The organism is Amycolatopsis granulosa (genome assembly GCF_011758745.1).
GTDB lineage: Bacteria > Actinomycetota > Actinomycetes > Mycobacteriales > Pseudonocardiaceae > Amycolatopsis_E > Amycolatopsis_E granulosa.
The window spans coordinates 3,987,489-4,213,510 of record NZ_JAANOV010000001.1; the positions used below are offsets into that span (position 1 = coordinate 3,987,489).

The window sequence follows — 226,022 nt, forward strand, 5'->3', positions numbered from 1 at the left end:
TGCGGCGGTGCCGGCATCTCCGCGGTCATGCTCGCCGTCGCCACCGGTGCGCGGGTGGTGGCGGTCGACATCGCGCCGGAAGCCCTTGCGCTGGCGACGAAACTCGGCGCCGAAGCCGCGGTGGAAGGCGGCGAGGACACCGCCACCGCGATCCGCGAGATCACCGGCGGCGGTGCGCACGTCTCTCTGGACTGCGCCGGTCTTCCGCAGACCTGCGCGGCCTCGGTCGCCAGCTTGCGGCCCCGCGGTCGCCACGTCCAGGTCGGACTGATGCCGCCCGGGCAGGGCGTCCCGCCGATCCCGATGCACCGGGTCATCGCCGACGAACTCGTCCTGCTCGGCAGCCATGGCATCCAGGCCCACGAGTACCCGCAGATGCTGGCACTGATCGAACGGTCCACAATGGACCTCGATGCGCTGGTCGGTCGCCGGATCACCCTGGACGAGGCACCGGCCGCGCTGATGGCGATGGACGATCCGGCCGGCGGCGCCGGAGTCACCGTCGTGGAGCTGCGGGTGTGAGGGCGCCGGGGAGCTACCAGGAGCTGGCGGAGCTGCTCCGCGGCCGGTTGCCGAAACTGACCGGCGGGCAGCTGCGCATCGCCCACCTGCTGCTCGCCGATCCCGAAGGCACGGCCTACCGCGGCATCGCGGAGGCCGCACGGCTGATGGAGGTCCGCGAGTCCTCGGTGGCCCGGTTCGCGAACTCCCTGGGACTGCCCGGATATCCCGACATCATGGAGCTGTGCCGCGCGTGGGTCGCCGAGCAGGCGCAGCTCGCGCGACGCACCGAACAGGCCGGTGAGGTGGAGTCCCCGGGCGGGTTGTTGTCCGCGGTGCTGGAACAGGAACAGGCCAATCTCGCCCGCACGTTCGGCCGCATCGACCGCCCGTCCTGGCTGCGTGCGGTGGAGCTGCTCGCCGGCGCGCCACGGGTGCACGTCATCGGGCTGCGTGAGTCACGCGCCGTGGCCGGCATGGCCGCGCAACGACTGCACGAGATCCGGCCCGCGGTGCACCAGCTCGGCCGCGGTTCGCTGCCGGACGAGCTGACGGAATTGCGCGAGGGCGAGGTCCTGCTCGCGATCTCGGTGCGCCGCTACGCCGCCGACACGGTCCGGGCCGCTGGATACGCTTCCGAAACCGGCCTGCCGGTGGTGGCGTTGACCGACAACCCGGCCGCGCCACTGGCCGACACCGCGGACGTCGCGCTCTACGCGGAAACCAGCGGCGTCTCGCACGGCCGCTCGCTGACCGCGCTCACCGCTCTCGCCCAGGCCCTCGTTACCGAGGTGGCGATCCGGCTGGGCGATCCGAAGCCGGACCACGCCCTGCTCGACGCCCTGCGCTTCTACCACTGACCGCGACAAGGGCCGCCCTCCGCGGAGGGCGGCCCCGGTCGGCCCGGTTCAGTAGCGCCGGTCGGTGACCGTTCCGCTGGGGTACCACTGGACGTAGCCCCACTGGAAGTTGTTGCGGCGGCCGCCGGCGGACGGGAACTCGCCGGAGGTGGGATAGCCGAGGTAGGACCTCTCCCAGCCCAGCGCCGCCCACCGCTGCCGGATCGCGCCGTACACCTCGTGCGCGCCCGTCGACGGTGAGAAGTAGATCGACGCCGCCTTGTCGAAGTGGTTGTACTTGCCCCGCCCGTCCGGCGCCGTCAGCTCGTCGGTGATTGGGTAGCCCATCGGGCCGGTTTCCCAGCCGGTCTGCTGCCACACCTGCCGGATCAGGCCCCAGACCGAGTGGGCGCCGGCCGCGGGCGTCCAGTAGATCGAGCCGTCCCGGCTGAAGTGGTTGTAGCGGCCGATACCGTCCGGAGTGGACAGTTCATCGGTGACCGGGTAGCCGAGCGGGCCGGACTCCCAGCCGTGGTCCGCCCACTTCTGCCGGATCACACCCCAGATGCCGTGGGCTCCGGTTCCCGGCGAGAAGTACACCGAGGCGGCCAGCGTGCCCGGCGTGCCTGCGAAGTGGTTGTAGCGGCCCGCACCGTCGGGTGTGGTCAGCTCGTCCGTCGCCGGGGCGCCCAACCGGGTGTGACCGCCCAGCTCCAGGTACTTGCCGAGGATCGCGCCGTGGACCTCGTGCACACCGGTCTGTGCCGACCAGTACATCCGGCCGTGCGCGTAGACCCGGTACCACACGTTGCCGTCCTGCACCTCCGCCGCGGTCGGCGCGCCGAGCAGCGCCCGTACGGCAGGGTCGCTCGCGTACCGCTGGTCGATCGCCGTCGCGTAGTTCGCGGTCAGCGTGGAGTCGGCGGTGACCGTCAGCGTGCGGGTCCGGCCGACCGGGCCGTCGGCCCAGGCGGTGAACCGGGACACCCCGTCGGCGGCGGTCTCCGCGGCCACCACATCCAGCGTGACGCCCTCGGTGACCAGCGCGCTGTGCACGCCGCCCTCGGAAGGGATCTGCAGCGACGCGGGCACGTTCGACTTCAGCGTCAGCCGGTGCCGGCGCGGCCAGGCCGTGTAGCTGGTGCTGGTGGACACGCCCGCGCTGTCGGTGGTCGTGGCGGTCAGGACCATCCGCGAGTCGGGGTGGTCGGTGAACGGGAGGCGGAAGGCCGAGCCGCTCGCCCCGACGCCGGGGTGTGCGTGGCAGGTCGCCTCCTCCGGGCAGTGCAGCACGGAGCTGGTCCAGTTGACCTGCAGCGGGCCGTCCTCGGCGTCCGTCGCGGTCGCCGCGAGCGACACCTGCTCGCCGATCGCGAAGTCCTTCGCGGCCGGTTCCGTCAGCGTGATCACCGGCGTGTGGTTGGCCGGTGCCACGGTGAACGAGGTGGTGCCGGACTTGCCCAGCGGGTCGCGCACGGTCAGCGTCGCGGTGTACGGGCCGTCGCCCGGATACCGGTGGGTCGCGGTCACGCCGGTGCCGGCCGCGCCGTCCCCGAAGTCCCACGCGTAGGTCAGGGCGTCACCGTCGTAGTCGGCCGACTGGGACGCGTCGAAGGTCACCGTCCGGGTGGCCGGGTCGGACGTCGTGGTCGCCTTCGCCACCGGGGTCGTGTTGCCGGTGACGTAGCTCAGCCGGCGCAGGTTGCCGCTGTAGATGTCGGCGTACACGATGTCGCCGTTCGGTGCCGCGGCGAACTTGACCGGGCCACCGATCCCGGTGGCCCACGCCGGGTCCTGCGGCGCCTGGGTGAGCGTGCCGGCTGAGTCCCAGCGCGCGGTCCACAGCTTCTTGCCGACGTAGTCGCCGAAGAAGAAGGCCCCCCGGTACTCCGCCGGGTAGCTGGAGCCGGTGTAGACGATCCCGGCGGTGATGCTGTTGCCCTGGTTGGTGCCGTTGCCGTGGTGGTACTCCCACAGCGGCGGCGTGTTGGTCACCGACGCGCAGCCCGGCAGGTCCGCGTAGCCCGGGGTGCGGTGGTTGCCCTCCCAGCAGGGCCACGCGTAGTTGCGTCCGGGTTGCACCAGGTCCAGTTCCTCCCACTCGTTCCAGCCGACGTCACCGGCGACGGGCAGGCCACTGCTGGGGTCGAGGCTGAACCGGAAGGGGCTGCGGAACCCGCTGGCGAACACCCGGCTGCGGGCCGATGCCGGGTTCGCGGCGTCGTAGTACGGGTTGCCTGGCACACCGGCGCCGGTGGCCGTGAGGTGCAGGATCTTGCCCTGGAGGCTGTCGCGGTCGACCGCCTTGAGGGCGTTCTCGTCGACCCGGGTGTAGTCGGCGTTGTCGCCCGTGGAGACCCACAGGGTGCCGTCCGCGGCGGCGATCAGCCCGGTCATGCCGTGCACGTCGGAGCCGCCGGGCAGGTCGATCAGCGTCTGCTCGCCGGTGATCCCGGCCGGCTCGGGCGAACCCGTGACCGTCCATCTCGCCAGCCGCAGCGTGAACGTGCTGCCGGTCGGCACCGAACGGACCAGGTAGATGGTCTTCGAGGTGGCGTAGTCGGGTGCCACCGCGACGCTGACCAGGCCGAGATCGCCCTGGTTGCGCACGCTCAGGGTGCGCAGCGTGCGGGTGGTCCTGCCGTCGGCGGCGGTCCAGTTGAGGTTGCCGCTCTTGCCGGTGCTCAGGAAGCCACCGTCGGGCAGGTAGGCGAAATCGGTGAGCTCGAAGGCGTTCTGCCCGGTGGGCTGGTCCAGCAGCGCGAAGCCGGGCGGCGGCGCGGCTGCGGCCTGCGGCGCCGGGAGCACCGTGGTCAGGCCCACCGTGAGCAGTGCGATGCCGAGGAGCGCGAAGAGACGTCTGATTGACCACCGAGAGTGCATGCATCCCCCTTTCAGGCGTATGAGTTGTCTTCGCCCGGAAGGGTTGTCCCGTTGCCGCAGGTTATTGATCCGTGATGAAGGAGCGCTGTTCCGGAAAGCGCTCTCGCCGGTGACCGCCCAGTCGGAGTCCGTTGTGGACAGTGTCCGGCCCGGTGGCGGGCCCGGTGCCCGCGTGGGTCATCGCGGGCAGATGATCCACAGCGTGCAGCTCGGCGGCGTCCACCGCGGCGGGGTGGTCGTGGTGGTGCGGCCGGTGGGTGTGCCGCTCTGGCTCGCGCTGCCCGTGCCGGACGGGGGCGTGGGCAGGGTGCCCGACGACGGCGGCAGGGCCGAACCGGTGACGGTGACCGTCCCGGTCGAGGTTCCGGCGCCCGGCTTCGTGGACCGCGGGATGCCGTCGCCCGGCTCCAGCGGGCCGCGGGGCTCGTTGGTGACCACGATGCGGGACGAGCTGTTGGTGCGTTCGGTGGTCCTCGGGTTCTCCGGGACACCGCCGCCGCCGAGGCCGCCGGTCGGCCCGGCCGGGAGGCTGACCAGTGCCGAGTCGGGGCCGGTCGGTGTGTCCGCGCCGACCTTGACCAGGATCGCGGCGAGCCCGCAGCCCAGCACGACCGCCAGCATGACCGCCACCACCTGGAAGCGGGAACGCGGCGCCCGCGCTTCTTCCGGCCGGCCCTCGCGTTCCAGCAGTTCGGCCACCGACACTTCGTCGTTCACCGGACCCACCTCTCGAACGCGAAGGCATACGCACAGTTGCGCGCATTTGTACCGCAACCGGGTGAAGGTGAAGCCGTTGGGGCAGCGAGGATGCTGCTCGCATTACTGTCGGTGCTGGGAAGTCGCACCGAGCAACCTCCGCAGGCCGTCAATGGCACGTGCGAAGGAGTCCGGGGAGCCGGTGGCACGGGCGAGCACGTAGCCGCCTTGCACCACCGCCGCGATGGCCGCGGCGATGGCGTCCGGGTCGAGAGCCGCCGGCAGCTCGTCGTGGCGCACACCGTCGGCGACCACCCCGGCGAGCCGCTGCCGCAGCCAGTCGAACGTCTCGTGCACCGGCCGCCGGAGCTCCTCGCTCGCCACGATGTCCGGGTCGTGGGCCAGCCGCCCGAGCCGGCAGCCGCGCAGGACGTCCCGCTCGCGCAGCAGGTAGGCGTCGAGGCGATCGAGGGCGGTGCCGTGGCCGCCGAGCGCCGCCTCGGCCTCGGCCCGCAGCTCCGCGGCGCTGCGCTGGATGGCGGCGAGCGCCAGGTCGGCCTTGCCCGCGAAATGGTGGTACATGCTGCCCTGGCCGGCCCGCGCGTGCTGCTGGATGGCCTTCGGGCTGGTGCCGACGTATCCGCGGTCCCACAGCAGCTCCTGCGTGCTGCGGATCAAGCGCTCGGCGGTGTCCGGCATGTCCACGACACCACTGTACCTACCAGTAGGTACGACGGATCAGAGCAGTTCGGGGGCGTGCTCGCGCACCGCGGCGAGGACCTCGCCCACGCTCGGGTTGACCATCGCGGCCGGGCCGACGAACACCGTCGGCACCGTTTCGTTGCCGTTGGCGACCGCGCGCACGCGCTCGGCCGCGCCCGGTTCCTCCCAGATGTTCACCTCGGTGAACGGCAGGCCGGCCCGCTCCAGGCCCGCGCGCAGCGCCATGCAGAAGCCGCAGCCCGGGCGCCAGTAGAACTCGACCGCGCGCTCAGTGTTCATGCATCCAGGTTAACGGCGCCCGGGATCGTTGCCGAGCGGTGATCTTGCGACAAGTAACACGAAAGGGTGATAGATCGAAAAATAGGACGCAGCGTGACGAACCCGTCCCGCTTCAGCGTGGCACGGGAGGCCCGTTGTTTCGACAGTACTACCACTCTGCCCGAATTCTGTTACTGGTCGTGATCGGCGCGCTGGTCGCCGTCGGCACACCGGCCGCCTTCGCGGACAACGTGACCGCGGGCCACGACGCCCTGCGCACCGGCTGGGACGACGACGAGGCCGGGCTGGCGCCCTCGCAGGTGAGCGCCACCGACTTCGGTCAGCTGTTCGCGGCCCAGCTCGACGGTCAGATCTACGCCCAGCCGATCGTCGCGAACGGGGTCGTCATCGCGGCCACCGAGAACAACCAGGCGTACGGTCTCGACCCGGTCACCGGCGCGCAGAAGTGGCACGCCTCGTTCGGCAGGCCGTTCGCCGCGGCTACCGTCAGCTGCCAGGACCTCACCCCGAACATCGGCGTCACCTCGACCCCGGTCTACGACCCGTCCAGCGGCACGGTCTACTTCACCGCCAAGGTCGATGACGGTCCGGACGTCCAGCACCCGCACTGGTACCTGCACGCACTGGACGCCAAGACCGGTGCGGAACGCTCCGGTTTCCCGGCCACGATCAAGGGCGCGCCGAGCAACAACCCGGCCGTGCCGTTCAACCCGATGACCGCGATGCAGCGGCCGGGCCTGCTGCTGCTCGACGGCGTCGTCTACCTGGGCTTCGCCAGCCACTGCGACCGCACCCCGTATGTCGGCTACGTCGTGGGTGTCAACGCGACCAGCGGCGCGCAGACCGCGATGTGGGCGACCGAGGCCGCCGCTTCCGACGAGGGCGGCATCTGGCAGTCCGGATCGGGTCTGGTCTCCGACGGCCCCGGCCGGATCATCGTGGCCACCGGCAACGGCGTCGCGCCCGCGCCCGGCCCCGGTGACCAGCCACCCGCCACGCTCGGCGAATCCGTGGTGCGGCTGCAGGTCGGCGCGGACGGCAACCTGACTCCGGTCAGCTTCTTCAGCCCGCACGACAACACCAAGCTCAACCAGGACGACGCCGACCTCGGCTCGGGCGGCCCGATGGCGATCCCGTCGCGGTACGGCAACACCGCCCACCCGCGCATGGTGGTCCAGATCGGCAAGGACGGGCGCCTGTACCTGCTCGACGCCGACCACCTCGGCGGTTCCGGCCAGGGCCCCAACGGCGGTGACGCCGTGGTCGGCGTGACCGGTCCCTTCCAGGGTGTCTGGGGCCGGCCGGCGTTCTGGGGCGGTGACGGCGGATACGTCTACGTCGTCGGCGCCGGCGGTCCGCTGCGCGCGTTCAAGTACAACTCGGCCGCTCCGTCGCTGACCGCGGTCGGCAACACCGCGGACAACTTCGGCTACACCTCCGGCTCGCCGGTGGTCACCTCGAACGGCACCGCCTCCGGTTCGGCGCTGGTCTGGGTCATCTACACCACCGGCCCGACCGGGGCGAACGCCCAGCTGCGGGCCTACGACCCGGTGCCGGTCAACGGGGTGCTCAAGCTCCGGTACTCGGCGCCCATCGGCACCTCGACCAAGTTCTCCGTGCCCGGCACCGACGGCGGCCGCGTCTACGCGGGCACCCGCGAGGGCAAGCTGTACGGCTTCGGCCGCCCGACCACCGCGGTGCTCGCCACCAAGCCCTACGACTTCGGCTCCGTGCCGGTCGGGCAGACGGCGAACGCGACGGTCACGGTGACCGCGAACCGGGACCTGACGGTGACCGGCGTGTCCACCGAGGCGCCCTTCTCGGCGAACCTGACCGCGCCGGTGACGCTGACGAAGGGCCAGACGCTGTCCGTCCCGGCCCAGTTCACGCCCGCCACGTGGGGCGGGGCCACCGGCAGCCTGACCTTCACCACCGACGCCGGCACCGCCGCGCTCGACCTGCACGGCCAGGGCACCCAGCCCGGCCTCGGGGCGAACCCGTCCGCGCTCGACTTCGGCGCCGTGCGCACCGGCGCGGCCAAGGAGCTCGGCGTCAACATCGTCAACACCGGCACCACGCCGGAGACGATCACCGGCGTGACCGCACCCACCGGTTCCTTCACGTCGGAGAACCTGCCGGCCGCGGGCACGGTGCTGCAGCCGGGCGCGTCGCTGACCGTCTCGGTCGTCTACACACCCACCGCCGGCACGGACAGCGGGGTGGCGGAGAGCTCGAAGTTCAGCGTGACCAGTGACCAGGGATCGGTGACCGTCCCGCTCAAGGCGACGGCGCTGTCCGGACAGCCGCAGCTCACGCTCGAGCCGGAGCTGGTCGACTACGGCATCGTCCCGGTCGGCAAGCCGGTGACGAAGACGTTCACGATCTCCAACACCGGCACCGTGCCGCTGACCGTCACCAAGGCCAAGGCGCCCGAGGGCGTGTTCCACACCGACACTCCGCTGGCGGAGGGCCAGGTCCTCGCACCCGGCGACGAGCTGCAGCAGACGGTGACGTTCACGCCCACCGACGCCTACCCCGCGACGGCGCAGTACCAGATCACCGGCGACGACGGCCGGGGCGCGCAGATCGTGACCCTGACCGGGAACATGGACCCGATCACCGACTACTACAACAAGCTCGGCGGTGCGCGGGGCTCGGTCCTGAGCGACCCGGTGTCCGGCCAGTACCCGACCGCCAACGGCGGTGAGGCGCAGGACTTCCGCGGCGGCACCATCTACTGGTCGCCGAACACCGGCCCGCACGCCGTGCTCGGGGACATCCTCGCCAGGTACAAGGCGATGGGCGGGCCGTCGAGCGCACTGGGCTACCCGGTCACCGACGAGCTGATCACGCCGGACGGCACCGGCCGGTACAACCACTTCGAGCAGGCCGCCGGCGGGTCGATCTACTGGTCGCCGGGCACCGGGGCGCACGCCGTCCAGGGCGCGATCCGCGCGAAGTGGGCCGAGCTGGGCTGGGAAACCGGGCCGATGGGTTACCCGGCCACCGATGAGCTGGTCCCCCCGGACGGCATCGGCCGGTTCAACCACTTCAGCAAGTCGGCCTCGATCTACTGGTCGCCCAGCACCGGCGCCCACGCGATCCTGGGCCAGATCCGGGACAAGTGGGCCGCGCTCGGCTGGGAGGGCGGCGGCCTCGGCTACCCGGTGACCGACGAGCTCGGCACACCCGACGGCGTCGGCCGGTACAACCACTTCAGCAAGGACGGCTCGATCTACTGGACCCCGTCCGGCGGCGCGCACAACATCTGGGGCGCGATCCGGCAGGTGTGGCAGCAGACCGGCTGGGAGGCCGGCCCGCTGGGCTACCCGGCGACCGACGAGCTGGTCACGCCGGACGGTGCCGGCCGCTACAACCACTTCAGCAAGTCGGCGTCGATCTACTGGTCGCCCTCGACCGGCGCGCACGAGCTCTACGGTGCGATCCGGGACCGCTGGGCGCGGCTGGGCTGGGAGAAGTCCTACCTGGGTTACCCGACCTCCGGCGAGTTCGCCGCGGACGGCGGGCGGCGGAACAACTTCCAGTGGGGCTACATCCAGTGGTACCCCAGCGGATCCGTCGTCGACCGGCGCTACTGAGGTGAGCGGGGCGGCCATCCACCCGGGTGGCCTCCCCGCTGCTCACGGGACGACCTCGCGGAGCTGTGCCCGGCCCACGGCGGAACCGGTGCCGCGGGTCAGCCCCAGGTCCGCCCGGTGATCCGCTCGTAGACCTCGATGTAGCGGTTGCGGGTGGTGTCCACGACATCGGCCGGGATCTCCGGTGCGGGCGGGGTCTTGTCCCAGCCGGTGCCGCTGACCCAGTCGCGCACGTACTGCTTGTCGAACGAGAACTGCGGGCGGCCCGGCTGCCAGCGGTCGGCGGGCCAAAACCGCGACGAGTCGGAGGTGAGGACCTCGTCGCCGAGGGTCAGCACTCCGTCGGCGTCCCAGCCGAACTCGAGCTTGGTGTCGGCCACGATGATCCCGTTCGCGGCGGCCCGCTCGGCGCCCGCGCGGTAGATCGCCAGGGTCAGCTCGCGCAGGCGCTCGGCGGTCTCGCGGCCCTCCTGTGCGACCACGTCGTCGAAGGTGATGAACTCGTCGTGCCCCTCGGTCGCCTTCGTGGTCGGGGTGAAGATCGGCTCCGGCAGCTTGCTGCCCTCGACCAGCCCGGGCGGCAGCTGGACGCCCGACACCGTGCCCCGCTTCTGGTACTCCTTGAGGCCGAGGCCGGTCAGGTAACCGCGGGCGATGCACTCGACCTGCACCATCTTCAACGGCTTGACGCGCACGGCGCGGCCGGCGAACTCCTCCGGCACGTCGGTGGACACCACGTGGTTGGGCACGATGCCGCTCAGGTGCTCGAACCACCACAGCGACAGCTGGGTGAGCAGCTTGCCCTTGTCCGGGACCGGGGTGGGCATCACCACGTCGTAGAGGGAGATCCGGTCGGAAGCGACAAGCACGATGTCGTCGCCGTCTTCGTAGAGCTCCCGGACCTTGCCCGCGTAGATGTGCTTCATGTTCTCATCCCGTGTCGCCGATTTCGCCGCGCTCATCGTACGGTGCTGCTCAGCGACCATTGACCTCGACATTACTGGAGGTCCTAGCTTGGGGATCATGGAACGGATTCCCTGGCCCGTGTGGCGGATCTCCCTGGTGATCGTCTTCGGCGCCTTCGTGGGCATGCTGGACTCGTCGCTGGTCAACGTCGGGCTCGACCGGATCGGCACCGACCTGGGCGCAACGCTGGACGAGGTCCAGTGGATCTCCACGGCCTACCTGATCGCGCTCGCGGTGTCGCTGCCGCTGTGCGGATGGCTCAGCCGGAAGATCGGCGTGGGCCGGCTGTGGCTGGGCGCCTTCGCGGCGTTCACCGTGGCGTCCGGGTTGTGCGCGCTGGCCGGGAACGTCGAGTGGCTCATCGTGCTGCGGGTCGTGCAGGGCCTGGCCGCCGGACTGCTGACCCCGGCCGGGCAGACCGTCCTCGGGCAGGCCGTCGGCCCGCAGCGGCTGGGGCGGGTGATGAGCATCCTCGGCATCGCGGTGAGCAGCGCCCCCGCGATCGGCCCGACCGTCGGCGGGGTGCTGCTGGACTCGCTGTCGTGGCAGTGGCTGTTCCTGATCAACCTGCCGATCGGTGCGGTCGGTGTCGCGCTCGGGCTCAAGTACGTGCCGCGCGGCGAGCCCGGGACCACCGGCCGCCTGGACTGGACCGGCTTCGCGTTGATCGGGCTCGGGTTGCCGTTGTTCGTGTACGCGCTGAGCGCCGTCGGCGAGGGCAGCGGCGGGATCAGCCCGGCGGTCCTGGCCTCGCTCGTGCTCGGGGCGGCCGGCCTGGTGATCTTCGCGCTGCGGTCGTGGCGGCGCGAGCGGCCGTTGCTGGACCTCACCCTGTTCCGCAACCGGGTGTTCACCGCCGGGACGGTGTCCAGCCTGTTCATCGGCGCGGCGATGTTCGGTGCGATGCTGCTGTTCCCGCTGTACTTCCAGATCCTGCGTGGCGCCGACGTGGTGACCACCGGGCTGTCGCTGCTGTCGCTCGGCCTGGGCACGATGGTGGTGTTGCCGCTGGCCGGGTGGCTGACCGACCGGCACGGCGGCGGGATCGTCGCGTTCGCCGGTGGGGTCGGCACGGTGCTCGTCACGGTGCCGTTCGCCTTCCTCGGCGCGGATGCCGACCCGGTGCTGCTGCAGGTGCTGTTGTTCCTGCGCGGCATGGCGCTGGCGCTGTCCGCGTCGCCGGCCGGCGCCGCCGCGTTCGCCTCGGTGCGGCGCGAACAGCTTCCGGACGCCACCACGACGCTGAACATTCTGATGCGCGTGGGCGGCGCGGTCGCGGGCGCGACGATCGCGGTCGTGCTGTCCCGTCTGCTGCCCACCGGGGCCGAGCACGCCTTCCAGGTCGCGTTCTGGTGGCTGATCGGGGCGTCCATGGCCGCGCTGGCGGCCGCGTGCTGGTTGTGGCGGGTGCAGCGGCATGAGCGGATCCAGCCGGTGGCAGTGCCGGCATGAGCCGCCATCGGGCCGGAACTGTCCGATCGGGACGGTCCGGTGCGTACCGGCTCACCTCGATCGGTGCCCCCGGCTGAGCCGGCCGCGCTATATTCCAGCCTGCCGACCGACTGGGAGGGTCGATGGAGGAGAGCCGCTGGCCGTCCGACGAGGCGCTCCGGGCCTGGGTGCACTACCTGGGCGCGCACACCCTGGTGGAACGCGCGATCGAACGGCACCTGCACGAGGCCGCCGGCATCTCCCACGCGGAGTACGAGATCCTGGCGCGGCTGGACGGCGCGCCCGGCCGCCGGATGCGGATGGGCGAGCTGGCCGCCGTGTTGTTCTCGCCGGGCAGCAGGCTCAACTACCGGATCAACCGCCTGGCCGGCCTCGGCTGGGTCCGCCGGGAACAACACCCGACGGACCGCCGCGGCCTCTACGCCGTGCTGACCGGTGCGGGGGCGGACTTCCTGCACGGCATCGCACCCGGTTACCGGCAGGCCGTGCACGACGCGGTGATCGCCCCCCTCACCGGCGACGAGTTCGCCGAACTCGGCCGGATCAGCCGCAAGCTGTTCCAGCACCACCTCGCCCGCGGGAACTAGGGCACCAGGACCAGGCGCCCGCGCAGACCGCCCGCACCGAACCGGGCCGCGGCCTTGGCCGCATCGGCCAGCGGCAGGGTTTCGGCCACCCGGAGCGTCAAGTGGCCCGCGGCGGCGAGACGGGACAGCCCGGTCAGCGCGGTCCCGTCGGCCGCGATCCGCACCGGCTGGATCCGGATGCCGCGGTAGTTGTCCGGGCCGTTGCCGATCACGGCGGCGAACGCGCCCCCGTCCCGCACCGCGTCCAGCGCGGCATACCCGAGCACCGCGGCGTCGATGACACCGTCGACCCCGCCCGGTACCCGCTTGCGGACCCCCTCGGCGAGGATTTCCGTCCGCGGCACGAAGAACTCGGCTCCGAAACCGCGGACCGCCTCCTCGTCGTGCTCGCCCGCGGCGGCCACGACCCGCAGGCCGCGCAACGCCGCCAGCTCGACCGCGAACCCGCCGACCCCGCCGGCCGCCCCGGTCACCAGGAGCGTCCGGCCGGTCTTGAGGTTCAGGGCGTCCAGGGCCTGCAGCGCGGTGAGCGCGTTCAGGGGCAGGGTCGCCGCCGCCACCGGGTCGATGCCGGGCGGGGCCGGTGCCACCGCGGCGGCGTCCAGGACGATCTGCTCGGCCCACGCGCCCTGCGGATCGGTCAGGCGCGCCCGCAGCCCGATCACCGGCTCACCGGGCGCGAACGCCACGCCGGCGCCGGCTTCCTCCACCACGCCGGCGACGTCCCAGCCGATCGCGGCCCGCCCGGCCGGGACGACGCCGGTCCGGGCGAACAGGCCGGCCGCGGTGGCGAGGTCCACCGGGTTCACGGTGGTGGCCGACACCCGGATCCGCACCTGAGCGGGTCCGGGAACCGGAACCGGCACGTCCACGACCTTCAGAACCTCGGGACCGCCGAACTCCTCGACGACGACAGCACGCATTTTCGTCTCCTCCGGAAATTTTTCGATGGCGTGTGCAGTCGTGGAGAACGAGCGGGACGAAACGCCGCATCCCGCCGCACGGCACGCACTTTCAAGTGCGTAGGACACCCGGAGGTGCCATGGCGACCCTGACCGCCGCGCAACGCAGGCAGCAGGACCGCGCGGCCTACGACGCGTTCCTGGCAGCCTGCCCCGCGCGCAAGGTGCTCGAGCGGATCAGCGACAAGTGGGTCACGCTCGTGCTCGCCGCGCTGGGCGACGGCCCGAAGCGCTACCGCGACCTGACCCGGATCATCGCGGGCGCGAGCCAGAAGATGCTGACGCAGACGTTGCGCGCGCTGGAACGCGACGGGCTGGTCGCGCGGACCGTGACCGCGGAGGTCCCGGTCCGCGTCGACTACGAGCTCACCGAGCTGGGCCGGAGCCTGCACGCCGTGGTGCGGCAGCTCAAGGACTGGGCGGAGAGCCACATCGCGGAGATCGAGCAGGCGCGCACCGCTTACGACTCCTGAGGCAGCCGGGCCAGGAAGTCCGCCAGGACGGCGTCGAACTCGGCGGTGCGTTCCAGGTTCGGCAGGTGCGCGGCACCGGCGATGACCGCCAGCTCGGATCCGGGGACGCTCGCGTGCAGGAACTCGGCTTCGGCCACCGGGGTGTACTCGTCCTGGTCGCCGACGACGACCAGGACGGGCACGTCGACGCCGGCCAGCGTCGGCACGTAGTCGGGGCGTTCGGCCCGGCCCCGCAGCGCGGCGGCGGCGCCCTCCGGTGAGGTGCCGCGCATCATGCGGTGGACGTGCTCGGCGACGTCCGGCATGGCCTCGACGTTGGCCGGCGCCACCATTTTCGTCAGGACCTCGTCGGCGTACGGCCGGAGTCCTTCTCGGAGCAATCGGTCCGCCATCTCGGTGCGGTTGCGCCTGCCCTCGGCGGTCTCCGCGCGCGGCGAGGTGTCGGCGAGGACCAGGCCGCGGATGCGCTCCGGGAACAGCCGGTGGCACTCCATCGCGATCTGGCCGCCCATCGACAGCCCGGCCAGGACGAACCGGTCCACGGTCAGCCGGTCGAGCAGGGCGGCCAGGTCGCGGGCGAAGGTCTCCAGCGGCGTCTTGCCGGGCACTACCGTCGTCTCGCCGTACCCGCGCAGGTCCGGGGCGATGACCCGCCAGCCCCGCGCGCTGAAGTGGTCCAGCTGCGGCCGCCACATCGAGCGGTCGAACGGGTGCCCGTGGACCAGGACCAGCGCCGGTCCGGATCCCTTGTCGTCGTAGCCCGCGGTGATCTCGCCGATCTCGATCGAACTCATGGCGATGACGGTAAGCGCGCTGATAGAATCGGTGCAATAAAAACATTGCTCTCGGTGCAAAGTGGGTGGACTGTGCGGGACTACCGGGCGATCGCCGACGCGGTCGCGGCCGACATCGCCGCCGGAGCGTTGCGGCCGGGGGACCAGTTGCCCCCGCAGCGCCGGTTCGCGCGGCAGCGGGGCATCGCGGTGTCCACCGCGGCCCGGGTCTACGGCGAGCTGGTCCGGCGCGGGCTGGCCGTCGGCGAGACCGGGCGGGGCACGTTCATCAGGGCCGGCCGGCCGAAACCGGAGGCGGCGCTCGCCGAACCGGCGGCCGCGACGGTCGACCTGGAACTGAACTTCCCGATGCTGCCCGGGCAGCCCGAGCTGATCGCCGCAAGCCTGGGGCCGCTGCTGCGGCCGGACCTGCTCGCCCAGGGGCTGGGGCCGTCGGTGGTGACGGGCGGCGCGCGGACGCGGGCGGAGGCCGTGCCGGTACTGGCCCGCGGCGGGTGGTCGCCGGACCCGGCGCACCTGCTGTTCACCGGGAACGGCCGCCAGGCGATCGCCGCCGCGATCGCCGCGCTGGTGCCGCCCGGCGAGCGGCTGGGGGTCGAGGCGCTGACGTACCCGGTGGTGAAGGGCATCGCATCGCGGCTCGGGGTCACGCTGGTGCCGCTGGAGGTGGACGAGCACGGGATCGTGCCGGACCTGCCGCCGCGGCTGCGTGCGGTCTACCTGCAGCCCGCGGTGCACAACCCGCTGGGTGTGACGATGCCCGATTCCCGGCGCGCGGAGCTGGTCGAGGCGGCACGGGCGCGGGACCTGCCGCTGATCGACGACGGCATCAACGGGTTCCTGCGGCCGGAGGTGGCGCCGCTCGCGGCGCTCGCACCGGAGCGGACGGTGGTGCTGGACAGCCTGTCGAAGCGCTTGGCGCCCGGGCTGACGCTCGGGTTCGTGGTGGCGCCGCCGGCGCTGCGCGAGCGGCTGACGGCTGCGGTGCGCTCGGGCGGCTGGGCCGCGGCGCAGTTCCCGTTGGCCGCCGCGACGAGGCTGATGGGCGACGGCACGGTGGCGAAGATCGAAAGCGCGAAGCGCGACGACGCGGCGGCCCGGCAGGAGCTGGTGCGGTCGCGGCTGGCCGGTTTCGCGGTGTCGGCGGACCCGCGCGCGTACCACTGCTGGTGGCGGCTCCCGGAACCGTGGCGGGCGGAAACGTTCGTGGCGGCCGCCGCGCGGCGCGGCATCGCCGTCACCCCGGCCGCGGCGTTCGCGGTGACCCCCGGCCGGGCCCCCACGGCCGTGCGGCTGGCGCTGTCCGCCCCGCCCGCCGACGTGCTCGCCACGGCGCTCGGCACGCTGGCCGAACTGGCCCGCTCCAGCCCCGAGGACACCGGCATGGAGTGACTCGGCGCGCGGGAAGCCGCCACCGCGCCTAGGTTCGGAAGCCATGACCAGCCAAGAATCCGGACCGCGCGGCCTCGCCGCCGATTTGCGGGACGCGATCGCGCCGCGGACCGTGCTGCTCGTGCTCGGCGTGCTGCTCCTGCAGCTCGGCTTCATCCTGTCCTACGTCGGTGCCTTCCACAGTCCGTCGCCGCACCGGGTGGCGGTCGCCGTGGTCGGTCCACAACAGACGGTCGAGGCGATCAACGGCATCCACGGCACCCCGATCGACGCCTCCGCCAGCCCCACCGCGGACGACGCCCGGCAGCGCGTCCTCGACCGGGACGTCGAGGCGGCCTACCTGCTCAACCCGTCCGGCACCACCGACACCCTCCTGGTCGCGACGGCGGGCGGGCCGGCCCTCGCCACCGCCGTCGAGCAGGTGTTCACCCAGCTCGGCGCCGCCCAGAACCGCACCCTGGACGTCCGGGACCTCGTGCCCCCGCAGCCCGGTGACGCCCGCGGCCTGACCGCCTTCTACGCCGTCGTCGGCTGGCTCGTCGGCGGGTACCTCGCCGCGGCCGCGCTCGGCATCGCGAAGGGCTCCCGGCCCGCGACCCTGCGCCGCACGGCGATCCGGCTCGCCGCGATGGTGCCGTACGCCATCGCGTCCGGCCTGGGTGGCGCGCTCATCGTCGACCAGGCCCTCGGCGCCCTGACCGGGCATTTCCTGTCCCTGTGGTGGATCGGTGCCGCCCTCACCTTCGCCGCGGCGACGGTCACGATGGCCTTCCAGGTGCTGTTCGGCGTCATCGGCGTGGGCATCACCGTGCTGATCTTCGTGATCCTCGGCAACCCGAGTGCGGGCGGCGCGTACCAGACCGAGCTGCTCCCGCCGTTCTGGCGCGCCATCGGCGACTGGTTGCCCAATGGTGCCGGCACCGAGGCGATCCGCGACGAGGTGTACTTCGGCGGGAACGCCACCGGCGGCCCCATTTCGGTGCTGGTGATCTGGGGCGCGGCCGGGCTCGTGCTGACCCTGGTGGCGTCCGCGTTGCGGATCCGACGGGAAACCGGCGGTGATTCCACTACCCTTGACGGATGACGGAACGCTCGCTGCCCACCGGCGCCGAAGCGCTGGCCATGATCGCCGAGGCGCGCAAGGCGCTGTGGGTCATGGTCGGGTTCCTCGCCCTCATCTGGATCATCCAGATCGGCAACTGGGCGACGGGCTACCAGCTCACCTTCGACCTCGGCATCAAGTCGCGGGACGTGACCTCGCTGCCGGAGGTCTTCACCGCGCCGTTCCTGCACGGGAGCTGGGGGCACATCGAGAGCAATTCCGGGCCGCTGTTCATCTTCGGGTTCCTCGCCGCCTACCGCGGGGTGCGCCGGTTCCTCGCCGTCACCCTGCTCATCGTCGTCGGCAGCGGCCTCGGGGTGTGGTTCGTCGCCGGCCCCAACACGGTCACCGTCGGCGCCAGCGGCGTCGTCCTCGGGTACTTCGGCTACCTCATCGTGCGCGGCCTGTTCGACCGCCGCCCGATCGACATCGTGATCGGGCTGGTGATGGCCCTGTGCTTCGCCTACCAGTTCACCGCGCTGCTGCCGGCCGAGGAGGGCATCAGCTGGCAGGGTCACCTCTTCGGGTTCGCCGCGGGCGTGGTCGGTGGCTGGGTGTTCCGGGAGGGGCGGCACAAGCAGGTCGAGCCGGCACCGGCGGACCCGACGGCCGTGCTCAACCCGCCGAAAGCGTCCTGAGCGACCCCGTCAATCCCGCGGTGCGCCCGAAACCTCCTTCGCCCGGGCGAGGAGCACATCCCGCTCCCGGGCGTTGCGCGTCATGCCCGCTGCCCGCTCGAATTCCACGCGTGCTTCCTCCGTGCGGCCCAGCTTCGCCAGCAGGTCGCCGCGCACGGTCGACAGCAGGTGGTACCGCGCCAGCGCGGGCGACTCCGCCAGCGCGTCCACCAACGGCAGCGCGGCCGCCGGGCCGGAAGCCATCGACACCGCCACCGCGCGGTTGAGCTCCACCACCGGTGACGGCGCTACCCGCGCCAGCTCGCCGTACAGCGCCACGATCCGCGCCCAGTCCGTGTCCGCACTCGCACCTGCCCGCGCGTGACAGGCCGCGATCGCCGCCTGCACCGTGTACGGCCCGCGCGCGGGCGCCAGGCTCTCCGCCCGCTCCAGCGCCGCCAAACCGTGGTTGATCAGCAACCGGTCCCACTTGGCGCGGTTCTGGTCCAGCAGCAGGATCGGCTCGCCGTCGGCGGTCACGCGCGCCCGGACTCGCGACGCTTGCAGCTCCATCAGCGCGAGCAGCCCGAACACCTCGGGCTCCGTGGGCGCCAGCCCGGCCAGGATCCGCCCCAGCCGGATCGCGTCGGCGCACAGCTGCGGCCGCATCAGGTCGTCCCCGGCCGTGGCCGAGTACCCCTCGTTGAAGATCAGGTACACGACCTCGAGCACCGACCCCAGCCGCTCGGCCAGTTCCGCGCCCACCGGCACCTCGAACGGCACCTTCTTCTGCGCCAGCGTCCGCTTCGCCCGCACGATCCGCTGTGCCACCGTGGCCTCGGGCACGAGGAACGCGCGCGCGATCTCGTCCGTGGTCAGCCCGCCGAGCAGCCGCAACGTGAGGGCGACCCGCGCCTCGGTCTTCAGCACCGGGTGGCACGCGGTGAAGATCAGCCGCAGCAGGTCGTCCGGCACCTCGTCCGGCTCGACCTCGATCGCCTGCCGCGCGGTCTCCACGTCGAGGCCGATCTCCTCGTGCTTGCGCTCGGCCATCTTCACATGCCGGAAGTGGTCGATCGCCCGCCGCTTGGCGATCGTCATCAGCCACGCGCCCGGGTTCGACGGCACGCCGGAAGCCGGCCACTGCTCCAGCGCCGCCACCAGCGCGTCCTGCGCCAGCTCCTCGGCCAGCCCCACGTCGCGCACCATCCGCGTCAGTGCCGCGATCAGCTTGGCGGACTCGATCCGCCACACGGCGTCGATGGTGCGGTGTGCCTCGGTGACCGTCACGGCCACCGAGCACACCACCTCGCCGCGGCGAGGGCAAGTTGTTACCGGCCGTGCTGCTCGGCCGACTGCTGGCGCATCCGCTCCTCGGCCTCGCGCAGCTCCGGCGTGTACGCCTCACCGAAGTCCTCGGGCGCGAACACCTGCCGGATCTCGATCTCGGCGTCCTCGAACGGGGCGCGCTTGAGCCATTCGACGGCCTCCTCGCGCGACTTGACGTCCAGGATCCAGAACCCGGCGAGCAGCTCCTTCGTCTCGGCGAACGGGCCGTCGATGACGCTCGTGCCCTCGTTCGTGTACTTCAGCCGCACACCCTTCGAGCTGGGGTGCAGCCCCTCGGCGGCCAGCAGCACACCGGCCTTGACCAGCTCCTCGTTGAACTTGCCCATCGCGGTGAGCTCCTGCTCGGTGGGCAGCACGCCGGCCTCGGTCTCCTCGCTCGCCTTCACCAGCACCATGAACTTCATCGGTCTTCTCCTGCCGTCGGTGGTCCCTCCCGTGGAACCGCTCACGATGACATCGATCGAGCCAAGCGCGAATCGACAAGGCAGGACAATTTTCGTCCGAGAATCTCAGCTGACCCCGGTCAGCACGAGAACCCGCTGCTCGGTCAGGTCGTCCATCGCCGCGCGCAGACCCTCCCGCCCGGTGCCGGACTCCTTCACGCCGCCGTAGGGCATCTGGTCCGCCCGGTAGCTCGGCACGTCGCCGATCACCACGCCGCCGACCTCCAGCCGTGCCGACGCCTCGAACGCGATCCGCAGGTCGTGCGTGAAGATGCCGGCCTGCAGGCCGAACCGCGAGGCGTTGACCCGGGCGAAGGCGTCCTCGACCGAGTCGACCGGCGCCAGCGACAGCACCGGGCCGAAGATCTCCTCGGCGTTGACCGCGCAGTCCTCCGGCGCACCGGCGAGCACGGTCGGCGCGACCAGCGCGCCCTGCCGCGGCCCGCCGGCCAGCAGCTCGGCGCCGGCCGCGACCGCATCGTCGACCCACGACTGCACCCGCACCGCGGCGGCCTCGTTGATGAGCGGCCCGACCTCGGTGTCCACGTCGAGCTTCCGCACGTGCGCGACCACCCGGTCGGCCAGCTCCGCGTAGACGTCGCGGTGCGCGTACACGCGCTGCACCGAGATGCACGACTGCCCGCCCTGGTAGGTGCCGAAGGTCGCGATCCGCTGCGCGGCGAAGTCCAGGTCCGTCCAGTCGGGGCAGACGATCGCCGCCGCGTTCCCGCCCAGCTCCAGGGTCACGTGCTTGCGTGGTACCCGGTCCTGGATCGACCAGCCGACCGGGCCGGACCCGGTGAACGACACCACCGGCAGCCGCGGATCGGTGACCAGCTCGCCGGCCGCCTCGTTCGGCATCGGCAGCACCGACCACGAGCCGGCGGGCAGATCCGTTTCGGCGAGCAGTTCGCCGAGCACCAGCGCGGTCAGCGGGGTGGCCGGCGCGGGCTTGAGCACGATCGGGCAGCCGGCCGCGATGGCGGGGGCGACCTTGTGGGCGACCAGGTTGAGCGGGAAGTTGAACGGTGTGATGCCCAGCACCGGTCCGCGCGGGGCGCGCCGCACCAGCGCCAGCCGTCCGGCCGACGCCGCGTCGGTGTCCAGCCGCTGCAACTCGCCCGAGAAGCGGCGGGCCTCCTCGGCGGCCCAGCGGAAGGTGGACACCCCGCGCCCGACCTCGGCGCGGGCCCACTTACGCGGTTTGCCGGACTCGGCGTGGATCAGGTCCGCGATCTCCTCGGCGCGTTCGCCGAGGCGGCGGGAGACGTGGTCGAGGGCGTCCGCGCGCGCGTAGGCGGGCAGCTGGGCGACCTCCTGACGCACGTCGTGGGCGGCCGCCACGGCGGCTTCGATGTCCGGGGCGGTGGCGTTGCTGGTGGTCCCGGCGAGCGCGCCGTCACGGGGGCTGCGCACTTCGACGACGTCCGTGCTCGACGCCGGACGGCCGGCGACCCAGTAGGGGATGGTCATGCGTCCAGCATCGGTCCGGCCACACCGGACGGAAATGGCCGAACTGGCCAACCCGGTGCCGCAGACCTGGACGAAGTGGCAGAGTGGTGGCATGCCGGTGACCCTGCGGCGGCTGCTCGCCGATCCCGCGCTCGGGCTGCGCGTCCTGGCCGGGGAGCCGGGGCTGGACCGCGCGGTCGGCTGGGTGCACGTCAGCGAGCTGGACGACCCGACGCCGTTCCTCGAAGGCGGTGAACTGCTGCTCACCACCGGACTGCGGCTGGTGAGCGACGCCGCGTACGTGGCGCGGCTGACCGAACGGAGGCTGGCCGGCCTGGGATTCGGCATCGGCCTGAGCCACGCCGGGGTGCCGCGCGAACTCGTGCGAGCGGCGGCCGCGGCCGGCATGCCGCTGCTCGAGGTGCCGCGGCGCACGCCGTTCATCGCGATCAGCAAGGCGGTGTCGGCGGCGCTCGCCGCGGACTCCTACGCCGAGGTCACCGCCACGAACGCGGCCCAGCAGGAGCTGACGCGCGCCGCGTTGCGCGGGCCGGACGCCGCGGTGCGGCGCCTCGCGCGGCTGCTCGACGGGTTCGTCCTGCTGATCGACCGCCGCGGGACGGTGGTGCGCTCCGCGCCCGCGGCCGCGGCGACTCGGCTCGCGTCGGTCACGGCCGAGCTGGCGCGGTTGCGTGGCGGCCCGGCGAGCGCGAGCTTCGAGGTGGACGGGCAGCACGTCGTCGTCCAGGTGCTGCGGCACCACGGGTTCCTCGTGGCCGGGCGGCCCGAGCCGTTCGACCGGACCAGCCGGCACGTGCTGAGCGCGGCCGCTTCGCTGCTCACGCTGGCGCTGGCGCGGGTGCGTGGCGTCGAGGACGCCCAGCGGCGCCTGCGGACCGCCCTGATGCGGCTGCTACTGGCCGGGCAGCGTGCGCTGGTCGCGGAAATCGTCGAGCTGCCGCCGGAGCCGGTGGAGGTGTTCGCGTTGACCGGACCGGCCGAGCGGGCGCTCGACGCACTCGACGGTGGTCCGGCGTTCTGCGCGGAGCTGGACGGGTTCGTGGTGGCGATCGCTCCCGAGGGGTACCGGATGGCGGGGCTGACGGGCGGGGTCGCGGCAGCACGCGGGTACGCGGATCTGGCTGCCGCACACCGGCATGCGGTGAGCGTGGCGGCGAACGGGGAGCTGGTGCGATTCCGCGGTGACCTGGTGTCGTTGCTGCCGGCGGAGGACGCGCAAGCGTTTGCGGCCACGGTGCTGGAGCCGGTGGAGCGGCACGACGCGGCTGGGCGGGGCGACTTGCTGGTGTCGCTCGCGGAGTGGTTGCGGTCGCACGGGCAGTGGGATCCGGCGGCCACGCGCCTGGGCGTGCACCGGCACACGCTGCGGAACCGGATGGCGAAGGTGGCCGAGCTGACCGGCCGGGACCTGGACGACCCGGACGTCCGGACGGAGTTGTGGATGGCGTTGCGGCTGCGTGGTCTCGTACCCGGCGGTGCCTGAGCCGAATTCCGCACCCGGGCCGGGACGGGCGGCTTAGGGTCGGGGGATGTCTGTGCGCGAGCTGGTGGTGCTGGGGACCGGGAGCCAGGTGCCGACCCGGACGCGGAACCACAACGGGTACCTGCTGCGCTGGGACGGCGAAGGGCTGTTGTTCGATCCGGGGGAGGGCACGCAGCGGCAGATGCTGTTCGCCGGGGTGCCCGCGAGTTCGATCACGCGGATCTGCCTGACCCACTTCCACGGCGACCACTGCCTGGGAGTGCCGGGCGTGGTGCAGCGGCTGTCGCTGGACGGGGTGCGGCACCCCGTGACCGCGCATTTCCCGGCGTCCGGCGCGGAGTACTTCGGGCGGTTGCGGCGCGCGAGCGTGTTCCACGAGACGGCGGAGCTGGTCGAGGCGCCGGTTTCGGAGCCGGGGGAGATCGCGCGGGGAGCGTTCGGGAAGCTGGTGGCCCGGCGGCTGTCGCATCCGGTGGAGTCGTTCGGGTACCAGCTGATCGAGCCGGACAGCCGGCGGATGCTGCCCGAGCGGCTGGCGGCGCTCGGCGTGTCCGGCCAGGCGGTCGGGCGAATGCAACGCGAGGGCTTCCTCGAGCTCGACGGGCGCCGGATCGAGCTGGCCGAGGCGAGCGAGCCGCGCCGGGGCCAGCGGTTCCCGTTCGTCATGGACACCCGGCTGTGCGACGGGGTGTTCGAGCTGGCCGACGGGGCCGATCTGCTGGTGATCGAGGCGACGTTCCGCGCCGCGGACGCCGCGCTGGCCACCGAATACGGCCACCTGACGGCGGCACAAGCCGGGCGGGTGGCGGCCGAGTGCGGGGTGCGGAAGCTGGTGCTGACGCACTTTTCGCAGCGCTACGCCGACCCCGAGCAGTTCCGCGCCGAGGCGGCGGAGACCTTCGGCGGGGAGATCGTGGTGGCCGAGGACCTGGGGCGGGTAGCGGTCCCGGCGCGACGGCCGGCCCGGTCCGCGGCCGGCTAGGGAGTGCCGACCGTGGTGTGCGTGGCGGTGTGCGTGGCGGTGCGGGGTAGCGCGGCGTGGGGAAACCGGCCCGCGCGGCCGTCAACCGCGACTGTCTACCGTGGACAGGGGATCCGTGGGTATGTTCGCGGCGTGCGCCGGATCCAGCGCTCTGCCGTCGGCGAAGTGGACCTGGAACTGGTGGCGGCCGAGGGCGGTGGTGAGCCGGGCCGCGATGCGGTCGACGTCGTGCCGTTCGGCGGCGGGTAGCGGCGCACCGGTGGCTTCGCGGAGAGCAGTGGCTGCCCCCAGGAGCCGGGCGGCGTGACCGGCCCGCCCGGCGAGAGCCCAGGCGCCCGCGGAACCTTCCAGCGCCAGCGCGATCGCGCGGGGGTCGCCGGTGTTGCGGGCCGCCGTCAGGCCTTCCGCGTGCAGGGCCAGCGCCGCCGGGACGTCACCCCGCTGCTCGGCCGTGAACCCCAGCTCCGCGAGGATCAATGCCACCCCGAGATCACCGTCCATCCGGCGGCACCAGTCGAGCCACCGGCGCAGATGCGCGTCGGCCTCGTCGAGCTTGCCCTGCCGTCGCGCGCTCAGGCCCAGCCCCACCTCGGCGAACTGCTCGCCGCGCTTGTGGGAATGTCGTGCGGCCAGCCGGCGTGCCCGCTCGTGGAAATCGTCCGCGGCCGCGAAATCGCCCTGCAGCAACGCGATCCGGCCGAGACCCGACAGCTGGTAGGACGCCTCCGTCCACATGCCCAGCTCCTCGGCGTTGCGCAGACCCTCGCGGTGCAGTTCGGCGGCGCGAGGGTAATCGCCGGCGATTTCCGCCAGCGAGCTCAGCACTTCGCGCGTCTTCACCACACCCCACCGGTCCCCGAGGTCGGCGAACAGGGCCGCGCTCGCTTCCGCGTCCCGCCGCGCCGCCGCCAGGTCACCCCGCGGCCGTGCCTGTGCGGCACGCGTGCACAAGGCCGCGGCGACACCCCATCGGTCTCCCAGCGCGCGGAACCCCGCCAGCGCGCGGTTGATGCGCTCGGCACCCTTCGGCAGGTCTCCGGAGCCGATCAGGCTCATCGTCAGGAACCAGCGCGCCCGCGCCTGACCGGGCGGATCGTCCAGGTCGTCGTACCGCGTCAGGACCTTGTCGGCCTGCTCGGACAACCCCGGCTCGTCACCGAGCTGCGCCGCGAACCCCGCCTGCCACGCCTGCGCGCGCGCCCACAGCAGCGTCGGCGCCGGACCGTCGACCGCGAGGGCGGCTGTGATCGACCGGTGCCCCTCCCGCAGCCGTCCGCGGAGGAACCAGTACCAGCTCAGCGCGTTCACCAGACGCAGGGCGTGCTCGGCCTGCCCGTGCCGCACGGCGTGGTCCAGCGCCGCGCGCAGGTTCGCCGCATCCGCGTCGAGCGTGTCGAGCCAGCCCCGCTGACCAGCACCGCGCAGCCCGGGCTCGGCCTCCTCGGCCAGCGCCAGGTAGTGGTCGAGGTGCCGCTGTCGTTCGGTCCCGGCCTCGCCGGCCTCGGCGAGCCGCTCCAGTCCGTACGCGGCGACGGATTCGAGCAGCCGGTACCGCGGACCGGACGGTGTCTCGATCATCGCGACCAGCGACTTGTCGACCAGTCGCGCGAGCACGTCGGCACCGCCGCACACCGCCTCGGCCACGTGCAGGCCGCAGCTGTCGGCCTGCACGGCGAGGCGCCGCAGCGCCCGCCGTTCGTCGTCCGTGAGTAGTTCCCAGCTCCAGTCGATCACCGCCCGCAAGGTCTGTTGCCGGGCCGGCGCACCGCGGTGGCCGTGCGCCAGCAACCGGAATCGGTCGTCCAGTCGTTTCCGCAGCTCGTGGACACCCAGCGCCCGCGCCCGGGTGGCCGCCAGCTCGAGGGCCAGCGGCAAGCCGTCGAGCCTGCGGCAGATCTCCGCTACCGCCACCGCGTTGTCCGCCGTCCGGGCTGTCCCGGCCCGGACGGCGAACAACTCGGCGGCACTCGGCGGATCGAGCGGCGGCACCGCGTACAGGACCTCACCGGCCAGGCCGAGTGGTTCCCGGCTGGTGGCGAGGATCCGCAGACCCGGCGCCGCGCCGAGCAGCGTGCGGACGAGTCCGGCGACCTCGTCCGCCCGGTGCTCGCAGTTGTCCAGCACCAGCAGGAGACGCTTCGCGCGCAGCGCCTCCGCCAGCTTCGTGTCGTCGCGCACGTCGAGCACCGTGGCCACGAGCGTGGCCGGCGGGCCCTGGTGCCCGGCGAGCTCGGCGAGCCACACCCCGTCGGGCGCGCCGCCGCCGGCCCGGGCGGCGACGGCCAGCGCCAGCCGGGTCTTGCCCACCCCACCCGGCCCGGTGAGGGTGACCAGGCGGTGCGCGGCGAGCAGGTCGCCCACCTCGGCCTGGTGCACCTCCCGGCCGAGCAACTCGCCCACCGGTGCGGGCAGGTTGCCCGCCGGCCACGGGTCCAGCGCCGGGTCCTGGGCCAGGATCGCCCGGTGCAGCGCCGCCAGCTCCGGGCTCGGGTCCTGACCCAGCTCGTCCGCCAGCCGCGCCCGCAGGTCGGCGAACCCCGCGAGCGCCTCCGCCGGGCGCCCCGCCGCGTACAAGGCACGCAGGTGGACCGCCCGCAGCCGTTCGCGGAGCGGGTGCCGGCGCACCAGCTCGCCCAGCTCGTCGGCGAGCTCGGCGTGCTCGCCGAGGTCGAGCCGGACCTCGGCGTGCTCCTCCAGCGCGGCCAGCCGCTGCTCCTCCAGCTGCTGGGCGAACGGCCGCGCGAACTCCTCGTCGGCGAAGTCCGCGTACGCCGGACCCCGCCACAACCCCAGTGCCTCGGCGAACAACGCCGATTTCGCGCGGGGGTCACCGGCCGCCCGCGCCTGCTCGACCAGCGCCGTGAAGCGGTCCGCATCCACCGACTCCGGCTCGGCCCGCAGCAGGTAGCCCGGTGGCCGCGACACCACCAGACCCCGGCCGCCGGGTTCGGCCTGCTCCAGCACCCGCCGCAGTTGCGACACCTTCGTCTGCAACGCCGCCGCCGGGTGCACCGGCAGCTCACTGCCCCATACGTCGTCGATCAGCCGGCTCGCCGCCACCGGCCGTCCCCGTTGCCCGATCAGATCCGCGAGCAGCGCGCGGATCTTCCGCTCGGGCACGCGAACGGGCAGCCCGTCCGCTCCCCACACCGTCAGCGGGCCGAGCACCCCGAATCGCACCTCACCAGGGTAACGACGACCACCGACAGAAAACCGGAACCGAACCGAAAGCGGTGCGCGACAGGGTGGACGGCATGGAAACACCCGCTACCGACGTGACCGTGCTCGGTCTCGGCGCGATGGGGCAGGCGCTCGCCGCCGCCTTCCTCGGCGCCGGTCGGCGCACCACGGTCTGGAACCGCACCGCGGGGAAAGCGAAGCCCCTCGTCGAGGGCGGTGCACACGAAGCCGCCACGGTCGAGCAAGCCGTCGCCGCCGCCCCGCTGGTCGTCGTATGTCTGCTCGACAACGCGGTCGTCTCCGACGTCCTCGCCGGCGTCGACCTGGCCGGCCGGACCGTGGTGAACGTGAGCAACGGCACCCCGCGGCAGGCTCGCGAACTCGCGGAATCGGTCGCCTGCAGGGGTGCCGAGTACGTCGACGGCGGCATCATGGCCGTCCCGCCGGGCATCGGCACCGACCAGGCCATGCTGCTGTACTCCGGCTCGCAGCCCGCGTTCGACCGGTACCGCGACACGCTGGCCGTCCTGGGCACGCCGCAGTTCCTGGGCGCCGAGCCCGGGCTGGCCGCGCTGTTCGACCTGGCCCTGCTGGCCGGCATGTACGGCCTCTTCGGCGGGGCGTTGCAGGCGTTCGCCCTGGCCGGTTCGGAGGGCGTGGCGGCACGTGACTTCGTGCCGATGCTCCAGCAGTGGCTCGCCGCGATGGCTGCGAACCTGCCGCGCTTCGCCGAGCAGATCGACACCGGCGACTGCGCCACCGGGGTGGTCTCGAACCTGGCGATGCAGGCCGCGGCCTTCCCGAACCTCATCGACGTCAGCAGGGAACAGGGCTTGCGCCCCGACCTGCTGCTGCCCCTGCACGCGCTGATGACCGAGCGCGTCGCGGGGGGCCACGGTGCCGAGGACCTGACCGGCATCGTCGAACTGATCCGCACCCCAAAGGAGAACCAGTGAACTACCAAGGCAAGAAAGCCGTCGTCGTCGGTGGCACCCACGGCATCGGGCGGGCGATCGTCGACGCGCTGCTCGACGGTGGCGCGGAGGTGCTGCTCACCGGCTACAACGAACGCAACATCGAGGCCGCGCGCGCGGAGCTGGCCGCCCGTGTCGTCCGGTCCGACACCTCCGACCTGACGCAGATCGCCGCGCTCGGCGACCGGGTGGCGGCGGAGTTCGGCCAGGTGGACGCCGTGTTCGTGAACGCGGGCGTGTCCTACCTGCGGACCGTCGAGGAAACCACGGAGGACGTCTACGACCGCACCTTCGCCGTCAACGCGAAGGGTGCGTTCTTCACCGCGCAGCGGCTGGCCCCGCTGGTCGCCGAGGGTGGCGCGATCGTGTTCACCAGCTCGGTCGCGGACGAAGGCGGCTACCCCGGCATGGCCGCCTACGCCGGGTCCAAGGCGGCGGTGTGGTCGTTCGCGCAGGTGCTCGCCGCGGAGTTGCTCCCGCGCGGGATCCGGGTGAACGCGGTCGCGCCGGGATTCACCGACACACCGACCATGGGCGTCACGGAAGCAACCGACGCCGACCGCGCGGCGTTCCGGGAGATCGGCGACGAGCAGACGCCGATGAAGCGTCACGCACATCCCGGCGAGGTCGCCGACGCGGCGCTGTTCCTCGCCTTCGGCGCGACCTTCTCGACCGCCGTGAAATTGCCGGTCGACGGTGGATTGGGCCGCCGTCTGGGCTAGGACGCACATCACACATGTGGGGGACAGTCGCTGGTCCGGCAGGTGTGGCCCAGGCGGGCGTGGGTAGCCACTCCCTCGAAAGCGCTTCAGAAACGGGGCGCGGGTTGCTCGTGCAACGGAAGGAGAGAGGCCAGTGGCAACGTCCAACCTGGCGGCCGTCGACTTCGGCCAGGGTGTGTCCAACGCCTGGAGCGCGGTCGCGACCTTCGTGCCGAAGTTCGTCGCGTTCCTGGTGATTCTGGCGATCGGTTGGTTCATCGCCAAGGCGCTGAGCAAGATCGTGGAGAAGGTGCTCGAGCGGGTGGGGTTCGACCGGGTGGTCGAGCGTGGTGGTATCAAGCAGATGCTCTCGAAGAGCAAGTACGACGCGTCGGACATCATCGCCAAGCTGGTGTACTACGCGATCCTGCTGATCACCTTGCAGTTCGCCTTCGGCGTGTGGGGCCCGAACCCGGTGAGCGGGCTCCTCGCGGGCATCGTCGCATGGCTGCCGAAGGCCGCGGTCGCCATCATCATCGTGGTCATCGCCGGTGCGATCGCCCGCGCGGTGAAGGACCTGATCAGCGGTGCCCTCGGCGGCCTGTCCTACGGCAAGACGCTGGGGACGATCGCCGCGGTCTTCATCTGGGCGCTGGGTATCATCGCCGCGCTGAACCAGATCGGTGTCGCCACGACGGTGACCACGCCGGTGCTGGTCACCGCGCTCGCGATGGTCGCCGGTGTCGTCATCGTCGGCATGGGCGGTGGTCTGGTGAAGCCGATGCAGCAGCGCTGGGAGCGCTGGCTGGGTCGCGCCGAGGAGCAGATTCCCGCGGCGAAGGCGCACGCCGACGCCTACCAGCGCGGTCGGGAGGACGCCACCCGCGCGAGCACCGCGGAGGCCCCGACCGAGGAGATGAGCCGCCCCACCGGTTCGGCGGGGTCGGACAGCGGCGCGACCGCCCGGCCACCGGAGAGCTTCCGGTAGCCGGGGAAGCAGAGCGGGACGGCCGGTCCGGTGACGGGCCGGCCGTCCTCGCGTCAGCGGAGTTCGAGCTCGAAGCCCTTGCGGTAGCCCGGATCGTCCATCGAGCTGGCCAGCGAGCAGACCGCGAGCAGGCGGAACGTGAGCCAGTCCATCGGGCCGGTCTCGGGCCCGTGCGGCACGGTGAGCCGCCATCCGGCTTCGCGGGCCTGGTCGAGCAGGCCCCGGGCGTAGCCGGCGAGCAGCACGACACCCGCGACCGCCGTCGATCCCTCGACCCCCGCGGCCAGGATGTCGCGCACCGCGGCCGAGTGCTGGTCGACCACCGCGGCGAGCCCGGGCGCGGCGGCCACGGCGGCGACGAGCCCCGCGGCTCCGAGCTGGCTGTGCAGAGAGTTCAACGTCCGGCGGGACGACCGTTCCGCCCAGACCGCGGCCAAACCGAACATGCCTCCACGGTAGCGGCCGGATTCGATCATGGGTGCCGGGGTTGTGCGGTGAAACGCGCTGTCAGCAAGGGAACACGGGTAGTTTCGGGACGCGTGGGACGGGATCGGCTCGGCGGTTTCCGCTCGGCGAGCGACCGGGCGCGCTACGACGCGGTCTACGACGAGGGGCTGCGTGCCCTGCCGGAACCGGCCGCGGTGCACGACGTGCCGACCGCGTTCGGGACTGTCCGCGTGTATCGTTTCGGCGCCGGCGGGCAACCGCTGGTGCTGCTGCCCGTCCGGTGCGGCACCGTCGTCGGGTGCCGGACCGCGATTCCCTCGCTGGTCCGGCGGCATCGGGTGTACGCCGTGGATCTTCTCGGCGAGCCCGGCCGCAGCGCGCAGACCGCTCCGATCCGCGACGGCGAGGACCAGGCGCGCTGGCTGGACGAGACGCTCGCCGGACTCGGCCTCGGTGCGGCGCACCTCTTCGGCCTCTCGACGGGCGGCTGGCTGGCGTGCAACCTGGCGGTCCGCCGTCCGGAGCGGGTCGCGTCGATGACTCTGGCCGACCCGGTCGCGACCTTCGCGCCACTGCCGCTCGGCGTGGTGCTGCGGGCCGTGCCGGCCGGTCTGCCCTACGTGTCCAGCTGGGCCCGGCCGCGGTTCCTCGCCTGGATCGCCGGGCAGGACGGCGACCCGGCCGGCTGCGTCGAAGGCCGCTTGATCAGTGCGGGCATGCAGCACTTCCGGATCGCGCTGCCCCGGCCGGTTCCCTTCACCGGCCGGCGGCTGCGGGATCTGCGGGTGCCGGCGCTGGTGATCCTCGCCGGGCGCACCGTGGTGCACGACTGGCGGCGTGCGCTGGCCCGCGCGCGCACGCTCCCGCACGCGGCGGTCGAGCTGTGGCCGGAGACCCCGCATGGCGTGCCCGCGGACCGGGCCGCCGAGCGTTTCCTGGCCCACTGGTCCTGAACGGTCCGGTGTGGACTGTCACGCACCGTCACCGCGATCGGCCGGGTGGGCGCGGCTCCTCCAGCAGCATCGCGCGCAGCAGATCGCGTGCCTGCCGCCGGATCTGCACCGAGTCGCCGTGACCGCCGATCGTCCACAGCAGCTCGGCCAGCGCGCATCCGGCGGTCTTCTGCAGCGCCCCGAAGTACTGCGCGAAATGCTGTGCCCACCGGCCGTGCAAGGTCACCAGCAGCTCGTCGCCGAACTGGTTGCGCAGCACGATCTCCTCACCCTCGCGCGCCTGGGTCCAGAACGGCAGCGCACCCGCCAGCGAGCGCCATTGGTCCGCCAGCTCGGCGATCCGTTTCCGCTCCAGTCGGTCTTCCTCGTCCTGCCGGTTCATCGCGCACTCCTCACCCTCCGTGCACGACGCTAGAACAGGTGTTCGATGATCACAAGGCGTCGGTGGGCGCGGTCTCAGCGGCGCGCGCCGTCACCCGCTCCGCAGTGCGCGGCGCAGCAGCTTGCCCGACACCGTCTTCGGCAGCTCCGCCAGGAACTCCACCTGCCGCGGATACTTGTAGGCCGCCAGCCGGGCGCGGCAGAACGCGATCAGCTCGTCGGCCCCCACCGAATGTCCGGGCCGCAGGCTGACGAACGCCTTCACCGTTTCGCCGCGGTACTCGTCGGGCACGCCGACCACCGCGGCTTCCCGCACGGCCTCGTGTTCGTACAGCACGTCCTCGACCTCACGGGGCCACACCTTGTACCCGCCCGCGTTGATCTGGTCCTTCTTGCGGTCCACCACGTAGAACCAGCCCTGCTCGTCCATGTACCCGACGTCACCGGTGTGCAACCGGCCGCCGGGAAGAGCTTTCTCCGTCTCCGCCGGCTTTCCCCAGTACCCGGCCACCACCTGCGGCCCCGACGTCACCAGCTCGCCCACCTCGCCGGCCGGCACGTCGTGACCGCCGTCGTCGACCACGCGGACCACCGTGTCGTACACCGGCACCCCGACCGACAACGCGCCCGAGGCCGGGTCCACCGGGGCGACCGACCCGAACGGCACGGCGTGGGACGGCGAGGTCGTCTCGGTCAGGCCGTAGCAGTTGTGGATGTAGGTGCCGAACATCGCCTGGAACGCCGTGACCGTGCTGGGCGGGATCGGCGCCCCGCCGGAGTAGATCTTCGTCAGGCTCGCCAGCGCCTCCCGGTCGGCGCCGGGCGCGTTCATCAATGCGATGAACACCGTGATCGACCCGATGGTGAACGTGGCACCCTCGGCCCGCACCGTGCGCAGGGTCTCGGCCGCGTCGAACCGGTGCATCAGCACCAGCGGCGCGCCGGTCAGCAGGGCGACCGCGACGTGCGCGATCAGCCCGGTGATGTGGAACAACGGCGCGACGCCGAGGATGACGTCGCCGCTGCCGATGCCCACCCAGTCCCGGTAGGTCTGGGCGTTGAAGACGACGTTGCGGTGCGTGGACATCGCGCCCTTCGGCGGTCCCGTCGTCCCGGACGTGTAGGTGAGGAACGCGATGTCGTCCGGTCCGAGCGTCACCTCCGGCGGCGCCACCCCGCGGAACCGCGTGAGCATCCCGGCCAGATCGACGGTGCCCGGGCAGTCCACCGGATCGGCGGGGGCCGCCCGGTACTCCGATTCGGACGTCGTCAGGACCGTCCGCACCGCCGTCCCGGGCACGACCTTCGCGGCCACCTCGTGCCACAGCGAGTGGAGGGTGACCAGCACGGTCGCGCCGCAGTCGGTGAGCACCTGGCCCAGTTCGCGTTCCCGGTTCATCGGGTTGACCGGCACCGCGATCCCGCCCGCCTTCCACGTGCCGACCTGGGCGATCACGAACTGCGGCACGTTCTGCACGTAGATCGCGACCCGCTCGCCCGGGCCGAACCCGGCGCCGGTGATCCCGGCGGCGAACGCGTCGGTGAGGTCGTCCAGCTCGCGCAGGGTGATCCGGCCGCCGAAGTAGCGGAGGATCGCACCGTCGGGATCGCGCGCGACCGACGCCCGGAACATGGCCAGCGCGCTGTCGTGCTCGACGGTGATCCCCGCCGGCTGCCCCGGCGCGTAGCGCGCCAGCCACGGCCGGTCGTCGTAGACGCTCATCACCGGCGATGATCCGCTCCCGCGGCCGGGAGCGTCAACACGTCAGCGGTGGCGGCGGTCGCCGCGGTCGTGATGGTCGTAGCCGTGCCCGTAGCCGTGTTCGAAGTAGCGCTCGTAGGCGCTCCAGTCGCGTGGGATGTCGTACTGCGGCAGGCTGAACTGCGGCGTCGGCTGCTGCCGGGCCTGCTTGGGCGCCTGCCGGCCGGCCGTTTTCTTCGTGGTGTTCGCCGGCGCGGCCGCCTTCGGTGCCGCCGTTCGCGGAGCGGCCTGCTTGGTCGCGGCGATCGGCAGGATGCCGCTGAACTGGCCCTGGGGTGGCATGGACTCCACCTGTCCGCCGCCGTTGGGGGCGGCCGGTTCCGGTGGCGCGGCGTGGCCACCGGCGAGGCTGACCGGCTCCGGCGTGCCGCCGTGGCCGGTGATCCACCCGCCGACGAGCATCGCCCCGGCGAGGGTGAGCCCGGCGCCCGCGGTCGCGAGGAGCAACGGGCGGTTCCGCCGTTCCTTCACGGGCTGCGCCTCGGCGTCCTCATCGACCGGCACGACCAACGGCTCGCTCGGCTCGCCCGGTTCCTGGCGGGGGATGCACGCCTCGAACACGATGGTCCCGGCCGCCCCGACGGCCGCCGCGGGCTCCGGAACAGGCAGAGCCGGCGGTGGCGGCGGGGCGACCGGGGTGGTCGCGAGCGCCGCGGGGGTCTTCTCGCCGGACATCGTGCCGGGTGCGGTGGTCCGTCCCGCGCGGCTGCCCTCGTCGGCACCCCGGAGGGTGGCGCCGACCGTGCCGGCGGAGCCGAACGAGCCGGTGCCGAACACCCGCATGCCGGTGGTGCTCGCGACCGGAGGCCGCTCCAGCCGGCGCGGGGATTTCGAGTCGAGCACCGAGATCGCGGCAACCATGGTCGGCATGGTCGTCTCGACGGGGGAGGGCTCGGGGACTCGCGTATGGCCGTGACTCCGCTGAACCGGACGATCACTGCGTGCGAGCAGTTCGGCGACGGTCGTCGCCCCGCTTCCGGTTCCCAGACTGTGGGCACCCGTCGACACAGGGCTTACCTTCCTCGTTACTTGTCGCTCGATCGCGTGAAAACATCCACCCAGGGGTGACAGGGCACCACAGTCCGCCGTCGCGCGCAAGTCCGGCCCCGCCGCGATCGCTGTGGCAGGGTGGGCCCGTGGGCGCCCGCATTCGATCTCTGCTGACCGACTGGACCGTCCTGGGCCCGTCGGTGGCCGTCGTCGCCCTGCTGCTCAGCTGGAACCGGGCACTGCCGTTGCTGCTCGTCATCGTGGTCGCGCTCTGCCTGGCCGCGGCCGTCCTGGCGGCGGTGCACCACGCGGAGGTCGTGGCCCACCGGGTCGGTGAACCGTTCGGGTCGCTCGTGCTGGCCGTCGCCGTCACGGTGATCGAAGTCGCGTTGATCGTCACCCTGATGGCCGATGGCGGGGCGAAGGGTGCCACCCTGGCGCGGGACACCGTGTTCGCCGCGGTGATGATCACCTGCAACGGCATCCTCGGACTGTCGCTGCTGATCGGCGCGCTGCGGCACCGGGTCGCGGTGTTCAACGCCGAAGGCGCCGGGGCCGCACTGGCGACGGTCGCGACGCTGGCCACGCTGAGCCTGGTCCTGCCGACCTTCACGACCAGCCGTCCCGGTCCGGAGTTCTCGCCCGCGCAACTGGCCTTCGCCGGCGTGGCCTCGCTCGTGTTGTACGGCCTGTTCGTCGCCATGCAGACCTACCGCCACCGCGACTACTTCCTCCCCGTCAAGCAGGGCGCCGATGAGCACGCCGACCCGCCCGCCCCGGGCGCGGCCTGGTTCAGCCTGGTCTTCCTGCTGATCGCGCTCGTGGCGGTGGTCGGTGACGCGAAGGTCGTGTCCCCGGCGATCGAAAAGGGCGTCGACGACGCCGGCCTGCCGCACGCGGTGGTGGGTGTGGTGATCGCTCTGCTCGTCCTGCTGCCGGAAACCCTCGCCGCGGTGCGGGCCGCCAACCGCGACCGGATCCAGACCAGCCTCAACCTGGCGCTCGGCTCGGCGATGGCCAGCATCGGCCTGACCATCCCGGTGATCGCCCTCGCCTCGATCTGGCTCCCCGGCCCGCTGGTGCTCGGGCTCGGCAGCACCCACCTGGTGCTGCTCGCGCTCACCGTGGTGACCGGCGTGCTGACCGTGGTGCCCGGCCGTGCCACCCCCCTGCAGGGCGGCGTCCACCTCGCCCTGCTCGCGAGCTTCATCTTCCTGGCCGTCAACCCCTGACGGCGCCTCCACGCCACCGAAGGCCACCAGTACCCCTCCCGTAGGAGGCCACATGTGTCCAGGTCAGGCCGGTCGCCCTGAGCGATCGTGCGCCCGGGAACGGTGCACCGGGCAGGCCAGGATGCTGGTGTGAAAAAACTCGTGCTGTCCTTGTTGGTGCCGGTTCTCGCGGCCATGACGATGATCGTGGGCGGCGGTACCGCGAGCGCCGCCTCCAACCCCTATACCGCGGCCGGTGCGTGCGCCCATGACTTCGGTGGGAGCTGGCAGCAGGCTTCGACCCGCGGTCGCTACGCCATCAACAGCTGGAAAGGCCACGCGGCTGACGTCTACCTGATGTACAACGCGGCCACCGGGTACAACTGCGTCGTCACCATCAAGCGCCTGAACGTCGGTACGGCGACCAGAACCGGTGCTCATCTCGAGGTCCAAGGTGGAGCGACGAAGGGCCAGTGGGGGGACTACAAGTACTACTCGGCGGTCCAGGCCTTCGCGCGGGACCGGTGTATCCGGTTCTTCGGTAGCGTCTGGGTGAACCCGGAGACGGACAGCGCGGGCCCCTCCGACACCTGGGGCAATTGCCACTGACCGCGGCGCAGCTTGCCCGGCTGTGGTTAAAAGATCACGTGAACTATCGAATTGATGTGAAACGTCTGGCCGCGGCGGGGACGGTCCTCGCGGCTTCGCTCGGGATCGTGCTCGCGAGCGCGGGCACGGCCGCCGCCCAGGAGCCGGACGGCAAGTACGCGACGAAGGCCAGGTGCGAGGCGGTCGGGAAACCGCAGGTCACCGTCGGTGGCGCGCGGGGCTACGAGTGCTTGTACCACGCGTCGAGCCCAGCCTCCCAGCGGTGGTGGCTCTACGTCATCGGCTGAGCGGCAGCCTGCGCGGCGAGCTCGGTCCGGTTCGTGACACCGAGCTTGGCGTAGATGTGCGACAGGTGCGTCTTGACCGTGCTGCGGCTCATGAACAACCGCGCCCCGATCTCGGGGTTGTTCAGGCCCTGCACGGCCAGGCGCACCACACTCTCCTCGGTCGGGGTGAGACTCGCCCAGCCGCTCGCCGGCCGGCCACGCCTGCCGCGGGCGCGGCGCGCGTAGCCGATGGCGTCCTCGAGCGGCATCGCGTTGCCGGGCACCGGGCCGTGCGGCAGGCCGAGGTCCCGCTTCGCGCGTTCCACTGCCTGCCGTAGCGGCTCGTCCTCGGTGGACAACGCCGCCAAGCTGCTCAAGCAGCACCACCACAACCCGTGCTCCACGCGGATCGCCAGCGCCTCGTGGTGCAGGTCCGCCGAACCGGTGAGGAAGGCGGACTGTTCGAGCGCGTCCGCGACCACTCTCGGCATCCCGGCCTGCCGGGCGGCACCGAGAGCGTCTCCGGCGACCGCGGCCGCCGCTTCGCGGTCCCCGGTCAACCGCAAAGCTTCCGCAAGCCCGACCAGCGCGGGCGGGGTGCGCTCCCGGCGGAACCAGCCGATCGCCTCGCACGGCTCGCCCGACCACAGGTGCAGATAGCCCTTCGCGACAGCCAGCCCGGGCACGAAGGGCGCCGACCCGGCGCCCTCGACCAGCCGGACCATCGGGTCGAGCGCGGCCGCGGCCGCGGTCAGGTTCCCCGCCGTGCCCTCGATCATCGCGAGGACGCTCGTCGCCGAGCCGATGCGGTGGTAGTCCTCGAGCGGCCGGGCCACCCGCACACCCTCCGCGGCGAGCTCACGCGCCCGGGTGAGGTGCCCGGTGTAGAGGGCGCTCGACGCGAGGAAGGACAGCGCGGTCGAGGCGACGCCGCGGTCTCCGCGGGGCAGCAGACCCGCCACCGCGGTCTCCAGCAGCGGAACCGCGGCCGCGTGGTCGTCCCGCAGGTGGGCGATGATGCCCAGCAACGCGGTCGCCCCGTCGCGGACGAAACCGCCGTGGGCGCTGCGGGCCCGCTCGGCGAGTCGCGTCGCGGCGGCGAAGTCCCGCATCAGCTCGCCGAGCGCGGCCAGGAGGGTGGCGAGGCCGTCGTCCGGGACGATCGCCAGGGCCGCCCGGGTCGCATCGTGGTCCGGGCCCAGCTGCTGGGTGGTGTCGGCGACGAGGGCGAGGCCGGTCAGCAGCCGGGCCTGCAGCTCGGTGCCGTCCGGGCCGCGGTCGAGGGCCCGGCGCAGCAGCGTCATGCCCTCGTGGCCGCGCCCGTTGAGATGCCACAGCCAGGCCAGCCCCGCGGCGAGCCGCCGCCCGCGTCCGGGATCCGCGGCGAGCCCGTACTCGATCGCGGCATGCAGGTTCTCCTGATCGGGGCCGACCGCCGCGCGCCACGCGTCCTTGTCGGTCTCCAGCAGCGGCTCGGCCTCCTCGACGATCGCGAGGAAGGTGCCGAGGTGCCGGCCGCGGATCTCGTCCTCCTCGCCCGAGGACACCAGCCGGGCGAGGGCGTACTGCCGGATCGTCTCCAGCATCCGGTAGCGCGTGACAGCGCCCGTCGTGTCCGCGATGACGAGCGAGGTGTCGACCAGCCGGCCGAGCCCGGCGCGCACGTCCGTTCGCGGCAGACCGGACACGCCGGTGGCCGCACCGAGGGTGAACCCGCCGGTGCAGACACCGAGCCGGCGGAAGAGCACGCGGTCGGCGTCGCTGAGCAGGTCGTGGCTCCAGGCCATGGACGCCGCGAGCGTCTGGTGCCGCGCCGCCACCCCGCGCGGGCCGCGCACGAGCAGGGCGAACCGGTCGTCGAGACCGTCGAGGATCTCCGGGACGGACAGGGTCCCGGACCAGGCGGCGGCGAGCTCGATCGCCAGCGGGATCCCGTCCAGCCGGGCGCACAGGACGCTCGTCGCCGCGGTTTCGCCCGTGCCGGACCGGGCGCGGAACAGGGCGACGGCGTCAGCGGAGCTGAGGGAGGGCACCCGCCAGATCCGTTCCCCGGGCACGCCCAGCGGCTCCCGGCTGGTGGCCAGGACGGTGACGTTCGGGCAGCCGCTGACGAGCTCCACGGCGGCTTCGGCAGCGGCGGTGAGGACGTGCTCGCAGTTGTCCAGGCACACGAGCATCCGGCGGTCGCCGATCTGCCGGGCCAGCGAGCCGTGGTCCGGGGTGCGGAGGGTGCCGGTCGCCTCGGCCAGGAGTTTCGGCACGACGGCCGGATCGGAGGTGGCGGTGAGGTCGGCCCAGCGGACCTCGTCGTGGGACTCGGCCACCCGCAAGGCCAGCCGGGTCTTGCCGCAGCCGCCCGGACCCGCCACGGTCACCAGCCGGTGCGCGGCGAGTTCCGCGGTGAGCGCGGCCAGCTCCACCTCCCGCCCGACGAACGGGGTGAGCTGCGGCGGCAGGGTGGCTGACATCGCGGATCAGTGTGCCATCCCGGACGGTGGCCAGGTGGCCGATATTTCCGCGCCGCCGCGGCCGCACAGTGGGTTCCTGTCCGGTTCACCAGATTGAGGAGTGCAGATGAGCAAGGTCATCGCCAACATGTCCATGTCCCTCGACGGCTTCATCGCCGACCGCGGCGACGGCATCGACCTGCTGTTCGGCTGGATGGGCAACGGTGACGTCGAGGTGCCCACCGCCGTGGAGTGGGCGACGTTCCGCATGTCACCGGCGAGCGCGGAGTACATGCGCGAAGCGATGTCCCGCGTCGGCGCGCTGATCGCGGGCCGCCACCTCTACGACATCACCCACGGGTGGGGCGGCCGGCACCCGATGGGGGTCCCGGTCGTGGTGGTGTCGCATTCGACACCGGACGACGCTCCGGCGGGTTTCGCGTTCGTGCCCGGCATCGAGGAGGCGGTCCGCGTCGCCGCGGAACGGGCCGGGGACAAGGACGTGGTGATCGCGAGCGCGAAGATCGCCCAGCAGGCACTGGACGCCGGCCTGCTGGACGCCATCCACGTCGACCAGGTGCCGGTGCTGCTCGGCGAGGGCGTGCGCTGGTTCGAGAACCTGACGAAGGCGCCCGTGCGGTTGAGCAACCCCACCGTGGTGGAGGGCAACGGCGTGACGCACCTGGCCTACGACGTCGTGCGGTGAACGCGAGCCGGTCGGAGGAGTAGCCGAACCCGTCCGGGGTGCGGGTGTGCTGGTTCAGCGGGACCGGAACCGGGCACGCGCGACCCAGGGCGGCACGAACAGCAGGAACAGCGAGAAGTACCCCACCGCAGGCACCAGCGCCGCCAGCGCGAACGCCGCGATCAGGGCGATCGCCACGCCGACGGAGTTGAACACCCACTCCGGGTTGATCTCGGAGGTGTCGTACATCAGGTCGGAGTTGCGGCGGACCAGCAGGGTGATCGCCGTCAGGCACAGCGTGTTGGCGAAGACCGTGCCGATGTAGAACAGCACCGTGAACCGCTCGTTGCCGTAGGCACCGGTCAGCTCGGTGGGGAACGGCAGGACCGCCACGGTCAGCAACCACGCCAGATTCAGCCATACGAGTGCCTTGTTGTACGACTTGATGTGCTCGAACAGGTGATGGTGGCTCATCCACTGCCGGCCGATCACCACGAAGCTGAGCAGGAAGCTGAAGATCTCCCAGCGGTTCTGGCTGATCACGTCGGACGCCGGGCGGTGCTGGTCCACCAGTTCCGGCACGGCGTCGACGAGGGGCAGGACCAGCAGGGTCAGCGCGATCGCCACGACGGCGTCGGAGAAGAAGACCAGGCGCTCGGCTGTTTTCGGCCTGGCACTCATCGTCTCATTAGCAGCCGCGGGGTTCCGGGTGTCAAGATCTCCACCCGCCCCCGGCGCGGCGCTCCACGGCCATGAGGACTAGGGACCCCGCTGCCTGACCCGCGCACAGCGAAGGTCGCCACAAGTGGTGCGTCAGCTCAGACCGGCGGCTGCAGACCGGGCAGCCAGCCGGGCCGCGGCAGGTGGCTGCACGTCGGGCACTTCTGCTCGGCGAGCAGCGTCATCGCCCGGCCGCCCATGATGGCCATCTTCGGCCGGCTGATCGTGCCGTTCCCCGCGCAGGTCGGGCACTCCGTGTCCACCTGGTCGGAGCCGTTTTCGATCTGCTGCTCGTCGCTCACGCGTCACGCCCTCACGTCGGTTCTATTCCCAGGTCCGACGCAAGTCTGGCAGGGGACCTTCTCGGGATCGCGTCGCTGCCCTCAGGGTGGCGGCGGTGACGGGGCTGCATCACGTAGCCGCTGCCTCTGCGGACTCGTACACGTTCGCCGCGACGGTCTTCCTCAATCGCACCTGACGTTTTCACGCATATATCGCAGCGGTTTCATGACCGATCGCCGCGCGCACCCGACGGGCAGACCGGACGCGTCCATCGCCAAGTCGCGGCGGGACTGAGCGTGCCCCTACAGGATGGCCTCGCGGCAGTCGCCGACCCGGATCGCGACCTCCACACGGCCGTCCCCGCGAGAGGCGGCGGGGACGGTGTCGATCGGGCGGTGGGCCGAACCGATCGCGTGGGTCGGCCACTATGACTGCCACACCGCACAGAAAGCGGTACTCGTACAGGCTCGTTCGGCGTTAGCCACCGGTAGCCTCGTCGCGTGGACTTGCTGCCGTTCGACGAGTACGTGCGCTCCCTGAACCGCAAGCGCATGTCGGCTGGCGTCCTCTTCTATGACCGCGAGGACCGAGTGCTGCTCGTCCAACCCTCGTACAAGCCGCACTGGGACATCCCTGGCGGGGCGGTCGACGCTGACGAGGCGCCTTGGACGACGGCCGCGCGAGAGGTCCGCGAGGAAATCAGTCTCGATCGGGCCATTGGTCGGCCACTGGTGATCGACTACTTGCGGGACGATGGACGGTTTCCGGAGGGGCTGGCGTTCATCTTCGAGGGCGGGCTGATCAGTGAGCCAGAGGTGGCTGACCTGAAGCTCACGGGCCCGGAGATCCTGTTCGCCGGGCTCTACTCGCTCAGTGAGGCCACGGTGATGCTGAAGCCGTCACTGCTGGCCAGGCTCATCGTTGCGCTGGAGGCCGTCCATTCGGGTGCTCTCGCGCTGTGCGAGGACGGCAAGCGAGCTGACGGCTCAAGCTGATCAGCCCGACATCGCGTTGCTGGGGAGCCGACCACGTAAGATCATCTCGCATGGATCCGGCTGTGAACACCAACGTCGTCTTCTTCCAGGCGAACGGCAGTGACGAGGATCTCCTGCAGGGCGCCGCGCCCGCTCAGGCGGAGGACGCCGTCCGGCAGGCCTGGCGCCAGGCGCAGGAGGAGCGGCAGGTCCAGGCCAACGCAATCACCCAGGTGCAATGCACCTGGTAGCCCTCGGAAGCCGACCGGCGACCTTCCGCGGCGTGGAATTCACCTACGTGTTCGCGCGTCCCCAGGACGGCGTGCGGCCTTCCACAGGGCGGCGAAGGCCGTCGCGTGGATCGAGCTGGACCACGCCGTTCAGTCGCACGCGACAGCTCGGGCGGAGGGTGAGTGGTTGCCCATCCTCCACACCCACGACGGCCCCTTGGGGTTCTACGCGTCCTTTCCGTTGGTGGGCGACCGGTTGCATGTGGGATTCGCCAGGGTGCGGATCTCGGACACCGCCCGGGTCGGGATGTCCCACCTCCTGTGGAACAGGCTCGTGCAGATGAGCGAGGAGGAGATCGAGGAACTTGTCGCGGAAGCGGCCGGCAACCTCATGGACCAGCTTCGCTTCACGGTGTTCGTGGATGAGGAGAAGGGACGCATGGCCATCCTCGAACGCCCCGACGGCAACCTCCGCGCCGCGCCCGCGATCGTGATGGGCGACTTTCCCGGGCAGGCCGCCGAGCAGATCGGTGAGGACGAGCTGATCGTGGGGTTGATCAGCCCGGACCAGCTCTGTATCGCGGGGGCCAGGTCGGGATGGGTCGAGGAGATCATGGACTGGGTCCGCACGTCGCCCGACCCGAGCGGCGACCTCGTGCCCGCCGTCCTGCTGATGGACCGTTCCGGGATCAGGGAGATGGTGGCCGAACGTCCGACGGGACGGGTGCCCGCCGCGTGTCGCTGGGGCCGTCCCCTCGGGAGTACTCCCGAGGGGACGGCCGCCTCACGTCAGCTTGTTGACCGCCGACTGGGCCTTGCCCTTGACCGTGCCCAGCGCGTCCTTCGTGGGCGAGTAGGTGGCGTTGAGGCCGGGGTCGGGTTTGGGGGCGGCGCCGGGGCCGCCGAGGGGTTGAGGTCCATCAGGTACTCGATACCGACTTCGCCGCCGGACCAGGAGCCCTTGTGGCCGTCGGGGCCGTCGGAAGGTCCGGCCAGGCGGACCGTACCGCGGACGGTATCTGCGGCGGCGGCGGTCAAGCCCCACGGATCCAGACGGATGGGTACTCCTTGCGTTCAAGGTTTGAGGCGACAGCCTTGTCCTTGATACTCGTATTGATCCGGAAGACGAAACTGTTGAGTAGGTCATCTCGCGCTCCGGCTCCGGTCGTCTCCTCGAGTTCTGCGATCTTCGTCCTGATTTCTTCGCACCGGTCCACAACCTGAGGTCCTTACATATGGAGTCCGGCTGTCTCCAGGAAAAGGCTGATGCGACCAGCTATGGGACGTGGCGATGCCGGCGCTAGTGTTGACTAACCGCCTTTACTCTCCCCAGCAACGCCTCCTGGCTTCGCCTGCTTCGTACGTCATCTTTTCGCAGGCTCCGCCCCTCGGCGAGCACATCTCGGAATTCCGCTGACGCAACTTCTACGGCAGATGTGATGGCATTTTCTATGTCTTCGGACAGCTTGTCAGATATGCGGAAATTGAGTTTCTTCGGGTTTTCGAGTTTTTTAGCTGCGGCGTCGATATCGCCAGTCTCAAAGATTGAGATGAGGCCGGGATTAACGAGAGCCGACGCCATCATGGCAATGTGGTACTTGGCTGCCTTTAGCGTGGTGGATTCCGGCGTCCTTGCGAAATACCTATCAATGCGATAGATCATCCAGGCCGCGTAGTAATATGTTTCGACGGGATAATTTCCCCACACGAAGGACCCTTCTACTTCGAGATCTTTCGGCGATCCAATCGCACGAGAAGACTCGCCGAAAAGGGTTGCTGCCACAGCGCGGTTCAACTCGGGCGTCGCGACTACGCGGGTACGAGCAAATGCAAGTGCCGCTCCACGGTTCTGGCGCTCGTAACGCAAGCCGTCTGCGCCGGACTGCGCGAAGTACTCCTCAACGTTTTTCGCAATTTGCGAGCTAGCCTGTATATCCGTAGATCCAATCGCAGTTTGCAGGTTGGTTGCGATAGAGACACTTGTCCGAACGTCACGGTCGTTCGAACTCACAATCTTAACGGGTATCCAGAGGTTATCCAGCAGTTGAGGGTCATTTTTCACCTCGTCGGTTTCTGACCATCGGATGAGCTGATGGCTTGTCTGTCCGCCATTGACAATTTGGTATCCCGAAATAAAGAATCTGTCGCCATTCCCGCGCAGGCCGGTTGCAATGATTGTCAATCCATTATTCAAGAAAGGGAAATGCTCGCGTTCGGCCGACTGCAACGTCCCCATAATCCGGCTGTTCACCGTATTGTGGGGGCCGAGGTCGAGACGAACATTGTCGTCGAATATCCCGGCGCGTACCTCTCCGAAATTATCTTTCAGGAGCTTCATGATCTCGGTGGCGGATACAAGACCGATGTAAGCCTCACTCACTCTCTCCGTTGCCGGTATCGTCTGCCGCTTCTCGAAGTTGAATTGGACGTTCTGAGGTCCGTGACGTTCTTTTTGCTTGTTGGCGAGCTCTTCATGGCCATGAGTGCGAAGTCTGAGACCCTCCGAATAGACTCCGAGTTCGCGTATGCGTGCAATCGCTTCTGTAACTTGAAGCTGGGACCGTGCACTCTGTCCCTCGTTGGAACTAGTAGTAACATAGTAAAGCTCGCACGGAATACGACTGTCCTGGAATTTGTCACCATTCTCAGCTATGCGATCGATGAGGATCGCCACGTCGACTAACCGTGGCGGAAGTGCAACAGAGTTGGCCTTAATCGCATACTTTGTAACTGCCTCGACGCCGTGAAGAAACTTGGCAATGAGCTTTGAGTCGTACGACTCGCTTGTCTTAGCCTGGATAAAGATTACCTTTGAAGAGTTTGCACTCTGTCCCGCAATTAGATCATCGATCTCCTCTGGTTCGAAGACAATCCGGTTATTGACAATTACCGCGGCAATGTCGATGCCTTCATCTTCGCCGCCGCCGAGAACTGTTCTTTCAATCGATTCAACGTCGTCGCGCACGTACTGAAATAGATAGTTAGCAGCGACGTATCGTTCGAACTTGTCAGCGTCGGTTCCTTCGAAGCCGAAGTCACGGCAGAATTTCGCAACACGCTTACCTGTAAGGGTGTCCATTAAGCCTCCTCGTGAGAGCCGCCGCGCGGCGAGTGACACCCTCGTCGTTCGCCTGCCACTGACCATTTTTCAGGTGAGAGCGCATCAGGTGACACAGTGACAGGAGGTTACCGGTTGCGGATCTCCGAGTCGATAGGCCGCGCACCGCGTCGCCGACTTCTGCGTGGCGTTGGTAATCGTTGAATATGGTTACGTGGGTAACCTTCGCCGTCTCGTCGACCTGACGCAGCCCGAGCATGCTGTGTTAGGGGGACGCATTCCGCTCGGCTGCCGCCTGGCTGCCCGGCTGCCCCTTTGATGTAGCGTGATAGCTCCCCGGGAGGTCGGCGAGATGCCGTTTGCTCGCACACGGACGCAACCGCCGCGCTCGACCCATCTCGGAGACCTGCCCGTCTGCGCGAGGACATTCTCTTCTTCTTGAGCTGCGGCCCTCGGTGCAACCGCCGACCGGTAGCTTGGGTGCGGCCGTTGAGAAGCCCAAACCCGAGGGCTGAGCATGGGGAGGAACAGCACGAAACCCCTGGCCAACGGATCTACCAGGGGTTTTGTGCCCCCGGCAGGATTCGAACCTGCGACACCCGCTTTAGGAGAGCGGTGCTCTATCCCCTGAGCTACGAGGGCTGGCCGTCCCAGACTAGCGGGTCCGGTCCTCGTCGATGAGCGTGACCTCGACCTCGCCCCGGCGCCGGTCCGCGAGGTGGTCCAGAACCCTACGGAAGGCGCGGGCAACCTCGGTGAACAGCGTGTCGACGCCGGGCGCTACCAGTGGGTAACCTTCTGTGATCGGGATGCGGAGACCCCGCTCCACCGAGTGCCCGGAGGACATAGTTGATCAAGCTCATGTTCGCCGACGACGAGGAGCTCGTGCGGGCCAGCCTGCGCGGCATGATGGCCGGCGCCCCGGACATCGAGGTGGTCGGTGAGGCGAACGACGGGCGGGCCGCCGTGGAGACCGCGCGGCGCCTGCACCCGGACGTCGTCCTCCTCGACATCAAGATGCGCGCGCCGGACGACGGCATCCGCGCGCTCCGCGCGATCCTCGACCTGCCCAGCCCGCCCGCCGCGGCCATGCTGACCACCTTCGACGTCGACGAGTACGTCAGCCTGGCCCTCCGGCTCGGCGCGAACGGCTTCCTGCTCAAGGATATCGAGCCCGCCGCGCTGCTCCGGGCCGTCCGGGATCTCGCGCGGGGCGGCGCCGTCCTCGACCCGGGTGTCGCGGCGCGCATGGTGCGCGCCCACCGCGAAGGGCAGCGCGCGGCCCAGCCGGCGCGCAAGTTGCTCGCCTCGCTGTCCGACCGTGAGCGGGAGGTCGTCGGGCTCGTCGGGCAGGGGCTGTCGAACGCCGAGATCGGCGGGAAGCTGCACCTGTCCGAAGCCACGGTCAAGGGGTACGTCTCCGCGGTCCTGTCCAAGATCGGCGCCGCCAACCGGGTGCAGGCCGCCCTGCTCGCCTACCGCGGGGGTCTGCTGGACCCGTGACTTCTTAGGCGCGTCTCAGCACCGTCGGCAACACTGTCTACATGCGCATTCTCGTAGTCGACGACGACCGGGCGGTCCGGGAGTCCCTGCGGCGGTCGCTGGAGTTCAACGGCTACCAGGTGGAGCTCGCCGGCGACGGCGCACAGGCACTGGAGCGCGTCATCGCCGACCGGCCGGATGCCATGATCCTGGATGTCATGATGCCCCGGCTCGACGGGCTGGAGGTGGCCCGCCGGCTGCGCAGCACCGGCGACGACCTGCCGATCCTCGTGCTCACCGCCCGGGACACTGTCTCCGACCGCGTCTCCGGGCTCGACGCCGGTGCCGACGACTACCTGCCGAAGCCGTTCGCGCTGGAGGAGCTCCTCGCCCGTCTCCGCGCGCTGCTGCGCCGCGCGTCCCGCGAGGCGCAGACCCCGCCGGACGCGGAGAAGCTGACCTTCGCTGACCTGATGCTCGACCCGGGCACGCGCGAGGTCAGGCGCGGTGACCGCGACATCAGCCTCACCCGCACCGAGTTCGCGCTGCTCGAGCTGTTCATGTCCTATCCGAAGCACGTGCTCACGCGCGGCCGCATCCTCGAGGAGGTGTGGGGCTACGACTTCCCGACCTCGGGCAACGCGCTCGAGGTGTACGTCGGCTACCTGCGCCGCAAGACCGAGGCCGGCGGTGAGCCGCGGCTGATCCACACCGTCCGCGGCGTCGGGTACGTCCTGCGGGAAACGCCGCCGTGAGCCAGACCATGACCGAGCCGGTGCCCGTGATCCGTGTCGACGAGGGTGGAGGTTCAGCCCCGCGGCGGATGTCGCTACGGGCGCGGGTCACCCTTCTGGCCGCAGCGTGTGTCGCGGGCGTGCTGGCGCTGGTCTCATTGGGTGCCTACATCACCGTCTACAACAACCTGTACCAGCAAGTCGACGACGAGCTGGTCCAGCAGGCGAACAGCGTGATCAACGACCCGCAGGTCGTGCAGACCGGGGGTCTGCGCATCCCCACCTACATCACGCGCCTGGTCGACGTGCGTTTCGACCTGATCGTGGCCGACGGCTCGTCCGCGTTCGAGTCGCAGCCGTCGGTGCGGCCGCCGATCGGCACGGACGAGCGCCAGGTCGCGAGTGGTCAGCGGTCGTCGTCGATCCGGACCGACCAGAACACCGACTCGCGCGTGCTCGCCGTGCCCTACCGCTATCAGCCGGGCGTGGCGCTGGTGCTGTCGCAGCCGCTCGACGCGACCAAACAGACGCTGCGCGAACTGGCTGTCGTGCTCGCGCTGATCGGCGGTGGCGGGATCCTGGTCGCCGCGCTTGCCGGAACGGCCGTCGCCCGCACCGGGCTGCGGCCCGTCGAACGGCTGACGTCGGCCACCGAGCACATCGCCCGGACCGGTGATCTGCGGCCGATCCCGATCAGCGGGGACGACGAGCTGGCCCGGCTCACGCACAGCTTCAACACGATGCTCGGCGCCGTCGCCGACTCGCAGGAACGCCAGCGCCAGCTCGTCGCCGACGCCGGTCACGAGCTGCGCACCCCGTTGACCTCCTTGCGCACCAACCTGGAGCTGCTGCTGTCGGCCAGCCGTTCGGGCGCGCCGTCGCTGTCGGCGCAGGACCGCGCCGACATCGAGACCGACATCAAGGCCCAGCTGGACGAGCTGACGCAGCTCATCGGGGACCTGGTGGAGCTGGCCCGGCAGGACGAGCCGCGCACCGGGTTCGAGCGCGTCGAGCTGGTCGAGGTCGTCGAGCGCGCACTGGACCGGGCGCGCCGCCGCGCCGGGGAAATCGAGTTCGACGTCCAGCTCCAGCCGTGGGTCGTCGTCGGCGACGCCGGTGCGCTGGAGCGCGCGGTGCTGAACCTGCTGGACAACGCGGTCAAGTTCTCGCCGCCCGAGTCGCGGGTCCGGGTCCGGATGTACCCGGTGGGCGACGGGACCGCGGTCATCGAGGTCGCCGACTCCGGCCCGGGCATCGCGGACGAGGACCTGCCGCGGGTGTTCGACCGGTTCTACCGTTCGTCCGAGGCGCGCACGCTGCCCGGGTCCGGGCTCGGGCTGGCGATCGTCAAGCAGGCCGCCGAACGGCACGGCGGCACCGTGCACGCCGGCCGTGCCCCCGAGGGCGGCGCGCTGATGGCCCTGCGCCTGCCCGGCACCCCTGGCTGAGAACCAACCATCGTCCAACCTCCCGGGTGTTGATTCGTGTAGGATTTTGTGTAGTTGTTGGGCGGATGGGAGCGATGGTGCTGGCGCGGCAGCGGCAGGCGATGATCCTCGAGGAAGCGCGGCGGGCCGGGGCGGTCCGCGTGAGCGATCTGGTGAACAGGCTCGGCGTGTCCGACATGACCATCCGCCGCGATCTGGATGTGCTCGCCGCCCGGGGCCTGGTGGAAAAGGTTTACGGCGGTGCCACCGCGGTGGTCGGCCCGAGCACCGAAGAACCCGGGTTCGAGGCCAAGTCCGCGCGGCAGCGGGCGCAGAAGGAGTCCATCGCGGCCACCGCGGCCGAGCTGGTCCAGCCCGGCACCGCGATCGGCCTGTCCGCCGGCACCACGACGTGGACGCTGGCACGCGCGCTCGACGGGATCCCGGGTCTGACGATCGTGACCAACTCGATCCAGACCGCCGACGTGCTGCGCGCGTCGCCGGCGCCGGATCGCACCGTCGTCCTCACCGGCGGGATCCGCACGCCGTCCGACGCGCTGGTCGGGCCGGTCGCCGTGCACAGCCTGCGCCGCCTGCACCTGGACCAGGTGTTCCTCGGCGTGCACGGCATGGCCGAGGGACCCGGCTTCACCACGCCGAACCTGAACGAGAGCGAGACCGACCGCGCGCTGGTGGAAGCCGGCCGGCGACTCGTCGTGCTCGCCGACAGCTCCAAATGGGGAGTCGTCGGCATTTCCACCATCGCCGAACTGGACGAAGCCCACGTCGTGGTGACCGACGACGGGCTTCCGGATGCGGCACGTGACGTCTTGGCCGAGCACGTGGGCGACCTGCGGATCGCCCCCGTCAACGAGGACACGGAGGAAGAGTGAGGCGGACGCTGCGCCACCTTGCCGACGGCAGGGAGATCATCTACTTCGACGAGGGTGCGGAGGCCCCGCCCCGCACGGCGGAGGACACCCGCGACCTGCCCGCGGTGGCCGCCAGCTCCGAGATCCGCCTCGACCCGCTGACCGGTGAGTGGGTCGCGATGGCCGCGCACCGGCAGACCCGCACCTACAAGCCGCCGGCCGACCTGTGCCCGCTGTGCCCGAGCAAGCCGGGCAAGCCGAGCGAGATCCCCGAGCCCGACTACGACGTGGTGGTGTTCGAGAACCGCTTCCCGTCCTTCGAGGAGGGGGCGAGCGGTGAACGGTCCACTCTCGACGATTTTGGACTCGTGCCGACCGCGCCCGGCAAGGGGCGCTGCGAGGTGGTCTGCTTCACCAGTGACCACAATGGATCGTTCGCCGGACTGAGCCGGAAGCGGGTCCGCACGGTCGTCGACGCGTGGGCCGACCGCACGACGGCGCTGTCCGCGATCGACGGGCTGGAGCAGGTCTTCCCGTTCGAGAACCGCGGGGAAGAGATCGGTGTGACGCTGCACCACCCGCACGGCCAGATCTACGGCTACCCGTTCGTCACCCCGAAGACGCGGCGGATGCTCGACGTCGCCCGTGCGTACCAGGAGGAGCACGGCCGCCCGGTTCTCGGTGACGTCCTCGCCGCCGAACGCAAGGTGGGCACGCGCGTGATCGCGCAGGGGCAGCACTGGACGGCGTTCGTCCCGCCCGCCGCGCGGTGGCCGGTGCACGTGCTGGTCGTGCCGCACCGCCAGGTCCCGGACATCCCGGCGCTCACCGACGCCGAGCGCGACGACTTCGCCGAGGTCTACCTGGACGTGCTCCGCCGCTGTGACGGGCTCTACGACCGGCCGCTGCCCTACATCGCCGGCTGGCACCAGGCGCCGGTCCGGGTCGACCGCGAGCTGGGCTGGCTGCACCTGGAGCTGTTCTCCATCCTCCGCGCCCCGGACAAGCTGAAGTACCTGGCCGGCTCCGAATCGGGCGAGGCGGTGTGGATCAACGACGCCACGCCCGAGCAGATCGCGGACCGCCTCCGGGCGCGGGCCTGAGCCCGGCGGCATACTCATGCGTGACCCTCAGGCTGGCCTCAGCCGGCTCTCAGGACCGACACGCATGGTAGGGACATGACCGAGAACGACCCCAGCGCACCGCACGACGGCGGTGCCCCGCGGGACTCCGGTGCGCAGCAGCCACCGGAGGACGCGAAGACGCCCGCACGCGGAACGCCGCTCGGCTCGGGGCCGCAGCAGCAGCCGAGTCCGTGGTCGGCGCAAGGAGCCGCGCAGGGGACCGGGCCGCAGCAGCCCGGTGGGTATCCGTGGACGCCGCCTGGCGCGCAGCAGTCGCACTCGCCGTACGCGACCGCGACCATGCCGCCGCCGGGCGTACCGCACCAACGTCGCGGCTCGGGCAGGCTCGTGGCCGGAGTCGCGGTGCTCGCGTTGATCGTCGGTGGCGGAGCGGGTGCCGCCGGGGGGTACCTGACCGCGCAGAACAACGGGAGCGCCGGCACGGCCTACAACGCGCTCAACCAGCCGGTTCCGGCGCAGCAGACGACGACGGCCCAGCCCGGTTCCGTCGAGGCCGTGGCGCAGAAGCTGTCGCCGAGCGTGGTGGAGTTGCAGGTGGCCGGGCGCAGCGGGCAGGGCGAGGGGTCCGGCTTCGTGCTCTCCACCGACGGCTACATCCTGACCAACAACCACGTCGTCGAGGTCGCCGCGAACGGCGGGCAGATCCAGGCGGTGTTCCAGGACGGAAGCAAGACGCCCGCGTCGGTCGTGGGACGCGACCCGACGACCGACATCGCCGTGGTGAAGGTCAGCGGCGTGAAGAACCTGACGCCGGTGGCGCTCGGCAATTCCGACGACCTGAACGTGGGGCAGTCGGTGGTGGCGATCGGGTCGCCGTTCGAGCTGGCCGGGACGGTCACCTCGGGCATCGTCAGTGCGCTGCACCGCCCGGTGCGGGCCGGCGGCAGCGAGGGCGATCAGACGACGGTGATGAGCGCGATCCAGACCGACGCCGCGATCAACCCGGGCAACTCCGGTGGTCCGCTGGCGAACCTGGCGGGCCAGGTGATCGGCATCAACTCGGCGATCTACAGCCCGCAGTCGTCCGGGATGGGCCAGACGGAGGCGACCAACGCCGGTATCGGCTTCGCGATCCCGATCAACCAGGCGCGGCGCACGGCGCAGGAGATCATCGACACCGGCAAGGCGACGCAGACGTTCATCGGCGCCAACGTGAGCGACGCACCCCAGGGCGGGGCCTTGATCGCCGGCGTGCAGTCCGGCAGCCCGGCCGGGCAGGCGGGCCTGAAGCAGGGTGACGTCGTGACGAAGATCGACAACACGCCGATCAACGACGCGGACGGCCTCATCGCGGCCGTGCGGACCCGCGCCCCGGGCGACAAGGTGAACTTCACCCTGAGCGACGGGCGCACCGTGCAGGTCACGCTCGGCGGCCAGCCGGTGCCGACGAACTGAGGCACTCGCGGGCCGGCTGCTCGGGGCGGCCGGTCCGGGAGGTCCCGCCGGGGCCCGTGGTTCGGGTGGCATGCGCCCGGATGGGGCCTGGGCCTGGTTCCCGCGGGATGGTCACTGCCGGGGTTGATGCGGTTGGCCCAGGAACCGGGGCGGCTCGGCCGGGACGGCCCGAGCGGGATGTGTGCCCGGGGACTGCCGGGCGGTGGGTGTGATCCGCCGGCCGGTCGGTCGGATGCGGCGTGAGGCTGGTTGTGCGGGGTGGAGATCACCCGCCGGGGTTGACGCGGTTGACGCGTGATCCGGCGGGGCGGGCCGAGCGATGCGCCGCCGTGGGCGGGGTGGCCGTGGGCGGGGCGAACGGCCCGGGGCTGGTCGAGCGGCGGAGGTGATCCGGGTGCGGTTGCGCGGGGCGGGATTGGCCGGGGCGGGATCGCCCGGGGCCGGGTGGCCGCGGGCGGCTGGACCGGCGGCGTGGCAGCCGCGGGAGAGCGCAGCCGGCGCGTTTGCCCGGCGGGAGGTTCGGATGCCCGGGGTGTGGTTCGCGGCTGGTCGAGGGGGTGACCGGCCCGGGGCTCTGGCCACGAGGGGTGGCCGGCGGGGGCGATGAGACGCTCGGCCGCTCGAGGGCGGCCGAGACCAACCTGACGGCTCGCTCGGGGGCGAGCCGCTTGCCGAGCCGCGTGCGACTGGGTCAACCCGGTCGCACGCGGCTTCTCATCTGCCGGGAAACCCGTCCACTTCGGACGGCCGGTCGGGTGTAGTGGTGACGTGCCCGCCCACGTGCGGCGAGAACCGGATACCGTGTGCCCCATGGAACGCAGTGCACAGCGGCTGGGCCGCGCGCTCGTGGTGATCGTGGACGACCGCGCGGCGCACGGCGAGCATGAGGACACCTCCGGCCCCCTGGTTCAGGAGCTGCTGGAGGAAGCCGGCTTCATCGTCGACGGCGTGGTGCTCGTGCACGCCGACACGGTGGCGATCCGCAATGCGCTCAACACCGCCGTCATCGGTGGTGTGGACCTCGTCATCACCGTTGGCGGCACCGGGGTGTCGCCGCGCGACGTCACCCCGGACGCGACCCTCGGCGTGCTCGACCGGCCCATCCCCGGCATCGGCGAGGCTCTGCGCTCCTCCGGGCTCGCCGCCGGTGCGATCGACGCCGGCATCTCCCGCGGCCTGGTAGGGGTCTCGGGCAGCACGCTCGTGGTCAACCTCGCCGGCTCGCGCGCTGCCGTGCGTGACGGGATGGCGACGCTGTCCTCGCTCGTGCCCTACGTGATCGACCAGCTCTCCGGCCTCGACGAGTCCTGATGACCGGGCAGGACCGGGAGCGTAAGCCTCCCCGCGACCGCGACCGGCGCAAGCTGGACGAGGTCTTCGGGGAGGTCCTCCCGGACACCACGTCCGACGAGCGGGAACCGGAGCGCCCGGCCCGGGACGACGACGCCTGGTACCGGGAGAACCGGCCGCCCCACCACGGCGGTTAGCGGGCTTGCCGGGCACCAGGTCGCGGTCTCGACCCTGGCGGGAACCCCGCCCGGCGGCAGGCGCGGGTGCCAGCAAACCATGTTCCCGAGCCGCCGGCCGTGCCGGTGCCCGGGCCCGGGTGCCAGGCGGCGCCTGTCGCGGCCCGTGGCCTGCTCCGCGCCCCCGCCGGGCGGGTAGCACGGCAACGGACTGTGCTGATGGCACCTGCTCGGCGAACGGGCTCCCGGGAGCAGGTGCGGCCTCAGTCCCGGGTGGCGGTGTGGGTGGTGACCTGCCCGTTGGAACTGCCCTGCTGTCGCAGCAGGTCGCGGATCTCCGTCAACAGCTCGACGTCCGTCGGCTCGGCGGGGCCCGCCTCCTGGCCGCGCTTGCGGCGCTCCTGGATCTTCTTCATCGGCAGGACCAGCAGGAAGTAGACCACGGCCGCGACGATCACGAAGTTGATGGCCGCGTTGATCACGCCCCCGAAGTCGAGGAACGTCGAGTCGTTGCCGCCCAGGACGTTGAACCCCAGCCCCTTGGCGGCCTCGGTGCCGCCGATGGCGTTGATCAACGGCTTGATCAAGCCGTTCGTGAAGGCCGTCACGACGGCCGTGAACGCCGTCCCGATGACGACCGCGACCGCCAGTTCGACGACGTTGCCGCGCATCAGGAAGTCTTTGAAGCCCTTCAGCATGTGCACCCCTCTTTCCGGAAACGGCTAACGGAGGGTAACCGCTACCGGGTTCCGCAGTGACAGCGCCGCCACCTCCCGAGCCGTCTCCTCCGGCAAGGACAGGACGACCAGCGGCCCGTCCCGGGCGCCGGCGAGGCGGCCGGCCGCGGCGGGTGGGGACCGCACGGTGAGCACGGTGGCCATGCTGGCGAGGACTTTCCTGGCTTGCGCGGACTCGTCGACGGTGATCACGTCGACCCGCATCCCGGGCATCAGCAGCGCGGCCACGCCGGTGTCGGCGAGCCGCACGGGCACCGCGGCGAGTGCAAGATCACCCGTGAAGGGGGCGGGTGCGGACGGTGGTGGCGGCGCGGCCCGGGGCTCGGCTCCGTCCGGGCGCGCGGCCAGGACCGCCGCCGTGATCAGCAGACCTGCGGCGACCAGCTTCCGCAGCCGGTGCCAGCGGCGTCCGCCCAGACGGAGCCGGAGCCGGTTCGTACGGGCACGCGGATCGAAGCGCATGGCGAAGCACCCCCAGTTGTCGGCGCCGGCGGCGGTGTGCCACCGACGACAGCGACGCTAGGGGTGCTGACACCCGGCGGGAAAGACGCGGATCTGGCAGCTGTGGATAACTGGGTGCTTGTGGATAACTCGACGGTCAGGAAGCCGCCGCGGCCGCGGTTGTCGTACCGCTCGACGAGGATGAGGACGCGGAGCTGCTCTTGCTCTCGCTGGACGTGCTCGACGAGCTGGACGAGCTGGACGAGGAGGTGGACGACGATGGCGACGACGCTGACGACGACGAGCGCGAGTCGGTCCGGTAGAAGCCGGAGCCCTTGAAGATCACGCCGACCGCTCCGTAGAGCTTGCGCAGGGGGCCGGTGCACTCCGGGCACTCGGTCAGGCTGGCATCGGAGAACGACTGCACGGCCTCGAAACGGTGGCCGCACTCCTTGCAGGCGTACTGGTACGTGGGCACAGGTGCTCCTTCGCGCATTGGCACTCGATCCGCAAGAGTGCTAACGCAATTGTGCTGGACACCATTCCCTCAGCGCAAACAAGGGTTGGTCACAGGAAGCGGCACGTGCCCGCGCCCGGGGGTGAGCGCGCCGGTCATGAGCACGTCGTGGTGCTCGGCGGGCAGGTGTTCCACCAGCTCGGCGTCCCGGACGACGGCCACCAGGCCGGCGCCCGGCGCGGCGTGGGCGAGGGACCGGTCGTAGTGACCGGCGCCGCGGCCCAGACGCACCCCGCGGCGGTCGACGGCCAGGGCCGGAACGAGCACCAAGCCGGCCCCGGCCAGCGCGTCCGCGCCCAGGCGCAGTCCGGTCGGCTCCAGGATCTGCCGGAACCTGCCCGGGGCCAGGCTCGCGGTGCCGGTGTAGTCCGCCCAGTCCAGCGGGCCGGGCGCCGCGGGAATCACCGGGAGCAGCACCCGTGTGCCACGCCCGCGGAGCAGGTCGAGCAGGCCGATCGAGCCCGGTTCGGTGCCGAAGGGGACGTAGCCGCACACGGTGTCGGGCAGTGACATCGCCAACAGGGCGCGGCCCAGCGCGGCGGCCTCGGCGACCCGTTGCTGCACGGAGGCGGCGGCGCGCGCCGCGGACAGCTTCGCGCGCCACTCGGCCTTCGTCACTTCGTCGTTGCGCTGCGCACCCATGTACGCAGGTTAGGCTTGGCGCCTATGACGGGCGCCTTCGACAACCACTCGTTCCGAACCGCTATCGTCCCGGCCGCCGGCCTGGGGACGCGGTTCCTGCCGACCACCAAAGCGGTTCCCAAGGAGCTGCTCCCGGTGGTGGACACCCCGGGCATCGAGCTCGTCGCGAGCGAAGCCGCGCAGGCCGGAGCGAAACGCCTGGTGATCGTCACCTCCCCGGGCAAGGAGTCGGTGGTCAGCTACTTCCGGCCCGCCCCGGAGCTGGAGGCGAACCTCGAGCGCAAGGGCAAGTCCGCGCTGCTGGAGAAGGTCCGCCGCGGACCGGAGCTGATCGACGTCGAGGTCGCCATCCAGGAGGAGGCGCTGGGCCTCGGGCACGCGGTGGCGCAGGCCGAGTCGAACCTGACCGACGAGGACGAGGCCGTCGCGGTGCTGCTGCCCGACGACCTGGTGCTGCCCGCCGGGGTGCTCTCGAAGATGGCCGAGGTGCGCGCCGAGCACGGCGGCAGCGTGTTGTGCGCGTTCGACATCCCCAAGGAGCAGATCTCGCCCTACGGCGTGTTCGACGTCACCGGCACCGCGGACGAGGACGTCAAGCGCGTGCACGGCATGGTCGAGAAGCCGGCGCCGGAGGAGGCGCCGTCCACCTACGCCGCGGCCGGCCGCTACCTCCTCGACCGGGCGATCTTCGGCGCCCTGCGTCGCATCAAGCCCGGCGCGGGTGGTGAACTGCAGCTCACCGACGCCGTCGCGCTGCTGATCGAGGAGGGCCACCCGGTGCACATCGTCGTCCACCGCGGCGGCCGGCACGACCTGGGCAACCCGGGCGGCTTCCTCAAGGCGGCCGTGGACTTCGCCCTCGACGACCCGGACTACGGGCCGGAACTGCGCAACTGGCTGACCGAACGACTCGGGACAGATCGCTGATGACCGACCCCACCCCGGAGACCGACCAGGCCGAGCAGGACCTCCGCTCGGTCGACGAGCAGGTCGCCCGCGTCCTGCAGGCCGCGGTGCGGCCGCGGCCCGTCCGCGTCGCGATCTCCGAAGCGCAGGGCCTGCTCTGCGCGGAGGAGGTCGTGGCCGAGCACGCGCTGCCCGGTTTCGACCAGGCAGCCGTCGACGGCTACGCGGTGCGCAGCGTCGACGTCCGCGTCGAGGGCGACGAGACGGTGCAGCTTCCGGTGGTGGGGGAGATCGCGGCGGGCTCACGACAGCCCCGGCGGCTGCAGCCGGGACAGGCGGTCCGGGTCGCCACCGGCGCACCGCTGCCGACCCTGGCCGATGCCGTCGTGCCCACCGCCTTCACCGACGGCCACCCGGCCAAGGTAACCGTGCACCGGTCGGTGCCGTCCGCGGCCTACGTGCGGCGCACCGGTGAGGACGTGCAGATCGGCGACGTCGCCGTCCGGCAGGGCGACACCATCGGTGCGGCGCAGGTGGGGCTGCTCGCTGCGGTCGGCCGCGCCAAGGTGCTGGTCTACCCGCGGCCGCGCGTGTCGATCGTCTCGGTGGGTGACGAGCTGGTCGACGTGGACCGCACCCCGTCGACCGGTCAGGTCTACGACGTGAACTCCTATGCCCTCGCCGCGGCGGCGCGCGACGCCGGTGCCGAGGTCAGCCGGGTCGGGATCGTGCCGAGCGATCCGCGGCGGCTGCGCGAAGTGGTCGAGGGCCGGCTGCTGATGTCCGAGGTCGTGGTGGTCGCGGGCGGCGCCGGGGGCACCGCGGGGGACGAGGTGCAGGCCGCCCTGTCCGACCTCGGCGAGATCGACATGACCCGGGTGGCGATGCACCCGGGGTCCGCGCAGGGTTTCGGGCGGCTCGGGCCGGACTCGGTGCCGACGTTCCTGATCCCGGCCAACCCGATGAGTGCCCTGGTCGTGTTCGAGGTGCTGATCCGGCCGCTGATCCGGGCGGCGCGCGGCACCCGCAACCCGCATCGCCGCACGGTCGGCGCGCGGCTGCTGTCGCCGGTCTCCTCGACCAAAGGACGTCGCGGTTACCTGCGCGGGCAGCTGCTGCGGGACGAGAGCACCGGTGAGTACCTGGTGCAGCCGCTCGGCACGTCCGGCGCGCACCTGCTCGCGTCCCTGGCCGAGGCGAACTGCCTGATCAACGTGGACGAGGACCTCACCGAGGTGCCCGCGGGTGAGCAGGTCAAGGTGACCTTCCTGGCCCAGCGGGGTTAGAACTGTCCGGTGCAGCCCGCAGCGTATGACCTGGAGTCCCGGCACCCCGGGTGGCCGGCCCGGCTCGGCCCGCTCCGCGTGGCGGCCGGCGAGGTCGCGGTGCGGCCGATCCGCCTGCGCGACGCCGGCGACTGGAGCCGCATCCGGCTCCGCGACCAGGAGCACCTCGAGCCGTGGGAGCCGACCGGGCCGGGGCCGTGGCGGGACCGCAACAGCTACTGGTCCTGGCCCCCGCAGTGGACGGCGCTGCGCTCGCTCGCCCGGCGTGGTCAGTGCCTGCCGTACACGATCACCGTCGATGGCGCGTTCGCCGGGCAGATCACGATCGGCAACGTGATCCGCGCCTCACTGCGTTCCGCGTGGGTCGGGTACTGGGTGTCGTCGTCCGTGGTCAAGGGCGGGGTGGCCACCGCTGCCGTGGCGCTGGTCGTCGATCACGCGTTCACCTCCGCCGGGCTGCACCGGATCGAGGCGACCGTCCGGCCGGAGAACACGCCGAGCATCAAGGTGCTGACCAAGGCCGGGTTCCGGCAGGAGGGCCTGTTCCGGCGGTACCTGGACGTGGCCGGTGACTGGCGGGACCACTATTGCTACGCGATGACCGTGGAAGAGAGCGGCCCCGGGCTGGTCGCGCGCCTCGTCGCCACTGGCCGCGCCGACTACCGGTGACCCCGGGTCGTTAGCCGGCTGTGGCAAGGTTCACCGAATCAAGTGACCCTTTTTCCGTTCCCCGGCGGCGTGGCAACGTCCCTTCTGTTACTCCTGTGACTAGCGTGACGACATGTAGCAGTGAACGGGGGAGGTGAGAGGGGATTGCCCAGCTCGCTGATCATCGTCGCCTTGGCCGCGGCCTGGCTGGTCGTGCTCGTGCCCATGGTCGCGCGCAAGCGCCAGGCGGTCACGCAGACGGCCGATGCCGAACTGGCCGCCCGCGTGGTCCGCAGCGGCGGCGGCGCCGACGATGCGGAGGAGGAGTTCGCGATGTCCGAGACCACCCAGCAGGTCGCCGAGACCGACGACGACGTCGACTACGACGACGTCGAAGAGTACGACGAGGACCCGGTGCGCGGGTACGAACAGCCGTCCGAGCGTCGTTACCGGCCCGGGCGTGGTGGCTTCGACCCGGAGGCCGCCGAGATCGCGGCACGCGCCAAGTACGCGTTCCGCCAGCGGGTCGTCCTCTGCCTGTTCCTGCTCGCGGTCGTCACCGCCGCGGGGGCCGGCTTCCTGGCCTCGTCGCTGTGGTTGCTGCACGGGTTCGTGGACCTCGTGTTCGTGGGCTACCTCGCCTACCTGCGTCGCCAGGTCCGCATCGAAGCCGAGATCCGCCAGCGGCGCATGGCCCGGCTCGGCGCCCGCTCCGCGACCCGGGCCGCCCGCCGCGAGCGGCCGGTCGAGGACTTCGAGGTCGTCGAACCCGCGCGCGAGGTTCCGGGTGTCGAGCGCCGGCCGTCACCGGCCTCCCGCATCCGCGGGCGCGCGGTGGTCGTCGACGTCGAGGACGAGGACCCGGCGTTCCACGACCTGGACGACCCCGACCAGCTCCCGTTCCGGCGCGCGGTCGGTGAGTAGACCCCCCTCGTTGATCACCTCCGCCGGGTTGCTATGCTTCTGGAGCTTCCTTCGGGAAGTCCAGTAAGGGGCTGTAGCGCAGTTGGTAGCGCGTCTCGTTCGCATCGAGAAGGTCAGGGGTTCGATTCCCCTCAGCTCCACCCTAGAGGTCGTACTAGAACAAGTGCCTAATTGAAGGCCAGCAAGGACCACCCGCATCGCGGGTGGTCCTTTTGTTCGTGCCCTCGGCGCTGTTGGTCGTGGCAGCGTCGGTAGTGAGCTGTGCCGTGATCTGCTCCGCAGCAGGCGCGCGGACCTTTCTGCTCGCCGAGCACGGCGTCGATCTGGTCGCGCATGTCAGCGATGAACGGCTGGCTGAGGCGAATCGCGGAGTAGCGGCGCTCAACCGCGTCCTCGACGAGCGTGACAAGGCCGCGGGCGTGGTCCTGCTCAGCGGTCGCGGGCGGCGAAAGTCGGGGATGCCTACTGGATGGTCATCGCCATCCAGGCGGAGAAAGCGCTGCACGCCGGCGATGCGCTCTTCGCCGCCTGGCGTGACCACCACACCCTGCAGCGCCCACCGCGGTCCGGCCGCCCGCACCGTCCTCGGCAGCAGCCCGTGGATCTGGACGGTGCGGCGGGGATTCTTGGCGTGTCCGGCCGTCGCCTGCGGCGGGCAGCCAAGCGCGGGGAGTTTCCGCTGGTGGACCGCCTCGAGGACCGGGACTGCTGGAATCGGCGAAGACCTCTGGACTTGGGCCGCGGGGGCGGCGCCCTACCGTGTGGCTGTGATGCCGATCGAGTACTGGGCGACGAACGCCACCCCGGCAGCGTTCGTGCAGGCCCGCGAGATCCCCGGCGGGGTCGTGCATGACTCTTGCCTGCGTGAGGTCCCGCTGAGCATCCTGTGGCCGCTGCCCGATCAGGCCAGCCCGAACTCCAGTGCGGCGCTGCGGGGCAGCTGGGCTCCGCAGGTCGTGGAGGTCGGCATCGGCGGCTCGTCGGCCTTCTCCCGTGTCTCTTGGTCTGCCCCCATGTGTCCCCCGACCTGTGCGGCAACGGCCGTGACGACCTCCTCGGTAACGTGCACGTACCGCTTGGCCACGGCCTCGGTTCCAAGCGACGGGAAGATGGCCTGACTGCTACCGACCCGGGCCGCTTGCTGTGGAGGGAGCGAGTTGATCTCACGTGAAATTCTGTGGGATCAACTCAATCGATGAAGCAGCCGACCTGCTGTTCTTGGCGAAGAGATCGGGCGATCATTCGCGCTCAGCCGCCGCTCGTTTCCTTGCCGAGGCACGGGGTTCTCATGTCGATCGAGACATTTGGAGCGCCAACCCGTGCGTGCAGGGTGACCGTGATGCCCAGTTCTTTCCTGGTCATCAAATACTCGATCGCCACCCTCTGGTCGCCCTGCATCAAGTCGGTTCTGTAATCGACGTCGTCGCGAATGGTATAACCAAACGTATTCAACGCCCCTGACCACCGCATGACGTCGGGGTGTACACCGTCTGGGGTTTTGGTGGTGGTGTTCCAGGTGGCGCGGAAGACACGTTTGAACGTCGCGGGCTCATCCCCATTCCTCGAACACGGGATGTCGGTGTCGCCCTTCACCTCGATCTGCAGGTCGGGGGTATCTCTTTCTACTATCAGCGCGTGAGCGTCGGCGACCAGCTGCCAGCCGACTTCGTCGATGCTGTGATTGACGCTCTCGTTGGCGCTCTCGGGCCCGCTGCAGGCTGTAGCCAGTACCGTGACCGCCAATATCGATCCTGACCAAACCTTGTTCACATTCCCTACCTTCAGAGGCGTATCAGTGACATGTCCGTGAGTCGGCCGTGTGTGGGGTGGGTAGGGCGAGCTTGCCCCGACCCTGGTGGCGACAGGCTGTGTCGTGGCGACGTTGCTGGAGAGAGATCAGCTTCACCGGCACGGTTCGTAGTTGGTGACCATCCAGCCGTTGTCGTACTGCTGCTCGAACTCGAACACCCCGAGCTGCGGCCCGTCATTGTCGTACCGGTCGGTGCCCGGGCTGGAGAACTCCAGATGGCAGGCGTCAAGCCGCGCGCGACCGGGGCCGAGGTCGATCTGAGATTCGTACGGGACCCCCTTGACGGACCCGTCAAAGTTGGAGATCCGGGGCTGCAGGTTCGCCAGCACGTCCTCGCAGTCGGCCGCGCCGTGCGCCCGCGCGAACTGCTGCTCGGCGGCTGGGCTGAACATGAAGCAGACCATGTAGCGTTTCGCCGGGGTCACCATGCCATCGATCAGCTCCCACATGGCATTCCCCGGCGAGCTCGGGTACAGCATGGACAGTTGGTAGCGCCGATACTCGGCCACTCGGGCCGCCTTCCGGTCGGGCTCGCCAGCCAACCAGTGCACTCCGCCGAGGATCAGGACACCCCCGAGCGCCAGGGCTATGATCGGCACCCACTTGCGCCGGCCGGACCGATGCCGGCGGATGGACACACCGCCGGTCGCGGCGATGGCCAGCCCCCAGGCCAGTGCGACCAGGCCGCCGGGCACCTCGGGCATGAGCGCCCGCGCGGCCAGCAGGAGCCCGGCGACCAGGCCCCAGGTCTCGTCCACCCGGCGCCGGACGGGCGGCAGGCTCACCACGACCAGCGGAGCCAGGAACCAGAGGCGGGCCGGGCGCCAGTCCCAGTCCGACCACCAGAACAACAGGAACGCCAGCACGAACGTGCCCAGCAGGGCCCGCTGTCGCACCTTCCGCCCAGCTGGGCCCCGGCTCGGTGCGCCCTGGACCTGCTGGCTCGACGGATGATCCCCCATGACCATGCCTCCATACTGCCCGATCAGGCGATCATGGCAGAGGGCTCTTCTCCCGGATCCAGTACGTGACTACGCACCTCGCCAGAGCTCCTGACCAGTGCGAATTCCGCTCTGACCAGGACCGGCAGGACGCGGTCAACTGACCGGGCGCGGATGTCACGAAGTTACCGGTCGGTAACGTATCGCCCGCATATGGAAAATCAGATACGGCCCGGCAACACCCCACCGTCTTGACTGGCGGCATGAGCTACCGCGAGCCAGCACGAACAGTGGCCCGCCGCACCCGGTCGCTGGCGTCCTCGTCCACCTCGGCCGTCCCGGAAACGGGAATCACGATCTACGGCTGCGGCCGGGACGAGGCTCTTGTGTTCCGCGAGATGGCACCTCGCTTCGGTGTCGTGGCCACCATCACCGAGGCGGGGGTGTCCGAGGTCAATGCCGGACTGGCATCCGGGAACCGGTGCATCAGCATCGGTCACAAAACCCGGGTCACCAATTCCGCTCTTCTCGCGCTCAGCCACGTCGGCGTGCGGTACATCTCCACCCGTAGCATCGGGTACAACCACCTCGACGTGGAATACGCGGAGAGTGTCGGCATTTCCGTTGAGAATGTCTCCTATTCGCCCGACAGCGTGGCCGACTACACGCTGATGCTGATGCTGATGGCCGTGCGAAACGCACAGTCGATCATCCGCCGGGCGGATCGTCATGACTACCGGTTGACCGAGGTGCGCGGGAAAGAGCTACGCGACCTGACCGTCGGGGTGATCGGCACCGGACGCATCGGCGCCGCGGTCGTGGACCGGCTGCGCGGTTTCGGCTGCCGGATCCTTGCCTGTGACAACAGTCCCAAGGCCCCTGCCGATTACGTTCCCCTCGATGAGCTGCTGCGGCACAGCGACATCGTCACGCTGCACACACCGCTCACCGCGGATACCCACCACCTCCTGGATCAGCGGCGCATCGGGCAGATGAAACACGGCGCGTTCGTCATCAACACCGGACGCGGTGCGCTCCTTGACACCGCGGCTCTGGTTTCGGCGCTGGCGGACGGCAGGCTGGGTGGTGCGGCGCTGGACGTCCTCGAAGGCGAGGAAGGAACGTTCTACGCCGACTGCCGGGACAAACCCATCTGCAGCGAACCGTTGCTGCGGCTGCACGAAATGCCGAACGTGCTCATCAGTCCACACACCGCCTACTACACGGACCACGCCCTCCGCGACATGGTGGAAAACTCTCTCGCCAACTGCCTGAAATTCGAAAGCAGGAACCAGCATGGATAGGTTGCAGGTCGGAATCATCTTCGGGGGCTGTTCCGAAGAACATCCCGTCTCCGTCAAATCCGCGCGAGAGGTCGCAAAACACCTCGACACCGAGAAGTATGAACCGTTCTACATCGGGATTACCCGGAGCGGTACGTGGATGCTCTGCGACGGCCCTGACGCGGATTGGGAGAACGGTGATGGCCGTCCGGCCGTGCTGTCACCGGACCGGAGCGTGCACGGATTGCTCGTGCTGGAGGACGGACAGTGCAAAACGATCGGTCTGGACGTCGTGTTGCCCGTCCTGCACGGCAAACTCGGTGAGGACGGTGCGATCCAGGGTTTGCTGGAGCTCTCCGGGATTCCCTATGTCGGCTGCGACGTCCAAAGTTCTGCCCTGTGCATGGACAAATCCCTGACCTACGCCGTCGTCCGCGGCGCGGGAATCGCTACGCCGAACTTCTGGACCGTCCCGGCGGACGAGGATGTCCATCCCGGCCGGTTCACGTATCCGGTCTTCGTGAAGCCGGCCCGGTCGGGATCATCGTTCGGTGTCAGCAAGGTATCCCGGGAAGAAGACCTGCCGAGTGCGGTGGAGACCGCACGGCAGTACGACTCGAAGGTCCTGATCGAGGAAGCTGTCGTCGGCAGTGAGATCGGATGTTCCATCCTGGGGAACGATCTGGACCTGTTCGCGGGCGAGGTGGATCGAATCGCCCTGTCACATGGCTTTTTCCGAATCCACCAGGAGGAGGCCCCGGAACGTGGATCCGAAAACTCGGCGTTCATCGTTCCCGCGGACATCCCGGCGGAGTCGCGCGCGCTCGTGCAGGAGACGGCGAAGGACATCTACCGCGCCCTGGGATGCCGGGGACTCGCGCGTGTGGACATGTTCCTCAAGCAGGACGGCAGCGTGGTGCTCAACGAGGTCAACACTCTTCCGGGGATGACCTCCTACAGCCGTTATCCGAGGATGATGGCGGCCGCGGGATTGCCGCTTGCCGAAGTGATCGACCGCATGGTGTCGTTGGCGCTGACGGGGAAGTGACGATGCCCGCAGATTTTGTCTTCGTCGACGAATTCGTACCGGGAATACGATGGGATTCCAAGTACGCCACGTGGGACAACTTCACCGGCAAGCCGGTGGACGGGTACCTGGCAAATCGGATAGTTGGCACCAAGGCGCTGTGTGCCGCTCTCGCGGAAGCTCAGGAAAAAGCCGCAACCCTTGGCTTCGGCTTGCTCCTGTGGGACGGCTACCGCCCGCAACGCGCCGTGGACAGCTTCCTGCGCTGGTCGCAACAGCCGGAGGACGGCCGGACGAAGCTGCGACACTATCCGAACATCGACCGAGCCGAGATGTTCGAGAAAGGATATGTGGCCGCCAAGTCGGGCCACAGCCGGGGCAGCACCGTGGACCTGACGCTCTACGACCTGGCTACCGGTGAACTCGCGGCCATGGGCGGCGGCCACGATCTGATGGATACGATCTCGCACCACGGTGCGTCAGGAATCACGCCGGCCGAGGCGAGGAACCGTCAGCACCTGTGTGCCGTCATGGAATCCTGCGGGTTCACGCGGTACGACTCCGAGTGGTGGCACTACACCCTGAAGGACGAACCCCATCCGGACACCTACTTTGATTTTCCCATCGCGTAGCTGCCGGTGCCGGTCGCGAGGGGCGGACGTGACGGCACCGCGCGTCGTTGTCGCCGGGGGCCATTCGGCCGGGCACATCGAACCGGCGATGAACCTCGCCGACGCGCTGCGCCAGCTGGATCCCACGGCCGAGATCACCGCCCTCGGCACCGTCCGCGGCCTGGACACCACGCTCATCCCGGCCCGCGGCTACCCGCTGGAACTCATCCCGCCGGTGCCGTTGCCGCGCACACTGAACCGGGTCCTGGTGCACACGCCGGGCAGGCTGCGCGAGTCGGTGCGGGCAGCCGGGTCGGTGCTCGACCGGGTGCGAGCCGAGGTCGTGGTGGGCTTCGGCGGCTACGTGGCCGCGCCGGCCTACCTCGCCGCCCGCAGGCGGGGTCTGCCGATCGTCGTCCACGAGGCGAACGCCCGGCCCGGAGTGGCCAACCGGCTGGCGGCCCGGATGACGGCGCACGTGTTCACCGCCTCGCCGGGCGTCCGGCTGCCGCACGCCACCCCGATCGGGATCCCGCTGCGGCCGGCGATCACCGGGCTCGACCGAGCCGCGCTGCGCAACGCCGCCCGGCAGCGGTTCGGCCTGCGACCGGACGGCCCCGTGCTGATGGCCACCGGCGGTTCGCAGGGCGCCCGGGCGATCAACGCCGCCGTCTCCGGCGCGGCCGCGGCGTTACGGGCGGCCGGCGTGCAGGTCCTGCACATCACCGGGCCGCGGAACGCGGTCGAGGTGCCGGACGGCGACGCAGCCGACCCGCCCTACGTCGTCGTTCCCTACGTCCACGAGATGCAGTACGCCTACGCCGCGGCCGACTTCGTGATCTGCCGCTCGGGGGCGATGACGTGCGCCGAACTCGCCGCTGTCGGCCTGCCGGCCGCGTACGTCCCGCTGCCGGAGCGCGGCGGGGAGCAGCGGCTGAACGCCGAGCCGGTCGTCGAGGCCGGCGGGGCACTGCTCGTCGACGACGCCGACCTCGGTCCGGCCTGGATCGAGACCACCCTGATCCCGGTGCTCACCGACCCCGGGCGGATCGCCGCGATGTCGGCCCGTGCGTCGGCGGCCGGCGCACCCGACGCGGATGTCGTCCTGGCCCGGCACGTGCTCGCCGTCGTCGCTGAGCGACGCGGACCTACCTGAGAAGCGGCGTTGTTGATCGTCATCCGCCCGTGTGCCGCGGCGCCGCGGGTAGTCGCACCGTGACGCAAAGCCCCCCGTCGGGCCGGGGGGTGAGGGTCAGTGTTCCGTCGTGTGCCTTGGCGATGCTCTTGACGATCGCCAGGCCGAGGCCGGCACCGGCGTGGTCACTGCGGATGCGTTGCGTGCCGCGCTGGAACGGTTCGGTGAGCGTCGAGACCAGCTGCGGGGAGAGCTTCGCGCCGGTGTTTTCGACAGTCAGCACCACGGAGTCGGGGCGGACGGCGGTGTTGACCCGCACGCTGCCGTGCTCGGGGAGGTTGTGGACGATCGCGTTGTGCACGAGGTTCGTCGTCATCTGCAGCAGGAGAGCGTGTGAGCCGCTGGTGGGGGTCTCGTCGCTGGAGGTCTCGATGGTGAGGCCGCGTGCTTCTGCGAGGGGCAGGAGCGTTTCCGTGGCCTCTTCCGCGATGAGGGACAGGTCGACGTGTTCTCGGGTGAAGGACCGCTGGTCGGCGCGGCTGAGCAGGAGCAGCGCCTCGGTGAGCTCGATCGCCCGGGTGTTGACGAAGTGGAGGCGATCGACGAGTTCACCGGCGTCCCGGCCCGGATCGTTGCGGGCCACGTCGAGAAGTGTCTGCGTGATCGCCAGCGGGGTGCGCAGTTCGTGGGAGGCGTTGGCCGCGAATCTCTGCTGTTCGGCCACGTGTGCTTCGAGCCGTGCGAGCATGGTGTCGAAGGCGTCGGCGAGTTCGCGGAACTCGTCGTTGCGGCCTTCCAGGTGGATCCGGTGGGCGAGCGATCCGTCCGCGGCCAGGCGGGTGGCGTGGGTGATGCGAGTCAGGGGCGCGAGCATCCTGCCGGCGAGGACCCACCCGCCCACGAGGCCGAACACCAGCAGGAACGCCAGCGCTGCGACTGCCTTCGGGATGAAGGCACGCTGGAGGTCGGAGCGGTCGGGTATGTGGATGTACAACCCGGGGATGCGGATCACCTCGGGTACGTAACGCAGCAGGAACACCCACACCGCGCCGAGCAGCAAGGCGCACGCGAGCATGAGGAACCCGGCGTAGCTGAGGGTGAGTTTGAGGCGAACGCTCACCCCGGGCGCCCTATCCACGGTCCCCTCCCGCACGTCCGGTGTCCGGTTCGGTGCTGATGCGGTAGCCGACGCCGGCCACGGTGGCGATGAGCCATGGTTCGCCGAGGCGTTTGCGCAGTGCCGAGACGGTGATGCGCACGGCGTTGGTGAACGGGTCGGCGTTCTCGTCCCACGCCCGTGCCAGGAGTTCTTCGGCGCTGACGACACCGCCTTCGGCAGCGACCAGAACTTCGAGCACGGCGAACTGCTTGCGGGTGAGCGCGACGTAGCGGCCGTCGCGGTAGACCTCGCGGCGGAACGGATCCAGCCGCAGGCCCGCGATCTCCCGCACCGGCGGCCTGTTGTAGGCGCGCCTGCGGTCGAGTGCTCTGAGACGGAGCACGAGTTCGCGGAGTTCGAAGGGCTTGGTGAGGTAGTCGTCGGCTCCGAGCTCGAACCCGGACGCCTTGTCGTCGAGACGGTCGGCAGCGGTGAGCATGAGGATCGGGGTGCCGCTGCCGGAGGCGACGATGCGCTTGGCGACCTCGTCGCCGGAGGGGCCGGGGATGTCGCGGTCGAGGACGGCGATGTCGTAGGCGTTGATGCTCAGCAGTTCCAGAGCCGTGTCACCGTCACCGGCGATGTCCGCGGCGATCGCTTCCAGGCGCAGCCCATCGCGGATGGCCTCCGCCATATACGGTTCGTCCTCGACGATCAACACGCGCACAGTCGCGATACTACGAGCCGACCCATATCGTCGGCATATCGAAAACCGGATACCCGCCGGCAACACCACGCTGTCTTGACTGGATGCATGCCCTACAGCGAATCCGTCGTCCGGCGCGCCCTCGGTGTGGCACATGGCGCTGTCCCGGATCCGGTGTCGGTCTTCGACGAAGAGATCCCGGCCGTGGCCAACCTCGATCCCGATCTGCTCGCTGCCCTGCGCAAGGCCGCAACCGATGCGGCGGCCGACGGGGTGGAGTTCTTCGTCAACGGCGGCTGGCGTTCCCCGGAGTACCAGGAACAACTACGCGATGAGGCGGTCTCGAAGTACGGCTCGGCACGGGAAGCCGCGCGATGGGTGACCACGGCGGACACGTCGGCTCACGTATTGGGGCAGGCGGTCGACCTGGGGCCCGCCGATGCCAGGGCGTGGCTGTCCGAGCACGGCGCCGCGTACGGGCTGTGCCAGATCTACCGCAACGAACCCTGGCACTACGAACTGCGGCCCGAAGCCGTCGATCACGGCTGCCCGCCCATGTACGACGACCCGACGCACGATCCGAGGATGCAGCGGTGACCAGCACGGTCGGCAGATCCCGGCCAGATCCGCCGACCTCCTGTCGCCCACGGCGCCGACGGTCCCGGAGGGGCTGCGAGGTGCGACCTTGACGCAAGAGGTTTGTTCTGCAAACCTGACGCGTATGCAATCGAGTTTGGGGCCGGTGTGATGAGCGGGGACGAGAGCAGTGCCGTGGCCACGCTGGAGGATCTGCGGACCCTGCGCCGCAAGGTCCGGCAGGACCGGTGGGGGTATCCGTTCCCGCTGCTGCTGTTCGGCGCGTTGCTCCTGGTGGCGCCGTACGTCCACCAGGACTTCTGGCTGGCCGGGGTGACCGGCGGCGTCGTCGTGACCGCACTGTGGTACCGGCGGCGGGGCGTGCGCGTCGGGGTGGAGGCCGACACCACGAACTGGCTGCTGGCCGCGGGCGCGGCGGTGCTGGGATTCGTGGTGGGGGCTCCGCTGCTGTCCACGCTGTTCTTCGGGCTGTATTCACGCCCGGAGGTGAACCTGCCGATCATGCTCGGCGCGGCCGTCGGGGTGCTCATCAGCTGGCGCCGGGGTCGCCGCCTCGCCGTGGTCCTGTTCTCGGTACTGGGTTTCGCGTCCATCGGCGTGTACCTGATCCGCGGCATGGCCGGTCTGCTGGTGATCGCCGCCGGGCTGCTCGTCCTCGCCTGGCTCGAACGCAGCGCGCTGTGCGCTGCCATCGGGGTCGCGTTCACCGGCACCGCGCTGCTGGCCAATCTCTACGACATGCCGAACGCGCTGGCGCACGCCGGGATCTGGCGCCCGGACCTCGCGCACGACTCACGCCTGCAGCTTCTCTGCGACCTCGCCCTTCCCGCGGCCGTACTCCTCGCCGGCGGACTCATCGCACTGATCTGGACCAACAGGGCTGCCAGGTGAGCGCACATCCGACCAGCGGTCTCGACGAAGTCGTCCACCAGCGCCACCGGCTGGGCATCCTGACCATCGCGGTCGAGTCCAAACGGGTCGAGTTCGGCTACCTCCGCACGACGCTGAACCTGACCGCGGGCAACCTCTCGCGGCACATCGCGGTGCTCGAGGAAGCCGGCCTGATCACGATCCAGAAGGGGTACGAGGGCAAACGGCCCCGCACCTGGATCAGCATCACTCCACGCGGCCGCGACGCACTCGCCGAGGAGATCGCCGCGCTCGCCGCCATCGTCGACAGCCTGGGTTCCCGTGACAGAACTTGACCTCCTCCCGCGGCACCGTCCACTCACGACACGTGCACAGTGGACCGGTTTCGCTGGTGCCGCGGCTCTGGTGCTCGTCACCTCGGGCCTTCCGGTGCCGCCGGTCGTGGTGCTGGCGCTGGGGCTGACCGGCATGGGCGTTGTCGTACTGGCATGGCTGGACCTGGGGCGCCACGCCGGCACGATCGGGGTCCGGCGGCTGTACCTGATCGCGGCGACCTGGTGCGTTCCGCTGCTGGCCGCGCGGCCGCTGTTCAGCGGCGACGTGTACTGCTACCTCGCCCAGGGGACGGTCGCCGACCTGGGGTTCGACCCGTACCGGCTCGGTCCGGCCGCCGCTCTCGGCGCGGACTCCCCGGTGACCAAGCTGGTCAGCGTCTACTGGCAGGACACACCGGCTCCGTACGGTCCGGCGTTCGTCGAGCTGTCCCGCGTGATCGCGCACTTCGCCGGGCAGAACGTCGTGGCGACCGTGCTGTCGCACCGGCTGGTCGAACTGGCCGGGGTCGCACTGATCGCCTGGGCCCTGCCCCGGCTGGCCCGGCGCACGGGAGCCGCGCCGTCCACCGCGGTCTGGCTGGGACTGCTCAACCCGCTGGTGCTGTGGCACGTTGTCGCCGGGGTGCACACCGACGGGCTGCTGATGGGCCTGCTGCTCGCCGGGCTGGAGATCGCGCTGTCCGGGCGCGTCGCCGCCGGCGTCGTGGTGTTGACGGTCGCGGCGAACATCAAGTTCGTGGCGGTGGCGGCGGTGTGCTTCCTGGCGGTGGAACTGGCGCGCCGCGCGACCCGCGCCCGGGACCGGGTCGCGGTGGTATTCGGTGTGGCCGCGGGTTTCCTGCTCGTGTCCACTGTGATCGCGGCCGGCACCGGGCTCGGCTTCGGCCGGTTCGCCGCGGTCGGCTCCCCGGCGCAGGTGCACAGCTGGCTGGCACCGACCAACCAGCTCGGCTTCCTGATCGGTGGACTGGCCGGCACGAGCCTCACCGACGCGGCGATCAGGACGTGTGTGTGGGCCGGTGCGGTGATCGGTGCGGGCGTGGCGGTAAAACTGCTGTGGAGCGTGTTCCACGGCCGGTTCCGGGTCGTGCAGGGTGTCGGCCTGGTGTTCGCGGCGATGCTCGTCACCGGTCCCGTCGTGCAACCTTGGTATCTACTGTGGACGGTTCTGCCGCTGGCGGCGTGCGTCCGGACCGGACGGGCGCGGTGGGCGCTCGCCGGGCTCAGCGCGGTGGTCGCACTCCTGCTCCCGCCCGCCGGGGGAAGCCCCGTCGTCCTGTTCGCCGGATACCTGACCGCCGTGTTCCTGATGGGCGGGGTGCTGTTGCTGCCGCGCACCCGACGGCCCGCCCCCGTCCCCGGCTGACTCGGCGATGGCGCCCGCCCCGATGGGGTGGCGGCGGGCGCCTTGACGTCAGTGATCGTTCGTGAACCGCCAGGTTTTGTGGGTCCAGTTGCTGTTGCCGCTGACGTGGACTTCGTATTGCTGGCCCTCGCGGAGGTCCCAGGCCCAACCTTGCGATGCTCGATGGGTGTGGCAATTACCAAGACCCTGAACAAAATCCCCGTTGACAAGGTCGTACTTGGGGTCGACTTTGCCGTTCTTTTCCACCTCGTACACATCGACGCGCGCATATTTGTTGTCCGCGTTGGTGTCGCAGATCTTCAGGATGTCACCGTGTTTTTTGACGTACAGCGTCGCGCCGCTCGTCGAGAAGATGAAGTCCCAGCCACCGGGCGGCGGCGGGTCGGTGGTGGCCGAGGCGGTGGTGGTTCCGGCGAGTACGGCTGTCGCGGTTGCGGCGATCGTGCCTGCGGTGAGCAGGGCCTTGCGGAGCTTCATGATCGGGCCTTTCGGCGAGTTGTGGGTCCAGACATCGATGACGAGCAAGATACTGGATCAGTGGTGCATCCGACAAGAGGATCGTTCAACAATCATCTCGGCATTGGCTTCATCCGCGCCGCACGAAATCGCCCGGCCTGCGAAGTTCGGCAGGCCGGGCCATCGTGTGCGTGAGTGACCCGTCCGTGGCGGGTCCGGCCGAGGCGGATCACCAGGCTGCGGGCGGTTGGCGGGCCCGCCGGTAGTCCGCGATCCGGTCCCGGCCGGCGAACCAGACGTCCGAGGGGTGCGCAATCCGGTCAAGCGTCCGTTGCCACGCCGCCATGCGGGTGGAACAACCGGTAAGGCGCGGGGTGCGGCCCGATCGGCATCACCCGCGGCGGCTGCTGCTGTCCGTGCCGGTGGGCCGGGGTTCCCGGCGTCGCTGGTAGTGGCGGGACGCCTTGGCGCGGTTGCCGCACCCCGCCATGGAGCACCAGCGCCGCGTGCCGTTCTTCGACACGTCGTAGAAGTGCAGCACGCAGTCCGGGTTCGCGCATCGCCGGATCCGCGCGGGGGCTTCCTCGAGCAGGCGCAGGTAGTCGGCGGCGGCGAGCCAGGCCGGGAGATGACCGGGCGGGTCCGTGTCCACTTCGGACTCCGGGCCATCGGTTCCGAGGGAGCGGCGGATCCAGCCGTGGCCCAGCGTCCGGTTGAGCGCCGCGCGTGCCTCGCCGGAGTCGTCTTCGCGCTCCGCGAGCGACCACAGCGCTTCCCGGACTTCCCGCAACGCGTCCAGGGCTGCCGGGGTGGCGGCGACCCGGTCCGCCAAGCCCGACGACCGCAGCCAGACGGCGAGTCCGTCGACCGACTCCAGCAGGTCGTGGTGAGTTCCCTGGTCGATCCACCGGGTGTTCAGCAGATCCAGGGAGAGCGGCTCGCCCGTCAGCGGACGCGGGTCCGCGGCGGCTTCCTGGCTTGGACGTCCCGACACGGTCCGGCCTCCTTCTCGGTGATCACCGGCGACAAGTGCAGTCTAACCGCCCAAGTCGATTACGGTGGTTGACGGCATCGGGTATAACCGTTAATCTTCCGATCATCGGTTAGAACCATGAACTCAGGAGGAATGTGATGGGACAGCCCACGGGCATCAAGGCGCTCCAGACGGGGCACGTCGGCCTCACCGTGACCGACATCGAGCGATCGCTGCCGTTCTACCTCGACGTGTTCGGATTCGAGGTGCTCGCCGAGGGCAAGGAGGAGGACCGGCGCTGGGCGTTCCTCGGCCGCGACGGGCAACTTCTGGTGACCCTGTGGCAGCAGGGCGACGCCGGTTTCGCCGCGTCCTCCGCCGGTCTCCACCACCTGTCGTTCCAGGTGGAGACGATCGAGGAGGTCCAAGCCACCGAGCGGGTCCTGCGCGAGCGGAACGCCACGTTCCAGTACGACGGCGTCGTGCCGCACGGCGAGGGCGCGGCGTCCGGCGGCATCTTCTTCAGCGATCCGGACGGCATCCGCCTGGAGATCTACGCCCCGGCCGGTGCGGACACCGCCCCGGCGCCGGCAGGTGCCGCGCCCACCTGTGGATTCTTCTGATCGATCCGTCGGGCCGGTGCTCTGCTCCACGGGCAACCGGCCCGACTCCCGGATGCGCCAACGAAAAGGACACGTCGCCGTGACAGACGTCTACCACGACGGTGAACGGGCCGTTCAGGCCCGAGCGGGTGTGCTCGATCAAGCGGGTTTCTCCTCGGGCGCCATCCACGCCCGGATTCCGGACGTGGCCCGGGACTTCCTCCGGCAACAGGTCATGCTGGTGCTGGGCGCGACCGATGAGCAGGGGCGGGTATGGGCTTCCCTCCTCACCGGAGCGCCCGGTTTCCTTCGCGCCGACGGCGACCGGAGCCTGATCGTCGAAGCGCATCCCGCTGCGGGTGACCCGCTTCGGCCCCTGTTCGGGGGTTCCGGCGAAGCCGTGCCGGTGGGCATGATCGCCATCGAGCCGGCCAGTCGTCGTCGCATGCGGATGAACGGCCGCGCCACCACGACCGGTGCCGGATTCCGCGTGGACCTCGACCAGGTGTACGCCAACTGCCCCAAGTACATCCAGAAACGGGAGCCGCGCCGGGATCCGGGCGGTCCCGCCGTTCCGGTGCGCACCGACCGGCTCCAGGGCAGCCACACCGACCTGATCGCCCGCGCCGACACGTTCTTCGTCGCGACCGCGGACCGGGACGGCAACGCCGACGCCTCGCACCGCGGTGGCAATCCGGGCTTCGTCGAGGTGCTCTCGCCGACCTCGCTTCGGTGGCCGGACTACGTGGGCAACGCGATGTTCGGAACGCTGGGCAACATCGAGGTCAACCCCGTGGCGGGGCTGATCTTCCCGGACTGGGACACCGGCAGCACCCTCCAGCTCACCGGAACCGCGCGCGTGGACTGGGACCCGGACCGGGCCGCGGCCGTCCCCGGCGCACAGCGCCTGGTCGAATTCACGATCAGCGAGGTCGTCGAAATCCGCGGATCCAGCCCGTTGCGCTGGAGTGCGCCGGTCTATTCACGCTTCAACCCGCAAGCCGTCCGGCCCGCGTCGCCCGGGCCGGCGAAACCACGAGGACGGTCATGAAAATCCAGGTGGACATGGATCTGTGCGAGAGCCACGGGCAGTGCGTCTTCGCCGCCCCCGCGATCTTTTCCTTCGACGACGACGACATCCTCGTCCACGCGGAAACCGCGGACGAAAGCCTGCGCGACGCCGTGGAGAAGGCGGCCGCGGCCTGCCCGGTGCGGGCCATCCGCGTACACGCCGCCACGGGTGACGCAGCCGCATGAGTTCTCGATTCGACGAGCACGGCATTCTCGTCGTCGGAGCGTCGCTCGCCGGGTTGCGGGCGTGCGCGGCGCTGCGCAAGCACGGGTACGACGGCCGCCTGACGGTCATCGGGGAGGAACCGCATCTCCCGTACGATCGCCCGCCGCTGTCCAAGGAGTTCCTCGCCGGCGAGACCGGCGGTGCGGACCTGTCGTTGCCCGTCGCCGGTCTCGGCATCACCTGGCAGCTCGGCCGCCGGGCGACACGGCTGCACCTCGCCGCGCGCACGGTCGAGGTCGGCGACGGCACCCGTTTCCCCTTCGACGGCCTCGTCATCGCCACCGGGTCGACGGCCCGGCTGTGGCCCGCAGCGCCCGCCGGCGTCCACACGTTGCGCGGCCTGGACGACGCCCGGAGCCTGCGGGCAGCACTGCTGCGGCGGGACGGCAGGCTGCTGGTGATCGGGGCCGGGTTCGTCGGTAGCGAGGTCGCCGCGACCGCGCGAGGCGCTGGCATCGAGGTCACCGTGGTCGACCCGGCGCCGCAACCCCTGCACCGTGCCGTCGGCGAAGCGGCAGGCGAATTCGTCGCGGCACTCCATCGGCAGGCCGGGGTGGACCTGCGGACCTCGACCAAGGTCGTGTCGCTGGAGGGCGTCGGCAAGCTCACCGGAGCCCGGCTCTCCGACGGCACGGAGGTGCCCGCGACCGCTGCCGTGGTTGCCCTGGGCTCGGCGCCCGCCACCGGCTGGCTGGCTGGTTCCGGGTTGGACATCACCGCCGGAGTCCGCTGCGACCGGCACGCCCGCGTACTCCGCCGGGACGGCACCCCCGCCCCGGGCGTGGTCGCCGCCGGGGACGTCACCCGCTGGCCGCACCCCTGGGCGGACGCTCCGGGTGTCACCCTGGGCCACTGGAGCCACGCCGCGGAACAGGCCGAAACCGCCGCGCGCTCACTGCTCTTCCCCGCGGCGCCCGCGCGGTACTGCCCGGTGCCGTCGTTCTGGTCGGACCAGTACGACGTCAAGTTCCGGTCGGTCGGGCTGCCCGCGCTCGCCGACTCGGCCGACGTGCGGGAGTACGACCTCGGCGCGCGCCGCCTGGATGTCGCCTACTTCCGGCAGGGCCGGCTGATCGGCGCGCTGACCGGCAACCGGGTGGCCCGGATCGCGGCCTACCGCGCGCAACTCGCCGCTGACCTCGAAGGACGGTGAGCGCCGGGCTGCCGGCCGCGGCTCGCGCGCGGTGGAGCGCGAGCCTGTTCCGGATGAGCTCTGTCCCGGCGTGACTGCTGGCGGGCAGGGAAACTGGGCGATCGCTTGCTTTCTTTTGCGCGGCGGTCTAGCGTGCTGTGATGCAAGCCACCCGGGCAGGGCCGGGACGTCCGTAAGGGTCCCACGCGGACGCCGGGCTTCCGGCCCGCTCCGCCGGAACCCCCGCCGCGGCGGCGACCGAACGACGCCGGGTGGCGGCTCGCAGGCCCGATCCGGAACCAGTCAGGAGGTCCGTGATGTCAGAGTCGACATCCGCCCAGCCTTCGCCGCCGACGCAGGGCGAACGGCCACGAAGTGGCTCCCGCCGGGAGCGGCTGAAGAACCGTCACGTCACCCTGCTCGCCATCGGCGGCTGCATCGGTGCCTCGCTGTTCGTGGGCATCGGCGAGGTGGTCCGCTCGGCGGGGGCCGGTGCCATCCTGTCCTACGTCATCGGCGGGGTCATCGTCTTCTTCGTCATGCGGATGCTCGGCGAGATGGCGACCGCGCGTCCCGATCTCGGGTCGTTCGTCGACTACGCCCGGGAGAGCCTCGGGGCCTGGGCCGGCTTCAGCGTCGGCTGGATGTACTGGTACTTCTTCGTCGGCGTGATCGCGTTCGAGGCGGTCGTCGCCGGACAGATCGTCGGCGGCTGGCTCGGCATCCCGAGCTGGATCTGCTCGCTCGTGATCATGGTCGTGTTCGTCGGGGTGAACATGTACTCGGCGCGGAGTTTCGGCGAATCCGAGTTCTTCCTCGCGAGCGTCAAGGTCGGCACGATCGTCGTCCTGGTCGTCGGTGCGGTGCTGTTCGTGCTCGGCCTCCTGCCCGGCGCGCACTTCGTCGGCGTGTCCAACCTCGTGCACGCGCCGTTCCTGGTGAACGGGTTCGAGCCGGTCGTCCGCGGTGTGGTGACCGCGGTCCTGTCGTACTTCGGCACCGAAATCGCGGTGATCGCGTCGGCGGAGTCGGAGGACCCGGGACGCGCGGTCGTGCGCACCACGCGCCTGGCCGCCTGGCGCATCGTGCTGTTCTTCGTCGGGTCGGTGGTGGCACTCCTGCTCGTGCTCCCGTTCTCGGAGCTGCCCACGGATTCGAGTCCGTTCGCGGCCGCGTTCAGCCGGTTCGGCATTCCGTTCTCCACGCAGCTCGTCGATGTCGTGTTGCTCGTCGCGGTGCTGTCGATCGTCAATTCGTCCATCTACGCGTGTTCCCGGACCCTGTTCCGCCTGTCGGCGAACGGCTGGGCACCGGCCTCGGTCACCACCCGCAACCGGCGGGGCGTCCCCTGGCGGGCGGTGCTCCTGAGCGGCAGCGGTGGAGTCCTCGGCGCCGCCATCAACTTCTTCGCCTCGGAGAAGGCGTTCGCCTTCATCCTCGACTCGGCGGGGGCGGTGGCATTGATCGTCTACGCCTTCATCTGCCTGTCGCAGCTGCGGATGCGGGCGCGGCTGTCCGCGGACGAGGTGGCGCGGCTGCCGGTGCGGATGTGGTGCCACCCGTGGTTCGCCGCGCTCTGCGCGCTGGCGCTCGTGGCGACCGACGTCGTCATGCTCGTGCACTCCGACACCCGCATCCAGGCCGCGCTGAGCCTGGTGGCGCTCGCCGTCGTGCTGTGCGCGTACGGAATCCTCGCCGCTGTGCGAAAGCGCGCACGCAACTCCTGAGATCCACCGGAAAAGCCTGACTGCGCCGGGAATGCGTTGACACCGGCCCGAAGGCCGTGCCATATTACAAAGCGAGCGTTCGCTTTGAATGCGACCGGCTGCGGATCCACTTGACGAAGGGGCGAGTCGTCCCAGAGGGGAAGGAAATGCCGGAGTTCTGCATCGCGGGCGTGGCGGAAAGCCCGCTCGGGCACGTCACCGACCAATCCGAACCATCCATGATCGCGCTCGCCGCCATGGCCGCGCTCGACGAGGCGGGCATCGCGCGCACCGAGGTCGACGGGTTGTTCGTCAACTACCTCGGCGAGGAAGGCTCGGTCCAGCTCGGCGAGTACCTCGGCATCGAGCCCAGCCACGCCGACTCCTCGGACCTGGGTGGCGGCTCGTGGGTGGGGTTCATCGGGCACGCCATGGCGGCGATCGCGGCCGGTCAGTGCGAGGTGGCACTGCTCGCGTACGCGTCCCGCCAGCGCACCCTGCGCAAGCGCTCCCGGGCGCACGTCCTCGCTCCGCCGCCGCCCGAGTCGATCACCGCGCAGTTCGACCAGCCGGCCGGGGTGCCGGTGCCCATCGGTCACTTCGCGCTCGTCACGGCCCGCCACATGTACGAGTACGGCACCACGGAGGAACAACTCGCTTCCGTCGCCGTCACCGGCCGCGAATGGGCGCGCCTGAACCCGAAAGCCTGGCGCCGCGACCCGCTCACCGTCGAGGACGTCCTCGCCTCGGACCGGATCTGCGGTCCGATCAAGAAGCTGGACTGCTGTCCGATCACCGACGGGGGCGGCGCCATCGTCGTCACCACGGCCGAGCGCGCCCGTGCCGCGAAGCGCCCGCCGGTCGGCATCCGGGGCTGGGGCGAGAGCCACACCCACTGGCATCCGCACCAGCGCCGGGACATCACCTCGACGGCCGCCGTCCGGTCCGGTCGCCTGGCCTACGAAATGGCGGGCATCGGACCGGAGGACGTGGACATCTTCCAGCCCTACGACGCGTTCACCATCACGCCGATCCTCCAGCTCGAGGATCTCGGCTTCTGCGAAAAAGGCGCCGGTGGGGAAATGTTCGCGCAGGGGCACCTGCGGCCCGGCGGAAAGCTGCCGGCCATGACGTCCGGCGGTGGTTTGTCCTACACGCACCCGGGGGCGTTCGGGATCTTCCTGGTCATCGAGGCCGTCCGGCAACTGCGTGGCGAAGCCGGTGACCGGCAGGTGAACCCGGCGCCGAGAACCGCGCTCGTCAACGGAATTGGTGGCCTGTGCTCGTACAGCTCGACGGTGGTGCTCACGAATGACTGACAACGACGACATCCTCGATCCGACGACGGCGGCGTTCTGGAAAGCGGCGGCCGACGGGAAACTGGTCGTGCAGCGCTGCGCGGCCTGCGGCCACAGCCAGCTGTACCCGCGGCCGTTCTGCCTGGCCTGCGACTCCACGGACCTGACCTGGGCCGAGACACCCGGCCTCGGCACGGTGTACTCGTGCGTGACGGTCCACCTGCCCGTGCGCGCCGACCTGCCCCCGCCGTACAGCGTCGGACTGGTCGAACTGGACGAGGGTCCGCGGCTGCTCGCGGCCGTCCCCGACGACGCCGCCATCGGTGACCGGGTGGCAGCCCGCTGGCAGCCGGGCGACGGTGGCGCGCGCCCGGTCCTGTCCTTCGCCGCGGTCGGAAGCCTCGCCAACGCCGCCGAGGTGGTGTCATGAAGCCGCTCGACGGCCTGGCCGCGATCGTGACCGGCGCGGGCAGCGGCCTGGGCCGCAGCCATGCCCTGCACCTCGCGAGCCTGGGTGCCGCCGTGGTGGTGAACGACGTCGGGCGGGCCGGTACCGGATGGCGGGCCGACGACGTGGCCGGGGAAATCACCGCGCGGGGTGGCCGCGCCGTGAGCGACCACGGCGACATCTCCAGCTGGACCCACGCAAGCGACCTGGTGGACACCTGCGTGGACGCGTTCGGGCGGCTCGACATCCTGGTCAACAATGCGGGAATCGTGCGGGACCGGACAATGGCTCGCATGGCCGAATCCGAGTGGGACGACGTCGTCCGCGTGAACCTGAAGGGCCACGCCGCCCCGGCCGTCCACGCGATGGCCCACTGGCGGAAGCAGGCGAAGCGGACCGGGGCGCCTGCCCCGGGCGCGATCGTCCACACCAGCTCCATCGGCGGCCTCATGGCCAACTTCGGTCAGGGCAACTACACCGCCACCAAGCTGGGCATCGTCGCGCTGTCCGCGGTCCTCGCGCTCGAGGGTGAACAGCTGGGGGTGCGATCGAACGTCATCGCGCCTTCCGCGCGCACTGAGACGACCCTGAAGGCCATGCCCTCGGCCAAGCAGTTCCCCCCAACGGGCGGCGACGACTCCGACTTCTGGGACCCGGCCAACGTCTCGCCGGTGGTCGGGTGGCTCGCGTCCCCCCGCTGCCGGGTCACCGGTCAGGTCTTCCACGTCGTCGGCAACGAGGTGCGCCTCTTCGCGCCACCCACCGTGCTCAAGCGGTTCACCACGAACGGCCGCTGGACGGCCGAGGACCTGGAGCGGCAGATCGGCCCGGAACTGACCCGGTGGCCGACGGCGATGGACTTCCTGGACACGGTCGAGAAGGAGGCGCGTGCCGATGGGTAGCCCGGGAACGCCGCTGGTCCGTCCCGCCCGCACCGACGACGAGACGGTGATTGCGCGGCTGCGGCACCAGAGCTTCTCCGCGCCGGTGGACATGGCCCTGTGGCTGGAGTACGGCCACGTCCTCGAGCTCGACGGGGGCCCGGTGGCCGCGCTGCTGGCCCGGCCGTGCGGGCAGTGGTTCGGGGGCCGCCCCGTCCCGGCCGTCACCATCTCGTCGGTCATGGTCGACCTCACGCGCCGCGGCGGCGGGGTCATGGCGCACCTCCTCGGCCCCGTCCTCGCGCACCACGCCGGGGCCGGGGCCGCCATCGCCACCCTGACACCGTCGGCCGTGGCGCCGTACCGCCGGGCCGGGTTCGAGGTCAGCGGCTTCCGGTACCGGCACCACGTGTCGCCCCGGTCGCTGCGGGCCGGTGGGGAGGTGGACGACATCCGCTGGTTCACCGCGGACGATGCCGGCCGGCTCGCCGAGGTGTACGACGCGCTCGTCCGGCGCAGCAACGGCCCGATCCATCGGGATGCGGCCTGGTGGCGCAGTCACATCCTGCCCCGCGTGCACTCCGGCGAGACGTTCGCGGTGGTCGCTTTCCGCCAGGACGCGGTGACCGGCTACGCGCTGTGGGACCAGGTGAGCGCACCCCTTGGCGAGTTCACCTTCCGGCACCGGGTCCGGGCGCGCGAGATCGTGTGGACGACGGTCCCGGCGGCCCGCGCCCTCCTGCACACCCTCGCGCAGGCCGGGTCGCCGGGCGAGGAGATCTCCTGGTTCGGTGGCCCGTCGGACGGGCTGGCGGCCTTCTTCGACGCCCCGGTCGCGATGGACTGGGTCCACCCGTGGATGACGAAGATCCTCGACCACCCGGCCGCGCTCGCCGCGCGCGGCTACCACACCAGCCTGGACCTGACTCTGACGCTGGGCATCCAGGACGAGACGGGTGCTCCCGCCCGCACCCTGGGACTGGTGGTGCGGGACGGCCGGTGCCAGGTCGAGGAAGCCGGCACCGAGCCGGACGTGACGGTGGCCGCCCACGCGTTCGCGGCTCTCTTCACCGGCCGGTCGACCGCCCGGGAGGCACTGGCGATGGGGCAGCTCAAGGCGCGCTCCGCGGCGGCCCTCGACCACGTCGACGCCCTGTTCGCGGGCCCCAGTCCATGGCTGTTCGAGCACTTCTGACGTGCCGCGCGTGGCGGTCAGGGGGTGAGGAACCCCTGCAGCATCTCGTCGGCCACCTTGTCGAACACCTCCCGGACCGACTGGCGGCCCTTCGGGTTGAACCACATGATCGCCCAGTTCCCGACCGACAGCGTGATCAGACGCGCGGTGTGCGGGTCCATGCTCTTGCGGAACACCCCGGCGTCGATCGCCTCACCGATGATGTCGTCCCAAAGCTGCTCGTACGCCCGCCGCTGGTCGAGCACGTCCTCGAGCTCCTGGCCGGTCAGGTGCCGCCACTCGGTCAGGAAAATCCGCGGGGCCGACGCCGCGCCGACCTCGAAGTTGGACGACACGTGCGCCAGGAAAGCGGCCCGGAACTTCGCCTCCGGTTCGAGGTCGCTCTCCTGGACCTCGACGACGGCGGCCCGCTGGCGCTTGTGCGTCTCGATCACGATGTGGTGCAGCAGCGCCTCTTTGGAGGGGAAGTGCGAGTAGAGCCCGCCCGACTGCATACCGGCCGCCTCGGCGATCGCCCGCACCGACGTTCCCTGGAACCCCAGTTCGCTGAACAACTTCGTGGCGGCGGCGACGATTTCGTGGACACGGGTCGGACGGGGCACAACCGCATCGTACCAGCATCGATAACAAGCGCTCGCTCACAGATGAGGAGAAGATCGCATGACACCGCACCGCCTCGCGTTCGACCACTACGTCTCCTACGGCGAGCGCATCCGGCACCTGGTGATGTCCCGCCCGGACGACGTGGCGCTGACGTTCGTCGCCCACCCGGACGGCGCGGCGACCGAACTGACGTGGCGGGAGCTGGACGCGCGCAGTGACTCCTTCGCCTCGGGCCTGGCGGCGCGGGGCGTCGGTCCGGACAGCCTGGTCGTGGTGAAACTGCGCAACTCGGTCGAGCACGTGCTGACCACCGTGGCCGTGTGGAAGCTCGGCGCGTGCGTGGTGCCGCTCCGCTCGGACATGCCGGGCCGGGAACGCGAGCAGATCCTGCGCCTCGCGAACCCCGACGTCGTCGTCTCGCTCGACCCGGTGCCCGGCTACGACTGCCTCACCCCGGCGGACATCGAGACCCGGCAGGACCCGGACTGGCAGCTCGCCGACGCCCGGCCGGGCAAGGCCGTGTGCTCCGGCGGCTCCACCGGCGTGCCCAAGCTCATCTTCGATCCGTTGCCCTGGGGCAATCCCGGGGCCGTGGCGGGCACCGCGGACGGCCACGCGCTCGAACCGCTGGCCCGCACCATCGGGTTCCGGCACGACCAGACCCAGCTGGTCGCCGGACCGCTGTACCACAACGCGCCCTTCGGCTGGGGGTACTGGGGGTTGTTCTTCGGCCACCACCTCGTCGTCCTGGAGCGGTTCACCCCGGAGATGGTCGTCGACTGCGTGGAACGGTACGGCGTGAACTTCATGTTCGCCGTCCCCACCATGATGATGCGCATCATGCGGCTGGACGGTGTGGCCGACCGCGACTGGTCCAGCATCGAGTCGCTGTTCCACGGCGCCGCGTCCTGCCCGCGGTGGCTCAAGAAGCAGTGGATGGACCTGCTCGGCCCGTCCCGGGTCCGCGAGCTCTACGGCGCCACCGAGGCCATCGGCGCCTCGGCGATCACCGGCGACGAGTGGCTCGCGCACGAAGGCAGCGTCGGCAAACCGCTCGGGTGCGATCTGCGCATCCTCGACGACGACCAGCGCGAGCTGCCGGCCGGCGAGGTCGGCATGATCTACATGCGACCGCACTACCCGGGCCCCACCTACGAGTACCGCGGCAGCGATCCCGCTCCGTCCACCAGCGACGGTTTCATCACGGTGGGGGACTTCGGCCGCGTCGACGACGAGGGGTACCTCTACATCGCCGACCGGCGGGTGGATCTGATCATTTCCGGCGGCGCCAACATCTTTCCCGCGGAGGTGGAAGAGGCGCTGCTGGAGCACCCCGAGGTGGCCGACGCCGCCGTCATCGGCCTGCCGCACCCGGAGTGGGGCCAGGCGGTTCACGCGGTGGTGCAGCCCGCCGACGGCTCGTCCCTGACGGCCGGGGCGCTCAGCGAGTTCATGCGCGGCCAGCTGGCGGCCTACAAGCTGCCGAAGACCTACGAGCTGGTTGCCCGCGTTCCGCGCGACGAAGCCGGGAAGCTGCGCCGGTCCGCCCTCCTGGCGGAACGCACGGGTTCCGCGGCATCCTGATCCACCGCACGCCTCAGCGGCCCGGAGGAGATTCCTCCGGGCCGCTGAGCGGTGCGCCCTGGGCGGATCAGGCCGTGCGAGCCAGCTGCCGCATCGCCAGTTCGGCGTAGACCGCCGCGGCACCCGGCAGGACGCCGGGATCGAAGTCGGCGTGCGGGCTGTGGTTGTTCGGCGCGGATTCCGGGTCCAGGCCGGGCGGCGTGGCACCCAGGGCGAGGAACGCGCCCGGTACTTTCGCCAGCACGCGCGAGAAGTCCTCGGACGCGGCGATGGGATTGGCCAGTGGCCGGTACCGTTCCTCGCCGAGCAGGGACTGCGCGACCTCGGCCGCCAGCCGGACCTCCCGCTCCGTGTTGATCGTGAGCAGGGTTTCCTCCTCGAAGACGATGTCGGCACTGACCCCGTGCGCCGCCGCGACACCGTGCAGTGTCTCTTCCAGACGCGACAGGATCACGCCGGACGTGTGGCCGGAGAAGGTCCGGACGGTCGCCTCGAAGGTGGCGTCGTCGGGAATGACGTTGTGCTTCGTGCCGGCCGAGAGGTATCCGACCGTCACCACCACCGGGTCGAAGATGTCGAAGCGCCGCGTCACCATGGCTTGCAGCGCCGTGACCATTTCCGCGGCCGCGATCACCGGGTCCTTCGCGCGGTGCGGCATCGACCCGTGCCCGCCGGCGCCGTTCACGCGCACCCGCAGCCGGTGGGAGGCCGACATGACCGGTCCGGTCCGGCTGCTGAGGACGCCGTTGGGAATTCCGGCCGAGAACACGTGCAGGGCGAAGGCGGCATCGGCCCGGTAACCGGCCGCGTCCAGCACCCCGTCGTTCACCATGATGCCCGCGCCGTCGTAACCCTCTTCGCCGGGCTGGAACATGAACACCACGTCCCCGGCGATCCGGTCGCGGTGCCGGTGCAGCAGCCGCGCGGCGCCGATCAGGGACGTGGTGTGCAGATCGTGCCCGCAGGCGTGCATCGCGCCGTTGGTGGCCGCGAAGGCGAGACCGGTGCGCTCGCGGACGGGCAGCGCGTCCATGTCCGCGCGCAGGACGACCGCATGCGGGTCCTGCTCGTCCCGTGCGCCGCCACGCAGCACGCCGACCACCGAGGAGGTCGTCTTCCCGGTGGTGATCTCCAGCCCCAGTGGATCGAGCTCCCGCAACACGAGCTCCTGGGTTCGCGGCAGGTCGAGGCCCACCTCGGGTTCGGAGTGCAGCCGGCTCCGGAGATGGGCCAGGTCGTCCCGCATGCCACGGGCGTCGTCGAGGAGGTCCATCCCGGTCACCGCACCGCGACGGCGTTCGCGGGCGACCCGGTCCCGCCGGTCAGGTTCAGCGGCGTGGACACGATGAGGCAGTCCCAGCGGCCGTCGCGAGCGCAGCGCTCCGCGAGGCCGTCCAGGTCCCACAGCTCACCGAGCGGGAACCCGAGCAGTGCGATCAGGACGTTGTGCATGACGCCGGCGTAGGCTCGCGGTACCTCACCGCGGCGTTCGGCCTCGGTGACGAACGGCGAGTCGTCCGGCGCCGGGTACGCCTCCACGCCGAAGTTGTCCACGGCGACCATGGCGAACTGGTGGTCCCAGAGCCATTCCACGGTCTCCTCGCTCGCCAGCAGCCCCGATACGTGGATCGGGCTCTTTTCGTCGTGGCGCTGCTGCGGGGTCAGTTCGTGGAGGTGGCGGTGCACCCAGCCGGTCCGGATGAGCAGGATGTCGCCGGGCCGGAATTCGACGCCCTGGTCCGCCGCCGCGTCGGCGACGTCGCCGATCGGGATGCCTTCGGCCCCGGCGTGGTCGATGGGGCGGCCCTGTGCCCGGCGGTAGCGGTCCACATCGACCAGTACGCCGCGGCCGACGATGCCGCGTTCGGTGAACCGGTTGATCCCGAGGAACGGGTCACCCGGCTGGAAGCGTTCCGGATCGGCGCCGTTGTAGAAGCCGAACACCGGGTGGCCGATGTGCCGGAACCCGTCGATCTGGGTGCTCGCCTGCGGGTAGAAGCTGTCCAGGTACTCGTCGCGGTGGTACCCGTAGTTCGCGTACATGTTGTGCTGGAGGCTCTTGCGGTACGGGCTCATCGGCGGGTCGAACGCCTCGAGCGGCAGGTTCAGGTTGACGACCTCCCCGGTGCGCACCGCCGCGGCCGCCGCCCGGACCCGCTCGGGGGTGAGGTGGTTCAGCGTGCCCAGCTCGTCGTCGGGACCGAAGACGCCCCAGGCCGAACCCGCCGGCGCGTCGGTGCGCTTCCGTAGTTCCGCGTAGGTCGGAACGTGCTTCTCGTCCATTTACCCTCCCTGGTAGCCGATTCACGAATCCCGGCGTGTCTGGTGTGGATGGTTGACGTGCGTGGCCGACGAGGCCGGTGATGGTGCGGAGCAGGCGCGCGCGGACTTGCCGCCGCGCGGAGGACGGTGCGGCCGTCACCGCCCCTGAAGCTACTCCGGCCCCACGGCGATAGCAATCGATCGCTCAGTTTGAGTGTTATCCTGGGGTCGCGGCCGTCCTCTTTCGTTCTTGACACGGGTCGCGAGCCCCTTCTATCGTCAAACAAAGCGATCGTTCACTTCGTTGCCGCTTCCATCGCAGCAGATACCCCTGAAGACGCCACACGGCACAACGCAATGCAGGTCAAGGACGACCGGCCCAGGCGTGGGGTCGGCGTGCTCCTCGAATGGCTGCCGGGCTACCCCGGATTCAGCGACTCATGAGAGAAGGGTGTAGCGGATCATGAAGAAACGAAGCAGCCTCGTGCTCGTACTTCTCGCACTGCTCGGTCCGGGAGGTGTGGCGGCCTGCGGATCCGCGGACTCCGGATCATCCGGCGACAGCTACGTCCTCGGCGCCGCGTTGCCCCTGAGCGGGGCGGCCGCCTCGTTCGGAACGGCCTACCAGCACGGGATCGACGGCTGCGTGAACCTCGTCAACGAGCGGCGGGACCTGCCCAAGCCGGTCACGGTGAAGTACGTGGACACCGGCGCCGGCGAGACCTCGAAGGGGATCGCGGCGTTCACCCAGCTCACCACCGTTGATCACGCGACGACCGTGTTCAGCGCGTACAGCTCGATCACCACCGCGCTCGCCCCGCTCGCCCAGCGCACCCGCGTGCCGGTGTTGAACGGCGGTTCGCTCAGTCCGTCCCTGGCGAACCAGCCGTGGGTGTGGAACACCGTTCCGTTCCTCAGCTCCGAACTGTCGGCCAGCGTGCCCTACGTGAAGGAACGCATGCCGGATCGCAAGAAGGCGATGCTGATCTACCAGGACGACGTGGTGGGCAAGGACGCCGTGGGCCTGGTCCGCCAGGCGTGGGAAGGCGACGGCCGCACGCTCGACACGCTGCCGGTGGCCGTGCAACTGGCCTCGTTCTCCGCGCAGGTCGACAAGGTCAAGGCGCAGGACCCCGATGTCATCTTCCTGGTGCACTCCGGCGACCCGCAGGCGGTGCTCATCCAGCAGTTGCGGAGTGCGGGCGTGCACGCCCAGATCGTCGGCGCCTCACCGTTCCCGACGCCGGCGGTCCTCAAGCTCAAGGAGGCCGAGGGGTCGCTGTTCACCCTGCAGGCGGTGGACTTCTCCGCCAAGGACCCGACCACGACCGGGTTCCTGCGGCTGACCGGCGCGAAACCGGGCGAAGGCGCGATCGTGGGCGAGGCGGACTACTGCAACGGCGTCCTGATGTGGGCGCAGGCCGCGAAGCGGCTGGTGGCCGAGGGCAGGGACGTCACCGGCGCGAACCTCAACGACAAGTTCGGGAGCCAGGGCCGCATCGACGCCGTCGGCGGGACGCTCGAGCTCCTGCCCGATCACACGCTCAAGTCGCCCATCGCCATCAACCAGGTCAAGGACGGCGCGTTCACCACGGTGGCCACCGTTCCCGCGGCCGGCTGACCGATTCCGGAGGTCGTCCCGATATGCATGAGCTACTTCAACTGGCGGTCGGCGGGTTGTTCCTGGGTGGGATCTACGTCCTGATCGCGATCGGCATGTCCACCATCCTCAGCGTCACCGGCATTCTGCACATCGCCCACGGCGCGAACCTCAGCCTGTGCGCCCTGACCTTCTCCGCCCTGGCATCGACGAACATCCTGATCGCGGTGCTCGCCACGACCGCCGTGTCGCTGGCGTTCACCATGGCCAGTTACGAGTTCCTGTACCGGCCGATCGGCAACCGGCAGACGACGTTGTTCCCGCTGTTCCTGGTTTCGTTCGGGTTGTGGATCGTCGGCAGTTCGGTCCTGACCCTGATCTTCTCGGCCACCGCGTCCCACCCGCGCACGTCCCTCAACTCCACATTGGATGTCGGCTGGCTGCACCTGCTGAAGATCAACCTCCTGGCGTTCGGGGTCGCGATCGCCTGCTACGCCGCGACGCGGTTGTTCCTGGCGAAAACCATGACCGGTTCGCTGATGCGGGCGGTGGCGTGCAATCGCGACATGGCCGACGTGTGGGGGATGCCCCGCCGGCGCGCGGAACGCGTCGCGTTCGCCATGGCCGCGCTGCTCGCGGTGCCGGCCGGGATATTCGTCGCCTACACCCTCGGCGCCTACCCGACGGTCGGGGACACGCCGTTGCTGATCGCGTTCTCGACCGTCATCCTCGGCGGCGTCGGGAGCATCGCGGGCGCCGCGGGTGCCGCGCTGCTCTTCGGGGTCATCCAGGGCGTCGCGCTGTGGAAGCTCCCGGCGACCTGGCAGGACGGCGTGGTGTTCGCGGTCTTCCTGCTGCTGATCCTGATCAGCCCCCGTGGCCTCGCCACGCTCCGCACACGGCGTCCGGCCGGGACGAGGAGTGCCTCGAAGTGATCGAGTACCTGACGACCGTGGGAACCCTCACGGGGATCTTCGCCATCGCCGGGGCGGGCCTGAACATCACGCTCGGCTACGCGGGTGTCTTCTCGGCGGCCCAGGCGGTCTTCGTCGGCATCGGCGCGTACACCACCGCGCTGCTCGGGCCGCGGGTGGACGGCTCCTTCCTCGTCTGTGCGCTGGTGGGCATCGGGCTGGCGATGGTGGCCGCGGTCGCACTGGCCTCCACCGGACTGCGGGTGAGCGACGAATACTTCATCGTCGCCTCGCTGGCCTTCCAGATCATCATCTCGACCGTCTTCGCGAGCTGGTATTCGGTGACGAAGGGGACCGACGGGATATCCGGTGTGCCCTACCCCCAGGTGTTCGGGATCGAGCTGGGAACACACGGCGCGGGATCGGCGCTGGTGTGGACGATCGCGATCCTCGTCGTCGCACTGACCGCGGTGCTGCGCCGGGGCGCGGCCGGCCGGTTGTTCTTCGCGATCCGCGAGGACCCGGTCGCGACCGAGACGCTGGGGCGCAGCCCGGTCGTCGGCAAGTACGCCGCGATCGTGCTGGGGGCCGGCGTGTCCGCGCTCGGTGGCGTGCTCTACGCCTTCTACACCGGTTTCGTGAACGCGCCGACGTTCGGCTACTCGCTGTCGATCGAACTGGTCGCGATCGTGGTCGTCGGCGGCATCGGCCTGTCCATCGGCCCGATCATCGGCGGCGCGATCATCGTCGCCGCCATCCCGCTGATCAGCCTGCTCGACCTGCCCTCCACGGTCGTCGGGCCGCTCCAGCAACTGGTCTACGGGGCGCTGATCATCGCCGTGGTCGTGCTGCGTGGCTATTTCCCCGCCACCGGCGCCCTGCGCGGCCGGATGGTGCGGCGTCTCGCGGAAATGCGCCCGGAGCCCTCGGGACCGGCGAGCGGCGGAAAGGTGACGTCATGACCCTGCAGGTGAACGATGTGCGCGTGGCGTTCGGCGGGCTGGTTGCGCTGGACAACGTCTCGCTGACCGCCGAACCGGGCGCCGTCACCGCCCTCATCGGCCCGAACGGCGCCGGCAAGACGACGTTGTTCAACGTCATCTCGGGACTCATCGAACCGGAGAGCGGCAGCATCCGCCTGGACGGCGCCGAACTCCTGCGGCGGTCGGCCCGCCGGCGCGCGCGGATGGGCATCGTGCGCTCGTTCCAGGAGCTGCGGCTGTTCGGGGGCGTCTCGGTGCAGGAGCAGACGGTGTTCGCGGCCGAGCGGACCGTTTTCACCCGCTCGCGCGACACGCGAGTCCGCGCCACGCAGATCCTGGACCGCCTCGGGTTGTCCGCGGCCCGGCGCGACCTCGCCGCCAACCTCAGCTACGGCCAGCAGAAGGCGGTCTCGATCGCCCGCATGCTGGCGATGAACGGCCGGGCGTGGCTGCTCGACGAGCAGGCCGCCGGACTCGCCCCGCGGGAGTACGACCTGTTCTGCGAAGTGGTGACCGAGGCCAAGGAACGCGGCCTGATCATCCTGTTGATCGAACACAACCTCCAGCTGGTCCGGGACCTGGCCGACGTGGTCGTGTTCCTCGACCGCGGCCGGGAACTCGCCACCGGCACGGCGGACGAGGTGTTCTCCGACGAGGTGGTGCGGGCGCTCTACTTCGGCCGTCGGGATCAGGAGGTCTGATGCTCACCATCGACTCGTTGACCGTCCGCCTCGGACACCGCACCGTGGTCGACGCCTTGAGCGCCACCCTGCCGCCCGGCGAGATCAGCTTGATCCTGGGCCACAACGGGGCGGGCAAATCGACGTTGTTGCGCACCGTCGCGGGACTGCTCCGCCCGGCGGGCGGCAGCATCGCCCTCGACGGCACCGACATCGCCCGGCGCTCCCCGGTGGAGGTGGCCCGGTCCGGTGTGGTCCTGGTTCCGCAGGGCCGTGGTGTCTTCGACGACCTGACCGTTGCGGAGAACATCAAGCTCGGCATGTGGAACGCCCGGCGGCTCGGGCGCGCCGGCAGCGACACCGAGCGCGCCCGGCTCGACGACGCCCGTGAACTCTTCCCGGTACTGGACGAACAATGGCATTCACGCGCGGGCTCGCTCTCCGGCGGCCAGCAACAACAGGTCGCGATCGCCCGGGCCTTCCTGGCCAACCCGAAGGTCCTCCTGCTGGACGAACCGTCGGTCGGTCTGTCGCCGAAACTGGCGGACGTCGTGCTGACCACGGTCGCCTCGCTGCGCCGCGAGGACCGCATCATCGTGCTGGTGGAGCAGAACGTGCACCAGGCGCTCGCGGTGGCCGACTCGGTCGCGGTCATGCGTGCGGGCGCGATGGAACAGCACGGCCTCGCTCCCTCCGACATCGCCCACCAGGACCTCGCCGCGATCTTCTAGGTCAGCCGGGACCAGGAACCGAGCACCACCAGCGTCTTCGTTCCGGTGACCTGACCGTTGGTGCGCAGCAGGTTGACCACGCGCTGCAGGTCGTCGGTGCTCGTGGCGTGCACGCGGACCAGGGCGTCCGGGTCGCCGGCCAGGGTCAGGACCTCGGTGACCTCCGGAATGTTCTCGGCGAAGGACAGGATCGTGTCGAGCTCCAGGTTGCCGACCACCCGGAGCTCCACCACGGCCGTCAGCTCACCGTCCACTTTGGTCGTGTCGATGCGGGCGGTGTAGCCGCTGATCACACCGGTTTCCTCGAGACGATCGATGCGCCGTTTGGTCGGTGCGACGGTCAGCCCGACCTGGCTGGCGATGTCCCGGACGGTGCGGCGGCCGTCCTGGCGCAGGAGCTGGAGGATTTCCCGGTCGATCTCGTCGAGCATGCCGAAAGGATGCAGCTAATTGCCCGCCGCCGCAACAACCTGCGAGCCGGAACCGCCGATTGCAGCTACTTACCCGCTTTTTGGTGCGTGTTGTGTGCGTGGACGTTGCGCCGTGCCACACGCCGCCCGGACGATGTCCGTGAACAACGGAGGTGATCGTGGTGCAGGAGCATCTGCTTGCCGTCGTCGCGGGACCGGGATCCGACGTGCCCGCGCGCGTCACCGGCCTGCTCCTGCCCTCCGATGTGGACATCGTCGGCATGCAGTTCAGCCATCCACCGGATTCCCAGCTGTGGTGGATCCAGCTCGCGGTGCGCGTCCCGTCGCCGGACCGGCTGGAACTGCTCACGAAGCGGCTGAACCGGCTCGTGGCCGTGCTCCGGGTCGTGACGCTCGAACCCGGCGGGCACCGCAGGCAGTCGGTCTACGTCAAGCTGCGGCCGGATACCGCCGACCTCGCTCAGGTCGGGGAGCTGGCCCGGTGGTTCCACGCCGAGACCCTCGAACTCAGCGCCGCGGCGGTGGTCCTGCACCTGACCGCGGCACCGGACCAGTGCGCGGCCTTCGTCGCGATGCTCCGTCCACACGGGATCGCCGAAGTCGTGACCAGCGCGGTGTCGGGTGTGCGCACCGGTGCCCGCCTGACCCACCGTGTTCCGCCATCGGCGGCACGCACCTACTCCTAGCCACGGCAACCCCCATCCGCACAGAAGGGCCGTCATGACGGACTTGACCGACGTACCGACGACACCGGCTGACCTCGGTGTCGCGCCGATGCGCCTGCTCGGCGAGGACGGCGAGCTGCTGACAGGTGCCGCGGACGCGGCCGTCACCGCCGAGCTCACCCGGGGCCTGTACCGCGACATGGTGCTCGCGCGCCAGTTCGACCAGGATGCGTTCAACCTGCAGCGCCAGGGCGAGCTCGGGTTGTGGCTGTCCTGCCGCGGGCAGGAGGCGGCGCAGGTCGGCAGCATCCGGGCCCTTCGCGCGAGCGATCACGTCTTCCCGTCCTACCGCGAACACGCGGCCGCGTTGTGCCGCGGCCTGCGACCCGCCGAACTGCTGACGCAGTGGCGCGGCACCGCCCACGGGGGCTGGGACCCCGGCGACTACCGCTTCCACCTCTATTCGCTGGTCCTGTCCACCCAGCTGCTGCACGCGACCGGCTACGCCCTGGGCGTGGCCGCCGACCGGCGGCGGGAGCCCGGCGTGGACGAGATCGTGCTGTGCTACTTCGGTGACGGTGCCGCCAGCCAGGGCGACGCGAACGAGGCGCTGAACTGGGCGGCGGTGACCGGCGCCCCGCTGGTGTTCTTCTGCCAGAACAACCAGTGGGCGATCTCGACCCCGTCGGCCGCGCAGAGCCGGACGCCCCTGCACGTGCGGGCGGCCGGTTTCGGCCTGACCGCCACGGTCGTCGACGGCAACGACGTGCTCGCCGTGCACGCGGCGACCGCGGCGGCGGCCGCACGGGTTCGCGCCGGCGGTCCGCCCGAGTTCATCGAGGCGATCACCTACCGGATGGCGGGACACTCCACTTCGGACGATCCCACCCGCTACCGGGACGCCGAGGAGGTGGAGCGCTGGGAGCGGCGGGACCCGCTCGCCCGCGTGCGGCTGCTGCTCGACGCCCGCGGCTGGGCCGGCGAGGAGTTCCACACCGCGCTCAAGGAAGAGGCGACCGCGCTGTCCGAAGCGACCCGAGCCGCCTGCCGGGCCCTGACGCCACCGCCGCTGGAGGACACCTTCCGCCACACCCTCGCCGAGGAGACCGCGGCGCTGCGCGCGGAACGTGAGCGGTACACCGAGTGGCGGGAGTCCTTCGCATGAGCACGACTTCAGAAGTGTCCGCCGGGGAACTCACGCTGGGAGCCGCGCTCAACGCCGGTCTCCGGCAGGCGATGGCCGACGACGAGTCCGTGATCCTCGTCGGCGAGGACATCGGCGCGCTCGGCGGGGTGTTCCGCGTGACCGACGGGTTGCGCGCCGAGTTCGGCGACGACCGGGTGATCGATTCCCTGCTCGCCGAATCCGGCATCGTCGGCACCGCGATCGGCCTGGCGCTGCGCGGGTACCGGCCGGTCTGCGAAATCCAGTTCGACGGCTTCGTCTACCCGGCGTTCGACCAGATCGTCTCGCAGCTGGCCAAGCTGCGAGCCCGCTCCGGGGGGCGGCTGCGGATCCCGGTGACGATCCGGATCCCGTGCGGTGGCGGGATCGGTGCGGTGGAGCACCACAGCGAGTCCAACGAGGCCTACTTCTGCCACACCGCCGGCCTCCGCGTCGTCGCGTGCGCCGGCCCCGCCGACGCGCACTGGATGATCCAGCAAGCCATTGCCTGCGACGACCCGGTGATCTTCTACGAACCGAAACGCCGGTACTGGGACAAGGCGCCCGTCGAACCGGGCCCGGTGCCGCCGGATGCGCCCGCTCTCGATCAGGCACGCATCGCGCGGCCCGGCACGGACGTCACGGTGATCGCGTACGGCCCGACGGTCCGCGTCGCACTGGACGCGGCGACCGTCGCCGAGTCCGAGGGCCGGTCGCTGGAGGTGATCGACCTGCGTTCGCTGTCGCCGGTGGACTTCGGCACGCTCACGGCCTCCGCGCGCAAGACCGGCCGGGTGGTGGTCGTGCACGAGGCACCCACGTTCTGCGGGCTCGGCGCCGAGATCGCCGCGGAGATCACCGAGCGGTGTTTTCCCCTGCTCGAAGCCCCGGTGCAGCGGGTCGGCGGCTGGAACGTCCCGTACCCACCGGCCCGGACCGAAGAGCACTACCTGCCCGACCTCGACCGCGTGCTGGACGCGGTCGACGTCACCTACCAGTACTGACCGCCGCCCGAGCCAGTCTTTCCGAAGGACCGTGATGGCCGAAGCACCCCAGTTCACCCTGCCCGACGTCGGCGAAGGGCTCACCGAAGCCGAGATCGTCGCCTGGCGCGTCCGGCCCGGCGACCCGGTCGAGGTGAACGACATCCTGGTCGAGGTCGAGACCGCGAAGTCCCTCGTCGAACTACCGTCGCCGTACGCCGGGGTGATCAGCCAGCTGCACGCGGCCGAGGGGGACACCGTCGAGGTCGGTTCCGTCATCGTCAGCTTCGGTGCGGCCGGTGCCCGCCCGGCCGAGCCCGAGCCCGAGACCGGGGACGGGACCGAGACCGAACCTGGGGACGGGATCGAGCCGGCCGAGGAACGGCGCCCGGTGCTGGTGGGTTACGGGCCGAGCCGCCGGAAGGTGGCGCGCCGCGCCCGCAAACCCGGCTACCGGCCCGCCGGCATCCCGCCGCAGCAAACGGCTCCCGGCAAGCCGCACGCCACCCCACCGGTCCGCCTGTTCGCCCGCGAACAAGGTGTCGACCTGACCGCGGTGCGTCCGACCGGACCGTGGGGACAGATCACCCGATCCGACGTGCGGGCCGCCGCGGAGCGGACGACGGGCAGCGGCGAACCGGCGGAGACCCGGATCCCGGTCAGGGGGGTGCGCAAGGCGACCGCGGAGGCGATGGTGTCCTCGGCGTTCACCGCCCCGCATGTCACGGAGTGGGTGACCGCCGATGTCACCGAGTCGCTGGCGTTGCTGGACCAGCTCCGCGCCGACCCCGCGTTCCGCGGAGCGCGGCTCACCCCGCTCGTGCTGATCGTGCGGGCGGTGCTGTCCGCGCTGCGGGCACACCCCGGCATCAACGCGAAGTGGGACGGCGGTGCGGGCGAAATCGTGCAGTACCGAGACGTGAACCTCGGGATCGCGGTGGCCGCCCCGCGGGGCCTGCTCGTGCCCACCATCAAGTCCGCGCAGCAGCTCGGCACGCGCGAGCTCTGCGACGCCCTCGACGAGCTGATCGTCCAGGCGCGGGACGGGAAGACACCGCCGGAGGCGATGACCGGCGGCACGTTCACCATCACCAACATCGGGGTTTTCGGCGTCGACGGCGGCACCCCGATCCTGAACCCCGGCGAGGCCGGCATCCTCTGCGTCGGCCAGATCGTGCGCAGGCCGTGGGAACACCAGGGCGCGATCGCGCTCCGCAGCGTCTGCACCCTGTCGCTGTCGTTCGACCACCGGCTCGTCGACGGGCAGCTGGGCAGCGCGGTACTCGCACACATCGCGCGGTTGCTCACCCAGCCGTCCCTCGCGCTCGTCCGCTGAGCGCGATCCGGTTCACCTGAAAGGAAATTCCATGCCGACCAGCCTCGAAGACGCCGTGCCCGGCGATCCCGAATTCGAGCAGATCCTGCACTGCTCGGACGACCGCAGCGGGCTGTCCTCCGTGATCGCCATCCACGACACCACACTCGGGCCGTCCCTGGGCGGCATCCGCATGCGGCGCTACCCCGACCAGGCGGCCGCCGCCGCGGACGCTAAGCGGCTCGCCGAGGCGATGACGTACAAGTCCGCGCTGGCGGGTCTCGACCTCGGCGGCGGCAAGAGCGTGATCAACGCCGATCCGGCCGCGCCGGGCCGGAACGAGTTGTTGCTCGCGCACGCGCGGCACATCCAGTCCCTGGGCGGGCGCTACATCCCCGCCGTCGACATGGGAACGACCGTCGCGGACCTGCGTCTCGTCGGTACCGTCGTGTCGACGGTGTCGAGCAGTCTCCGTGATCCGTCGGACTTCACCGCGCTCGGCGTCGTCGCGGCCATCCGGGGTGCGGTGCAGGCGACCGAAGGCCGCGGCCTGAGCGGGTTGCGGGTCGGCATCCAGGGCCTCGGGCACGTCGGCAGGCAGATCGCCGACCTGCTCGCGGACGAGGGCGTGAAGCTCGTCGTCGCGGACATCGACGATCGCCGGGCGCGGGAGGTGCGGGCCCGGACCGGCGCGGCCGTGGTCCCGCCGTCGGACATCCTGCTCGCGGATGTCGACGTGCTGTGCCCGTGCGCGGCGGGCGGTGTTGTCGATGCGGAGCTGGCGAAGACGCTCACGGCGCGCTATGTCATCGGTGCGGCGAACAACGTGCTCGCCGATCCCGCGCTCGCCGCCACGTTGCGCACGCGGGACATCGTGCACGTCCCGGATTTCGTCGCCAACGCCGGCGGTCTCATCGCCTGTGCCGCGGAGGTCCGCGGTGACGATTCCGATCTGCTGCACCGGGTGGCGGCCATCGGCGACACCACCGAGAACCTCCTCCGGGCGGCCGACCGGCGCGGGCAGGACACGGTGTCGGTCGCGGTGCAGCTCGCGGAGGAACGCATCGCCGCGGCACGGGCGGCCGGGAAAACCGGTCCGCAGTAACCGGTTTCGCGCCACGGTGGCTCAGTCGTGCACGGCTTCGTCCAGGAGCCGGGCCAGGGCGGTCAGCTGCGGGCTGGTGTGCTCGGTGCGCCAGACGAGACCGAGCTGGCTGGTGGCTTCGAGTCCTTCGACGGGGATGACGTCGAGGTCGCCGCGGCTGCTGTGCTCGATGAGGGGCCGGCAGACCAGCATGCCGTGCCGCCCGGTCGCGGCGAGGGCGAGTCCTTGCTGGATGGTGGTGATCCCGGTGGTGGACAGGATCGGCGTCCCGGACGGCGTGGTCAGCGGGGTGCGGGCGGTTTTCCAGTAGTCCGGGGCATCGCCCTCGCGGTGGAGCAGGTCGATCTCGGCCAGCTCCTCCGCGGTGAGGGTCTCCCGTTCGGTGAGCGGGTGGCCGCGGGCGACGACGAGGAACTGGTCCTGGGCCGGGAAGCGGAAGCCGACGGTCAGGTCGGGTTCGTGCACCGGCAGCTCGATGATCGCCGCGTCCAGCTCGCCGGCGGTGAGGGCGGTGAAGGGCGAGCCCAGGGGCAGGTCGTGGGTGTGGACGGTGACGCCGTGCTGCTCGTACAGTGCCCGGAAGGTGCGGGTGATCTCTTCGTAGACCATGCCGGTGAACCCGATCCGCAGCTCCTCCAGCGCGCCGCGCATCGCGCGCTCCCGGGCGTGGGCGAAGGCGGTGGCGAGGTTCTGGTAGGCGGGCCGGACCTCCCGGACGAACTGTTCACCGAGCCGGGTCAGCGCGACCCGGCGGCTGGTGCGCTGCACCAGCCGGGCACCGACGCGGTGTTCCAGGGAGGCGATGAGCTGGCTGGCCCGGGACTGCGAGTAGCCGAGGCGCTCGGCGGTGCGCCCGAAGTGCAGCTCGTCGGCCAGGGTCAGCAGGCACTCGATCTGCTGAAGATGGACCTGGTTCACCGTCGGGACACGCACATCGATGAGTATAGCTCATCGATCGGTGAGCGGATCGGCGTTGTTCCCCGCCCGGAACCCGGGTGGACTGGCGGTATGCCCGCTGCTGATTCTTCCCCCACCACGCCCGCGCGCACGGAGCCCGCGGAGCGCACCAGCCCCGGCCAGTGGGTCGCGGTGGCGATGGTGACGTTGAGCACCTTCCTGGTGGTGACCTCGGAAATGCTGCCGGTCGGGGTGCTGACCCCGATGGCCGACGGGCTGGGCATCTCGTCCGGGGTGGCCGGGTCGAGCCTGACGATCACCGGGCTGGTCGCCGCCGTGACCGCGCCGGTGGTGCCGCGCCTGCTGGGGGACGCGGACCGCCGCCACGTGCTGGCGGTCGCGGTGCTGGCCCTGACGGCGGGGAACGTGCTGACCGCGGTGTCCACCGGTTTCGGGATGCTGGTGGCGTCCCGGACCGTGCTCGGTCTCGGCATGGGCACGGTGTGGGGACTCGCGGCCGCGGTCGCCGCCCGCCTGGTGGCTCCGCGAAACGCTGCTCTGGCGGTGTCCTTCGCCGTGTCCGGGGTCGCCTCCGCCTCGGTGTTCGGTGTCCCGCTGGGAACCCTGATCGGCAACGCCTTCGGCTGGCGGGCGGCCTTCGCCACGCTCGCCGGTCTCGGGGTCCTGCTCGCGGCCGGACTGCTGGCCGCATTGCCCCGGCTGCGCCGGCCGCCGGTCACCGAGGCCGGCGACGAGGCGCCGCGGCGCTCGCTGGCGCGCCCGGCGGTGGTGCTCGGGCTGCTCGTCGTGGTCTTCCTGGTCACCGCGCACTTCGCCGCCTACACCTACGTCCGACCCGCCCTGGAGCAGCTGCCGCGGCTCGCGCCGGATGCCGTGGCCCTGCTGTTGCTGATCTACGGCGTGTTCGGGCTGGCCGGGAACTTCCTCGCGGGCGCCGCCGCCGCCCGCCGGGCCAGGGCCACGGTGCTCGCGCTGGCCGCCGGGATCGCCGCCGCGATCGCCGCACTGGCGTTCTTCGGCAGCGGTGCGCTGGCGGCGGGTCTGGCGATCGCGTTGTGGGGGATCGCCTACGGCGGACTGTCGGTGGGTGGCCAGCTCTGGATGACGCAGGCAGCCCCGGACCGGGTGGAGCACGTCACCGGCATCTACGTCGGCTTCTTCACCGCCGCCATCGCCGCGGGAGCGTTCCTCGGCGGGGTGGTGATCGAGACCGCGGGCATCGTCACCCTGCTGTGGGCGACCGCCGGGCTCGCCGCGCTGTCCCTGGTGATCGGGCTCGCGACGCGAGGTCCCCGCGCGACCGCCGCCGGCTGAGCGGTTCCGGGCTGAGCGGTTCCGGGCGCACCGGTCAGGCGTGCCGGACGACGATGTCGCCGCCGTGGCTGCGCACGCGCACCGGGACGGTCCGGCCGGCCGCTTCGGCTCCCGCCAACTCGTTGCGCACCCGGCCGGCCGAGGTGCGCGCGTCCCGCGCGACCGCGAGGCCGCCGGGAACACCGACCTCGACCTTGCCGGTGGCGGCGGACAGATCGGCCGGGCCGCCGAGCTCGCCGACGCGGATGCCGCCGTTGGCGGTCCTGGCCTGCACCCCGGACCGCGCCGCCTCGACGGTGATGTCGCCGTTGGCCGCGGTCACCCGCAGGTCGCCCGCGACCTCGCCGATCCAGACGTCCCGGCCGGTGTTGTGGACCACCGCGTCCCCGCCGACCCGGCCGAGCCGGATGTCCTTGTTGCCCGTCACCTCGACCGACCCGGTGACGTGATCCACGATCACCGCGCCGCCGGAGGTCTTCAGCCGCGCCTCGGCGGCCCGCTCGACCCGGATGTCCCCGGCGGGCGTGTCCAGCCGGCAGGAGCCCACCGCACCCTCGACGACGTGGTCGCCGCGGGAGGTGCCGCCCCGCACGTCCGACCCGGCCGGCAGCCGCACCAGCACCTCGACCGCGCCGAACTTCGTGGTGAACACCAACGGCAGCTTCGGGTGCCTGACCACCAGCTTCCCGTCCGTGAACGCGACGGTGACCTGGTCGGCGGCCGCGACGTCCAGGCTCTGCGACGCATCGGCCGGCCGGATCTCGACCGTGGTGTCGGCGCGGTCACCGGCGGCGAACCGGATGTCGCCGAACACGATGTCGACGGTCGCGGAGATCGGGGCGGGGGTCTCGAACTTCTGCATGGTGTGCCTCCTCGGGCTGGTTGTGGTGTCCCCGTCCGCCGGGGACCTGATCACGATCGCCCGGGGCGCTGACACGTCACCGCCACCGCGCTGACCTCGCCGGACACCGGATCCCGGCCGTGTCAGAGCGGTGTCAGGGCAGTGTCAGAGCGGCCGTCGACAGTGATCGCCATGACGAACTCCGCGATCACGGCCTCCGGGCTACGGAAGGCCTACCAGGACAAAGTCGTGCTCGACGGCGTCGACCTGGACGTGCGCACGGGCACCGTGTTCTCCCTGCTCGGTCCGAACGGGGCCGGCAAGACCACCACCGTCAACGTCCTCACCACACTGCTGAAGGCCGACAGCGGCACCGTCCGCGTCGCCGGGCACGACGTCGCCACCGAAACCAAGGAGGTGCGCTCGGCGATCGGGGTCACCGGCCAGTTCGCGGCCGTGGACGAGCTGCTGACCGGCGAGGAGAACCTCCAGCTGATGGCCGATCTGCGGCGCCTGGGCACCCGGGAGGGCAAGCGGGTCGTCGAGGATCTGCTGCACCGGTTCGACCTGACCGAGTCGGCGCGCAAAACCGCGGCCACCTACTCCGGGGGCATGCGGCGGAAGCTGGACCTGGCGATGACCCTGGTCGGGCGGCCCCGCATCATCTTCCTGGACGAGCCGACCACCGGACTCGACCCGCGCAGCCGCCGGACGATGTGGACGATCGTGCGGGACCTGGTGGCCGAGGGCATCACCATTTTCCTCACCACCCAGTACCTCGAGGAGGCCGACCAGCTCGCCGACCGGATCGCGGTGCTGGACCGGGGCAGGCTGGTCGCCGAGGGCACTCCCGGCGAGCTGAAGCGGATGATCCCCGGCGGTCACGTGCGGTTCCGCTTCCCCGACGCCGAGCGGCTCGCCGCGGCCACGCGGGTGCTGCCGGACGGCACGCCGGACGAGGAGAACCTGACCCTGCGGTTGCCCAGCGACGGCGGGGTGAAGTCGCTGCGGACGCTGCTGGACCGCCTCGACGAGTACGCGATCGAGGTCGATGAGTTCACCGTGCACACGCCGGACCTCGACGACGTCTTCCTCGCCCTGACCGGACACTCGCACACGGAGGCCGACGCCCGATGAGCACCACCACTTCAGCCGCGCCCCTGACCGACGCCGCTATCATGCTGCGGCGCAACTTCAAGCACACCCTGCGGAACCCGGTCGCGTTGTTCAACTCGATCCTGATGCCGCTCATCATGATGCTGATCTTCGTGTACGTGTTCGGCGACGCCTTCGACGTCGGTGTCGACTACATCGACTACGCGGTGCCCGGCATGCTCATGATGACGGTCAGCTACGGCCTGAGCGCCACCTCGGCGGCCGTCAGCTCGGACATGGCGAAGGGCATCATCAACCGCTTCAAGGTCATGGACGTCTCCCGGGGCGCGGTCCTGACCGCTCATGTCGTGGCGACGATGGTGCGCACCCTGCTGGCCCTCGCGGTCGTCCTCGGCGTGGGTCTGCTGCTGGGGTTCAGCCCGGCCGCGACCTTCCCGCAGTGGCTCGGCGTCGTCGGTGTCCTGGTGCTGACGGTCTTCGCGGTCAGCTGGCTCACCGTCGCGCTCGGACTCGCCGCGAAGACACCGGAGTCCGCCGGGTTCGCCACGGTTCCGCTGATCATGCTGCCGTTCCTGAGCAGCGCGATCGTGCCGGCCGACAAGATGGGCCCGGGCATCCGGGAATTCGCGGAGTACCAGCCGTTCACGCCGGTCATCGAAACCGTGCGCGGGCTGTTCACCGGCGCCCCGTCCGCCGGCAGCGCGATCGCCGCCATGGCCTGGTGCGCCGGCATCGCGATCGTCGGCTACGTGTGGGCGCGCGTGAAGTTCAGCAAGCGAGCGTGACCTCGGCCAGCTCCCGCCAGCTCGCCCGGCTCCCTTCGGCGGCCGCCTCGGTGTACTTCTCCGCGCCGAGGCGGTCGCGCGTTGCCTGCTCGATCCGGGTGGCGTCCGGCTGCGACCGGTCCGGCACGCCGCGGATCGCGGTGCTCGCCGCGAGCAGCCGCGCCGCCTGCTCGTACTGGCCGCCGCGCAGCGCCAGATCGGCGACAGCGACCAGCGCGGCCGCGATCAGGAGCGGGTGGCCCGATTCGGTGGCTGCCCGCAGGGCCGCGGCATGGTGTTCGCGGGCCGCGCCCGGATCGCCGGCGAGATAGCCGAGCATGAGGTGCCGCACCGCGCGGACGTTCGGCCGCTCCGCGTCCTCGCCCAGCAGCGTGATCGCCTGCTCGAGCTGGCGCCGGGCCTGCTCGGTCTCGCCGCGCCAGCGCGCGAGCTCCGCCTTGCTCAGGGCCAGATCGGCCAGCACGCTCGGCCACGCGACCCGGTCGGCGGACCGCTGCGCCTCGGCCATCGCGGCCGCGCTCGCGGCCGCATCGCCCGCCAGCCAGTGCAGCTGGGCCTGCCGCGACCGCATCTGCACGACGTCCTCGACGGCACCGACTTCGGTGACCACCGCGACCGCCTGTTCGAAGTGCTCGATCGCGTCGTCGAACTCGCCGCGCGCGGCCATCCGATTCGCCAGCTCGGTCAGGGCGAACGCGGTCCCCCACCGTTCGCCGAGCGCGCGGAACTCGGCGAGCGCCGTCTCCAGGTGCCTGTCCACGTCCGGGCTGTCCTGGCCGAGCACGATCCGCATCTTCCCGAGTTGCAGCCGGGCGAGCGCGCGGACCCAGGGGTCGTCGTCGGCGAGCAGCGGTTCGAATGCCGGCCCGAACGCCTCCGGCTCCTGCAGCAGCCGTTCCAGCGCGCCGGCGAACCGCAGCGCGGGGTGCGGGTCGGCCACCCGCTTGCTGATTTCGTAGCCGCGGCGGATCCACTCGTCCGCCCGGTACTGGTCGGCCTGCTGCCCCGCCGTGAGGAATCCCGCCACGAGCACCGAGACCACGCCGGAGAACTCGTCGGGCACCGGGCCGGGCAGGGCGGCCGCCGCGACGAGCAGCTCATGGCCCTCCGCCTTGTGCCCGCCGAGCCACCAGTACCAGCCGCCGGCCGCGGCGAGGCGCATCGCCCCGGCCGCCTCCCCGGCCGCGAGCGCACCACGCATCGCGGCGGCCAGGTTGTCGTGCTCGGCTTCGAGCACGGCCAGCCACTCCAGCTGCTCGGCACGGCGGAGATGCGGTTCCGCGGTTTCGGCGAGTTCGGTGAAGTAGGCCAGGTGCGCACGGCGGGCGAGCTCCGCCTCGCCCGCCTCGCCGAGCCGGTCGGCGGCGTACTCCTTGACGGTGCCGAGCATCCGGTACCGCGGCGCCCGGTCCCCGGCGGTGACCACCAGCGACTTCTCCGACAGCGCGGTGAGCAGTTCGAGCACCTGCCACTCCGGCACCCCATCACCCGAGCAGACCCGTTCGGCCGCGTCCAGGCTCGCGCCACCGGCGAACACCGACAGCCTGCGCAGCACCACGCGTTCGGCGTCGCTGAGCAGGTCCCAGCTCCAGTCGATCACGGCGCGCAGCGTGCGGTGACGCGGCAGCGCGGTGCGACTGCCACCGGTCAGCAGGCGGAACCGGTCGTCGAGCCGGTTGGCGAGCTGTTCGAGGGACATGGTGCGCAACCGCGCCGCGGCGAGTTCGATCGCCAGCGGCATCCCGTCCAGCGCCCGGCAGACGCGTGCCATGGCCGGCAACGCGGCGGCGTCGGTGGTGAGGTCCTGGCGCACCGCGGCGGCCCGGTCCCGCAGCAGCCGCACCGCGGACGACGATGCGATCTCGGCCGGGCCGGCGTCCTCGGCAGGCAGGCTCAGCGGCGCGACCGGCCACAGCGCCTCCCCGGTGATGCCGAGCGGCTCCCGGCTCGTGGTGAGGACGCGCAGCCGCCGGCACTCGCCGAGCACCCGGTCGGCGAACTTCGCCGCCGACTCGATGACGTGCTCGCAGTTGTCCAGGATCAGCAACATCGCGCGGTCCCGGAGGGCGGCGACGACGCGGTCGATCGGCTCGGCGTCCGGCGCGTCGGCCAGCAGCGCGTCCCGCAGGCCCAGGGCGGCGAGCACGGCCTGTGCCACGTCACCGTCGGTACCCAGCGGCGCGAGCTCGACGAACCAGGCCCCGTCCGGCAGGTCGCCGAGCGCGGTGCGCGCGGTTTCCGTGGCCAGCCTGGTCTTCCCCGAGCCGCCCGGGCCGATCAAGGTGGTGAGCCGGTGCTCGCTCACCAGCTCGCGGACCGCGGCCACGTCGCCGTCCTTGCCGACGTAACTGGTCAGCTCCGCCCGCAGGTTGGTCTTGCGGGTCTCCTCCCGCCGTCCCAGCTCACCGCGCAGCAGCGCGACGTGCAGTTCGGACAGCTCCGGGGCGGGGTCGACGCCGAGCGTGTGGGCCAATGCCTCGCGGGTGCGCTCGAACAGCAGCAGCGCGTCGGTGTCCCGGCCGGTGGCGACCAGCGCGCGCATCAGGGCGGCGACGAGCCGTTCCCGCAGGGGATGGGCGGCCACGAGGTCGGTCAGTTCGGCCACCACTTCCGCGCCGTGGCCGAGGCTGATCTCGGCGTCGTACCGGTCCTCCATGGCGGTCAGCCGCAGCCCGTCGAGCCGGGTGGCTGCCGCGTCGAACGCCCCGCTGTCGGTCAGGCCGACGTCCTGCATCGCCGTACCGCGCCACAACCCGAGGGCTTCGCGCAGCAGCCGCAGCCGCCGCGGCTCCTCTGCGCCGCGAGCCTCGCCGAGCAGGCGCTCGAACCGCACCGCGTCCACCGCGCCGGGTTCCACCCGCAACCGGTAGCCGTCCGTCAGCCCCTCGACGGTCCCCTCCGGCAGGATCTTCCGCAGCCGGGAAACCAGGCGCTGCAAGGCGTTCGCCGCTTCGGCCGGCGGGTGTTCACCCCAGATCCAGTCGACGAGCGCCGCCTTCGGGACCACCCGGCCCGCCTCGAGTGCGAGGGCGATCAGCAGCGCGCGCAACCGGGCGCCCGGCACGTCCGTGAGGCCGCCGTCGTCCGTGCGGACCTCGAACGGCCCCAGCATCCCGATCTGCACCCGGCCGATTTTGCCATGACCAGCGGCGGGCTGGTGGCGGGCGCACCCGCCCGGTGCGGGGTGACCGGCCACGTTCCATTGTGGATTCCGGTTCGCCGCTCAGGCGGCGGAACCGGTGCGGTCCGCCCGCACATCGCGGGTGGGGTTGTCCCCGGTGGACCGGCTGCGGGCCCGGACGGGCAGCACGAACCAGGCGGCGAGGACCGCCAGCACGCTGCCGGCGGCGATGCCGATCAACCGGTGCGCCAGCACCTCGGTACCGCCCTGCCCGAAGAAGCCGTAGAGGAATGCCAGCGCACCGGTGACGCCTCCGGCCCAGAACACGTAACCGAACGGGCGCAGCCCGGCGGCGAGCGCGAGTAGCCCGAAGACGGCGACGACGGCGAGGTTGTCGCCGGGGGCGAGGCTGCTCGTCGCCCAGGTCGCCAGTGCCGTGCCGCCGAGCGCACCGGCCATCCGCTGCGCCCCTTTCCGCAGCACGTCGGCGCGGCCGCGGTTGCCGCTGCTCACCAGCAGCACCGTCAGGACCGGCCACACCAGGTGGTCCGGATCGAGGAGTTCCCCGGCCGCGAACGCCCCGGCCAGCGCCACGAGCAGCTGCACGGCCTGCCGCGTGCTCGGCGCGAGGCGCCGCCGGGAACGCCGGACCGGTGCCGGCGCGGCGTTCCCGGCGGTGGGGGAGGTGAGCGCGAGCGTCCAGCACACCGCCACCACCCCGCCCACGGACATCCAGCCCAGGACCGGCCAGGTCCGGTCCAGGGGGAGCGGGTGGACCAGGACCGCGGTGAACGGCACGCCGGCGGTGATGCTCGCGCTGCGCCAGGCGGGGCCGAACCGGCGCAACCACACCGCGGCCGAGGCGGTGACCGCGAACGCCGCCGCGCCGAGCAACACCTGGGCGGTGGTGCCGGACAGGAGCATGCCGCAGCCGGTGGCGATGACGACGCCGGCGAGCGCGCCGGCCGCCGCGACCGGCAGGTGACCGCGGGGCACGGCCTGGATCGCGCGGGGCAGGCCGAGGGCCAGCATGACGGCGAAGACCACGGCGTCCACCGGGGGCGACCACCAGGTCGTCAGCTGCCCCATGGACCAGAACACCGGCAGCACCACCGTCATCAGGGCGACCGCCTGAGCTATTGCTAAGCGTCCGCTGACCAATAGACCTTGCGCTCTGCGCGTCACTAGGACAGATACTACGTGATAACTTACTAAAGTGAGCAGTGAGATTGAACGGTGCGCCCCGCTGGTCCGGTCGGCCGTCCTGCGCCTGGCGCGGCGGTTGCGGGTCGAACGCGACCAGTCGGCGTTGTCGAACAACAAGGTCGCCGTCCTCAGCCACCTCGCGCGCACCGGCTCCAGCACGCCGTCCCGCATCGCCCGCGACGAACGGCAGCATCCGCAGTCCCTGACCCGGGTGTTCGCCGAACTGGAGGGCGACGGGCTCATCCGGCGGCGACCCGGGGCGGACGACGCACGTCAGGCGCTGCTCACCCTCACCGCGGCGGGGGAGGAAGCGCTGGCCGCCGACATGGCGTTGCGGGACCGCTGGCTCGTGTCCGCGATGCGCGACCTAACCAGCACCGAGCTCGGCGTGCTCCGGTTAGCGGCGGAGATCCTGGACGGCCTCGGCGACTGACCGCTCCCGGATCAGGAACGGCTCCAGCAGCCCGGGCTCGGCGGCGTCGGCGAGCGCGACGGCCTCCGCGGCCGGGATGTCGATACCCGTGTAGTGCTGGCGGCCCGCCGCCGTGGTCGCGGTCAGCGAGAGCAACCCGGCCCGCCGCTGGAAGAACGACCGGTGGAACACCCAGCCGATCACGCCCTCGGTGGACAGCACCTGCCGTCGCCGAACCAGGCTGCCCTGCCGGAATACCAGCTTCCCGCCGATCAGCGTGTGGCCCAGGTTGCGGTAGCGGTCCTCGGCGAGCAGCGCGCCTGCCGGGAACAACGCCAGCGCCACCTGCCACGTCCACGCCGGCCAGTCCGCCAGCCACCACAACAGGAGGAACAGCCCGGTCACCGCCACCGCGACCAGCGCCGCCCGCGAGTGCCGGCGCAGGTGCGCACGGGACCCGTGCCCGATCAGCTCCGCGGACGCCGCGGCCGGGTCCGCCAGCACGTCACCGGCCACCCGGTCCGCCACGACCCGTGGCGCCGGCGGCAGCAGCACCGAGCTGCTGTGCTCGCCGTGCAGCCCCGTCGTGATGGCCGAGCAGCGGGCACCTCCCGCGGCCCGCAGCAGCAGCGGTTCGCTGATCTCGGTGCCGCGCAGGCGGCGCAGCTCGATCGTCGTCTGCCGGGTGGTCAGCAGGCCGCGGGTCACCCGCAGCGTGCCTTCGCCGCGCTCCAGCCGGAAGTTCCAGAACGCCAGCACGTACGCGACGACCGACAGCACCGACACCAGCACCACGGTCAGCACCGCCAGCCCGGTCACGACGACCCACACCGGCGCCGACCCGATCCGCCCGATCCACGACTGCACCGCGCCGAAGTCGGTCCGGTCGACGGCGATCTCGTTGAACAGGTTCACCAGCGACCCGACGACCACGCCGATCGCGGCGATCCCGGACAGCGTGAACGGCGCGAACCGCACCCACGGCGGCCGAAGCTCGGCCAGCACGTCCACCAGCGCTCCGGCCTGGGCCGGGTGCGCGGGGTACGCGGCGCGCTTGTGCAGCAGTTCCTCGCGCAACCGCGCGGCGTCCGCGGTCGCGAGGGCGTCGAGCGTGACGGTCCCTCCGCCGTGCCCACCGCGCCCACTGTGTCCACCGTGTCCGGTGCCGATCACGACCCGGCTCAGCCCGAGGACCCGTTGCAGCGGACGGGAAGTCAGGTCGACCGTGCGGATCCGGTCGCGCGGCACGGACAGTTCCTTGCGGCTGAACAGCCCGCGCCGCACCCGTACGTGCTCCGGGGTGATCTGGTAGGTCGTGGTGAACCAGCGGAGCAGCCCGGTCCCGACCGCCAGGCACAGGCCGACGAGGCTCCAGATCTGTCCCTGACCGCCGCGCCCGAGGAACAGCACACCGAGCAGCACCGGCAGCAGCCGGACGACCTCCTGCACCGGGTGGACGGCGAGCATCCGCGCGCTCAGCCGGTGCCAATCCGAGCTCACGTCGCGTCCCCGGGCGTGGCCTGGGTGCGGGTGGCGAGTTCCTGGGTCAGGCGTTGCGCCACGTCGTGGTCCAGACCGTGGATGTGCACCGGTCCGCGTGCCGACGCCGTGGTCACCGTCAGGTTCGCCAGCCCGAACAGCCGCTCCAGCGGGCCGCGTTCGGTGTCGACGGTCTGGATGCGGGACACCGGCGCGATGCGGCGCTCCTGGTTGATCCAGCCGGACTGCGCGTAGACGACCTGCGGCGTGGTTTCCCAGCGGTGCACCCGGAACCGCCACCGCGGCATCACGGCGAGGTGCGCGATCGCCACCACCGCGGTCACGGCCAGCACGACGACGAGCGGGAACCAGCCGGTCAGCCCGAGCCACACCCCTTCAGCGGCGAGCACGACCACCCAGCCGATCGCCGCTCGCGTCGCCCAGAAGAGCACCGCCTTGCGGCTCACCAGGTTCGCGGGCGGGCGCAGATCCACCACCGGACTTGTCACGTCACCACTGTGCCAGTCACGCGGTCGAGCTGTCCGGAACTCCGAGGCGGAGGTGTTCGATGTGGTAGACGGCCTCGTCGAGGAGCTGGGCGACGTGGTTGTCGTAGAGGCTGTAGACGATGCTGCGGCCGGAGCGCTGACCGGTGACCAGGCCGAGGTTGCGCAGCAGCCGGAGCTGGTGGCTCACCGCGGATTGCTCCATACCCACCGCCTCGGCCAGCTCGCCGACCGCGCACGGCCCCTGACGCAGCCGGGTGAGCATGAGCAGGCGGCTCGGGGTGGCCAGCGCCTGCAGGGTCGCGGCGACCGTCGCCGCGCTCTGCGCGTCCAGCGACGCTGCCGGCCTGTCCTTGCCGTCGACTCCGTGACCCACGGGAGGAGATTCTAGTCGAAGAACACATGTAGAGGTCTTCATGTGTTCGGGTATGCTGCGGCACGTGGTTCAGGTGATCGAACGAGCAACCCCCGCGCGCCCCGCGCGCCGGCTGCTGCTGCCCGAGGTCCGCTGGGCGCTGGCCGCCCTGGTGCTTTTCCTGGCCGGCCTCGCGGCCGATCTGTGCGGGAGCCCGGGATGGCTCTCCTGGGTGCTCTACCTGGGGTGTTACGCCGCGGGCGGCTGGGAGCCGCTGCTGGCCGGACTGCGCGCACTGCGTGAGCGCACACTGGACGTCGACCTGTTGATGGTGGTCGCGGCCGTCGGCGCCGCGGCCATCGGACAGGTCTTCGACGGCGGCCTGCTGATCGTCATCTTCGCGACCTCCGGCGCGCTGGAGGCGGTCGCGACCCAGCGAACCGCCGATTCCGTGCGCGGTCTGCTCGACCTGACCGCCGGGACCGGCCGCTACGAGATCGGCGACGAGTTCGTCACCCGGCCCGGCCAGCGGATCGGCGGGGACGGCATCGTGCTCGACGGCGCGAGCGAGGTGGACCAGTCGTCGGTCACCGGCGAGTCGATGCCGGTGCCGAAGGCGCCCGGCGACGAGGTGTTCGCCGGCACGCTGAACGGGACCGGCGTCCTGCGGGTCGGGTCACGCGCGATCCGTCGGACACGGTGCTGGCGCGGATCGTGGCGATGGTCGAGGAGGCGTCCGCGACGAAGGCGAGGACCCAGCTGTTCATCGAGAAGATCGAGCAGCGGTACTCCGCCGGTGTGGTGGTGGCGACACTGGCGTTGTTCCTGGTGCCGCTGGCGTTCGGCGCCGGGCTGCAGGGCACGCTGCTGCGCGCCATGACGTTCATGATCGTCGCGTCACCGTGCGCGGTGGTGCTGGCGACCATGCCGCCGCTGTTGTCGGCGATCGCGAACGCCGGGCGGCACGGCGTGCTGGTCAAGTCGGCCGTGGTGCTGGAGCGGCTGGGCACGACCGAGCGGGTGGCGTTCGACAAGACTGGCACGCTGACCGAGGGCACCCCGCGCGTGGTCGAGGTCCGTCCACTCGGGATGTCCGAACCAGACGTTCTGCGGTACGCCGCCGGCGCGGAGCAGTCGAGCGAGCACCCGCTGGGGCGGGCGATCGTCGCAGCCGCCGACCGGGTACCGGTGGCGGGGGACTTCCGGGCCGAGCCGGGCCGGGGCGTGCACGCGGTGGTGGACGGCCGGCGCGTCTTCGTCGGCCGGGGCGACGGCGACCCGGTGCGCGAGGTCGAAGCCGCGGGCCGGACCGCGGTGCTGGTGCGGGTCGACGGCGAGCCCGCGGGCGTCCTCGGTCTGGCCGACCGCGTGCGCCCGGACGCCCGCGCGGCGGTGGGCCTGCTGGCCGGGGCTTCGCCGGTACTGCTGACCGGTGACAACGAGCGCGTCGCCGCTCGCGTGGCGGACGAGGTGGGGATCACCGACGTGCGGGCCGGGCTGCTGCCGCAGGACAAGGTCACCGCGGTGCGCGAACTCGGCGAGCGGGTCCTGGTGGTCGGCGACGGGATCAACGACGCACCCGCGCTCGCGGCGGCGCACACCGGTATCGCCATGGGACGCGCCGGGTCCGACCTGGCGCTGGAGACCGCGGACGCGGTGGTCGTGCGGGACGAGCTGACCGCGATCCCCGCGGTCGTCGCGCTGGCCCGGCGCGCCCGGCGGCTGGTGCTGGCGAACCTCGTGATCGCGAGCGCGTTCATCACCGGGCTCGTGCTGTGGGACCTGTTCGGCGAGCTGCCGCTGCCGCTCGGCGTGGCCGGGCACGAGGGCTCCACGGTGCTGGTGGCGCTCAACGGCCTGCGGCTGCTCGGGGAGCGGGCTTGGCGGACGGCTCAGGGGCGCAGGTAGGTGTTGAGCGTGACGGCGAGCGTGTGCTCCACGTCGGCGGATTCGGCGGCGGACGCCAGCCCGCCGCGCAGCCACAACGCGGCGAGGCCGTGCAGCGCCGCCCACAGCGACGCGGCCAGCGGGCGGGACGCGGTGCCCCGGCGCCAGCCACCGGCCTGCGCACTCGTCACGAGGTCCAGGAACTGCTCGAACACGGCGTTGCTCAGCCGCGCCAGCTCGGGCTCGCGCACGTCGATCAGGTCGGGGCGGAACATCAGCTCGAACATCGCGGGGTTCTCCAGCGCGAAGTCGAGGTACCGGCGGCACGCCGTCAGCAACCGTTGCTGCGGGCTGCCTCCGGGCAGGTCCGCGGCCTGCCGGTGCAGTTCGGCGAATCCGGATGCGGCGACGGCGGCGAGCAGTTCGGCGCGCCCGGTGAAGTGCCGCAGCGGCGCGCCGTGCGAGACGCCGGCCTCCCGCGCGATCCGGCGCAGGGTGACGGCCTCGACACCCTCGCTCGTCAGGACGGCGACGGCGCTGCGGATCAGGCGTTGCCGGGGATCGTTGTCCACGAGGCCAACTCGTCCGCGATGACGGGCAGCAGGTCCGGGCGTTTGGGGGCGAAACCGTCGCCGGGGGACCGGCCGGTGAACCAGTTGCGGGTGCGCGTCACCATCACCGGCAGGACCTCCCGCCACACCCAGTCGGCGTGCGCGCGCAGGCTCGGCCGCACCGGGTCACCGGGCAGTGGCTCGAGCCAGGCCGGGTCGTAGCCGACACCCAGCCGGGTCAGCAGGTACGCGGCGAGGCGGCGGTGACCGTGTTCGGACAGGTGCAGCCGGTCCGGGCCGAAGTACCGCAGGTCGTGCGCGGCCTCCTCGTCCCACAGGTCGACCACCTGCGCGCCGTACCGGGCGGCGGAAGTGCAGATCGCGTCGTTGAGGGCTTCCAGCCGGCCGCGGATGCGCAGCAGGCCCGGTACCCGGCTGGACACGTCGCTGAGCGTGAAGACGACGACGGTCGGGGTGGCGCGGGTGAGCATGCGGATCGCGGCGTCCACCCGCTTGGCCACGACTTCCGCCCGGTAGCTGCGGGTCAGGACGTCGTTGGCGCCGCCGAACAGGGCGACGAGATCCGGCCGGAGGTCCAGCGCGGCCGGGACCTGCTCGACGATGATCTGGTCGAGGCGGCGGCCGCGGACGGCCAGGTTGGCGTACCGGAAGGACGGGTCGTGCCGCGCCAGCGTGGCGGCGGCCAGGTCGGCCCAGCCGCGGTAGACGTCGGTCCCCGGGTAGGGGTCGTGCAGACCCTCCGCGCAGCTGTCCCCCAGCACGACGAACCTCTGGTAGCCCATTGCGCGCTCCGACATGCGGTGTTCATCTGGTAGACACTGTCTATCAAGGTTTGTAGACGGTGTCTACGCCCGATGCCGTGGCCGCCGGGGCGTTCTCGTTCGAGGTGGGCCCGCCGCCCCCTCACGACGGGCCCACCTCGATGCCGGCCGGCAGGCTACTGCCAGTCGACCTGCGGGGAACGGTAGAAGTCGATCCCCTGGACCGCCCAGCGCGGCGCCTGCTGCGCCAGCCGCACGCGGTAGCCGGCCCAGTCGTGCGTCGTCCTCGGTGACCAGCCGATCTCCGCGATCCCGGGCAGGCGCGGGAAGGCCATGAACTCGATGGCGTCGCTGTCGGTCAGGGTCTCCGACCACAGCGGCGCCTCGACGCCGGCGACGGACGACTCGCCCACGCCCTGGACGGCGGTGGCCGGATCCCAGTCGTAGGAGTCGGCGACCTCGACGTACCCGGCCCAGTGCAGGCCGAGCGGGCTGTTCGCGTTGTACTGCATGTCCAGGTACGCCTTGTTCGCCGGGGACATCAGCACCTTGTTGCCCGCGGCGGCGGCCGCGGCGGTGGCGGCGTCCACGCCGTCGGTGTCCCAGAACTGCGGCACCGCCGACACCGGCGGATGGGCCTGCGCGATCTCGTGCCAGCCCTGCGCCAGTTTGCCGTGCTTCGCGACGATCGGCAGCACCTCGCCCATGAACTTCTGGTAGTCCCCGGGCGGCGTCGCGTGCGCCTCGTCGCCCCCGATGTCCAGGTACCGGCCGGGTGTCAGGGCGGCCAGCTCACCGATCACGTCGTCCAGGAACCGGTACGTGACGTCCTTGCCGACGCACAGCGAGCTGAACCCGACCTCGGTGCCGGTGTAGAGCGGCGGGGCGACGCCGTCGCAGTTCAGCTCCGGGTACGAGGCCAGGGCGGCGTTCGTGTGGCCCGGCATGTCGATCTCCGGGATCACGGTGATGTGCCGGGACGCGGCGTAGGCCACCAGCTCCCGGTACTGGTCCTGCGTGTAGTAGCCGCCCGGGCCGCCGCCGACCTCGGTGCTGCCGCCGTAGGTGGCCAGGCGGGGCCGGCTCTTGATCTCGATCCGCCAGCCCTGGTCGTCCGCCAGGTCCAGGTGCAGCCGGTTGATCTTGTACTGCGCGATCTGGTCGATGTAGCGCTCGACCTCGCCGACCGAGAAGAAGTGGCGGGCCACGTCGAGCATGGCGCCGCGGTAGGCGAACCGCGGATGGTCCACGATCCGGCCGCCCGGCACGACCCACGGGCCGCGGGCGACCGTGCGCGACTCGACCCGTGCGGGGAGCAGCTGGCGCAGCGTCTGCACACCGGCGAACAGGCCGTCGTCGCTGTTCGCGCGGATGGTGACGCCGCGCCGCGTGACGGTGAGCTGGTAGCCCTGGTCACCGGCCTCCGCGGTCGGGCCGAGCTCGAGCGCGATCGACGGCGCCGACGGAGCCGACCGCGTCACGGTGCGCTCCACGACCGGCAGCGGATACCCGGTGGACGGGCGGAGCAGGCCGGCGAGGTAGGCGGCGACCTGCCCGGCGCCGTCGCCTGCCTCGATCGCGGTGGCCGGGGTGAGCCGGAAGTCGTTCCGGGGATCGGCCTTCGCCGAAACCGGAACGGGAATCACGTCCGCCAGGGCGTGGGTGGCCGGCTGGCTCGCGGTGGCGGGCTGGGTGAGGGCCATGGTCAGCGCGGTGGCGCCGAGCAGCACGGCCAGGGATCTGAGCATGGATCACTCTCCGGGTCTCGGGAGCGGGTCACCTAAAGGTATAGACCAGTGCTCCCGGCCCGCGCAATGCTCCAGTCGGCGGCCGCCTGCTCCGGCCGGGTGAATCGGCCCGTTCGACTCGATCGGGTGGCGATCTTCCGGCCGGAGTCGGGTTTTTGTCGGCGGTCGCGGTTAGCGTGCCGGTATGAACTTCGGAAGTGCGCTAATCCGTCTCAAGTGGACATTCGGTGTCGTCGTCCGGCGCGTCCGCGGGTCAGGAGTCCCGCAGGATCGTGCGCAGGTTGTCGAGCACCGAGGGGTCCTCGATCGTCGACGGCACGGGCTCGTCGCGGCCCTCCGCGAGTCCGCGCATGGTCTTGCGGAGGATCTTGCCCGAGCGCGTCTTCGGCAACGCGTCCACAACGGACACTTGGCGGAACGCGGCCACCGGGCCGATGTCCCGCCGGACGGCCGCGACCAGTTCGGACCTGAGTTCTTCCTCGTCGACGTCCACACCGGACTTCAGCACCACCAGCCCGCGCGGCACCTGTCCCTTGAGCGCGTCCCGCACGCCGATCACCGCGCACTCGGCCACGGCGGGGTGCGCCGCCAGCACGGCCTCCATCGATCCGGTCGAGAGCCGGTGCCCGGCGACGTTGATGACGTCGTCGGTACGGCCCATCACGAACAGGTACCCGTCCTCGTCGAAGTACCCCGAGTCACCGGTGAGGTAGTAGCCCGCGTACCGGGACAGGTACGCCTCGACGTACCGCTCGTCGTCGCCCCACAGCGTGGGCAGGGTGCCCGGTGGCATCGGCAGCTTGAGGCAGATCGCGCCCTCCTGCCCGGCCGGCAGCGGCTCACCGGACTGGTCGAGGATCCGCACGTCGTAACCCGGCACCGGGACGGTCGCCGACCCCGGCTTGACCGGCATCGGCTCGAGCCCGCGCGGGTTCGCGGCGATCGGCCAGCCGGTCTCGGTCTGCCACCAATGGTCGATCACCGGCACGCCGAGCTTGTCCGCGGCCCAGTGCAGGGTCTCCGGGTCGAGCCGCTCGCCGGCCATGAACAGCGTCGAAAACGACGACAGGTCGTACTTCGCGAGTTCCGCGCCTTCCGGGTCGACCCGCTTGACGGCCCGCAGCGCGGTGGGGGCGGTGAACAACGCCTTCGCCCGGTGCTCGCTGATGACGCGCCAGAACGCGCCCGCGTCCGGCGTACCCACCGGTTTGCCCTCGTACATCATGGTCGTCGCGCCGATCAGCAGCGGCGCGTACACGATGTAGGAGTGGCCGACCACCCAGCCGACATCGGAGGCGGTCCACCAGACGTCGCCGGGCTGGATGTCGTAGATCGCGGTCATCGAGTAGGCCAGCGCGACCGCGTGCCCGCCGGTGTCCCGCACGACGCCCTTCGGTTTCCCGGTCGTGCCGGAGGTGTAGAGGATGTAGAGCGGGTCCGTCGCCGCCACGGGCACCGGGTCCACCGGGGCGGCGTCCGCGACCAGGTCCTGCCAGTCGACGTCCCGTTCGCCGAGCGCCGCGCGGGCCGCGTCACGCTGCAGCACCACGACCTTGTCCGGCTGGTGCGCGGTGCCGGCGAGCGCCTCGTCGATGATCGGCTTGTACTCGACCACCCGGCTCGGTTCGATGCCGCAGGACGCGGCGACGATCACCTTCGGTTTCGCGTCCTCGATGCGCGCGGCCAGCTCCTTGGGGGCGAACCCGCCGAACACCACCGAGTGCACCGCGCCGATGCGGGCGCAGGCCAGCATCGCCACCACCGCCTCGGGCACCATCGGCAGGTAGACGATCACCCGGTCGCCCTTGCCGACGCCGAGCGATCGCAGGGCCCCGGCGAACCGGGCGACCTCGTCGCGCAGCTGGGTATAGGTGTAGCTGCGTTTGCCGCCGGTCACCGGCGAGTCCCAGATCAACGCGGCCTGCTCGCCCCGGCCGCGTTCCACGTGCCGGTCCAGTGCGTTGTAGGCGGTGTTCAGCTCGCCGTCCGGGAACCACCGGTACAGCGGGGCCTGCGACGAGTCCAGCGCTCTGGACGGCTCACGCGTCCAGTCGATCGCCTTGGCGGCGGCCAGCCAGAACCCCTCCGGATCGGTCAGGCTGCGCTGGTATTCCTCCGCGTGACGGCCCATGGGACAGACCTCCTCGTCGTCGAGCTCGTGCCCCACATCATGGCTCAGAAAACGGCGGCGAGCAGCGGTCCTGCCCCCACCAATCCCAGCCACCCGCCCGGCTCTGGCGCTTCTGGTGCCGTCCCGCCGCGGCCGATCCGCCGGATTCTGGCCGGCACCGGTCTTGGCCGCCGCGCCGCGTCCAGTTCCGCCTCGGCGGCCCGCGGAAGCACCCGGCGCGCTCGCTCGCCTCGGCCGATCCGGCGGGCTCCGCACCGCGGCCTCGGCCACCGGCCCAGAATCCACCCGCGCCGGCCCGCGGCGCTGCGCCGTTCGGTCCGGCCACCGGACCGCCCGTCACCCCAGCGTCCCGCCGTGGGCCGCCCGGGTCCGACACCTCCCGGCGAGCAGCCTGGCCACGCGCCATCCGCCCGCTGCCGGGCGGTCGCAGGAAAGCCGGTCCGGGTCCCGCAACCCATCCCGGCCGGGGCTCCCGCCGGATGGGATCCTGCCCGTGCGCCGGCGCGGCGCACGCCGGGCGTGGTCCCCTACCCGCCCACCCGGCGCCCCCGCGCCGGGGCGCGAACCGGGAGCCCTGCGTGTCCGGTAGTCAGTCGCGGGAGGGCCATCCACCAGGCGCTTTCACTCGTCCGGGTGGGCTGGAACGCGACGGCAACCCGCCCGCCCCCTGGCGCGTCCATGGTGCGAATAGGGTGAGAGGCCAGAGGAAGACCCCGACCACGAAGGGACCCGGCGGTGAACGCGTTCGCGGACTGGCTGCTGTCCCTCGCGCATACCCTGCTCAATCTAGGCTTCTGCCCCGGGCCCTGGGTCTGGTCCACGGTGGCCGCGGGGGCGCTGACCGCCCTGTTCCCGGTGGCCGGCGCGGTCCTCGTCGCGCTGATGCGGAAGTTCACCGGCAACCGCTACGACACCGGCACGATCTCGGCGATCGGCGTGATCGCGTTCGTGTTCACGTTCGGGTTGCCGTGGCTGGCCTTCAACGGCATCTCGAGCACCTACCGCGCCGTCCGCGAGGGCACGTCGTCGACGATGTTGAAAGCCGACGACATCGCGACGATGAATCGCGAGTACTGCTCGCTCATCGGCCCCCAGAGCCACTACCTGGGCGGCGGTCAGAACATCTTCGAGACGATCTTCTACCCGTCGGGCAACGTGCTCGCCTACGGCTACTACCTGGGTGCGCTCGTCGGGTTGCCACTGGTCGCCCTGCTGTTCATGATCCTGCAGGCACGCACCGCGATGCGGCGGGGACCGAAGTGGCCGGGCCGCCTGCTGTGGGTCGGATTCGTGTTGTTCGTCGCGTTCTCGGTCGGTGTCTCGGCCAACGCGGCCGTGTTCCTGTGGCTCGGCTACCTGCCGGTCGCGATGCTCGGGATCATCCCGATCGCACTGGTCGGACCGCCCGCGTGGTCCGTGATCAACCGGCCCGAGCGGGAGCGCCCGGAGTCTCGGCCCGAGCCTCCGCCGCCGGTGCAGCCGCCCGCCCCGCCGCCCCAGCAGCAGCCGAAGCAGTACACCCCCACCACCGTCGCACCGGCGGTGCAGGAGCTGGCCGCGGCGCCCGGCCCGATGCCGACGCCGCCGGGTTCGACGGCCAACGGTGGCGGCCGGTACCGGCGGATCAAACGCCTCGGCCACGGCGGGTTCGGCACGGTCTGGCAGGCGGTGGACAACCAGCTCGGCCGCACGGTCGCGTTGAAGATCGCGCACGCGCCGGACCGGGACACCGAGGAGCGCATGCGCCGCGAGGCCCGGGCGCTGGCGATGGTCAACCACCCGAACTGCGTGCGGGTGTACGACCTGGTGGAGGAGCCGGACGGGCTCGCCCTGGTCATGGAGTACCTGGAAGGCCAGTCGCTGGCCACCGCGGTCGACACGATGGGCCCGCTCGACGACATCGCCGCGGGCCGCCTGTGGGCCACGATGGCCGGGGCGCTCGCCGCGGCCCACGAGAAGGGTGTGCTGCACCGCGACGTGAAGCCGTCGAACGTGATCCTGGACCCGCACGGCATCCCGCACCTGATCGACTTCGGCATCGCGCGCAGCCGCGGCGACTCGACGATGACCGCCACCGGCATGATGATCGGCACGCCGGACTTCGTCGCGCCCGAGCAGGCGGCCGGTGCGCCGGCTTCCCCGGCCTCGGATGCGTGGCAACTGGCGGCGACGGTGAGCTACGCATTGTCCGGCTACCCGCCGCGGGGCACCCGCGAGACGCCCATGGCCGCCCTGATGGCGGCGGCACGCGCGGAGCCGGTGTCACAGCTGCCGCAGCGCTCCGTGCACGCCCGCCTGCTGATCGCCTCGCTCGACAACGAACCCCGCCGCCGGCCGACGCTGCACACGGTCGTGCGCGAGGTGGAGGGTTTCCTGGCGCGGTCGGGCAAGTCGGCGGATGGCCCGGTCACCCGCATCGTGCCGCCCGTCGGCGGAACCACCAGGGCGATGCCGCCGCGCCGCTGACGCCGCACCCGGGGGTGGCGCCACTACCGATGTGGCAGGGCAGAACGCGGTGTGGTGCGCTTCCGGCCGAGCAGGATCGCCTGCGGGTGCTTCGCACCCTCCAGCTCGACCCGCGCGACGATGTCGAAACCAGCCCGTTTCAGCAGTCTCGCGATGTGGTCGGGCGGGAGCAGGTAAGCGTCGTAGTCCACCGGACGGCCGTAGGCCTTCTCGGGCTGCAACTGGGCGTTGCCGGCGTGGAAGCCGATCACCACGTGACCCGCGGGCGTCAGCGCGCGGGCGAAGCCGGTGAACACCGCGGGCAGGACGGCGGGCGGCACGTGGAAGATCGACCACCACGCGACGATCCCGCCCAGCCCACCCGCGGGCAGGTCGAGCGCCGTCATGGTGCCCACGTCGAACCGCAGGTACGGGTACGCGCGCCGGGCGACGGCGATCATCTTCGGGGACAGGTCGACACCGAAGGCGTCCACGCCGAGGCCGGCCAGGTGCGCCGTCACATGGCCCGGCCCGCAGCCCACGTCGGCCACCGGCCCGGTCACCAGCTCGGCGAAGGCGCCCAGCACGCCGCGGCCCACCGCATCAGCCGCGAACCGCGGGCGGACGAACTCGGCGTAGTCCTCCGCGACCCGGTCGTACGACTCCCGCGCGCGGTCCAGGTACCCGGTCATCGCCAGGACGGCAGCCACAGCTCCGCCTGCCAGCGGGCGCTGCTGATCGGGTCGCCGTTCAGGATCGGCCACAGCCAGGCGAAGTTCGCCACCACCAGGCCGACGTACAGCGCCACCACCAGCAGCCCGGTGCCGCGCCGTTCGAACCCGCGTTTCGCGCTGCCCAGGATCTGCCCCAGCGCCAGGGTCAGGCCGAGTGCCAGGAACGGCGCCATCGGCGTGGCGTAGAAGAAGTACATCTGCCGGTCGATGTTGGTGAACCAGGGCAGCAACCCGGCCAGATAGCCGACCAGCACGGCCGCGTACCGCCAGTCGAACCGGAACAGCCACCGCCACAGACCCCAGCCGAGCATCGGCAGCGCCAGCCACCACATCGCGGGCGTGCCGATCAGCATCGTCGCCTGAACGCAGTCCGAGCCGCCGCAGGTGCCGTTGCCGGACTCGTAGTAGTAGAGCATCGGCCGCAGCCCCATCGGCCACGTCCACGGCTTCGACTCCCACGGGTGCGGGTCGTTCTTGGGCGTGACCAGGGTTTCGTGGAAGTGCAGCACGTTCATCGAGTAGTCGCCCAGCGACCGCAGCGCTGGCGGCACCCAGCTCCAGAACCCGGGCGCGATGCCCTGGATCTCGACGTAGTGCCGATCGGTGGCGGACTCGCTCGCGAACCAGGCCCACCAGCTCCCCAGGTACATCAGCGCGGGGATGGCGAGGAGTGCCCACAGCGCGGGCAGCACGTCGCGGCGCATCGTCCCGAGCCACGGTCGCGGCACTCCCGCGGCCCGCCGCGCCGCGACGTCGAAGCCGACGCACAGCAGCCCGAAGAACGCCATGTAGTACAGGCCCGACCACTTCACCGCGAAGGTCAGGCCGAGGCACACGCCTGCCGCGAAGCGCCACCACCGGAAGCCCAGCCGTGGTCCCCACGGCGACTCGTCCGCCCAGCCCTGCGCCACCGCGACCGCCAGGCGCTGCCGCACCTGGTCGCGGTCGCACACCAGACAGGCGAACGCGGCCAGCGCGAACAGGGCGATGAAGATGTCCAGCATCCCCATCCGGGCCTGCAGGAACAGCACCCCGTCGCAGATCACGAGGATCCCGGCGATGCCGCCGAGCAGCGTGGACCGGGTGAGCCGGCGTGCGAGGCGGATCGTCAGCAGCACGATGAGCGTCCCCGCGAGCGCGGCGCTGAACCGCCAGCCCCAGCCGTCGTAGCCGAACGCCCACTCGCCGAGCGCGATGAGCTGTTTCGCCAGCGGCGGGTGCACCACGAGCTCGTAGCCCGCGTTGTCCTCGAACCAGCCGTTGCGCAGCATCTGCCACGCCTGCGGCACGTAGTGCTTCTCGTCGAAGACCGGGGTGCCCTTGTCGGTGGGGAAGCCGAGGTTCTGGAACCGGGTGACCGCCGCGACGAGCGTCAGGACGATCGTGACCACCCAGCCGCGCAGCCGGTCGTCCGGCATCGCCCGTCCGAGCAGGGTCGCGGCACGGTCCGTCGGCGGGCGGAGCGGGTCCACCTGGTCCGGGCGCGTCAGCAGAGCGGTCACGCGCCTGATCCTAGGGACCCACGGGTGAGGCCGGGATGCCCGCGCGGCTAATAGGGTGAGGGCCATGCCGCTCGTCCTCGCCGCGACCCCGCTCGGTGACTCCCGGGACGCCTCACCCCGCCTGGTCACCGCTCTCGCCGAGGCGGACGTGATCGCCGCCGAGGACACCCGGCGGCTGCGGTCGCTGGCCACCGCGCTGGACGTGACACCGCGCGGGCGGGTCGTCAGCTTCTACGAGGACGTCGAGACGGCGCGCCTGCCGAAGCTGCTGGAGGTGTTGCGCGCCGGGGAGACGGTCGTGCTGGTGACCGATGCCGGCATGCCCAGCGTGTCGGATCCGGGGTACCGGCTGGTCGCCGCGTGCGTGGAGGAGGACCTGCCGGTCACCTGCCTGCCCGGACCGTCCGCGGTGACGACGGCGCTGGCGCTGTCCGGGCTGCCCAGCGACCGGTTCTGCTTCGAGGGGTTCGCGCCGCGCAAGCCGGGGGAGAAGGGGCGCTGGTTCCGGGAGCTGGCGCACGAGCCGCGGACGGTCGTGTTCTTCGAGTCACCGCACCGGCTGGCCGCGACGCTGACCGAGGCCGCGGCGGCGCTGGGCGGCGAGCGGCGGGCGGCGGTGTGCCGGGAGCTGACGAAAACCTACGAGGAGGTCCGCCGCGGCACGCTGACCGAGCTGGTGGAGTGGGCGGTCGGCGGGGTGCGCGGCGAGATCACCGTGGTCCTGGCGGGTGCCCGGCCGCGCGCGGTGTCGCTGACGGATCTGGTGGCGGAGGTCTCGGCGCGGGTGGCCGCCGGGGAGCGGCTGAAGTCCGCGGCGGGGGAGGTCGCCGAGGCGGCCGGGGTGTCGAAGAAGGAGCTGTACGACGCGGTGCTGGCGGCGCGGCGCGCGTGACTGGTTCGGCCACGCCCGGGAGGCGGCCTGCGGTGCGCGGCTGAGGCCCGTGCCTGCGGGAGGCGGCTGCGGCGCTGGTGCTCGGCGCGCGCTCGGTACGGCCCGGCCGGAGTTCGTCGAGGCGGCTGGAGTGTGACGGGCGTGAGCGTCGTCGCTCTGGGTGGGTGGGCGGTGAGCGCGGCAAGCGCTGTGCCCCGAGGTTCCGGGGCGCACCCTCCGGCGTCCCCTGAAGCCGCTGACCAGCGCCGTTGACCTGTTCCGCGTCGGTGGTCCGCCGCTCTGTTGACTTGACCCTAACGTTTGGGTAAGAATCCTGCCAGTACCACCCAAACGTTTGTGGAGGCTCCGATGGACCTTGCCGCGCGCTCCGGTATCGCGATTCGCCTCTCGGCGGGGGAGCACCTCGTGGTGACGAACACGCACGGCCAGCAGGTGGTCGACACCTGGGCGTTGTCGGCGCGGGAACCGTCGCGGTTCCTGTCGGCATCCCACACCTGGATGCACACCGGCCGTCTGATGGTGCGTGCCGGCGACGACCTGGTCGACAACACCCGGCGGCCGCTGTTGTCGTTGTCGGAGGACACCAGCCTGGGCGACCACGATCTGCTCATCCCGAGCTGTGATCTGCCCCGCTACCGGCAGCTCGGGGTGCGGGAGTACCACGACAACTGCCACGACAACTTCTACGCGGCTCTGGCGGCGCTCGGCGTCCCGGCTCCGCAGTTCGTCCCGCAGCCGTTGAACCTGTTCATGCGGGTGCCGATCGCCGCCGACGGGGCGATCTCGATCGAGTCGCCGCGCGCTCGCGCGGGTGACCGGGTCCGGCTCACCGCGGTCGAGGACGTCGTCGTGGTGCTCTCCGCCTGCCCGCAGGACCTGGCGGCCACGAACGGCGTGGGACGCACCCCGACCGGTGTCGCCTACGACATCGTCGGGGCCACCGTGTGATGCCGATGATCCCCCTCGATCACCTCGATCCGGCGGAGCTCTTCGCGATGGTGTCGTGGACCATCGCACCCCGACCGATCGCCTGGGTCACGTCGGTGAGCCCGGCCGGCGACCACAACCTCGCCCCGTTCAGCTTCTTCACCATCGCATCGACCGATCCGCTCATCCTCATGATCGCGATCGAGCCGCGCGAGGACGGCAGCGTCAAGGACACGCTCGGCAACGTCCTGTCGACCCGGCAGTTCGTCGTGCACATCGCCGAGCTCGACCGCCTTCCCGAGGTCGCCCGGAGCGGCGACCCCAGCCCACCCGACTTCGACGAGCTGGCGGACCTGGCTCTGCCGACCAGCGCTGCCACGGTGGTGCGGCCGCCGGTCATCGACGGTTGCGCCGCGGTGTTCGAATGCGAGCTGCTGACCACCCACCGCCCGGGACTGGAGACCCTGGTCTTCGGGAGAGTCGTCGCCGCGCGGGTCGCCGAACACCTGATCAGCGGGTGCGGTCGCATCGACGTCGCGGCCCTGCGTCCCCTCGGCCGCATCGGCAACGTCTTCACCGCGAGCACCCTCCTCGAGCGGCCCGATCGCCCCGTCGGGACCGCGTGCTGACCCCGTCACCCCCACCCCTCAACGGAGAGGAACACTCATGGCCGGCCATGATGCCCAGTCCTTCATCGACCGCGCTCCGCTCACCCGGTTCCACCTGAAACTGACCCTGTTCTCGGCCGGTGGCCCCTTGCTCGACGGTTACGCGGTCACCATCATCGGGCTCGCGCTGCTGACGCTGGCCCCCGCGCTGCACCTCGACGCCACCCAAACCGGTCTCACCGCGGCCGCGGCCCTCGCCGGAATCCTCGTCGGCGGGCTGGTGTTCGGGCGCCTGACCGACCGCATCGGCCGCAAGGTCATGTACATCGCGAACCTCGTCGCGCTCAGCGCTGTCTCGATCCTCTGCGCGTTCGTCGTCGACGCCTGGCAACTGATCGCGCTCCGGTTCGTGCTCGGCATCATGATCGGCGCCGACTACCCCATCGCGAGCTCCCTGCTCGCGGAGTTCGTGCCCAGCCGGCACCGCGGCCGTCTTCTCGGGGCGCTGTTCGCCGCGTTCGGCGTCGGGGCCGCACTCGCAGCCGGGGCGGGCTGGGCGCTGTCGGCGCTCGGGCCGGATGCCTGGCGGTGGATGCTCGCCTCGCCCGCCGTCATCGGCGTGGTCACGCTCGTCCTGCGCCTGAACGCACCGGAATCACCGCGCTGGTTGCTCAACCACGGGCGGCGCGACGAAGCCGAACGCGTCGTCCGGAAGATCTGGGGTCCGGACGCGCGGGTGGACGAACTGCGCGAGCCCGAAAGCGCTCCCTCGACGGCGCTGCTGAACCGGCGCTCGGTGCGGCGCATGGCGTTCGTCAGCGCGTTCTTCATCGCCCACGTCGTCCCGCTCTTCGCTGTCTACAGCTTCGGGCCGACGCTGCTGCACCGGCTCGGCATCGGGACCGATTCGCCCTATCTGCCCGAGGTGATCATCGCGTTGCTGTTCGTGGTGGGCAGCGTGCCCGGGCTGTGGCTGGTGGACCGGATCGGGCGCATCCCGCTGCTGGTCGGCACGTTCGCGATCATGGTCGTCGTCTTCGCGTTCATCGCCTTGGCCCCGGCCGCTCCGCCCGGGTTGCTCTTCGCCGCGCTGGCGTTGTTCGCGATCGCCTCGGGCGCGTCGAACTTCATCGAGATCATCGTTCCCAACGAACTGTTCCCGACCTCGGTCCGGGCCACGGCCACCGGAATCGTCGTGGCGGTCAGCCGCATCGGCGCGGCCATCAGCACGTTCCTGCTCCCGACCGTGCTCGCCGGGTTGGGCACCAGCGCGGTCATGTGGTTCCTGGCGGCCGTCAACGCGGCGGGCCTGCTGGGCACGGTCGTGCTCGGGGAGGAGACGATGGGGCGTCCGCTCAGTGCGCTCCCGGCCGGTGCGCGACTTCCCGGGCGCGGCGGACGGGGGTAGCCGGTCAGCCGAGCAACGCCTCCAATGGCGCGGCCTTGTGCAGGCATTCCTGCCATTCGCTCTCCGCGGTGGAATCCGCCGTGACCGCGCCGGGGGAGCGTCCCCTTGATCGGCGTGGAGCGGACGCGGTCGCCGTGCCGGGCGAGGAACAGCTCGCGCGACAACGACACGACGCTGCCCCGTGGTCCCGTGCGGGTGTGTGACCGCGGGCGGTTGCGGCCAGCGCCCGGGGACGGGGTTGCGCGGTGGGTGAGCCGTAGCTCCCCCGCCGGGCGACGCGGCGGTGGTCCAGGCGGTCAGGCCGGTTCGAACGTCAGGGGCTTGCTCAGGGTGGAGCGCACCGGTGAGCACTCGATGCGCTTCACGACCGCGGGACGGAAAGCCTCCAGCGTCGACGGCAGGACGAGCTCGTACCGGAACCTCGTCGTCGACTCCTCGCGCTCCAGGTGCACCCGGACGGTCACGTCGGCGTCGGCGACGGCGACGCCGGCCTCGGCCAGCGCCATTCGCGCCGAGATGGTCATGCACGTGGCCAGCGACGCCTCCAGTAGTTCATGCGGCCGCATCCCCGTCGAACCGCCGACCCCCTCCTTGAGCGTGTCCGCGAGGCCGTCATTGCCGCCCGCCCGGAACCTGACCTGCCAGGGTGTCGGAAGCGCCACGGCTTCCACCATCGTTCTCGCCTCCCCAATGTTGGCCGACTCGCCGGAAGTCTAGCGGGAAGCCCACAACATGGGAATTCGAGTCCGATCACTGGGAATAGGTCTGGACAACTGGTGCGGCGCCGCCATCCGGTTCCAGGATCAGGGCAATCAGGGCCGGATTGCCGGCCCCCCACCGGTGAGCGCGCGGGCATCGAGGACGTCGAACCCGGTGTTGCGCCGGCCGTCGAGGAAGCGGGCGCGGACCCGGCGGAGGGCGTCGGAGGACAGGCCGGTGATGAAGCCGCGCATCGCCGAGCTGAGGTAGACCGTCCGGGTGCAGCGGCTGCAAAGAGCGGCGCCCGGCTTCGACGAACTGGCGGACCTGCGGCTGCCGACGAGCACGGCGTCTGGTGCAGCCGCCGGTCATCGAACGGCTGCGCTGCGGTGTTCGAATGCGAGCGTGTCGCCGAACCCCTGCTCAGCGGAGGCGGTCGCGTCGACACCGAGGCCCTCCGTCCATTCGGCCGCATCGGCCTCGCCTTCACCGCAAGCAACCTGCGAACGGGCCCGATCTCCCCGTCACGACGGCGTGCGCCGTCCACCCACCCCTCAACGGAGAGGAACGTCCACGGCCGGCCTCGGGTTGGGCACCAGCGCGGTCATGTGGTTCCTGGCGGCCGGGCCTGCTGGGCACGGTCGTGCTCGGGGAGGAGACGCGCGCTCCGGGCCGGTGCGCGACTTCCCGGGCGCGGCGGACGGGGGTAGCCGGTCAGCCGAGCAACGCCTCCAGCGGTGCGGCCTTGTGCAGGCATTCCTGCCATTCGCTCTCCGCGGTGGAATCCGCCGTGACCGCGCCGCCGACGCCGAGCGCGATGCGGTCTCCGTGCAGCTCGAAGGTGCGGATCGCGACGTTGAGCTCCAGCCCGGCCACCGGTGACGCCAGGCCGACCGCGCCCGTGTACACCCCGCGCGGGCGCGGTTCCAGCTCCGCGATCAGCTCCAGCGCCCGGATCTTCGGCGCACCGGTGACCGAGCCGGGCGGGAACGTCGCGGCCAGCAACTCGGCGTCGGAGGTGACCACCCGCCCCGCCACCGTCGACTCCAGGTGCCAGACCCCGGGCGCCGGCCGGACGCGCAGCAGCTCGGGCACCCGCACGCTGCCCACGGCGCACACCCGGCCCAGGTCGTTGCGCACGAGGTCGGTGATCATCACGTTCTCGGCGACGTCCTTGACCGACTCGCGCAGCCGCCGGGCCAGCACGTCGTCCGCCGGGCCGCGCCGGGGGAGCGTCCCCTTGATCGGCGTCGACCGGACCCGGTCGCCGTGCCGGGCGAGGAACAGCTCCGGTGACAACGACACCACGCTGCCCCACCCGCCGGTGAGGAACGCCGCCCGGCGCGGCTGCAGGCGCCGCACCCCGGCCGCGAACAACGCCGCCGGGGAACCGTCGAACGAGCCCTCGAACCGGGTGCAGATGTTGGCCTGGAACAGTTCTCCCGCCTCGATCGCGTGCACGCACGCCTTGACCGCGTCGGCGTGCTCGGCCGGAAGGGGCCGGTGCAACGGCCCCGCCCGCCAGCTCAGGGACGGTGCCGGCCGGGTCACCAGCTCGGCGAACTCCGCCGCCCGGTCGTCGCCGAGCGATTCGAACCACCACCAGCCGTCGGCGTCCAGCCGGAGCACGTGGTCGGCCCATCCCCACACCGCGGGCGGCAGCGGGGTGCGCCGCCCGGACGGATCGGTCAGGTCGTAGGACAGGTAGCCGAACCAGCCGCCGCCGACCGTGCCCGGCGGCGCGTCGACGCGGGGACAGCGGTCCGGTACCGAGAACGCGTCGGACGACGGCTCCAGGCGGACCTCCGGCGCCAGGACGGCCCGCGAGCCGAACCAGTCGCCGCACAGCCCGGCCGCCGTGCCCAGGCCCCGCCGACGGGCACGCTCGTCGAGCAGCAGCAGCACCTCGTCCGGTGTTCCGCCCCGGCCCAGTCTCGTCCGCGTGACCTGCACCGGGACATTATCGGTGTCAGTGCCGGGTCACCGTGAACGCGGTGCCGTCGGCGGAGATGGCGCTGGGCGACCAGGTGTAGGTCCCGCGGTCGTCCGCGTCGAGCCGGGTGGGGCCGGTGTCGGCGAGGTCGGTGCCGTTGAACCGCACGCCGGTGAACTGCACCCCGCCGGGGATGGTGGGGTAGGAGTCGGTGGGGGACTCGATGACCGCCTCGGCGGACGAGTGCTGCGAGCTGAGCGTCCTGGTGGCCGTCTGCGTCCAGCCACGCGTGGTGTCGCTGAGGTCGAGGCGGTAGGTGTTGGGGCCGGTGCGGGTCACGGTGGCGGTGATGTGGTCACCGGCGGAGACCGCGTTGGCGAAGTAGACCGGGGGCGACGGGTACATCTCGTACCAGGCCCGGTAGACGGGCCGGCCGCTGGAGCAGTCGGTCGAGACGCCGGTCTGCTCGACGGTCGGTGAGCCGTCCCCGTCGATGCCGACCCACGGTGCGAACAGGTCCTTGGTGGAGGTGCAGGTCACCGACGGCTCCACCCAGGTGGCGGTGGCCGAGGTGAAGCTGCCGACGCTGACGTAACCACCCCAGTTGCCCCCCGGGAAGTCCAGGGCGCCGAACGTGGGCGCGGTCGCCGTGGGAGCGGTGAGGGCGGAGAGGACGAGGACGGCGACGAGGGCGCGTTTCATGGTTCGAGTATCGGAGGTGGGAAAATCCCGCACCAGCGACTTCCGCCGCCAAGGGGTCGCCCAAGGTGGTGGCAAGCTGCGGTGACGCGGCGTCGCACCTAGCGTCGGGGGCATGGTTCGGGTCATCGGGACGGAGCGGATCGCCAAGATCACCGGCGCCGATTCGATCAACCGCACGGATCGGTTCGCCATTCACGGCACCGATCTCGGCATCCTGTGGGACGGCGGGGACGGCCGCGTGTTCGTGTTGTTCGGGGACACCTTCGGCGAGGGCTGGGGCGGCGACGGTGGCGGCCCGGACAGCGCGGACTGGCGCAGCAACGTCCTCGCGTTCTCGACCACGAGGGACCTGGCGTCCGGCCTGACGTTCGACGGTGTCGTCGCCCGGCCGGACGGCACTGCGGCCCAGGTCATCGCCCGGGACGACCGGCCGGACGAGGTAACCGTCATCCCGAACTCGGGCCTGGCGGTGGGCGGGCTGCAGGTCGCGCACTACATGTCGGTGCGGCAGTGGGGTCCGCCGGGGAAGTGGACCACGAACTACTCGGGACTGGCGGTTTCCGACGACGGCGGCCGCACCTGGGCGAAACCGTGGAGCGCGCGCTGGATCAACCGCGCGGAGCGGGACGACCCGTTCCAGATGGGCGCGCTGGCCCGTGAGGGTGACCACGTCTACCTCTTCGGCACCACCAACGGGCGGCACGGTCCCGCGTACCTCGCCCGCACCGTGATCCCGTACCTGCTCGACGCGTCCTCCTACGAGTACTTCGACGGCCGCGGCTGGGTGCGCGACGAGTTCGCCGCCGCGCCCGTCCTGCCCGGGCCGGTCGGGGAGCTCTCCGTCGCCTACGACGTCCACCTCGGACAGTGGCTCGCCCTGCACCTGGACGACCCCGGCGGCGCCATCCTGCTGCACTCCGCCGACCGCCTGCCCGGGCCCTGGTCACCGGGCGTGGTCGCGGTGCCCGGGCACCAGTACCCCGGGCTCTACGGCGGGTACCTGCACCCGTGGGCGCTGGACGGACCGGACATCTACTACCTGATGTCGCAGTGGGGCCCGTACAACGTGTTCCTCATGCGCAGCAGGCTAGAGCAGTAGGTCGGCGAGGGTGAACGGGTAGACCAGGGCGTCCATCCCGATGGGGCCGGACACGCCGGGCATCGGCGGCACCGAGCTGTGTTCGTGCAGGGCCAGGCGCGGGTGGAACCAGCCAGGCCGGCCGGGGATGTCGTTGTGCCGCGCCACCCACAGCACGACCTCGCGATCGGCCCACTTCTCCGGGTGCAGCCGGCGCAGCCAGAGCCCGTAGTCGGCGTACACGACGACCCGTTCGATCCCGGCGGTCTGCCGCACGGTCTTGATCCACGCCCGCACGAACCGGTCGTCGATGCCTTCCGCCTCGACCTCCAGCGTGGGTGCGAGCGAGCCCGGTCCGAACACGCCGAGCCCGCGCCCGGCCCGGACGCACAGTTCCGCCTGGTCGTGCGGCGCGCCCGGGCGCGCATAGTGGCGGATGCCGGTGCGGATACCCGCCTGCTGCGCGGCCTCGATCTGCTTGCCCGCGCCGTGGTCGAGCCAGTTCGTGTTCTCGGTGACGGTGATGGAGGCGAACGAGACGGCGCCGGCGCGGACCGCGTCCCAGTCCGCCACCGTCGCGTGCAGCGCGAGGTTGATCCCGCGCTCGGTGCTGCCCTCGGTCACGCCGCCGCCCTGTTCCCGAACTCCTCGCAAGAAACCGTGTGGTCACCATAAGCGCGAAGAGCCCCGGTCGCCGGATCGACGCACCACCCGAAAGCGGTGTGACCCACGCCAACCGGACCCGCCGCCCGCGGCGGTGAGGACGCGGGCGGCGGTCGGGGGCCGGTCCATTGTGGAGGTCAGGCGTTCTCCTTCTGGAAGGTGCGGGTGCCCCAGAAGACCGCGAGCACGGCCATCACCACCAGGATGATCGACCCGGTCGCCAGTGCGTCCATCGTGAGGTCACCGCGGAACGCGGCCCGTTCGGCGTCGACGACGTGGGTGAACGGGTTGATCCGGGAAATGGTGAACAGCCAGTTCGGGGCCAGGATGCTGGTGATCGGCAGCAGGATGCCGGACAGCAGCAGCACCGGCATCAGCACGGCGTTGAGCAGGGCCGGGAACGCCTGCTCGCTCTTCAGCGTCAGCGCCACCGCGTACGAGGCGGACGCGAGCGTGGCCGCGACCAGTCCGACGATCACCAGGCTCAGCAGCACCCCGCCCAGTGGTGCGTCCAGTCCGAACGCCACGTAGGCCAGCACCGTGATCAGCGCGGCCTGGAAGACCGCCTGGATCACGTTGTTCGCGACCTTGCCCAGCAGCAGCCCGGCCCGGCTGGCCGGCGTGACCCGCAACCGCTCCAGCACCCCGCTGCGGAAGTCCATGAGCAGCGAGAACCCGGCGAACGAGGAGCTGAACAGCGCCAGCTGGACGATCAGCGCCGGTGTCAGGATGGTCCAGCTGCTGCCCGGCGGGAACCCCGGCGTGCTGCTGACCACCTTCTCCATCAGCGGACCGAACAGCACCAGGTAGAGCACCGGCTGCATGATGCCGATCATGACCCAGGCGGGGTTGCGCATGGACAGCGTCCAGTCCCGCTTGAAGATCAGCCAGGTGTCACGCAACATGGGCGGCCTCCGGGTGGTGCTGGGTCTGTTCGGCGTCCCGCAGGGACCGGCCGGTGAGCGTGAGGAACACGTCGTCCAGCGTCGGCCGGTGCACCTGCATCGAGGTCATCGCGATGCCGTCGGCGTCCAGCCGGCGCAGCAGCTCCGGCAGCACGGTGTCCCCGCGCGGCACGCGGAAGCGCACCACGCCCTCACCGGTGGTCACCTCGTGCGCGCCGTCGAGGCGCCCGGCGACCTCCGCCGCGGCCACCACGAACTCCGGGGCGACGCCGATCGTGACGCCGTCCCCGGACACGCGCGCCTTGAGCGAGTCCGGTGACCCCTCGGCCACGATCCGCCCGTTGTCGATCACCAGGATCCGGTCGCACAGCGAGTCGGCCTCGTCCAGGTAGTGCGTGGTGAGGAACAGCGTGACGCCGTGGTCGGCGCGCAGCCGCCGGATGTGTTCCCACAGGTTGGCCCGGCTCTGCGGGTCCAGGCCGGTGGTCGGTTCGTCGAAGAAGATCAGCTTCGGGTCGTGGATCAGGCTGAGCGCGATGTCCAGCCGCCTGCGCTGACCGCCGGACAGTGTCTTGGTCAGCCGCTGGTCCAGGTTTTCGAGGTCGAGCTGGGCGATCAGGTCCCGGCCGCGGCTGTGCGCGTCGGCCTTGCTCATCCCGTAGAGCCGCCCCTGGAGCTCGATCTCCTCCAGCACCTTCAACTCCGGGGTCACGCCGCCGCCCTGGGCGACGTACCCGATCTGCCGCCGCACACCCACCGGGTCGGCGAGCAGGTCGCGCCCGGCGACCTGCGCCTCGCCGGCGGTCGGTCGCAGGAGCGTGGTCAGCATGCGCAGGGTCGTGGTCTTGCCCGCGCCGTTGGGGCCGAGGAAACCGACGAGCTCGCCCTCGGCGACGTCGATGTCGACCCCCTTCACCGCCTCCACGCTGTGGCCGCGCGCGGTGAAGGTCCGCGCGAGGCCGCGTGCCTTGATCATGCACATCCCCCTTGGCTCAGTAGTCAAATTTGACTAGTGACAGCGGGCACTCTGCCTCAACTATCGCCCGCTAGTCAAATTTGATTACTTGATCTCGGGGGGTGCGCCGAAGTGGTGCCCGGGGTCGTCCGCCATCACGTACGCGCCCTCTTCCAGGCGCTTGATCAGCCCGCGCAGCCACTCGGTGGTGGCCTCGACGTTCACGCCCCACAACCGGTACAGCTCGCTCACGTGGGCCGGGTTCGCCCAGGACGACGTGCCCTCCAGGGTGTCCCGGACCAGGCCGAGCTCGCTCTCCAGGCGGGCGAGCCGCTGGCGCAGCAAGGACACCGCCCGCTCCCGCGGCAGGCAGGGCAGGAAGGTCAGCGCGGCGGCGAAGGCGAAGGCGTTCTGCGCGCCGTCCGCCTCGGTGTCGGCGATCATCTCGGCGAGCCCGGCCTGGAACTCGGCCTCGCCGGACGCGGTCAACCGGTAGGCGACGCGGTCCGGGCCCCGCCCCTCCGGTTCGTCCGCCGCGGCCTCCAGCAGGCCCTCGGCCGCCATCTTCTTCAGCGCGTGGTAGATCGACCCCGGCTGGACGTTGGCCCACCGGTCGGCCGACCAGGTCAGCAGCTCACGCCGCACCTGATAGCCGTGCGCCTTGCCGTACATCCGTACGACGCCGAGCACCAGCAGCCGCGTGGGCGACACCGGACCTCCTTAAGCCTTCCCAGGTAACAATGCACGAGACGGCATCCGTACGCTAAACAGGCATGAGCATCCCTGTGTTGACGGCGGTGGCCTGGCCTTATGCCAACGGGCCCCGTCACATCGGCCACGTCTCCGGATTCGGCGTCCCGTCGGACGTGTTCTCGCGCTACCAGCGAATGGCCGGCAACCGGGTGCTCATGGTCTCCGGCACCGACGAGCACGGCACCCCGATCACGGTGCAGGCGGACAAGGAGGGCCTGACCTCCCAGCAGACCGCCGACAAGTACACCCGCCAGATCGGCCAGGACCTGCAGGGCCTCGGGCTGACCTACGACCTGTTCACCCGCACCAGCACCGGCAACCACGCCGAGGTCACGCAGCAGATCTTCCTCGCGCTGCACCGCAACGGCTACGTCGTGCCCAAGACGACCACCGGCGCGATCAGCCCGTCCACCGGCCGGACGCTGCCGGACCGCTACATCGAGGGCACCTGCCCGATCTGCGGGTACGACGGCGCGCGCGGCGACCAGTGCGACAACTGCGGCAACCAGCTCGACGCGGCCGAGCTGATCAACCCGCGGTCGCGGATCAACGGCGAGAAGCCGAAGTTCGTCGAGACCGAGCACCTGTTCCTCGACCTGCCGGCGTTCACCGAGAGCCTCGGCAAGTGGCTGGCCACGAAGACCGACTGGCGGCCCAACGTCGTCAACTTCACCAAGAACCTGCTCGACGACATGCGGCCCCGGCCGATCACGCGCGACCTGGACTGGGGCGTGAAGATCCCGCTGGACGGGTGGCGCGACCAGCCGATGAAGCGGTTCTACGTGTGGTTCGACGCGGTGATCGGCTACTTCTCGGCCAGTGTGGAGTGGGCGCGCCGCAGCGGCGACCCGGACGCGTGGCAGGAGTTCTGGAACAACCCGGACGCGCGCGGCTACTACTTCATGGGCAAGGACAACATCACCTTCCACGCCCAGATCTGGCCCGCGTTGCTGCTGGGTCACAACGCCGCCGGCGACCGTGTTGCTCCCGGCGGCCGGGTCGGCCCGTACGGCAGGCTCAACCTGCCGGACGAGATCGTCTCCAGCGAGTTCCTGACCATGAGCGGGTCGAAGTTCTCCACCTCGCGCGGCACGGTCATCTACGTCAACGACTTCCTGCGTGAGTTCGGCCCGGACACCCTGCGCTACTTCATCGCGGTGGCCGGCCCGGAGACCCAGGACACCGACTTCACCTGGGACGAGTTCGTCCGCCGGACCAACTTCGAGCTGGCCAACGAGTGGGGCAACCTGGTCAACCGGTCGATCTCGATGGCGCACAAGAACAACGGCGCCATCCCGCCGCCCACCAAGCCGGCCCCGGCCGACGAGGAGCTGAAGGCGTTGTCCCGCAAGGCGTTTGAGACCGTGGGCGGGCATCTGCAGCGGTCGCGGTTCAAGCTGGCCGCCACCGAGGCGATGCGCGTGGTGTCGGCGGCCAACCGGTACCTGTCCGACCAGGAGCCGTGGAAGCTCAAGGACGACGCCGAAGCTACCGCGCGGCGGGACGCTGTCCTCCACACCGCGCTGCAGGTCGTGTCGGACGCGAACACGCTGCTCACCCCGTTCCTGCCGCACTCGGCGCAGCAGGTGCACGAGGCGCTGGGCGGCACCGGTGTGTGGGCGGCGCAGCCGGAGCTCAAGGAGGTCGAGGACCTCGACATCCCGGGCCGGATCAACCCGATCCTCACCGGCGACTACGCGGCCGAGCAGGCGCGCTGGGAGTCGATCCCGATCGAGGTCGGCCGTCCGCTGGCCAAGCCGACGCCGCTGTTCGCCAAGCTCGACCCGAAGCTGGGCGAGACCGGCCCGGAGTGGGCCCCGATCGCCGGTGGGTGAGAAGGAACGGCCACCGGTACCGGAGCGCCTGCCGGTGCCGGTGGTCGACGCGCACACGCACCTGGACGCCTGTGGCGCGGTCACGGCGGCCGACGTGGCCGTGCTGGCGGACCGCGCCGAGGCTGCCGGGGTGACCCGCATGGTGACCGTCGCCGACGACCTGGCGGCCGCGCGATGGGCCGCGCAGGCGTCCATTTGGGACGACCGGGTGTGGGCGGCGGTCGCCATCCATCCCACGCGTACCAAGGACTTCGGCGACCCCGAACGGTCCGAAGTAGAGCGTCTGGCGCGGCAGGAACGAGTGGTCGCGGTTGGTGAGACCGGTCTGGACTACTACTGGGACTACTCGCCGCCGGACGCGCAGCAGGAGGCGTTCCGGTGGCACATCGACCTCGCCAAGCGCGTGGGCAAGCCGCTGATGATCCACGACCGGGACGCGCACTCCGACGTCCTGCGGATCCTGGACGAGGAGGGCGCGCCGGACACGGTGGTGTTCCACTGCTTCTCCGGGGACGAGGACATCGCCCGCCGCTGCGTGGACGCCGGGTACGTGCTGTCGTTCGCCGGGACGGTCACGTTCCGCAACGCGCGGGCGTTGCAGGCGGCGGCGAAGCTGGTGCCGTCCGGGCAGTTCCTCGTCGAGACCGACGCTCCGTTCCTGACGCCGCACCCGTTCCGCGGGCGGCCGAACGAGCCGTACTGCACGGCCTACACGGCCCGGTTCCTCGCCGAGCTCCGTTCGGAGGACCTGGCCGGACTCTGTTCGGCGGTATCGGCTACGGCGGAGCGGGTCTTCCGGCTGCCCTCCGTCACCCCGGGCTGAACGGACTGCGACATTCGGGGACGGCAACCCACCGCTCGGCGGAGTGACGAAGGACACGTGATTCCCCCCGGTGTTTGCGCAACCCGCCGGGGTTCGTTATGGTCCCGTGACCGTGCCGCATGATCGCTCGAACCGGGCGAAGCGCGGGACACCCGGAGTCAAGCCAGTGCAGGTCGGGATCGGGGATGGCGACGACTTCCGGGAGCCGTAGTGCGAAAGGGATCGACCTGCTGTGACTGGTAGTAGACGGGCCGACGCGCGCCTGGACGAGACGGTGGACTGGTTCCAGTCCAGCGGTGGTGGCGCGGTGGGCACCCTCGACTGGCCCGACGTGGACGAGTTCTCGGACGACCTGGCGGTCACCGAGCACGACATCCGCACGGTGCTGGGCTCGGACGCGGACGATCTCATGGCCGAGGCCGAGATCGACGTCGACGAGCTGATCAGGCTGATCAACGCCGAGACCACGTTGCTCCCGGCGCTGGCCATCCCGGATGAGGTGTCGGAGGACCGGACCGCGGCCGTCGAAGCCGAGGAGGAGCCGGAGAAGGCCCTCGTCACCGCGGTCAAGACCTGGAAGCGCCGGTTCCTCCGGGGCTCGGTCCTGGCCCTGCTGATCAGCCTCACCGGTGGCGGCGCGGCCGCCCTGGCGATGAACAAGAGCGTGACCGTCGACGTCGACGGCCACACGCAGACCGTGCACAGCTTCGGCAAGACGGTCGGCGAGGTCCTCGAGGACGCCGGTCTCACCGTCGGTGAGCACGACGCGCTGTCCCCCTCGCCGCAGGCGCCGGTTGGTGACGGCGGCGTCATCAAGCTGGAGCGCGGCCGCAAGCTGAACCTGCTCGTCGACGGTGTGGCCCGCGAGTCCTGGGTCCGCGCGACGAGCCTGCAGGAAGCCATCACGCAGCTGGGCCTCGGCGACGAGTTCGGCCCGGGCACGGCCTTCTCGCTGCCGCTGGACGCGGAGCTGCCGCTGGACGGCGCGACCGTCGAGATCAAGACCGTCAAGAACATCACCGTCTACGACGGCGACGCGGCCCCGCGCCAGCTGAGCACCACCGCGGTCACCGTGGAGGAGTTCCTCGCGCAGCAGGGCCTGGCGCTCGGCCCGGACGACTCGGTCGACGGCGGCGCGGGCGTCAAGCTGACCAACGGCGCCGAGGTGCACATCTCCCGCACCGGCGTGTCCGTGATCAACCAGGAGGAGGACATCGATCCTCCGGTCCAGGAGGTCAAGGACGCCACGCTGGACGCGGGCAAGGAGGTCGTCCAGGACCCGGGCACGCCGGGCAAGCGGCTGGTGACCTACCGGATCACCAAGCGCAACGGCAAGGAGACCGGCCGGGAGCAGCTGTCGGCCAAGGTGGTGCTCGAGGCCAAGCCGAAGATCGTCCGGGTCGGCACCAAGCAGCCGGTGGTCAGCGACGGCTCCGTCTGGGACGCCATCGCCAGGTGCGAGTCCGGCGGCAACTGGTCGATCAACTCCGGCAACGGCTACTACGGCGGCCTGCAGTTCAACAAGAGCACGTGGGACGCCTACGGCGGCGACCAGTACGCGGCCTACCCCCACCAGGCCACGCGTGAACAGCAGATCGCGGTGGCGACCAAGGTCCGCGACTCCCGCGGCGGCTACGGCGCCTGGCCCGTCTGCGGCGCCAAGGCCTCCGGCTGACCCCGTCAGCACACCCATGATGCCCCCGGCCACCGGCCGGGGGCATCTGATTTTTCCGGCGCACTACCATCACGCGAGTGACCGCACTGCTCGGACCAGCCGAGATCCGTGGCTTGGCCGCCGAGCTGGATGTCCGCCCCACGAAGAAGCTCGGCCAGAACTTCGTCCACGACCCGAACACGGTCCGCCGCATCGTGGACCTCTCCGGCGTCGGCCCGGGCGATCACGTCCTCGAGGTCGGTCCCGGTCTCGGCTCGCTGACCCTCGGGCTGCTCGGCTCGGGTGCGCGGCTGACCGCGGTCGAGATCGACCCGGTCCTCGCGCGGCGCCTGCCCGCGACCGTCGCGGAGCGCGCCTCGGGGGCCGCGGAGAGGTTCACCGTCCGCACCCAGGACGCCCTGAAGCTGAGGGCCACCGACCTCGCGGACCAGCCGACGCACCTGGTCGCCAACCTGCCGTACAACGTCGCCGTCCCGGTGGTCCTGCACCTGCTGGCCGAGCTGCCGTCGCTGGCGCACGGCCTGGTGATGGTCCAGACCGAGGTCGCCGACCGGATGGCCGCGGGACCGGGCAGCCGCATCTACGGCGTGCCGAGTGTGAAGCTCGCCTGGTACGGCCCGGCCCGCAAGGTCGCGCCGGTGCCGCGCGCGGTGTTCTGGCCGGTGCCCAACGTCGATTCCGCGCTCGTCGCGTTCGAGCGGTCGGCGGAACCGGCGTCGGGCGCGGACCGGGACGAGGTGTTCGCGGTCGTCGACGCCGCCTTCGCCCAGCGCCGCAAGACCCTGCGGGCCGCGTTGTCGTCCTGGGCGGGGTCCGCCGAGCGGGCCGAGGCGATCCTGCGCGCGGCGGGTGTCGACCCACGCACCCGCGGTGAGCAGCTCGGGGTGCGGGACTTCGCGAAGATCGTCGAGAGCAAGTCCTTACCACCGTTGGTGTGATCTCGCACCCTGATCCGGACCTGGGACTTGCCAAGAAGATACGAGGTCCGCTGTACTCTTTGAGGTATCCATCCCGAGCGGCTGAGAGACCTGGCTCGCCGAAGCCGCAGCAACCACCCCAACCGGGGGGCAGGTGCTAACGCCAGGACCGATGGAGGATTCTTGTGTATCGCATGCTGCTCACGAGGCGCCGCGTCGTCGACGAATGTCGTCGCACGGTCTGTGCGTGTCGTCGCTGACCGCTTCTCTTTTCCTCACCGTTTCCTGACTTCGCTTGACCGTCCTCTGTAGACGGTCGCCTTGGTGTGCGGTCGGCGCGTTCGCGCCCGTTGTGCTGGAGCCCTTCGTGATCACTGTCGAAAACCTGACCAAGTCCTTCCCCGGTGCCGCCAAGCCCGTTCACGCCCTGCGGGACGTGAGCGTCGAGGTGCCCGCCGGCGCCCTGTTCGGCGTCGTCGGTCCCGCCGGCTCCGGCAAGTCCACCCTGACCCGGTGCATCGCCCTGCAGGAGAGACCCGACCGCGGGACCGTCCGCCTGGACGGGCTGAACACCACCGGCCTGGACGGGCGGAAGCTGCGCGAGGTGCGCCGCCAGGTGGCGGTGCTGGACGCGCAGCCCGTGCTGCACGCCGACCGCACGGTCGCCGGCAACGTCGCGGCCCCGCTGGAGCAGCTGGGCCTGGAGGGCCCGCAGCGCCGGAGCCGCGTCGGCCGTCTGCTCGACCTGGCCGGCCTCACGCAGCGCGCGGCGCAGCGCCCGGTCGAGCTGACCCCCGGCCAGCGCCGCCGGGTCGCGCTCGCGCGGTCGCTCGCCGCCGGTCCGGCCGTGCTGCTGGCTGACGACCCGACCGCGGGTGTCGGCGCCGAGGAGGCCGGTTCCGTGCTGGCCGTCCTCGATCGCGCCCGTGCGGAGCTGGGCGTCACCGTGCTGCTCGCCACCCAGGACGGCGCCGCGGTGCGGCGGGTCTGCGACGGCGTGGCCGTGCTGGAGGACGGACGGCTCGTCGAGCAGGGCACCGTGCTCGAACTGCTGTCCACCCCGGGCAGCAAGGTCGCGCAGACCCTGCTGCCCGCGATCGACACCCCGCGGACCCAGTCGTCGCGGTACGACCGGTCGGTCGACGTGGTGCTGATCGGGTTCGCGGCCGTCGGTGCGCTGCTGCCGGAGGCCGCTGCCCGGTTCGACGTCGAGCTGGCCACCATCGGCGGCGGGCTGACCCGCGTCGGCGACACCCCGGTGGCCCGGTTCCGCGTCGGCGTCAACGGCAGCCAGGCCGACGCGGCACTGGCGTGGATCGCCGACCGCGGCGCCCACGTGGTGCACCCGAAGGAGGGCCCGAAGAGCATCGTCGCGGCCTGACCGGCTGGCGGTACCGGGGGCGTCCCGTGAACGGGACGCCCCTTCCGCCGGACTCACCGTCCGCGGACGAGGGCGCCGGCCGCGATCGAACCCACCGCGACGATCCCGGCGGCCCAACCGTTCGCGACCGCGAAGCCGTGCACCGTCGCGGCGGGCAGTCCGAGGCCGGCGGCGGAGGCGGTCGCGCTCGCCGCGATCGTGTTCAGCGACGCGGTGCCCAGCGAGGCACCCACCTGCTGCGAGGTCGTGACGAACGCCGACGCCACCCCGGAATCCTTCGGTGCCACGCCGGCGGTGGCGATGTTCATCACGGTCGGCATGGCCAGCCCGGCCCCGGCCCCCAGCACCAGTTCCGCGGGCAGGATCAGGCTCCAGTACGAGGTGCCCACCGACAGCTGGGTCAGCACGGCGAGCCCGGCGGCCAGCAGCAGGAGGCCGATCACCAGCAGCGGCCGCGGCCCGGTCCGCGGGATGAGCCGCCGGGTCAGCACCGTCGAGACGGTGATGTTGGCCAGCAGGAACGGCAGGAACGCCAGGCCCGCACCGAACGCGCCGAACCCCATGATCCCCTGCAGCTGGTAGGTGAGGAACAGGAACATCCCGAACATCCCGAAGGCCGCGAGCGCGATCGTCAGGAAGCCGGCGGAACGGGTCCGGTCGGTCAGGACGTGCAGTGGCAGCAGTGGGTTGCCGGCCTTGGCCTGCCGGAGCACGAACGCGCCCAGCAGCACCACCGCGCCGGCGACCGAGCCGAGCACGACGGCCGAACCCCAGCCGCGCGTGGCGGCCTCGGACAGTCCGTAGACCAGCCCGGCGATTCCGGCGCTGCCCAGGAGCCCGCTGAACCAGTCCAGCCGCGCCGACCGGTGGCCGGGCACCGTGGGCAGCACGAAGGCGCCCGCGACCGCGGCGACGATCGCGATGGGCAGGTTCACGTAGAGGCACCAGCGCCACGACGCGTACTCGGCCAGCGCGCCACCGGCCAGCAGACCGAGCGCGCCGCCGGACATCATGATCGCGCTGAAGACCCCGAACGCCCTGGCCCGTTCCCTGGCCTCGGTGAAGGTGGTCGTCAGCAGCGAGAGGGTCGACGGGGCGAGCAGTGCGGCGAACACCCCTTGGGTCGCGCGGGCGGCGATCAGCAGGCCCGGGCCGGCGGCCATCCCGCCGATCGCCGAGGCGGCGGCGAAGCCGAGCGCGCCCACGATCAGCGTGTTCTTGCGGCCCAGCCGGTCGGCCAGGCGGCCGCCGAGCAGGAGCAGGCCGCCGAACGCCAGGGTGTACGCGCTGATCGTCCACTGCCGGGCCGCGTCGGACATGCCGAGGTCGGCCTGGGCGGTGGGCAGCGCGATGTTGACGATCGTGGTGTCGATGATGACCAGGAGCTGGGCGAGCCCGACGACGGCGAGTGCCAGCCATCTCCGGGTGTCCGTGGGCGCCGGTGCGGGCGCCGCAGTGGTAGTGGTCATGGGAGAAACCCCCTGGTGGAGAAGTGGGTTAGACTGAGAAGACCATTGCTAGTCGGCCGACAAGTAATGGCGCTGACGGCACCGTATGCTCATTGCTAGCCGGTCGTCAAGCAAGTTTGTGGATTCCTCAGGAAGGACGGCCATGGCGGGGCGGCGGACCGACACGCGCGAGCGCATTCAGCAGGTCGCGCTGGACCTGTTCGTGGAGCATGGCTACGAGAAGACGTCGTTGCGGGAGATCGCGGAGCACCTCGGCGTGACGAAAGCCGCGCTCTACTACCACTTCCGCACGAAGGAGGACATCGTCCACAGCCTGATCGAGGACATCGGCACCGCGGTGGACGAGATCATCGAGTGGGCCCGGGCGCACGGCGAACCCGCCACCGTCCGCGCCGAGGTGCTGCGCAGGTTCTCCCGGCTCGTCCAGGGACAGTTCGGCCCGGTCATGCGGTTCATGCAGGACAACCAGCCCGCGCTCAAGGAGCTGCAGGCCGGGCACGTGCTCGCCGAGCGGATGAAGGGCCTGTTCGCCCTCGTCGTGCCGGACGGCGCCGGAACCGAGGACAAGCTGCGCGCGCGGCTGGCGCTGGTCGCCCTCGTCCTGGGCAACAACCCGCAATTCCTGGAGGAGGAACCGGCCGCGGACTCGGGCGAAGTGGCCCTGCGCGTCGCACTGGAGCTTGCTTCTCCGCGGCCCGCGGCGGGCACGTAGTCTTGACGGGTGCTCGCCGTCGTACCGCCACCTGTCACCGTCAGAGTGCCCTCCAAGATCAACCTGCACTTGTCGGTCGGCGACCTGCGCCCGGACGGTTTCCACGACCTGACCACCGTCTTCCACGCGTTGTCGCTGACCGACGAGGTCACCGTTGCGCACGCCGAGGAGCCGGGCGTCGAGGTCTACGGCGAGGGTGAGCAGGTCGTGCCCACCGGCGCCAGCAACCTGGCCTGGCGCGCGGTCGAGGCGCTGGCGGCGCACGTCGGGAAGCCGGACGGCCCGGCGAACGTCCGGGTGGTCCTGCGCAAGGGGATCCCGGTCGCCGGCGGGATGGCCGGCGGGAGCGCCGACGCGGCCGGCACACTGGTCGCGCTCGCCGCGTTGTGGAAGCTCGACATCGGCCGGGACGAGCTCGCCGGGATCGCCGCGAAGCTCGGCTCGGACGTGCCGTTCGGGCTCTACGGTGGCACCGCGCTCGGCACCGGCCGCGGTGAGCAGCTGGTCCCGGTGCTGTCCCGGCACACCTTCCACTGGGTGCTCGCGTTCGACCAGCGCGGGCTGGCCACCGAACGCGTCTACGCCGAGCTCGACCGGCTGCGCGAGACCGGCAAGCCGCCGCGCGTCGGTTCGCACGCGCCGGTCGTCGAGGCGCTGGCTTCGGGTGACCCGCGTCAGCTGGCGCTGCTGCTCGGTAACGACCTGCAGGCCGCCGCGGTGTCGCTGCGGCCCGGCCTGCGCCGCACGTTGCGGGCCGGGGTGAACGCCGGCGCGCTGGCCGGCACCGTCTCCGGTTCCGGACCGACGTGCGCGTTCCTGTGTGCCGACGCCGAGTCCGCCCTCGAGGTGGCGGCCGAGCTGGCCGGAGCCGGCGTGTGCCGGACGGTCCGGGTCGCGCACGGCCCGGTGCCCGGTGCCCGGCTCGTCGGTGACGAGCACCGTCCGACTCCTCCGCAGGTGCACGCGTAGTGGCCAATCTGATCAACCTCGAGGCCGTGTCCAAGTCCTACGGGGTCCGCCCGCTGCTGGATGACGTCTCTCTCGGTGTCGGCGAGGGCGACCGCATCGGCGTCGTCGGTCTCAACGGCGGTGGCAAGACCACGTTGCTGGAGGTGCTGTCCGGGATCGCGGAGCCGGATTCCGGCCGGGTGAGCCGGGTGCGGGACCTGCGGATGGCCGTGGTCACGCAGCGCACCGAGCTCGCCGAGGGCAGCACGATCCGCGAGGCGGTGCTGGCCGGCTACGACGCCGAGCACGAGTGGGCGGCCGACGCCCGGGTCCGGTCCATTGTGGAGGGACTCGGGCTCACCGCGCTGGGACTGGACAACCCGACCGCGACACTGTCCGGAGGGGAGCGTCGCCGGGTGGCGCTGGCCACCGCGCTGATCGGCGACCTGGACCTGCTCGTGCTCGACGAGCCGACCAACCACCTCGACGTGGAAGGGGTGCGTTGGCTCGCCGACCACCTCCTGGCGCGGCGGTCCGCGCTTGTCGTGGTCACCCACGACCGGTGGTTCCTGGACACGGTGTGCGGCCGGACCTGGGAGGTCGCCGACGGCCGCGTCGAGCAGTACGAGGGCGGCTACGCGGACTGGATCTTCGCGCGCGCCGAGCGGGCCCGGCTCGCGGCGACCGCGGAGGAGAAGCGGCGCAACCTCGCGCGCAAGGAGCTCGCCTGGCTGCAGCGCGGTGCCAAGGCCCGCACCTCGAAACCGCGGTACCGGATCGAGGCGGCCGAGGCCCTGATCGCCGATGTGCCGGAGCCGCGGAACACCGCCGAGCTGATGTCGTTCGCGAAGCGCCGGCTGGGCAAGACCGTGCTGGAGCTGGAGGACGTGACGCTCCTGGCCGGGGACAAGCCGGTGGTCGAGGGACTGACCTGGCGGATCGGGCCGGGTGACCGGTTCGGGCTGGTCGGGGTGAACGGCTCCGGCAAGACCACGCTGCTCAAGCTGCTGGCCGGGGAGGTTCCGCCGGCCGCGGGCAGGCGGGTCGAGGGCAAGACGGTGCGGTTGGCGCACCTGTCGCAGGAGCTGGACGAGCTGCCCGGGCAGCTGCGCGTGCTGGAGGCCGTCGAGGAGGTCGCGGCGCGCGTCGTGCTGGGCAAGCAGGAGATGTCGGCCTCGCAGCTGGCGGAGAAGCTCGGCTTCCCGCCCGCCCGGCAGTGGACGCCGGTCGAGGACCTCTCCGGCGGTGAGCGGCGGCGGCTGCAGCTGGCGCGGCTGTTGATGGCCGAGCCGAACGTGCTGCTGCTCGACGAGCCGACGAACGACCTGGACATCGACACGCTGCAACAGCTGGAGGACCTGCTGGACTCGTGGCCGGGGACGCTGGTCGTGGTCTCGCACGACCGGTATCTCGTGGAGCGCGTGACCGACGCGGTGTACGCCCTCTTCGGCGACGGCCGGATCACGCACGTGCCCGGTGGGATCGACGAGTACCTGGCGCGCCGGTCGGCCGCCCGCGTCGCCCCGGGCACCCCGAAACCCGCGCAGAAGACGTCCAGTGCGGCCGAGTCCCGCGCGGCGCAGAAGGAACTGTCCCGTTTGGAGCGACGGCTGGACCAGTTGCACGCCCGGGAGACCGCGCTGCACGAGCAGCTCGCCGAGCACGCCACCGATCCGGGCAAGCTGGTCGAGCTGAACAGCGAGCTGAAGACGGTGCGCGCGGAGATCGAGGACGTCGAGGCGCGCTGGCTGGAGACCTCCGAGCTGGTGGAGTAGACCTCCGCGACCGGATGTCCGGACCGGCCGTCAGGCGCGGGCGTAGGTGCCGAGCGCGGGCTCCAGGAGAGCGAAGGTCCGCTCCGCCTCGGCGCGGACGACGGCGGCGACCTCGGCGTTGCCGCGGCCGGCCAGCGTCAGTTCCTGGATGCGCGCGAACAGCACCCGGTGCGCACCACCCAGGACGGCAGCGGCCGCGCGGGGAGTGATGTCACCGGGGGCGGCTCCGGTCGTCTCGGCGAGGGCGGCCGCCAGGGCGTCCTCGCGCTGGTCGTGCAGGCCGCGCAGGCACACCGACAGCGTCGGGCTGGCCACGATCATGCGGGTGAACTCCGGTCCGGCGAACCCGGCCACCGGGTCCTGCCGGTCCACGGCGTCCAGGAAGGCCCGCCGGAGCGCGGTCAACGCCGGCTCGCCGGGCGCGCGGGCGGTCACCGTGCGCGCGAGGCTCGCGACGAAGTCGTCCTGGTGGTCGAACGCCAGATCCTCCTTGCGCGGGAAGTAGTTGGTCACGGTCTTCTTCGCTACACGTGAGGCGTCCGCGATCTCGCTGATGGTGGTCTGCTCGAAGCCCTTCGCGAGAAACAGCTGCGTCGCCCGGTCGGAGATCAGCTGCCGGGTCTCGCGCTTCTTGGCCTCGCGCAGGCCGGTCGTGCTCATAGCCGGATCTTACCCCCCACTTACTACGGTGATAAACTTATGTCCGTAGTAAAAAACTGGAGGTGCGCGTGACCGATCCCACCGCCGAGTTCGACCGCCAGGTCGGCACCCTGCTCGCCCGCGGCTATCCGGCGCTGGCGGGTCTCGACGAGGACGGCTTCACCGGCCTGGTCGAGCCGCTGCGTGCCCAGGCGCGGGGCGGTGACCCCGGCCCGGAGGCGGCGCGGGTCCCGTTCCTGCTGGTCGTGACCCGCAAGATCGCCCCGATCGAGGAGACGATGCCGCGCACCACGCTGCACGGCGGCCGGCTGCCCGGGTTCGTCGACCGCTCCTTCGAACCCGGGTCGCTCGAGCGGTTCGTGGCCACCTCGGAGCTGCCCGCGCCGGACGCGTACCTGCTGTTCGACGTCGAACGCGGCGAGGAGTTCTGCGGGGTCGTCCCGAAAGACGCCATGCAGGTGGTCGCCGACCGTGGCCGGACGCTGCTCACCATCGACGAAGGCGTCGCCCTGATCACGCAGTTCCCGCAGGTGCTGGTCAAGAACAAGTGTTTCTCGCTGGGCGGTTCACGCTGCGGCGACCGCCGGGTCCCGGCGATCTGGATCAGCAAGCGGGCGCCGAAGCTCGGCTGGTGCTGGGAAGGCAACCCGCACACCTGGCTGGGCATGGCTTCCGCCGGCTCCCGCGCCGCCTGAGGATCCGGCGCCGGGCGGGACCCGCCCGGCGCCGGATCGTCACATCTCCTGGCCCGCCGAGAACATCACCGGCCGGACCTCGATACCCAGCCCCTCGACGTGGGCGTCCGGGATCATCGCGGCCAGTTCGAGTGCCCGTTCCCGGCTCTCGACGTCGATCAGGTAGTACCCGCCGAGGTACTCCTTCGCCTCCAGGTACGGGCCGTCGGTCACCACCGGTGCGCCGTCGCGGACGCGGACCACCGCGCTGTTCGACGGATCGGCCAGCGCCTGCGTGCTGATCATCTCGCCGGACTCGCGGATCGTGTCGATGAACGCGCCGTGCCGGTCATCACCGCGTTCCGGTCCTCCTCGCTCAGCGACTCCCACACGGCCGGGTTCATGTGCATGATCAACAGGTACTTCACGGGTGCCTCCTCGTCGGCTGTCTGCACCAGGAGATCGGAACCGCGGCCCGGTTCTCGACATGCGCGCCGGCCCCGCGCGCCCCCCGATAAGGTGAGCGCCATGAGTCGGTTCGTGGAGACGCTCGTCCGCACCGCGGCGGAGGGTGGTCGGTTGCGTGGCATGGTCACCGGGGAGCCCACCGAGCCGGTCCGCCGGACCTGGGCCGAGGTGCACGAGCAGGCCCGGCGCATGGCCGGCGCGCTCGTCGCCGGGGGACTGGAGCCGGGCAGCGCCGTCGCCGTCCTGGCCGGGGCGCCGGCCCTGATCGCGCCCACCGTGCAGGCGGTGTGGCTGGCCGGCGGCAGCGTGACGATGCTGCACCAGCCGACCCCGCGCACCGACCTCGCGCTCTGGGCCGAGGACACCGTCAAGGTGCTCGGCATGATCGACGCGAAGCTCGTCGTCCTCGGCGAGCCGTTCGACGCGCTCGCGCCGGTGCTCACCGAACACGGGATCGAGTTCCGGATGATCACCGACCTGTTCGGCGGCGAGCCGGTCACCGAGCCGGTGCCGCGCGGCGAGGACGACCTGGCGCTGCTGCAGCTCACCAGCGGCTCGACCGCCGACCCCAAGGCCGTGCGGATCACCCACGGCAACCTCTACACCAACGTCAAAGCCATGGTCGAGCGGGCCGAGTTCGATTTCACCCAGGACGTCATGGTGTCCTGGCTGCCCACCTTCCACGACATGGGAATGGTCGGGTTCCTCACCGTGCCGATGACGTTCGGCGTCGAGCTGATCAAGATCACCCCGGCGGAGTTCCTCAGCGGACCGCTGATCTGGCCGGAGCTGATCAGCAAGTACCGGGCCACCACCACCGCGGCCCCGAACTTCGCCTATGCGATCGTCGGACGGCGGCTGCAGCGCGTCGAGGACGAGACCGCCTACGACCTGTCCACCCTGCGCATCGCGCTCAACGGCGCCGAGCCGATCGACGAGTCCGCGGTGCGGGCGTTCGTCGAGGGCGGCGCCCGGTTCAAGATGCCGGCGGAGTGCGTCTTCCCCGCCTACGGCATGGCCGAGGCGACGCTCGCGGTCTCGTTCGCGCCGCTGTTCACCGGTCTCACGCTGGACATCATCGAGGCCGACGCGCTCGAGGCGGACAACCGCGCGGTGCCGGTGCCCGAGGGCGACCCGCGCCGCGGCACCGAAGAGGTGCGGTCGTTCGCCGTGCTGGGCCGCCCGCTGGACGGGCTCGAGGCGCGCATCGTCGACGACCACGGCACCGTGCTGGGTGAGCGTGAGGTCGGCGAGATCCAGCTGAGCGGGCCTGCCGTGACCCCGGGCTACCTCACGATGGCGGGTCCGAAGCCGACGCAGGACGCGGACGGCTGGCTCGCCACCGGTGACCTCGGGTACCTGGTGGACGGTCAGATCGTGATCTGCGGGCGCCGCAAGGACGTCATCATCATGGGCGGCCGCAACATCTACCCGACCGACATCGAGCGGGCCGCGACCGCCGTGGACGGGGTGCGCGCGGGCAACGCGGTGGCGGTGCGGATCGACGCGGGAACCCGGCGCGAGCGGTTCGCGGTGGTGCTGGAGTCGAAGCTGGCCGGCGACGCCGAGGCGGAGCGGCGGCTGCAGAAGGAGGTCGCGGCCCGGGTGCGGGACGCGGTGGACGCCCGCCCGTACGCGGTGGTCGTCCTGCCCGCCGGCAGCCTGCCGAAGACGCCGTCCGGCAAGGTCAAGCGCGCCGCGACCGCCGTGCAGTTCGCCGAGGCGATCGCCAGGCACGCCGCCTCCTGACCTGTCGGCGCGGGGCTCGCGGACACGTCCACGAGCCCCGCGCCCAGGGGCGTGAATTCCGCGCGGGGCGTTACTCGATGACTGTCACCTTCGGGGTCTCCGCCGGGGCGGCGGTCCGTGGTGCCGTCGCCTCGCTGACCGATCGCGCCTCCGGTACGGCGTAGGGCTCGCCGCCGCGGCGGGCGAACTCGTCCTCGACCTGGTCGAGGAACTCGTCGACCGCGCGTTCGTCGTAGCCCCGCTTACCGAGCAGCGGCTTGCTGAACATGACGTGATGCACCTCGGCGGCCGTCAAGTCGTCCTCGCCCGCCAGGGTCCTGGCGATGCGCTCCACGAACTCGTCGACCTCGTGCTTGGCGTACCCGCGCCGGCCGATAGGGGCGTTACCGAACTCGACTCGATAAACGTCGTCGGCGGAAAGGGACATGCAGTACTCCAGTTCAGCGTGGACGGGGATGGTTCCCTGATCCCGTCCTAGCCGCCGGACCGCAGGTCCGGAAGCCCTTTCACCTCTCTGGAACTCCATCGAGCAGAGTGCGGCACACCTGTGGGTGACTACTGCTCACCCAGCGTGGAAGTCGTTCTGGGCCGCCGTCAGCCCTTTGCCGATCAGCGCTTCGACGGCGTCGGCGCAGCGGTCCAGCTCCAGGGGGAGGTCCTTGCGCTCGACCGTGGAGAAGTCCTTGAGCACGAAATCGGCCGGGTCCATGCGGCCCGGCGGCCGCCCGATGCCGAAACGCACGCGGTAGTAGTCACGCGTGCCGAGGGACTTGCTGATCGACCGCAGGCCGTTGTGGCCGCCCTCGCCTCCGCCCAGCTTGAGCTTCAGCGCCCCGAAGGGCAGGTCCAGCTCATCGTGCACGACGACCACCCCGGCCGGGCCGACCTTGTAGAACTTCGCCGCCCCGGCCACCGGGCCGCCCGAGACGTTCATGAACGACCGCGGTTTGACCAGGATGACGCGGCGCCCGGCGAGGCGGCTCTCCAGCACCTCGGCGCCGGACTTGTGGGCCTTGAACCTGCCGCCGACCCGGGCGGCCAGCTCGTCGAGCACCAGGAAGCCCACGTTGTGCCGGTTTCCGGCATAACGCGGGCCGGGATTACCGAGGCCGACGAGCAGCACCTGCTCGCCGGCCCCGGGGACGTCCGAACTCACTTACTCTTCGGTGCCGGCTTCGGCCGACCCCTCGCCGGTCTCGTCGGCGGGCTCCTCGCCGCCGGTGGCCTGCGCCTCGTTGACCGCCACGACCAGGCTGTCCGGGTCGGTCACCAGGGTCGCGCCGGAGGGCAGGGCGACCTGGGCGGCGAGGATCTGGGTGCCGGCCTCGGCGCCCGCGATGGACACCTCGACCTGCTCCGGGATGTGCAGCGCCTCGGCCTCGACCGACAGCGAGTCCATCTCCTGGACCTGCAGGGTGCCCGGGGCCGGGTCACCGGTCAGCACGACCGGCACGTCCACGGTGACCTTCTCGCCGCGCTGCACGACCAGCAGGTCGACGTGCTCGATGTAGTTCTTGATCGGGTGCACGGTGACGGTCTTGGTCAGCGCGAGCTGGGTGTCACCGTCGAGGTTCAGGGTGAGGACGGCGTTGCTGCCGTTCTCACGGATGACCCGGGCGAACTCCAGAGCGGGCAGGGCCAGGTGACGGGGGTCGGTACCGTGGCCGTACAGCACGGCGGGAACCTTGCCGGCGCGACGGGTGCGGCGCGCGGCGCCCTTGCCGAACTCGGTGCGGGGCTCGGCGGACAGACGTACCTCGGACACGGTGTAGCACTCCTTCAAACAATTGCGTGGCGGCGCAGATGGCGGGCGGTCGTCCCCGGCGGCGAGTTCCACGGACGTGCTCGAGCAGCGGACCTCAAGCCGCCGCGTCGATCACGTCGGGCACCGGGTGCAGCATGGAGCCCGCCTCGCCGAGACAACCTGTTCAGTGTAAGCACTCCGGAAACCGCCACGCCCCTGGGGTCGTCACCGCGATCGACACGGCCGGACCACGCGGTCGGCCCGGCCTCCCCGGGCGTATCGACACCTCGGTGAACTGGGCTTTTCTCCTGGGGTGGCGACGCCGGGCCGCCCGGGCGTCCGCGTGCACGATCGGATGACTGGCGCGCCGGGCAGGAACTCCGGAACATGAATGTGCATCTGATTCACAATTGTTGTTCCGGTGGGTGAGCGAGGGGTGCGGAATGCGGCTGCGCGGTCTCGCGGTGCTCCTGTTGGCCGTGCTCACCGCCTGTGAGGCGCCCCAGCATCCCGCCGCGCCGGATCCGCGTGCCGTGGTCGAGTCCGCCCTCGGCGCGCTCGCCGCCGAACCCGCCGTCGCGTACGGCGTCGCCGGCACCACCCTCTCCGTCACCCGCGGCGGCCTCGCCGAGGGGCGGTTCCCGCTGCGGGACGAACCGATCACGGCCCTGCGGGTGGGTGGTGCGCTGTACGTGCGCGCCTCCGCCCGCTACTGGCAGGGCCAGGGCATGTCCGCGACCCGCGCCGAGCTGTTCGGCGCGCAGTGGACGCGGGCCGATCGCGGCCTGCCGTTCGATCCGGGCCGCGTCCTCGCCCCGCCGGTGCTCGCCGACGCGATCCGCGCCGCGCTGCCGGCCGATGCGCTGCCCGTGCCGGCCGGGGACGCGCTCGACGTCGCCGGCGTGCGGATCAGCACCACCACGCCCTACCGGGTCCTCAGCTTCCCGGCCGCCTTCCTCGGGCCGGCCGCCACCCAGCTCGGACCCCGGCAGATCACGCTCGGCGAAGTCCGGCTCGCCGACCTGCGCGGCCGCCTCGACGACGGCGTCGCCGGGCTGGGACGGCCGCTGATCGCCGGCCCGGTGGTCGCCGCGGAGGTCACCGAGCACACGCTGCGCTGCACGTCCCGCGGCGCCTGCACCGACTCCGTCCGCGTCGGCAACCGGCTGCTCGGCGCCGCGCCCGGTGCCGCCGCCCGCGTCACGTTCGCCTCGGCCGTCACCTCCGACGCCCTCGGCACGCGCACCTGCCGGCGCGAGGTCGTGCTCCCGCTGGACACCTCCGCCGACGTGTCCTGCTCCGTCCGGTTCACGCTGCCCCGCACCGACGGCGCGACGAAACTCCACGCCGCGCCGTCGGTGACCGCCGAACCCGTCGCGGTCGTCGACCCGGGCGCGCTCAGCCGGGACGTCGCCGCCGAGCTAGGACCGTAGGAGCGCGATCACCGGCGCGAACTCCTCCAGGAACGGTTCGAACACGGTGAAGTAGGTGAAGCCGAACCGGTCCCGCATGGCGCGCACCTTCGCCGCGATCTGCTCGACGGTGCCGGCCAGGATCTGCGGGGCGCTCACCAGCTCGTCCACCGACCGCCGCAGCGCGGGCGGTACGTCGCCCCACGCCTGCTCCAGCGCCTCGGACGGGTCGTCGGCCACCACGACCTGCTGGATCAGCATGTTGAACTCGAGCGGCCGGGATCCGGCCCGCTCCCGCACGAACCCGACGCGCTCGTCCAGCTCCTCCGGGCCGGCGATGTCGAAGGTGCCCGGCGGGAAGCCCTTCGCGTGCTTCAGCCCGGCGAAGCCGACGATGTCGGCGTGCTCCGCGGCCAGCCGCAGCACCCCCTCGCTGTTGCCGGCGATCAGCAGCGGCGGCACGTCCTCCAGTCGGCTGCGCAGCACGTCGATCGTCCGCGCCAGGTGCTCGATGCGTTCCTTCGGCGGCGCGAAGGGCAGGCCGGCGTCGTCGAACTCGGACTTCATGTGCCCCGCGCCGAGACCCACGTCCAGCCGGCCGCCGGTGAGCACGGCCGTCGACTCGACCTCGCGGGCCAGCAGCACCGGGTTGTAGAACGGTGCGTTGAGGACCAGGTGCCCCACCCGGGCGCGTTCGGTGGCCTGGGCGGCGGCGACGAGCGCCGGGAACGGTGCGGGCATCCCGAGGTGGTCGGGGATGGTGATGGCGTCGTACCCCAGCTCCTCGGCGCGACGGCACTTCGCCGCCCAGTCGTCGCGTCCGGTCAGGAACGGCAGGGACACCCCGAAACGAAGATCGTCCATGTTCGTGACGGTACAAAACGGAACGGGCCGCCCGCCGCTGGTTTCGCCAGCAGCGGACGGCCCGTTGCGGGACTCAGGCGTTGCCGTCGAACAGGCTGGTCACCGAGCCGTCCTCGAACACCTGCTGGATCGCCTCCGCCAGCATCGGCGCGATCGACAGGACGGTCAGGTTCGGGAACCGCTTCTCCGGCGCGATCGGCAGCGAGTTCGTGACGATGACCTCGCGCGCCTTGCAGTTGGACAGCCGCTCGGTGGCCGGGTCGGACAGGATGCCGTGCGTGGTGGCGATGACGACGTCCGCGGCACCCTCGGCGAGCAGTGCGTCGGTGGCCTTCACGATCGTGCCGCCGGTGTCGATCATGTCGTCCACCAGGATGCACAGCTTGCCCTCGACCTGGCCGACGACGCGGTTGGCCACGGCCTGGTTCGGCTTGTCCGGGTCACGCGTCTTGTGGATGAACGCGATCGGCCGGTCGCCGAGCTGGGCGGCCCACTTCTCGGCCAGCCGCACGCGCCCGGAGTCCGGGGAGACCACGGTGATGTCGGCGCCGCCGTAGGTCTTCTTGATGTGGTCGGCGAGCAGGGTCTGCGCGAACAGGTGGTCCACCGGGCCGTCGAAGAAGCCCTGGATCTGCGCGGTGTGCAGGTCGACCGTCATGATCCGGTCGGCGCCCGCGGTCTTGAACAGGTCGGCGATCAGCCGGGCCGAGATCGGCTCACGGCCCTTGTGCTTCTTGTCCTGCCGCGCGTACGGGTAGAACGGCATGACCACGGTGATGCGCTTGGCGCTGGCGCGCTTGAGCGCGTCCACCATGATCAACTGCTCCATCACCCACTCGTTGATCGGGTTGGTGTGACTCTGGATGACGAAGGCGTCCGTGCCGCGGACCGACTCCTCGAAACGCACGAACAGCTCGCCGTTGGCGAACGTGTGCGCCGTCTGCGGGGTGATCGTCACGTTGAGGTGCTGCGCAACCTCCTCCGCGAGTTCCCGGTGTGCGCGGCCGGAGAAGAGCATCAGGTTCTTCTTCGGCGTGCCGGACTTAGGACTCATCAGACGACTCCCGCTCGGTCTCTTCCGTGTTTTCCTGGGCGGCGAGCGCGGCCTGCGCCGCTTCCGCCGCTGGGGTACCCGGCCTGCGGCGCGGCACCCAGCCTTCAATATTGCGCTGTGGTCCAGTCGACACCGCCAGCGCCCCCGGCGGCACGTCACGCCTGATCACAGTGCCAGCGCCCGAGTACGCACCGTCACCGACCGTGACCGGCGCAACGAACATGTTGTCCGAACCGGTCTTGACGTGGGAGCCGATCGTGGTGTGGTGCTTGCGCACGCCGTCGTAGTTGACGAAGACGCTGGACGCGCCGATGTTGCTGTACTCGCCGATCGTCGCATCCCCGACGTAGGTCAGGTGCGGCACCTTCGTCCCGGTGCCGATGTCGGCGTTCTTGGTCTCGACGAACGTGCCGATCTTGCCCTTCGGGCCGAGCCTGGTGCCCGGCCGCAGGTAGGCGAACGGGCCGACGCTGGCGCCGGCGCCGATCTCCGAGTCGTAACCGTGCGTGCGGATCACCTGGGCGCCGGCGCCGACGGTGACGCCGGTCAGCGTGGTGTCCGGCCCGATCACCGCGCCCTCGCCGATCCTCGTCGCACCCTTGAGCTGCACGCCGGGTTCGAGCACCACGTCCCGGGCCAGCTCGACGTCCACGTCCAGCCACACCGACGCCGGGTCGACGACGGTGACGCCCGCCCGCTGCCAGCGCCGCACCAGCCGCCGGTTCAGCTCGGCGCCGAGCACCGCCAGTTGCACGCGGTCGTTGACGCCCTCGGTCAGCCACGGGTCGTCCACCACCAGCGCGCCGACCCGGCGGCCGTCGGCGCGGGCGATGGACAGCACGTCGGTGAGGTACAGCTCGCCCTGCGCGTTGTCGGTGGACAACCGGCTCAGCGCCTCCGCGAGCACTGCCGCGTCGAACGCGTACACGCCGGAGTTGATCTCGTCGATCTCCAGCTGCCCGGGCGTCGCGTCCTTCTGCTCGACGATCCCGGTGACCGCGCCGGCGGCATCGCGCACGATCCGGCCGTACCCCGTCGGATCGGCGACCACCGACGTCAGCACGGTGACCGCGGCAGCGTTCTCGCGGTGCTCGGCCAGCAGCGCGGCCATGGTTTCGGTGTCCAGCAACGGAACGTCGCCGTAGCTGACCAGGACGGTGCCGGCCAGCCCCTCCGGCAGGACGGACAAGGCGCACGACACCGCGTCACCGGTGCCGTTCTGCTTCTCCTGCACCGCGGTCAGCACCGGGCGCCCGAGCGCTGCACCGACCCCGCCGAGGTGGTCGGCGACGGCGTCCCGGCCGTGTCCCACGACGACGACCAGGTGGTCCGGCGCGAGCCCGGCGGCGGCCCGGACGGCGTGCTCGACCAGCGGCCGCCCGGCCAGTGGGTGCAGCACCTTCGGGGTGTTCGAGCGCATCCGGGTGCCCTCGCCCGCGGCGAGGACGACAGTGCTCAGCGGGCCGGTCACGGCACTCCCAACGAATCCGGGACGGGTGGTGGCGGGCCCCGATCCTACGTGTCCTCCCCGGCCGCCGGCCGCGGGTCGCCTTCCGAGCCCGGCTCCACCTCTGCGGTAAGGGACTCGGCCGCACCGGACCGCGCGGTCGCCACCTGGTTGCCGCCACCGCGTTTCGCCTGGTACATCGCCGCGTCGGCACGGGCCAGCACCTGGTCGGCCCGCTCCTGCGGCCGCAGCGACACCAGCCCCACCGACAGGGTCACCCCGTGCGAGAGGTGGTGGGGCAGCGAGTCGACCGCGGTGACCGCCCGGCCGAGGGCCTGCTTGGCCGCCGACACCGGCGCGCCGGGCAGCAGGGCGACGAACTCGTCGCCGCCGTAGCGGGCCACGATGTCGTCACCGCGCAGCGCGTCCCGCACCGTCGAGGCCACCACCCGCAGCACGTCGTCGCCCTCGGCGTGCGAGTGCTGGTCGTTGACGTTCTTGAACCCGTCCAGGTCGATCAGGGCGACCGCGAGCGGCTGTGCCGTGGTCGACGCCGACAGCGTGCGCAGGTGCTCGTCCAGGGCCCGGCGGTTGGGCAGGCCGGTCAGCGGGTCCTGCAACGCCTGCTGGCTGATCGCGCCGTGCTGCGCGGACAGCCGCTCGTGCTCACGCCGGGTGTCCAGGGTCGCCAGCTGCGACTCCCGCATGTGCCACAGCTCGACCTCCAGCGCGGTCGAGTAGTCGGCCAGCGCGCGGGACGCCTCGCTGTCGGCCTCGCTGTCCAGCCGTGCGATCTCCCGCAGCAGGTGCAGTCGCATCGACGGCATCGAGTTGTCCTCGGCCAGGTTGAGCTTGGTCGCGTGCAGCGTCTTGAGCGCGTCGTCGTGCTGGCCGGACTGTTCCAGGCAGCGGGCGAGCGCGATCGTGACGATGACCTGCTCGTGCGGGTAGCCCGGTTCGATCAGCAGCCGCCGCAGCCGCTCGGTGTGCGATGCGTCCGGGGCGGCCAGCGCGAGGGCCGACGCGAGCACGCCGACCTGGTCGACGGCAGGCACCCCGATCCGGCGCGGGAACAGGGACTCGGCGAACGGGGCCTCGACCGCGACGGCCATCGACGCGGCCGTGCTGAACTTCGCGGCGGCCTCCTCGTGCCGGTCGACCCGTTCCAGGCGCAGGCCCCACCCCAGCAGCATCTTGATGCGGTTCATCAGCTGCAGGGTGATCTCGTGCGGACCGGCGGTCTCCCGGATCGCCTGGTGGGCGCGGGCGATGACCTCCTCGGCCGCCTCGTACACGCCCAGCTGGTTCAGCACGATCCAGCAGTCGACCAGCGCGCTGGACTGGGTCTTGGCCCATTCCCGCCGCGACATGTGCATGTCCGGGGAGGTGGAGTCGTCGAGGATCGCCAGCGCCCTGGCTATTTCGGTGAGCGCCGCGTCCTCCTGCTTGGCCAGCACCAGGCGGCGGCCGCGCAGGGCGTGGGCGTCGGCGCGGAACAGCGCGAGACCGTGACGGCGGGTGTGGGCCAGCATTTCGTCCAGCAGCGGCTCGGCCTCCGCCGCGAGCCCGCGGGTGACCAGCCGGGCCAGGGCCGTGGCGCGCAGCAGCTGCGAGACCAGGACCGGCTCGCCCCGGCGCTGGGCCTCCTCGAGCAGCTCGTCGAGGGTGCGCACGATGTCCAGCTGCTCGCTGTGCTCCGTGTGCTGCACGGCGGCGATCAGTTCCCGGGCGCGCCCGGCCAGCCAGGCATCGGAGAGCTCGGCCAGCGTCGGCCGCCTGGTCTTCTGTTCGCTCTCGCCTCGCAGCGTGGCGCACCCCCTTCGGGCACGTCGGGGCAGGGCACGGCAGCTCCGCCGCCAGGATTCGAACCTGAACTATCAGAACCAAAATCTGAGGTGCTGCCAATTACACCACGGCGGATCGTGCCTGGTCAGGATAGCGACGTCGAAAAATCGCACCGGTGCAGGGGTTCGAGTCCGATGTTTGGACGTCTCCCCAGCGGGCAAAACCTCCTGTACCGTAACTTACGGAAACGTAGGTAAGGTCGCCCTTTCCCAGGGTTTGCCCAGGTAGGAAGAAGTGTTGCGCATGACATCCACTCCGGTTATGGAACCACCCCAGACCAAGGGTCCGAAGCCGGTCACCGCCGGCCAACGCGGCGCCGGCGTCCAGTTCTCGGTCTATCTCGGCGTGATCCTCCCGCTGGCCGCGCTCATCGCCGCCGTGCCCTTCGCCTGGGGGTGGGGCCTGAGCTGGGTGGACGTCGGGTTGTTCGTCGCCTTCTACGTCATCAGCGGGCTCGGGATCACGGTGTCGTACCACCGGTACTTCACGCACGGCTCGTTCAAGGCGAAGCCGTGGCTGCGGGTCGTGCTCGCCATCGCCGGCAGCTTCGCCGTGCAGGGGCCGGTGATCACCTGGGTCGCCGACCACCGCCGGCACCACGCCTTCTCCGACCGCGACGGCGACCCGCACTCGCCGTGGGCGTTCGGCACCTCGCCGCTGGCCATCGCCAAGGGCTTCTGGCACGCGCACATGGGCTGGCTGTTCGAGCGGGACACGAGCAACGCCGAGCGCTTCGCCCCGGACCTGCTCAAGGATCCGGCCATCAAGAAGGTCGACGAGCTGTTCTGGCTGTGGACGCTGCTCACGCTGACCCTGCCCGCCCTGCTCGGCGGCCTGATCACCTGGTCGTTCTGGGGTGCCGTCACCGCGTTCTTCTGGGCCGGCCTGGTCCGGGTGTGCGTGCTGCACCACGTCACGTGGTCGGTCAACTCGGTCTGCCACATGATCGGTGAGCGCCCGTTCGCGGCGCGGGACAAGTCGGCCAACTTCTGGCCGCTGGCGATCCTGTCCTTCGGCGAGTCGTGGCACAACCTGCACCACGCCGACCCGACCTCGGCGCGGCACGGCGTCAAGCGGGGCCAGATCGACATCTCGGCCCGCGTGATCTGGGCGTTCGAGAAGCTCGGGTGGGTGCACAACGTGCGCTGGCCCACCCCGCAGCGGCTCGCCCGCCTGGCCTCCGAATAGGCCCGGGCCCCTCGCCCACCACCACCCTCAACGGAAACGCCCCGCGTTGCGGCTACTCTCGGTGGGTGGCGGGACGACGTCGAGCAAAGCGTGAGGTCACCGGGGTGCGCCCGACGGGTTCGGTATCGCGCGTCCGGATGACCGGCGCGGAACGGCGCCAGCAACTGCTCGACGTCGCCCGCAAGCTCTTCGCGGAGAAGGGCTTCGACGGCACGTCGATCGAGGAGATCGCGCACCGGGCGAACGTCTCCAAACCCGTCGTCTACGAGCACTTCGGCGGTAAGGAAGGCATCTACGCCGTCGTCGTCGACCGCGAGACCCAGTCCCTGCTCGACCGCATGGTGTCCACGCTGCACGGTGGGCACCCGAGGGCGATGCTCGAGCAGGCGGCCAGCGCGCTGCTGGCCTACGTCGAGGAGTCGCACGACGGCTTCCGCATCCTGGTGCGCGACTCGCCGGTGGCCAGCGCGTCCGGCACGTTCTCCACCCTGCTCAACGACATCGCCATGCAGGTCGAGCACATCCTGGCGCAGCAGTTCGACGCCCGCGGCTACGACGACAAGCTGGCCCCGCTGTACGCGCAGGCGCTCGTCGGCATGGTCGCGCTGTCCGGTCAATGGTGGCTCGACGCGCGGCGCCCCAAGCGGGACGAGGTGGCCGCCCACCTCGTCAACCTCGCCTGGAACGGTCTGTCGCACCTCGAGCACAAGCCCAAGCTGTGGCTGACTTGACCCGGCCGCCGCTGACCCGTGGCGCCGCGGGTCAGCTGACGTGGCTGGGCAGGGCAGTTTCGTTGCGCAACGCCCGCAGGATGTCGAGCTCGCGGTCGAGGTCGCGCCGCTTGGCTTCCAGACGCTCGACCTGCTCGGCGAGCAACTGCTCCAGCACGCCGGTCCGCTCCTCCGGTGGGGCTTCGAGGCAGGGGAGCAGCTCGTAGATCGTGGCGCTGCACACGCCGGCGGCGAACAGGTGCTGGATCATGACGACCCGCTCGACCATGCTGCTGTCGAAGTCGCGCCACCCGCCCGGGGTGCGCGCGGAGCGGATGAGTCCCTGCTCCTCGTAGTACCGCAGGGACCGGGTGCTGACCCCGGTGGCGTCAGCCAGTTCACCGATGCGCATGTGACCTCCGGAGAACGTCCAAGCTCCCATTCTCGCAGTTCTTGCAGTTGACACCGGTGTGAGGTTTCACGATGTGGTGGACAACGTTCCCCGAGTCCGCGAAAGGACATCCACCCATGCACTGGCTCTACCTCGGCGTCGCGGTCGTCTTCGAGATCGCCGTCGCCGTCTCCGCGGGTAAGGCCCAAGGGTTCACCCGGCCCGGGTGGACCGCCGCCACGCTGATCAGCGGTGGTATCGGCACCTACCTGCTCAGCCTGGCGCTGCTGACCTTCGACGTCGGCGTCGGGTACGCGATCTGGACCTCCGTCGCCGGCGTCGGCATCGTCATCCTCGGTGCCGTCCTGTTCGGCCAGCGCCTCGACTGGCGCAAGGTCGTGGGGATCGGCGCCGTCATCGTCGGCGTGGTCGGCCTCCAGCTCAGCGGGGCGGCGTGATGTCGCGCACACCAGCCTCCCGCCCCGCCGCGTGGCTCGTACTCCTCCTCGCCGGCGCGTTCGAAGTCGGCTACGCCCTCTCGGTCGGAGGGAGCCACGGCTTCACCGTGCTCTCGTGGTCGCTCGTCGCCGTGGTCTTCTTCCTGCTGACGCTCTTCGCGCTCAGCGTCGCCCTGCGCACGATCGACGTCGGCATCGGCTATGCGGTCTGGGCCGGCATCGGCGCGGCCGGAGCCGCGCTGCTCGGCCCCGTCTTCTTCGACGAGACCCTCACCCCGGTCAAGGCGGTGTGGCTCGCGGTGATCATCGCTGGTGTCGTCTGGATCAAGCTCGCCGACCGGCCCCGTCCGCACGCGCAGGTTCCGGACGAGGACCGTGCCGACCCACGAGGCCGGCCTGTCACGTCGTGAGCTCGGCGATCAGGTCGCGATACACGCCGAACGCCGGTTTCGGCGTGTAGTCGTCCGTCATCAACCCGAACCGGTGGAACAGGCCGGGTTGGGTGCTGTCCGCGTCGCGCAGGGCGAAGTGCGTGTAGCAGGCGGCACCCACGGCCACCGCGGCCCGGACGACCGTGTCCACCACCTCGGCCTGCCGCGCGGGCGGCCGGTCCGGGCCGGTGGGCCAGCCGTGCTCGGTGAGGTGCAATGCGATCCCGCCGAGGCCCGCCGGCGCCAGGACGTTCTCGCGGTGGTGGCGCAGCAGACCCGCCACCACCGCGCCCAGCTCGGCCGGGTCGACGGGCCGGAAGACGTCCGGGAAGAAGTCCAGGCCCACGTAGTCCAGGTCGCGCACGAACTCCGCGCCGCCTGCCGCCACCAGGTCCGCGATGAACGACGCGCCCGGACCGAACAGCGGCGTGGTGTTGAACCCGACGCGCAGGTGATCGTGTCCCAGCTCCCGGGCGCGTTCCTTGGCTGCCGCCACTCCCGCGACGATCGCCTCGATCACCTTCGGGTAGTAGCCGTCCAGCGTCGGATTGCCCGGTACGTTCGGCTCTTCGGTGATCTGCAGCGTGCTGGTGATCGCGCCGTACTGCTCGACCAGCCGGCGCACGAACTCCCGGTACCCGGCGACGTCGCCGCTCGGTGACTGGTATTGCGCCACCAGGTCCAGCGAGCGGCCGTCACCGGCGTACCGGGACGCCCCGGCGGGTGCGGCCGTCTCCTGTGGACCGTCCGATGTGGAGTCGTCGAACCCGAGGTAGGCCCGGACGAGGAACGGGCGCGTCCCGTGCAGCTCGGTGAGCGCGCCGAGGATCCGCGCCGGGTCGTCGGGTGGGCCGGCGGCGATGTCGCCGGAGTCGGTGCCGGTGACACCACCGGGGTAGATGCCGAATTGCATGCCGTCCTCTCAGGGCCAGGGCAGGGAGCCGTCGTGGATTTCGGTGATCAGGTCCTCGACCCACGTGATCTCGGCGCGGGTCTGGTGGAGCGCGTACTCCGCCTCGATGACGTGCAGCCGCGGCACGCCGTCGCGCAGCACCGCGCGCAGCCGCTCCTGGTCGGCGTCAGCGCGTTCGCGCAGCCGCCGGGCGCGCTCGGTCAGCGCGGCGATCGCTCCGTCCGGGCCGAGCGCGCCCAGGTACGCGATCGCGCCCAGGAACTCCGGGTACTCCCGCTTCGGCTCCCGGATGCGGCTGTCCAGCCGGCGCACCAGTTCGTCCCGGCCGGAGTCGGTGAGCGCGTACACCGTGCGTTCCGGCCGGTTGCCGCTGCGCTCGGTGCCTTGCGGAGCGACCCATCGCGCCGCGACGAGGGCCTCCACGACGTCGTAGAGCGTGCCCCGGTTGATCGCGCTCGCGCTGCGGGCACGCAGTTCGGTGAACACCTGGTACGGGTGCATCGGCGATTCGAGCAACAGGCCCAGGACCCCGAGGACCAGGGGGTTGTCCAGTGCGCGTCGTGGCATAGTCGAAATCTACCATCAGATTTCGACCAGATGCCACCCTGGGCCCCGCCGGAAAGCCGCGTTAAGGTCTGGACCGGCCGGAGGAGGAGAGAGTCATGAGCAACGAGGCAACTGACGAGGGCTACGCCCGGGGCCTGAAGAACCGCCAGATCAGCATGATGGCGATCGGCGGCGCGATCGGCACCGGACTGTTCCTGGGCGCCGGTGCCGCGATCGAGACATCCGGGCCGGCCCTGATCGTCTCCTACGCCGTCGCGGGCGCGGTCATCTTCCTGATCATGCGCGCGCTCGGCGAACTGCTGATGTACCGGCCGGTGTCACGCAGCTTCGTGGACTACGCCGAGGAGTTCGTCGGCCGCTTCGCCGGGTTCGCCACCGGCTGGGTGTACTGGCTGATGTGGGTGGTCACCGCGATGGCGGAGATCACCGCGGCCGGCATCTACGTGCAGTACTGGTTCCCGGCGGTCCCGCAGTGGGTCACCGCCGCGGTCGTGCTCGGTGTGCTGTTCCTGGCCAATCTGATCTCGGTGAAGGTGTTCGGCGAGTTCGAGTTCTGGTTCTCCATGATCAAGGTCGTGACGATCGTCGGCGCGATCGTGCTCGGCCTCGCGGTCATCGTGTTCGGCATCGGGCCTGCCGGGGAGCACGCCACGTTCGCGCACCTGGTCAGCGACGGCGGTTTCCTGCCGCACGGCGCGGGCAGCGCGCTGCTGGCGCTGCAGAGCGTCATGTTCGCCTACCTCGGTGTCGAGCTGATCGGCCTCACCGCGGGCGAGGCGGAGAACCCGCGCGTCGTGCTGCCGAAGGCGATCAACAGCGTCATGGTCCGGATCGGCGTGTTCTACGTCGGCGCGCTGGTGGTGCTGCTGTCGCTGGTCCCGTGGACCGAGTTCCACGCCGGCAAGAGCCCGTTCGTGCGCGCCTTCGACGCGGTCGGCATCCACGGTGCCGCCGGGATCATCCAGTTCGTCGTGCTGACCGCGGCACTGTCGTCGTGCAACTCGGGCATCTACTCGACCGGCCGGATGCTGCGCACCCTCGCGATCCACCGCGCCGCGCCCGCCAAGTTCACCCGCCTGTCGAAGCGGCAGGTGCCGGCGGCGAGCATCACCGTGTCGGCGATCGTCATGGCGCTCGGCATCCTGATCAACGCGGTGGTGCCGGAGAAGGCGTTCGCCTACATCACCAGCGTCGCCACCGTCGGGGTGCTGTGGACGTGGGGGATCGTCGTGGTCTGCCAGCTGCGGTACCGCCGCCGCAGCGACCGCGGCGAGCTGCCGGTGTCGCAGTTCCGCATGCCCGGCGCGCCGTGGACCGGTTACCTCGCGCTGGCCTTCCTCGCACTGGTGGTGGTGCTGCTCGGGTTCGGCGAGGACACCCGGGTGGCCCTGTACGTCACGCCGGTCGTGGCGGTGGTGATCGGGGCCGGCTACCTGCTCAGCCGCCGGTCGCCGGAGGTCAAGGAGCCGGTGTGACCCGCAGGACCTTGTCGTCGGTGCCGTCGGACGTCGTCACGTACAGGGCACCGTCCGGCCCGCTGCGCACCGCCCGCAGCCGGCCGTAGGTGGCGTCGAACTCCGCGGGCAGGTACACCTCGGTGACCGCGCCCGCGGGGTTCAGCGTGAACATCAGCATCTTCTGGCCCTTGAGCGCGACGACGGCGAGCCGGCCGTCCAGCGGGCCCCACTGCGGCCCGGACACGAACGCCGCACCGCAGATCGCCTCGGTGATCGTCCCGGACGTCCACACCGCCCGGACGGCGTCCGGGAACCGCTGCAGGTCGGTCATCGGCACGTTCTCGTCGTAGGTGTCGACCGTGCCGCCGCGGGACGGGTCCCAGCCGTAGTTGCCGCCCGGCCGGATCAGGTTGATCTCGTCGTCGAACGCCGGGCCGTGCTCGGCGGTGAAGACCTGCCCGGTCCCCGGCCGCACGGCCACGCCCTGGATGTTGCGGTGGCCGTAGGTGTAGATCCGCTGCTCGTCCGGGTCCGGCGAGGAGAGGAACGGGTTGCCGGGCAGCGGCCCGCCGGTGTTGAGGTCGATGCGCAGCACCTTGCCGCCGAGGCTGTGCCGGTCCTGCGACACGTCCGGCTGGGCGGTGTCGCCGGTCCCGACGAGCAGTGCGCCGTCCGCGGCGATCTGCGGGCGGCAGCCGGAGTGCCGGCCGCTGTCGTTCACCGGCAGGCCGGTGAGCAGGTCGTGCACCTTCGTGGCGCTGCGCTCGTCCGGCGACAACGACCAGGTGACCAGGCGGATGTCGACGGCCCGCCCGTTCTCCTGGTGGGTCTGGCAGGTGGTGAACCGGCGGCTGGTGGCGAAGTCCGGGTGCACCACCAAGCCCATCAGGCCGCCCTCGCCGCGCGCCCACACGTCGGAGAAGTCGGCGGCCACCTGGCTGACCGTGCCGTGGCCGACGAGCGTGAGCCGTCCGGGCCGCTGGGTGACCAGCATCGAGCCGTCGGGCAGGAAGCCGACGTCCCACCCGTGCTGAAGTCCGCTCGCCACCACGTCCACCTTCAGCGCCGGACTCCGCCCGGCAACGGTGACGGGTGCGGTGGGCGGGGTGGACGGGCGCGGTTGCGCGGGCGACGACGTGCAGGCCGTGAAGGCCAGGACGGCGAGCACAACGGCTCCGATGCGGCGCATGCGGTCATTGTGCCCCGGCCGCCGCGCCATCCCGGCTCTGTCGGTTCTCGATCGGGTTCAGCCGCCCGGGCGCACCAGCCCCGTTTCGTAGGCGGTCACCACCGCGTGCACCCGATCGCGCAGGCGCAGCTTGCGCAGGACGTGCCCGACATGCGTTTTGACCGTCGTCTCACCGATGTAGAGCCGGCCGGCGATCTCGCGGTTGCTCAGGCCGCGCCCGATCAGCGCCAGCACGTCCCGCTCCCGGTCGGTGAGCACGTCCAGCGGCCGCGCGTCCACCGGGCCGGCCAGGAACCGGTCGAGCAACCGCCGGGTGACCGACGGGGACACCATCGCGTCGCCGCGCAGCACGCCGCGGATCGCCACCAGCAGCTCGTCCGCGGGGGCGTCCTTGACCACGAACCCGCTGGCCCCCGCCCGCAGACCGGCGTACGCGTACTCGTCCAGGTCGAACGTCGTGATGATCAGGACGCGTGTCCCAGGCAGCCGGGCGCAGATCCGCCCGGTGGCCGCGACGCCGTCCAGCACCGGCATCCGCACATCCATCAGCACCAGGTCCGGCCGCAGCTCCACGGCCCGTTCCACGGCGGCCGCGCCGTCGCCCGCCTCCCCGGCCACCGCCAGGTCCGCCTGGCTGTCCACGATCATCCGCAGCCCGGTGCGCGCCAGCTCCTGGTCGTCGCAGATCAGCACGCGCGCCGTCACGACACCGCCCGCAGGGTCGCGGCCAGGCGGTAGCCGCCGTCCGGCGTCGGTCCGGTGTGGAGGGTGCCGCCGAACATCTCGACGCGCTGCGCGACACCGGCCAGCCCGCGCCCGGAGGAGGGGAGCGCCGGCGGCGTGCCGGTGCCGCCGCTGTTGACCACCTCGATGCGCACCTGGTCGCCGAACTCCACCAGCACCGACGTCTCGGCGTCCGGGGACGCGTGTTTCAGCACGTTCGTGAGGCCCTCCTGCACGATGCGATAGGTCTGCAGCGCGGCGCTCGCGGGCAGCGCGTCGCCGTCGCCGCGCACTTCCAGCCGCACCGGCTGCCGTCCCACGCTCGATCGCGCCGCCAGCTCGCGCAGGTCACCGATCCCGGGGTGGGGCTCGGTGCCGTGCAGGACCCCGAGCAGCCGCCGCAGCTCACCGAGCGCACCACGTCCGGTGCCGCCGATGGCCTCCAGCGCCTGCGCCGCCCGGTCCGGGTCCTGGTGGGCCAGCAGCTTCGCGCCCTCGGCCTGCAGCACCATCACGCTCACGCTGTGCGCGACGACGTCGTGCAGCTCGCGCGCGATCCGCGACCGCTCCTCGGCCAGCACGCGCCGTTGCGACTCCGCGGCGACCGCGCGCCGGGCCCGGACGAACTCACCGAGCGCCCACGCCGTGAGATGTACCGGCAGGGTTCCCAGGATCGCGATGAACGGGCTGACCGAGGTGCCCGCCGACCAGGTGCACGCCCACCACACGTCGAGGACCACCACGCCGACCGCGGTGGCCGCCGCCGCCCGCCGCTTGCCCAGCACGACCAGTGTGTAGAGCACGACGGCCATCGCGATCTCGCCGCGACCACGGTCATAGGTCTGCACCTCGGCCGCGTAGCTCACCGCGACCGCGGCCAGCACGACCGCCGCGACCAGCTCCGGAGCGCGGCGCCGCCACGGCAGCGGCAGCACGATCCCGGCGAGCACCAGCGCCTGCACCCACATCGGCTGCCAGTCCGGCCGGTCCTGCACGAGGGGCGGGAACAGGAAGTAGGCGTAGAGCGGGAGGTCGGCCAGCCACGGGTGGCCGCGCAACCACTGGAGCAGCCGGTGCACCCACCCGACGGTAGCGATCGGGCGCCCGCGAGCGCGTCCTCCCGCGGTGTGCACTGTGTCCTCCCGGGGGAGGACATGGTGGGGCCACGAGACGGAGGCGTGACGAGATCGGCGTTCCTAGCGTCGGAATCATGACCATCACCAGGGAATTCCTCCGCAACCCCGGCCGCACCGGCGCGATCGCGGCCAGTTCACGGCGGCTGGCCGCGGCCATGGTCGCGGGCATCGGAGCCGAGTGCGCGGGCCGCGTCGTCGAGCTCGGGCCGGGCACCGGGGTGTTCACCGAGGCCCTGCTCGCCCGGCTGCGGCCCGGCGCGCGGCTGACCGCGATCGAGGTGAACCCGCGACTGGCCGGCGGCCTCGCCCGGCGCCACCCGGGCGTCGAGGTGATCACCGGGTCCGCGGAGCACCTCGCCGAGCACGTGCCCGCCGCGGACGTGGTGGTGTCCGGGTTGCCCTGGGCGCTGTTCCCGCGCGAGCGGCAGGAGCGCATCCTGGACCAGATCGGCGAAGTGCTGGCACCGGGCGGCCGGTTCGCCACCTTCGCCTACCTGCATGCGGCCTGGCTGCCCGCCGCCCGGCGGTTCGAGGCCGCGCTCGCCCGGCGGTTCGGGTTCGTCGGCCGGAGCCGGGTGGTGTGGGGCAACCTGCCACCCGCCTTCGTGCACCGCGCGGCCGTGACGCCGTGATCGGCGCCGAGCGTTGTCGCTGGTCCACGTCCTGGCGGCCGCATCTCGCCCGCGGCGTGCGCAGCACCAGCGGCACCCGCCCGACCCGGCCGACTACGCGAGCGGTCTGGCAACTATCCGCGAACAGGGCCGCGATGTCGCCCCCGCCCTGTTCGCCACCGGGTACCTCATTCGCCCAGCTCAGGCGATTCGACGATGCCGGGGCGCGGCACGTCCTGCTGCGCATCGCGGCCCTCGGCCCGCGCGTCATTTCCCCGCAGCTCGCGGGACTCGCCGAAATTTTGTCGCCCCTGCGACGTACCCTGGAACCCGAGAACCCCTGAGCCCGCCGACCGGGGCAGGGGTGTGCCCGTGCGTGCCCGAGGAGTTCCGTTCCGTGACCGACCCGCAGCTCTCCGGCCTGCTCACCGCCGTCCTGCCCGACCCCGCCCTGCGCGCGGTGATCGAGCGCGCCGGTGCACCCCAGCTGGAACTGGAGGGCGCCACCGCCACCCGCCAGCTGGTGGTCGCCGCGCTGGCCGCCGACGCCGGGGCGGGGCGCCCGGTGCTGGCCGTCACCGCCACCGGCCGTGAGGCCGAGGAGCTGACGGCCGCGCTGGCGAGCCTGATCGGCGAGGACGCGGTGGCCGGCTTCCCGTCCTGGGAGACGCTGCCGCACGAGCGCCTCTCCCCGAGGGCGGACACCGTCGGCCGCCGGCTGGACGTGCTGCACCGCCTGCGCACCGACCACGCGCCGCGCGTGGTGGTGGCCACGGTGCGCAGCCTGATCCAGCCGATGGCGCCCGGCCTGGGCAGTCTCGCGCCGGTGGAGCTGACGGTCGGCGAGGAGGAGGAGTTCGAGGGCCTGCTGGAGCGGCTCGTCGAGCTGGCCTACACCCGCGTGGACATGGTCGAGAAGCGCGGCGAGTTCGCGGTGCGCGGCGGCATCCTGGACATCTTCCCACCGACCGCCGATCACCCGTACCGGGTCGAGTTCTGGGGCGACGAGGTCAGCGAGGTACGCGCGTTCGCGGTGTCGGACCAGCGATCGCTGCCCGGCGAACTGTCCTCCGTGTACGCGCCGCCGTGCCGGGAGCTGCTGCTCACCCCGGAGGTGAAGGCCCGCGCCGGTGAGCTCGCCGAGACCTACGCGGCCGACGCACAGCTGGCCGAGATGCTCACCAAGCTCGCCGGCGGCATCCCGGTCGAGGGCATGGAGGCCCTCATCCCCGTGTTGTGCGAGGGCGAGCTGGAGCTGCTCACCGACGCGATGCCCGAGGGCACCCACGTCCTGCTGGCCGACCCGGAGAAGATCCGCGCCCGCGCCGCCGACCTGGTGCGCACGGGACAGGAGTTCCTCGAGGCGTCCTGGATGTCCGCGGCCGGTGGCGGCCAGGCGCCGATCGACCTGGGCGCCTCGGCCTACCGCAACCTGGAAGAGGTCGCCAAGCACGCCGGCGAGACCGGCCGGGCGTGGTGGACGCTGTCGCAGCTGACCAGCGAGGACGCCGACGTGCTGCACGTCGGCATCGACGCCTCACCCGGCTACCGCGGCGACCTGGATCGCGCGGTGCGGGACCTGCACGCCCACCTGGCCGCGGGCGGCACCGCGGTGCTGGTGGTGGCCGGGCACGGCACGGCGACCCGCGCGGTCGAGCAGCTGTCCACGGCCGGGGTGTCGGCCGCCCACGCCGCGGACGGGCTGCGCGAGCAGCTCCGCCCCGGGATCGTCACGGTCGCCTGCGGTGGCCTCGCCGAAGGGTTCGTCGCCCCCGAGCTGAGGCTGGTCGTCCTCACCGAGGCCGACCTGACCGGCCGTGGCGCCACCGCCGGGTCGGCGACCCGCGACCTGGGCGCGAAGATGCCGTCGCGCCGTCGCAACGCCGTCGACCCGCTGGCGCTCAAACCGGGTGACTACGTGGTGCACGACCAGCACGGCATCGGCCGGTTCGTGGAGATGGTGCAGCGCACCGTCGGTGGTGCCACCCGCGAGTACCTGGTGCTCGAGTACGCGTCGTCCAAGCGCGGTCACCCCGGCGACCGGCTCTACGTGCCGAGCGACCAGCTCGACGAGGTGTCCCGCTACGTCGGCGGCGAGCTGCCGACGTTGAACAAGCTGGGCGGGTCGGACTGGAAGAACACCAAGGCCAAGGCCCGCAAGGCGGTCAAGGAGATCGCCGCCGAGCTGGTGCAGCTCTACGCCGCGCGCCAGGCGTCGCCGGGTCACCCGTTCGGACCGGACACGCCGTGGCAGAGGGAGCTGGAGGACGCGTTCCCGTTCACCGAGACCAACGACCAGCTCGCCGCGATCGACGAGGTCAAGGCGGACATGGAGCGGGGCGTCCCGATGGACCGCGTGATCTGCGGCGACGTCGGGTACGGCAAGACCGAGATCGCGGTGCGCGCCGCGTTCAAGGCGGTGCAGGACGGCAAGCAGGTGGCGGTGCTGGTGCCCACCACCCTGCTGGCCCAGCAGCACCTCAACACGTTCAGCCAGCGCATGGCCTCGTTCCCGGTGAAGATCAAGGGCTTGTCCCGGTTCACCGACAAGATCGAGTCAGAAGCGACCCTGGCGGGCCTGGCCGACGGCACGGTCGACATCGTGATCGGCACGCACCGGCTGTTGCAGACCGGTATCCGCTACAAGGACCTGGGCCTGGTCATCGTCGACGAGGAGCAGCGGTTCGGTGTCGAGCACAAGGAGCACATCAAGGCGCTGCGCACCCATGTCGACGTGCTGACCATGTCGGCCACGCCGATCCCGCGGACGCTGGAGATGTCGCTGGCCGGAATCCGGGAGATGTCCACGATCCTGACCCCGCCGGAGGACCGGCACCCGATCCTGACCTACGTGGGCGCCTACGACGACAAGCAGGTCGCCGCGGCCATCCGGCGGGAGCTGCTGCGCGACGGCCAGGTGTTCTACGTGCACAACCGGGTGTCCTCGATCGAGAAGGCGGCGCGCCGCATCCGCGAGCTGGTGCCCGAGGCGCGGGTGGTCACCGCGCACGGCCAGATGAACGAGGAGAAGCTCGAGAAGATCATCCAGGGCTTCTGGGAGCGCGAGTACGACGTGCTGGTCTGCACCACGATCGTGGAGACCGGTCTGGACATCTCCAACGCCAACACGTTGATCGTCGAGCGTGGTGACCTGCTCGGCCTGGCGCAACTGCACCAGTTGCGCGGCCGGGTCGGGCGCGGGCGGGAGCGTGGCTACGCGTATTTCCTGTACCCGCCGGAGAGCCCGCTCACCGAGACCGCGCACGACCGGCTGGCGACCATCGCGCAGAACACCGAGCTGGGCGCGGGCATGGCGGTGGCGATGAAGGACCTGGAGATCCGCGGCGCCGGCAACATCCTCGGCGCCGAGCAGTCCGGGCACATCGCCGGTGTCGGGTTCGACCTGTACGTGCGGCTGGTCGGTGAGGCGGTGGACGTGTTCCGCCGCAGCGCCGGGGAGGCGCCCGCCGAGGAGGAGCTCCGCGAGGTGCGGGTGGACCTGCCGATCGACGCGCACATCCCGCACGACTACGTGCCCGGCGAGCGGCTGCGCCTGGAGGCCTACCGCAAGATCGCGGCGGCGGTGGACGACCACGAGCTGCGCGCGGTCGAGGAGGAGCTCATCGACCGCTACGGCCAGCCGCCCGCACCCGTGCAGCGGCTGCTCGCGGTCGCGCGGTTCCGGCACGTGTGCCGCTCGGTGGGTGTCACCGAGGTTTCCGCGCAGGGCAACAACATCCGCTTCGCGCCCCTGGAGCTGATGGACTCGCAGATGGTGCGGCTCAAGCGGCTGTACCCGAAGGCCACCTACAAGGCCGCGATGCGGACGGTGTCGGTGCCGAAGCCGACCGAGGGTCCGGCTGGCGGCCGGATGGGCGCGCCGCAGCTGCGTGATGATGCGCTGCTGGATTGGTGCACCAAGCTCCTGGTCAACCTGACCAAGAAACCCGCCCCCGTCGGCTAAGGAGAAACCTGTGGTCACCCGCAACGACGAGAAGCACCGCTACGAGATCCACGTCGAGGGAAAGCTGGGCGGGTTCGCCGAGTACCGCGAGCGCGGTGACGACGTGATCTTCACCCACACCGAGGTCGACGACGCCTTTTCCGGGCAGGGCCTGGGTTCGCGCCTGGCGGCGGGCGCGATCGACGACGCGGTGCAGCGCGGCCGGACGATCGTGCCGCTGTGCCCGTTCATCGGGGCCTACCTGCGCAAGCACCCGGAGCACGACGCCAGCGTCCGGTGGCCGGACTGAGCCCGGAAACTCCCGGCCCCCGGTCAGCGGTGGTTGCAGAAGCTCGTGTGTGCCCCTCCGGGCAGCGAGTTGGCCGCGTGCGGTAGCCGGAAGGACGGTGAACTCCCGAACTTCCGGCCACCGACCGCGCGGTCAGCGGTTGTTGAGGAACTTCTGGTGGGTCAGGTTGTCGCGGCCTTCCCGGGTGCCGAAATAGAGGTGGATCTCTTTTCCTTCAGGAAGGTTGTACTTGCCGCCGTCCGGCTCCCAGTGCGTCGCGCAGCCCGTCGTGGACATGGTGTACACGGGCTTGGTCGCGTTCCCGACGTACACCTCCACGCGCGCAGCCCGGCCATCCTTCTTCACATCGCACAACGAAATGTTGTCCTTGTACCTGTTGACGTAGACCGTTGCGCCGCCGTCGTGCGAAGTCCAGACGTGGTCCCACCCCGCGGGGTCGGTGGTGGCGGCGGCCGTGCCGGTGATGGTCAGTGCCGATGCCGCGGTGACCGCGAATGTGGCCGCGGTGAGCATCGTCGTGCGGAGCTTCATGGTTCCTCCCCAGTGGTCACGATCGCGGCGAAAGTACCAGACCCGTCAGGCCACCGGCGCCGGTTCAGCGGGCGTTGAGGAAGCGGCCGAAGTGGTGCGGGCCGTTTCCGGTACCGAACTCGACCTCGATCTCCCGGCCTTCGACCAGGTCGTACACGCCCTTGTCCTTCTCGCTGCGCTCGGCGCAGCTCCCCAAGCCGCCCTTGGCCCACACGGTGTACTTCCACTGCCCCCCGAAGCCGACCTTCGCGTACACCGGTTGACCATCCGCCTTCGTGTCGCACACCTTGGTCACGTCCCCTTTTTCCTCGACGTAGACCGTTGCGTCGCCGCCGGCCCAGACGTGGTCCCAGCCACCGGGCGGGCTGGTGGTGGCTGCGGCTGTGCCGGTGATGGTCAGTGCCGATGCCGCGGTGACCGCGAGCGTGGCCGCGGTGAGCATGGTCTTGCGAAGTTTCATGGTTCCTCCCGGTGGGGCGTCCGCTGTGGTGCCGTCTACGAGCACGGCGTCAACGGCTGGTGAACACCGCCCCGGTGACGTTGTGGGACCCGGGTCCATTGCCGCTGAATTCCAGGAGGATGGTTCTCCCCTTGGGAAGGTTGTACTTCCCGCCCTGGGATGCGCTGTGCGTGACACACTTCCCCTTGTCGCCCTTCACGGTCACGGAGTACCTGGGATCGAACGACTTCTTGCCGATGTACACGTCCAGGGAAACCGGCTTGCCATTCGCGCTGATGTCGCACGCCTTGATCACGTCGTTGTATTCCTGGACGTAAATCCGTGCGGTGCGGTCGTGGGAGGTGAAGACGTGATTCCATGCGCCGCCCGACGGGTCGGTGGTGGCTGCGGCTGTGCCGGTGATGGTCAGTGCTGATGCCGCGGTGACCGCGAGCGTGGCCACGGTGAGCATTGTCTTGCGGAGCTTCATCGTTTCCCTCCGGTGAAAGCGATGCGGCTGAAGCTGGCGGACCCGAGACCAATCCCAAGAGGATCGTTCAACGATTTCGCGTTCCGCTTCCGCGAGAAGTCCCCTCAGGTGCGCCAGGTGTGAGAGGGTTAGGCCTGTGATGCGGATCATGGGTCGCTCCCGGTCGCTGCTCGCCGCGTTCGCCGCGTGCCTGGTGCTCGCCGGGTGCGGTTCCGGGCCGAGCCAGGTGGGTGCCGCCGTCCTCTTCGACGACCACCAGGTCACCGTCGACCAGGTGCAGGACCTGCTGGACAAGGCGGTGCGCGAGCAGCCGGCCGCCCAGCAGCTGGCCCAGCAGCACAAGCTGGACCTGGTCGGCCGGGAGATCGTGCGTCAGGTGGTGCTGCACGACGTGCTCGCCCGCGTCGCGCAGCGCGAGGGCCTGGTGCCCGACCAGCAGGTGCTGGAGCAGTTCCTCGCCGACGACCCGCTGGCCGAGCCGGTGTCCGGCTCCGGCGCCGACCCGTCACAGGTGGCGCCGCAGATCGTCAACCGGGTGCGCGACCACCGCGAGGTGATCATCGACAGCCTGCTGCTGCAGGCGCTCGGGCAGAAGTACTTCGACCGGATGAGCGTCACCTTCGACTACACCTCGGTGACCTCGGACGGCGGTGGTGACCGGCGCGCGAAGGCCATCGACAAGGCCGAGCAGATGGCGGCGAGCCCGGCCGCGGCCGCCGACGTCATCGGTGCCGACGCGGCCGCGGGGGAGCGGACCAGCGTCGGCGAGGTGGTGCCCGCCGCGCAGGCACCGGATCTGGCCACGCTCGTCCTGTTCGGTGTCCCGCCGGGCACGGTCGTGGCGTTCCAGCCCAGTCAGGAACAGCAGGTGTGGATCGTCGCGATCGTGCGCGCGCGCGACCTGAACGCGCCGTCCTCCGGTGCGCAGGCGGCGCAACCGTCGGCGGCTCAGCTCGCCGCGATCGGGCGGCGGCTGCTCCAGCCCGACGTCGGGCAGGCCGGCGTGCGCATCAATCCGCGCTACGGCGTGTGGGATCCTGTGGCCATGAACCTCGCCCCGAGCAGCGGCGAGACCACCGGGGCCGTCCTGCCGGTGAAGGGTGCCGCGCAGCCGTGACGGTCGTGCTCCTGCCGTATCCGGACGCCGGGATCCCGCCGGCCGCCGTGCCGTTCCTGCGCAGCGCCCAGGCGGTCTACGCGTCGGGCATCGACGGCGGGCTGGCCGATCTGCTGGGCGCGAAGCCCGCACCGGACGACCTGACCGCGGAACCCGGGCCGATCGTGCTGATCGCCGCGGACGAGACCGATCCCGCGGTGGTCGCCCTGGTGCGCGCCGGGTCGCGGGTGATCGCGCAGCCCGCCGGGTCGGGCCTGGTCGAGGCGGCGCGGGTGATGGACCGGTTGCGCTCGCCGGGCGGCTGCCCGTGGGACGCCGAGCAGACCCACGACTCGCTGCGGCAGTACCTCGTGGAGGAGACCTACGAACTGCTGGACGCGATCGAGGAGGGGGACCGCGCCGCGCTGCGCGAGGAGCTGGGCGACGTCCTGCTCCAGGTGCTCTTCCACGCCCGCGTCGCGGCCGAGGACGCCGGCGACCCGTTCGACATCGACGCGGTGGCGTCCGGGCTGGTGGCGAAGCTGGTCGGGCGGCACCCGCACGTGTTCACCGATGCCGAGCGCGTGCACACCGCCGCGCACCAGCAGGTGCGCTGGGAGGAGCTCAAGCAGGCCGAGAAACAACGCGAGTCCAGTGTGGACGGTGTGGCGCTGGGGCAGCCGGCGGTGGCGCTGGCCGGGAAACTCGGGCAGCGCACCGGCCGCGCCGGGGTGCCCGCGGACCTGTTCCCCGGCGGCGACACGGCCGCCGAGCAGGTGTTCCGGCTGGCCGCGCAGGCGCGCCGGGACGGGATTGATCCCGAGGGTGAGCTGCGCGCGGTGGCGAAGCGGTTCGCGGCGCAGGTGCGGGCGGCGGAGCGGTCGGCTCGTGCGGCTGGTCTTGATCCGGTGGTGATGGACGCCGGTGCCTGGCGGGCCCACTGGCCTCAGCCGAACAGCGGCTCGCCCCAGTAGCCGGTCTCGGTCACGCCCGGCGGCACCGCGAACAGGGCCGAGCCCGTGTGCTCGAGGTACTCCATCATCGCGTCCTTGGCCGCGAGCACCTTCTGCATCGGCACGAACTGGGTGCGCGGATCGCGGTTGAAGCAGATGAAGAACAACCCGGCCTCGAGGTGGCCGACCCCGTCGGACCCGTCCACGAAGTTGTAGCCCCGGCGCAGGATCCGGACGCCGTTCAGGTTCTCCGCGGACGCCAGCCGGATGTGGGCGTCGGCCGGGACCAGCGGTTCGCCGTTCGCCCCACCGACGTGCAGGTCGACCGGGTCGAACTCGGCCGACTGGCCCAGCGGCGCCCCGGTGCCCTTGGCACGGCCGACGACCTGTTCCTGCTCACGCAGCGGCGAGCGGTCCCACGTCTCGATGTGCATCCGGATGCGGCGGGCGACCAGGTAGCTGCCGCCGGTCATCCAGTCCGGGCCGTCGCCCGGCGCGACCCACACGTGCTGCGCCAGCGCGTCGGTGTCCTCGGCCTTGAGGTTGTTGGTGCCGTCCTTGAAGCCGAACAGGTTGCGTGGCGTCACCTGCGATCGCGAGGTCGACGCGCTGCGCCCGAACCCGAGCTGCGACCAGCGCACCTCGGTGGTGCCGAAGCCGATGCGCACCAGGTTGCGCACCGCGTGCACGGCCACCTGCGGGTCGTCGGCGCACGCCTGGATGCACAGGTCACCGCCGCTGCGGGCCGGGTCCAGGTTGTCCTTCGGGAACGCCGGCAGGTCGGCCAGCGCCGGCGGACGCCGGTCCGCGAGCCCGAACCGGTCGTCGAACAACGACGGCCCGAACCCGATCGTCAGCGTCAGCGACGCGGCGGGCAGGTCCAGCGCCTCACCGGTGTCCCCGGGCGGGGCCGCGGCCGAACCGCCGACCGCACCGTTGGGCACGACCTCCTGGCCGCCGGTCATCCGGCGTGCCGCGTCGGTCCACTTGCGCAGCAGCGACACCAGCTTCGCGCGGTCCTTCGTCGTCACGTCGAGCGCGGCGAAGTGCAGGTGTTCCTGCGTGGGCGTGACGATGCCGGCCTGGTGCTCGCCGTGGAACGGCACGAGGCCGGGCGCCGCGTGCGGCTCGGGAGCGGACAACGCGTGGTCCAGCCCGGCTCCGGCCGCCGCGCCGGCGCCGGCGAGGGCCACACCGGCACCCGCGAACCCCAGCAGACGGCGACGGGACACCTGGGTCATTGCGCGACGACCTCCGCGACCTTGCTCAGCGGCTCGCCCAGTGCGTCCACCGCGGAGGCGAACTGCCGGATCTGGTCCTGGGTGAGCTCGGTGTAGTACTTGAACCCGTCGCCGGAGCGCTGCGCGTCCAGCAGGGTCTGCACGTTCTTGACCTGGGTGTCCACTTCGGACACCAGCTGCGGGTCCCGTTCCTGCAGCACCGGGCGCAGCGACTGGATGGCAGCCTTCGAGCCGTCCAGGTTCGCCTGGAAGTCCCACAGATCGGTGTGCGAGAAGGTCTCCTCCTCGCCGGTGATCTTGCCGGTGGCGACCTCGTCGAGCAGGCCCTTGGCGCCGTTGGCCAGGTCGAGCGCGGACAGCTGGATCGTCTTCGCCTGGTTGACCAGGGTGGTCACGTCGGCGACCAGCTTGTCGGCGATCTGCCCGCTGTCGGGCTGCAGGCCGGTGGCCCACAGGTCCTTCTCCAGCCGGTGGAAACCGGTGAACTGCTGACCCTCCTCCAGGTCGGCCTCGCGGACGTCGATGGCCGGGTCCAGCTCGCCGAACTTCTCCGCGACCGGCTCGATGCGCTCGTAGTAGGTGCGGGTGGGCGCGTATCGCGCCTTGGCGTCGGCGACGTTGCCGGACTTGACCGCGTCGGCGAACTTCTGCGTCTCGGTCAGCAGGGCGTCGCTCTGGCTGGCCACGTATGTCGCGTAGCTCTTCGTCGCGTCGGCGAGCTGCGTGTTCGTGTCGGCCTGCCGGCTGGCGCCACCGGTCACGGTGAACGTGCCGCGGATGCCGTCGCCGCTCATGCCGGGCTTGCACGCGGTCTGGTAGGTCCCGGCGTCGGGCACCTCGATGGTCAGTTTGCGGGTCAGGCCGGGGGCGATGTTCTCGACCTCGCCCATGATTCGGTCACCCTGGGCGTAGAGGTAGAACTCGGTGACCTTGGTGCCCTTGTTCGTCACCTCGAACGACAGGTTCCCGGCGTTCGCGGTGGTCGCCGACACCGTGCACGCGGTGTCGGTGGCCTCGACGGTGATCGGGCCGCCGGCCGCTGCCTTCTGGTCGCCGCCGGAGCAGGCGGACAGCGCGAGCAGCGCGGCCGATCCCGCGACAACGAGGGGGGTCTTGCGCAAGGTCACTCCTTGGTACCGGCCACCACGGGGGTGGTCTTGGCAGCGGGCCGCCGCAGGAACAGCGGCAGCACGATCGCGACGTAGGCGACCCAGGCGATCGCCTGGAGCACCGTGGTCTGTTGCGAGTAGTTGAAGATGCCCTTGAGCAGCGCGCCGTACCACGAGGTCTCGGGGATGGCGGCGGACGCGTCGAAGGCGAGGGCGTGCAGGCCGGGCAGGAAGCCGGCTTCCTGCAGGTCGTGCAGGCCGTAGCCGAGCACACCGGCGGCGACGAACACGAGCAGCACGCCCGTGACGGTGAAGAACTTGCCCAGGTTGAACCGGATCGCCCCGCGGTAGAGGCCGTAGGCGAGGGCGATCGCGATGGCGATACCGACGGCGAACCCGATCAGCGGCTCCGTGGTACCGCCCTGCGCGGACTGCACCGCGGCGTAGAAGAAGACGGCGGTCTCCAGCCCCTCGCGGCCGACGGCGAGGAACGACAGGAGCAGGACCGCGAGCGGACCGATCGCGAGCGCGTGGTCCATCTTGCCGCGCAGCTCGGCGGCGATGCTCTTGGACGCCTTGCGCATCCAGAAGATCATCGCGGTGACGAACCCGACGGCCACGATCGACAGGCTGCCGCCGAGCAGCTCCTGCTGTTCGAACGACAGCTGGGCCGTGGTGAAGGTCAGGACCGCGCCGACGCCGACCGAGAGGACGACGGCCGCGGCGATGCCCGGCCACACCCAGCGCAGCGCCGAGCGCCGGTCGGTCCGGACGAGGAACGCGACCAGGATGCTCACGACCAGGGCGGCCTCCAGGCCCTCCCGGAGGCCGATGAGCAGGCTGGAGAACAACAACGGACGGCCTCCTTGGACGCATCGGACGGGACTAGGTTTAGGTAAGCCTTGCCTGAAAGTCCAGCCCGACCATCCTCGCTTGATCGGTGGAACCCGTCAAATCAGGCATCACGCTTCGTGTTTCCGCAGCTCAGGACGTGGTACGCGACTCCATAACAAAGTGGTGTGATCCGCCTGTCAGGAAGCCTGGATAACCTGTTCGGGTGGCAGAACCCACTCAGCCGGGGGACGCCCGGATCCGGCGCTTCTCGTCTCGGTTGCTCCTCGGGGCGGCGGTGACCGGCACCGGGCTGGTGCTCATCCTGACCATCGGTGTGACAGGTCCCGGGGAGGCCCCGCGGCCGGCCGTCTCCCAGCCCGCCGTGGCCACGGGGACACTGGAACCACCGCCCGGCGCGACCGCTCCACGCCCCGCCAGGCTCGCGCCGCCGGACCGGCCGCGTGAGTCGGACCGCAAGGCGCTCGACGCGTGGTCGACCGAAGTGGCCGGGGCGACCGGGCTGCCGCCGCGAGTGCTCGCCGGCTACGGCCGGGCGGAGATGTGGATGCGCGGGGAGTGGCCGGGATGCCACCTGTCCTGGGCCACGCTCGCCGCGATCGGCGAGGCGTCCGCGGTCGGCGACGGCCCGCTGCGGGTGCCGGAGGAGACCTGGAAGCAGTGGTCGGCGCGCGCCACCGGCGACGGCAGGCAACCGGACCCCGCGGACATCGACGACACGGCGCTGACCACGGCCCGCTCGCTGTGCTCGACGGGCGCCGACCTGGCGACCGCCCCCGGCTGGTGGGCCGCGATCACCGGCGCACCAGCCCTCGCCCCCGCAGCCCGGCACGTCTTCGACATCGCCACCAGCCTCGCCGGCGCCGCCCCGCGCTAGCGCACGGCACGAGCCGGGCGATCAGCTCTCCTGCAACCGAACCCGGGCCTTGACCTCGGACAACGCGTCCTGGTACTCGGGAACCGGGTTCATCGCCCAGGCCATGCGCAGCTGTCCCAGCGCTTCGACCAGCCGGCCCAGCCGTTGCAGCGTGCGGCCCAGCACGAAGCGGGCGTAGTGGTCGGACGGATCGAGTTCCAGCACCCGCGTCAACGCCTGCTCGGCGCGGTTGAGCTGGGCGGAGTGGAAGTAGGCGCGCCCGGCGAGCAGCTGGACGCTGGGCTTGTCCGGTTCGCTGTCCAGCACCGGCTGCAGCGCCTTGAGGGCGTCCAGCGGACGCCGCTTCTCGACGAGATCCTCCGCCTCGCGAAACGCGTGCAGCGGGTGCCGGCCTGCTGGTCCCCGCGGGGTTTCTGCCTCATCCATCTTCTGATCGACGTTACCCCCGGTGCGCCCGTTTCGGCAGGGGCGATCAGGGTGGTCGCGGGCGGCATGATGCACTAACCGGTCATGAGCGAAGAACCGCGGTATCTCGGACTCTCGCCCTACCTGTACTACACCGACGCCACGGAGGCGCTGGATTGGCTGGTGCGCGTGTTCGGCTTCACGGAGAAGGTCCGGTACGTGGACGCGTCCGGCCACGTCTTCCAGGCCGTGGTGGCCGCCGGTGACGCCGAGATCGTGCTCGCCGCGGTCGGCGCCGACTACTGGGAGACCAAGGGCGTCGACCGGCCGGTCGGGCAGCTCAACGTCGTGTACGTGCCCGACGCCGACGCGCAGTACGAGCACGTGTGCACGGCCCTGGGGGAGGGGTGCGACGTACCGCCGCCACAGGACCAGCCCTACGGTGCGCGGGTGTTCACGGTGCTGGACTGCGGGGGCAACAGCTGGACGTTCTGGCAGCAGATCTCCGACACCGCCGACCTGCCGTCGGGGTGGCAGGAGGTCCGCGCCGGCCAGTGACGCGTGCCTCCACCGGGTGAACGGCGAAGGCCGCTACGCTGGTCGCGTCTTCGCTGGACAAACCGATGAGGAGCAGGTGTGGCGGTCATTGAGCAGGTAGGCGCGCGCGAGATCCTGGACTCGCGTGGCAACCCGACCGTTGAGGTGGAGGTGGCTCTCGACGACGGCACGCTGGCGCGGGCCGCCGTTCCCTCGGGCGCGTCCACCGGCGAGCACGAAGCCGTCGAGCTGCGCGACGGTGACCCGAAGCGCTACAACGGCAAGGGCGTCGAGCGCGCGGTCGCCGCGGTGCTCGACGAGATCGGTCCCGAGCTGACCGGGGTCGACGCCGTGGACCAGCGGATCGTCGACCAGAAGCTGGTCGACCTGGACGGCACCCCGGACAAGTCGCGGCTCGGTGCCAACGCCCTGCTCGGTGTTTCGCTGGCCGTCGCGAAGGCCGCCGCCGAGTCGGCCGAGCTGGAGCTGTTCCGCTACCTGGGCGGGCCGAACGCGCACGTGCTGCCGGTACCGATGATGAACATCCTCAACGGTGGCGCGCACGCCGACACCGACGTGGACATCCAGGAGTTCATGATCGCCCCGATCGGCGCGGAGTCCTTCCGCGAGGCGCTGCGCTGGGGCACGGAGGTCTACCACTCGCTCAAGTCGGTGCTCAAGGCCCGCGGCCTGGCCACCGGTCTGGGTGACGAGGGCGGGTTCGCGCCGAACCTGTCCAGCAACCGCGAGGCGCTGGACCTGATCACCACGGCGATCGAGAAGGCCGGGTACGCCCCGGGCCGCGACATCGCGCTGGCCCTGGACGTCGCCGCCACGGAGTTCTTCTCGGCCGGCTCCTACACGTTCGAGGGGAGCAAGCGGACCGCCGAGCAGCTGGCGGCCTACTACCAGGAGCTGGTGGAGGCGTACCCGCTGGTGTCGATCGAGGACCCGCTGTCCGAGGACGACTGGGACGGCTGGGTGGCGCTCACCCAGCAGATCGGCGAGCGGGTCCAGCTCGTCGGGGACGACCTGTTCGTCACCAACCCGGACCGGCTGGAGGACGGCATCAACCGCGGCGCGGCGAACGCGCTGCTGGTGAAGGTCAACCAGATCGGCACGCTGTCGGAGACCCTGGACGCGATCGCCCTGGCCACCTCCAGCGGCTACAAGTCGATGATGAGCCACCGCTCGGGCGAAACCGAGGACACCACGATCGCCGACCTCGCGGTCGCGACCGGTGTCGGCCAGATCAAGACCGGTGCCCCGGCCCGCAGCGAGCGCGTCGCGAAGTACAACCAGCTGCTGCGCATCGAGGAGGCCCTCGGTGACGCCGCCCGCTACGCCGGTGAGCTGGCCTTCCCGCGGTTCTCGACGGAGAGCTGACCGGGGTAGATGACGCAACGCGGAACCCAGCGCGCGCGGCGCCCCCGCCGCACGGAGGGCTCACCGGCCCGACGTGCGGAGGGGGCGCCCGCGCGCCGTCCGCAACTCGCCCGGCGGGTGGCCGCCGGGAAGGCGCGGCTGCGGCGCGGTCCGGGCGGCCAGGGCGCCGCCGCGGCGCGCGTGCTCGGCATGTCCACCACCCGCCGGGCCGCGGTGCTCGCGATCGTGGTGTGCGCGCTGGCGTTCACCGTTGCCGTGCCGTTGCGCACCTATCTGGCGCAGCGGGCCGAGGTCGCCGAGCAGGAGCAGCGGCAGGCGGAGCTGAAGCACGACGTTGCGCTGCTGGAGCAACGCAAGGCGGCGGTGTCGGATCCGGCGCAGGTCGAGGCGGAGGCCCGGCGGCGGCTGCGGTACGTCATGCCGGGCGAGACGCCCTACGTCGTGCAGCTGCCGGAGGACGCGCCGAAGCCGCAGGAGGCGGCGAAGCCCGATCCGGTGGTCTCCGGCGGCGCGGCGTGGTACCAGCAGTTGTGGAGCACCGTCGGCGGCTGACCTGGTGGCGCTTGCGACAATGGCGCGGTGAGCAAGACGGACCTGCCCTCGTTCGAACCGGTCACCGAGGCCGACCGGATCATCATCTCCGAGCAGCTCGGCCGTCCCGCGCGTGCGCTGCGGGCGGTCGCGGCGCGCTGTCCGAGCGGGCACCCGTCCGTCGTGCAGACCAACCCGCGGCTGGAGAACGGCACCCCGTTCCCGACCCTGTACTACCTGACCTGCCCGCGGCTGACTTCGCTGGTCGGGCGCCTCGAGGCGTCCGGGATCATGAAGGAGATGACCGACCGGCTGGCGGTGGACGAGGAGCTGGCCGCGGCCTACCGCCGTGCGCACGAGTCGTACCTGGCGCAGCGGGACGCCCTCGAGCCGCTCGGACACCAGGTGACCGCCGGCGGCATGCCCGGACGGGTGAAGTGCCTGCACGTGCATCTCGCGCACACCCTCGCGATGGGGCCGGGCGTCAACCCGTTCGGCGACGAAACCCTCGAACTGCTCAAACCCGATTGGCCCAGCGGCGACTGCGCCGCCTGACGCGCGCGGCAACCGCCACGACCCGGCCAACACGCCGCCCCGAGCGGCAAACACGCGGCAGCCGCGTGTTTGCCCGTCCGCGCGCCGTGTTCGCTGTTGCGGGCGGCGTGTTGGGCTCAGGCGCGAAGCCGAGCTGAGCCGAAATGCCGTGCGGGGCACCCACATCGGCGACACAGCGAACTATCGGCTAACACTTCCGCCCCAACCCAGCGATACCACCTCTCGGTAACACGGGCTTCACACCGCGCGGTTCAGCATCGGGTGTGACGCCCGCTCGGGGAGGGAAGTGGATGTGCGCCGGACTCGTCTGAAGGCCACCAACCGCAAGGCGCGCAGAGCCGGGCTGGCCAACAAGGCCACGCTCGCCGCGATGGGCGGGGTGCTCGCCCTGCTCCCGGCCGGGCTGGCCGGGAGCGGCACCCAGACCTGGACCAGCACCGCGCCGGCCGAGCAGAACCGCCCGGCCGGCCTCGTGCAGGGCGTGCCACCGGAGATGCTCCAGATCAGCGTCGACGGCCAGCTCCCGCAGCCGCCGCAGCCGGTGCCGCCCGAGGCGCTGCCCTCCGGCCCGCTCGGCATCCCCGGCAGCGCGCTGAAGGCGTACCGCAACGCCGCCGACCTGATGCGGCCCGAGCGCCCGGGTTGCCACCTGGACTGGGCGCTCGTCGCGAGCATCGGCCGCATCGAGTCCAACCACGCGCGCGGCGGCTACGTCGACGCGAAGGGGAACACGCGCGAGCCGATCCTCGGCCCGGAGCTCAACGGCGTCGGCCCGGTGGCCGCGATCCGGGACACCGACCACGGCCGCTGGGACCACGACACCGTGTGGGACCGCGCGGTCGGGCCCACCCAGTTCATCCCCAGCACCTGGGCCTTCTACGGCGCGGACGGCAACCACGACCGCGTCGCCGACCCGAACAACATCTACGACGCCACTTTCGCGACCGCGGGCTACCTGTGCTCGGGTGGTCTGGACCTGGGGAACCCGGCCCAGTTGCGCGCCGCGATCTACCGCTACAACAACTCCGATGCCTATGTGGAAACGGTGATCCGCTGGGCCGAGGCGTACCGCAGTGGCGTCGCCCCGCTGCCGGACAGCAAGGTGCCGGTCGGCGCCCCGAGCGTCCCGGCGGCCCCGGCGGCCCCGGTCGCGCCGCCGCCACCGCCGACGGTCCTCGCCGCGCCCCCGGCGGCCACGACGCCGTTGCCGTCGCAGCCACCGGCGCGGTCGGACGGCAGCAGCGCCCCCACGACGACCACGACCCCCTCGACCAGCCCCACCACACCGGGCACCACAACGACGACGACCACCACACCGGCGACCACGACGACCACACCGACCACCACCACGACGACCACCACCACGACCGTGCCGCCGGCGTGTGCGACCGCCACCACGCCGACGTCCACGACGACCACTACTACGACCACACCCACCTCGCCGTCGCCGTCGCCGTGCGAGCCTCCGGTCACCGGCCCGGCGACCTCCACCACGGGATCGCCGACCGGGCACACCCCGTAGGGTGGGCGCATGCCCCGTGTTGCCGCGATCGACTGTGGAACCAACTCCATCCGCCTGCTGGTGGCCGAGCTGACCGAGCGTCACGACGGCACCGTCGACCTGCGTGACCTGCATCGGGAGATGCGGGTCGTGCGGCTCGGGCAGGGCGTGGACGCGACCGGCCGGCTCGCCCCGGAGGCGCTGGAGCGCACCCGCGCCGCGCTGGCCGACTACACCATCGCCGCCCGGCGCAAGGGTGTGGAGAGGGTGCGCATGGTCGCCACCTCGGCGACGCGCGACGCGAGCAACCGCGACGAGTTCTTCGCGATGACCCGCGAGGTGCTCGGCGCCGAGGCCGAGGTGATCAGCGGCGACGAGGAGGCCCGGTTGTCGTTCACCGGCGCGGTCGGTGAGCAGGACCCGGACGACGGCCCGTTCCTGGTGGTCGACGTCGGCGGCGGCTCCACCGAGCTGGTACTGGGCGACTGGGACGGCCGGCGCGCGTCGGTGACGGCGGCCAAGTCGGTGGACGTGGGCTGCGTGCGGATCACCGAGCGCGCCCTGAAGTCGGATCCGCCCACCTCGAACGAGATCGTCGCCGCACGCGAGTTCGCCACCGGTGTGCTGGCGGAGGCGTTCGACGCGGTGGACGTGTCGAAGGCCCGCACGTGGATCGGCGTGGCCGGCACCGTCACCACGTTGTCCGCGGTGGCCCAGGAGCTGCCGCGGTACGACTCCGAACGTACCCACCTGTCGCGCCTGACGCCCGCCGACATCACACGCGTGTCCGGGCAGCTGCTGGAGGCCGACCACACCGCGCGTGCCGCGAACCCGGTGATCCATCCCGGCCGGGTCGACGTGATCGGCGGTGGCGGGCTGATCGTGCAGATCCTCGCCGAGCAGATCGGCCTGCGCGGCGGCCCCGCCGAGCTGGTGGTCAGCGAGCACGACATCCTCGACGGCATCGCGCTCTCGCTCGCCTGAGCTGCGGGTTCGCCGATTATGCCGGCCGCCCGCGCCCTCGCGCGCCGCTGCGGTTCCCGCCCGATCGGGTGACCCGGGGAACCCCGCCCCTGTGTCGGCGCGACCCGCACTTCGGACGGCGCACGGCCGGCCAGGTCAACGGGAGGTAGCTGTGAACGCGGAGACGCCGGGCAACTGCAACTGCGGCAACTGCTGTGACTGCGGCGGTGAGTACGGCCGCAACTGACGCCGCCGGCGGACGGGGTGCCCACCGGGCACCCCGTCCGCCCCTGCTTCCCACCGCGCCGGTCGTTTCTCCGCGGCGAACGGAACCGGCGTCTACCGGTTCGAACTGGAGCGGACGAACTCCGCCAGGTCCGTGGACTGCTGCACCCGGGACGGTTCGTGCACGTACATCATGTGCCCGGCCTCGTAGTAGGCCGACTCGATGTTGCTGCGCAGGTCGTCCGGGATCTGCAGGTGCGCCAGCACGTGTTCGGCCGCGTAGTACGGCGTCGCGCCGTCGTAGTAGCCGAGGGCGACGTGCACCTTCAGGTGCGGATTGGCGCGCATCGCCGCGCTGAGCGCCTCCACCGCCGACACCGCGCGGCCCTCGAACTCGGAGTACGACCAGTTGCGCACCACGTCCATGGACAGGACCTCGTACGGCAGGTCGTTCTGGTAGCCGAGCTCCGAGCGCACGTAGTGGTTGAAGCCGGCTGAGTAGGCGCCGATGATCCGGGACACCGACGCGTCGTCGCTCATCAGTTCGCGGCCGCCGTCCGGCTCCCAGGTGGTGAACCGGCCGTCCATCCGGCCGGTGGTCAGGCCGCGGTCCCGCAACAGCTCGGTGAAGAACCGCACGTGCTCGATGCGCAGGCCAACACGGTCCACATAGGACTCCTCGAGCCCGGTCAGCGACGCCAGCTTCCGCACCGTCGCCGCCTTCTCCTCCGGCGTCAGCCGCGCGCCCCGGTGCAGCGCCCACGGCAGCTCGCGCGCGGCGAACTCCTCGGCTTCGGCCAGCACGTCCGCCAGCTTCCGCTTGCCGTGCTTGCCGTGGTAGTGCGCGATCGCGGCGTAGGTCGGCACGAACAGCGGGTACGGCTGGTCGTTGCCCTCGGTGAACCGGATCGTGCCCATGTCCAGCACGCTCGAGATCAGCATCAGGCCGTTGAGGTAGAACCCGTGCCGCTCCTGCAGGTGACCGGCCAGCGCGGCCGCGCGCAGCGTGCCGTACGACTCGCCGGCCAGGTACTTGGGCGATAGCCAGCGGCCGTTGCGGGACGTCCACAGCCGGATGATCTCCGCGACCGCCTCCACGTCCGCGGTGAACCCGTGGAAGTCCTTGGGGCTCTCGCCCTTCTTCGGCCGCGAGTAGCCGGTCGACACCGGGTCGATGAACACCAGGTCGCTGTGCACCAGCAGCGTCTCGGGGTTGTCGACCACGCGGTAGGGCGGCGGCTCGGGCGAGTCGACGTCACCGGACACCACCCGGCGCGGCCCGAGCACGCCCATGTGCAGCCACACGCTGGCCGAGCCCGGCCCGCCGTTGAACGCGAACGTCACCGGCCGGGAACCCGGCTCCGCGCCGTCGAGCGTGTAGGAGGTGAGGAACACCTCGGCCTTGGCGGTGTGGCCGTCGAACTTGCCCTCGGTGTGCACCTCCTTGCGCAGCACGATCCGGCCGGTCTGGGCGGTGTAGGCCAGCTTGCGGCGCTTGACGGTGAGCGTGTGCTGCGTGGTGACGAGGTCGTCGCTCGGTTCGGGCGCGGCCTCGGTCTTCGTCTCCTCTTCGGGGGTTTCCGGCATGGTCGTCAACCTAGCGGAGCACACTGACGGCGTGCCCCGACCGAAGCCCCGCGCCCTGACCGAACTCGACGCCGCGGTCGCCGGATGCCGCCGATGCCCGCGCCTGGTCGCGTGGCGGGAGGAGGTCGCCGCGACCAAACGCGCCGCGTTCGCGGACTGGACCTACTGGGGGCGGCCGGTGCCCGGGTTCGGCCCGGCGGACGCGTCGCTGGCGATCGTCGGGCTGGCGCCGGCCGCCCACGGCGCCAACCGGACCGGCCGGATGTTCACCGGCGACCGCTCCGGGGACTTCCTCTACCAGGCCCTCTACGACATCGGGCTGGCGTCGCAGCCGACGTCGACGCACCTCGGCGACGGCCTCGAGCTGCGCGGGGTGCGGATCACGGCGCCGGTCAAGTGCGCTCCGCCGGCCAACAAGCCACTGCCGTCGGAGCGGGACAACTGCCGGCCCTGGCTGGTGCGGGAGTTCGAGCTGTTACTTCCGACACTCCGCGCGGTGGTCGTGCTCGGCGCGTTCGGCTGGCAGGCGCTGCTGCCGGTCCTCGCCCAGACCTGGCCGGTGCCCAGACCGGCGCCGAAGTTCGGCCACGGCGCGCACTTCGTCCTGCCGGGAACCCCGGATCTCCACCTTTTTGGGTCATTTCACGTCTCGCAGCAAAACACTTTCACCGGACGCCTCACGCCGGCGATGCTGCGCGACGTGCTGAGCCGCGCGGCCGCGGTGGCGGGACTCCTCTGAATCGTTTCGCCCTGGACCGGCGACCCCCGTCACAGGTGACGAGGGTCTACGCGCGGTCCGGCGGTGGGGGTGGGAAGATGGGTGCATGGCCGCAGCGAAGTCGGAACCGACTCGGATCCTCATTCTGGGTGGTGGGTACGTCGGGCTTTACACCGCGTTGGGACTCCAGAAGAAGCTCCGCGCCAACGAAGCCTCCGTGACGATCGTCGACCCTCAGCCGCACATGACCTATCAGCCGTTCCTGCCGGAAGCGGCGGCTGGGGCCATCGAACCGCGCCACGTCGTGGTGCCGCTGCGGCGAGTGCTCAAGCGCTGCCACGTGCTCACGGCGCGTGTGAACAAGATCGAGCACGAGCGCAAGACCGTCACCGTGGAGGCCGCCGACGGCCACATCGAGCAGCTGAACTACGACGTGCTCGTGGTCGCGCTCGGCGCCGTCCCGCGGCTGCTGCCGATCCCCGGCCTCGCCGAGGAGGGCATCGGCATCAAGACCATCGGTGAGGCCATCTACCTGCGTAACCACGTGCTGACCAAGCTCGACCAGGCCGCCAGCACCCTCGACCCCGAGCTGCGCAAGCGCCTGCTGACGTTCACCGTCGTCGGTGGCGGGTTCGCCGGTATCGAGGCGCTCGCCGAGCTCGAGGACATGAGCCGCTTCGCGACGCGGTACTACGAGAACATCGCGCCGGAGGACATCCGGTGGGTGCTCGTCGAGGCCGCCGGCCGGATCCTGCCCGAGGTCCGCGAGACGCTCGGCGTGTGGACGGTCGAGCAGCTGGAGAAGCGCGGCATCGAGGTGTACCTGTCGACGGCGGCGAAGTCGTTCGAGAACGGGCACGTGGTGCTCTCCGACGGCACCGAGTTCGACAGCGACACGATCATCTGGACCGCCGGTGTGAAGGCCAACCCGGTGCTGGCCAACTCGGACCTGCCGATCGACAAGCGCGGCCGGGTCGAGGCGACCGCCGCGCTGCAGGTCGTCGGTCACCCGGACGTCTGGACCGCCGGTGACAACGCGGCCGTCCCGGACCTCTCACGCACCGAGTCCGACCCGACAGCCACCTGCCCGCCGAACGCGCAGCACGCCGTCCGGCAGGCGCGGCACCTGGCGAACAACATCATCAAGGTGCTGCGCGGCGGCCAGCCGACGGACTACTTCCACAAGAACCTCGGCGCGGTGGCCGGCCTGGGCCTGCACAAGGGTGTCGCCGACGCGCTGAACATGAAGATCAAGGGCTTCCCGGCCTGGCTGTTCCACCGCGGCTACCACCTCAAGGCGATGCCCACCTTCAACCGCAAGGTGCGCATCCTGCTGGACTGGATGCTCGGCGGTCTGTTCCGCCGCGAGGTCGTGTCGCTGGGGCAGATCAACAACCCGAAGGAAGAGTTCACGCGGGCGTCGAAGTCCTGACCTCCGCTGGGGACGCGGGCACCGTTCGCTTAGGCTGGCGGTGCCCCCGTAGCCCAACCGGCAGAGGCAGTCGACTTAAAATCGATTCAGTGCGGGTTCGAACCCCGTCGGGGGCACCGAATCGCAGGTCAGCGGGTTGAGGTAGGGATCTCATGATCACTTCTACTCCACTTTCGGTTGACCCTCACAAGATGACCTCGAGCGCAGCGGCGTGCTCCGGTGACACGGCACCCCGGCCCATGTACACGTCCTGCGTCATCGACGGCTTCGCATGGCCGAGCTCCCAGGCGCCGAGCGACGGGCACCTCACCTGACTGCCCGGCGGCGCCGGGAGGAGCGGCGGCGGGGGCGCGGAGGCGGACGCAGCCGGTCTTCCGCCCGCACCGGGACCAGGTACGGGCGCTTGCCGTAGTCCCGCTCGACCAGCATGACCATCGGCCAGGCCTCGCCGCCGATCCAGGCTCGGCGCGGCTCGCCGGCGACGCGGGTGGCCCGGCGGATCGACACCACGCCGCCCAGTTCCAGGGTGCTCCGGTCCGGGTAGGTCACGAAGATCCGTCCGACATCGTCGACCACGACCGAGGCCGGGTGCCAGCCGGTGCGCCGCACCGCCGCGTACCGCCGGAGCCAGCTCACCGAGGCCGCCCCGGCGATCAGGACACCGATCAGCCCGACCGGGAACGGCACGCCGCCCAGCCACGTCTCGAAGTCGGTGGGGTTCTCGTCCTCGGGTGTGCGGACCCTCGCGGGATCCGCGGGATCGTAGATGACGGTGACGGGGTCGCCCACCGCGAACTGCTTCCGGTGCTCGAGCTTGATCCTGGCGGTCCGGGACGTTTCGCCGAGCGGGTAGCAGACGTAGATCGCCCAGAGGCCCCTGTGCGGTGTGTACGTTCCGACCACCGTGCCGGTGACCCTCGTGCCGTGGTCGAGCCGGTCCTGCGAGTCCCGCGTGAGCTGGCCGATCGCCACCCAGCCGATGACCAACGGCACGAGGAAGATCACGGCTATCGCGGCGTTCCGCGCAGCGACCAGCAGGACGTGCGTCGTCTGCGGGCCCATGGTGGGATCGGCGGGAGTGGACGGCAGCCACTTCACCGGTTCCACGGCCGGGCGGCCGGCCGCCCAGGCCGCCGCGAGTCGCCGCCGCCGGTCTCGTGCCCGCTGGTGCCAGTAGCGAGCCCGCATCCCGATGACGACAGCGAGCGCGCCGACCAACACGTCGATAGCCGTAAAGACGCCCAGGTCGCGCGACACACCGCCCTCGACCACCTCGGCGATCGCGCCGGCGACGAACACGCACACCACGGCGGAGACGAGCGTGCAAGCGGCGAGGAACCAGTTCCTGGTGCGCCGGAATCTTCGTACGTCGTCGTCCTGGCCGGGGTCGCCTAGATCCACAACTTCGACATTACCGCGTTTTCACAGCTGAAGTGCCACGTCAGCGGCGGCGACAGTCCGCCTACCAGGTCGGACATGGGGTTCACCGGCCAACCCACCGCCCCGCAGGAGCGAACACGGCGCGACGTGCGGCGAACACGCCGGTGCGGGCGGCGTGTTGGCCGCTCCGCTGGCGGGAACGCAGCCGCTGGCGCGCCGGGCATCCCCTGCGCGGGCGAGGCCGAACGGAGGCGCCGCCGCAGGGTCACGACCGCGACGGCGCCTCCCGGTCGCTCAGTCCCCGCCTTCCTGCCGCCGGTGGTGGCGTCCGCCGGGGCTGAGGTGGTGGCGCCACCGCGCCGGCCGGTTCGTCTCGTGGCGGTTGCCGGCCCGGGAACCGCTGCCCAGGACGTCTCCGGCGGCGACCAGGTGCTCCGCGCCGTCCGCGTCGGTTATCGGCACGAGCACCCCCGCCTTCGCATCCGTCCGGCACTTCCCGGACACCACACCCACGCGCACGGTCACCTTGTCCGGCCCGTCGTCGTGGCGGTCGAGGTACATCAGCCGTTCCCCGACCGGGAAGGAGTCCGCCTGCAGCTGGTGGTCGTGGGACGTGGTCGCCATCCGGTGCTCCCCTCGCATTTCGTTCCAACAGCGGGTTCCGCCGGGGTCCGGAGCGGGTGGTCCGCCGCCTGCTTGCCTCCTGGCGACGACGACCCGATGCTAACCGGCAACTGTGCGGAACACGACCCTCAGTTCCGCGGGAACCGCACCGGATCACCGCCGTCGACGATCGCCCGCGCGAGGTCGGCAACGCGCTGGTTGTGGTCGCGTGCGTACCGTCGCAGGCCCTCGAACGCCGTGTGCACACCGATCTTGTACCGCTCGGCGAGCATGCCCTTGGCCTGCTCGATGACGATCCGGCTGTCCAGTGCCGTCCGCAGCTGCTGCAGATCCCGTTGCTGGATCAGGCGAAGCGCCGCGGCGCGCGCGAGCGGACGTGCGGCGCGCCCGGCGTCGCCACCGGGGTCGAACAGGCACAGTGCCCCGAACAGGTCACCGCCCACCGCGATCGGCACGGTGTGTACCGAGGAGTAACCGGCTTCCGCGCAGGCGGCGGAGAACCGCGGCCACGGCCCGCTACCCGGTGATCCACTGTGGAGGCACTCCGCGGCGGGACCGTCGCCGTGCTCGAGCTGGAACCGCACGAGCGCGGGGCCATTTCCCGTACCGGCAACGGTTTCCGGCCGGTCCCCGGGAAAACGCAGCAGCACGCCGGCGTCCCGCGCCGGCGCGAGGACGACCGAGTGCGCGGCGAGATCCCGCGCGAACCGGTTCGAGTCGAAGCCGTCCGCCTCGTGAGCCAGCAGTTCGAGCAGGGCGTCGGTCAGTTCGGTGCCCATCGGGTCACCCTCCCGTGTCCCGGAGCGATACCCGCGCCGAGCGCGCCGAGAACTAGGCCGAACGGGTGAACCACGATGGGTCGTTGATCCACTCTCCACCGTGCTCGACCAGCGGTTTCCGCTCGGATCGGGTCACGGTGCCAGGTCTGCCGGGTCGTACTTGCAGGAGGCGTTCCACAGCAGGAACGAGTCGATGCCGTTCGCTCGCGCACCGTCCAGCTGCGCGCGGATCTGGTCGCGTCCATAGTGGACCCGCATGCTGAACGCCTGGATCCACGGGATGATCACGCTCTGCGTCCCGGCCGCCTTCTCCGCGAACGCGGCCAGCGAGCGTTGCGTGATCTCGAGCGGCTGCGACTCCGGATCGGACACCCCGTACTCGCCGGAACCCCAGTGCGACGGGTAGATCATCGGCGCGATGTAGTCCACCTTGCGCGCCATCACCGTGATGTCCTGCCCGATCTGCGTCGGCCGGCTGACCGCGATGCCGAACACCGACGCACCCAGGTACGCGCCTTCCGCGCGCACCGCGTTTCGGCTCTCCGTCAGGAAATCCGCGATCCCCTGCTCCGGGGTGCCGGTCAGGCCGGGGAAACGCAGCTGTTCGATCGACCCCTCGGGCCGCCGCACGTAGTCGTAGAGGATGTCGTCGAACCCGGCGCGCGCGGCCTCCGTCGCCAGCGCGATGTTGTAGTCCCGCACCTCGCGGTTGGCGAAGTTGGTGAACGCGTAGTCGCCGTACCCGCCGGCCCACGGCTGTCCGTCGGCGTTCTGCACGACCCGGTCGTGCCGCCCGGACTCCCACGACGCCCGGGCGAGGATCGGGTCCCGGAACGCCACCAGCCGCCCGACGATCCGGATGCCGGCCCGGTGCAGTTGTTCGACGACGCCGTTCAGGTCGTAGTAGTTCTTCGCGGCGCCGATCTCCTTCGCGAGCGGGACCTGGGAGGCGTAACCGACCTCGCCGCTCTCGTCCTTGATGTCCAGCTCGATCGTGTCGATCAGCCCGTTCCGGGCCATCTGCAGCACCGGCTCGCGCAGGGCCGGCGCCGTCCACGCCTGCCCGGACATGTGCACGGCCCGCATCCCCGGGTGCCGCGCGTGCACCGGGACCCGCCCCGCGGCGCGGTTGCCGGCCGCGTCCTGTGCGCCGATCTCGATCTTCGCCGGGGGAGTCGGGAGGGTCACGGTGAAGTTGCCGAACTCGTTGACCTTCACCTCCTCGCCCTGCACGGTGACCTTGTCCGCACCCTTCGCGGTGCCGCGCAGCGTGACCGGCTTGCGTGGATCGGTGATCTCGATCGGCTGGAAGGACAGCTCCGGCGGGGTGTTGTCGACGCTGAACGTCCGCGACACCTCGGCGTCGGGCAGGCCCGGCACCTCGTTCGGCAATCGCGCGAGGAGGGTGTGCGCCCCGTCGTCGATCTTCAGCGGCGGCAGGATCAGGCGGCTGCCGTCCCGCCGGGTGGCCAGCGACTGGTCGTCCAGCGTGACGACCACCCGGTCGAGGTCGCTGTCCCGCGCCGCGGTCACCCGGATGGCGCGCAGCGACTCCGCATTCGTCGTCACCCCGTCACCGAGCCCCTGGATGGCCAGCCCGAACGGGAGCGACTGCACCACGACCGGGGTCACGGCGACGGCCATCGTCGCGAGGATCGTCACGAGGACCAGGACCGAGTTCTGCCACCGCGTCCCCATGCAACCCCTCCCGCGCCGTGTGCCGAGCAGCGGACGCATTCCCCGGATCCGCGGGGTCATGCCTGAAAGCATCCCTTCGGGTTACACCCTGTTGCCTACGTGCTACTCACGGCGCACGTTGGAAGGCGTGACACCCAAACTGGCTTCCCTCGTCGCGGTCCTGTTCCTGCTCACGGCTTGCACGACGGTGGTTGACGGCCAGGCGCACGAGCAACGCGACGCCGGGCGGCAGCAGGCGGCGTTCGTGCCGGCGGCGCCGCCGCCCGCCGAGGTCGGGGCCAACGAGCTGGGCCAGGTGCCGGTGCTGATGTACCACCGGATCGTGGCCCAGCCCAAGTCGGTCTACGACCGCACGCCGGAGGACTTCCGGGCCGAGCTGGAGCGGCTCGACCGGGAGGGTTACGTGCCGGTCTCGGCCGCCGACTTCACCGCGCGCCGCCTGGACGTCCCGGCCGGCAAGCACCCGGTGGTGCTCACCTTCGACGACGGCGATCCCAGCCAGTTCAGGCTCGGCCCGGACGGCGCCCCGGCTCCGGGGACCGCGGTGCGGATCCTGCTCGACTTCGCCGGGACGCACCCGCAGTTCCGCCCGGTGGCCACGCTCTACGTCAACGCCGAGCCGTTCGGCGACCCCGGTGGCACCCGCACCATCCCGTGGCTGCTGGACCACGGGTTCGACGTCGGCAACCACACGATGACCCACGCGAACCTGCGCTCGGCGGGGGAGAGCGCCGTGCAGAGCGAGATCGGGGACCTCGACGCCCTGATCCGCCGGGCGGCCCCGCAGGCCGCCCCGGCGACCATCGCGCTGCCCTTCGGCATCCACCCGCGGCCGAAGGAGCTGGCGCTGAACGGCCCCGGCTACCACTACCGGGGGGCCTTCCTGGTCGGGTCGAACCCGTCGCCGTCGCCCTACACCGCCGGTTTCGACCCGCTCGACATCCCGCGCATCCGCTCGCAGGGGCCGACGGGCGACGAGGCCGAATACGGTTCCTCGGCGTGGTTGGACAAGCTCGCCAGGAACCGCGCCAGTCTTTACACGTCGGACGGTGACCCGGCGCGGATCTCCTACCCGAAGTCGGACACCGACGAGGTGGCGGCCGAGTTCCGCGGCCAGGTCAACGCGTACTGACGATCACGTGACGCTAGGCTGACCCGCATGCCGGACCCGGAGACCCCCGCGGCGGGGGAAGAACACCCAGGCCACGAGGACGGCGCCGGGCCGGGAAAGCGGGCCCGGAAGAAGCGCTCGTTCTGGGTCGAACTGCCGATCCTGCTCGTCGTGGCGCTCGCGCTGGCGTTCGTGTTCCAGCACTTCCTGGGGCGGGTCTACACGATTCCGTCGAGCTCGATGGAGACCACGCTGCACGGCTGCGAGGGGTGCTACGGCGACAAGGTCTTCGTCGACAAGATCACCTTCGACTTCACCAGCCCCGCACAAGGTGACGTCGTGGTGTTCAAGGGCCCCGACGGGTGGGAGACGAACGAGGCGTCCACCGAGCGCTCGGACAACGCGGTGTTGCGATTCCTGCAGAACGTCGGATCGGCGTTCGGATTGGCGCCGCCGGACGAGCGGGACTTCGTGAAGCGGATCATCGCCACCGGCGGCCAGACCGTCCAGTGCTGCGACGACCGCAACCGGGTCCTGGTGGACGGCAAGCCGCTGGACGAGCCGTACCTGCACTGGGAGGACCCCCATCGCCAGTGGCAGGTATCGTTCCCGCCGGTCCGGGTTCCGGACGGCTACGTCTGGGTCATGGGCGACAACCGCAACAATTCGTGCGACTCACGCTGCAAACCGCACAACGGGCCCAAGGGCGTCGTCCCGGTGGACAACATCATCGGCAAGGTCCGCTTGATCGTGCTCCCGCCCAGCCGGTGGGGCACCGTCCACTAGCGACGGACCGGCGCCGCCTGCGCCATGAGGTGCTGCAGGAGGATCACCAGCACCTGCTTGGTGGATTCACGGTCCCGCGCGTCGCACAACAGGATCGGGACGGTGCCGTCCAGTTCGAGCGCCGCGCGGACCTCCTCGGTGCCGTACCGGTGGGCGTTGTCGAAGCAGTTCACCGCCACCACGAACGGCAGGCCGCGCCGCTCGAAGAAGTCCACGGCCGGGAAGCAGCTCTCCAGCCGGCGCGTGTCGGCCAGCACCACGGCGCCCAGCGCGCCCTGCGCGAGCTCGTCCCACATGAACCAGAACCGGTCCTGCCCCGGCGTGCCGAACAGGTAGAGGATCAGCTCCGGGTTGATCGTGATGCGGCCGAAGTCCAGCGCCACGGTCGTGGTGGTCTTCCGCTCCACGCCGGTCAGGTCGTCCACCCCGGCGGACGCCTGGGTGATCGACTCCTCCGTGCGCAGTGGGGAGATCTCGCTCACCGACCCGACCATGGTGGTCTTGCCGACCCCGAAGCCGCCGGCGATCAGCAGTTTCACCACGGTGGCGGTGACGTTCCGCCGGGGCTCAGAGCCTGCGAATGCCATCGAGAACCGCCTGGAGTACGTGTTGGTCCGGGGTGTGGGAGACGGGCTGGGACGTCCGGTAGATCACCTGACCGCGCTCGATGAGGTCGGCCAGCAGCACCTTCACGATCGGCACCGGCAGGTCCAGGTGCGCGGCGACCTCGGCGACCGACAGCGGCCGCTGGCACAACCGCACGATCCGGGCGTACTCCGGCGCCATCGTCGCGGCCTCGGCCGGACCGGGCAGCGCCACCACGAGGGACAGCAGCTGCAGGCCGGGGTCACCGGCGCGGGTGCGGCCGCCGGTGATCGTGTACGGCCGGGCGATCGGACCGGCCGCGTCATCGAACCAGGTGTCGTCGTCCCGTGAGGTCATCATGGCGCACTTTGCGGCTCAACCCGTGGCGCGGCGCTCAGCGCGGCACCGACCCGCTTGACCATCGTGTTCATCGCGTACGCGACCAGACCCATGTCGACGTCCTCGGCGGTCAGCAGCGCGAGGCAGGCACCGTGCCCGGCGGCGGTGACGAACAGGAACGCGTGCTCCATCTCGACGATGGTCTGGCGCACCGCACCGCCGCCGAAGTGGCGCCCGGTTCCCTTGGCGAGGCTCTGGAACGCCGACGCGACCGCCGACAGGTGCTCACCGTCCTCTTCGGACAGGTTGGTGGACCTGCCGATGAGCAGGCCGTCGGCCGACAGCACGACGGCCCGGTCCGCGCCGACCACCTGCTGGAGGAGGTCGTCGAGGAGCCAGTCCAGCTCGTTGATTCCCGCGTGCGTCACGTGTGCTCTCCCGGAACGTCGGTGGTGCTCGGATCCTGTTCGCGAGCGCGGCGGGTGCCCTGCTGGAACGCCGAGAGCCTGCTGCGGGCGTGCTCCGGGCTGTCCGCGGGCATCGGGCTGTGGCCGGTGGCGGTGAGGGTCGGGGCCGGCTCGTCCTTTCTCAACTGCGGGGCCAGGTTCTGCTGCCGCCGGCGGCGCGGTAGCGGCGGGCGATCGGGCGGGATCGGTCCGGCGTGCTGCGCCCGGACCTGCGGTGGCCGGGTGTCGACCGGTACGCGCTGGTCCAGCGGCGGACGCGCCGGAGCATGCGCGCGTTGCGGCGGTGTGTGCTGCTGGGGTGTGTGCTGCTGGGGTCCGGTGGCGGCGGCCGGAACGGCGGGGCGGAACAGGTCCCCCCGCGTCTCCGCGTGCCGGACCGGCGCGGGTGGCTCGGGCGGGGTGCCGGTCTCCGCCGGCCGGCGGTGGGCGACCGGCGCCTCCTCGGGCAGCGGGGCGAGCAGTTCGGACCGGACGAGCACGATCGCGCGGGTGCCGCCGTAGGCGGACTCCCGCAGCGTGACCGAAATCCCGTGCCGGGCGGCCAGGCGCGCGACCACGAACAGGCCGAGGCGCGGCTCCGCGGACAGCGCCATCACGCTGAAGTCGGGGGGCTCCCGCAGCATCGCGTTGAGCTGTTCGGCCTGCTCCGGCTCGATGCCGAGGCCCTGGTCCTCGATCTCGACGACCACGCCTCTGCCCACGACGTCACCGAACACCTCGACCCGGGAGTTCGGTGGCGAGAACGAGGTGGCGTTGTCCAGCAGCTCGGCGAGCAGGTGCACCAGGTCGGCCACGACCGGGCCGGCGACCGCGACGTCGGGCAGCCTGCCGACGCTGACACGCGCGTAGTCCTCGGTCTCGCCGGTGGCGCCACGCACCAGTTCGGCGAGCGCGACCGGGTTGCGCCACTGCCGTCCCGGCCGCTCGCCGCCGAGGATGATCAGGTTCTCCGCGTTGCGGCGCGCACGTGTGGACAGGTGGTCCAGGCGGAACAGCACGTCCAGCTGGTCCGGGTCCTCCTGCTTGCGCTCGGCCTCGTCGAGCGCCTTGAGCTGCCGGTGCACCAGCACCTGGCTGCGGTGGGCGATGTTGAGGAAGACCTTCTTGGTGCCTTCCCGCGTCCTGGCTTCGTCCACGGCCGCCGCGATCGCCGTCTGCTGCGCCTTGTTGAAGGCGTCGGCGACCTGGCCGATCTCGTCGTCGCCGTGGTCCAGCAGCGCCACCTCGGAGTCGGTGTCGACGGCCTCGCCGGACCGCACCCGCTCGACCAGCCGCGGGAGCTGCGTCTCGGCGGCCTCCAGGGTCTCCGCGCGCAGGCGCCGCAGCCGCCGGATCAGCCGGCCGGACAGGCGCCGGGCGACGAGGAACACCGCGAGCGACACGATCAGCGCGGCGGCGCCGGCGATGATCGAGGTGACCAGCGTGCGGTTCCCGTTGTCCAGGCCGACCTGGGTGGCGTTGGAACTCTGCTCGATGTAGAGGTTCATCAGCGCGTTCCCGACCTGGGTGGCGGCGTCACGCCACTGCGCCTCGGGCACCGGCAGCGCGTCGTGGTTGCCGTGGAGGAATGCGCTTTCCACCGCGCTGAGCGTCGTCCAGGCGGGACTGGCCAGCAGCGCGTCGTACTTCGCACGCACCGAGGGGATCATCTGCGGCGCGGCCACCTCCAGTTCGGCGTGGTACGCGCCGATCTGGCCGATGTAGGTGCGGAACTCCTCCTCGGACAGGCCGCGGCCGGCGATGCCCGCCGCCGCCAGCGCGTCCCCGCGGGACATCGCGTCGGCCGCGGTGAACAGCGGCATCGCGGTGACCCGGAGGAACGCGGTCCGGCCGTCCGGCGCGCCTTCGGCCACGCCGTTGAGCCCGTTGGCGAACTCGTCGATGATGCGGTTGTAGAAGGTGTAGGCGTCGAGCGGCGTGGCTTGCCGGGTGTCCACGCGCTGCCGCATCTCGGGCAGCTGGGCGAAGTTCGCGCTGGTCCTGGCGATGCTCTGCCGCACCGGCTCGGGCGCGTCGCCGACCATGTCCTGCAGGACGGAGGCCATGCGGGCGGCCGTGGCGTCGGTTCGGGCGCGTGCCTGGACGAGATCCGGGCCGGGTGTGCTGTTGCTCGCCACCGTGCGCAGGGTCAGCACGCGTTCGGCGCGCACCGCGCCGAAGAAGAGGGCACCCGGCTCGGCCGAGTCGTGCACCTTGGTCGCGAACTCGCGTGCGCCGACCGCCTGCGCGACCAGGTAACCCGCGAGCGCCACGCCCGCGAGCAGCAGGGCGACGCTGGGCACGATCGCGATCGCGAGCACCCTCGACCGGATCGAAGCACGCCGCTTACGTGATCCGAATACCTTTTCCAACGCTCTGAGGAGCCTTCCCGCAACTCGATGTGATGACCTCCGCCCCCGGACCGGAGTTTGCACCGCGCGCACGAACCACGGGGGTTGTGCAACCGGGAGAGTGAACCAGTCCGGACAAGTACGAGTCAACTTCACGTTCCGTCCGCAATCGACGCCGCACCGTGGAGAAGTCGTTCACCCCGCGGATGTTGTCGCCGGTGGATGAGATCTCGTTACCGCTCGCGCGGCCGGATGGTCCGGGTGGTTGCTCCGGATGGCCGTAGCCTCCGCGATTACCCGGTGTGCCGAACCGGATTCCAGCGCCGGCCCCCCAGCGCCCGCGCCCGGTCCGAGGGGGCCGCACTGTTGATCAGGTTGTGGCCCGGTGCGCGGGGTGGCAGACACCGGCCCGCCGGGCCGAACCAGGTTCGCCGGCGCCGGTTCTGCCGGAATGATGCGGGCCGGGACTCTTCATCCGGTTTCTTCGGGTGGTTTCCCGGCAATTCCGGTGCGAGGATCCCTGATATGGCGAAGCAGCCTCTGACCACGGATCAGCGGAACTCGTTCCTGGCCGCCGTGCTCGGCTGGACGATGGACGCTTTCGACTACTTCATCGTCGTGTTCGTTTACGCCGACATCGCAAAAACCTTCGGAATGGGGAAGTCCGAGGTCGCGTTCATCACCACCGCGACGCTGATCATGCGTCCGGTGGGAGCGCTGATCTTCGGGCTCTGGGCGGACCGGGTGGGCCGTCGTATTCCCTTGATGGTGGATGTCGCGTTCTACTCCGTTGTCGGTTTCGCGTGTGCCTTCGCGCCGAACTTCACGGTGCTGCTGGTCCTGCGGATGCTGTACGGCATCGGAATGGGCGGCGAATGGGGCCTGGGCGCCGCGCTGGCGATGGAGAAGATCCCGGTCGCCCGCCGCGGATTCTTCTCCGGGCTCCTGCAGGAGGGCTACTCCTTCGGCTACCTGCTCGCGTCCCTGGCCTCGCTGGTCGTGCTGCACTGGGCCGGACTGTCCTGGCGGTGGCTGTTCGGGCTGAGCATCGTCCCCGCGCTGATCAGCCTGATCATCCGGTCGCGGGTCAAGGAGTCCGAGGCGTGGGAGCGCGCCCAGCAGCGCATGCGCGTGACGCGCACCTCGATCCGCGACATCCTGCTCGACCCGAAGATCATCCGCCGGTTCGTCTACCTGGTCCTGCTGATGACCGCGTTCAACTGGATGAGCCACGGAACGCAGGACGTCTACCCGACCTTCCTGTCCGCCCACACCAACGGCGGCGCCGGGTTGTCCAGCACCACCGCCAGCTGGATCGCCGTCATCTACAACATCGGCGCGATCATCGGCGGGCTGGTCTTCGGGTCGCTGTCCGAACGGTTCGGCCGCCGGTACACGATCGCGTTCTGCGCGGTGCTCGCACTACCCATCGTGCCGCTGTTCGCGTTCTCGAGGACCGCCGCGCTGCTGTGCCTCGGGTCGTTCCTGATGCAGGTCATGGTGCAGGGCGCCTGGGGTGTGATCCCGGCCCACCTCACGGAGATGTCGCCGGACGCGATCCGCGGGTTCTACCCGGGCGTGACCTACCAGCTGGGCAACTGCCTGGCCGCGTTCAACCTGCCCATCCAGGAGGCCCTCGCGTCCACGCACGGGTATCCGTTCGCGCTGGCCGCGACGATCGTCCCGGTGCTGGTCGTCGTCACCGTGCTGACCCTGGTGGGCAAGGAGGCCAAGGGCGTCACGTTCGGCGCCGCCGGCGCGGACGTTCCCGCGCTGGGGCTGGCGCACGGTGGGGACGGCGAAGGCCGCCGCAGCTGACCGGCTACTTCGCCGACTGCGGCCGCTTCGTGGGCGGCTGCTGCTGCTCGCCGCGGGCAGCCGGGCCGGCGAGCGCGGCGGGTGGCTTGCCGGTCGCCGCGGTGGCACCACCGGGCTTGCCCGGCGCCGCCTGGCCCGCGCCACCGGGGGCCGCCTGCGGGGCGGCGAACACCTTGGTCGCCGCCGAATCCCCGCCACCGGGCGCGCCACCGCCCGCCGGGGGAACCGGGCCGGATCCGGGCGCGGGCGGCGCCACCGGCGCTACCGTCTTCGTCGCCTCACCGGCGGGCTCCTCCGCCGGGTGGCTCATGTCCACCACGGACTCTTCCCGCAGCGGCTCCAGCGCGGACTGGCTGCGCGCCAGCACCTCGTCGGTCTTGCGGAGCCGTCCGGCGACCTCCGCGCTGATCCGCGACAGCCGCTCGACGAGTTCCCGCGCCTCGCGCTCGCGTTGCTCCGCCCGCGCCGTCGCGTCCTCGACCAGTGCTCGCGCCCGCGCGGTCGCTTCGTCGACGAGCCGCTTCGCCTCGGCCGTCGCCTCCGCGATGCGGCGTTCGGCTTGCTGCTTGCTCGCCGTCTGCTGGTCCGCGATGTGCTTCTCCAGCGCGGCCCGCTGCGACGCCATCGACTGCTCGAAGTCGTGCTGCACGGTGCGGCGCTTGCGCTCGGCCTCGATGTCCAGCTGGGTGCGCCGCCGCGTCGCCTCGGCCGTCAGCCGCTCGACCTCGGCCTTGGTCGCCTCCAGCGCGCGCTTGTGCTCGGCCTGCAGGGCCTGCCCGTGCGAGTCCAGCTCGGACAGCAGGTTCTGGTACCGCTCCCGCAGCTTCCCGGACAGCTCGGTGGTCGCGCTCCAGTGTTCCTCCGCGGCGACCTGCGCCCGGGACGTGATCTCCTCGGCGCGCATCTCGGCCAGCTCCACGGTGCGCTGCATGCGCTCGTCGAGGTCCTCGATCCGCTCCGGCGGCCGCTTGAGCTCCTCGACGCGGTTGCGCAGCCGCGCGATCTCGCCGCGCGCGCCCTCCAGCTCCCGCGACAGGTTGTTCGCCTGGGTCATCGCGTTGTCGCGATCCGCGATCACCCGGCGCAGGTTCGCCTCGACGTGGTCCAGGTACTGCAGCACCTGGCCACGGTCGAAGCCGTGCCACACCTGGTTGTACTCACGCCTCAACGGCAGCAGGCTGTCGCGTTCGGAGACCATGGCAGAACCGTACCCGCGCACAGCGTGTTAACACCGTCAGGCCGCGGCCGGTGTGTCACTCACCAGTGGAATCCCCTGGTCAGCTTGATCAGTGCGTTCGCCGCCCGGGACAGGTGCCGCTCGCCCTTGCCGATGCGCAGCTCGCCGCCGCCGCCGGCCGCGGCCGAGTCGGGGAAGACCCGGTACCCCTCGTAGGCGATCGCGTCGACCAGGCCGGGCAACAGCGTGTAGGCCGCCTGGATCAGGTACCCCTCCGGGGTGCCGATGTGCTTGGGCCGGTTCTTCAGCGCCCGCACCACCATGGCCGCGGCCTGGTCCGGGGATTTCGTCGGGAACGCGTCGTAGATCTTCGTCGGCCGGATCATCGGCGTGCGGACCAGCGGCATGTGGATGGTGGTGAAGGTGATGCCGTCGCCGTGCGTCTCGGTCGCGGCGATCTTGCTGAAGTAGTCCAGTGCCGCCTTCGACGCGACGTAGGCGGAAAAGCGCGGCGCGATGCCCTGCACCCCGATCGACGAGACGTTGACGATGTGCCCGAACTTCCGCTCCGCCATGTGCGGCAGCACCGCGAGGATCAGCCGCACCGCGCCGAAGTAGTTGATCGCCATCGCGCGCTCGTAGTCGTGGAAGCGGTCGAGGGACAGCTTGATCGAGCGCCGGATCGACCGGCCGGCGTTGTTCACCAGCATGTCGATGCGGCCGTGGTCGGCCAGCATCTGGTCGACGATCTTGCGCACGGCCTCCTCGTCGGTGAGGTCCGCCGGGTAGACCGAGGCGGACCCGCCGGCGGCGATGATCTCGTCCCGGACCTCCGCCAGCTCCGCCTCCCGGCGGGCGACGAGCAGTGGCACCCCGCCCTCCGCGGCGACCTTCAGCGCGGTCGCCCGCCCGATGCCGGACGACGCGCCGGTGATGATCACGCGGCGGCCGTCCAGCTCGCCGCGCGGGCCGTGCTTGCGCGCGCGGAACGGGTCCAGGTGCTCGCGCCAGTACCGCCACAGCACCGGCGCGTAGTCCTCGATCCGCGGCACGTCGATCCCGGCAGCTGCCAGCTCCTTGCGGGTCGCGGCGGAGGCGAAGACCGACGGGAACGACAGCGTGTCGAGCAGGACGGCCGGGATGCCCAGGCGCTCCAGGAACGCGTCCCGGGTGATCGTGAACCCGGGCACGTGCTCGCTCAGCCGGGCCAGCGCCAGCAGGCCGCGGGAGAGCCGCCGGTCGAGTTCCAGGTTGATCGTCGGCGCGCCGGCCGCGCGAGCGAACGCGTTGTAGACGCACACCACCGACTGCGGTTCGGGGCTGACCAGGTGGAACGCCCGCCCGTCCAGCCCGGGCCGGACGACGAGTTCCAGCAGCGCCCTGGCCACGTAGTCGACGGGGACGATGTTCGTGTCGCCCAGGCCGGGTCCGGCGAGCGGCACGTCCGGCAGCGCGGCGAGCCTGCTGATCGCGGGGAACAGGTAGTACGGCCCGTCGATCTTGTCCATCTCGCCGGTCTGCGAGTGGCCCACCACCACGGCGGGCCGGTACACCCGCCACGGCACCTCGGACTGCTGCCGGACGATCCGCTCGGCCTCGAACTTCGTCCGGTGGTACGGGGTTGGCAGGCGCTGGCCGACGTCGAACATCTCCTCGGTGAACACGCCCTCGTGGTCACCGGCCACGGCCACGGACGAGACGTGGTGCAGGCAGCCGGCGCCGATGTCGGCCGCCAGTCCGAGCACGTGCCGGGTGCCGTCGACGTTGGCCTTGACGCTGGTCGCGTCGTCGGCGGTGAGGTCGTACAGCGCGGCGAGGTGCACCAGCCCGTCCACCTTGCCGCGCAGCCCCGCGCGCACGTCCTCGCCGACGCCCAGGCCCTCGCGGCCGATGTCGCCGTCGACGAGCGTGACCTTCTCCGGGTGCGGCCAGCCGCTGACCAGGTCGGTCAGCCGCTCCCGCGACTTCTCGCGCACCAGGAGGAACACCCGCTCGACGTCCTCCCGCGCGAGCAGCAGCGGGGTGAACTGGCGCCCGATCAGCCCGGTGGCCCCCGTGACGAGATACCCGGTCATGTACCTGCCCTCCGCCGTGCCTGCCCCGACCGGCTGCATTGTGCGTCAGCGCGGCGGGCCTTGACCACAGTCCTAGTCCACGGGGTTCCCGCGGTGATCACCGGGCGAGGGTAAAGTTGTCTTTACTTGACGGGAACCGGCAGGGCGCTGCCGACGTTGAACCCGATGCAGGTGCCAGTAGATCCAGGAGGATCAGGTGCGTTCCACAAGTAACCCAGCGTTCCGCAACCTGCCTACCGGCGGCGCGGGATACGGCTCCTACGGGCCGAACGTAGGCTTCAACCAGCCCCAGGGCATGCCCGGATACGGCATGCCGGCCGGCTACGGCGGGCCGCAGGCGCCCTCGGCCGAACGCCCCATGACGGTCGACGACGTGGTGATCAAGACCGGCGCGAGCCTGGCCACCGCGCTGGTCACCGGCGCGCTCGCCGCCACCTGGGCGTTGTCCCAGGCCCATGCGCACGCGCTCGGCCCGGTGCTCGGGCTGATGGTCGGCGGCATGCTCGTCGGTCTCGTGCTGTCGCTGATCATGATCTTCCGGCGGAAGCCGAGCGGCCCGATGACGCTGCTGTACTCCGCGGCCGAGGGTGTCTTCCTCGGTGCGATCACCGGGCTGTTCGAGTTCATCTACCCGGGCATCGCGCTGCAGGCGATCGTCGGCACGGCGGGTGTGTTCATCACGATGCTGGTGGTCTACAAGACCGGCGCGGTGAAGGTCACGCCGAAGCTCACCAAGTGGATCATCGGTGCGACGGCCGGTGCCGCGATCCTGATGCTGTTCAACCTGGTCATGAGCCTGTTCGGGGTGAACGTCGGTCTGCGGGACGGCAGCACGCTCGCGATCATCTTCAGCCTGGTCGTGATCGGCATCGCGGCGTTCAACTTCCTGCTGGACTTCGACATGACGGACCAGATGATCCGCCAGGGCATGCCCGCCAGGTGGGCGTGGTTCGCCGCGTTCGGCCTGATGACCACCCTGGTCTGGCTCTACCTGGAGATCCTGCGCCTGCTGTCGTACCTGCAGAACGACTAGCGGCTCCTCGGCGCTTTTCCCCATTTCAGGAGGACATCCGGTGACCAACCGGGTGTCCTCCTGGTTTCTGGTCACCCTCCAGTGGGGCGGTGATCGCCAAGGCGACTACACAGTGTTTGATACGAGGCGTTGTCTCGTCCCTTTACATCTGTGAGGTTCGCGTGAGCGTCCCCCCACCGCCGGTTCCGCCTGGAGGACAGCCGGCACCGTTCGGCAACCAGCCGCCCGCCGGCAACCAGGGCGCTCCCGGCGCGCCCGGCGGCCAGTTCGGTCCGCCGCCCGGCCAACCCGCGGGCGCCCCGCCGGCGTTCCCGCCGCCCGGTCAGTTCGGGCCACCGCCCGGGCAGCCGTTCGGCCCGCCGCCGGGCCGTCCGATGCAGCGCAAGCGCCGGCCGCTGTGGTTGCTGATCCTCGTCCCGATCGTCGTCGTCGGGCTGATCGTCGTGGCGGCCGTTGCCTTCCTGAACTCCCCGGACAGCGCCGCGGTCGGCGACTGCCTGCACATCACCGAGTTCTCGAAGAGCGGCGACCGGCCGACGAAGATCGACTGCGGTGACCAGGAGGCGAACGTCAAGGTCGGGGTGAAGCTGGACGACTCGTCGTCCAAGTGCCCCACCGGCGACTACGACACCTACAGCGTCACCGGCCGCGGCGACTACAAGCTGTGCCTGATGATCAACGCGCACGAAGGTGACTGCTTCGCCGACGTCACCTCCGACACCGCGGGTTACAAGCGCGTCCCGTGCACCGACCCGGCGGCGGAGATCGAGTTCGTGAAGATCGTCACCGGCCAGGCCGACGAGTCGGCCTGCACCGGGGTGAAGGCCGACGGCGCGGTCACCTACTCCGAGCCCGCCACAACCATGTGCGCGGTGGCGAAGAACCGCGACGGCGCCTGATCCGGAACGCACGAGAAAGGGGCCCGGCATCGAGCCGGGCCCCTTTTTCCTGCGCTGGTGGAAGCGCTAGCTGAGCCGCTCGATGACCATTGCCATGCCCTGGCCACCACCGACGCACATCGTCTCCAGGCCCCACTGCTTGTCGTGGTGCTGGAGCGAGTTGATCAGCGTCGAGGTGATGCGCGCGCCGGTCATGCCGAACGGGTGACCGACGGCGATCGCACCGCCGTTGACGTTCAGCCGGTCGATGTCGATGCCCAGGTCCCGGTACGACGGGATGACCTGCGCCGCGAACGCCTCGTTGATCTCGACCAGGTCGATGTCGCCGATCGACATCCCCGCGCGGGCCAGCGCCCGCTGCGACGCCTCGACCGGGCCGTACCCCATGATCTCCGGCGACAGGCCGGACACGCCGGTCGACACGACCCGCGCCAGCGGGGTGATCCCCAGCTGCTTCGCCTTGGTGTCGGACATGATCACCAGCGCGGCGGCGCCGTCGTTGAGCGGGCAGCAGTTGGCCGCGGTGACGCGGCCGTCGGGGCGGAACACCGGCTTCAGGCCGGACACGCCCTCCATCGTCACGCCCGGCCGGGGTCCGTCGTCCTTGGACACGACCATGCCGTCCGGCAGGGTCACCGGCGTGATGTCCTTGGCCCAGAACCCGTCCGCGATGGCCTTCTCGGCCAGGTTCTGCGATCGCACACCGAACTCGTCCATCTCCTCGCGGGAGACGTTCTTCAGGCGGGCGAGGTTCTCCGCGGTCTGGCCCATCGCGATGTAGACGTCGGGCACCTCGCCGTTCTCGCGCGGGTCGACCCAGGTGTCACTGCCCTCGGCGGCGACCTTCGCGGTGCGGGCCTCGGCGTCGGCGAAGAGGGGGTTGTGCGTGTCGGGCCAGGAGTCCGAGCTGCCCTTCGCGAACCGCGACACGGTCTCCACACCCGCGGAGATGAACACGTCACCCTCGCCGGCCTTGATCGCGTGCAGCGCCATCCGGGTGGTCTGCAGGCTGGAGGAGCAGTAGCGGGTGATGGTGCACCCGGGCAGGTGGTCGTACCCGAGCTGGACCGCGACGGCGCGGCCCATGTTGAAGCCCTGCTCGCCACCGGGCAGGCCGCAGCCGAGCATGAGGTCGTCGATGTCCTTCGGGTCCAGCTGCGGGACCTTGTCCAGCGCGGCGCGGACCATCTGGACGGTCAGGTCGTCCGGCCGGATGCTCACCAGCGAGCCCTTCCCGGCGCGGCCGATCGGCGAACGCGCCGCGGAGACGATGACGGCTTCAGGCATGGCGGGACACTCCTTCGGGTCGGGCTAAGCGCGTGCTTACCCACATCCTGCACCCTGGGAGCGCGCGGTCAAACCCCTGCGCGACCTCCGCCACCCTTACTCTGGGGGCGTGGACTACGTCGAGCACATCGCAGACCTCGTGGGCAACACCCCGCTGGTCAAGCTGAACTCCCTCGCCGAGGGCCTGGCACCGCTCGTGCTGGCGAAGGTGGAGTACTTCAACCCGGGCGGCAGCGTGAAGGACCGGATCGCGCTGCGGATGGTCGAAGCCGCCGAAGCCTCGGGTGAGCTGCGGCCCGGCGGCACCATCGTGGAACCGACCTCCGGCAACACCGGGGTCGGCCTGGCGATGGTCGCCCAGCGCAAGGGCTACAAGTGCGTCTTCGTCTGCCCGGACAAGGTGAGCGAGGACAAGCGCAACGTGCTCAAGGCGTACGGCGCCCGCGTGGTCGTGTGCCCGACGGCCGTGCCGCCCGAGCACCCGGATTCCTACTACTCCGTCTCCGACCGGCTGGTGCGGGAGATCGAGGGCGCCTGGAAGCCCAACCAGTACGCCAACAAGGAGAACCCGGCGAGCCACTACCACTCGACCGGCCCGGAGATCTGGCAGCAGACCGAGGGCAGGATCACCCACTTCGTGGCGGGTGTGGGCACCGGCGGCACGATCTCCGGTACCGGCCGTTACCTCAAGGAGGCGTCGCAGGGCCGGGTGCGGGTGATCGGCGCCGATCCCGAGGGTTCGGTCTACTCCGGCGGCACCGGCCGTCCCTACCTGGTCGAGGGCGTCGGCGAGGACTTCTGGCCGGACACCTACGACCGCGGCATCGCCGACGAGATCATCTCCGTCTCCGATGCCGAGTCCTTCTCGACCACCCGTCGCCTCGCCCTGGAGGAGGGGCTGCTGGTCGGCGGCTCGTGCGGGATGGCCGTCGCCGCCGCGCTCCAGCTCGCGCAACGACTCGGCCCGGACGACGTGGTCGTGGTCCTCCTGCCCGACGGCGGCCGCGGCTACCTGGGCAAGGTGTTCAACGACCAGTGGATGGCCGGCTACGGCTTCCTCGAGCCGGACTCCTCCGGCGCCACCGTCGGCGACGTGCTCCGCGCCAAGACCGGGTCGCTGCCCGACCTCGTCCACACGCACCCGAACGAGACGGTCGCCGAGGCCGTCGCCATCCTGTCCGAGTTCGACGTGAGCCAGATGCCGGTCGTCAGCGCCGAGCCGCCGGTGATGGCGGGCGAGGTGGTCGGCGCGGTCAACGAGCGGGAGCTGCTGGAGGCCCTGTTCACCGGGAAGGCCCAGCTCGCGGACCGGCTGGACAAGCACATGTCACCGCCGCTGCCGACGATCGGCGCGAGCGAGGGCGTCGGCGCCGCGATGAAGGCGTTGTCCGGCGCCGATGGCGCGCTCGTCCTGGTCGACGGGAAGCCCGCCGGCGTGCTGACCAGGCACGACCTCCTGGGCTTCCTCGCCGGACGCTGAACCGGGTTTCATCGCGCGGAACTGCCGGGGCGTTACGAGCGTCCATGAGTCGTATCCGATAGCGTGTGGCCACCCAGACCAACGTGAACACGTACTGTCAGTCCTCTCGAGGGGGTTCAAGACCCACATGAGCGCTCCGCAGCCGCCGAACCAGCCGTGGGGTGGCGGTCAGCCGCCTCAGGGCCCGCCGAGCGGTCCCCAGCAACAGCCAGACAACCCGTTCGGCTCCTCCGAACCGACCCAGGTCGTGCAGCCCGGCGAGTCGCAGCAGCCGTCCGAGGGCGGTTCGTTCGGTGAGACCGCGGAGCCGACTCAGGTGGTGCAGCCCGATGGCGACCCGAACGCCACGCAGAAGGTCAACCCGGGGGAGTCGTCGGGCGCGGAGTCCACGCAGCTGATGCCCCCGGGCGCGCAGTCGCCCGCCATCCCGTACTCCCCGCCGCCGAGCGCGGCCGACAACCCGGGCGCGGTGAACCCGCAGCAGGGCTTCGCGCAGCAGGGTTTCGGCCAGCAGGGCTTCGGTCAGCAGCAGCCCGGGTTCGGGCAGCAGCAGCCCGGTCCGTACGGCCAGCCGCCGCAGGGCTACGGCCCGCCCTCGCAGCCCGGCGGCTTCGCGCAGCCGACGCAGAATTTCGCGACGCCGGGTTACGGCGGGCCGGGTGGCGGCGCCGGGAACAACGCGCTGTTCGGTTACCTCGCCGGTGGTGTCGCCGCGCTGCTGGGCCTGATCGCCGCCATCCTGGTGCTGGTCGACTTCGGTGACGCGAGCAATTACGCCAAGCTCTACGACACCGTCAAGGAGCAGGCCTCGAACCTCGGGCTGCCGAGTCCGGGCCTGATCTGGTTCTACCTGATCATGATCTTGGTCGGCTCCCTCGCGGCGCTGGCCGGTGGTGTGCTCATCGCGCTGGCCGGCCGGGTCAGCGCCACGCTCCGGAAGATCGCACCGATCCTGACCGCGGTCGGCGGCGTCCTGTTGCTGCTGTTCGCCATCCTCTTCATGACCGCGTTCCCGAGCCGCGTCGACGTGCCCGGCAAGGCGATCATGTACCTGATCTTCGGGATCATCCTGCTGGTGATCGGCGCCCTGGGCCTCGTCCCGGCGACGAAGCAGTTCGTCGGCCTCGGCGAGGGTGGCGGCCGGCAGGCCGGCCCGGGCGGTTTCGGTGGCCCCGGCGGGTTCGGTGGCCCCGGCGGTTTCGGTGGCCCGCCGAGCGGCGGGTTCCCGCAGCCCGGTCACCCGGGTCAGTTCGGGCAGCCGCAGTACGGTCAGCCGGGCGGGCCGAACCCGGCCAGCGGTGGTTTCCCGCAGCCCGGCCAGTACGGCCAGCAGCCCGGCCAGCCGGGGCAGTACGGCCAGCCTGGTCAGTACGGCCAGGGCCAGCCGGGTCAGTACGGCCAGCAGCCCGGTTACGGCCAGCCGCAGCCCGGCCAGTACGGGCAGCAGCCCGGTTACGGCCAGCCGCAGCAGCCGCAGCAGCCGGGTCCCTACGGGCAGCCCGGTCAGCAGCCGCCGCAGCAGTGGTGATCCGCTGAGTTCTCCCGTCGATGCCCCCGGCCCGGTGCCGGGGGCATCGTCTTGTGCCCGGCTGGTGCCGGCCCCCGTGCCGGCGTCGCTAGGGTGAGCGCCGACCCGATCCGATTCCATGGGGGCGCCGTGACCAGACGCGACGACCACGAGCCGCGTCCCAGTGCCGTGACCGCCACCCTCGCCGGCGTCCTCGGGCTGGTCCTCGCCGGTGTGCTGGGGTACCTGCCGTTGAAGTTCTTCGTCGACTACGGCTTCGCCGGGATGGACGGCAAGGTGCGCGTCGTGCTCGTGATCTATTCGGCGGCCGCGCTGGTGCTGCTGGTGGGCGCGCTGGCGACGTTCTTCCGGGCGGTCGCCGGTGCGGTGCTGCTGCTGGCGGGCGGTCTGCTCGCGGTCGCCGCGGTGGTCGGCGAACCGGTCCTGCTCTACCCCGGCTACTTCGGGGCCTTCTTCGCGGAAATGTTCCGCTTCGCGCCCGACGACGCGTTCGTGCGGGTCGGTGCCGCGGTCGGCGGCCCGGTCGTGTTCGTGCTCGCGGTGCTTCCCGGCACCTTCCGGTATCTCCGGTACCGCCCGGCTGGTAGTTGGTAGTGGTGACCTTTCCGTCCCATCCCGAAGCCGCCGCGACCTCCCGGGGCGGCGGCACCGGCATCACCGCCGCGATCCTGGCCCTCCTCGGTGGCCTGTTCCACCTGATCGGCGTGGCCGGTGGGGCGGTGATGCTCGCCGGCGACGACGATCTGGCGCGTGGGCTGCTCACGTTCGCCACGCACCTGGTGCTCGCCGCGGCCCTCCTCACCGGCGGGGTCGGGCTGATCCTGCCCAGGGAGTTCGGCCGCGCCGCGACCATCGCCGGGTCGGCCGCGGCGCTCACGGTGTACCTGCTGGTGCTGGTGCTCGGCGCGTTCGGCGTGTACTTCCTCGGGCTGGTCGACGGGGACGTGCCGCTGGTCTACGTCGCCGTGTTGTGCGTCCCGGCGGCCGGCACGCTGGTGCTGGCGAGCCTGCCGCCCACCGGGCGGTGGGTGGCGCGCGGCTGGTCGTAGGCTGGGGCAATGACCCACGACCTCTCCTCCGCAGGCTTCGAGACACGCGCCATCCACGCAGGTCAGGAGCCTGACCCGCGGACGGGTGCGGTCATCGTGCCGATCTACCAGACCTCGACCTACGCGCAGGACGGTGTCGGCGCCACCCGCGAGGGTGACTACGAGTACTCGCGCACGGCGAACCCGACGCGCACCGCGCTGGAGGAGGCGCTCGCGTCGCTGGAGGGTGCCCGGCACGGCCTGGCGTTCGCGTCCGGCATGGCCGCCACCGACGCGGTGCTGCGGACCGTGCTGCGCCCGGGCGACCACCTGGTCCTGGGCAACGACGCGTACGGCGGCACGTTCCGGCTGATCGACAAGGTCCTCAAGCTGTGGGGCGTCGAGTACGGGATCGCGGACCTGTCGAACGCGGACGAGGTGGGTGCCGCGGTCCGGCCCGAGACGAAGCTGATCTGGTGCGAGTCGCCGTCCAACCCGCTGCTGGGCATCGCGGACCTGGCGGTGCTGGCGGAGATCGCGCACGGCGCCGGCGCCCGGCTCGTCGTGGACAACACCTTCGCCACGCCCTACCTGCAGACGCCGCTGGCGCTCGGGGCGGACATCGTCGTGCACTCGACCACGAAGTACCTCGGCGGCCACTCGGACGTCGTCGGCGGCGCGGTGCTCACCAACGAGGACGAGCTGCGGGAGAACCTGTTCTTCCTGCGCAACGCGGCCGGCGCGGTGCCCGGTCCGTTCGATGCCTGGCTGACCCTGCGTGGCCTCAAGACGCTCGCCGTCCGGATGGACCGGCACTGCGACAACGCCGAGCAGATCGCCGAGATGCTGGTGGCGCACCCGAAGGTCGCCGAGGTCTATTACCCGGGCCTGCCCGGCCACGCCGGCCACGACCTCGCAGCCAAGCAGATGCGCCGGTTCGGTGGCATGGTCTCCTTCCGCCACGCCGACGGCCGTCAGGCCGCCCTGGACACCGCGGCGCGCACGTCGCTGTTCATCCTGGCCGAGTCGCTCGGCGGCATTGAATCGCTCATCGAGCACCCGGGCCAGATGACGCACGCGAGTGTCGTCGGTTCGATGCTCCAGGTGCCGGAGGACCTGCTGCGGTTGTCCGTGGGCATCGAGGACGCCCGCGACCTGAGCGACGACCTCCGCTCCGCACTGGGCTAGGTGCACTCGGCCGTCGGGTTCGCGGCGATGCCGCGCCCGGTGGTGAGGTGGCCGGTCTGGGTGGTGTGTTAGCTGCTCCGGGCCGGTTGTGGCACAAGAAACCAGCGCGACGAGCCGGCGGACTTCCCTGGCTGCGCGCCGGAGGCGTTCGGCCGCCGGTGCACGGCACGCCGGGAATGTCAGGGGCGGTAGTTGTTCAGCTCCGCGGTTTTCGCCTCGCCCGGCGTGGTGCCGGTGCGGATCCTGTGCAGGTCCGACGGGTCGACGCAGCCGCCGACCAGTTCGACGTAGTTGTCGTGGCGGATGTACTGGCCGGGATCGCCGCAGCCGGCCCGGTCCACCGTGTAGACGGCCGCGCCGGTGAGGGCCAGCGCCGACGTCACGCCCGCGACCAGCGGCAGCAGCCCGGCCGCACGCGTGGCACGCCGGACTCTGCTGCCCGTTTCGCTCCGCGCTGGCATGGCTACTCCCGATTCGCCGTCCTGACCGGCTCCAGGGTACCGAAACCGCCGAAGCGGGAGTGGCATGATCCGGGATATGGATCTCGTGGACGTCGAACGCATCCGTGCGGCACGGAAGCTCCTCGCGGGCATCACCCGTGTCACCCCCATGGAGCACGCACGGGACCTGGAGAAATCACACGGCGGACCGGTCCACCTCAAGTGTGAGAACCTGCAACGCACCGGTTCGTTCAAGATCCGCGGTGCCTACACCCGGTTGCACGGTCTGAGCGCGGAGGAGCGAGCCCGCGGGGTGGTCGCCGCCAGCGCGGGCAACCACGCGCAGGGGGTGGCGCTCGCGGCGTCGCTGCTGGGCATCTCGTCGACCGTCTTCATGCCCACCCGCGCCCCGCTGCCGAAGCTGGCCGCCACCCGCGGGTACGGCGCGGACGTGCACCTGCACGGTGACGTGCTGGAGGAGGCCCTCGCCGAAGCGATCGCGTTCGCCGACCGGACCGGGGCGGTGTTCATCCACCCCTTCGACCACGCCGACATCATCGCCGGGCAGGGCACGGTCGGCCTGGAGATCCTGGAGCAGGTACCGGAAGCGGCCACGGTCCTGGTGCCCACCGGCGGGGGCGGGCTCGTCGGAGGCGTGGCGTGCGCGGTGAAGGCGTCGCGACCGGACGTGCGGGTGGTCGCGGTGCAGGCCGAGGACGCCGCGGCGTTCCCGCCGTCGCTCGCCGCGGGAGGACCGGTGCGGTTGCGCGAGATGCAGACCATGGCCGACGGGATCGCGGTCGGTCAGCCGGGACCGGTGAGCTACGCGCACGTGGCGGCGAAGGTCGACGATGTCCTCACGGTGTCGGAGGAAGCGCTGTCGCGCGCCGTGCTGCTGTGCCTGGAACGCCGCAAGCTGGTGGTCGAACCCGCGGGCGCGGCGGCGGTCGCGGCCCTGTTGCAGTACCCGGGCGAATTCGCGGCGCCGGTGGTGGCCGTGGTCTCCGGTGGGAACGTGGACCCGTTGCTGCTGCTGCAGATCATCCAGCACGGCATGACCGCCGGCGGGCGGTACCTCGCGCTGCGGCTGCGTGTGCCGGACCGGCCGGGCTCGCTGGTGTCGGTGCTGTCCCGCGTGCGGGACCTCGGCGCGAACGTCCTCGACGTCGAACACTCGCGGATCTCCGGAGCACTGGCCCTCGGCGAGGTCGAGATCGCGCTCAACCTGGAGACCCGCGGACCCGCGCACTGCCAGGAGGTCCGTACCGAACTCCAGCGCGCCGGGTTCACCGTCGTCGGCTAGCGAGTGCGGAAGAGCTGCGTGCGCACCGCCAGCACACTTCGCTGGACACTCTGCCCAGTGGTCGGGAAGGATAATCCGGCAACGTGCGCAATCTGACAGGAGGCCGCGGTGGACGCGCTCGACGCCAAGTTGTTGCTGCTGCTCACCGACGCGCCCCGGCTGAACGTGCTGGAGTGCGCGCGCCGGCTCGGCGTCGCCCGCGGCACCGTCCAGGCCCGCCTGGACCGGCTGACCGAGCAGGGCATCCTCGGCGGGTTCCCGCCCGAGCTGGACCTCGCCGCGATGGGCTACGGGCTCACCGCGTTCGCCGTACTGGAGATCGCCCAGGGCAGGCGCACCGCGGTGGCGGAGGCGCTGGCCGCGATCGAGCAGGTGTGCGAGGTGCACGCCACCACCGGGCAGGGCGACCTGTTCGTCCGCATGGTGGCGCGCGACCACGACGACCTGCAGCGCGTCATCGACGCGGTGGTCAGCGTGCCGGACGTGCGGCGCACCTCGACCTCGCTCGCCCTGTCGACACCGGTGCCGCCGCGGGTCCGGCCGCTGCTGGAACGGCTCGCCTACGAGACGAACTCCAGGTAGCGCTTGGCCGAGCGCTGCACGACCTCGTGGCCGTCCCGGCGCACCACCGCGTCCCACCACGCGCCGTAGATCGCCTCGAAGCGGTAGCCGGCGAGGATCTCCGCCGCGCGGCGCACGACGGCAGGCCGTTCCGGGATGAGGTTCGGGTAGCTGTACATGAAGGCGACGAATTCCCGGTCCGGGATGACCTGCACGATGTCGCCGGACAGCAGGGCGCCCTGGCCCCGCTCGCCGCCGGACCAGTGCAGCACCGTGCCGCCGGCGAAGTGCACGCCCAGGTTGATCAGGGTCAGCTCGTCACTGATCCGCTTCGTGCGCCCGCTCCACAGCTCGATCCTCCCGTCCGGGCGGCCGATCCACTGCCGGTCGTGCTCGTGCAGGTAGACCGGCACGTCGAAGGCGCGGGCCCACTCCACGCAGGTGGTGTAGTAGTGCGGATGGCTGATCGCGATGCCGGTGATGCCGCCGCGGGCGGCGATCTCACCGGCGATGGCGTCGTCCAGATAGGCCGTGAGGTCCCAGAGGAAGTTGCCGCTGGGCGCCTCCACGAGCAGCGCCCGCTGGCCGATGGCGAACTTCGGGGTACAGCCGATGCCGGTGATGCCCTCGCCCTCCGGCCGCACGAGGGCCTCGTGTTCGGACCGCAGCGTGGCGAAGTCGGTCCACTGCTGGCCCGATGGCGGGACGTACTGGCGCTCGTCCTCGCAGATCGGGCAGTCCTCCCGCGGTGCGGCGTACTGCATGCCGCAGGTCAGGCAGATCGGGTTCATGCCGCCACGCTAGCCGCTCCCGCACGGCGAGAGCGGCTGTTCCGGGCCGATTGGCCCAGCCGGAACAGCCGCTCTCGGAAGTCGTGGGCTCAGCCGGTGTAGGGCACGGCCTTGATCAGGGTGACCTTCTGCGTGCTGCCGTTGGGCAGCTCGTACTCACGCGACTCGCCCTCCTTGGCGCCCAGCAGGGCCTTGCCCAGCGGCGACTCCGGGGAGTACACGTCCAGGTCGCCCTCCGAGGCGCCCTCTTCACGGGTGGCGAGCAGGAACTTCTCCTCCTCGTCGTCACCGTCGTAACGGACGGTGAGGACCTTGCCGGGACCGGCGACGCCGTCGTTCGCCGGGGCTTCGCCGACCTTGGCCGACCGCAGCAGCTCCTGGAGGTGCCGGATGCGCGCCTCCTGCTGGCCCTGCTCCTCACGGGCGGCGTGGTAGCCCCCGTTCTCCTTGAGGTCGCCTTCCTCACGGCTGTCGTTGATCTTCGCAGCGATGACCGGACGATTCTCGATCAGCTCGTCGAGCTCGTGCTTGAGCCTGTCGTAGGCTTCCTGGGTCAGCCAGGTCACCTGGGTGTCGCTCACGGCCACCATCTCCTCGTCGTGCCTGCCGGACATGGGTGTTCATGCCGGCAGCCGCACTGCCTCGAGTGCGGCTGGATAAAGGAAAAACACGGCCCGTCTGGGCCGTGCCGGTAGATCAGGGTACCACGGCAGGGCTGGTCAGCGCCGGTGCGCACGTCAAGAGCCGGGCATTCGGCGCCGCATTCACCCCGTTGGCCGCTAACTCCTTGACAAATACTCCGGTACGTCGTAGGAGCACCCGTACACATCCGCGGTGACCGGCTGGTCGATGCTGCGCACCACCGCGTCCACCCGCGTGGCCTCCGGCGGGATGTACACCTCGCGCCGTCCGCTCTCCGCGCCGCTGATGTCCCGCGTCCGCACGATGCACACGCCGGGCCGTCCCGGTTCGTCCCGCGTCACGTTGAGCGACACCGTCATCGCGTTGCCGGGCAGCTCCTGGAACGTGACCCGCTCCGCGGTGATCGGCGCGGCACCGAGGTTCAGGTACCCGATCCACGCCACGGCGCCGCCCACGGCCACCGCCACCACGGCGTACGCCCACCTTCGCCAACGCCGGCTCGGCCGCTGGGGGCGCCCGTAGCGGCCTGCCGGCAGCGACGGTGGCGCGCTCGCGGTGCTCAAGCCGGGCCTCCGATCGAACTTGTCGTACCCCCGGGGACAATGGGGGCAACCGCAGTATCCCTCCGCGGTGGAATACGAATTCAGAAGGGGTCGTTGGACGCATGGTGGGTTCTGACGAACTGGTGTCCGGGTCGGGATCGCGCCTGCGTCTCATGGCGGTGCACGCCCATCCCGACGACGAATCGAGCAAGGGCGCGGCCACGATGGCCCGCTACGTGGCCGAGGGCGCCGAGGTCATGGTGGTGACCTGCACCGGAGGCGAGGCGGGCAGCATCCTGAACCCGGCCATGGACCGGCCCGACGTGCTCGCCAACATGTCCGCCATCCGCCGCGAGGAGATGGCGAAGGCCGCGCAGATCCTCGGCGTGCAGCACCGCTGGCTGGGCTTCGTCGACTCCGGCCTGCCGGAGGGCGACCCGCTGCCGCCGCTGCCCGAGGGCTGCTTCGCGCTCACCCCGCTCGAGGAGCCGGTGCGTGAGCTGGTCAAGATCATGCGCGAGTTCCGCCCGCACGTGGTGCTGACCTACGACGAGAACGGCGGCTACCCGCACCCCGACCACATCCGCTGCCACGAGGTCTCCGTCGCAGCCTTCGACGCCGCCGCCGAGCCGGACAAGTTCCCGGAGGGGGGCGAGCCGTGGCAGCCGCTCAAGCTGTACTACATCCACGGGTTCTCCCGCGCCCGTATGGAGGCCTTCCACGAGGCGCTGGTCTCGGCGGGCATGGAGTCGCCGTACGCGGAGTGGCTCGGCAAGTGGGACCCGGACCGCGCCGACGTCATGGAGCGGGTCACCACCCGCGTCGAGTGCGCGGACTACTTCGAGGTCCGGGACGAGGCGCTGAAGGCCCACGCGACGCAGATCGACCCGGACAGCCGCTGGTTCTTCGTGCCGCTGGAGATGCAGCGCCGGGTGTGGCCGACCGAGGAGTACGAGCTGGTCCGGTCGCTCGTGGACAGCACGCTGCCCGAGGACGACCTGTTCGCGGGCATCCGTGAGAAGGTGAACACATGAGTCTCTTGTTGCCGGTGACGGCGCCGGTCGCCACGACCGCTCTCGTCCTCGCGCAGCAGCCGGGCAACGGCGACAACGGGGGCCAGGGCGAGGACTTCGGCAAGTCCTCGCCGCTGGGGTTCCTGATCCTCCTGCTGTTCCTCATCGCCGTCGCCCTGTTGGTGCGATCGATGACCAAGCACCTCAAGCGGGTGCCGCCGACCTTCGATCCGGAGGCGCAGGCCGCCGCCGGCGCGGAGACCGGCGAGCGGGGCGATGAACCGGCCGCCGCGCGCGCCGGGGAGCCCGCCAAGCAGCCGGAGAAGAGCGAGAGCAGCTAGCGCGGCGGTGCCGCGGAGGCCGTGACACCCTGGTGCCATGGCCAACCGACTCGCTGCCGCGACGAGCCCGTACCTGCTGCAGCACGCCCACAACCCGGTCGACTGGTGGCCGTGGAGCGCCGAGGCGCTCGCCGAGGCCCGGCGCCGGGATGTGCCGATCCTGCTCTCGATCGGCTACGCGGCGTGCCACTGGTGCCACGTCATGGCCCACGAGTCCTTCGAGGACGCCGAGACCGCGCGCCTGATGAACGAGCACTTCGTCAACATCAAGGTCGACCGCGAGGAGCGTCCGGACATCGACGCGGTCTACATGACCGCGACCCAGGCGATGACCGGCCAGGGCGGCTGGCCGATGACCTGTTTCCTCACCCCGGACGGGGAACCGTTCCACTGCGGCACCTACTACCCGCCGCAGCCCCGGCCCGGCATGCCGTCGTTCCAGCACCTGCTCGTCGCGGTGGCGCAGGCGTGGCAGGACCGGCGTGACGAGCTGCGGGAGGGCGCCGGGAAGATCGTCGAGCACCTCGCCGGGCAGCTCGGCCCGTTGCCGCCGGCCCCGGTCGGCGCGGATGTGCTGGACGGCGCCGTGCGGAAGCTGGCCGCGGAAGCCGACCGCGAGCGGGGCGGATTCGGTGGGGCGCCGAAGTTCCCGCCGTCGATGGTGCTGGAGTTCCTGCTGCGCCACCACGAACGCACCGGGTCCGCGGAAGCGTTGTCGCTCGTCGAGTCCAGTGCCGGGGCGATGGCGCGCGGCGGCATCCACGACCAGCTCGCCGGCGGGTTCGCCCGCTACTCCGTCGATGCGTCCTGGGTCGTGCCGCACTTCGAAAAGATGTTGTACGACAACGCGTTGCTCCTGCGCTGCTACGCGCACCTGGCCCGCCGCACCGGCTCCGCCCGCGCCGCGACGGTGGCGCGGATGACCGCGGCTTTCCTGCTGGAGCGTCTGCGCACCACCGAGGGCGGATTCGCCGCGTCGCTGGACGCCGACACGCTCGGCGAGGAGGGGCTGACCTACGTCTGGACGCCCGCGCAGCTGCGCGAGGTGCTCGGCGACGAGGACGGCGCGTGGGCGGCGGAGCTGTTCACGGTCACCGCACGGGGCACGTTCGAGCACGGCAGCTCGGTCCTCCAGCTGCTGCGCGACCCGGACGACCCCGAGCGCTTCGAGCGTGTGCGGGCCGCCTTGCTGGCCGCACGGGACCAGCGGCCGCAGCCGGGCCGGGACGACAAGGTGATCGCGGCCTGGAACGGGCTCGCGATCACCGCGTTGTGCGAGGCGGGCGTCGCGCTCGACGAGCCGGGCTGGTTGTCCGCGGCCGGGCAGGCCGCGTCCGCGGTGCTCGGCATCCACCTCCGCGACAACCGGCTGCGCCGCAGCTCCAGGGACGGCGTCGCCGGGGACGCGGCGGGCGTGCTGGAGGACTACGGCTGCCTCGCCGAGGGCCTGCTCGCCCTGCACCAGGCCACGGCCGAGCCACGCCGGCTCGCCGAGGCGGTGAACCTGCTGGACATCGCGCTGGAGCAGTTCGCCGTCGCCGGGGCCCCGGGTGCGTTCCACGACACCGCCGACGACGCCGAGGTCCTCGTGCACCGGCCCGCGGATCCGACCGACAACGCGAACCCGTCCGGCGCCTCGGCGCTGGCGAACGCGCTGGTCACCGCCTCGGTGCTGGTCGGAGGGGAACGCGCGGCACGGTATCGGGCGGCGGCCGAGGAGGCGGTCCGGCGGGCCGGGCAGCTGATCGCGCAGGCACCGCGGTTCGCCGGGCACTGGCTCACCGCGGCCGAGGCACTGCTGGCCGGGCCGGTCCAGGTCGCCATCGCGGGCCCGGACTCGACGGAACGCGACCTCCTGCGCGTCGTCGCCGCCCGGCGCGTGCACGGCGGCGCGGTCGTGGTGGCCGGTGAGCCGGACGCGGAGGGGGTGCCGCTGCTCGCGGACCGGCCGCTGGTCGACGGGAAGCCCGCCGCCTACGTCTGCCGCGGCTATGTCTGCGACAGGCCGGTGACCAGCCCGGACGCCCTGGTCGCCGCCTTGTCCGCCGGCAGTGAACACCGGTCCTGACCGCGCGGTACCCGAGTAGCGTCGATAGCGATGTAATCAAGTAATCATCGCTGGAGGCGAGACCGATGCGGACGCACGCGCAGTGGGGACGAGGCTGGAAGGGCCGTGGGCAGGCCGAGGTGCCGCCCGCGGACGACGCGGTGGGCTGGTTCGCCGGCCGGCTGCCCGACGGCTGGTTCACCGGTACCCCGGACATCACCGTCGACCGTGAGGAGATCCTGGTCGTCGGTGAGCTGCCGGCCCTGACCGAGGAGTTCGCCGACGACGCCGCACGCGCCGCGGCAGAGGCCGGCCGCATCAGCCGGTTCCGCGAGGAGACCCGCGAGCAGCGCATCGAGATCGCGCGGCAGGCCGAGCACCGGTACCAGCGCAAGGTGTCCTGGGGTGCCCGCCTGGGCGGCAGCGAGGAGTTGTTCACCACACAGTCCGTGCCGGTGATGACACGGCTGCGGCAGCCCGAGCGGCTGGTGCTCGACACCCTCGTCGACGCCGGGGTGGCGCGGTCCCGGTCGGACGCGCTGGCCTGGGCCGTTCGCCTGGTCGGGCAGCACGCCGAGCAGTGGCTGGGTGAGCTGCGCGAGGCCATGTCGAAGGTGGGCGAACTGCGCCGCGAGGGACCGGATCTGGGCTGAGCTCGCCCTGCGGGACCGCGGAAGTTACGCCAGAGTAGGAACATGAACCCCGATGCGTTGACCGCGGTACTGGATGGACAGTGGGCCCAGCTGCGCCGGGAGATTCGCGCGCAGTTCGCGGACTACGACCACGAGGAGCCCTACGACCTGAGCACGGAGGAGTACCGGGCCTGGGTGCTGGAGCGCCTGCGTGAGCTGGCGAAGAGCGGCTGGCACCGGCTCGGTTTCTCCCGGGAGTACGGCGGCGGCGGGGACATCGGTGGCTCGGTCGTGTCGTTCGAGATGCTCGGCTTCGGCGACCTGTCGCTGATGGTGAAGTCCGGGGTCCAGTGGGGCCTGTTCGGCGGCGCGATCCAGCTGCTCGGCACCGCGCACCACCACGAGCGCTACCTCGCCCGGATCATGGACCTGGACCTGCTCGGCTGCTTCGCGATGACCGAGACCGGGCACGGGTCCGACGTGCAGCACCTGCGCACCACCGCGACCTACGACCCGGCCGCCCGGGAGTTCGTCATCGACACCCCGGACGAGCAGGCGCGCAAGGACTACATCGGCAACGCCGCCCGGCACGGCCGCATGGCGGTAGTGTTCGCGCAGCTCGTCACGGGTGGGGAAAGCCGCGGCGTGCACGCGTTCGTGGTGCCGATCCGCGACGAGGCCGGCGCACCGCTGCCGGGCGTGGAGATCGGCGACGACGGCCGCAAGGCAGGGCTCAACGGCGTCGACAACGGGCGCCTGACGTTCCACTCCGTGCGGGTGCCGCGCGACGCGCTGCTCAACCGCTACGGCGACGTGACCGAGGACGGGACGTACACGAGCCCGATCGAGAGCGACAACCGCCGGTTCTTCACCATGCTGGGCACGCTGATCCGCGGCCGGGTCAGCGTGGCCGGCGGGGCGATCCACGCCACCGAGAGGGCGCTCGCGATCGCCACCCGCTACGCGGAGCAGCGCCGACAGTTCGGCCGGCCCGACGGCTCCGGCGAGGTCGTGCTCCTGGACTACCGGGCGCACCAGCGGAAACTGCTGCCCGCCGTCGCCCGGACCTACGCGCTGCACTTCGCGCACGAGGAACTGACCCGCACCCTGCACGACCTGCAGAGCTCCGTCGAAGCCGGGGAACACGCGCAGCGGGAGCTGGAATCACGCGCGGCGGGGATCAAGGCGGTCGCGACCTGGAACGCGACCCGGACCATCCAGATGACGCGGGAAGCGTGTGGCGGCGCGGGATACCTGGCGGAGAACCTGCTGCCGGCGCTCAAGGCCGACACCGACGTGTTCACCACGTTCGAAGGCGACAACACGGTACTGCTGCAACTGGTCGCGAAGGGGCTGCTGACCAGCTACCGCGACCACTTCGCCGATCTGAGCCCGCTCGCCACCGCCCGGCTGGTCGCCGAACAGTTCGTCGGCACGGTGATCGAGCGGACCGCGGCGCGCAAGGTGATCGAGCGGCTCGTGGACGCCGCTCCCGGCCGGGACGACGACGGCGTGCTGTTCGACCGCGGGTGGCAGCTGAAGCTGTTCGAGGACCGCGAGCAGCACGTGCTGGAGGGCTGCGCGCGGCGGCTGCGGCGGGCGGCGGAGGCGGACCCGTTCGAGGTGTTCAACGACGCGCAGGACCACGTGCTGCGCGCGGCGCGGGTGCACGTCGACCGGGTCGTGCTGGAGGCGTTCGTCGCGGCCATCGACCGCTGCGCCGACGAAGAGGCGCGGGCGCTGCTGAACCGGCTGTGCGACCTGTACGTGCTGTCGAACGTGGAAGAGGACCGCGCCTGGTTCCTCGAACACGGCCGGCTCACCTCGCCGCGGGCGAAGGCCGTGGTAGCCGCGGTGAACGACCTGTGCGCGGAGCTGCGCCCGCACGCGCGGCTGCTGGTGGACGGTTTCGCGGTGCCGGAACCGTTCCTCCGCCCCGCGATGCTGCGGTAGCCGCGCTGCCCGCCGCCGGCGCGGCCGGGACCACGTGAGCCTAGGCCGACAGGGCCAGCCAGACCGCGATGTAGTGCGAAACCGCGGCGAGCACGGTGCACGCGTGGAAGAACTCGTGATACCCGAACGTGTCCGGCCAGTAGTTGGGCCACTTGACCCCGTAGAAGACCGCGCCGGCGGTGTAGAACGCGCCACCGACCAGCAGCAGCACGAGCGCCGTGACACCGGCGTGCGTGGCCAGCTCGGGCAGCACGAAGATCGCCACCCAGCCGAGCGCGACGTAGATCGGCACGCCGAGCCAGCGCGGCGCGCCCGGCCACAACATCTTCAGCGCGACCCCGGCCACCGCCCCGCCCCACACCACGGCGAGCACGACGTACCCCGTGGGCTTCGACATCGCCAGCAGCGTGAACGGGGTGTACGTGCCCGCGATGAACAGGAAGATCATCGAATGGTCGGCGCGCTTCATCCACTGGTAGCCACGCGGGCTCCACAGCCGCCGGTGGTACAGCGCGCTGACCCCGAACACGCCGAGCACGGTCACCCCGTACACCGAGGTGGCCAGCACCGCCAGGCCGGACACCGTGGTGGCGGCGAAAGCGACCAGCGCGGCCACACAGGCGAGCGCGCCGAAGAACGTCCAGAAGTGGATATGCCCGCGGAGCCGGGGCCGCGTGTCGACGAAGGACGGGGGTTCGGTCTCAACGGTCACACCCACCAGGTTACGGCCCCGTAGGTTCCGCGCCAGCCAAGCGTGGCCCGCCCCACGCCACTCCGGACGCCTGCGTACATTGATTGGACGTGAGTCTTCGCTCCTTCGCGTCCAAGGTCGTCTACGGCGTGTACAGCCGCCGGCTGATCCAGCAGGCGGCCGGCAAGCATCCGCGACATATCGCGATCATGCTGGACGGCAACCGCAGGTGGGCGCGGGAAGCCGGCTTCACCGACGTCTCCGACGGGCACCGCGCCGGCGCCCGCAAGATCGCCGACTTCCTCAGCTGGTGCCGCGAGGCCGAGGTCGAGGTCGTGACGATGTGGCTGCTGTCCACCGACAACCTCAGCCGCGCCAGCGAGGAACTCGAACCACTGCTGGAAATCATCGCCGACGTCGTCGACGAGCTCGCCCAGCCGGGGAACCCGTGGCGCATCCGGGTGGTGGGCGCGCTGGACCTGCTGCCCGAGCCGATCGCCAAACGCTTGCAATCCGCCGCGGCCAGCAGCGAGAGCCGCACCGGGATGGAGGTCAACGTCGCCGTCGGCTACGGCGGGCGGCAGGAGATCGCCGACGCGGTCAAGAAGCTGCTGCTCCACCACGCCGACGAGGGCACCCCGATCCGCGAGCTGGCGAAGATCCTCGACGTCGACCACATCTCCGAGCACCTCTACACCTCGGGACAGCCCGACCCCGACCTGATCATCCGCACCTCCGGTGAGCAACGCCTCTCCGGTTTCCTGCTGTGGCAGTCCGCGCACTCCGAGTTCTGGTTCACCGAGGCGTACTGGCCCGCGTTCCGCCGCGTCGACTTCCTGCGCGCGCTGCGCGACTACGCCTGGCGGCACCGCCGTTTCGGTACTTGACAACACCCACCGTGGTCAGTTCCGCCGTTCTCCTCTACCGACGGTGAGATGACAACCTGGTGAATCACCTGCTCGGCTGCCTGCATCAAGCGGCCGACGCAGGTAACTTCCGAAGTGATGGCTCGTGACCTTGCGGACCATCACGGGAGGCCCTGGTAGTGGCGGTTGTAGAGCTGACGGCGCGTGAGCCGTTCGCGATACCCACGAGGGGGCCGGCACCCGGCCCTCGTGGCCCTGCGCGCTGACGCGGCAGCGACAGCGAAGAGCGGACCAGCCAGGGTGGTGCCCGGCCCAGCGAGTGTGGGCGTGGTGCCACGTCCACGAGGGAGATGCCGTCGTGACTACGCAGCGTTCGTCCCGTAAGGCCGCCGGCCGCTCATCGAATTCCGCGGAGGGCACCGCAGAACCCCCGAGTACCGTTCCCGGGCAGCACACCTACGTCCTGGACACCTCGGTACTGCTGGCCGACCCGTGGGCCATCACGAGATTCGCCGAGCACGCCGTGGTCCTGCCGTTGGTCGTGATCAGTGAACTGGAGGCGAAACGGCATCACCCCGAACTGGGCTGGTTCGCGCGGGAATCCCTGCGCCAGCTCGACGACCTGCGGCTCAAGCACGGCCGCCTGGACGCGCCGATCCCGATCGGTGACGCCGGCGGCACCCTGCACGTCGAGCTGAACCACTCGGACCCGACGGTCCTGCCGCCCGGGTTCCGCACCGACTCCAACGACCACCGCATCCTCGCCTGCGCCCTCAACCTCAAGGTCGAGCGCACGACGGTCACCCTGGTCACCAAGGACATCCCGTTGCGCGTCAAGGCCGGTGCGGTCGGGCTGGACGCCGACGAGTACCGCGCGCTCGAGGTCACCCCGTCCGGCTGGACCGGGATGCTCGACGTCGAGGTCCCGCAGGAAGCGGTGGACGCGTTGTTCCGCGACGGTGTCGTGGACCTAACCGAGTACGGGCTGCCCGAGGTGGGCGAGTCGCCGTGCCACACCGGTCTGCGGCTCGTCGCCGGCTCCGGCTCCTCCAGCGCACTGGGACGGCTGACCCCGGCGAAGAAGGTGAAGCTGGTGCGCGGCGACCGGGAGGCGTTCGGCCTGCACGGCCGGTCCGCCGAGCAGCGGATCGCGCTGGACCTGCTGCTCGACCCGGACATCGGCATCGTCTCCCTCGGCGGCCGGGCGGGCACCGGCAAGTCGGCGCTCGCGCTGTGCGCGGGCCTGGAGTCGGTGATGGAACGCCGCGAGCACCGGAAAGTGGTCGTGTTCCGCCCGGTGTACGCGGTCGGCGGCCAGGACCTCGGCTACCTGCCGGGGTCGGAGCAGGAGAAGATGCAGCCGTGGGCGCAGGCCGTGTTCGACACGCTCGGTGCCCTGGTCAGCCAGGACGTGCTGGACGAGGTGTTCGACCGCGGCATGCTCGAGGTCCTGCCCCTCACGCACATCCGCGGCCGTTCGCTGCACGACTCGTTCGTCATCGTCGACGAGGCGCAGTCGCTCGAACGCAACGTGCTGCTCACGGTGCTGTCCCGGCTGGGCGCGGCGTCCCGCGTGGTGCTCACCCACGACGTGGCGCAGCGCGACAACCTGCGGGTCGGCCGCCACGACGGGGTGTCGGCGGTGATCGAGAAGCTGAAGGGCCACCCGCTCTTCGCGCACGTCACGTTGACCCGCTCGGAGCGGTCGCCGATCGCGGCGCTGGTCACCGAGATGCTCGAGGACCACGGCTGAGTGCCGGGCGGGCCGCCTCCTGCCGGGGGCGGCCCGCGCGGCTCACCAGCCCGCGGGCAGCGGCCGGCCCTCGGCGAAACCGGCGGCCGATTGGATGCCCACCACCGCGCTGCGGTGGAAGTCCTCGATGTCGCGGGCGCCCGCGTAGGTGAACGCGGACCGCACCCCCGAGCAGATCGAGTCGAGCAGGTCCTCGACCCCGGGGCGCTGCGGGTCCAGCAGCATCCGCGACGAGGAAATGCCCTCCTCGAACAGCGCCTTGCGCGCCCGCTCGAACACGTTGTCGGTGCGGGTGCGGGCGCCCACGGCACGCTTGCTGGCCATGCCGAACGACTCCTTGTACGGCCGTCCGTGCTCGTCGTAGCGCAGGTCGCCGGGGGATTCGTGGGTGCCGGCGAACCACGAGCCGACCATCGCCGCGGACGCGCCGGCCGCCAGGGCCAGCGCGACGTCCCGCGGGTGCCGCACGCCGCCGTCGGCCCACACGTACTTGCCCAGCTCCCGCGCGGCCTTCGCGCACTCCAGCACCGCGGAGAACTGCGGGCGGCCGACGCCGGTCATCATCCGGGTCGTGCACATCGCGCCCGGCCCGACGCCGACCTTGACCACGTCCGCCCCGGCCGCGATGAGGTCGCGGGTGCCCTCCGCGGTGACGACGTTGCCCGCCACCACCGGCACCGCGGGTGAGACCGAGCGGACGGCCTTCAGCGCCGCGATCATCTTCTCCTGGTGGCCGTGCGCGGTGTCCACCACGAGCGTGTCGATGCCCGCCGCCAGCAGCGACCCGGCCTTCGCCGCCACGTCCCCGTTGATCCCGACCGCGGCCGCGACCCGCAGCCGGCCCTGCGCGTCCACGGCCGGGGTGTAGATCCCGGCCCGCAGCGCCGCTGTCTGGGTGAGGATGCCGGCCAGCCTGCCGTCGGCGTCCACGCCCAGCGCGACCTGCGCACCCGCGGCGTGCAGGCGCTCGAAGACCTCCCGTGGTGGGGTGTCCAGCGGGCAGGTGACGGCCGGTTCGTACGCGACCTCGGCGACGCGCGCGAACCGGTCGACGCCGGTGCACGCGGCCTCGTCCACGACGCCCCGCGGGCGCCCGTCCTCGTCGACCACGACGACGGCGCCGTGCGCGCGTTTGCCGATCAGGTTGAGGGCGTCGGCGACCGCGTCACCGCCGGTGAGGACCAGCGGGGTGTCCCAGACGGGGTGCCGGTGCTTCACCCAGGCGACGATGTCCGCGACCGCGGCCGGGTCGACGTCCTGGGGCAGGACGACCAGCCCGCCGCGGCGGGCGACCGTCTCGGCCATCCGCCGCCCGGCGACGGCGGTCATGTTCGCGACGACGATCGGGATCGTCGCGCCGGTGCCGTCGACGGTGGACAGGTCGACGTCGAAACGCGACTCCACGCCCGACCGGCTGGGGACGAGGAAGACATCGTCGTAGGTGAGGTCGTGAGCGGGCCCGTGGCCATCGAGAAAACGCACGAGTCCCCAGACTACGGCACAATCGTGACCATGGCCGATCGGGACCGCGACGCCGAGGGGCGGCCGCGCAACGCCCGCCCCCGCGACGGGCTCGGGCGCCCGTTGCCGTACGGAGCGCCCGGGGTGTCGCGCCAGCCGGAGGGCCTGGTGCGCACACCCGCGGAAACCGTGACGGAGGCGCAGCGCCTGCTCGACGCCGGCCGCCCGTTCCACGCGCACGAGGTGTTCGAGGACGCGTGGAAGTCCTCGGACGGGCCGGATCGCGCGTTGTGGAAGGGCCTGGCGCAGCTGGCGGTCGGGCTCACGCACTCCGCGCGGGGGAACCTCAAGGGGGCTTCCTCGCTGCTGGCCCGGGGCGCGGCCGCCATCGAGCCGTACGCGGCGCAGGCTCCGCACGGGATCGACGTGGCCGGACTGCTGCGGTGGGCGCGCGCGGGCACGGACGCGCCGCAGGACCTGGCCACCCCGCGACTGACCTGACGCCCCCGGCCAACCCGCCGCCACCCACCGCCCGCGTGGGCAAACATGCCGCGCGCGTGGGCGAACACGCCGCCACGGGCGGCAAACACACCGCGCCGAACCAGCAAACACGCGGCACGTGGCGTGTTGGCTGGTCAGGGGGCGTCGGGGGAGGGCTCAGACGACCTTGTGCGCGGTTTCGAGGTTCGCCGCGAGGGTGTTGATCGTGCGGGCCTGGGCTGCGTAGTCCATCGACGAGAACTCCCACGGGAAGACCTGCCCGGCCGCGGCCGCGGGCATCCGCGCGAACGTGACCTGCTGCATCAGCGCGTTCTTGTCCATCGCGCGCAGCGAGTACAGCACCACGTCGGTCGGGTACCTGCCGATGTTCTCCCAGCTCACGTGCTCCCAGTAGTACTTCGAGCCGCCCGGGTCGGGGTAGGCGAGGCCGAGCTCGGTGTAGCTGCGCAGGGCCGGGTCGTCGGCGGCCTTCGCGATGTAGACGCCGTCCCCGGGATAGGCGGCGACGGCCATCACCGTCAGGCCCTTCGCGGCCGCGTTCTGCAGCCGGGTGCGCGCGTTCTCGTAGTCCTGCCGCCCCGCCGCGGCCGGCTCGGTGCCCAGGGCCCGCGCCAGCTCGGCCGTTCGATTCACGACCCCGGTCGCCGACCCCGCCATCTTGAGCGCCACGATCGGTGCGATCTCGGCGACGGCCCGCTGCTGGGTCACGTCCTTGAACCCGTACAGCGGCGCGTTCCGGTCGATG

At 71.2% G+C, this 226,022-nt stretch carries 216 protein-coding genes, 4 tRNA genes, 4 pseudogenes and 1 riboswitch (2 of these 225 cut by a window edge); of the genes and pseudogenes, 124 read left to right on the forward strand and 100 right to left on the reverse strand.

From position 1 onward, the window contains the following. Together FHX45_RS19615 and FHX45_RS19620 are read left to right on the forward strand one after the other, a co-directional pair. Positions 1-522: the 3' portion of a zinc-binding dehydrogenase gene (locus FHX45_RS19615; RefSeq protein WP_167104002.1), read on the forward strand. The gene continues 519 nt to the left of window position 1, outside the view; only the last 522 of its 1,041 coding nucleotides appear in the window; the start codon falls outside the window, past its left edge; the stop codon is at positions 520-522. Next, positions 519-1,361, forward strand: coding sequence for an SIS domain-containing protein (locus tag FHX45_RS19620; RefSeq protein WP_167104005.1), 843 nt, complete (start codon positions 519-521; stop codon positions 1,359-1,361). The genes FHX45_RS19615 and FHX45_RS19620 overlap by 4 nt, the downstream gene beginning before the upstream one ends. A gap of 48 nt (positions 1,362-1,409) precedes the next feature. Here FHX45_RS19620 and FHX45_RS19625 read toward each other — a convergent pair whose 3' ends face one another. The 4 genes from FHX45_RS19625 to FHX45_RS19640 form a co-directional block, all read right to left on the reverse strand. Beyond that, positions 1,410-4,223, reverse strand: a complete 2,814-nt coding sequence (locus FHX45_RS19625) for a PQQ-dependent sugar dehydrogenase (RefSeq protein ID WP_167104008.1) — start codon at positions 4,221-4,223, stop codon at positions 1,410-1,412. A 177-nt stretch (positions 4,224-4,400) separates the two neighbouring features. Next, complete coding sequence (locus FHX45_RS19630) at positions 4,401-4,940, reverse strand: hypothetical protein (protein WP_167104011.1); 540 nt, start codon at positions 4,938-4,940, stop codon at positions 4,401-4,403. A 102-nt stretch (positions 4,941-5,042) separates the two neighbouring features. Then, positions 5,043-5,618 carry a TetR/AcrR family transcriptional regulator gene (locus FHX45_RS19635; protein ID WP_167109214.1) on the reverse strand — a complete coding sequence of 192 codons (576 nt, stop codon included), beginning with the start codon at positions 5,616-5,618 and terminating at the stop codon, positions 5,043-5,045. A gap of 39 nt (positions 5,619-5,657) precedes the next feature. Then, positions 5,658-5,921 carry a glutaredoxin domain-containing protein gene (locus tag FHX45_RS19640; protein WP_167104014.1) on the reverse strand — a complete coding sequence of 88 codons (264 nt, stop codon included), beginning with the start codon at positions 5,919-5,921 and terminating at the stop codon, positions 5,658-5,660. Positions 5,922-6,100: 179 nt separating this feature from the next. On the opposite strand from FHX45_RS19640, the gene FHX45_RS19645 reads away from it, so the two are divergent. Next, positions 6,101-9,520 (forward strand): Ig-like domain-containing protein, encoded by a 3,420-nt coding sequence (locus FHX45_RS19645; RefSeq protein WP_167104017.1) that lies wholly within the window; start codon positions 6,101-6,103, stop codon positions 9,518-9,520. 98 nt (positions 9,521-9,618) lie between these two features. Here FHX45_RS19645 and FHX45_RS19650 read toward each other — a convergent pair whose 3' ends face one another. Beyond that, entirely contained in the window at positions 9,619-10,482 is an 864-nt protein-coding gene (locus FHX45_RS19650; protein WP_167104020.1) for a phosphoribosylaminoimidazolesuccinocarboxamide synthase, read from the reverse strand. A 61-nt stretch (positions 10,483-10,543) separates the two neighbouring features. Here FHX45_RS19650 and FHX45_RS19655 point away from each other — a divergent pair, with 61 nt between their 5' ends. Both FHX45_RS19655 and FHX45_RS19660 read left to right on the forward strand, forming a co-directional pair. Continuing rightward, positions 10,544-11,938: a DHA2 family efflux MFS transporter permease subunit gene (locus FHX45_RS19655; protein ID WP_208406004.1), complete on the forward strand. Its 1,395-nt coding sequence runs from the start codon at positions 10,544-10,546 to the stop codon at positions 11,936-11,938. Positions 11,939-12,060: 122 nt separating this feature from the next. Next, positions 12,061-12,525 carry a MarR family winged helix-turn-helix transcriptional regulator gene (locus FHX45_RS19660; RefSeq protein ID WP_167104023.1) on the forward strand — a complete coding sequence of 155 codons (465 nt, stop codon included), beginning with the start codon at positions 12,061-12,063 and terminating at the stop codon, positions 12,523-12,525. Here FHX45_RS19660 and FHX45_RS19665 read toward each other — a convergent pair. Beyond that, on the reverse strand, positions 12,522-13,448 hold the full coding sequence (locus FHX45_RS19665; protein ID WP_167104026.1) for an alcohol dehydrogenase catalytic domain-containing protein: 927 nt from the start codon (positions 13,446-13,448) through the stop codon (positions 12,522-12,524). The genes FHX45_RS19660 and FHX45_RS19665 overlap by 4 nt on opposite strands. 119 nt (positions 13,449-13,567) lie before the next feature. On the opposite strand from FHX45_RS19665, the gene FHX45_RS19670 reads away from it, so the two are divergent. After that, positions 13,568-13,960, forward strand: a complete 393-nt coding sequence (locus tag FHX45_RS19670) for a winged helix-turn-helix transcriptional regulator (protein ID WP_167104029.1) — start codon at positions 13,568-13,570, stop codon at positions 13,958-13,960. Here FHX45_RS19670 and FHX45_RS19675 read toward each other — a convergent pair. Then, on the reverse strand, positions 13,948-14,754 hold the full coding sequence (locus FHX45_RS19675) for an alpha/beta fold hydrolase (protein WP_167104032.1): 807 nt from the start codon (positions 14,752-14,754) through the stop codon (positions 13,948-13,950). The two genes, FHX45_RS19670 and FHX45_RS19675, sit on opposite strands and share 13 nt — an antisense overlap. 72 nt (positions 14,755-14,826) lie before the next feature. Here FHX45_RS19675 and FHX45_RS19680 point away from each other — a divergent pair, with 72 nt between their 5' ends. Genes FHX45_RS19680 through FHX45_RS19690 form a run of 3 tightly spaced genes read left to right on the forward strand, consistent with a single transcriptional unit; the run spans position 14,827 to position 17,886 of the window. Continuing rightward, positions 14,827-16,146 carry an aminotransferase class I/II-fold pyridoxal phosphate-dependent enzyme gene (locus FHX45_RS19680; protein WP_167104035.1) on the forward strand — a complete coding sequence of 440 codons (1,320 nt, stop codon included), beginning with the start codon at positions 14,827-14,829 and terminating at the stop codon, positions 16,144-16,146. A gap of 43 nt (positions 16,147-16,189) precedes the next feature. Continuing rightward, positions 16,190-17,230, forward strand: a complete 1,041-nt coding sequence (locus FHX45_RS19685; protein ID WP_167104038.1) for an ABC-2 transporter permease — start codon at positions 16,190-16,192, stop codon at positions 17,228-17,230. Beyond that, positions 17,227-17,886 carry a rhomboid family intramembrane serine protease gene (locus tag FHX45_RS19690; protein ID WP_167104041.1) on the forward strand — a complete coding sequence of 220 codons (660 nt, stop codon included), beginning with the start codon at positions 17,227-17,229 and terminating at the stop codon, positions 17,884-17,886. The genes FHX45_RS19685 and FHX45_RS19690 overlap by 4 nt, the downstream gene beginning before the upstream one ends. 9 nt (positions 17,887-17,895) lie before the next feature. Here the strand turns inward: FHX45_RS19690 and FHX45_RS19695 are convergent, their stop codons facing one another. From FHX45_RS19695 to FHX45_RS19705, 3 genes are all read right to left on the reverse strand, one after another. Beyond that, positions 17,896-19,155, reverse strand: coding sequence for a sigma-70 family RNA polymerase sigma factor (locus FHX45_RS19695; protein ID WP_167109218.1), 1,260 nt, complete (start codon positions 19,153-19,155; stop codon positions 17,896-17,898). Between the two features lie 41 nt (positions 19,156-19,196). Next, on the reverse strand, positions 19,197-19,619 hold the full coding sequence (locus FHX45_RS19700) for a YciI family protein (protein ID WP_167104045.1): 423 nt from the start codon (positions 19,617-19,619) through the stop codon (positions 19,197-19,199). Positions 19,620-19,724: 105 nt separating this feature from the next. After that, positions 19,725-21,131 carry an aldehyde dehydrogenase family protein gene (locus FHX45_RS19705; RefSeq protein WP_167104048.1) on the reverse strand — a complete coding sequence of 469 codons (1,407 nt, stop codon included), beginning with the start codon at positions 21,129-21,131 and terminating at the stop codon, positions 19,725-19,727. A 34-nt stretch (positions 21,132-21,165) separates the two neighbouring features. On the opposite strand from FHX45_RS19705, the gene FHX45_RS19710 reads away from it, so the two are divergent. Further along, a complete protein-coding gene (locus FHX45_RS19710; RefSeq protein WP_243869149.1) occupies positions 21,166-22,614 on the forward strand; it encodes a PucR family transcriptional regulator in 1,449 nt (482 codons plus the stop codon). 46 nt (positions 22,615-22,660) lie between these two features. Beyond that, positions 22,661-23,596: a ribonuclease Z gene (locus FHX45_RS19715; protein ID WP_167104051.1), complete on the forward strand. Its 936-nt coding sequence runs from the start codon at positions 22,661-22,663 to the stop codon at positions 23,594-23,596. A gap of 81 nt (positions 23,597-23,677) precedes the next feature. On the opposite strand, the gene FHX45_RS19720 is transcribed toward FHX45_RS19715, so the two are convergent. After that, a complete protein-coding gene (locus tag FHX45_RS19720) occupies positions 23,678-26,776 on the reverse strand; it encodes a BTAD domain-containing putative transcriptional regulator (RefSeq protein WP_167104054.1) in 3,099 nt (1,032 codons plus the stop codon). Positions 26,777-26,850: 74 nt separating this feature from the next. On the opposite strand from FHX45_RS19720, the gene FHX45_RS19725 reads away from it, so the two are divergent. The 3 genes from FHX45_RS19725 to FHX45_RS19735 all read left to right on the forward strand — a co-directional run bounded on the left by FHX45_RS19725 (position 26,851) and on the right by FHX45_RS19735 (position 29,439). Beyond that, positions 26,851-27,732: an NAD(P)-dependent oxidoreductase gene (locus FHX45_RS19725; protein ID WP_167104057.1), complete on the forward strand. Its 882-nt coding sequence runs from the start codon at positions 26,851-26,853 to the stop codon at positions 27,730-27,732. Then, the gene (locus FHX45_RS19730) at positions 27,729-28,472 is read left to right on the forward strand and encodes an SDR family oxidoreductase (protein ID WP_167104060.1); all 744 of its coding nucleotides are present in this window, start codon (positions 27,729-27,731) and stop codon (positions 28,470-28,472) included. The genes FHX45_RS19725 and FHX45_RS19730 overlap by 4 nt, the downstream gene beginning before the upstream one ends. Before the next feature lie 133 nt (positions 28,473-28,605). Further along, positions 28,606-29,439 (forward strand): mechanosensitive ion channel family protein, encoded by an 834-nt coding sequence (locus FHX45_RS19735; protein WP_167104063.1) that lies wholly within the window; start codon positions 28,606-28,608, stop codon positions 29,437-29,439. A gap of 53 nt (positions 29,440-29,492) precedes the next feature. Here the strand turns inward: FHX45_RS19735 and FHX45_RS19740 are convergent, their stop codons facing one another. Further along, entirely contained in the window at positions 29,493-29,885 is a 393-nt protein-coding gene (locus tag FHX45_RS19740) for a DUF6401 family natural product biosynthesis protein (RefSeq protein WP_208406006.1), read from the reverse strand. A gap of 93 nt (positions 29,886-29,978) precedes the next feature. Here FHX45_RS19740 and FHX45_RS19745 point away from each other — a divergent pair, with 93 nt between their 5' ends. Continuing rightward, positions 29,979-30,839 carry an alpha/beta fold hydrolase gene (locus FHX45_RS19745; RefSeq protein WP_167104066.1) on the forward strand — a complete coding sequence of 287 codons (861 nt, stop codon included), beginning with the start codon at positions 29,979-29,981 and terminating at the stop codon, positions 30,837-30,839. A gap of 28 nt (positions 30,840-30,867) precedes the next feature. On the opposite strand, the gene FHX45_RS19750 is transcribed toward FHX45_RS19745, so the two are convergent. From FHX45_RS19750 to FHX45_RS19760, 3 genes are all read right to left on the reverse strand, one after another. Beyond that, the gene (locus FHX45_RS19750) at positions 30,868-31,221 is read right to left on the reverse strand and encodes a hypothetical protein (RefSeq protein ID WP_167104069.1); all 354 of its coding nucleotides are present in this window, start codon (positions 31,219-31,221) and stop codon (positions 30,868-30,870) included. 90 nt (positions 31,222-31,311) lie between these two features. Then, a complete protein-coding gene (locus tag FHX45_RS19755; RefSeq protein ID WP_167104072.1) occupies positions 31,312-32,943 on the reverse strand; it encodes an AMP-binding protein in 1,632 nt (543 codons plus the stop codon). A gap of 42 nt (positions 32,944-32,985) precedes the next feature. Next, positions 32,986-33,852, reverse strand: coding sequence for a hypothetical protein (locus FHX45_RS19760; protein WP_167104074.1), 867 nt, complete (start codon positions 33,850-33,852; stop codon positions 32,986-32,988). A 266-nt stretch (positions 33,853-34,118) separates the two neighbouring features. On the opposite strand from FHX45_RS19760, the gene FHX45_RS19765 reads away from it, so the two are divergent. The 3 genes from FHX45_RS19765 (at position 34,119) to FHX45_RS19775 (ending at position 36,079) form a co-directional block, all read left to right on the forward strand. Continuing rightward, on the forward strand, positions 34,119-35,204 hold the full coding sequence (locus FHX45_RS19765) for a calcium:cation antiporter (protein WP_167104077.1): 1,086 nt from the start codon (positions 34,119-34,121) through the stop codon (positions 35,202-35,204). A 129-nt stretch (positions 35,205-35,333) separates the two neighbouring features. Continuing rightward, positions 35,334-35,792, forward strand: a complete 459-nt coding sequence (locus FHX45_RS19770; RefSeq protein ID WP_167104079.1) for a hypothetical protein — start codon at positions 35,334-35,336, stop codon at positions 35,790-35,792. 56 nt (positions 35,793-35,848) lie between these two features. Further along, positions 35,849-36,079: a hypothetical protein gene (locus FHX45_RS19775; protein WP_167104082.1), complete on the forward strand. Its 231-nt coding sequence runs from the start codon at positions 35,849-35,851 to the stop codon at positions 36,077-36,079. Here the strand turns inward: FHX45_RS19775 and FHX45_RS19780 are convergent. Further along, positions 36,064-38,526 carry a helix-turn-helix transcriptional regulator gene (locus FHX45_RS19780; RefSeq protein WP_167104084.1) on the reverse strand — a complete coding sequence of 821 codons (2,463 nt, stop codon included), beginning with the start codon at positions 38,524-38,526 and terminating at the stop codon, positions 36,064-36,066. The two genes, FHX45_RS19775 and FHX45_RS19780, sit on opposite strands and share 16 nt — an antisense overlap. Before the next feature lie 106 nt (positions 38,527-38,632). Between FHX45_RS19780 and FHX45_RS19785 the strand changes: the two genes are divergently transcribed. Beyond that, complete coding sequence (locus FHX45_RS19785) at positions 38,633-39,211, forward strand: dihydrofolate reductase family protein (RefSeq protein WP_167104087.1); 579 nt, start codon at positions 38,633-38,635, stop codon at positions 39,209-39,211. Positions 39,212-39,265: 54 nt separating this feature from the next. On the opposite strand, the gene FHX45_RS19790 is transcribed toward FHX45_RS19785, so the two are convergent. Together FHX45_RS19790 and FHX45_RS19795 are read right to left on the reverse strand one after the other, a co-directional pair. Further along, the gene (locus tag FHX45_RS19790; RefSeq protein ID WP_167104089.1) at positions 39,266-39,871 is read right to left on the reverse strand and encodes a TMEM175 family protein; all 606 of its coding nucleotides are present in this window, start codon (positions 39,869-39,871) and stop codon (positions 39,266-39,268) included. A 137-nt stretch (positions 39,872-40,008) separates the two neighbouring features. Next, positions 40,009-40,212 carry a hypothetical protein gene (locus tag FHX45_RS19795; RefSeq protein ID WP_167104092.1) on the reverse strand — a complete coding sequence of 68 codons (204 nt, stop codon included), beginning with the start codon at positions 40,210-40,212 and terminating at the stop codon, positions 40,009-40,011. Between the two features lie 480 nt (positions 40,213-40,692). Here FHX45_RS19795 and FHX45_RS19800 point away from each other — a divergent pair, with 480 nt between their 5' ends. Together FHX45_RS19800 and FHX45_RS19805 are read left to right on the forward strand one after the other, a co-directional pair. Beyond that, positions 40,693-41,187, forward strand: coding sequence for an NUDIX domain-containing protein (locus tag FHX45_RS19800; RefSeq protein WP_167104095.1), 495 nt, complete (start codon positions 40,693-40,695; stop codon positions 41,185-41,187). 50 nt (positions 41,188-41,237) lie between these two features. Further along, positions 41,238-41,417, forward strand: coding sequence for a hypothetical protein (locus tag FHX45_RS19805; protein WP_167104098.1), 180 nt, complete (start codon positions 41,238-41,240; stop codon positions 41,415-41,417). 763 nt (positions 41,418-42,180) lie between these two features. Here FHX45_RS19805 and FHX45_RS28645 read toward each other — a convergent pair. From FHX45_RS28645 to FHX45_RS19825, 4 genes and pseudogenes are all read right to left on the reverse strand, one after another. After that, positions 42,181-42,380, reverse strand: a pseudogene (locus FHX45_RS28645) (manganese catalase); the annotation flags it as partial. Positions 42,381-42,696: 316 nt separating this feature from the next. Continuing rightward, positions 42,697-44,475 (reverse strand): AIPR family protein, encoded by a 1,779-nt coding sequence (locus FHX45_RS19815; protein ID WP_167104101.1) that lies wholly within the window; start codon positions 44,473-44,475, stop codon positions 42,697-42,699. 548 nt (positions 44,476-45,023) lie between these two features. Next, positions 45,024-45,096, reverse strand: a tRNA-Arg gene (locus FHX45_RS19820). Between the two features lie 13 nt (positions 45,097-45,109). After that, positions 45,110-45,301: a hypothetical protein gene (locus tag FHX45_RS19825; protein ID WP_167104104.1), complete on the reverse strand. Its 192-nt coding sequence runs from the start codon at positions 45,299-45,301 to the stop codon at positions 45,110-45,112. Between the two features lie 2 nt (positions 45,302-45,303). On the opposite strand from FHX45_RS19825, the gene FHX45_RS19830 reads away from it, so the two are divergent. The 8 genes from FHX45_RS19830 (at position 45,304) to FHX45_RS19865 (ending at position 52,996) form a co-directional block, all read left to right on the forward strand. Beyond that, complete coding sequence (locus FHX45_RS19830; RefSeq protein ID WP_167104107.1) at positions 45,304-45,957, forward strand: response regulator; 654 nt, start codon at positions 45,304-45,306, stop codon at positions 45,955-45,957. A gap of 41 nt (positions 45,958-45,998) precedes the next feature. Continuing rightward, positions 45,999-46,691: a response regulator transcription factor gene (locus FHX45_RS19835; protein ID WP_167104110.1), complete on the forward strand. Its 693-nt coding sequence runs from the start codon at positions 45,999-46,001 to the stop codon at positions 46,689-46,691. An 8-nt stretch (positions 46,692-46,699) separates the two neighbouring features. Continuing rightward, a complete protein-coding gene (locus FHX45_RS19840; RefSeq protein WP_167109224.1) occupies positions 46,700-48,118 on the forward strand; it encodes a sensor histidine kinase in 1,419 nt (472 codons plus the stop codon). Between the two features lie 74 nt (positions 48,119-48,192). After that, entirely contained in the window at positions 48,193-48,990 is a 798-nt protein-coding gene (locus FHX45_RS19845; RefSeq protein ID WP_167109226.1) for a DeoR/GlpR family DNA-binding transcription regulator, read from the forward strand. Then, positions 48,987-50,072 (forward strand): galactose-1-phosphate uridylyltransferase, encoded by a 1,086-nt coding sequence (gene galT / locus FHX45_RS19850; RefSeq protein ID WP_167104113.1) that lies wholly within the window; start codon positions 48,987-48,989, stop codon positions 50,070-50,072. Before FHX45_RS19845 ends, galT begins: the two co-directional genes overlap by 4 nt. Positions 50,073-50,147: 75 nt before the next feature. Beyond that, the gene (locus FHX45_RS19855) at positions 50,148-51,509 is read left to right on the forward strand and encodes a trypsin-like peptidase domain-containing protein (protein WP_167104116.1); all 1,362 of its coding nucleotides are present in this window, start codon (positions 50,148-50,150) and stop codon (positions 51,507-51,509) included. Between the two features lie 810 nt (positions 51,510-52,319). Then, entirely contained in the window at positions 52,320-52,820 is a 501-nt protein-coding gene (locus FHX45_RS19860) for a MogA/MoaB family molybdenum cofactor biosynthesis protein (RefSeq protein ID WP_167104119.1), read from the forward strand. Beyond that, positions 52,820-52,996: a hypothetical protein gene (locus tag FHX45_RS19865; protein ID WP_167104122.1), complete on the forward strand. Its 177-nt coding sequence runs from the start codon at positions 52,820-52,822 to the stop codon at positions 52,994-52,996. Before FHX45_RS19860 ends, FHX45_RS19865 begins: the two co-directional genes overlap by 1 nt. A 242-nt stretch (positions 52,997-53,238) precedes the next feature. Here the strand turns inward: FHX45_RS19865 and mscL are convergent, their stop codons facing one another. The 4 genes from mscL to FHX45_RS19885 form a co-directional block, all read right to left on the reverse strand. After that, positions 53,239-53,673 (reverse strand): large-conductance mechanosensitive channel protein MscL, encoded by a 435-nt coding sequence (gene mscL / locus FHX45_RS19870; protein ID WP_167104125.1) that lies wholly within the window; start codon positions 53,671-53,673, stop codon positions 53,239-53,241. Positions 53,674-53,697: 24 nt separating this feature from the next. Then, on the reverse strand, positions 53,698-54,174 hold the full coding sequence (locus FHX45_RS19875) for a hypothetical protein (protein ID WP_167104128.1): 477 nt from the start codon (positions 54,172-54,174) through the stop codon (positions 53,698-53,700). A gap of 136 nt (positions 54,175-54,310) precedes the next feature. Continuing rightward, positions 54,311-54,631: an FmdB family zinc ribbon protein gene (locus FHX45_RS19880; protein WP_167104131.1), complete on the reverse strand. Its 321-nt coding sequence runs from the start codon at positions 54,629-54,631 to the stop codon at positions 54,311-54,313. Positions 54,632-54,700: 69 nt separating this feature from the next. Continuing rightward, on the reverse strand, positions 54,701-55,312 hold the full coding sequence (locus FHX45_RS19885) for a 5-formyltetrahydrofolate cyclo-ligase (RefSeq protein WP_167104133.1): 612 nt from the start codon (positions 55,310-55,312) through the stop codon (positions 54,701-54,703). A gap of 24 nt (positions 55,313-55,336) precedes the next feature. Between FHX45_RS19885 and FHX45_RS19890 the strand changes: the two genes are divergently transcribed. The 5 genes from FHX45_RS19890 to FHX45_RS19910 all read left to right on the forward strand — a co-directional run bounded on the left by FHX45_RS19890 (position 55,337) and on the right by FHX45_RS19910 (position 59,216). After that, on the forward strand, positions 55,337-56,239 hold the full coding sequence (locus tag FHX45_RS19890; protein ID WP_167104137.1) for a UTP--glucose-1-phosphate uridylyltransferase: 903 nt from the start codon (positions 55,337-55,339) through the stop codon (positions 56,237-56,239). Next, positions 56,239-57,504, forward strand: coding sequence for a molybdotransferase-like divisome protein Glp (glp, locus tag FHX45_RS19895; protein ID WP_167104140.1), 1,266 nt, complete (start codon positions 56,239-56,241; stop codon positions 57,502-57,504). Before FHX45_RS19890 ends, glp begins: the two co-directional genes overlap by 1 nt. 9 nt (positions 57,505-57,513) lie before the next feature. Next, entirely contained in the window at positions 57,514-58,173 is a 660-nt protein-coding gene (locus FHX45_RS19900; protein WP_341771537.1) for a GNAT family N-acetyltransferase, read from the forward strand. A 144-nt stretch (positions 58,174-58,317) separates the two neighbouring features. After that, on the forward strand, positions 58,318-59,076 hold the full coding sequence (gene sepX, locus FHX45_RS19905) for a divisome protein SepX/GlpR (protein ID WP_167104143.1): 759 nt from the start codon (positions 58,318-58,320) through the stop codon (positions 59,074-59,076). A gap of 67 nt (positions 59,077-59,143) precedes the next feature. After that, positions 59,144-59,216: transfer RNA gene (locus tag FHX45_RS19910), tRNA-Ala, on the forward strand. A gap of 1,108 nt (positions 59,217-60,324) precedes the next feature. Here FHX45_RS19910 and FHX45_RS19915 read toward each other — a convergent pair. Continuing rightward, complete coding sequence (locus tag FHX45_RS19915; protein WP_167104146.1) at positions 60,325-60,846, reverse strand: hypothetical protein; 522 nt, start codon at positions 60,844-60,846, stop codon at positions 60,325-60,327. Positions 60,847-60,978: 132 nt separating this feature from the next. Beyond that, positions 60,979-61,782: a hypothetical protein gene (locus tag FHX45_RS19920; RefSeq protein WP_167104149.1), complete on the reverse strand. Its 804-nt coding sequence runs from the start codon at positions 61,780-61,782 to the stop codon at positions 60,979-60,981. A 395-nt stretch (positions 61,783-62,177) separates the two neighbouring features. On the opposite strand from FHX45_RS19920, the gene vanH reads away from it, so the two are divergent. The 4 genes from vanH to FHX45_RS19940 are packed head-to-tail and all read left to right on the forward strand — an operon-like array spanning position 62,178 to position 65,904. Continuing rightward, complete coding sequence (vanH, locus tag FHX45_RS19925; protein WP_481726034.1) at positions 62,178-63,131, forward strand: D-lactate dehydrogenase VanH; 954 nt, start codon at positions 62,178-62,180, stop codon at positions 63,129-63,131. Continuing rightward, a complete protein-coding gene (gene vanA-Sc, locus FHX45_RS19930) occupies positions 63,124-64,158 on the forward strand; it encodes a D-alanine--(R)-lactate ligase VanA-Sc (RefSeq protein ID WP_167104155.1) in 1,035 nt (344 codons plus the stop codon). Before vanH ends, vanA-Sc begins: the two co-directional genes overlap by 8 nt. Before the next feature lie 2 nt (positions 64,159-64,160). Further along, positions 64,161-64,769: a D-Ala-D-Ala dipeptidase VanX gene (vanX, locus tag FHX45_RS19935; RefSeq protein WP_167104158.1), complete on the forward strand. Its 609-nt coding sequence runs from the start codon at positions 64,161-64,163 to the stop codon at positions 64,767-64,769. A gap of 28 nt (positions 64,770-64,797) precedes the next feature. Then, positions 64,798-65,904, forward strand: coding sequence for a glycosyltransferase (locus FHX45_RS19940; RefSeq protein ID WP_167104160.1), 1,107 nt, complete (start codon positions 64,798-64,800; stop codon positions 65,902-65,904). 19 nt (positions 65,905-65,923) lie between these two features. Here the strand turns inward: FHX45_RS19940 and FHX45_RS19945 are convergent, their stop codons facing one another. Both FHX45_RS19945 and FHX45_RS19950 read right to left on the reverse strand, forming a co-directional pair. Then, the gene (locus tag FHX45_RS19945) at positions 65,924-67,003 is read right to left on the reverse strand and encodes a sensor histidine kinase (RefSeq protein ID WP_481726002.1); all 1,080 of its coding nucleotides are present in this window, start codon (positions 67,001-67,003) and stop codon (positions 65,924-65,926) included. A gap of 10 nt (positions 67,004-67,013) precedes the next feature. After that, positions 67,014-67,709 carry a response regulator gene (locus FHX45_RS19950; RefSeq protein ID WP_167104169.1) on the reverse strand — a complete coding sequence of 232 codons (696 nt, stop codon included), beginning with the start codon at positions 67,707-67,709 and terminating at the stop codon, positions 67,014-67,016. Between the two features lie 87 nt (positions 67,710-67,796). On the opposite strand from FHX45_RS19950, the gene FHX45_RS19955 reads away from it, so the two are divergent. The 4 genes from FHX45_RS19955 to mptB all read left to right on the forward strand — a co-directional run bounded on the left by FHX45_RS19955 (position 67,797) and on the right by mptB (position 70,856). After that, the gene (locus FHX45_RS19955) at positions 67,797-68,285 is read left to right on the forward strand and encodes a M15 family metallopeptidase (RefSeq protein ID WP_167104172.1); all 489 of its coding nucleotides are present in this window, start codon (positions 67,797-67,799) and stop codon (positions 68,283-68,285) included. 150 nt (positions 68,286-68,435) lie between these two features. Continuing rightward, the gene (locus tag FHX45_RS19960; protein WP_167104175.1) at positions 68,436-69,176 is read left to right on the forward strand and encodes a hypothetical protein; all 741 of its coding nucleotides are present in this window, start codon (positions 68,436-68,438) and stop codon (positions 69,174-69,176) included. Further along, positions 69,173-69,490, forward strand: a complete 318-nt coding sequence (locus FHX45_RS19965) for a transcriptional regulator (protein ID WP_341771538.1) — start codon at positions 69,173-69,175, stop codon at positions 69,488-69,490. Before FHX45_RS19960 ends, FHX45_RS19965 begins: the two co-directional genes overlap by 4 nt. Further along, positions 69,477-70,856 (forward strand): polyprenol phosphomannose-dependent alpha 1,6 mannosyltransferase MptB, encoded by a 1,380-nt coding sequence (gene mptB, locus FHX45_RS19970; RefSeq protein WP_167104178.1) that lies wholly within the window; start codon positions 69,477-69,479, stop codon positions 70,854-70,856. The genes FHX45_RS19965 and mptB overlap by 14 nt, the downstream gene beginning before the upstream one ends. 48 nt (positions 70,857-70,904) lie before the next feature. Here the strand turns inward: mptB and FHX45_RS19975 are convergent, their stop codons facing one another. Together FHX45_RS19975 and FHX45_RS19980 are read right to left on the reverse strand one after the other, a co-directional pair. Then, positions 70,905-71,381 (reverse strand): hypothetical protein, encoded by a 477-nt coding sequence (locus FHX45_RS19975; protein WP_167104182.1) that lies wholly within the window; start codon positions 71,379-71,381, stop codon positions 70,905-70,907. 322 nt (positions 71,382-71,703) lie between these two features. Then, positions 71,704-72,306, reverse strand: coding sequence for a CGNR zinc finger domain-containing protein (locus FHX45_RS19980; RefSeq protein WP_167104185.1), 603 nt, complete (start codon positions 72,304-72,306; stop codon positions 71,704-71,706). Positions 72,307-72,443: 137 nt separating this feature from the next. On the opposite strand from FHX45_RS19980, the gene FHX45_RS19985 reads away from it, so the two are divergent. The 9 genes from FHX45_RS19985 to FHX45_RS20025 all read left to right on the forward strand — a co-directional run bounded on the left by FHX45_RS19985 (position 72,444) and on the right by FHX45_RS20025 (position 80,844). Next, positions 72,444-72,908: a VOC family protein gene (locus FHX45_RS19985; RefSeq protein WP_167104188.1), complete on the forward strand. Its 465-nt coding sequence runs from the start codon at positions 72,444-72,446 to the stop codon at positions 72,906-72,908. Positions 72,909-72,987: 79 nt separating this feature from the next. Then, entirely contained in the window at positions 72,988-73,938 is a 951-nt protein-coding gene (locus FHX45_RS28650; protein WP_341771539.1) for a pyridoxamine 5'-phosphate oxidase family protein, read from the forward strand. Then, positions 73,935-74,144, forward strand: coding sequence for a ferredoxin (locus tag FHX45_RS19995; RefSeq protein WP_167104194.1), 210 nt, complete (start codon positions 73,935-73,937; stop codon positions 74,142-74,144). Before FHX45_RS28650 ends, FHX45_RS19995 begins: the two co-directional genes overlap by 4 nt. Then, the gene (locus FHX45_RS20000) at positions 74,141-75,337 is read left to right on the forward strand and encodes an NAD(P)/FAD-dependent oxidoreductase (RefSeq protein WP_167104197.1); all 1,197 of its coding nucleotides are present in this window, start codon (positions 74,141-74,143) and stop codon (positions 75,335-75,337) included. Before FHX45_RS19995 ends, FHX45_RS20000 begins: the two co-directional genes overlap by 4 nt. Positions 75,338-75,633: 296 nt before the next feature. Beyond that, entirely contained in the window at positions 75,634-77,043 is a 1,410-nt protein-coding gene (locus FHX45_RS20005) for an amino acid permease (RefSeq protein ID WP_167104200.1), read from the forward strand. A gap of 146 nt (positions 77,044-77,189) precedes the next feature. Beyond that, complete coding sequence (locus FHX45_RS20010; RefSeq protein ID WP_167104203.1) at positions 77,190-78,341, forward strand: thiolase C-terminal domain-containing protein; 1,152 nt, start codon at positions 77,190-77,192, stop codon at positions 78,339-78,341. Continuing rightward, positions 78,334-78,750 (forward strand): Zn-ribbon domain-containing OB-fold protein, encoded by a 417-nt coding sequence (locus FHX45_RS20015; protein ID WP_167104206.1) that lies wholly within the window; start codon positions 78,334-78,336, stop codon positions 78,748-78,750. The genes FHX45_RS20010 and FHX45_RS20015 overlap by 8 nt, the downstream gene beginning before the upstream one ends. Further along, positions 78,747-79,670 carry an SDR family NAD(P)-dependent oxidoreductase gene (locus tag FHX45_RS20020; RefSeq protein ID WP_167104210.1) on the forward strand — a complete coding sequence of 308 codons (924 nt, stop codon included), beginning with the start codon at positions 78,747-78,749 and terminating at the stop codon, positions 79,668-79,670. The genes FHX45_RS20015 and FHX45_RS20020 overlap by 4 nt, the downstream gene beginning before the upstream one ends. Then, complete coding sequence (locus FHX45_RS20025) at positions 79,663-80,844, forward strand: GNAT family N-acetyltransferase (RefSeq protein WP_167104213.1); 1,182 nt, start codon at positions 79,663-79,665, stop codon at positions 80,842-80,844. Before FHX45_RS20020 ends, FHX45_RS20025 begins: the two co-directional genes overlap by 8 nt. 17 nt (positions 80,845-80,861) lie before the next feature. Here the strand turns inward: FHX45_RS20025 and FHX45_RS20030 are convergent, their stop codons facing one another. Continuing rightward, positions 80,862-81,446, reverse strand: coding sequence for a TetR/AcrR family transcriptional regulator (locus FHX45_RS20030; protein WP_167104216.1), 585 nt, complete (start codon positions 81,444-81,446; stop codon positions 80,862-80,864). A 58-nt stretch (positions 81,447-81,504) separates the two neighbouring features. On the opposite strand from FHX45_RS20030, the gene FHX45_RS20035 reads away from it, so the two are divergent. Beyond that, entirely contained in the window at positions 81,505-83,031 is a 1,527-nt protein-coding gene (locus FHX45_RS20035) for an AMP-binding protein (RefSeq protein ID WP_167104219.1), read from the forward strand. A 67-nt stretch (positions 83,032-83,098) separates the two neighbouring features. Here FHX45_RS20035 and FHX45_RS20040 read toward each other — a convergent pair whose 3' ends face one another. After that, entirely contained in the window at positions 83,099-84,304 is a 1,206-nt protein-coding gene (locus FHX45_RS20040) for a M20 metallopeptidase family protein (RefSeq protein ID WP_167104222.1), read from the reverse strand. Positions 84,305-84,309: 5 nt separating this feature from the next. Next, complete coding sequence (locus FHX45_RS20045) at positions 84,310-85,314, reverse strand: cyclase family protein (RefSeq protein ID WP_167104225.1); 1,005 nt, start codon at positions 85,312-85,314, stop codon at positions 84,310-84,312. Between the two features lie 442 nt (positions 85,315-85,756). Here FHX45_RS20045 and FHX45_RS20050 point away from each other — a divergent pair, with 442 nt between their 5' ends. Genes FHX45_RS20050 through FHX45_RS20070 form a run of 5 tightly spaced genes read left to right on the forward strand, consistent with a single transcriptional unit; the run spans position 85,757 to position 90,201 of the window. After that, positions 85,757-86,914, forward strand: coding sequence for an ABC transporter substrate-binding protein (locus FHX45_RS20050; protein WP_167104228.1), 1,158 nt, complete (start codon positions 85,757-85,759; stop codon positions 86,912-86,914). Between the two features lie 23 nt (positions 86,915-86,937). Beyond that, on the forward strand, positions 86,938-87,828 hold the full coding sequence (locus tag FHX45_RS20055) for a branched-chain amino acid ABC transporter permease (protein ID WP_167104231.1): 891 nt from the start codon (positions 86,938-86,940) through the stop codon (positions 87,826-87,828). Continuing rightward, on the forward strand, positions 87,825-88,769 hold the full coding sequence (locus tag FHX45_RS20060) for an ABC transporter permease subunit (RefSeq protein ID WP_167104234.1): 945 nt from the start codon (positions 87,825-87,827) through the stop codon (positions 88,767-88,769). Before FHX45_RS20055 ends, FHX45_RS20060 begins: the two co-directional genes overlap by 4 nt. After that, on the forward strand, positions 88,766-89,491 hold the full coding sequence (locus tag FHX45_RS20065) for an ABC transporter ATP-binding protein (RefSeq protein WP_167104237.1): 726 nt from the start codon (positions 88,766-88,768) through the stop codon (positions 89,489-89,491). The genes FHX45_RS20060 and FHX45_RS20065 overlap by 4 nt, the downstream gene beginning before the upstream one ends. Then, positions 89,491-90,201: an ABC transporter ATP-binding protein gene (locus FHX45_RS20070; RefSeq protein WP_167104240.1), complete on the forward strand. Its 711-nt coding sequence runs from the start codon at positions 89,491-89,493 to the stop codon at positions 90,199-90,201. Before FHX45_RS20065 ends, FHX45_RS20070 begins: the two co-directional genes overlap by 1 nt. On the opposite strand, the gene FHX45_RS20075 is transcribed toward FHX45_RS20070, so the two are convergent. Then, on the reverse strand, positions 90,198-90,632 hold the full coding sequence (locus FHX45_RS20075) for an Lrp/AsnC family transcriptional regulator (RefSeq protein WP_167104243.1): 435 nt from the start codon (positions 90,630-90,632) through the stop codon (positions 90,198-90,200). The two genes, FHX45_RS20070 and FHX45_RS20075, sit on opposite strands and share 4 nt — an antisense overlap. A 161-nt stretch (positions 90,633-90,793) precedes the next feature. Between FHX45_RS20075 and FHX45_RS20080 the strand changes: the two genes are divergently transcribed. The 5 genes from FHX45_RS20080 to FHX45_RS20100 are packed head-to-tail and all read left to right on the forward strand — an operon-like array spanning position 90,794 to position 95,865. After that, on the forward strand, positions 90,794-91,318 hold the full coding sequence (locus FHX45_RS20080) for a hypothetical protein (protein WP_167104246.1): 525 nt from the start codon (positions 90,794-90,796) through the stop codon (positions 91,316-91,318). A gap of 34 nt (positions 91,319-91,352) precedes the next feature. Then, complete coding sequence (locus FHX45_RS20085; protein WP_167104249.1) at positions 91,353-92,462, forward strand: thiamine pyrophosphate-dependent enzyme; 1,110 nt, start codon at positions 91,353-91,355, stop codon at positions 92,460-92,462. Continuing rightward, positions 92,459-93,466 (forward strand): alpha-ketoacid dehydrogenase subunit beta, encoded by a 1,008-nt coding sequence (locus tag FHX45_RS20090; RefSeq protein ID WP_208406009.1) that lies wholly within the window; start codon positions 92,459-92,461, stop codon positions 93,464-93,466. Before FHX45_RS20085 ends, FHX45_RS20090 begins: the two co-directional genes overlap by 4 nt. A gap of 34 nt (positions 93,467-93,500) precedes the next feature. Beyond that, positions 93,501-94,781: a dihydrolipoamide acetyltransferase family protein gene (locus FHX45_RS20095; RefSeq protein ID WP_167104252.1), complete on the forward strand. Its 1,281-nt coding sequence runs from the start codon at positions 93,501-93,503 to the stop codon at positions 94,779-94,781. A gap of 31 nt (positions 94,782-94,812) precedes the next feature. Then, positions 94,813-95,865, forward strand: coding sequence for a Leu/Phe/Val dehydrogenase (locus tag FHX45_RS20100; RefSeq protein ID WP_167104255.1), 1,053 nt, complete (start codon positions 94,813-94,815; stop codon positions 95,863-95,865). 21 nt (positions 95,866-95,886) lie between these two features. Here the strand turns inward: FHX45_RS20100 and FHX45_RS20105 are convergent, their stop codons facing one another. Then, positions 95,887-96,798, reverse strand: coding sequence for a LysR family transcriptional regulator (locus tag FHX45_RS20105; RefSeq protein WP_341771540.1), 912 nt, complete (start codon positions 96,796-96,798; stop codon positions 95,887-95,889). A gap of 75 nt (positions 96,799-96,873) precedes the next feature. Between FHX45_RS20105 and FHX45_RS20110 the strand changes: the two genes are divergently transcribed. Then, positions 96,874-98,097, forward strand: a complete 1,224-nt coding sequence (locus FHX45_RS20110) for an MFS transporter (protein ID WP_243869151.1) — start codon at positions 96,874-96,876, stop codon at positions 98,095-98,097. Between the two features lie 34 nt (positions 98,098-98,131). Here FHX45_RS20110 and FHX45_RS20115 read toward each other — a convergent pair whose 3' ends face one another. Continuing rightward, positions 98,132-98,959 (reverse strand): DUF4097 family beta strand repeat-containing protein, encoded by an 828-nt coding sequence (locus FHX45_RS20115; protein ID WP_167104258.1) that lies wholly within the window; start codon positions 98,957-98,959, stop codon positions 98,132-98,134. A gap of 171 nt (positions 98,960-99,130) precedes the next feature. Here FHX45_RS20115 and FHX45_RS20120 point away from each other — a divergent pair, with 171 nt between their 5' ends. Both FHX45_RS20120 and FHX45_RS20125 read left to right on the forward strand, forming a co-directional pair. Continuing rightward, a complete protein-coding gene (locus FHX45_RS20120) occupies positions 99,131-100,075 on the forward strand; it encodes an ATP-binding cassette domain-containing protein (protein ID WP_167104261.1) in 945 nt (314 codons plus the stop codon). After that, complete coding sequence (locus tag FHX45_RS20125; protein WP_167104263.1) at positions 100,072-100,839, forward strand: ABC transporter permease; 768 nt, start codon at positions 100,072-100,074, stop codon at positions 100,837-100,839. Before FHX45_RS20120 ends, FHX45_RS20125 begins: the two co-directional genes overlap by 4 nt. Here FHX45_RS20125 and FHX45_RS20130 read toward each other — a convergent pair. Both FHX45_RS20130 and FHX45_RS20135 read right to left on the reverse strand, forming a co-directional pair. Then, positions 100,823-103,963: a BTAD domain-containing putative transcriptional regulator gene (locus tag FHX45_RS20130; RefSeq protein WP_167104265.1), complete on the reverse strand. Its 3,141-nt coding sequence runs from the start codon at positions 103,961-103,963 to the stop codon at positions 100,823-100,825. The two genes, FHX45_RS20125 and FHX45_RS20130, sit on opposite strands and share 17 nt — an antisense overlap. Positions 103,964-104,062: 99 nt before the next feature. After that, positions 104,063-105,079 carry an FUSC family protein gene (locus FHX45_RS20135; protein ID WP_167104268.1) on the reverse strand — a complete coding sequence of 339 codons (1,017 nt, stop codon included), beginning with the start codon at positions 105,077-105,079 and terminating at the stop codon, positions 104,063-104,065. A 97-nt stretch (positions 105,080-105,176) separates the two neighbouring features. Here FHX45_RS20135 and FHX45_RS20140 point away from each other — a divergent pair, with 97 nt between their 5' ends. Then, positions 105,177-105,599 carry a MarR family winged helix-turn-helix transcriptional regulator gene (locus FHX45_RS20140; RefSeq protein ID WP_341771541.1) on the forward strand — a complete coding sequence of 141 codons (423 nt, stop codon included), beginning with the start codon at positions 105,177-105,179 and terminating at the stop codon, positions 105,597-105,599. On the opposite strand, the gene FHX45_RS20145 is transcribed toward FHX45_RS20140, so the two are convergent. The 3 genes from FHX45_RS20145 to FHX45_RS20155 are packed head-to-tail and all read right to left on the reverse strand — an operon-like array spanning position 105,564 to position 107,939. Next, positions 105,564-107,078, reverse strand: a complete 1,515-nt coding sequence (locus FHX45_RS20145) for a PH domain-containing protein (RefSeq protein ID WP_167104271.1) — start codon at positions 107,076-107,078, stop codon at positions 105,564-105,566. The genes FHX45_RS20140 and FHX45_RS20145 overlap by 36 nt on opposite strands. Continuing rightward, positions 107,075-107,566, reverse strand: coding sequence for a PH domain-containing protein (locus FHX45_RS20150; RefSeq protein ID WP_341771542.1), 492 nt, complete (start codon positions 107,564-107,566; stop codon positions 107,075-107,077). Before FHX45_RS20150 ends, FHX45_RS20145 begins: the two co-directional genes overlap by 4 nt. A gap of 16 nt (positions 107,567-107,582) precedes the next feature. Further along, positions 107,583-107,939 carry an ArsR/SmtB family transcription factor gene (locus FHX45_RS20155; RefSeq protein WP_167104274.1) on the reverse strand — a complete coding sequence of 119 codons (357 nt, stop codon included), beginning with the start codon at positions 107,937-107,939 and terminating at the stop codon, positions 107,583-107,585. Between the two features lie 52 nt (positions 107,940-107,991). Between FHX45_RS20155 and FHX45_RS20160 the strand changes: the two are divergent. Next, positions 107,992-109,826: pseudogene (locus FHX45_RS20160) on the forward strand (heavy metal translocating P-type ATPase). On the opposite strand, the gene FHX45_RS20165 reads toward FHX45_RS20160, so the two are convergent. The 4 genes from FHX45_RS20165 to FHX45_RS20180 all read right to left on the reverse strand — a co-directional run bounded on the left by FHX45_RS20165 (position 109,811) and on the right by FHX45_RS20180 (position 115,053). Beyond that, a complete protein-coding gene (locus tag FHX45_RS20165; RefSeq protein ID WP_167104277.1) occupies positions 109,811-110,377 on the reverse strand; it encodes a WHG domain-containing protein in 567 nt (188 codons plus the stop codon). The pseudogene FHX45_RS20160 and the gene FHX45_RS20165 overlap by 16 nt on opposite strands. Beyond that, positions 110,350-111,159: an SGNH/GDSL hydrolase family protein gene (locus FHX45_RS20170; RefSeq protein ID WP_167109241.1), complete on the reverse strand. Its 810-nt coding sequence runs from the start codon at positions 111,157-111,159 to the stop codon at positions 110,350-110,352. The genes FHX45_RS20165 and FHX45_RS20170 overlap by 28 nt, the downstream gene beginning before the upstream one ends. Before the next feature lie 155 nt (positions 111,160-111,314). After that, positions 111,315-112,886, reverse strand: coding sequence for a beta-N-acetylhexosaminidase (locus tag FHX45_RS20175; protein WP_167104280.1), 1,572 nt, complete (start codon positions 112,884-112,886; stop codon positions 111,315-111,317). Positions 112,887-113,139: 253 nt separating this feature from the next. Then, positions 113,140-115,053, reverse strand: coding sequence for an acetate--CoA ligase (locus FHX45_RS20180; RefSeq protein WP_167104283.1), 1,914 nt, complete (start codon positions 115,051-115,053; stop codon positions 113,140-113,142). A 699-nt stretch (positions 115,054-115,752) separates the two neighbouring features. Here FHX45_RS20180 and FHX45_RS20185 point away from each other — a divergent pair. Further along, positions 115,753-117,483 carry a protein kinase domain-containing protein gene (locus FHX45_RS20185; protein ID WP_167104286.1) on the forward strand — a complete coding sequence of 577 codons (1,731 nt, stop codon included), beginning with the start codon at positions 115,753-115,755 and terminating at the stop codon, positions 117,481-117,483. Positions 117,484-117,506: 23 nt separating this feature from the next. On the opposite strand, the gene FHX45_RS20190 is transcribed toward FHX45_RS20185, so the two are convergent. Beyond that, positions 117,507-118,154 carry a class I SAM-dependent DNA methyltransferase gene (locus tag FHX45_RS20190; protein ID WP_167109243.1) on the reverse strand — a complete coding sequence of 216 codons (648 nt, stop codon included), beginning with the start codon at positions 118,152-118,154 and terminating at the stop codon, positions 117,507-117,509. Next, positions 118,151-119,698 carry a phospholipid carrier-dependent glycosyltransferase gene (locus FHX45_RS20195; protein WP_167104289.1) on the reverse strand — a complete coding sequence of 516 codons (1,548 nt, stop codon included), beginning with the start codon at positions 119,696-119,698 and terminating at the stop codon, positions 118,151-118,153. The genes FHX45_RS20190 and FHX45_RS20195 overlap by 4 nt, the downstream gene beginning before the upstream one ends. 64 nt (positions 119,699-119,762) lie before the next feature. Here FHX45_RS20195 and rsmI point away from each other — a divergent pair, with 64 nt between their 5' ends. The 4 genes from rsmI (at position 119,763) to FHX45_RS20215 (ending at position 123,533) form a co-directional block, all read left to right on the forward strand. Further along, positions 119,763-120,590, forward strand: a complete 828-nt coding sequence (gene rsmI / locus FHX45_RS20200; protein WP_167104292.1) for a 16S rRNA (cytidine(1402)-2'-O)-methyltransferase — start codon at positions 119,763-119,765, stop codon at positions 120,588-120,590. A 348-nt stretch (positions 120,591-120,938) separates the two neighbouring features. Next, positions 120,939-121,538 carry a DUF1989 domain-containing protein gene (locus FHX45_RS20205; protein ID WP_167104295.1) on the forward strand — a complete coding sequence of 200 codons (600 nt, stop codon included), beginning with the start codon at positions 120,939-120,941 and terminating at the stop codon, positions 121,536-121,538. Between the two features lie 5 nt (positions 121,539-121,543). Further along, positions 121,544-122,146 (forward strand): flavin reductase family protein, encoded by a 603-nt coding sequence (locus FHX45_RS20210; protein ID WP_167104298.1) that lies wholly within the window; start codon positions 121,544-121,546, stop codon positions 122,144-122,146. Between the two features lie 37 nt (positions 122,147-122,183). Beyond that, positions 122,184-123,533 carry an MFS transporter gene (locus FHX45_RS20215; RefSeq protein ID WP_167104301.1) on the forward strand — a complete coding sequence of 450 codons (1,350 nt, stop codon included), beginning with the start codon at positions 122,184-122,186 and terminating at the stop codon, positions 123,531-123,533. A gap of 296 nt (positions 123,534-123,829) precedes the next feature. Here the strand turns inward: FHX45_RS20215 and FHX45_RS28470 are convergent, their stop codons facing one another. From FHX45_RS28470 to FHX45_RS20235, 4 genes are all read right to left on the reverse strand, one after another. Then, on the reverse strand, positions 123,830-124,195 hold the full coding sequence (locus FHX45_RS28470) for an OsmC family protein (protein ID WP_167104304.1): 366 nt from the start codon (positions 124,193-124,195) through the stop codon (positions 123,830-123,832). Between the two features lie 150 nt (positions 124,196-124,345). After that, positions 124,346-124,579, reverse strand: coding sequence for a hypothetical protein (locus FHX45_RS20225; RefSeq protein WP_243869153.1), 234 nt, complete (start codon positions 124,577-124,579; stop codon positions 124,346-124,348). Between the two features lie 367 nt (positions 124,580-124,946). Continuing rightward, positions 124,947-126,137 (reverse strand): aminodeoxychorismate synthase component I, encoded by a 1,191-nt coding sequence (locus FHX45_RS20230; protein WP_424923840.1) that lies wholly within the window; start codon positions 126,135-126,137, stop codon positions 124,947-124,949. 64 nt (positions 126,138-126,201) lie between these two features. After that, complete coding sequence (locus FHX45_RS20235; RefSeq protein WP_167104307.1) at positions 126,202-126,867, reverse strand: G1 family glutamic endopeptidase; 666 nt, start codon at positions 126,865-126,867, stop codon at positions 126,202-126,204. Between the two features lie 112 nt (positions 126,868-126,979). Here FHX45_RS20235 and FHX45_RS20240 point away from each other — a divergent pair, with 112 nt between their 5' ends. Next, positions 126,980-127,966: a DUF4185 domain-containing protein gene (locus FHX45_RS20240; RefSeq protein WP_167104310.1), complete on the forward strand. Its 987-nt coding sequence runs from the start codon at positions 126,980-126,982 to the stop codon at positions 127,964-127,966. Here FHX45_RS20240 and FHX45_RS20245 read toward each other — a convergent pair. The 4 genes from FHX45_RS20245 to FHX45_RS20260 all read right to left on the reverse strand — a co-directional run bounded on the left by FHX45_RS20245 (position 127,955) and on the right by FHX45_RS20260 (position 131,179). Then, positions 127,955-128,569, reverse strand: coding sequence for a GH25 family lysozyme (locus tag FHX45_RS20245; protein ID WP_167104313.1), 615 nt, complete (start codon positions 128,567-128,569; stop codon positions 127,955-127,957). The two genes, FHX45_RS20240 and FHX45_RS20245, sit on opposite strands and share 12 nt — an antisense overlap. Positions 128,570-128,745: 176 nt before the next feature. After that, positions 128,746-129,513 (reverse strand): ABC transporter permease, encoded by a 768-nt coding sequence (locus FHX45_RS20250; RefSeq protein WP_167104316.1) that lies wholly within the window; start codon positions 129,511-129,513, stop codon positions 128,746-128,748. Then, positions 129,503-130,489, reverse strand: a complete 987-nt coding sequence (locus tag FHX45_RS20255) for an ATP-binding cassette domain-containing protein (protein ID WP_167104319.1) — start codon at positions 130,487-130,489, stop codon at positions 129,503-129,505. Before FHX45_RS20255 ends, FHX45_RS20250 begins: the two co-directional genes overlap by 11 nt. Before the next feature lie 84 nt (positions 130,490-130,573). Then, positions 130,574-131,179, reverse strand: a complete 606-nt coding sequence (locus FHX45_RS20260) for a helix-turn-helix transcriptional regulator (protein WP_167104322.1) — start codon at positions 131,177-131,179, stop codon at positions 130,574-130,576. 62 nt (positions 131,180-131,241) lie between these two features. Between FHX45_RS20260 and metG the strand changes: the two genes are divergently transcribed. From metG to FHX45_RS20285, 5 genes are all read left to right on the forward strand, one after another. After that, positions 131,242-133,056 carry a methionine--tRNA ligase gene (gene metG / locus FHX45_RS20265; RefSeq protein WP_167104325.1) on the forward strand — a complete coding sequence of 605 codons (1,815 nt, stop codon included), beginning with the start codon at positions 131,242-131,244 and terminating at the stop codon, positions 133,054-133,056. Then, a complete protein-coding gene (locus FHX45_RS20270) occupies positions 133,049-133,879 on the forward strand; it encodes a TatD family hydrolase (RefSeq protein ID WP_167104328.1) in 831 nt (276 codons plus the stop codon). Before metG ends, FHX45_RS20270 begins: the two co-directional genes overlap by 8 nt. Positions 133,880-134,153: 274 nt before the next feature. Beyond that, positions 134,154-135,554, forward strand: a complete 1,401-nt coding sequence (locus FHX45_RS20275; RefSeq protein WP_167109247.1) for a transglycosylase family protein — start codon at positions 134,154-134,156, stop codon at positions 135,552-135,554. Positions 135,555-135,631: 77 nt separating this feature from the next. Then, positions 135,632-136,492: a 16S rRNA (adenine(1518)-N(6)/adenine(1519)-N(6))-dimethyltransferase RsmA gene (rsmA, locus tag FHX45_RS20280; protein ID WP_167104331.1), complete on the forward strand. Its 861-nt coding sequence runs from the start codon at positions 135,632-135,634 to the stop codon at positions 136,490-136,492. Between the two features lie 65 nt (positions 136,493-136,557). After that, positions 136,558-136,650, forward strand: a riboswitch (SAM riboswitch). 188 nt (positions 136,651-136,838) lie between these two features. Beyond that, positions 136,839-137,852 carry a methionine ABC transporter ATP-binding protein gene (locus tag FHX45_RS20285; RefSeq protein ID WP_167104334.1) on the forward strand — a complete coding sequence of 338 codons (1,014 nt, stop codon included), beginning with the start codon at positions 136,839-136,841 and terminating at the stop codon, positions 137,850-137,852. A gap of 53 nt (positions 137,853-137,905) precedes the next feature. On the opposite strand, the gene FHX45_RS20290 is transcribed toward FHX45_RS20285, so the two are convergent. After that, entirely contained in the window at positions 137,906-139,321 is a 1,416-nt protein-coding gene (locus FHX45_RS20290; protein ID WP_167104337.1) for an MFS transporter, read from the reverse strand. A 142-nt stretch (positions 139,322-139,463) separates the two neighbouring features. On the opposite strand from FHX45_RS20290, the gene FHX45_RS20295 reads away from it, so the two are divergent. The 3 genes from FHX45_RS20295 to FHX45_RS20305 are packed head-to-tail and all read left to right on the forward strand — an operon-like array spanning position 139,464 to position 142,756. Next, positions 139,464-140,033, forward strand: coding sequence for a TetR/AcrR family transcriptional regulator (locus tag FHX45_RS20295; RefSeq protein WP_167104340.1), 570 nt, complete (start codon positions 139,464-139,466; stop codon positions 140,031-140,033). Between the two features lie 9 nt (positions 140,034-140,042). Next, entirely contained in the window at positions 140,043-141,002 is a 960-nt protein-coding gene (locus FHX45_RS20300; protein ID WP_167104343.1) for a 4-(cytidine 5'-diphospho)-2-C-methyl-D-erythritol kinase, read from the forward strand. Then, positions 141,002-142,756 (forward strand): ATP-binding cassette domain-containing protein, encoded by a 1,755-nt coding sequence (locus FHX45_RS20305; protein WP_167104346.1) that lies wholly within the window; start codon positions 141,002-141,004, stop codon positions 142,754-142,756. The genes FHX45_RS20300 and FHX45_RS20305 overlap by 1 nt, the downstream gene beginning before the upstream one ends. Before the next feature lie 30 nt (positions 142,757-142,786). Here FHX45_RS20305 and FHX45_RS20310 read toward each other — a convergent pair whose 3' ends face one another. Next, positions 142,787-143,416 (reverse strand): TetR/AcrR family transcriptional regulator, encoded by a 630-nt coding sequence (locus FHX45_RS20310; protein WP_167104349.1) that lies wholly within the window; start codon positions 143,414-143,416, stop codon positions 142,787-142,789. Between the two features lie 68 nt (positions 143,417-143,484). Between FHX45_RS20310 and FHX45_RS20315 the strand changes: the two genes are divergently transcribed. Further along, positions 143,485-144,111, forward strand: a complete 627-nt coding sequence (locus tag FHX45_RS20315) for a DUF5701 family protein (protein WP_341771545.1) — start codon at positions 143,485-143,487, stop codon at positions 144,109-144,111. Between the two features lie 39 nt (positions 144,112-144,150). On the opposite strand, the pseudogene FHX45_RS20320 reads toward FHX45_RS20315, so the two are convergent. Next, positions 144,151-144,518, reverse strand: a pseudogene (locus FHX45_RS20320) (YciI family protein). Positions 144,519-144,618: 100 nt separating this feature from the next. On the opposite strand from FHX45_RS20320, the gene FHX45_RS20325 reads away from it, so the two are divergent. Then, a complete protein-coding gene (locus tag FHX45_RS20325; RefSeq protein WP_167104352.1) occupies positions 144,619-146,307 on the forward strand; it encodes a fatty acyl-AMP ligase in 1,689 nt (562 codons plus the stop codon). Positions 146,308-146,377: 70 nt separating this feature from the next. Here the strand turns inward: FHX45_RS20325 and FHX45_RS20330 are convergent, their stop codons facing one another. The 3 genes from FHX45_RS20330 to FHX45_RS20340 form a co-directional block, all read right to left on the reverse strand. Next, entirely contained in the window at positions 146,378-146,734 is a 357-nt protein-coding gene (locus FHX45_RS20330; RefSeq protein ID WP_167104355.1) for a DivIVA domain-containing protein, read from the reverse strand. 135 nt (positions 146,735-146,869) lie between these two features. Then, on the reverse strand, positions 146,870-147,463 hold the full coding sequence (gene pth, locus FHX45_RS20335) for an aminoacyl-tRNA hydrolase (RefSeq protein WP_167104358.1): 594 nt from the start codon (positions 147,461-147,463) through the stop codon (positions 146,870-146,872). Further along, positions 147,464-148,072, reverse strand: coding sequence for a 50S ribosomal protein L25/general stress protein Ctc (locus tag FHX45_RS20340; RefSeq protein ID WP_167104361.1), 609 nt, complete (start codon positions 148,070-148,072; stop codon positions 147,464-147,466). Between the two features lie 422 nt (positions 148,073-148,494). On the opposite strand from FHX45_RS20340, the gene FHX45_RS20345 reads away from it, so the two are divergent. Further along, positions 148,495-149,484, forward strand: coding sequence for a hypothetical protein (locus tag FHX45_RS20345; protein WP_167104364.1), 990 nt, complete (start codon positions 148,495-148,497; stop codon positions 149,482-149,484). On the opposite strand, the gene FHX45_RS20350 is transcribed toward FHX45_RS20345, so the two are convergent. The 5 genes from FHX45_RS20350 to FHX45_RS20370 form a co-directional block, all read right to left on the reverse strand. After that, positions 149,473-150,327 carry a TIGR03621 family F420-dependent LLM class oxidoreductase gene (locus tag FHX45_RS20350; RefSeq protein WP_167104367.1) on the reverse strand — a complete coding sequence of 285 codons (855 nt, stop codon included), beginning with the start codon at positions 150,325-150,327 and terminating at the stop codon, positions 149,473-149,475. The genes FHX45_RS20345 and FHX45_RS20350 overlap by 12 nt on opposite strands. A gap of 73 nt (positions 150,328-150,400) precedes the next feature. After that, a complete protein-coding gene (locus FHX45_RS20355) occupies positions 150,401-151,381 on the reverse strand; it encodes a ribose-phosphate diphosphokinase (protein WP_167104370.1) in 981 nt (326 codons plus the stop codon). Then, positions 151,371-152,852, reverse strand: a complete 1,482-nt coding sequence (gene glmU / locus FHX45_RS20360) for a bifunctional UDP-N-acetylglucosamine diphosphorylase/glucosamine-1-phosphate N-acetyltransferase GlmU (protein ID WP_167104373.1) — start codon at positions 152,850-152,852, stop codon at positions 151,371-151,373. The genes FHX45_RS20355 and glmU overlap by 11 nt, the downstream gene beginning before the upstream one ends. A 44-nt stretch (positions 152,853-152,896) precedes the next feature. Beyond that, on the reverse strand, positions 152,897-154,594 hold the full coding sequence (locus FHX45_RS20365; protein ID WP_167109251.1) for a GGDEF domain-containing protein: 1,698 nt from the start codon (positions 154,592-154,594) through the stop codon (positions 152,897-152,899). A gap of 82 nt (positions 154,595-154,676) precedes the next feature. After that, positions 154,677-154,748, reverse strand: a tRNA-Gln gene (locus FHX45_RS20370). Between the two features lie 186 nt (positions 154,749-154,934). On the opposite strand from FHX45_RS20370, the gene FHX45_RS20375 reads away from it, so the two are divergent. Further along, a complete protein-coding gene (locus FHX45_RS20375; RefSeq protein WP_243869155.1) occupies positions 154,935-155,861 on the forward strand; it encodes an acyl-CoA desaturase in 927 nt (308 codons plus the stop codon). A 137-nt stretch (positions 155,862-155,998) separates the two neighbouring features. Beyond that, positions 155,999-156,592: a TetR/AcrR family transcriptional regulator gene (locus FHX45_RS20380; RefSeq protein WP_167104379.1), complete on the forward strand. Its 594-nt coding sequence runs from the start codon at positions 155,999-156,001 to the stop codon at positions 156,590-156,592. 31 nt (positions 156,593-156,623) lie between these two features. Here FHX45_RS20380 and FHX45_RS20385 read toward each other — a convergent pair whose 3' ends face one another. Then, positions 156,624-156,983: a MerR family transcriptional regulator gene (locus FHX45_RS20385; RefSeq protein ID WP_167104382.1), complete on the reverse strand. Its 360-nt coding sequence runs from the start codon at positions 156,981-156,983 to the stop codon at positions 156,624-156,626. Positions 156,984-157,099: 116 nt separating this feature from the next. Between FHX45_RS20385 and FHX45_RS20390 the strand changes: the two genes are divergently transcribed. Together FHX45_RS20390 and FHX45_RS20395 are read left to right on the forward strand one after the other, a co-directional pair. Further along, positions 157,100-157,420: a DMT family transporter gene (locus FHX45_RS20390; protein ID WP_167104385.1), complete on the forward strand. Its 321-nt coding sequence runs from the start codon at positions 157,100-157,102 to the stop codon at positions 157,418-157,420. Further along, positions 157,420-157,830: a DMT family transporter gene (locus tag FHX45_RS20395; protein ID WP_167104389.1), complete on the forward strand. Its 411-nt coding sequence runs from the start codon at positions 157,420-157,422 to the stop codon at positions 157,828-157,830. The genes FHX45_RS20390 and FHX45_RS20395 overlap by 1 nt, the downstream gene beginning before the upstream one ends. Here the strand turns inward: FHX45_RS20395 and FHX45_RS20400 are convergent. Together FHX45_RS20400 and FHX45_RS20405 are read right to left on the reverse strand one after the other, a co-directional pair. Then, the gene (locus FHX45_RS20400; protein WP_167104392.1) at positions 157,820-158,764 is read right to left on the reverse strand and encodes a hypothetical protein; all 945 of its coding nucleotides are present in this window, start codon (positions 158,762-158,764) and stop codon (positions 157,820-157,822) included. The two genes, FHX45_RS20395 and FHX45_RS20400, sit on opposite strands and share 11 nt — an antisense overlap. 9 nt (positions 158,765-158,773) lie before the next feature. Continuing rightward, entirely contained in the window at positions 158,774-159,331 is a 558-nt protein-coding gene (locus tag FHX45_RS20405; protein WP_167104395.1) for a PadR family transcriptional regulator, read from the reverse strand. Positions 159,332-159,426: 95 nt separating this feature from the next. Here FHX45_RS20405 and FHX45_RS20410 point away from each other — a divergent pair, with 95 nt between their 5' ends. Beyond that, positions 159,427-160,806, forward strand: coding sequence for an amino acid permease (locus FHX45_RS20410; protein WP_167104398.1), 1,380 nt, complete (start codon positions 159,427-159,429; stop codon positions 160,804-160,806). Here FHX45_RS20410 and FHX45_RS20415 read toward each other — a convergent pair. Genes FHX45_RS20415 through FHX45_RS20425 form a run of 3 tightly spaced genes read right to left on the reverse strand, consistent with a single transcriptional unit; the run spans position 160,790 to position 163,779 of the window. Beyond that, a complete protein-coding gene (locus FHX45_RS20415) occupies positions 160,790-161,977 on the reverse strand; it encodes a PQQ-dependent sugar dehydrogenase (RefSeq protein ID WP_167104401.1) in 1,188 nt (395 codons plus the stop codon). The two genes, FHX45_RS20410 and FHX45_RS20415, sit on opposite strands and share 17 nt — an antisense overlap. Positions 161,978-162,034: 57 nt before the next feature. Then, positions 162,035-162,682, reverse strand: a complete 648-nt coding sequence (locus FHX45_RS20420) for a response regulator (protein ID WP_167104404.1) — start codon at positions 162,680-162,682, stop codon at positions 162,035-162,037. Then, positions 162,679-163,779 (reverse strand): histidine kinase, encoded by a 1,101-nt coding sequence (locus FHX45_RS20425; RefSeq protein ID WP_167104407.1) that lies wholly within the window; start codon positions 163,777-163,779, stop codon positions 162,679-162,681. The genes FHX45_RS20420 and FHX45_RS20425 overlap by 4 nt, the downstream gene beginning before the upstream one ends. A 131-nt stretch (positions 163,780-163,910) precedes the next feature. On the opposite strand from FHX45_RS20425, the gene FHX45_RS20430 reads away from it, so the two are divergent. The 3 genes from FHX45_RS20430 (at position 163,911) to FHX45_RS20445 (ending at position 168,700) form a co-directional block, all read left to right on the forward strand. Next, entirely contained in the window at positions 163,911-164,468 is a 558-nt protein-coding gene (locus tag FHX45_RS20430; RefSeq protein ID WP_167104410.1) for a class I SAM-dependent methyltransferase, read from the forward strand. A gap of 376 nt (positions 164,469-164,844) precedes the next feature. After that, a complete protein-coding gene (gene mfd / locus FHX45_RS20440) occupies positions 164,845-168,411 on the forward strand; it encodes a transcription-repair coupling factor (protein ID WP_167104413.1) in 3,567 nt (1,188 codons plus the stop codon). 10 nt (positions 168,412-168,421) lie between these two features. Continuing rightward, positions 168,422-168,700, forward strand: a complete 279-nt coding sequence (locus tag FHX45_RS20445; protein WP_167104416.1) for a GNAT family N-acetyltransferase — start codon at positions 168,422-168,424, stop codon at positions 168,698-168,700. 132 nt (positions 168,701-168,832) lie between these two features. Here the strand turns inward: FHX45_RS20445 and FHX45_RS20450 are convergent, their stop codons facing one another. The 3 genes from FHX45_RS20450 to FHX45_RS20460 all read right to left on the reverse strand — a co-directional run bounded on the left by FHX45_RS20450 (position 168,833) and on the right by FHX45_RS20460 (position 170,160). Further along, a complete protein-coding gene (locus tag FHX45_RS20450) occupies positions 168,833-169,231 on the reverse strand; it encodes a hypothetical protein (RefSeq protein WP_167104419.1) in 399 nt (132 codons plus the stop codon). 64 nt (positions 169,232-169,295) lie between these two features. Beyond that, positions 169,296-169,691: a hypothetical protein gene (locus FHX45_RS20455; protein ID WP_167104422.1), complete on the reverse strand. Its 396-nt coding sequence runs from the start codon at positions 169,689-169,691 to the stop codon at positions 169,296-169,298. 49 nt (positions 169,692-169,740) lie between these two features. Continuing rightward, a complete protein-coding gene (locus tag FHX45_RS20460) occupies positions 169,741-170,160 on the reverse strand; it encodes a hypothetical protein (protein WP_167104425.1) in 420 nt (139 codons plus the stop codon). A 148-nt stretch (positions 170,161-170,308) separates the two neighbouring features. Between FHX45_RS20460 and FHX45_RS20465 the strand changes: the two genes are divergently transcribed. Continuing rightward, entirely contained in the window at positions 170,309-171,277 is a 969-nt protein-coding gene (locus FHX45_RS20465) for a hypothetical protein (protein WP_341771546.1), read from the forward strand. After that, complete coding sequence (locus FHX45_RS20470) at positions 171,274-172,230, forward strand: MazG family protein (protein WP_167104431.1); 957 nt, start codon at positions 171,274-171,276, stop codon at positions 172,228-172,230. Before FHX45_RS20465 ends, FHX45_RS20470 begins: the two co-directional genes overlap by 4 nt. On the opposite strand, the gene efeB is transcribed toward FHX45_RS20470, so the two are convergent. From efeB to efeU, 3 genes are read right to left on the reverse strand one after another with little or no spacing between them, the layout of a single operon-like run. Continuing rightward, positions 172,203-173,450: an iron uptake transporter deferrochelatase/peroxidase subunit gene (gene efeB, locus FHX45_RS20475; RefSeq protein WP_167104434.1), complete on the reverse strand. Its 1,248-nt coding sequence runs from the start codon at positions 173,448-173,450 to the stop codon at positions 172,203-172,205. The two genes, FHX45_RS20470 and efeB, sit on opposite strands and share 28 nt — an antisense overlap. Beyond that, positions 173,447-174,577, reverse strand: a complete 1,131-nt coding sequence (efeO, locus tag FHX45_RS20480; RefSeq protein WP_167104436.1) for an iron uptake system protein EfeO — start codon at positions 174,575-174,577, stop codon at positions 173,447-173,449. The genes efeB and efeO overlap by 4 nt, the downstream gene beginning before the upstream one ends. After that, positions 174,574-175,413, reverse strand: a complete 840-nt coding sequence (efeU, locus tag FHX45_RS20485) for an iron uptake transporter permease EfeU (protein ID WP_167104439.1) — start codon at positions 175,411-175,413, stop codon at positions 174,574-174,576. The genes efeO and efeU overlap by 4 nt, the downstream gene beginning before the upstream one ends. Before the next feature lie 203 nt (positions 175,414-175,616). Here efeU and FHX45_RS20490 point away from each other — a divergent pair, with 203 nt between their 5' ends. Beyond that, positions 175,617-176,288 carry a hypothetical protein gene (locus FHX45_RS20490; RefSeq protein ID WP_167104441.1) on the forward strand — a complete coding sequence of 224 codons (672 nt, stop codon included), beginning with the start codon at positions 175,617-175,619 and terminating at the stop codon, positions 176,286-176,288. A 21-nt stretch (positions 176,289-176,309) separates the two neighbouring features. Here the strand turns inward: FHX45_RS20490 and FHX45_RS20495 are convergent, their stop codons facing one another. Beyond that, positions 176,310-176,714 (reverse strand): tetratricopeptide repeat protein, encoded by a 405-nt coding sequence (locus FHX45_RS20495; protein WP_167104444.1) that lies wholly within the window; start codon positions 176,712-176,714, stop codon positions 176,310-176,312. A gap of 84 nt (positions 176,715-176,798) precedes the next feature. Between FHX45_RS20495 and FHX45_RS20500 the strand changes: the two genes are divergently transcribed. The 6 genes from FHX45_RS20500 to FHX45_RS20525 all read left to right on the forward strand — a co-directional run bounded on the left by FHX45_RS20500 (position 176,799) and on the right by FHX45_RS20525 (position 182,187). After that, positions 176,799-177,251, forward strand: coding sequence for a VOC family protein (locus FHX45_RS20500; RefSeq protein WP_167104447.1), 453 nt, complete (start codon positions 176,799-176,801; stop codon positions 177,249-177,251). Positions 177,252-177,329: 78 nt separating this feature from the next. Continuing rightward, entirely contained in the window at positions 177,330-178,616 is a 1,287-nt protein-coding gene (eno, locus tag FHX45_RS20505) for a phosphopyruvate hydratase (protein WP_167104450.1), read from the forward strand. Between the two features lie 9 nt (positions 178,617-178,625). Further along, positions 178,626-179,168: an FtsB family cell division protein gene (locus tag FHX45_RS20510; protein ID WP_167104453.1), complete on the forward strand. Its 543-nt coding sequence runs from the start codon at positions 178,626-178,628 to the stop codon at positions 179,166-179,168. 27 nt (positions 179,169-179,195) lie between these two features. Continuing rightward, positions 179,196-179,702 carry a DUF501 domain-containing protein gene (locus FHX45_RS20515; RefSeq protein WP_167104456.1) on the forward strand — a complete coding sequence of 169 codons (507 nt, stop codon included), beginning with the start codon at positions 179,196-179,198 and terminating at the stop codon, positions 179,700-179,702. Between the two features lie 292 nt (positions 179,703-179,994). Then, the gene (locus tag FHX45_RS20520) at positions 179,995-181,224 is read left to right on the forward strand and encodes a lytic transglycosylase domain-containing protein (protein WP_341771547.1); all 1,230 of its coding nucleotides are present in this window, start codon (positions 179,995-179,997) and stop codon (positions 181,222-181,224) included. A 9-nt stretch (positions 181,225-181,233) separates the two neighbouring features. Continuing rightward, a complete protein-coding gene (locus FHX45_RS20525; protein WP_167104459.1) occupies positions 181,234-182,187 on the forward strand; it encodes a Ppx/GppA phosphatase family protein in 954 nt (317 codons plus the stop codon). A 318-nt stretch (positions 182,188-182,505) separates the two neighbouring features. Here FHX45_RS20525 and FHX45_RS20530 read toward each other — a convergent pair whose 3' ends face one another. Next, positions 182,506-183,978, reverse strand: a complete 1,473-nt coding sequence (locus FHX45_RS20530) for a S10 family peptidase (RefSeq protein ID WP_167104462.1) — start codon at positions 183,976-183,978, stop codon at positions 182,506-182,508. Between FHX45_RS20530 and FHX45_RS20535 the strand changes: the two genes are divergently transcribed. The 3 genes from FHX45_RS20535 (at position 183,977) to FHX45_RS20545 (ending at position 186,244) form a co-directional block, all read left to right on the forward strand. Next, a complete protein-coding gene (locus FHX45_RS20535; protein WP_167104465.1) occupies positions 183,977-184,717 on the forward strand; it encodes a uracil-DNA glycosylase in 741 nt (246 codons plus the stop codon). The genes FHX45_RS20530 and FHX45_RS20535 overlap by 2 nt on opposite strands. A gap of 85 nt (positions 184,718-184,802) precedes the next feature. Then, positions 184,803-186,128, forward strand: a complete 1,326-nt coding sequence (locus FHX45_RS20540; protein ID WP_167104468.1) for an NAD(P)/FAD-dependent oxidoreductase — start codon at positions 184,803-184,805, stop codon at positions 186,126-186,128. A gap of 42 nt (positions 186,129-186,170) precedes the next feature. Continuing rightward, positions 186,171-186,244: transfer RNA gene (locus tag FHX45_RS20545), tRNA-Leu, on the forward strand. 190 nt (positions 186,245-186,434) lie between these two features. On the opposite strand, the gene FHX45_RS20550 is transcribed toward FHX45_RS20545, so the two are convergent. The 4 genes from FHX45_RS20550 to FHX45_RS20565 all read right to left on the reverse strand — a co-directional run bounded on the left by FHX45_RS20550 (position 186,435) and on the right by FHX45_RS20565 (position 190,609). Then, positions 186,435-187,529 (reverse strand): DUF3592 domain-containing protein, encoded by a 1,095-nt coding sequence (locus FHX45_RS20550; protein ID WP_167104471.1) that lies wholly within the window; start codon positions 187,527-187,529, stop codon positions 186,435-186,437. A 273-nt stretch (positions 187,530-187,802) separates the two neighbouring features. Next, positions 187,803-188,132 (reverse strand): hypothetical protein, encoded by a 330-nt coding sequence (locus FHX45_RS20555; RefSeq protein WP_167104475.1) that lies wholly within the window; start codon positions 188,130-188,132, stop codon positions 187,803-187,805. A 128-nt stretch (positions 188,133-188,260) separates the two neighbouring features. Then, positions 188,261-188,911: an ANTAR domain-containing protein gene (locus FHX45_RS20560; protein ID WP_167104478.1), complete on the reverse strand. Its 651-nt coding sequence runs from the start codon at positions 188,909-188,911 to the stop codon at positions 188,261-188,263. Between the two features lie 132 nt (positions 188,912-189,043). Then, entirely contained in the window at positions 189,044-190,609 is a 1,566-nt protein-coding gene (locus FHX45_RS20565) for a putative glycoside hydrolase (protein ID WP_167104481.1), read from the reverse strand. A gap of 127 nt (positions 190,610-190,736) precedes the next feature. Here FHX45_RS20565 and FHX45_RS20570 point away from each other — a divergent pair, with 127 nt between their 5' ends. Continuing rightward, positions 190,737-191,741, forward strand: a complete 1,005-nt coding sequence (locus tag FHX45_RS20570) for a polysaccharide deacetylase family protein (RefSeq protein ID WP_167104484.1) — start codon at positions 190,737-190,739, stop codon at positions 191,739-191,741. Positions 191,742-191,768: 27 nt separating this feature from the next. Continuing rightward, positions 191,769-192,500: pseudogene (gene lepB, locus FHX45_RS20575) on the forward strand (signal peptidase I); the annotation flags it as partial. A gap of 2 nt (positions 192,501-192,502) precedes the next feature. On the opposite strand, the gene FHX45_RS20580 reads toward lepB, so the two are convergent. Genes FHX45_RS20580 through FHX45_RS20595 form a run of 4 tightly spaced genes read right to left on the reverse strand, consistent with a single transcriptional unit; the run spans position 192,503 to position 196,197 of the window. After that, positions 192,503-193,093, reverse strand: coding sequence for a GTP-binding protein (locus FHX45_RS20580; RefSeq protein ID WP_167104490.1), 591 nt, complete (start codon positions 193,091-193,093; stop codon positions 192,503-192,505). Continuing rightward, positions 193,074-193,448 carry a DUF742 domain-containing protein gene (locus FHX45_RS20585; RefSeq protein WP_167109255.1) on the reverse strand — a complete coding sequence of 125 codons (375 nt, stop codon included), beginning with the start codon at positions 193,446-193,448 and terminating at the stop codon, positions 193,074-193,076. The genes FHX45_RS20580 and FHX45_RS20585 overlap by 20 nt, the downstream gene beginning before the upstream one ends. Then, positions 193,448-193,858, reverse strand: coding sequence for a roadblock/LC7 domain-containing protein (locus FHX45_RS20590; protein WP_167104493.1), 411 nt, complete (start codon positions 193,856-193,858; stop codon positions 193,448-193,450). Before FHX45_RS20590 ends, FHX45_RS20585 begins: the two co-directional genes overlap by 1 nt. Next, the gene (locus tag FHX45_RS20595; RefSeq protein ID WP_167104496.1) at positions 193,855-196,197 is read right to left on the reverse strand and encodes a nitrate- and nitrite sensing domain-containing protein; all 2,343 of its coding nucleotides are present in this window, start codon (positions 196,195-196,197) and stop codon (positions 193,855-193,857) included. Before FHX45_RS20595 ends, FHX45_RS20590 begins: the two co-directional genes overlap by 4 nt. A gap of 555 nt (positions 196,198-196,752) precedes the next feature. Here FHX45_RS20595 and FHX45_RS20600 point away from each other — a divergent pair. Beyond that, positions 196,753-198,045, forward strand: coding sequence for an MFS transporter (locus FHX45_RS20600; protein WP_208406016.1), 1,293 nt, complete (start codon positions 196,753-196,755; stop codon positions 198,043-198,045). Between the two features lie 4 nt (positions 198,046-198,049). Here the strand turns inward: FHX45_RS20600 and FHX45_RS20605 are convergent, their stop codons facing one another. Beyond that, on the reverse strand, positions 198,050-199,243 hold the full coding sequence (locus FHX45_RS20605) for a coiled-coil domain-containing protein (protein WP_167104499.1): 1,194 nt from the start codon (positions 199,241-199,243) through the stop codon (positions 198,050-198,052). A gap of 59 nt (positions 199,244-199,302) precedes the next feature. Next, positions 199,303-201,297: an SDR family oxidoreductase gene (locus tag FHX45_RS20610; RefSeq protein ID WP_167104501.1), complete on the reverse strand. Its 1,995-nt coding sequence runs from the start codon at positions 201,295-201,297 to the stop codon at positions 199,303-199,305. Positions 201,298-201,493: 196 nt separating this feature from the next. Between FHX45_RS20610 and FHX45_RS20615 the strand changes: the two genes are divergently transcribed. Continuing rightward, positions 201,494-202,330, forward strand: coding sequence for a Bax inhibitor-1/YccA family membrane protein (locus FHX45_RS20615; protein WP_167104504.1), 837 nt, complete (start codon positions 201,494-201,496; stop codon positions 202,328-202,330). A 161-nt stretch (positions 202,331-202,491) separates the two neighbouring features. Beyond that, positions 202,492-203,229 (forward strand): LppU/SCO3897 family protein, encoded by a 738-nt coding sequence (locus FHX45_RS20620; protein ID WP_167104507.1) that lies wholly within the window; start codon positions 202,492-202,494, stop codon positions 203,227-203,229. Positions 203,230-203,295: 66 nt separating this feature from the next. Here FHX45_RS20620 and FHX45_RS20625 read toward each other — a convergent pair whose 3' ends face one another. Further along, complete coding sequence (locus tag FHX45_RS20625; RefSeq protein WP_167104508.1) at positions 203,296-204,516, reverse strand: acetyl-CoA C-acetyltransferase; 1,221 nt, start codon at positions 204,514-204,516, stop codon at positions 203,296-203,298. A 109-nt stretch (positions 204,517-204,625) separates the two neighbouring features. Here FHX45_RS20625 and FHX45_RS20630 point away from each other — a divergent pair, with 109 nt between their 5' ends. From FHX45_RS20630 to FHX45_RS20650, 5 genes are all read left to right on the forward strand, one after another. Continuing rightward, positions 204,626-205,996, forward strand: a complete 1,371-nt coding sequence (locus FHX45_RS20630; RefSeq protein ID WP_167104511.1) for a cystathionine beta-synthase — start codon at positions 204,626-204,628, stop codon at positions 205,994-205,996. A 247-nt stretch (positions 205,997-206,243) separates the two neighbouring features. After that, entirely contained in the window at positions 206,244-207,524 is a 1,281-nt protein-coding gene (locus FHX45_RS20635) for a hypothetical protein (RefSeq protein ID WP_167109259.1), read from the forward strand. Between the two features lie 129 nt (positions 207,525-207,653). Then, entirely contained in the window at positions 207,654-208,118 is a 465-nt protein-coding gene (locus tag FHX45_RS20640) for a hypothetical protein (RefSeq protein ID WP_167104514.1), read from the forward strand. A gap of 2 nt (positions 208,119-208,120) precedes the next feature. Beyond that, on the forward strand, positions 208,121-208,573 hold the full coding sequence (locus FHX45_RS20645) for a hypothetical protein (RefSeq protein ID WP_341771550.1): 453 nt from the start codon (positions 208,121-208,123) through the stop codon (positions 208,571-208,573). Between the two features lie 9 nt (positions 208,574-208,582). After that, positions 208,583-209,740 carry a cystathionine gamma-synthase gene (locus FHX45_RS20650; RefSeq protein ID WP_167104519.1) on the forward strand — a complete coding sequence of 386 codons (1,158 nt, stop codon included), beginning with the start codon at positions 208,583-208,585 and terminating at the stop codon, positions 209,738-209,740. Between the two features lie 179 nt (positions 209,741-209,919). Here the strand turns inward: FHX45_RS20650 and FHX45_RS20655 are convergent, their stop codons facing one another. After that, positions 209,920-210,201, reverse strand: coding sequence for a hypothetical protein (locus tag FHX45_RS20655; RefSeq protein ID WP_167104522.1), 282 nt, complete (start codon positions 210,199-210,201; stop codon positions 209,920-209,922). A gap of 76 nt (positions 210,202-210,277) precedes the next feature. On the opposite strand from FHX45_RS20655, the gene ilvA reads away from it, so the two are divergent. Both ilvA and FHX45_RS20665 read left to right on the forward strand, forming a co-directional pair. Continuing rightward, positions 210,278-211,483: a threonine ammonia-lyase gene (gene ilvA / locus FHX45_RS20660; RefSeq protein ID WP_167104525.1), complete on the forward strand. Its 1,206-nt coding sequence runs from the start codon at positions 210,278-210,280 to the stop codon at positions 211,481-211,483. A gap of 108 nt (positions 211,484-211,591) precedes the next feature. Beyond that, the gene (locus tag FHX45_RS20665) at positions 211,592-212,065 is read left to right on the forward strand and encodes an Lrp/AsnC ligand binding domain-containing protein (RefSeq protein WP_167104528.1); all 474 of its coding nucleotides are present in this window, start codon (positions 211,592-211,594) and stop codon (positions 212,063-212,065) included. Here the strand turns inward: FHX45_RS20665 and FHX45_RS20670 are convergent. The 3 genes from FHX45_RS20670 to FHX45_RS20680 form a co-directional block, all read right to left on the reverse strand. After that, on the reverse strand, positions 212,044-212,835 hold the full coding sequence (locus tag FHX45_RS20670; RefSeq protein WP_167104531.1) for an MBL fold metallo-hydrolase: 792 nt from the start codon (positions 212,833-212,835) through the stop codon (positions 212,044-212,046). The genes FHX45_RS20665 and FHX45_RS20670 overlap by 22 nt on opposite strands. A gap of 89 nt (positions 212,836-212,924) precedes the next feature. Beyond that, positions 212,925-213,425, reverse strand: a complete 501-nt coding sequence (gene greA / locus FHX45_RS20675) for a transcription elongation factor GreA (RefSeq protein WP_167109261.1) — start codon at positions 213,423-213,425, stop codon at positions 212,925-212,927. 189 nt (positions 213,426-213,614) lie between these two features. Beyond that, positions 213,615-214,040, reverse strand: coding sequence for a DUF4307 domain-containing protein (locus tag FHX45_RS20680; protein ID WP_167104534.1), 426 nt, complete (start codon positions 214,038-214,040; stop codon positions 213,615-213,617). Positions 214,041-214,141: 101 nt separating this feature from the next. Between FHX45_RS20680 and mca the strand changes: the two genes are divergently transcribed. From mca to FHX45_RS20705, 5 genes are all read left to right on the forward strand, one after another. Continuing rightward, positions 214,142-215,053 (forward strand): mycothiol conjugate amidase Mca, encoded by a 912-nt coding sequence (mca, locus tag FHX45_RS20685; protein ID WP_167104537.1) that lies wholly within the window; start codon positions 214,142-214,144, stop codon positions 215,051-215,053. Beyond that, complete coding sequence (locus FHX45_RS20690) at positions 215,050-215,373, forward strand: hypothetical protein (protein WP_167104540.1); 324 nt, start codon at positions 215,050-215,052, stop codon at positions 215,371-215,373. The genes mca and FHX45_RS20690 overlap by 4 nt, the downstream gene beginning before the upstream one ends. A gap of 37 nt (positions 215,374-215,410) precedes the next feature. Continuing rightward, positions 215,411-217,441, forward strand: coding sequence for a thioredoxin domain-containing protein (locus tag FHX45_RS20695; RefSeq protein WP_167104543.1), 2,031 nt, complete (start codon positions 215,411-215,413; stop codon positions 217,439-217,441). Between the two features lie 65 nt (positions 217,442-217,506). Continuing rightward, positions 217,507-218,073, forward strand: coding sequence for a hypothetical protein (locus FHX45_RS20700; RefSeq protein WP_167104546.1), 567 nt, complete (start codon positions 217,507-217,509; stop codon positions 218,071-218,073). Between the two features lie 42 nt (positions 218,074-218,115). After that, positions 218,116-220,005 carry an acyl-CoA dehydrogenase family protein gene (locus tag FHX45_RS20705; RefSeq protein ID WP_167104549.1) on the forward strand — a complete coding sequence of 630 codons (1,890 nt, stop codon included), beginning with the start codon at positions 218,116-218,118 and terminating at the stop codon, positions 220,003-220,005. A 40-nt stretch (positions 220,006-220,045) separates the two neighbouring features. Here the strand turns inward: FHX45_RS20705 and trhA are convergent, their stop codons facing one another. Further along, positions 220,046-220,717: a PAQR family membrane homeostasis protein TrhA gene (gene trhA / locus FHX45_RS20710; RefSeq protein WP_167104552.1), complete on the reverse strand. Its 672-nt coding sequence runs from the start codon at positions 220,715-220,717 to the stop codon at positions 220,046-220,048. Positions 220,718-220,806: 89 nt separating this feature from the next. On the opposite strand from trhA, the gene FHX45_RS20715 reads away from it, so the two are divergent. After that, a complete protein-coding gene (locus FHX45_RS20715; protein WP_167104555.1) occupies positions 220,807-221,583 on the forward strand; it encodes an isoprenyl transferase in 777 nt (258 codons plus the stop codon). Positions 221,584-221,920: 337 nt separating this feature from the next. Continuing rightward, positions 221,921-223,315 carry an RNA 5'-3' helicase PhoH2 gene (locus tag FHX45_RS20720; RefSeq protein ID WP_167104558.1) on the forward strand — a complete coding sequence of 465 codons (1,395 nt, stop codon included), beginning with the start codon at positions 221,921-221,923 and terminating at the stop codon, positions 223,313-223,315. A gap of 42 nt (positions 223,316-223,357) precedes the next feature. Here the strand turns inward: FHX45_RS20720 and guaB1 are convergent, their stop codons facing one another. Further along, positions 223,358-224,797, reverse strand: a complete 1,440-nt coding sequence (gene guaB1, locus FHX45_RS20725) for a GMP reductase (RefSeq protein WP_167104560.1) — start codon at positions 224,795-224,797, stop codon at positions 223,358-223,360. A gap of 30 nt (positions 224,798-224,827) precedes the next feature. Here guaB1 and FHX45_RS20730 point away from each other — a divergent pair, with 30 nt between their 5' ends. Next, positions 224,828-225,277: a DUF309 domain-containing protein gene (locus FHX45_RS20730; protein ID WP_167104562.1), complete on the forward strand. Its 450-nt coding sequence runs from the start codon at positions 224,828-224,830 to the stop codon at positions 225,275-225,277. A gap of 156 nt (positions 225,278-225,433) precedes the next feature. On the opposite strand, the gene FHX45_RS20735 is transcribed toward FHX45_RS20730, so the two are convergent. Beyond that, positions 225,434-226,022, reverse strand: partial view of an ABC transporter substrate-binding protein gene (locus FHX45_RS20735; RefSeq protein WP_167104564.1) — the 3' portion only. Its footprint extends 395 nt past the window's final position; only the last 589 of its 984 coding nucleotides appear in the window; its start codon lies off the right edge, out of view — the gene reads right to left on this strand; the stop codon is at positions 225,434-225,436.

Coding starts and splice junctions, on each gene's coding strand:
- FHX45_RS19625 (WP_167104008.1), bottom strand. CDS start 4,223: ATGCACTCTCGGTGGTCAATCAGACGTCTCTTCGCGCTCCTCGGCATC.
- FHX45_RS19635 (WP_167109214.1), bottom strand. CDS start 5,618: ATGCCGGACACCGCCGAGCGCTTGATCCGCAGCACGCAGGAGCTGCTG.
- FHX45_RS19640 (WP_167104014.1), bottom strand. CDS start 5,921: ATGAACACTGAGCGCGCGGTCGAGTTCTACTGGCGCCCGGGCTGCGGC.
- FHX45_RS19650 (WP_167104020.1), bottom strand. CDS start 10,482: ATGAGCGCGGCGAAATCGGCGACACGGGATGAGAACATGAAGCACATC.
- FHX45_RS19655 (WP_208406004.1), top strand. CDS start 10,544: ATGGAACGGATTCCCTGGCCCGTGTGGCGGATCTCCCTGGTGATCGTC.
- FHX45_RS19660 (WP_167104023.1), top strand. CDS start 12,061: ATGGAGGAGAGCCGCTGGCCGTCCGACGAGGCGCTCCGGGCCTGGGTG.
- FHX45_RS19665 (WP_167104026.1), bottom strand. CDS start 13,448: ATGCGTGCTGTCGTCGTCGAGGAGTTCGGCGGTCCCGAGGTTCTGAAG.
- FHX45_RS19670 (WP_167104029.1), top strand. CDS start 13,568: ATGGCGACCCTGACCGCCGCGCAACGCAGGCAGCAGGACCGCGCGGCC.
- FHX45_RS19675 (WP_167104032.1), bottom strand. CDS start 14,754: ATGAGTTCGATCGAGATCGGCGAGATCACCGCGGGCTACGACGACAAG.
- FHX45_RS19685 (WP_167104038.1), top strand. CDS start 16,190: ATGACCAGCCAAGAATCCGGACCGCGCGGCCTCGCCGCCGATTTGCGG.
- FHX45_RS19690 (WP_167104041.1), top strand. CDS start 17,227: ATGACGGAACGCTCGCTGCCCACCGGCGCCGAAGCGCTGGCCATGATC.
- FHX45_RS19700 (WP_167104045.1), bottom strand. CDS start 19,619: ATGAAGTTCATGGTGCTGGTGAAGGCGAGCGAGGAGACCGAGGCCGGC.
- FHX45_RS19705 (WP_167104048.1), bottom strand. CDS start 21,131: ATGACCATCCCCTACTGGGTCGCCGGCCGTCCGGCGTCGAGCACGGAC.
- FHX45_RS19710 (WP_243869149.1), top strand. CDS start 21,166: ATGGCCGAACTGGCCAACCCGGTGCCGCAGACCTGGACGAAGTGGCAG.
- FHX45_RS19715 (WP_167104051.1), top strand. CDS start 22,661: ATGTCTGTGCGCGAGCTGGTGGTGCTGGGGACCGGGAGCCAGGTGCCG.
- FHX45_RS19725 (WP_167104057.1), top strand. CDS start 26,851: ATGGAAACACCCGCTACCGACGTGACCGTGCTCGGTCTCGGCGCGATG.
- FHX45_RS19740 (WP_208406006.1), bottom strand. CDS start 29,885: ATGTTCGGTTTGGCCGCGGTCTGGGCGGAACGGTCGTCCCGCCGGACG.
- FHX45_RS19750 (WP_167104069.1), bottom strand. CDS start 31,221: ATGAACCGGCAGGACGAGGAAGACCGACTGGAGCGGAAACGGATCGCC.
- FHX45_RS19755 (WP_167104072.1), bottom strand. CDS start 32,943: ATGAGCGTCTACGACGACCGGCCGTGGCTGGCGCGCTACGCGCCGGGG.
- FHX45_RS19760 (WP_167104074.1), bottom strand. CDS start 33,852: ATGCCGACCATGGTTGCCGCGATCTCGGTGCTCGACTCGAAATCCCCG.
- FHX45_RS19780 (WP_167104084.1), bottom strand. CDS start 38,526: ATGTCAGCCACCCTGCCGCCGCAGCTCACCCCGTTCGTCGGGCGGGAG.
- FHX45_RS19785 (WP_167104087.1), top strand. CDS start 38,633: ATGAGCAAGGTCATCGCCAACATGTCCATGTCCCTCGACGGCTTCATC.
- FHX45_RS19790 (WP_167104089.1), bottom strand. CDS start 39,871: ATGAGTGCCAGGCCGAAAACAGCCGAGCGCCTGGTCTTCTTCTCCGAC.
- FHX45_RS19805 (WP_167104098.1), top strand. CDS start 41,238: ATGGATCCGGCTGTGAACACCAACGTCGTCTTCTTCCAGGCGAACGGC.
- FHX45_RS19815 (WP_167104101.1), bottom strand. CDS start 44,475: ATGGACACCCTTACAGGTAAGCGTGTTGCGAAATTCTGCCGTGACTTC.
- FHX45_RS19825 (WP_167104104.1), bottom strand. CDS start 45,301: ATGTCCTCCGGGCACTCGGTGGAGCGGGGTCTCCGCATCCCGATCACA.
- FHX45_RS19835 (WP_167104110.1), top strand. CDS start 45,999: ATGCGCATTCTCGTAGTCGACGACGACCGGGCGGTCCGGGAGTCCCTG.
- FHX45_RS19840 (WP_167109224.1), top strand. CDS start 46,700: ATGACCGAGCCGGTGCCCGTGATCCGTGTCGACGAGGGTGGAGGTTCA.
- FHX45_RS19845 (WP_167109226.1), top strand. CDS start 48,193: ATGGTGCTGGCGCGGCAGCGGCAGGCGATGATCCTCGAGGAAGCGCGG.
- FHX45_RS19855 (WP_167104116.1), top strand. CDS start 50,148: ATGACCGAGAACGACCCCAGCGCACCGCACGACGGCGGTGCCCCGCGG.
- FHX45_RS19860 (WP_167104119.1), top strand. CDS start 52,320: ATGGAACGCAGTGCACAGCGGCTGGGCCGCGCGCTCGTGGTGATCGTG.
- FHX45_RS19865 (WP_167104122.1), top strand. CDS start 52,820: ATGACCGGGCAGGACCGGGAGCGTAAGCCTCCCCGCGACCGCGACCGG.
- mscL (WP_167104125.1), bottom strand. CDS start 53,673: ATGCTGAAGGGCTTCAAAGACTTCCTGATGCGCGGCAACGTCGTCGAA.
- FHX45_RS19875 (WP_167104128.1), bottom strand. CDS start 54,174: ATGCGCTTCGATCCGCGTGCCCGTACGAACCGGCTCCGGCTCCGTCTG.
- FHX45_RS19885 (WP_167104133.1), bottom strand. CDS start 55,312: ATGGGTGCGCAGCGCAACGACGAAGTGACGAAGGCCGAGTGGCGCGCG.
- FHX45_RS19890 (WP_167104137.1), top strand. CDS start 55,337: ATGACGGGCGCCTTCGACAACCACTCGTTCCGAACCGCTATCGTCCCG.
- glp (WP_167104140.1), top strand. CDS start 56,239: ATGACCGACCCCACCCCGGAGACCGACCAGGCCGAGCAGGACCTCCGC.
- vanA-Sc (WP_167104155.1), top strand. CDS start 63,124: ATGGATAGGTTGCAGGTCGGAATCATCTTCGGGGGCTGTTCCGAAGAA.
- vanX (WP_167104158.1), top strand. CDS start 64,161: ATGCCCGCAGATTTTGTCTTCGTCGACGAATTCGTACCGGGAATACGA.
- FHX45_RS19955 (WP_167104172.1), top strand. CDS start 67,797: ATGCCCTACAGCGAATCCGTCGTCCGGCGCGCCCTCGGTGTGGCACAT.
- FHX45_RS19960 (WP_167104175.1), top strand. CDS start 68,436: ATGAGCGGGGACGAGAGCAGTGCCGTGGCCACGCTGGAGGATCTGCGG.
- FHX45_RS19985 (WP_167104188.1), top strand. CDS start 72,444: ATGGGACAGCCCACGGGCATCAAGGCGCTCCAGACGGGGCACGTCGGC.
- FHX45_RS19995 (WP_167104194.1), top strand. CDS start 73,935: ATGAAAATCCAGGTGGACATGGATCTGTGCGAGAGCCACGGGCAGTGC.
- FHX45_RS20000 (WP_167104197.1), top strand. CDS start 74,141: ATGAGTTCTCGATTCGACGAGCACGGCATTCTCGTCGTCGGAGCGTCG.
- FHX45_RS20005 (WP_167104200.1), top strand. CDS start 75,634: ATGTCAGAGTCGACATCCGCCCAGCCTTCGCCGCCGACGCAGGGCGAA.
- FHX45_RS20010 (WP_167104203.1), top strand. CDS start 77,190: ATGCCGGAGTTCTGCATCGCGGGCGTGGCGGAAAGCCCGCTCGGGCAC.
- FHX45_RS20015 (WP_167104206.1), top strand. CDS start 78,334: ATGACTGACAACGACGACATCCTCGATCCGACGACGGCGGCGTTCTGG.
- FHX45_RS20020 (WP_167104210.1), top strand. CDS start 78,747: ATGAAGCCGCTCGACGGCCTGGCCGCGATCGTGACCGGCGCGGGCAGC.
- FHX45_RS20025 (WP_167104213.1), top strand. CDS start 79,663: ATGGGTAGCCCGGGAACGCCGCTGGTCCGTCCCGCCCGCACCGACGAC.
- FHX45_RS20035 (WP_167104219.1), top strand. CDS start 81,505: ATGACACCGCACCGCCTCGCGTTCGACCACTACGTCTCCTACGGCGAG.
- FHX45_RS20040 (WP_167104222.1), bottom strand. CDS start 84,304: ATGGACCTCCTCGACGACGCCCGTGGCATGCGGGACGACCTGGCCCAT.
- FHX45_RS20045 (WP_167104225.1), bottom strand. CDS start 85,314: ATGGACGAGAAGCACGTTCCGACCTACGCGGAACTACGGAAGCGCACC.
- FHX45_RS20050 (WP_167104228.1), top strand. CDS start 85,757: ATGAAGAAACGAAGCAGCCTCGTGCTCGTACTTCTCGCACTGCTCGGT.
- FHX45_RS20055 (WP_167104231.1), top strand. CDS start 86,938: ATGCATGAGCTACTTCAACTGGCGGTCGGCGGGTTGTTCCTGGGTGGG.
- FHX45_RS20065 (WP_167104237.1), top strand. CDS start 88,766: ATGACCCTGCAGGTGAACGATGTGCGCGTGGCGTTCGGCGGGCTGGTT.
- FHX45_RS20070 (WP_167104240.1), top strand. CDS start 89,491: ATGCTCACCATCGACTCGTTGACCGTCCGCCTCGGACACCGCACCGTG.
- FHX45_RS20075 (WP_167104243.1), bottom strand. CDS start 90,632: ATGCTCGACGAGATCGACCGGGAAATCCTCCAGCTCCTGCGCCAGGAC.
- FHX45_RS20085 (WP_167104249.1), top strand. CDS start 91,353: ATGACGGACTTGACCGACGTACCGACGACACCGGCTGACCTCGGTGTC.
- FHX45_RS20090 (WP_208406009.1), top strand. CDS start 92,459: ATGAGCACGACTTCAGAAGTGTCCGCCGGGGAACTCACGCTGGGAGCC.
- FHX45_RS20095 (WP_167104252.1), top strand. CDS start 93,501: ATGGCCGAAGCACCCCAGTTCACCCTGCCCGACGTCGGCGAAGGGCTC.
- FHX45_RS20100 (WP_167104255.1), top strand. CDS start 94,813: ATGCCGACCAGCCTCGAAGACGCCGTGCCCGGCGATCCCGAATTCGAG.
- FHX45_RS20110 (WP_243869151.1), top strand. CDS start 96,874: ATGCCCGCTGCTGATTCTTCCCCCACCACGCCCGCGCGCACGGAGCCC.
- FHX45_RS20115 (WP_167104258.1), bottom strand. CDS start 98,959: ATGCAGAAGTTCGAGACCCCCGCCCCGATCTCCGCGACCGTCGACATC.
- FHX45_RS20120 (WP_167104261.1), top strand. CDS start 99,131: ATGACGAACTCCGCGATCACGGCCTCCGGGCTACGGAAGGCCTACCAG.
- FHX45_RS20125 (WP_167104263.1), top strand. CDS start 100,072: ATGAGCACCACCACTTCAGCCGCGCCCCTGACCGACGCCGCTATCATG.
- FHX45_RS20135 (WP_167104268.1), bottom strand. CDS start 105,079: ATGACGGTGGTGCTGCCGGTGTTCTGGTCCATGGGGCAGCTGACGACC.
- FHX45_RS20170 (WP_167109241.1), bottom strand. CDS start 111,159: ATGGGCTACCAGAGGTTCGTCGTGCTGGGGGACAGCTGCGCGGAGGGT.
- FHX45_RS20175 (WP_167104280.1), bottom strand. CDS start 112,886: ATGCTCAGATCCCTGGCCGTGCTGCTCGGCGCCACCGCGCTGACCATG.
- FHX45_RS20190 (WP_167109243.1), bottom strand. CDS start 118,154: ATGACCGGGTACCTGGACCGCGCGCGGGAGTCGTACGACCGGGTCGCG.
- rsmI (WP_167104292.1), top strand. CDS start 119,763: ATGCCGCTCGTCCTCGCCGCGACCCCGCTCGGTGACTCCCGGGACGCC.
- FHX45_RS20205 (WP_167104295.1), top strand. CDS start 120,939: ATGGACCTTGCCGCGCGCTCCGGTATCGCGATTCGCCTCTCGGCGGGG.
- FHX45_RS20210 (WP_167104298.1), top strand. CDS start 121,544: ATGATCCCCCTCGATCACCTCGATCCGGCGGAGCTCTTCGCGATGGTG.
- FHX45_RS20215 (WP_167104301.1), top strand. CDS start 122,184: ATGGCCGGCCATGATGCCCAGTCCTTCATCGACCGCGCTCCGCTCACC.
- FHX45_RS20235 (WP_167104307.1), bottom strand. CDS start 126,867: ATGAAACGCGCCCTCGTCGCCGTCCTCGTCCTCTCCGCCCTCACCGCT.
- FHX45_RS20240 (WP_167104310.1), top strand. CDS start 126,980: ATGGTTCGGGTCATCGGGACGGAGCGGATCGCCAAGATCACCGGCGCC.
- FHX45_RS20250 (WP_167104316.1), bottom strand. CDS start 129,513: ATGTTGCGTGACACCTGGCTGATCTTCAAGCGGGACTGGACGCTGTCC.
- FHX45_RS20255 (WP_167104319.1), bottom strand. CDS start 130,489: ATGATCAAGGCACGCGGCCTCGCGCGGACCTTCACCGCGCGCGGCCAC.
- metG (WP_167104325.1), top strand. CDS start 131,242: ATGAGCATCCCTGTGTTGACGGCGGTGGCCTGGCCTTATGCCAACGGG.
- FHX45_RS20290 (WP_167104337.1), bottom strand. CDS start 139,321: ATGACCACTACCACTGCGGCGCCCGCACCGGCGCCCACGGACACCCGG.
- FHX45_RS20295 (WP_167104340.1), top strand. CDS start 139,464: ATGGCGGGGCGGCGGACCGACACGCGCGAGCGCATTCAGCAGGTCGCG.
- FHX45_RS20310 (WP_167104349.1), bottom strand. CDS start 143,416: ATGAGCACGACCGGCCTGCGCGAGGCCAAGAAGCGCGAGACCCGGCAG.
- FHX45_RS20325 (WP_167104352.1), top strand. CDS start 144,619: ATGAGTCGGTTCGTGGAGACGCTCGTCCGCACCGCGGCGGAGGGTGGT.
- FHX45_RS20330 (WP_167104355.1), bottom strand. CDS start 146,734: ATGTCCCTTTCCGCCGACGACGTTTATCGAGTCGAGTTCGGTAACGCC.
- FHX45_RS20345 (WP_167104364.1), top strand. CDS start 148,495: ATGCGGCTGCGCGGTCTCGCGGTGCTCCTGTTGGCCGTGCTCACCGCC.
- FHX45_RS20350 (WP_167104367.1), bottom strand. CDS start 150,327: ATGGACGATCTTCGTTTCGGGGTGTCCCTGCCGTTCCTGACCGGACGC.
- FHX45_RS20355 (WP_167104370.1), bottom strand. CDS start 151,381: ATGAGTCCTAAGTCCGGCACGCCGAAGAAGAACCTGATGCTCTTCTCC.
- FHX45_RS20375 (WP_243869155.1), top strand. CDS start 154,935: ATGGAACCACCCCAGACCAAGGGTCCGAAGCCGGTCACCGCCGGCCAA.
- FHX45_RS20380 (WP_167104379.1), top strand. CDS start 155,999: ATGACCGGCGCGGAACGGCGCCAGCAACTGCTCGACGTCGCCCGCAAG.
- FHX45_RS20385 (WP_167104382.1), bottom strand. CDS start 156,983: ATGCGCATCGGTGAACTGGCTGACGCCACCGGGGTCAGCACCCGGTCC.
- FHX45_RS20390 (WP_167104385.1), top strand. CDS start 157,100: ATGCACTGGCTCTACCTCGGCGTCGCGGTCGTCTTCGAGATCGCCGTC.
- FHX45_RS20395 (WP_167104389.1), top strand. CDS start 157,420: ATGTCGCGCACACCAGCCTCCCGCCCCGCCGCGTGGCTCGTACTCCTC.
- FHX45_RS20400 (WP_167104392.1), bottom strand. CDS start 158,764: ATGCAATTCGGCATCTACCCCGGTGGTGTCACCGGCACCGACTCCGGC.
- FHX45_RS20405 (WP_167104395.1), bottom strand. CDS start 159,331: ATGCCACGACGCGCACTGGACAACCCCCTGGTCCTCGGGGTCCTGGGC.
- FHX45_RS20410 (WP_167104398.1), top strand. CDS start 159,427: ATGAGCAACGAGGCAACTGACGAGGGCTACGCCCGGGGCCTGAAGAAC.
- FHX45_RS20415 (WP_167104401.1), bottom strand. CDS start 161,977: ATGCGCCGCATCGGAGCCGTTGTGCTCGCCGTCCTGGCCTTCACGGCC.
- FHX45_RS20430 (WP_167104410.1), top strand. CDS start 163,911: ATGACCATCACCAGGGAATTCCTCCGCAACCCCGGCCGCACCGGCGCG.
- FHX45_RS20450 (WP_167104419.1), bottom strand. CDS start 169,231: ATGAAGCTCCGCACGACGATGCTCACCGCGGCCACATTCGCGGTCACC.
- FHX45_RS20455 (WP_167104422.1), bottom strand. CDS start 169,691: ATGAAACTTCGCAAGACCATGCTCACCGCGGCCACGCTCGCGGTCACC.
- FHX45_RS20460 (WP_167104425.1), bottom strand. CDS start 170,160: ATGAAGCTCCGCAAGACAATGCTCACCGTGGCCACGCTCGCGGTCACC.
- FHX45_RS20465 (WP_341771546.1), top strand. CDS start 170,309: ATGGGTCGCTCCCGGTCGCTGCTCGCCGCGTTCGCCGCGTGCCTGGTG.
- efeB (WP_167104434.1), bottom strand. CDS start 173,450: ATGACCCAGGTGTCCCGTCGCCGTCTGCTGGGGTTCGCGGGTGCCGGT.
- FHX45_RS20495 (WP_167104444.1), bottom strand. CDS start 176,714: ATGGATGAGGCAGAAACCCCGCGGGGACCAGCAGGCCGGCACCCGCTG.
- FHX45_RS20500 (WP_167104447.1), top strand. CDS start 176,799: ATGAGCGAAGAACCGCGGTATCTCGGACTCTCGCCCTACCTGTACTAC.
- FHX45_RS20510 (WP_167104453.1), top strand. CDS start 178,626: ATGACGCAACGCGGAACCCAGCGCGCGCGGCGCCCCCGCCGCACGGAG.
- FHX45_RS20525 (WP_167104459.1), top strand. CDS start 181,234: ATGCCCCGTGTTGCCGCGATCGACTGTGGAACCAACTCCATCCGCCTG.
- FHX45_RS20535 (WP_167104465.1), top strand. CDS start 183,977: ATGGTCGTCAACCTAGCGGAGCACACTGACGGCGTGCCCCGACCGAAG.
- FHX45_RS20530 (WP_167104462.1), bottom strand. CDS start 183,978: ATGCCGGAAACCCCCGAAGAGGAGACGAAGACCGAGGCCGCGCCCGAA.
- FHX45_RS20540 (WP_167104468.1), top strand. CDS start 184,803: ATGGCCGCAGCGAAGTCGGAACCGACTCGGATCCTCATTCTGGGTGGT.
- FHX45_RS20555 (WP_167104475.1), bottom strand. CDS start 188,132: ATGGCGACCACGTCCCACGACCACCAGCTGCAGGCGGACTCCTTCCCG.
- FHX45_RS20560 (WP_167104478.1), bottom strand. CDS start 188,911: ATGGGCACCGAACTGACCGACGCCCTGCTCGAACTGCTGGCTCACGAG.
- FHX45_RS20565 (WP_167104481.1), bottom strand. CDS start 190,609: ATGGGGACGCGGTGGCAGAACTCGGTCCTGGTCCTCGTGACGATCCTC.
- FHX45_RS20580 (WP_167104490.1), bottom strand. CDS start 193,093: ATGGCATTCGCAGGCTCTGAGCCCCGGCGGAACGTCACCGCCACCGTG.
- FHX45_RS20585 (WP_167109255.1), bottom strand. CDS start 193,448: ATGACCTCACGGGACGACGACACCTGGTTCGATGACGCGGCCGGTCCG.
- FHX45_RS20600 (WP_208406016.1), top strand. CDS start 196,753: ATGGCGAAGCAGCCTCTGACCACGGATCAGCGGAACTCGTTCCTGGCC.
- FHX45_RS20605 (WP_167104499.1), bottom strand. CDS start 199,243: ATGGTCTCCGAACGCGACAGCCTGCTGCCGTTGAGGCGTGAGTACAAC.
- FHX45_RS20610 (WP_167104501.1), bottom strand. CDS start 201,297: ATGACCGGGTATCTCGTCACGGGGGCCACCGGGCTGATCGGGCGCCAG.
- FHX45_RS20625 (WP_167104508.1), bottom strand. CDS start 204,516: ATGCCTGAAGCCGTCATCGTCTCCGCGGCGCGTTCGCCGATCGGCCGC.
- FHX45_RS20650 (WP_167104519.1), top strand. CDS start 208,583: ATGACCCACGACCTCTCCTCCGCAGGCTTCGAGACACGCGCCATCCAC.
- FHX45_RS20655 (WP_167104522.1), bottom strand. CDS start 210,201: ATGCCAGCGCGGAGCGAAACGGGCAGCAGAGTCCGGCGTGCCACGCGT.
- ilvA (WP_167104525.1), top strand. CDS start 210,278: ATGGATCTCGTGGACGTCGAACGCATCCGTGCGGCACGGAAGCTCCTC.
- FHX45_RS20670 (WP_167104531.1), bottom strand. CDS start 212,835: ATGAACCCGATCTGCCTGACCTGCGGCATGCAGTACGCCGCACCGCGG.
- greA (WP_167109261.1), bottom strand. CDS start 213,425: ATGGTGGCCGTGAGCGACACCCAGGTGACCTGGCTGACCCAGGAAGCC.
- mca (WP_167104537.1), top strand. CDS start 214,142: ATGGTGGGTTCTGACGAACTGGTGTCCGGGTCGGGATCGCGCCTGCGT.
- FHX45_RS20690 (WP_167104540.1), top strand. CDS start 215,050: ATGAGTCTCTTGTTGCCGGTGACGGCGCCGGTCGCCACGACCGCTCTC.
- FHX45_RS20695 (WP_167104543.1), top strand. CDS start 215,411: ATGGCCAACCGACTCGCTGCCGCGACGAGCCCGTACCTGCTGCAGCAC.
- FHX45_RS20700 (WP_167104546.1), top strand. CDS start 217,507: ATGCGGACGCACGCGCAGTGGGGACGAGGCTGGAAGGGCCGTGGGCAG.
- FHX45_RS20705 (WP_167104549.1), top strand. CDS start 218,116: ATGAACCCCGATGCGTTGACCGCGGTACTGGATGGACAGTGGGCCCAG.
- FHX45_RS20730 (WP_167104562.1), top strand. CDS start 224,828: ATGGCCGATCGGGACCGCGACGCCGAGGGGCGGCCGCGCAACGCCCGC.